Source organism: Streptomyces nojiriensis (genome assembly GCF_017639205.1).
GTDB lineage: Bacteria > Actinomycetota > Actinomycetes > Streptomycetales > Streptomycetaceae > Streptomyces > Streptomyces nojiriensis.
On the sequence record NZ_CP071139.1, the window covers coordinates 787,165 to 1,009,701 of the forward strand.

At 71.4% G+C, this 222,537-nt stretch carries 206 protein-coding genes, 18 pseudogenes and 1 riboswitch (2 of these 225 cut by a window edge); of the genes and pseudogenes, 112 read left to right on the plus strand and 112 right to left on the minus strand.

Annotated elements, in window-relative coordinates:
* The 5 genes from JYK04_RS03835 to JYK04_RS03855 all read left to right on the plus strand — a co-directional run.
* Positions 1-12, plus strand: partial view of a putative quinol monooxygenase gene (locus JYK04_RS03835; protein ID WP_189746557.1) — the 3' portion only. 291 nt of this gene lie to the left of the window's left edge; 12 of the gene's 303 nt are visible here — the last part of the coding sequence; the start codon falls outside the window, past its left edge; it ends in the stop codon at positions 10-12.
* An 89-nt stretch (positions 13-101) separates the two neighbouring features.
* Complete coding sequence (locus JYK04_RS03840; RefSeq protein WP_189746559.1) at positions 102-815, plus strand: hypothetical protein; 714 nt, start codon at positions 102-104, stop codon at positions 813-815.
* 30 nt (positions 816-845) lie between these two features.
* Positions 846-1,694 carry an NADPH-dependent F420 reductase gene (locus tag JYK04_RS03845; RefSeq protein WP_483030228.1) on the plus strand — a complete coding sequence of 283 codons (849 nt, stop codon included), beginning with the start codon at positions 846-848 and terminating at the stop codon, positions 1,692-1,694.
* A 124-nt stretch (positions 1,695-1,818) separates the two neighbouring features.
* Positions 1,819-2,157, plus strand: coding sequence for a PadR family transcriptional regulator (locus JYK04_RS03850; protein ID WP_189746563.1), 339 nt, complete (start codon positions 1,819-1,821; stop codon positions 2,155-2,157).
* Positions 2,154-3,047, plus strand: coding sequence for a hypothetical protein (locus JYK04_RS03855; RefSeq protein WP_189746565.1), 894 nt, complete (start codon positions 2,154-2,156; stop codon positions 3,045-3,047). Before JYK04_RS03850 ends, JYK04_RS03855 begins: the two co-directional genes overlap by 4 nt.
* Before the next feature lie 14 nt (positions 3,048-3,061).
* Here the strand turns inward: JYK04_RS03855 and JYK04_RS03860 are convergent, their stop codons facing one another.
* Complete coding sequence (locus JYK04_RS03860) at positions 3,062-3,862, minus strand: class I SAM-dependent methyltransferase (protein ID WP_189746566.1); 801 nt, start codon at positions 3,860-3,862, stop codon at positions 3,062-3,064.
* A gap of 274 nt (positions 3,863-4,136) precedes the next feature.
* Here JYK04_RS03860 and JYK04_RS03865 point away from each other — a divergent pair, with 274 nt between their 5' ends.
* Complete coding sequence (locus JYK04_RS03865) at positions 4,137-4,541, plus strand: RidA family protein (RefSeq protein ID WP_189746568.1); 405 nt, start codon at positions 4,137-4,139, stop codon at positions 4,539-4,541.
* A gap of 67 nt (positions 4,542-4,608) precedes the next feature.
* Here the strand turns inward: JYK04_RS03865 and JYK04_RS03870 are convergent, their stop codons facing one another.
* Entirely contained in the window at positions 4,609-5,448 is an 840-nt protein-coding gene (locus tag JYK04_RS03870; protein ID WP_189746570.1) for a dienelactone hydrolase family protein, read from the minus strand.
* 302 nt (positions 5,449-5,750) lie between these two features.
* On the opposite strand from JYK04_RS03870, the gene JYK04_RS03875 reads away from it, so the two are divergent.
* Both JYK04_RS03875 and JYK04_RS03880 read left to right on the plus strand, forming a co-directional pair.
* On the plus strand, positions 5,751-7,652 hold the full coding sequence (locus JYK04_RS03875) for an alkyl/aryl-sulfatase (RefSeq protein WP_189746572.1): 1,902 nt from the start codon (positions 5,751-5,753) through the stop codon (positions 7,650-7,652).
* A 29-nt stretch (positions 7,653-7,681) separates the two neighbouring features.
* On the plus strand, positions 7,682-8,332 hold the full coding sequence (locus tag JYK04_RS03880; RefSeq protein WP_189746574.1) for an HAD family hydrolase: 651 nt from the start codon (positions 7,682-7,684) through the stop codon (positions 8,330-8,332).
* Between the two features lie 19 nt (positions 8,333-8,351).
* Here the strand turns inward: JYK04_RS03880 and JYK04_RS03885 are convergent, their stop codons facing one another.
* The 3 genes from JYK04_RS03885 to JYK04_RS03895 all read right to left on the minus strand — a co-directional run bounded on the left by JYK04_RS03885 (position 8,352) and on the right by JYK04_RS03895 (position 11,509).
* Positions 8,352-9,086: a hypothetical protein gene (locus JYK04_RS03885; RefSeq protein WP_189746576.1), complete on the minus strand. Its 735-nt coding sequence runs from the start codon at positions 9,084-9,086 to the stop codon at positions 8,352-8,354.
* Positions 9,087-9,200: 114 nt separating this feature from the next.
* Positions 9,201-9,980: an IclR family transcriptional regulator domain-containing protein gene (locus JYK04_RS03890; RefSeq protein ID WP_229876839.1), complete on the minus strand. Its 780-nt coding sequence runs from the start codon at positions 9,978-9,980 to the stop codon at positions 9,201-9,203.
* A 953-nt stretch (positions 9,981-10,933) separates the two neighbouring features.
* Positions 10,934-11,509, minus strand: a complete 576-nt coding sequence (locus JYK04_RS03895) for an RNA polymerase sigma factor (RefSeq protein WP_229876827.1) — start codon at positions 11,507-11,509, stop codon at positions 10,934-10,936.
* 629 nt (positions 11,510-12,138) lie between these two features.
* On the opposite strand from JYK04_RS03895, the gene JYK04_RS03900 reads away from it, so the two are divergent.
* Together JYK04_RS03900 and JYK04_RS03905 are read left to right on the plus strand one after the other, a co-directional pair.
* Positions 12,139-14,031, plus strand: a complete 1,893-nt coding sequence (locus JYK04_RS03900; RefSeq protein WP_189746580.1) for a glycoside hydrolase family 15 protein — start codon at positions 12,139-12,141, stop codon at positions 14,029-14,031.
* Between the two features lie 58 nt (positions 14,032-14,089).
* On the plus strand, positions 14,090-15,310 hold the full coding sequence (locus JYK04_RS03905) for an FAD-dependent monooxygenase (RefSeq protein WP_189746581.1): 1,221 nt from the start codon (positions 14,090-14,092) through the stop codon (positions 15,308-15,310).
* A 45-nt stretch (positions 15,311-15,355) separates the two neighbouring features.
* Here the strand turns inward: JYK04_RS03905 and JYK04_RS03910 are convergent, their stop codons facing one another.
* On the minus strand, positions 15,356-15,997 hold the full coding sequence (locus tag JYK04_RS03910; RefSeq protein WP_189746583.1) for a hypothetical protein: 642 nt from the start codon (positions 15,995-15,997) through the stop codon (positions 15,356-15,358).
* Between the two features lie 135 nt (positions 15,998-16,132).
* On the opposite strand from JYK04_RS03910, the gene JYK04_RS03915 reads away from it, so the two are divergent.
* Both JYK04_RS03915 and JYK04_RS03920 read left to right on the plus strand, forming a co-directional pair.
* The gene (locus tag JYK04_RS03915; RefSeq protein ID WP_189746585.1) at positions 16,133-16,810 is read left to right on the plus strand and encodes a response regulator transcription factor; all 678 of its coding nucleotides are present in this window, start codon (positions 16,133-16,135) and stop codon (positions 16,808-16,810) included.
* 82 nt (positions 16,811-16,892) lie between these two features.
* Entirely contained in the window at positions 16,893-18,269 is a 1,377-nt protein-coding gene (locus tag JYK04_RS03920) for a sensor histidine kinase (RefSeq protein WP_373297520.1), read from the plus strand.
* Positions 18,270-18,308: 39 nt separating this feature from the next.
* On the opposite strand, the gene JYK04_RS03925 is transcribed toward JYK04_RS03920, so the two are convergent.
* The gene (locus JYK04_RS03925) at positions 18,309-19,193 is read right to left on the minus strand and encodes a nuclease (protein ID WP_308431138.1); all 885 of its coding nucleotides are present in this window, start codon (positions 19,191-19,193) and stop codon (positions 18,309-18,311) included.
* 510 nt (positions 19,194-19,703) lie between these two features.
* On the opposite strand from JYK04_RS03925, the gene fusA reads away from it, so the two are divergent.
* Positions 19,704-21,779, plus strand: a complete 2,076-nt coding sequence (gene fusA / locus JYK04_RS03930; protein WP_189746591.1) for an elongation factor G — start codon at positions 19,704-19,706, stop codon at positions 21,777-21,779.
* A 114-nt stretch (positions 21,780-21,893) separates the two neighbouring features.
* Here fusA and JYK04_RS03935 read toward each other — a convergent pair whose 3' ends face one another.
* The 5 genes and pseudogenes from JYK04_RS03935 to JYK04_RS03955 all read right to left on the minus strand — a co-directional run bounded on the left by JYK04_RS03935 (position 21,894) and on the right by JYK04_RS03955 (position 26,617).
* Positions 21,894-22,763 carry an alpha/beta fold hydrolase gene (locus tag JYK04_RS03935; protein ID WP_189746593.1) on the minus strand — a complete coding sequence of 290 codons (870 nt, stop codon included), beginning with the start codon at positions 22,761-22,763 and terminating at the stop codon, positions 21,894-21,896.
* A gap of 97 nt (positions 22,764-22,860) precedes the next feature.
* Positions 22,861-23,598: an SAM-dependent methyltransferase gene (locus tag JYK04_RS03940; RefSeq protein WP_202186095.1), complete on the minus strand. Its 738-nt coding sequence runs from the start codon at positions 23,596-23,598 to the stop codon at positions 22,861-22,863.
* A 15-nt stretch (positions 23,599-23,613) separates the two neighbouring features.
* A pseudogene (locus JYK04_RS03945) lies at positions 23,614-24,828 on the minus strand (glycosyltransferase); the annotation flags it as partial.
* 80 nt (positions 24,829-24,908) lie between these two features.
* Positions 24,909-25,910 (minus strand): GNAT family N-acetyltransferase, encoded by a 1,002-nt coding sequence (locus JYK04_RS03950; RefSeq protein WP_189746597.1) that lies wholly within the window; start codon positions 25,908-25,910, stop codon positions 24,909-24,911.
* A 65-nt stretch (positions 25,911-25,975) separates the two neighbouring features.
* Positions 25,976-26,617 (minus strand): hemerythrin domain-containing protein, encoded by a 642-nt coding sequence (locus tag JYK04_RS03955; RefSeq protein WP_189746599.1) that lies wholly within the window; start codon positions 26,615-26,617, stop codon positions 25,976-25,978.
* Positions 26,618-26,789: 172 nt separating this feature from the next.
* Here JYK04_RS03955 and JYK04_RS03960 point away from each other — a divergent pair, with 172 nt between their 5' ends.
* The gene (locus JYK04_RS03960; protein WP_189746601.1) at positions 26,790-27,683 is read left to right on the plus strand and encodes a LysR family transcriptional regulator; all 894 of its coding nucleotides are present in this window, start codon (positions 26,790-26,792) and stop codon (positions 27,681-27,683) included.
* A 13-nt stretch (positions 27,684-27,696) separates the two neighbouring features.
* Here the strand turns inward: JYK04_RS03960 and JYK04_RS03965 are convergent, their stop codons facing one another.
* The gene (locus JYK04_RS03965) at positions 27,697-28,425 is read right to left on the minus strand and encodes a DUF4328 domain-containing protein (RefSeq protein ID WP_189746603.1); all 729 of its coding nucleotides are present in this window, start codon (positions 28,423-28,425) and stop codon (positions 27,697-27,699) included.
* Between the two features lie 275 nt (positions 28,426-28,700).
* On the opposite strand from JYK04_RS03965, the gene JYK04_RS03970 reads away from it, so the two are divergent.
* From JYK04_RS03970 to JYK04_RS03980, 3 genes are all read left to right on the plus strand, one after another.
* Complete coding sequence (locus JYK04_RS03970; protein ID WP_189746605.1) at positions 28,701-29,036, plus strand: lysine transporter LysE; 336 nt, start codon at positions 28,701-28,703, stop codon at positions 29,034-29,036.
* A 136-nt stretch (positions 29,037-29,172) separates the two neighbouring features.
* Entirely contained in the window at positions 29,173-29,715 is a 543-nt protein-coding gene (locus JYK04_RS03975) for a heme-binding beta-barrel domain-containing protein (RefSeq protein ID WP_189746607.1), read from the plus strand.
* A gap of 126 nt (positions 29,716-29,841) precedes the next feature.
* A complete protein-coding gene (locus tag JYK04_RS03980; RefSeq protein WP_237410254.1) occupies positions 29,842-30,633 on the plus strand; it encodes a polysaccharide deacetylase family protein in 792 nt (263 codons plus the stop codon).
* Here the strand turns inward: JYK04_RS03980 and JYK04_RS03985 are convergent.
* The gene (locus JYK04_RS03985) at positions 30,587-31,936 is read right to left on the minus strand and encodes a cation:proton antiporter (protein ID WP_189746611.1); all 1,350 of its coding nucleotides are present in this window, start codon (positions 31,934-31,936) and stop codon (positions 30,587-30,589) included. The two genes, JYK04_RS03980 and JYK04_RS03985, sit on opposite strands and share 47 nt — an antisense overlap.
* Before the next feature lie 231 nt (positions 31,937-32,167).
* Here JYK04_RS03985 and JYK04_RS03990 point away from each other — a divergent pair, with 231 nt between their 5' ends.
* Together JYK04_RS03990 and JYK04_RS03995 are read left to right on the plus strand one after the other, a co-directional pair.
* Positions 32,168-32,884, plus strand: a complete 717-nt coding sequence (locus JYK04_RS03990) for a DsbA family protein (protein ID WP_189746613.1) — start codon at positions 32,168-32,170, stop codon at positions 32,882-32,884.
* 122 nt (positions 32,885-33,006) lie between these two features.
* The gene (locus JYK04_RS03995) at positions 33,007-33,900 is read left to right on the plus strand and encodes a sigma-70 family RNA polymerase sigma factor (RefSeq protein WP_189746615.1); all 894 of its coding nucleotides are present in this window, start codon (positions 33,007-33,009) and stop codon (positions 33,898-33,900) included.
* A gap of 68 nt (positions 33,901-33,968) precedes the next feature.
* On the opposite strand, the gene rox is transcribed toward JYK04_RS03995, so the two are convergent.
* Positions 33,969-35,402, minus strand: a complete 1,434-nt coding sequence (rox, locus tag JYK04_RS04000; protein ID WP_189746617.1) for a rifampin monooxygenase — start codon at positions 35,400-35,402, stop codon at positions 33,969-33,971.
* A gap of 152 nt (positions 35,403-35,554) precedes the next feature.
* Between rox and JYK04_RS04005 the strand changes: the two genes are divergently transcribed.
* From JYK04_RS04005 to JYK04_RS04015, 3 genes are all read left to right on the plus strand, one after another.
* On the plus strand, positions 35,555-36,763 hold the full coding sequence (locus JYK04_RS04005) for an NAD(P)/FAD-dependent oxidoreductase (protein WP_189746619.1): 1,209 nt from the start codon (positions 35,555-35,557) through the stop codon (positions 36,761-36,763).
* A gap of 481 nt (positions 36,764-37,244) precedes the next feature.
* Positions 37,245-39,320, plus strand: coding sequence for an RICIN domain-containing protein (locus JYK04_RS04010; RefSeq protein WP_237410255.1), 2,076 nt, complete (start codon positions 37,245-37,247; stop codon positions 39,318-39,320).
* Between the two features lie 118 nt (positions 39,321-39,438).
* Positions 39,439-40,074 (plus strand): hypothetical protein, encoded by a 636-nt coding sequence (locus JYK04_RS04015; RefSeq protein WP_189746621.1) that lies wholly within the window; start codon positions 39,439-39,441, stop codon positions 40,072-40,074.
* A gap of 103 nt (positions 40,075-40,177) precedes the next feature.
* On the opposite strand, the gene JYK04_RS04020 is transcribed toward JYK04_RS04015, so the two are convergent.
* A complete protein-coding gene (locus JYK04_RS04020) occupies positions 40,178-41,062 on the minus strand; it encodes an ATP-grasp domain-containing protein (protein ID WP_189746624.1) in 885 nt (294 codons plus the stop codon).
* Positions 41,063-41,331: 269 nt separating this feature from the next.
* On the opposite strand from JYK04_RS04020, the gene JYK04_RS04025 reads away from it, so the two are divergent.
* Positions 41,332-42,219 carry an endonuclease/exonuclease/phosphatase family protein gene (locus JYK04_RS04025; RefSeq protein ID WP_373297521.1) on the plus strand — a complete coding sequence of 296 codons (888 nt, stop codon included), beginning with the start codon at positions 41,332-41,334 and terminating at the stop codon, positions 42,217-42,219.
* Here the strand turns inward: JYK04_RS04025 and JYK04_RS04030 are convergent.
* From JYK04_RS04030 to JYK04_RS04060, 7 genes are all read right to left on the minus strand, one after another.
* The gene (locus JYK04_RS04030) at positions 42,214-43,182 is read right to left on the minus strand and encodes an NAD(P)-dependent alcohol dehydrogenase (protein WP_189746626.1); all 969 of its coding nucleotides are present in this window, start codon (positions 43,180-43,182) and stop codon (positions 42,214-42,216) included. The genes JYK04_RS04025 and JYK04_RS04030 overlap by 6 nt on opposite strands.
* Entirely contained in the window at positions 43,179-43,412 is a 234-nt protein-coding gene (locus JYK04_RS04035; RefSeq protein ID WP_189746628.1) for a helix-turn-helix transcriptional regulator, read from the minus strand. Before JYK04_RS04035 ends, JYK04_RS04030 begins: the two co-directional genes overlap by 4 nt.
* Complete coding sequence (locus JYK04_RS04040; protein WP_189746630.1) at positions 43,406-43,834, minus strand: hypothetical protein; 429 nt, start codon at positions 43,832-43,834, stop codon at positions 43,406-43,408. The genes JYK04_RS04035 and JYK04_RS04040 overlap by 7 nt, the downstream gene beginning before the upstream one ends.
* Positions 43,835-43,977: 143 nt before the next feature.
* The gene (locus JYK04_RS04045; RefSeq protein ID WP_189746632.1) at positions 43,978-44,721 is read right to left on the minus strand and encodes an SOS response-associated peptidase; all 744 of its coding nucleotides are present in this window, start codon (positions 44,719-44,721) and stop codon (positions 43,978-43,980) included.
* Positions 44,722-44,758: 37 nt separating this feature from the next.
* Complete coding sequence (locus JYK04_RS04050; RefSeq protein WP_189746634.1) at positions 44,759-46,732, minus strand: helix-turn-helix domain-containing protein; 1,974 nt, start codon at positions 46,730-46,732, stop codon at positions 44,759-44,761.
* A 95-nt stretch (positions 46,733-46,827) separates the two neighbouring features.
* The gene (locus JYK04_RS04055) at positions 46,828-48,222 is read right to left on the minus strand and encodes an MFS transporter (RefSeq protein ID WP_189746636.1); all 1,395 of its coding nucleotides are present in this window, start codon (positions 48,220-48,222) and stop codon (positions 46,828-46,830) included.
* 236 nt (positions 48,223-48,458) lie between these two features.
* Positions 48,459-48,827 carry a CorA family divalent cation transporter gene (locus tag JYK04_RS04060; RefSeq protein ID WP_268254177.1) on the minus strand — a complete coding sequence of 123 codons (369 nt, stop codon included), beginning with the start codon at positions 48,825-48,827 and terminating at the stop codon, positions 48,459-48,461.
* A gap of 119 nt (positions 48,828-48,946) precedes the next feature.
* Here JYK04_RS04060 and JYK04_RS04065 point away from each other — a divergent pair, with 119 nt between their 5' ends.
* From JYK04_RS04065 to JYK04_RS04075, 3 genes are all read left to right on the plus strand, one after another.
* Positions 48,947-49,285, plus strand: a complete 339-nt coding sequence (locus JYK04_RS04065; protein WP_189746638.1) for an STAS domain-containing protein — start codon at positions 48,947-48,949, stop codon at positions 49,283-49,285.
* Between the two features lie 89 nt (positions 49,286-49,374).
* Positions 49,375-50,298, plus strand: a complete 924-nt coding sequence (locus JYK04_RS04070) for a SigB/SigF/SigG family RNA polymerase sigma factor (RefSeq protein ID WP_189746640.1) — start codon at positions 49,375-49,377, stop codon at positions 50,296-50,298.
* Between the two features lie 280 nt (positions 50,299-50,578).
* Positions 50,579-51,046 carry an ATP-binding protein gene (locus tag JYK04_RS04075; RefSeq protein ID WP_229876833.1) on the plus strand — a complete coding sequence of 156 codons (468 nt, stop codon included), beginning with the start codon at positions 50,579-50,581 and terminating at the stop codon, positions 51,044-51,046.
* Positions 51,047-51,137: 91 nt separating this feature from the next.
* On the opposite strand, the gene JYK04_RS04080 is transcribed toward JYK04_RS04075, so the two are convergent.
* The gene (locus JYK04_RS04080; protein ID WP_189746641.1) at positions 51,138-51,911 is read right to left on the minus strand and encodes a response regulator; all 774 of its coding nucleotides are present in this window, start codon (positions 51,909-51,911) and stop codon (positions 51,138-51,140) included.
* A 114-nt stretch (positions 51,912-52,025) separates the two neighbouring features.
* Here JYK04_RS04080 and JYK04_RS04085 point away from each other — a divergent pair, with 114 nt between their 5' ends.
* Positions 52,026-53,627 carry a sensor histidine kinase gene (locus tag JYK04_RS04085; RefSeq protein ID WP_189746643.1) on the plus strand — a complete coding sequence of 534 codons (1,602 nt, stop codon included), beginning with the start codon at positions 52,026-52,028 and terminating at the stop codon, positions 53,625-53,627.
* Positions 53,624-54,823: a PP2C family protein-serine/threonine phosphatase gene (locus JYK04_RS04090; RefSeq protein ID WP_189746645.1), complete on the plus strand. Its 1,200-nt coding sequence runs from the start codon at positions 53,624-53,626 to the stop codon at positions 54,821-54,823. Before JYK04_RS04085 ends, JYK04_RS04090 begins: the two co-directional genes overlap by 4 nt.
* A gap of 128 nt (positions 54,824-54,951) precedes the next feature.
* Here the strand turns inward: JYK04_RS04090 and JYK04_RS04095 are convergent, their stop codons facing one another.
* Positions 54,952-56,316 (minus strand): NAD(P)/FAD-dependent oxidoreductase, encoded by a 1,365-nt coding sequence (locus JYK04_RS04095; RefSeq protein WP_189746646.1) that lies wholly within the window; start codon positions 56,314-56,316, stop codon positions 54,952-54,954.
* 257 nt (positions 56,317-56,573) lie between these two features.
* Entirely contained in the window at positions 56,574-56,990 is a 417-nt protein-coding gene (locus tag JYK04_RS04100; RefSeq protein ID WP_268254178.1) for an SsgA family sporulation/cell division regulator, read from the minus strand.
* A 487-nt stretch (positions 56,991-57,477) separates the two neighbouring features.
* Between JYK04_RS04100 and JYK04_RS42325 the strand changes: the two are divergent.
* Positions 57,478-57,630: pseudogene (locus JYK04_RS42325) on the plus strand (transposase family protein); the annotation flags it as partial.
* A 500-nt stretch (positions 57,631-58,130) separates the two neighbouring features.
* On the opposite strand, the gene JYK04_RS04110 reads toward JYK04_RS42325, so the two are convergent.
* From JYK04_RS04110 to JYK04_RS04125, 4 genes are all read right to left on the minus strand, one after another.
* Entirely contained in the window at positions 58,131-59,720 is a 1,590-nt protein-coding gene (locus tag JYK04_RS04110) for a phytoene desaturase family protein (RefSeq protein ID WP_189746652.1), read from the minus strand.
* Entirely contained in the window at positions 59,713-60,165 is a 453-nt protein-coding gene (locus tag JYK04_RS04115) for an SRPBCC family protein (RefSeq protein ID WP_189746654.1), read from the minus strand. Before JYK04_RS04115 ends, JYK04_RS04110 begins: the two co-directional genes overlap by 8 nt.
* Before the next feature lie 239 nt (positions 60,166-60,404).
* Positions 60,405-60,794 carry a hypothetical protein gene (locus JYK04_RS04120; protein ID WP_189746656.1) on the minus strand — a complete coding sequence of 130 codons (390 nt, stop codon included), beginning with the start codon at positions 60,792-60,794 and terminating at the stop codon, positions 60,405-60,407.
* 188 nt (positions 60,795-60,982) lie between these two features.
* Positions 60,983-62,062, minus strand: a complete 1,080-nt coding sequence (locus JYK04_RS04125) for a carboxylate-amine ligase (RefSeq protein ID WP_189746658.1) — start codon at positions 62,060-62,062, stop codon at positions 60,983-60,985.
* A 373-nt stretch (positions 62,063-62,435) separates the two neighbouring features.
* On the opposite strand from JYK04_RS04125, the gene JYK04_RS04130 reads away from it, so the two are divergent.
* Positions 62,436-64,214 carry a SpoIIE family protein phosphatase gene (locus tag JYK04_RS04130; protein WP_229876834.1) on the plus strand — a complete coding sequence of 593 codons (1,779 nt, stop codon included), beginning with the start codon at positions 62,436-62,438 and terminating at the stop codon, positions 64,212-64,214.
* Positions 64,215-64,285: 71 nt separating this feature from the next.
* Here the strand turns inward: JYK04_RS04130 and JYK04_RS04135 are convergent.
* Positions 64,286-64,684: pseudogene (locus tag JYK04_RS04135) on the minus strand (iron-containing redox enzyme family protein); the annotation flags it as partial.
* 35 nt (positions 64,685-64,719) lie between these two features.
* Here JYK04_RS04135 and JYK04_RS04140 point away from each other — a divergent pair.
* The 3 genes and pseudogenes from JYK04_RS04140 to JYK04_RS04150 form a co-directional block, all read left to right on the plus strand.
* Positions 64,720-65,454: pseudogene (locus JYK04_RS04140) on the plus strand (purine-nucleoside phosphorylase); the annotation flags it as partial.
* A 266-nt stretch (positions 65,455-65,720) separates the two neighbouring features.
* Entirely contained in the window at positions 65,721-66,215 is a 495-nt protein-coding gene (locus tag JYK04_RS04145) for a nucleoside deaminase (RefSeq protein ID WP_229876835.1), read from the plus strand.
* A 551-nt stretch (positions 66,216-66,766) separates the two neighbouring features.
* On the plus strand, positions 66,767-67,180 hold the full coding sequence (locus JYK04_RS04150; RefSeq protein ID WP_189746662.1) for a TraR/DksA family transcriptional regulator: 414 nt from the start codon (positions 66,767-66,769) through the stop codon (positions 67,178-67,180).
* A 60-nt stretch (positions 67,181-67,240) separates the two neighbouring features.
* Here the strand turns inward: JYK04_RS04150 and JYK04_RS04155 are convergent, their stop codons facing one another.
* On the minus strand, positions 67,241-68,287 hold the full coding sequence (locus JYK04_RS04155; RefSeq protein ID WP_189746664.1) for a fatty acid desaturase family protein: 1,047 nt from the start codon (positions 68,285-68,287) through the stop codon (positions 67,241-67,243).
* 571 nt (positions 68,288-68,858) lie between these two features.
* On the minus strand, positions 68,859-69,137 hold the full coding sequence (locus JYK04_RS04160; RefSeq protein WP_189746665.1) for a GlsB/YeaQ/YmgE family stress response membrane protein: 279 nt from the start codon (positions 69,135-69,137) through the stop codon (positions 68,859-68,861).
* A gap of 11 nt (positions 69,138-69,148) precedes the next feature.
* Here JYK04_RS04160 and JYK04_RS04165 point away from each other — a divergent pair, with 11 nt between their 5' ends.
* Positions 69,149-69,367, plus strand: coding sequence for a hypothetical protein (locus tag JYK04_RS04165; RefSeq protein ID WP_189746667.1), 219 nt, complete (start codon positions 69,149-69,151; stop codon positions 69,365-69,367).
* Positions 69,368-70,689: 1,322 nt separating this feature from the next.
* Positions 70,690-70,956, plus strand: coding sequence for a protealysin inhibitor emfourin (locus tag JYK04_RS04170; RefSeq protein WP_189746669.1), 267 nt, complete (start codon positions 70,690-70,692; stop codon positions 70,954-70,956).
* Positions 70,957-71,170: 214 nt separating this feature from the next.
* Here the strand turns inward: JYK04_RS04170 and JYK04_RS04175 are convergent, their stop codons facing one another.
* Positions 71,171-71,365, minus strand: coding sequence for a hypothetical protein (locus JYK04_RS04175; RefSeq protein WP_189746671.1), 195 nt, complete (start codon positions 71,363-71,365; stop codon positions 71,171-71,173).
* A 374-nt stretch (positions 71,366-71,739) separates the two neighbouring features.
* Here JYK04_RS04175 and JYK04_RS04180 point away from each other — a divergent pair, with 374 nt between their 5' ends.
* Both JYK04_RS04180 and JYK04_RS42330 read left to right on the plus strand, forming a co-directional pair.
* Complete coding sequence (locus JYK04_RS04180) at positions 71,740-72,135, plus strand: ATP-binding protein (protein WP_189746672.1); 396 nt, start codon at positions 71,740-71,742, stop codon at positions 72,133-72,135.
* A gap of 295 nt (positions 72,136-72,430) precedes the next feature.
* The gene (locus JYK04_RS42330) at positions 72,431-72,640 is read left to right on the plus strand and encodes an aromatic acid exporter family protein (protein ID WP_373297522.1); all 210 of its coding nucleotides are present in this window, start codon (positions 72,431-72,433) and stop codon (positions 72,638-72,640) included.
* 413 nt (positions 72,641-73,053) lie between these two features.
* On the opposite strand, the gene JYK04_RS04190 is transcribed toward JYK04_RS42330, so the two are convergent.
* Complete coding sequence (locus JYK04_RS04190) at positions 73,054-73,341, minus strand: plasmid stabilization protein (protein ID WP_189746719.1); 288 nt, start codon at positions 73,339-73,341, stop codon at positions 73,054-73,056.
* 277 nt (positions 73,342-73,618) lie between these two features.
* On the opposite strand from JYK04_RS04190, the gene JYK04_RS04195 reads away from it, so the two are divergent.
* The 6 genes and pseudogenes from JYK04_RS04195 to JYK04_RS40995 form a co-directional block, all read left to right on the plus strand.
* Positions 73,619-74,242, plus strand: a complete 624-nt coding sequence (locus JYK04_RS04195) for a flavodoxin family protein (protein WP_189746674.1) — start codon at positions 73,619-73,621, stop codon at positions 74,240-74,242.
* Between the two features lie 116 nt (positions 74,243-74,358).
* Positions 74,359-74,901: pseudogene (locus tag JYK04_RS04200) on the plus strand (SDR family oxidoreductase); the annotation flags it as partial.
* 140 nt (positions 74,902-75,041) lie between these two features.
* A complete protein-coding gene (locus tag JYK04_RS04205; protein ID WP_189746675.1) occupies positions 75,042-77,276 on the plus strand; it encodes a catalase in 2,235 nt (744 codons plus the stop codon).
* A gap of 57 nt (positions 77,277-77,333) precedes the next feature.
* Positions 77,334-77,495 (plus strand): hypothetical protein, encoded by a 162-nt coding sequence (locus JYK04_RS04210; RefSeq protein WP_189746676.1) that lies wholly within the window; start codon positions 77,334-77,336, stop codon positions 77,493-77,495.
* Positions 77,496-77,669: 174 nt separating this feature from the next.
* Positions 77,670-78,449: pseudogene (locus JYK04_RS04215) on the plus strand (IS5 family transposase).
* Between the two features lie 14 nt (positions 78,450-78,463).
* A pseudogene (locus tag JYK04_RS40995) lies at positions 78,464-78,793 on the plus strand (cysteine hydrolase family protein); the annotation flags it as partial.
* Positions 78,794-78,810: 17 nt separating this feature from the next.
* Here the strand turns inward: JYK04_RS40995 and JYK04_RS04220 are convergent.
* Positions 78,811-79,284, minus strand: coding sequence for a hemerythrin domain-containing protein (locus JYK04_RS04220; protein ID WP_189746721.1), 474 nt, complete (start codon positions 79,282-79,284; stop codon positions 78,811-78,813).
* A 222-nt stretch (positions 79,285-79,506) separates the two neighbouring features.
* On the opposite strand from JYK04_RS04220, the gene JYK04_RS41000 reads away from it, so the two are divergent.
* Together JYK04_RS41000 and JYK04_RS04225 are read left to right on the plus strand one after the other, a co-directional pair.
* Positions 79,507-80,058, plus strand: coding sequence for a DUF6479 family protein (locus tag JYK04_RS41000; protein WP_229876837.1), 552 nt, complete (start codon positions 79,507-79,509; stop codon positions 80,056-80,058).
* A gap of 247 nt (positions 80,059-80,305) precedes the next feature.
* On the plus strand, positions 80,306-80,674 hold the full coding sequence (locus tag JYK04_RS04225) for a PRC-barrel domain-containing protein (RefSeq protein WP_189746677.1): 369 nt from the start codon (positions 80,306-80,308) through the stop codon (positions 80,672-80,674).
* A gap of 531 nt (positions 80,675-81,205) precedes the next feature.
* Here JYK04_RS04225 and JYK04_RS41005 read toward each other — a convergent pair.
* The 4 genes from JYK04_RS41005 to JYK04_RS04245 form a co-directional block, all read right to left on the minus strand.
* Positions 81,206-81,349: a hypothetical protein gene (locus JYK04_RS41005; RefSeq protein ID WP_229876838.1), complete on the minus strand. Its 144-nt coding sequence runs from the start codon at positions 81,347-81,349 to the stop codon at positions 81,206-81,208.
* Between the two features lie 396 nt (positions 81,350-81,745).
* On the minus strand, positions 81,746-82,288 hold the full coding sequence (locus tag JYK04_RS04235; protein ID WP_189746678.1) for a hypothetical protein: 543 nt from the start codon (positions 82,286-82,288) through the stop codon (positions 81,746-81,748).
* A 388-nt stretch (positions 82,289-82,676) separates the two neighbouring features.
* Positions 82,677-83,363, minus strand: a complete 687-nt coding sequence (locus tag JYK04_RS04240) for an HAD family hydrolase (protein ID WP_189746679.1) — start codon at positions 83,361-83,363, stop codon at positions 82,677-82,679.
* A gap of 168 nt (positions 83,364-83,531) precedes the next feature.
* Positions 83,532-83,774, minus strand: coding sequence for a hypothetical protein (locus tag JYK04_RS04245; RefSeq protein WP_189746680.1), 243 nt, complete (start codon positions 83,772-83,774; stop codon positions 83,532-83,534).
* A 118-nt stretch (positions 83,775-83,892) separates the two neighbouring features.
* Between JYK04_RS04245 and JYK04_RS04250 the strand changes: the two genes are divergently transcribed.
* Positions 83,893-84,048, plus strand: coding sequence for a DUF6131 family protein (locus JYK04_RS04250; protein ID WP_229876841.1), 156 nt, complete (start codon positions 83,893-83,895; stop codon positions 84,046-84,048).
* 1,696 nt (positions 84,049-85,744) lie between these two features.
* Here the strand turns inward: JYK04_RS04250 and JYK04_RS04255 are convergent.
* From JYK04_RS04255 to JYK04_RS04280, 6 genes are read right to left on the minus strand one after another with little or no spacing between them, the layout of a single operon-like run.
* A complete protein-coding gene (locus JYK04_RS04255) occupies positions 85,745-86,485 on the minus strand; it encodes a response regulator transcription factor (protein ID WP_189746681.1) in 741 nt (246 codons plus the stop codon).
* Between the two features lie 20 nt (positions 86,486-86,505).
* Positions 86,506-89,166, minus strand: a complete 2,661-nt coding sequence (locus tag JYK04_RS04260; RefSeq protein ID WP_189746682.1) for an ABC transporter permease — start codon at positions 89,164-89,166, stop codon at positions 86,506-86,508.
* Complete coding sequence (locus JYK04_RS04265; protein WP_189746683.1) at positions 89,163-89,474, minus strand: hypothetical protein; 312 nt, start codon at positions 89,472-89,474, stop codon at positions 89,163-89,165. The genes JYK04_RS04260 and JYK04_RS04265 overlap by 4 nt, the downstream gene beginning before the upstream one ends.
* The gene (locus JYK04_RS04270) at positions 89,471-90,169 is read right to left on the minus strand and encodes an ABC transporter ATP-binding protein (RefSeq protein ID WP_189746687.1); all 699 of its coding nucleotides are present in this window, start codon (positions 90,167-90,169) and stop codon (positions 89,471-89,473) included. The genes JYK04_RS04265 and JYK04_RS04270 overlap by 4 nt, the downstream gene beginning before the upstream one ends.
* Positions 90,166-90,864 (minus strand): ABC transporter ATP-binding protein, encoded by a 699-nt coding sequence (locus JYK04_RS04275; protein ID WP_189746689.1) that lies wholly within the window; start codon positions 90,862-90,864, stop codon positions 90,166-90,168. Before JYK04_RS04275 ends, JYK04_RS04270 begins: the two co-directional genes overlap by 4 nt.
* Positions 90,864-91,463, minus strand: coding sequence for a hypothetical protein (locus JYK04_RS04280; protein ID WP_189746691.1), 600 nt, complete (start codon positions 91,461-91,463; stop codon positions 90,864-90,866). Before JYK04_RS04280 ends, JYK04_RS04275 begins: the two co-directional genes overlap by 1 nt.
* Before the next feature lie 112 nt (positions 91,464-91,575).
* Here JYK04_RS04280 and JYK04_RS04285 point away from each other — a divergent pair, with 112 nt between their 5' ends.
* The gene (locus JYK04_RS04285; protein ID WP_189746693.1) at positions 91,576-92,868 is read left to right on the plus strand and encodes a HAMP domain-containing sensor histidine kinase; all 1,293 of its coding nucleotides are present in this window, start codon (positions 91,576-91,578) and stop codon (positions 92,866-92,868) included.
* A gap of 309 nt (positions 92,869-93,177) precedes the next feature.
* Here JYK04_RS04285 and efeU read toward each other — a convergent pair whose 3' ends face one another.
* The 6 genes from efeU to JYK04_RS04315 form a co-directional block, all read right to left on the minus strand.
* Complete coding sequence (gene efeU / locus JYK04_RS04290; RefSeq protein ID WP_189746695.1) at positions 93,178-94,023, minus strand: iron uptake transporter permease EfeU; 846 nt, start codon at positions 94,021-94,023, stop codon at positions 93,178-93,180.
* A gap of 22 nt (positions 94,024-94,045) precedes the next feature.
* Positions 94,046-95,335: an iron uptake transporter deferrochelatase/peroxidase subunit gene (gene efeB, locus JYK04_RS04295; protein WP_202186027.1), complete on the minus strand. Its 1,290-nt coding sequence runs from the start codon at positions 95,333-95,335 to the stop codon at positions 94,046-94,048.
* Positions 95,336-95,378: 43 nt separating this feature from the next.
* On the minus strand, positions 95,379-96,518 hold the full coding sequence (gene efeO / locus JYK04_RS04300) for an iron uptake system protein EfeO (RefSeq protein ID WP_189746900.1): 1,140 nt from the start codon (positions 96,516-96,518) through the stop codon (positions 95,379-95,381).
* 155 nt (positions 96,519-96,673) lie between these two features.
* Positions 96,674-97,351 carry a phosphatase PAP2 family protein gene (locus JYK04_RS04305; RefSeq protein WP_229876860.1) on the minus strand — a complete coding sequence of 226 codons (678 nt, stop codon included), beginning with the start codon at positions 97,349-97,351 and terminating at the stop codon, positions 96,674-96,676.
* Positions 97,348-97,956 carry a phosphatase PAP2 family protein gene (locus tag JYK04_RS04310; RefSeq protein WP_189746898.1) on the minus strand — a complete coding sequence of 203 codons (609 nt, stop codon included), beginning with the start codon at positions 97,954-97,956 and terminating at the stop codon, positions 97,348-97,350. Before JYK04_RS04310 ends, JYK04_RS04305 begins: the two co-directional genes overlap by 4 nt.
* The gene (locus JYK04_RS04315) at positions 97,953-98,636 is read right to left on the minus strand and encodes a DedA family protein (protein WP_189746896.1); all 684 of its coding nucleotides are present in this window, start codon (positions 98,634-98,636) and stop codon (positions 97,953-97,955) included. Before JYK04_RS04315 ends, JYK04_RS04310 begins: the two co-directional genes overlap by 4 nt.
* Positions 98,637-98,758: 122 nt before the next feature.
* On the opposite strand from JYK04_RS04315, the gene JYK04_RS04320 reads away from it, so the two are divergent.
* The 5 genes from JYK04_RS04320 to JYK04_RS04335 all read left to right on the plus strand — a co-directional run bounded on the left by JYK04_RS04320 (position 98,759) and on the right by JYK04_RS04335 (position 102,069).
* A complete protein-coding gene (locus tag JYK04_RS04320; protein WP_189746894.1) occupies positions 98,759-99,136 on the plus strand; it encodes a BlaI/MecI/CopY family transcriptional regulator in 378 nt (125 codons plus the stop codon).
* On the plus strand, positions 99,133-100,074 hold the full coding sequence (locus JYK04_RS04325; RefSeq protein WP_189746892.1) for a M56 family metallopeptidase: 942 nt from the start codon (positions 99,133-99,135) through the stop codon (positions 100,072-100,074). The genes JYK04_RS04320 and JYK04_RS04325 overlap by 4 nt, the downstream gene beginning before the upstream one ends.
* 311 nt (positions 100,075-100,385) lie before the next feature.
* Positions 100,386-100,745, plus strand: a complete 360-nt coding sequence (locus tag JYK04_RS04330) for a BlaI/MecI/CopY family transcriptional regulator (protein ID WP_308431140.1) — start codon at positions 100,386-100,388, stop codon at positions 100,743-100,745.
* The gene (locus tag JYK04_RS41010; RefSeq protein ID WP_229876859.1) at positions 100,742-101,191 is read left to right on the plus strand and encodes a hypothetical protein; all 450 of its coding nucleotides are present in this window, start codon (positions 100,742-100,744) and stop codon (positions 101,189-101,191) included. Before JYK04_RS04330 ends, JYK04_RS41010 begins: the two co-directional genes overlap by 4 nt.
* Entirely contained in the window at positions 101,188-102,069 is an 882-nt protein-coding gene (locus JYK04_RS04335; protein WP_229876858.1) for a M48 family metalloprotease, read from the plus strand. Before JYK04_RS41010 ends, JYK04_RS04335 begins: the two co-directional genes overlap by 4 nt.
* 14 nt (positions 102,070-102,083) lie before the next feature.
* On the opposite strand, the gene JYK04_RS04340 is transcribed toward JYK04_RS04335, so the two are convergent.
* The 3 genes from JYK04_RS04340 to JYK04_RS04350 are packed head-to-tail and all read right to left on the minus strand — an operon-like array spanning position 102,084 to position 105,321.
* On the minus strand, positions 102,084-103,604 hold the full coding sequence (locus JYK04_RS04340) for an ABC transporter ATP-binding protein (RefSeq protein ID WP_189746888.1): 1,521 nt from the start codon (positions 103,602-103,604) through the stop codon (positions 102,084-102,086).
* Positions 103,601-104,446, minus strand: coding sequence for an ABC transporter permease (locus tag JYK04_RS04345; RefSeq protein WP_189746886.1), 846 nt, complete (start codon positions 104,444-104,446; stop codon positions 103,601-103,603). Before JYK04_RS04345 ends, JYK04_RS04340 begins: the two co-directional genes overlap by 4 nt.
* Entirely contained in the window at positions 104,443-105,321 is an 879-nt protein-coding gene (locus JYK04_RS04350) for an ABC transporter permease (RefSeq protein WP_229876857.1), read from the minus strand. Before JYK04_RS04350 ends, JYK04_RS04345 begins: the two co-directional genes overlap by 4 nt.
* Here JYK04_RS04350 and JYK04_RS04355 point away from each other — a divergent pair.
* Positions 105,248-106,003: a COG1470 family protein gene (locus JYK04_RS04355; protein WP_189746923.1), complete on the plus strand. Its 756-nt coding sequence runs from the start codon at positions 105,248-105,250 to the stop codon at positions 106,001-106,003. The two genes, JYK04_RS04350 and JYK04_RS04355, sit on opposite strands and share 74 nt — an antisense overlap.
* Positions 106,004-106,108: 105 nt before the next feature.
* Here the strand turns inward: JYK04_RS04355 and JYK04_RS04360 are convergent, their stop codons facing one another.
* The 3 genes and pseudogenes from JYK04_RS04360 to JYK04_RS04370 form a co-directional block, all read right to left on the minus strand.
* On the minus strand, positions 106,109-106,933 hold the full coding sequence (locus JYK04_RS04360) for a hypothetical protein (protein WP_189746881.1): 825 nt from the start codon (positions 106,931-106,933) through the stop codon (positions 106,109-106,111).
* A gap of 357 nt (positions 106,934-107,290) precedes the next feature.
* Positions 107,291-107,758, minus strand: a pseudogene (locus tag JYK04_RS04365) (IS5 family transposase); the annotation flags it as partial.
* Between the two features lie 56 nt (positions 107,759-107,814).
* Positions 107,815-108,147, minus strand: a pseudogene (locus JYK04_RS04370) (YxiG-like protein); the annotation flags it as partial.
* Between the two features lie 344 nt (positions 108,148-108,491).
* On the opposite strand from JYK04_RS04370, the gene JYK04_RS04375 reads away from it, so the two are divergent.
* The gene (locus JYK04_RS04375) at positions 108,492-109,721 is read left to right on the plus strand and encodes a polysaccharide deacetylase family protein (RefSeq protein WP_373297527.1); all 1,230 of its coding nucleotides are present in this window, start codon (positions 108,492-108,494) and stop codon (positions 109,719-109,721) included.
* 30 nt (positions 109,722-109,751) lie between these two features.
* Here the strand turns inward: JYK04_RS04375 and JYK04_RS04380 are convergent, their stop codons facing one another.
* Positions 109,752-111,557: a transglycosylase domain-containing protein gene (locus JYK04_RS04380; RefSeq protein WP_483030235.1), complete on the minus strand. Its 1,806-nt coding sequence runs from the start codon at positions 111,555-111,557 to the stop codon at positions 109,752-109,754.
* A gap of 591 nt (positions 111,558-112,148) precedes the next feature.
* Here JYK04_RS04380 and JYK04_RS04385 point away from each other — a divergent pair.
* Complete coding sequence (locus JYK04_RS04385) at positions 112,149-113,288, plus strand: amidase domain-containing protein (protein ID WP_189746875.1); 1,140 nt, start codon at positions 112,149-112,151, stop codon at positions 113,286-113,288.
* A 57-nt stretch (positions 113,289-113,345) separates the two neighbouring features.
* Here JYK04_RS04385 and JYK04_RS04390 read toward each other — a convergent pair whose 3' ends face one another.
* Positions 113,346-113,711 (minus strand): darcynin family protein, encoded by a 366-nt coding sequence (locus JYK04_RS04390; RefSeq protein ID WP_189746873.1) that lies wholly within the window; start codon positions 113,709-113,711, stop codon positions 113,346-113,348.
* Positions 113,701-114,618 (minus strand): NAD(P)H-binding protein, encoded by a 918-nt coding sequence (locus JYK04_RS04395; protein ID WP_189746871.1) that lies wholly within the window; start codon positions 114,616-114,618, stop codon positions 113,701-113,703. The genes JYK04_RS04390 and JYK04_RS04395 overlap by 11 nt, the downstream gene beginning before the upstream one ends.
* Before the next feature lie 106 nt (positions 114,619-114,724).
* Here JYK04_RS04395 and JYK04_RS04400 point away from each other — a divergent pair, with 106 nt between their 5' ends.
* From JYK04_RS04400 to JYK04_RS04410, 3 genes are all read left to right on the plus strand, one after another.
* Positions 114,725-115,672 (plus strand): LysR family transcriptional regulator, encoded by a 948-nt coding sequence (locus tag JYK04_RS04400; protein WP_189746916.1) that lies wholly within the window; start codon positions 114,725-114,727, stop codon positions 115,670-115,672.
* Positions 115,673-115,835: 163 nt separating this feature from the next.
* Positions 115,836-116,285, plus strand: coding sequence for an acyl-CoA thioesterase (locus tag JYK04_RS04405; protein WP_189746869.1), 450 nt, complete (start codon positions 115,836-115,838; stop codon positions 116,283-116,285).
* Positions 116,286-116,405: 120 nt separating this feature from the next.
* Positions 116,406-116,795: an NADAR family protein gene (locus tag JYK04_RS04410; RefSeq protein WP_202186029.1), complete on the plus strand. Its 390-nt coding sequence runs from the start codon at positions 116,406-116,408 to the stop codon at positions 116,793-116,795.
* A gap of 26 nt (positions 116,796-116,821) precedes the next feature.
* Here the strand turns inward: JYK04_RS04410 and JYK04_RS04415 are convergent, their stop codons facing one another.
* Positions 116,822-117,283 carry a hypothetical protein gene (locus tag JYK04_RS04415; protein ID WP_189746867.1) on the minus strand — a complete coding sequence of 154 codons (462 nt, stop codon included), beginning with the start codon at positions 117,281-117,283 and terminating at the stop codon, positions 116,822-116,824.
* Positions 117,284-117,314: 31 nt separating this feature from the next.
* Positions 117,315-118,061, minus strand: coding sequence for a tetratricopeptide repeat protein (locus tag JYK04_RS04420; protein ID WP_189746865.1), 747 nt, complete (start codon positions 118,059-118,061; stop codon positions 117,315-117,317).
* 276 nt (positions 118,062-118,337) lie between these two features.
* Here JYK04_RS04420 and JYK04_RS04425 point away from each other — a divergent pair, with 276 nt between their 5' ends.
* Positions 118,338-119,183 carry a hypothetical protein gene (locus tag JYK04_RS04425; protein WP_189746863.1) on the plus strand — a complete coding sequence of 282 codons (846 nt, stop codon included), beginning with the start codon at positions 118,338-118,340 and terminating at the stop codon, positions 119,181-119,183.
* A 19-nt stretch (positions 119,184-119,202) separates the two neighbouring features.
* Here JYK04_RS04425 and JYK04_RS04430 read toward each other — a convergent pair whose 3' ends face one another.
* Positions 119,203-121,836 carry a LuxR C-terminal-related transcriptional regulator gene (locus JYK04_RS04430; protein WP_229876853.1) on the minus strand — a complete coding sequence of 878 codons (2,634 nt, stop codon included), beginning with the start codon at positions 121,834-121,836 and terminating at the stop codon, positions 119,203-119,205.
* A gap of 553 nt (positions 121,837-122,389) precedes the next feature.
* Here JYK04_RS04430 and JYK04_RS04435 point away from each other — a divergent pair.
* Both JYK04_RS04435 and JYK04_RS04440 read left to right on the plus strand, forming a co-directional pair.
* Positions 122,390-122,836 (plus strand): GNAT family N-acetyltransferase, encoded by a 447-nt coding sequence (locus JYK04_RS04435; RefSeq protein ID WP_189746859.1) that lies wholly within the window; start codon positions 122,390-122,392, stop codon positions 122,834-122,836.
* 285 nt (positions 122,837-123,121) lie between these two features.
* Complete coding sequence (locus JYK04_RS04440; RefSeq protein WP_189746857.1) at positions 123,122-123,784, plus strand: hypothetical protein; 663 nt, start codon at positions 123,122-123,124, stop codon at positions 123,782-123,784.
* Positions 123,785-123,972: 188 nt separating this feature from the next.
* Here JYK04_RS04440 and JYK04_RS04445 read toward each other — a convergent pair.
* A pseudogene (locus JYK04_RS04445) lies at positions 123,973-124,200 on the minus strand (helix-turn-helix domain-containing protein); the annotation flags it as partial.
* Positions 124,201-124,304: 104 nt separating this feature from the next.
* Between JYK04_RS04445 and JYK04_RS04450 the strand changes: the two are divergent.
* Complete coding sequence (locus JYK04_RS04450) at positions 124,305-124,625, plus strand: hypothetical protein (protein ID WP_189746922.1); 321 nt, start codon at positions 124,305-124,307, stop codon at positions 124,623-124,625.
* On the opposite strand, the pseudogene JYK04_RS04455 reads toward JYK04_RS04450, so the two are convergent.
* Positions 124,619-125,319, minus strand: a pseudogene (locus tag JYK04_RS04455) (transposase); the annotation flags it as partial. The gene JYK04_RS04450 and the pseudogene JYK04_RS04455 overlap by 7 nt on opposite strands.
* On the opposite strand from JYK04_RS04455, the pseudogene JYK04_RS42090 reads away from it, so the two are divergent.
* Positions 125,213-125,497: pseudogene (locus JYK04_RS42090) on the plus strand (substrate-binding domain-containing protein); the annotation flags it as partial. The pseudogenes JYK04_RS04455 and JYK04_RS42090 overlap by 107 nt on opposite strands.
* Before the next feature lie 36 nt (positions 125,498-125,533).
* On the opposite strand, the gene JYK04_RS04465 reads toward JYK04_RS42090, so the two are convergent.
* On the minus strand, positions 125,534-126,694 hold the full coding sequence (locus tag JYK04_RS04465) for an RICIN domain-containing protein (RefSeq protein WP_189746856.1): 1,161 nt from the start codon (positions 126,692-126,694) through the stop codon (positions 125,534-125,536).
* A 310-nt stretch (positions 126,695-127,004) separates the two neighbouring features.
* Complete coding sequence (locus tag JYK04_RS04470) at positions 127,005-127,217, minus strand: hypothetical protein (RefSeq protein WP_189746855.1); 213 nt, start codon at positions 127,215-127,217, stop codon at positions 127,005-127,007.
* A gap of 197 nt (positions 127,218-127,414) precedes the next feature.
* On the opposite strand from JYK04_RS04470, the gene JYK04_RS04475 reads away from it, so the two are divergent.
* The 11 genes from JYK04_RS04475 (at position 127,415) to JYK04_RS04525 (ending at position 139,959) form a co-directional block, all read left to right on the plus strand.
* On the plus strand, positions 127,415-128,683 hold the full coding sequence (locus tag JYK04_RS04475) for a helix-turn-helix transcriptional regulator (protein ID WP_189746853.1): 1,269 nt from the start codon (positions 127,415-127,417) through the stop codon (positions 128,681-128,683).
* 122 nt (positions 128,684-128,805) lie between these two features.
* On the plus strand, positions 128,806-129,030 hold the full coding sequence (locus tag JYK04_RS04480; RefSeq protein ID WP_189746851.1) for a hypothetical protein: 225 nt from the start codon (positions 128,806-128,808) through the stop codon (positions 129,028-129,030).
* Positions 129,031-129,119: 89 nt separating this feature from the next.
* A complete protein-coding gene (locus JYK04_RS04485; protein WP_189746849.1) occupies positions 129,120-129,569 on the plus strand; it encodes a hypothetical protein in 450 nt (149 codons plus the stop codon).
* 172 nt (positions 129,570-129,741) lie between these two features.
* Positions 129,742-131,292: a purine-cytosine permease family protein gene (locus JYK04_RS04490; protein ID WP_229876852.1), complete on the plus strand. Its 1,551-nt coding sequence runs from the start codon at positions 129,742-129,744 to the stop codon at positions 131,290-131,292.
* Positions 131,240-133,252: a hypothetical protein gene (locus tag JYK04_RS04495; RefSeq protein WP_189746847.1), complete on the plus strand. Its 2,013-nt coding sequence runs from the start codon at positions 131,240-131,242 to the stop codon at positions 133,250-133,252. Before JYK04_RS04490 ends, JYK04_RS04495 begins: the two co-directional genes overlap by 53 nt.
* Before the next feature lie 50 nt (positions 133,253-133,302).
* Complete coding sequence (locus JYK04_RS04500) at positions 133,303-134,376, plus strand: GRAS family protein (protein ID WP_189746845.1); 1,074 nt, start codon at positions 133,303-133,305, stop codon at positions 134,374-134,376.
* 161 nt (positions 134,377-134,537) lie between these two features.
* On the plus strand, positions 134,538-136,307 hold the full coding sequence (locus tag JYK04_RS04505; protein WP_189746843.1) for a serine/threonine-protein kinase: 1,770 nt from the start codon (positions 134,538-134,540) through the stop codon (positions 136,305-136,307).
* 7 nt (positions 136,308-136,314) lie between these two features.
* Complete coding sequence (locus JYK04_RS04510) at positions 136,315-136,992, plus strand: hypothetical protein (RefSeq protein WP_189746841.1); 678 nt, start codon at positions 136,315-136,317, stop codon at positions 136,990-136,992.
* Between the two features lie 141 nt (positions 136,993-137,133).
* The gene (locus JYK04_RS04515; protein WP_189746839.1) at positions 137,134-137,622 is read left to right on the plus strand and encodes a hypothetical protein; all 489 of its coding nucleotides are present in this window, start codon (positions 137,134-137,136) and stop codon (positions 137,620-137,622) included.
* 257 nt (positions 137,623-137,879) lie between these two features.
* Positions 137,880-138,962 carry a lytic polysaccharide monooxygenase auxiliary activity family 9 protein gene (locus tag JYK04_RS04520; RefSeq protein WP_189746837.1) on the plus strand — a complete coding sequence of 361 codons (1,083 nt, stop codon included), beginning with the start codon at positions 137,880-137,882 and terminating at the stop codon, positions 138,960-138,962.
* Positions 138,963-139,407: 445 nt separating this feature from the next.
* A complete protein-coding gene (locus JYK04_RS04525) occupies positions 139,408-139,959 on the plus strand; it encodes a ribosome-inactivating family protein (RefSeq protein ID WP_229876851.1) in 552 nt (183 codons plus the stop codon).
* Positions 139,960-140,100: 141 nt separating this feature from the next.
* Here the strand turns inward: JYK04_RS04525 and JYK04_RS04530 are convergent, their stop codons facing one another.
* From JYK04_RS04530 to JYK04_RS04550, 5 genes are all read right to left on the minus strand, one after another.
* On the minus strand, positions 140,101-141,960 hold the full coding sequence (locus JYK04_RS04530; RefSeq protein ID WP_189746833.1) for a peptidoglycan recognition protein family protein: 1,860 nt from the start codon (positions 141,958-141,960) through the stop codon (positions 140,101-140,103).
* Between the two features lie 100 nt (positions 141,961-142,060).
* The gene (locus JYK04_RS04535; RefSeq protein ID WP_189746831.1) at positions 142,061-144,004 is read right to left on the minus strand and encodes a PhoX family protein; all 1,944 of its coding nucleotides are present in this window, start codon (positions 144,002-144,004) and stop codon (positions 142,061-142,063) included.
* A 233-nt stretch (positions 144,005-144,237) separates the two neighbouring features.
* Positions 144,238-144,468 carry a hypothetical protein gene (locus JYK04_RS04540; protein WP_189746829.1) on the minus strand — a complete coding sequence of 77 codons (231 nt, stop codon included), beginning with the start codon at positions 144,466-144,468 and terminating at the stop codon, positions 144,238-144,240.
* Between the two features lie 90 nt (positions 144,469-144,558).
* Positions 144,559-145,356 carry a rhomboid-like protein gene (locus JYK04_RS04545; RefSeq protein WP_189746827.1) on the minus strand — a complete coding sequence of 266 codons (798 nt, stop codon included), beginning with the start codon at positions 145,354-145,356 and terminating at the stop codon, positions 144,559-144,561.
* 91 nt (positions 145,357-145,447) lie between these two features.
* Positions 145,448-145,969, minus strand: coding sequence for a MarR family winged helix-turn-helix transcriptional regulator (locus tag JYK04_RS04550; RefSeq protein WP_229876850.1), 522 nt, complete (start codon positions 145,967-145,969; stop codon positions 145,448-145,450).
* A 19-nt stretch (positions 145,970-145,988) separates the two neighbouring features.
* Between JYK04_RS04550 and JYK04_RS04555 the strand changes: the two are divergent.
* A pseudogene (locus JYK04_RS04555) lies at positions 145,989-146,974 on the plus strand (EamA family transporter).
* On the opposite strand, the gene JYK04_RS04560 reads toward JYK04_RS04555, so the two are convergent.
* On the minus strand, positions 146,923-147,801 hold the full coding sequence (locus tag JYK04_RS04560; RefSeq protein WP_189746823.1) for an MBL fold metallo-hydrolase: 879 nt from the start codon (positions 147,799-147,801) through the stop codon (positions 146,923-146,925). The pseudogene JYK04_RS04555 and the gene JYK04_RS04560 sit on opposite strands and share 52 nt — an antisense overlap.
* Positions 147,802-147,812: 11 nt before the next feature.
* A riboswitch (guanidine-III (ykkC-III) riboswitch) is annotated at positions 147,813-147,880 on the minus strand.
* A 244-nt stretch (positions 147,881-148,124) separates the two neighbouring features.
* On the opposite strand from JYK04_RS04560, the gene JYK04_RS04565 reads away from it, so the two are divergent.
* Positions 148,125-148,634 carry a F0F1 ATP synthase subunit B family protein gene (locus tag JYK04_RS04565; protein WP_189746821.1) on the plus strand — a complete coding sequence of 170 codons (510 nt, stop codon included), beginning with the start codon at positions 148,125-148,127 and terminating at the stop codon, positions 148,632-148,634.
* Positions 148,635-148,891: 257 nt separating this feature from the next.
* Positions 148,892-150,076 carry an FAD-dependent monooxygenase gene (locus tag JYK04_RS04570; RefSeq protein WP_189746819.1) on the plus strand — a complete coding sequence of 395 codons (1,185 nt, stop codon included), beginning with the start codon at positions 148,892-148,894 and terminating at the stop codon, positions 150,074-150,076.
* A gap of 25 nt (positions 150,077-150,101) precedes the next feature.
* Here the strand turns inward: JYK04_RS04570 and JYK04_RS04575 are convergent, their stop codons facing one another.
* From JYK04_RS04575 to JYK04_RS04585, 3 genes are all read right to left on the minus strand, one after another.
* Positions 150,102-150,944, minus strand: coding sequence for a polysaccharide deacetylase family protein (locus JYK04_RS04575; protein WP_189746817.1), 843 nt, complete (start codon positions 150,942-150,944; stop codon positions 150,102-150,104).
* A gap of 253 nt (positions 150,945-151,197) precedes the next feature.
* Positions 151,198-152,184: an MsnO8 family LLM class oxidoreductase gene (locus JYK04_RS04580; protein ID WP_189746815.1), complete on the minus strand. Its 987-nt coding sequence runs from the start codon at positions 152,182-152,184 to the stop codon at positions 151,198-151,200.
* Positions 152,185-152,278: 94 nt separating this feature from the next.
* Entirely contained in the window at positions 152,279-153,481 is a 1,203-nt protein-coding gene (locus tag JYK04_RS04585) for a serine hydrolase domain-containing protein (protein ID WP_189746813.1), read from the minus strand.
* Between the two features lie 382 nt (positions 153,482-153,863).
* Here JYK04_RS04585 and JYK04_RS04590 point away from each other — a divergent pair, with 382 nt between their 5' ends.
* Positions 153,864-154,739 (plus strand): YwqG family protein, encoded by an 876-nt coding sequence (locus tag JYK04_RS04590; RefSeq protein ID WP_189746811.1) that lies wholly within the window; start codon positions 153,864-153,866, stop codon positions 154,737-154,739.
* 1 nt (position 154,740) lies between these two features.
* Here JYK04_RS04590 and JYK04_RS04595 read toward each other — a convergent pair whose 3' ends face one another.
* The 9 genes from JYK04_RS04595 to JYK04_RS04635 all read right to left on the minus strand — a co-directional run bounded on the left by JYK04_RS04595 (position 154,741) and on the right by JYK04_RS04635 (position 162,460).
* Entirely contained in the window at positions 154,741-155,298 is a 558-nt protein-coding gene (locus JYK04_RS04595; RefSeq protein WP_189746809.1) for a DUF3291 domain-containing protein, read from the minus strand.
* Between the two features lie 31 nt (positions 155,299-155,329).
* A complete protein-coding gene (locus tag JYK04_RS04600; protein WP_189746807.1) occupies positions 155,330-156,064 on the minus strand; it encodes a helix-turn-helix transcriptional regulator in 735 nt (244 codons plus the stop codon).
* 9 nt (positions 156,065-156,073) lie between these two features.
* A complete protein-coding gene (locus tag JYK04_RS04605) occupies positions 156,074-157,312 on the minus strand; it encodes an anhydro-N-acetylmuramic acid kinase (RefSeq protein WP_189746912.1) in 1,239 nt (412 codons plus the stop codon).
* A gap of 5 nt (positions 157,313-157,317) precedes the next feature.
* Positions 157,318-158,730 (minus strand): MFS transporter, encoded by a 1,413-nt coding sequence (locus JYK04_RS04610; RefSeq protein ID WP_189746805.1) that lies wholly within the window; start codon positions 158,728-158,730, stop codon positions 157,318-157,320.
* 76 nt (positions 158,731-158,806) lie between these two features.
* Positions 158,807-159,739: an ABC transporter permease gene (locus JYK04_RS04615; RefSeq protein WP_189746803.1), complete on the minus strand. Its 933-nt coding sequence runs from the start codon at positions 159,737-159,739 to the stop codon at positions 158,807-158,809.
* Positions 159,736-160,623 carry an ATP-binding cassette domain-containing protein gene (locus JYK04_RS04620; RefSeq protein ID WP_189746801.1) on the minus strand — a complete coding sequence of 296 codons (888 nt, stop codon included), beginning with the start codon at positions 160,621-160,623 and terminating at the stop codon, positions 159,736-159,738. Before JYK04_RS04620 ends, JYK04_RS04615 begins: the two co-directional genes overlap by 4 nt.
* Positions 160,620-161,009, minus strand: coding sequence for a GntR family transcriptional regulator (locus tag JYK04_RS04625; RefSeq protein ID WP_189746799.1), 390 nt, complete (start codon positions 161,007-161,009; stop codon positions 160,620-160,622). Before JYK04_RS04625 ends, JYK04_RS04620 begins: the two co-directional genes overlap by 4 nt.
* Before the next feature lie 166 nt (positions 161,010-161,175).
* Entirely contained in the window at positions 161,176-161,853 is a 678-nt protein-coding gene (locus JYK04_RS04630) for a cytochrome b/b6 domain-containing protein (protein WP_189746797.1), read from the minus strand.
* On the minus strand, positions 161,795-162,460 hold the full coding sequence (locus tag JYK04_RS04635) for a molybdopterin-dependent oxidoreductase (RefSeq protein WP_189746910.1): 666 nt from the start codon (positions 162,458-162,460) through the stop codon (positions 161,795-161,797). Before JYK04_RS04635 ends, JYK04_RS04630 begins: the two co-directional genes overlap by 59 nt.
* A 271-nt stretch (positions 162,461-162,731) precedes the next feature.
* Here JYK04_RS04635 and JYK04_RS04640 point away from each other — a divergent pair, with 271 nt between their 5' ends.
* The 6 genes from JYK04_RS04640 (at position 162,732) to JYK04_RS04665 (ending at position 169,652) form a co-directional block, all read left to right on the plus strand.
* On the plus strand, positions 162,732-163,958 hold the full coding sequence (locus JYK04_RS04640) for a cytochrome P450 (protein ID WP_229876849.1): 1,227 nt from the start codon (positions 162,732-162,734) through the stop codon (positions 163,956-163,958).
* 322 nt (positions 163,959-164,280) lie between these two features.
* Positions 164,281-164,532, plus strand: coding sequence for an EF-hand domain-containing protein (locus JYK04_RS04645; RefSeq protein ID WP_189746794.1), 252 nt, complete (start codon positions 164,281-164,283; stop codon positions 164,530-164,532).
* A gap of 154 nt (positions 164,533-164,686) precedes the next feature.
* Complete coding sequence (locus JYK04_RS04650; protein ID WP_189746792.1) at positions 164,687-166,450, plus strand: protein kinase domain-containing protein; 1,764 nt, start codon at positions 164,687-164,689, stop codon at positions 166,448-166,450.
* A 140-nt stretch (positions 166,451-166,590) separates the two neighbouring features.
* Entirely contained in the window at positions 166,591-167,508 is a 918-nt protein-coding gene (locus JYK04_RS04655) for an Imm49 family immunity protein (RefSeq protein ID WP_229876848.1), read from the plus strand.
* 543 nt (positions 167,509-168,051) lie between these two features.
* Positions 168,052-168,714, plus strand: a complete 663-nt coding sequence (locus JYK04_RS04660; RefSeq protein WP_189746788.1) for a deoxynucleoside kinase — start codon at positions 168,052-168,054, stop codon at positions 168,712-168,714.
* 200 nt (positions 168,715-168,914) lie between these two features.
* Complete coding sequence (locus JYK04_RS04665) at positions 168,915-169,652, plus strand: class I SAM-dependent methyltransferase (protein ID WP_189746786.1); 738 nt, start codon at positions 168,915-168,917, stop codon at positions 169,650-169,652.
* On the opposite strand, the gene JYK04_RS04670 is transcribed toward JYK04_RS04665, so the two are convergent.
* Positions 169,599-170,363: a helix-turn-helix domain-containing protein gene (locus JYK04_RS04670; RefSeq protein ID WP_202186031.1), complete on the minus strand. Its 765-nt coding sequence runs from the start codon at positions 170,361-170,363 to the stop codon at positions 169,599-169,601. The two genes, JYK04_RS04665 and JYK04_RS04670, sit on opposite strands and share 54 nt — an antisense overlap.
* A gap of 195 nt (positions 170,364-170,558) precedes the next feature.
* Between JYK04_RS04670 and JYK04_RS04675 the strand changes: the two genes are divergently transcribed.
* Entirely contained in the window at positions 170,559-170,897 is a 339-nt protein-coding gene (locus JYK04_RS04675) for a hypothetical protein (protein ID WP_189746784.1), read from the plus strand.
* Between the two features lie 318 nt (positions 170,898-171,215).
* Here JYK04_RS04675 and JYK04_RS04680 read toward each other — a convergent pair whose 3' ends face one another.
* A complete protein-coding gene (locus JYK04_RS04680; protein WP_189746782.1) occupies positions 171,216-171,473 on the minus strand; it encodes a hypothetical protein in 258 nt (85 codons plus the stop codon).
* Positions 171,474-171,697: 224 nt separating this feature from the next.
* On the opposite strand from JYK04_RS04680, the gene JYK04_RS04685 reads away from it, so the two are divergent.
* The 3 genes from JYK04_RS04685 (at position 171,698) to JYK04_RS04695 (ending at position 174,557) form a co-directional block, all read left to right on the plus strand.
* Positions 171,698-172,054: a DUF5763 domain-containing protein gene (locus tag JYK04_RS04685; protein ID WP_189746780.1), complete on the plus strand. Its 357-nt coding sequence runs from the start codon at positions 171,698-171,700 to the stop codon at positions 172,052-172,054.
* A 154-nt stretch (positions 172,055-172,208) separates the two neighbouring features.
* Positions 172,209-173,000 (plus strand): hypothetical protein, encoded by a 792-nt coding sequence (locus JYK04_RS04690; RefSeq protein WP_189746778.1) that lies wholly within the window; start codon positions 172,209-172,211, stop codon positions 172,998-173,000.
* Positions 173,001-173,060: 60 nt separating this feature from the next.
* Complete coding sequence (locus JYK04_RS04695; RefSeq protein ID WP_189746776.1) at positions 173,061-174,557, plus strand: hypothetical protein; 1,497 nt, start codon at positions 173,061-173,063, stop codon at positions 174,555-174,557.
* Between the two features lie 24 nt (positions 174,558-174,581).
* Here the strand turns inward: JYK04_RS04695 and JYK04_RS04700 are convergent, their stop codons facing one another.
* The 6 genes from JYK04_RS04700 to lgt form a co-directional block, all read right to left on the minus strand.
* Positions 174,582-175,541 (minus strand): nucleoside hydrolase, encoded by a 960-nt coding sequence (locus JYK04_RS04700; RefSeq protein ID WP_189746774.1) that lies wholly within the window; start codon positions 175,539-175,541, stop codon positions 174,582-174,584.
* 1 nt (position 175,542) lies between these two features.
* A complete protein-coding gene (locus tag JYK04_RS04705; protein ID WP_229876847.1) occupies positions 175,543-176,916 on the minus strand; it encodes an MFS transporter in 1,374 nt (457 codons plus the stop codon).
* Complete coding sequence (locus tag JYK04_RS04710; RefSeq protein ID WP_189746772.1) at positions 176,913-177,575, minus strand: helix-turn-helix domain-containing protein; 663 nt, start codon at positions 177,573-177,575, stop codon at positions 176,913-176,915. Before JYK04_RS04710 ends, JYK04_RS04705 begins: the two co-directional genes overlap by 4 nt.
* Positions 177,576-177,690: 115 nt before the next feature.
* Positions 177,691-178,014: a hypothetical protein gene (locus tag JYK04_RS04715; RefSeq protein WP_189746770.1), complete on the minus strand. Its 324-nt coding sequence runs from the start codon at positions 178,012-178,014 to the stop codon at positions 177,691-177,693.
* A 135-nt stretch (positions 178,015-178,149) separates the two neighbouring features.
* The gene (locus tag JYK04_RS04720) at positions 178,150-178,443 is read right to left on the minus strand and encodes a hypothetical protein (RefSeq protein WP_189746768.1); all 294 of its coding nucleotides are present in this window, start codon (positions 178,441-178,443) and stop codon (positions 178,150-178,152) included.
* A 14-nt stretch (positions 178,444-178,457) separates the two neighbouring features.
* Positions 178,458-179,342 carry a prolipoprotein diacylglyceryl transferase gene (gene lgt / locus JYK04_RS04725; protein ID WP_189746766.1) on the minus strand — a complete coding sequence of 295 codons (885 nt, stop codon included), beginning with the start codon at positions 179,340-179,342 and terminating at the stop codon, positions 178,458-178,460.
* A gap of 218 nt (positions 179,343-179,560) precedes the next feature.
* Between lgt and JYK04_RS04730 the strand changes: the two genes are divergently transcribed.
* Positions 179,561-180,085, plus strand: a complete 525-nt coding sequence (locus tag JYK04_RS04730; protein ID WP_189746764.1) for a hypothetical protein — start codon at positions 179,561-179,563, stop codon at positions 180,083-180,085.
* Between the two features lie 35 nt (positions 180,086-180,120).
* On the opposite strand, the gene JYK04_RS04735 is transcribed toward JYK04_RS04730, so the two are convergent.
* Both JYK04_RS04735 and JYK04_RS04740 read right to left on the minus strand, forming a co-directional pair.
* Positions 180,121-180,417 carry a hypothetical protein gene (locus JYK04_RS04735; protein WP_189746762.1) on the minus strand — a complete coding sequence of 99 codons (297 nt, stop codon included), beginning with the start codon at positions 180,415-180,417 and terminating at the stop codon, positions 180,121-180,123.
* Positions 180,410-180,700: a hypothetical protein gene (locus JYK04_RS04740; protein WP_189746761.1), complete on the minus strand. Its 291-nt coding sequence runs from the start codon at positions 180,698-180,700 to the stop codon at positions 180,410-180,412. The genes JYK04_RS04735 and JYK04_RS04740 overlap by 8 nt, the downstream gene beginning before the upstream one ends.
* A 248-nt stretch (positions 180,701-180,948) precedes the next feature.
* On the opposite strand from JYK04_RS04740, the gene JYK04_RS04745 reads away from it, so the two are divergent.
* A complete protein-coding gene (locus JYK04_RS04745; RefSeq protein ID WP_189746759.1) occupies positions 180,949-181,554 on the plus strand; it encodes a hypothetical protein in 606 nt (201 codons plus the stop codon).
* 337 nt (positions 181,555-181,891) lie between these two features.
* On the opposite strand, the pseudogene JYK04_RS42520 reads toward JYK04_RS04745, so the two are convergent.
* The 4 genes and pseudogenes from JYK04_RS42520 to JYK04_RS04760 all read right to left on the minus strand — a co-directional run.
* Positions 181,892-182,218 (minus strand): annotated as a pseudogene (locus tag JYK04_RS42520) (RlpA-like double-psi beta-barrel domain-containing protein); the annotation flags it as partial.
* A 6-nt stretch (positions 182,219-182,224) separates the two neighbouring features.
* Positions 182,225-182,557: pseudogene (locus JYK04_RS42525) on the minus strand (RlpA-like double-psi beta-barrel domain-containing protein); the annotation flags it as partial.
* A 9-nt stretch (positions 182,558-182,566) separates the two neighbouring features.
* Positions 182,567-182,821: pseudogene (locus tag JYK04_RS42340) on the minus strand (RlpA-like double-psi beta-barrel domain-containing protein); the annotation flags it as partial.
* A gap of 552 nt (positions 182,822-183,373) precedes the next feature.
* Complete coding sequence (locus JYK04_RS04760; protein WP_189746757.1) at positions 183,374-184,696, minus strand: outer membrane protein assembly factor BamB family protein; 1,323 nt, start codon at positions 184,694-184,696, stop codon at positions 183,374-183,376.
* 443 nt (positions 184,697-185,139) lie between these two features.
* Between JYK04_RS04760 and JYK04_RS04765 the strand changes: the two genes are divergently transcribed.
* The 4 genes from JYK04_RS04765 (at position 185,140) to xdhC (ending at position 191,722) form a co-directional block, all read left to right on the plus strand.
* Positions 185,140-186,390 (plus strand): esterase/lipase family protein, encoded by a 1,251-nt coding sequence (locus JYK04_RS04765; RefSeq protein WP_189746755.1) that lies wholly within the window; start codon positions 185,140-185,142, stop codon positions 186,388-186,390.
* Positions 186,391-186,856: 466 nt separating this feature from the next.
* Positions 186,857-188,338: a xanthine dehydrogenase small subunit gene (locus JYK04_RS04770; protein ID WP_189746753.1), complete on the plus strand. Its 1,482-nt coding sequence runs from the start codon at positions 186,857-186,859 to the stop codon at positions 188,336-188,338.
* Positions 188,335-190,749: a xanthine dehydrogenase molybdopterin binding subunit gene (gene xdhB / locus JYK04_RS04775; protein ID WP_189746751.1), complete on the plus strand. Its 2,415-nt coding sequence runs from the start codon at positions 188,335-188,337 to the stop codon at positions 190,747-190,749. The genes JYK04_RS04770 and xdhB overlap by 4 nt, the downstream gene beginning before the upstream one ends.
* Before the next feature lies 1 nt (position 190,750).
* Complete coding sequence (xdhC, locus tag JYK04_RS04780) at positions 190,751-191,722, plus strand: xanthine dehydrogenase accessory protein XdhC (RefSeq protein ID WP_229876846.1); 972 nt, start codon at positions 190,751-190,753, stop codon at positions 191,720-191,722.
* Positions 191,723-191,802: 80 nt separating this feature from the next.
* Here xdhC and JYK04_RS04785 read toward each other — a convergent pair whose 3' ends face one another.
* Positions 191,803-193,401 (minus strand): hypothetical protein, encoded by a 1,599-nt coding sequence (locus JYK04_RS04785; protein WP_189746749.1) that lies wholly within the window; start codon positions 193,399-193,401, stop codon positions 191,803-191,805.
* A 239-nt stretch (positions 193,402-193,640) separates the two neighbouring features.
* Between JYK04_RS04785 and JYK04_RS04790 the strand changes: the two genes are divergently transcribed.
* A complete protein-coding gene (locus JYK04_RS04790; RefSeq protein WP_189746747.1) occupies positions 193,641-194,276 on the plus strand; it encodes a hypothetical protein in 636 nt (211 codons plus the stop codon).
* 100 nt (positions 194,277-194,376) lie between these two features.
* On the opposite strand, the gene JYK04_RS04795 is transcribed toward JYK04_RS04790, so the two are convergent.
* Positions 194,377-194,742, minus strand: a complete 366-nt coding sequence (locus JYK04_RS04795) for a hypothetical protein (RefSeq protein WP_202186032.1) — start codon at positions 194,740-194,742, stop codon at positions 194,377-194,379.
* A 164-nt stretch (positions 194,743-194,906) separates the two neighbouring features.
* Complete coding sequence (locus tag JYK04_RS04800; RefSeq protein WP_189746745.1) at positions 194,907-195,713, minus strand: hypothetical protein; 807 nt, start codon at positions 195,711-195,713, stop codon at positions 194,907-194,909.
* A 144-nt stretch (positions 195,714-195,857) separates the two neighbouring features.
* On the opposite strand from JYK04_RS04800, the gene JYK04_RS04805 reads away from it, so the two are divergent.
* A complete protein-coding gene (locus JYK04_RS04805; RefSeq protein WP_189746743.1) occupies positions 195,858-196,394 on the plus strand; it encodes an NUDIX hydrolase family protein in 537 nt (178 codons plus the stop codon).
* 99 nt (positions 196,395-196,493) lie between these two features.
* Here the strand turns inward: JYK04_RS04805 and JYK04_RS04810 are convergent, their stop codons facing one another.
* Positions 196,494-197,057 (minus strand): TetR/AcrR family transcriptional regulator, encoded by a 564-nt coding sequence (locus tag JYK04_RS04810; protein ID WP_189746741.1) that lies wholly within the window; start codon positions 197,055-197,057, stop codon positions 196,494-196,496.
* Between the two features lie 147 nt (positions 197,058-197,204).
* On the opposite strand from JYK04_RS04810, the gene JYK04_RS04815 reads away from it, so the two are divergent.
* Together JYK04_RS04815 and JYK04_RS04820 are read left to right on the plus strand one after the other, a co-directional pair.
* A complete protein-coding gene (locus JYK04_RS04815; RefSeq protein WP_189746739.1) occupies positions 197,205-197,996 on the plus strand; it encodes an SDR family NAD(P)-dependent oxidoreductase in 792 nt (263 codons plus the stop codon).
* A gap of 87 nt (positions 197,997-198,083) precedes the next feature.
* Positions 198,084-200,594 (plus strand): CehA/McbA family metallohydrolase, encoded by a 2,511-nt coding sequence (locus tag JYK04_RS04820; protein WP_189746737.1) that lies wholly within the window; start codon positions 198,084-198,086, stop codon positions 200,592-200,594.
* A 30-nt stretch (positions 200,595-200,624) separates the two neighbouring features.
* Here the strand turns inward: JYK04_RS04820 and JYK04_RS04825 are convergent, their stop codons facing one another.
* Positions 200,625-203,180, minus strand: a complete 2,556-nt coding sequence (locus tag JYK04_RS04825; RefSeq protein ID WP_237410256.1) for a tetratricopeptide repeat protein — start codon at positions 203,178-203,180, stop codon at positions 200,625-200,627.
* A 119-nt stretch (positions 203,181-203,299) separates the two neighbouring features.
* Positions 203,300-203,731, minus strand: coding sequence for a hypothetical protein (locus tag JYK04_RS04830; RefSeq protein ID WP_189746733.1), 432 nt, complete (start codon positions 203,729-203,731; stop codon positions 203,300-203,302).
* Between the two features lie 105 nt (positions 203,732-203,836).
* Here JYK04_RS04830 and JYK04_RS41015 point away from each other — a divergent pair, with 105 nt between their 5' ends.
* Together JYK04_RS41015 and JYK04_RS41020 are read left to right on the plus strand one after the other, a co-directional pair.
* Positions 203,837-204,202 (plus strand): hypothetical protein, encoded by a 366-nt coding sequence (locus tag JYK04_RS41015; RefSeq protein ID WP_237410257.1) that lies wholly within the window; start codon positions 203,837-203,839, stop codon positions 204,200-204,202.
* Positions 204,175-204,834, plus strand: coding sequence for a tetratricopeptide repeat protein (locus JYK04_RS41020; RefSeq protein WP_229876844.1), 660 nt, complete (start codon positions 204,175-204,177; stop codon positions 204,832-204,834). The genes JYK04_RS41015 and JYK04_RS41020 overlap by 28 nt, the downstream gene beginning before the upstream one ends.
* A gap of 83 nt (positions 204,835-204,917) precedes the next feature.
* Here the strand turns inward: JYK04_RS41020 and JYK04_RS04840 are convergent.
* A pseudogene (locus JYK04_RS04840) lies at positions 204,918-206,088 on the minus strand (alanine--tRNA ligase-related protein).
* Between the two features lie 570 nt (positions 206,089-206,658).
* Here JYK04_RS04840 and JYK04_RS04845 point away from each other — a divergent pair.
* Positions 206,659-206,913 carry a hypothetical protein gene (locus tag JYK04_RS04845; protein WP_229876843.1) on the plus strand — a complete coding sequence of 85 codons (255 nt, stop codon included), beginning with the start codon at positions 206,659-206,661 and terminating at the stop codon, positions 206,911-206,913.
* Between the two features lie 97 nt (positions 206,914-207,010).
* The gene (locus tag JYK04_RS04850; protein ID WP_189746731.1) at positions 207,011-207,460 is read left to right on the plus strand and encodes a hypothetical protein; all 450 of its coding nucleotides are present in this window, start codon (positions 207,011-207,013) and stop codon (positions 207,458-207,460) included.
* A 90-nt stretch (positions 207,461-207,550) separates the two neighbouring features.
* Here the strand turns inward: JYK04_RS04850 and JYK04_RS04855 are convergent, their stop codons facing one another.
* The 3 genes and pseudogenes from JYK04_RS04855 to JYK04_RS04865 all read right to left on the minus strand — a co-directional run bounded on the left by JYK04_RS04855 (position 207,551) and on the right by JYK04_RS04865 (position 209,311).
* On the minus strand, positions 207,551-207,919 hold the full coding sequence (locus tag JYK04_RS04855; RefSeq protein WP_189746728.1) for a hypothetical protein: 369 nt from the start codon (positions 207,917-207,919) through the stop codon (positions 207,551-207,553).
* A gap of 228 nt (positions 207,920-208,147) precedes the next feature.
* Positions 208,148-208,687: pseudogene (locus JYK04_RS04860) on the minus strand (IS701 family transposase); the annotation flags it as partial.
* A 9-nt stretch (positions 208,688-208,696) separates the two neighbouring features.
* Complete coding sequence (locus tag JYK04_RS04865; RefSeq protein ID WP_189746726.1) at positions 208,697-209,311, minus strand: dihydrofolate reductase family protein; 615 nt, start codon at positions 209,309-209,311, stop codon at positions 208,697-208,699.
* Positions 209,312-209,459: 148 nt separating this feature from the next.
* On the opposite strand from JYK04_RS04865, the gene JYK04_RS04870 reads away from it, so the two are divergent.
* The 4 genes from JYK04_RS04870 (at position 209,460) to JYK04_RS04885 (ending at position 213,475) form a co-directional block, all read left to right on the plus strand.
* Positions 209,460-210,719 (plus strand): DUF2716 domain-containing protein, encoded by a 1,260-nt coding sequence (locus JYK04_RS04870; protein ID WP_202186034.1) that lies wholly within the window; start codon positions 209,460-209,462, stop codon positions 210,717-210,719.
* Between the two features lie 127 nt (positions 210,720-210,846).
* Positions 210,847-211,413, plus strand: a complete 567-nt coding sequence (locus JYK04_RS04875) for an HPP family protein (protein WP_229876842.1) — start codon at positions 210,847-210,849, stop codon at positions 211,411-211,413.
* A gap of 236 nt (positions 211,414-211,649) precedes the next feature.
* Positions 211,650-212,321 (plus strand): DUF4097 family beta strand repeat-containing protein, encoded by a 672-nt coding sequence (locus JYK04_RS04880; RefSeq protein WP_202186035.1) that lies wholly within the window; start codon positions 211,650-211,652, stop codon positions 212,319-212,321.
* Positions 212,322-212,386: 65 nt separating this feature from the next.
* Positions 212,387-213,475, plus strand: a complete 1,089-nt coding sequence (locus tag JYK04_RS04885; protein WP_189742155.1) for a serine hydrolase domain-containing protein — start codon at positions 212,387-212,389, stop codon at positions 213,473-213,475.
* Positions 213,476-213,524: 49 nt separating this feature from the next.
* Here the strand turns inward: JYK04_RS04885 and JYK04_RS04890 are convergent, their stop codons facing one another.
* The gene (locus JYK04_RS04890; protein WP_189742157.1) at positions 213,525-213,758 is read right to left on the minus strand and encodes a hypothetical protein; all 234 of its coding nucleotides are present in this window, start codon (positions 213,756-213,758) and stop codon (positions 213,525-213,527) included.
* Between the two features lie 489 nt (positions 213,759-214,247).
* Here JYK04_RS04890 and JYK04_RS04895 point away from each other — a divergent pair, with 489 nt between their 5' ends.
* From JYK04_RS04895 to JYK04_RS04920, 6 genes are all read left to right on the plus strand, one after another.
* Positions 214,248-215,468, plus strand: a complete 1,221-nt coding sequence (locus JYK04_RS04895) for a cytochrome P450, cyclodipeptide synthase-associated (RefSeq protein ID WP_189742160.1) — start codon at positions 214,248-214,250, stop codon at positions 215,466-215,468.
* A gap of 133 nt (positions 215,469-215,601) precedes the next feature.
* Positions 215,602-215,994, plus strand: a complete 393-nt coding sequence (locus JYK04_RS04900) for a nuclear transport factor 2 family protein (RefSeq protein WP_189742163.1) — start codon at positions 215,602-215,604, stop codon at positions 215,992-215,994.
* Positions 215,995-216,038: 44 nt separating this feature from the next.
* The gene (locus JYK04_RS04905) at positions 216,039-218,045 is read left to right on the plus strand and encodes an ATP-binding protein (RefSeq protein ID WP_202186036.1); all 2,007 of its coding nucleotides are present in this window, start codon (positions 216,039-216,041) and stop codon (positions 218,043-218,045) included.
* A 116-nt stretch (positions 218,046-218,161) separates the two neighbouring features.
* Complete coding sequence (locus tag JYK04_RS04910; RefSeq protein WP_189742169.1) at positions 218,162-219,688, plus strand: MFS transporter; 1,527 nt, start codon at positions 218,162-218,164, stop codon at positions 219,686-219,688.
* 66 nt (positions 219,689-219,754) lie between these two features.
* Positions 219,755-220,195 (plus strand): SRPBCC family protein, encoded by a 441-nt coding sequence (locus JYK04_RS04915; protein WP_189742172.1) that lies wholly within the window; start codon positions 219,755-219,757, stop codon positions 220,193-220,195.
* A gap of 73 nt (positions 220,196-220,268) precedes the next feature.
* Complete coding sequence (locus tag JYK04_RS04920) at positions 220,269-221,633, plus strand: carotenoid oxygenase family protein (RefSeq protein WP_189742175.1); 1,365 nt, start codon at positions 220,269-220,271, stop codon at positions 221,631-221,633.
* Between the two features lie 122 nt (positions 221,634-221,755).
* Here the strand turns inward: JYK04_RS04920 and JYK04_RS04925 are convergent, their stop codons facing one another.
* Positions 221,756-222,537, minus strand: partial view of a dipeptidase gene (locus JYK04_RS04925; protein ID WP_189742178.1) — the 3' portion only. 592 nt of this gene lie beyond the right edge of the window; 782 of the gene's 1,374 nt are visible here — the last part of the coding sequence; the start codon falls outside the window, past its right edge — the gene reads right to left on this strand; its stop codon occupies positions 221,756-221,758.

Here is a 222,537-nt window from a genome sequence, read left to right on the forward strand (position 1 = left end):
CCCCTGGCCTGACCGCACCAGCGGGGCTCCGGCGCGGGCGGGGTGCGCAGCGGCGGCGTGTGATCATGTCCGTCGACAGATCCGCACCTCATGGGGGGACCATGCGCACCCGCACCACCACCGCCACGACCGGTCTCGTGACCGCGATCGCCGCGCTGCTCGCCCTCGCCGGCTGCACCGCGGCGGGAGACAGCAGCCGGCCCGCGGCGTCGAGCTCCGCGGCCGCCGTGCCCGCGCAGAGCGGCGGCGGGTCCGGCTTCGAGGGGCCCCGGCCGCAGGACCAGAACCTGCTGGCCTGGACCGGGGATCCCAATGACGCGGGGCACGTCACCGCCCAGTCCCCGGCCGGGGTCGGCGGTCGGGTCACCCTGGTACGGATCGTCCTGCGCGAGCAGATCACCTGGTCGAACGTCTGGCTGGGCCTGGCCGGCATCGACCCGAACGCCCAGCTCGCCAACTGCTACCTCGGCGTGTACGACGCCAAGGGCACCCTCGTCGCGGCCACCCCGGACATCTCCCCCCAGTTGATGACCGATGCGATCGCCAAGCCGTTCGCCCTCGGCAAGCCGTTCACCGCCGCTCCGGGCACCTACTTCATCGCGCTGCTGCTCAACGGCACTTGGGCGACCAACGGCCTCACCCTGAAGTCCACGGGCGCCGGCATCTCGGTCAACGCGGGTCTGACGCCGCCGAACCTGCGGTACAGCACCCTGCTGACCGGCCAGACCTCGCTGCCGCCCACCGTGAACCTCGCCGAGCAGTCCACGAGCACCATCAACACCGGCTGGGCCAGCCAGTGGTACGCGATCTCCTGATCCGCGGCATCCGGATGCGGCCCGCATGAAATGGCCGAAAGATCAGGTCTGCGGCCGTATCGGGCCGGTCAGCGGCCCGGCCCCGTACCGATCGGCCCCGCACGGCGGCGCGATCGCATCGCCCGACCGGGCGACGATCGGTGCGGGCCGGAATGCCTCGGCCGGGGCGGGGGTTGGTGCGGACGCGACACTGATCCCCGATGCACTGGAGAGCTCATGAAGATCGGCATCATCGGCGCGGGCAACATCGGCGGCAACCTCACCCGCCGGCTCACGGCCCTCGGCCACGAGGTCTCCGTGGCGAACTCGCGCGGCCCCGAGACCCTGGCCGCGCTGGCCGAGGAGACCGGCGCCACCCCCGTCACCGTGGCGCAGGCGGCCCGCGGCGCCGAGATCGTCGTGGTCACGATCCCCTTCAAGAAGGTGCCGGACCTGCCGGCGGGCCTCTTCGACGAGGCCGCCGAAGGCTTCGCGGTCATCGACACCGGCAACTACTACCCCCGCCAGCGCGACGGCCGGATCGCCGGCGTCGAGGACGAGGGTCTGACCGAGAGCCGCTGGACCGAGCGGCACCTCGGACACCCCGTCATCAAGGCCTTCAACGGCACCTACGCCCAGGACATCCTCGACCGGCACCGCCCGGCGGGCGCCGCGGACCGGATGGCGCTGCCCGTCGCGGGCGACGACGCCGCGGCGAAGAAGGCCGTACGCGCCCTGATCGAGGAGCTCGGCTTCGACACGGTCGACGCGGGCGGCCTCGACGACTCCTGGCGCCAGCAGCCCGACACCCCCGTCTACGGACTGCGGGAAGGCGTCGACGCGGTCACCAAGGCCCTCGCCGAGGCCTCGCCGACCCGCCCGGAGGCCTTCCGCGGCTGACCGCGGCCGCGGGTCCTCGTGCCGGGGGCCGCTCTCCGCCGAGCCCCGGCGGGGCGCGGCGCCCCGGCGGCCCGGAGCGCGCCCGGCGGGCGGCATATGCCGGTGGGTGACCTATCATGCGGACATGAGTGATCGTGCGATGCAGGAACCGACCCTCCTCCTCCTGACCGCGCTCGCGGACGAGCCCCGCCACGGGTACGCGATCGCGCGCGAGGTCGAGCTGATCTCGGGCGGACGCGTCAAGATGCGGACCGGCACCCTCTACGGGGCCCTGGAGCGGTTGCTGGGTCAGGGGCTGATCGAGGTCCACGAGGAGCAGATCGTCGACAGCCGGCTGCGCCGCACCTACACCCTCACCGCCGAGGGCCGGCAGAGCCTGGCCGCCGAGGCGCAGCGGATCGCCGCCACCGCGCGGGAGGCGGCGCGCCGCCTGGGCGTCTCCGGCGAGACGGCCACGGCGTGAAACTCCCCCTGCTGCGCCTGTATCCCGCGGATTTCCGCCGCGCTTTCGGCGACGAGATGGCCGAGGCCTACCGTGAGGCGACCGAGGACGCCGGACCGCTCACCCGGCTGCGGGAGGCCGGGGACATCGTGGCGCACGCGCTGCGGCTCCGCCTGGGGGTGGGTTCGGCGCAGCGCGGCGGGCGCCTCTTCGCGGCGGCGGCGCCCTTCGCGCTGGCCGCCACGGGTGCGCACGCCGCCTTCCTGCTCGCCTCGACGCTCAACCGCGCGTACGTCACGGGCCGGCCCGACTTCGAGACCCCGCTCGGGTACGCGATGAACGGCTTCTCCGTACTGGCCCTCATCGGCGCCGTGGTGGCGCTGAGCGGGCGCTTCGCCGCCGGTGCGCGCACCACGTTCGCCGCCGTCGCGGGATCCACGGTGTGCTTCGTCATCGCGGTGCTGCCGGGCGCCCTGGAGATGCCGCTGGAGAACCTGGCCTACCTGGCCCCTCCACTGGCGATCGCCGCACTCCCGCTGCTCTGTCCCCCGGACCTGCACCCGCCCTGCCGGATCAGGACCACGACGGGGCTGGTGGCGCTGATGATCTGGGCGCCGCTGTCCGTGGTGCTGCTCGGTCTGCTGGACGCGGGCGGGTTCGGCATGATCGTGCTGTGGCGCTTCGCCGTGACCGTGACCGCCGCCCTGGCCCTGGCGGGCCGCCCCGCGCTGTCCGGGATCCGCACGTCCGGTCAGTTCGCCCTGGCCGCGGCCCCGTTCCTCGTCCTGGGCCACTTCGCGGGGGTGGTGGGCGAGGACACCGCGCTGCCGTGCCTGGTCCTGCTCGCGTCCACGGGCCTGACCGTGCGCCGGTGGCGCCGTAGGCATTCGGGCCCGGCCGGCCACGCCTGAGCCGAGACGGGGGGTCAGACTTCGGCGTCGACGTCGGATCCGGCGACGCTGACGCGGATCTTGGACTGGCCGTGGCCGAGTTCCTCCCAGTCCTCCATGAAGCGTGCGGACAGCCCGTGCCCGGCGGCGAGGTCGACGAGGGTCTGGGTGCGGTAGTAGAAGTCCTCGCGCAGCACCTGGTGTTCGGTGCCGGTGGTGCGGTCGAAGGTGAAGTCGAAGTGGCCCCCGGGCGCCAGGACCCGGCCCACGTGGGCGAAGCACTCGTCGATGACCTCGAGCGGCGAGTGCGAGAAGACGCTGTGGGCGTGGACGACGTCGAAGTAGCCGTCGGGGAGGAAGTCCAGTGTCAGGTTCCTGGTGAGGGTCAGGTGCGGGACCTTGGCCTGGAGCCCCCGCTCGGTCAGGGTCCGCTTCGCGGCGATGAGGATGTCGGGCGAGATGTCGATGCCGTAGTAGTGGCCCGCGTCGAGGTAGTCGATGAACCGCCAGCCGGCGCGGAGGTTGCCGCAGCCGATGTCCAGCATGCGCGCCCCGGGCCTCAGGCCGTGCCCGAGGAGGTAGTCGAACTGCATCTGCCCGAGTGCGAGCCAGCGTTCGTGGGTCTGGCTGCCGACCGCGGCCTCGGGGTTGCGGCGGGTGTCCGAGGCCATCACGGCCCGGTAGTAGCTGACGTGGTCGGGGTGCTTGAAGGCCAGCCACCGGTCGCGGGCGGCCCGCTTCAGGTACGGGGCGATGCGGTGGGGACGGCTCGCGGCGTACCGGACCTTGTGGACGAGGGATTCCCGGTTCGCGGTGAGGTTCTTCCTGGTGGCCATGAGCACTCCGTCTCCATCGCAACGTGAATCCCCGGCGGAGGGCGGGAACGGCCGCCGCCGGGAAGGATCTTCAGAACCCACCATATGTCGGTGACCGACATATGCAAACCGTCGGACTATCCAGGGAAGCCGAAGGCGCGCCGCGCACGGGCAGTTCGCGAATATGGGCATCTATGGCGATATCGCCCAGATTGCCACTCGATGTCTCACGGATCCACACAACGCGCCCGGGGGCATGACGCCTCGTCAGTCACGCCTCTGGCAGCATGAAGAGATGACAGACATACACCGGAAGGTCGGCTCGGGATCGCCGCTGGAGCCTCGGATCGGCTTCTCCCGCGCGGTGCGGGCAGGACAGTACGTGGCCGTCGCGGGGACCGCTCCCCTCGCGGACGACGGCTCCACCGTCGGCCCCGGCGACGTCCACGCCCAGACCGTACGGTGCCTGGACATCGCCGAAGGGGCCCTGCGGGAGGCCGGGGCGTCACTGGAGGACGTCGTGCGGACCCGCGTCATGCTCACCGACGTGACCCGGTGGCAGGAGGCCGCGCGGGCGCACGGTGAGCGGTTCGCCTCCGTCCGACCCGTCACCACCTTCGTGGAGGTGTCCCGCTTCATCGGTCCCGACTGGCTCGTCGAGGTGGAGGTCGACGCGGTCATCACCCGGGAAGAGGACTGAAGGGGCCGGGTCCCCGTAGTCCGCCTCTTCCGGATCTTGCCGGATGAGACGGCCCAGCCCGGACCGGTCACACGGCGGGCGCGGGCCGCTCCCCGAGCAGCCGGGTGCGGAACAGGTCCAGGACGGTGTCGAGCGCCTGCCGGGTGGGCTGTCCCGGTTCGTCGATGAGGTGTTCCGTCAGGACGGAGTGCGGCGCGAGGGCGCTCTGCGGGTTCGCCGCGCTCGCGTCCAGCTCGATGGCGACGAAGGCGTCCCCGAGTTCCCGCCGGAGGTGGTCGAACCGGTCGCCGGGGACGAGCCGGTCGCCCCGGAAGCGCAGTCCGAGCACCTGGAGCCCGTCGCGCTCGCAGCGTCCGCGGACGACCGCGAGGTCCTCGGGGCTGATGTCGATGGCGCCCGCGCGGCTCGCCGTGCACGCCAGCGGGAGCGAAGGCTGGGAGAGCACCGGGGCGACGAGGCGCTCGTCCGTGGCCATCGCCAGGGCGAATCCGCCGGTCAGGCACATCCCGACGGCGCCGACCCCGGGACCGCCGCAGCGCTCGTGCTCGGCGGCCGCCAGGGCGCGCAGCCATTGCACGACGCGCGAACTGCGCCCCGTGGCCAGCAGCGTGAACTCGCGGCTCACGCACACCCGCCACAGCGACGAGGCCATGTAGCGGCCGGCACTCGACCGGCCGACCGCGCCGGCATCCGCGTCACGGCCGGGCTCGCCGAAGAGCACCGGGAGTACGGCCGTACAACCGGCGGCCGCGACGTGCTCGGCGAACTCGATGACCTTGGGCGTGATGCCCGGGATCTCCGCCATGACGATCACCGCGGGACCCGTGCCCCGGCGCAGGATCCGTCGGGTGGCGCCGTCATGGGTGAACGTGCTCTTCTCGAACCCGCTCAGGTCGTGGTCTGCCACGCGCCCCGCTCCTTCCGACGGCTCTCCCTCTTGGACGACATCAAGTTACCGAGAAGTAGAGCCCTGTGGTCAAGCCGCCGGAGCACGATTCGATGCGTCCGCCGAGGGCGGGCGAGCACCAAGGTGGCCCAGACCCACCCAGACCCGCCCGGGCCGGCTCCTCCCCTCTCACCCGGACGGCGGAACGCGCCGGGCGGGCAGGGTGCGGCCGGGCCAGGCTGGGGTGGACCGGCGGCGCCCGCCGTAGGCCCCTCGCCGGTCCGGTCGGGGCCGGTCAGGTACCGCCCGAGGAGGCCCACCCGATGGAGAACGGCCCCGGACACGACGCTTCCGAATCGATCCGCGCCGCTCACCGCGCAGCGCGACGCAGTGACGCCTTCGCCGACCGCGCCGACTTCGACGACGCCACCCGCGGCTTCGTCGCCGCCCTGGAGCCCTGCGTGATCAGGGCCGAGGACGGAAGCGTCGTATGGGACGGCGACGCCTACGCCTTCCTCAACGGGGACCGCCCGGACACCGTCCATCCCAGCCTGTGGCGCCAGAGCCGCCTGACCGCCCTCCAGGGCCTGTTCCAGGTCGTGGAAGGCGTGTACCAGGTGCGCGGCCTGGACCTGTCGAACATGACCCTCGTCGAGGGCGAACGCGGCGTCGTCGTGATCGACCCGCTGATCAGCGAGGAGACGGCGGCCGCGGCCCTCGCCCTGTACCGGGCCCACCGCGGGGACCGTCCGGTCACGGGCGTCCTCTACACCCACAGCCACGCCGACCACTTCGGCGGCGTCAAGGGCGTCACCACCCAGGCCGAGGTCGACGCGGGCCGGGTCCCGGTCCTGGCGCCCGAGGGCTGCCTCGAACACGCGGTCAGCGAGAACGTCTACGCCGGCACCGCCATGGCCCGCCGCGCGGGTTACATGTACGGGGCGGGCCTGCCCAAGGGCCCGCGCGGCCAGGTCGGCGCGGGCCTGGGCCAGACCACCTCCACCGGCCGGGTGACGCTGATCCCGCCGACCGTCGACATCACCCGTACCGGCCAGGAGGAGACCGTCGACGGCGTGCGCATGGTCTTCCAGCTCACTCCCGGGACCGAGGCTCCGGCCGAGTTCAACGTGCTGCTGCCCGACCGCCGGGCGCTGTGCATGGCCGAGAACGCCACCCACACCCTCCACAACCTGCTGACCCTGCGCGGCGCCCTCGTGCGCGACCCGCACGCCTGGGCCACGTACCTCACCGAGTCCATCGCACTGTTCGGCGACCGGTGCGACGTCGTCTTCGCTTCCCACCACTGGCCCACGTGGGGCCGCGAGCGGGCCATGTCGTACCTGGCCCAGCAGCGGGACCTGTACGCGTACCTCCACGACCAGACGGTGCGTCTGCTCAACCGGGGATACACGGGTGCCGAGATCGCCGAAACGCTGCGCATGCCGCCGGCGCTGGAGGCCGCCTGGCACACCCACGGTTACTACGGGTCGGTCAGCCACAACGTCAAGGCCGTCTACCAGCGGTACATGGGCTGGTTCGAGGGGAACCCGGCGCTGCTGTGGCAGCACCCGCCGGTGGAGTCGGCCCGCCGCTACGTCGAGTTCATGGGAGGTGCGGCGGAGGTCCTGCGCCGGGCCCGGACCTCCTTCGAGCAGGGCGACTTCCGCTGGGTGGCCCAGGTGGTCGACCACGTCGTCTTCGCCGATCCGTCGAACACGCAGGCCCGGGAGCTGCAGGCCGATGCCCTGGAGCAGCTCGGCTACGGCGCCGAGAACGGGACCTGGCGCAACTTCTACCTCACCGGTGCCCAGGAACTGCGCGGCGAGTGGGTCGGGACACCGGCCACCGCCGCGTCCCCGGACGTGCTCGCCGCCCTGAGCCTGGACCAGCTGGTGGACTCGCTCGCCGTACGGATCGACGGGCCCCGGGCCTGGCACGCCGATGTCGCCGTCCGGTTCGTCCTGCCCGGCTCGGACCCGCTGACGCTGCGCCTGGGCAACGGCGTACTGACCGGGGTCCGCGGGGACAACCCCGCGGCCGGCCGCCCGCACGCCGTCCTCGTCCTCGGTGAACCGCTCCTGCGCGGGCTCCTGCTCGGTGTCCTGCCGCCGGACGACCTCCTGCGGCAGGAGGGCGTGGCCCTCGACGGCGACCCCTCGGTCGTCGCCGAACTCTTCGCCTACCTCGACTCCCCCGACCCGGACTTCGCCATCGTCACCCCCTGACGCACGGGGGCGGCCTCTATGCTGCGGGAATGATCAAGCCGATTGAACTCGTGATATTCGACTGCGACGGGGTGCTCGTCGACAGCGAGCGCATCGCGCTGCCCCTCCAGGTCGCCTTGGGGGCGGAGCTGGGATGGCCGCTGACCGAGGACGAGGTCATGGACCGCTTCATCGGGCGCTCCAGCGCCTCCATTCACGAGGACATCGTCGCCCGGGTCGGCGACGAGACGGCCCGCCTCTGGTGGGAGCTGTTCGAGCAGCGCCACCGCGAGGCGGTGGACGCCGGGCTGTCCGCCGTCGAGGGACTGCCCGAGGCACTCGGCGCGATCACCCGGCCGACCTGCGTCGCCTCCAGCGGCTCGCACGAGAAGATGCGCCACACCCTCGGCCGCACCGGACTCTACGAGCACTTCGAGGGCCGCATCTACAGCGCCACCGAGGTCCGCCGCGGCAAGCCGGCCCCCGATCTGTTCCTGTACGCGGCGCAGCGGATGGGCGTCGACCCGGCGGCGTGCGCGGTGGTCGAGGACAGCCGCCCCGGTGTCGAGGCCGCCCGCGCCGCGGGCATGCGGGCCTTCGGCTACGCAGGGGGACTGACCCCGGCCGAACGGCTGGCAGGAACCGGCACCGTCGTCTTCCACGACATGCGCGAACTGCCGGGCCTCATCTCCGCAGGGTGACCCGCGGGCGGCCGGGAGGTCAGAGGTGCGCGTCGCGGGCGAGCGCCGTCATGACGGCCTCGGTCTTGCGCTCGCCGAACGGCGGCGGGGTGACATCGCGGTCCCGCAGGGCCTGTTCGAGCTGTGTCTGGACCTCGGCGGCGTCGGCGATGTCCGTCCGCACCGAGACTTCCAGGAAGCGCAGGCCGTTGTCGGTGCGCCATTCCTCGATCGCCACCTTGCCGGGCAGCTCGTCCCACTCCTCTTTCCACTTCACGGCGTGTACGGGGCCCAGCGCCGTCAGGTCGGCGAGATCGGCCTCGGTCAGCCCGGCCACGTCCAGGAGTTCCCGCTGCTGCTCGATGAGCAGCAGCTCGGGCGGGCCCACCTGGGCCTCCAGCGAGGCCGACACCATCGGCGTGAACTCCGGGCCGGTCCGGTCCTGCTCGATCTTGAACTTCCAGTCCTCGCCCTCCCGGTCCTGCCGCCAGGGCTCCGGCAGCGCGGGGCAGGGACGCAGTTTGACGGTCAGGTCGGTTTCCCGCTCGGCTGCGGGTCCCTCCTCGTCCCGGCGCCGACGCAGGATGACCCCCTTGACCAGCAGGGGCAGCGTCACCGTGTCGTCGGCCGCCCACTGCGGTCTGTCCCAGAAATGGATCGCGCGGCGGCTGCCCTCGTCCCGGTCGAGCTCCAGGGCGTCGAAGGCGGCCTTCGCCTCGGCCCCGGCGAAGCTGATCTTGATTTCTGCGGCCTTGGCCGCCGGAGACTCTGCCATGGTGCCGTTATCCCACGCGGGCCGCGGGCCCGCATCTCACGCGGCGGCGCGCCCGGAGACCGAGGACGGGCCGCCGCACGGGGGTGCGGCGGCCCGTCCTGCGCCGTGATCGCGCTAGGCCGTCGGCGACAGGAGGGTGTCCTCCGGCCGGCGTGCCGTGGGCGGGGTGCTGCCCGCGACGATGAGGGCGAGTAAGACCGCGGCCGCCTCACTCTGCAGGAGCCGGGCGGCCTGCTTCAACCGGCCGGGGTCGGGGACCGGGATGGACAGGGCCACGCATTCCGCCTTCGGGCCCGCGGTGATCGGCACCGCCGCGCAGACCGTGCCGATCGCGTACTCCTGCAGGTCGAGGAGGGGGGTGTTCGGCGGACGGTCGTCGAGCTGGTGGAAGAGGTCCTGCTGGCTGGTGAGGGTGTGGGGCGTGAACCGGGTGAGCCGGTGGCGTGCCAGGTGATCCTTCCGGTCGTCGTGGTCGAGTTGGGTCAGCAGCGCCTTGCCCACCGCGGAGGCGTGGGCGGCGACGCGGAAGTCGACCCACTCATCGACCACGGGCGCGGCCGGTCCGTCGGCGTACTGGGTGATGGAGACCTCGCCGTCGGTGTAGCGGGCGACGTACACGGCGGCGCCGACGGCGTCCCGCACCCAGGCGAGGGTCTCGTGCAGGTGCCCGCGACCGTCGCCGTTCACCGATTCGGCCAGCAGGAGGGCGCTGCCGGCGATGTACGCGTCCGGTCCGGTCGGGGTGGCGAGGTTCGCGCGGATCAGCTGGTCCATGGCCCGGGCGAGGACCAGTTGCGGCAGGGCGGTCTCACGGGCGATCTGGGTCAGGTTCACGCCGCCCGAGTAGCGGTTGACGACCTCCAGGACGCGCAGTGCCTGGTGGGCGGATTCCAGTGCGGCGGGGGCGGGGCCTCCTTCGGGGGGCTTCCGGGTGGCGTGCGCCGGCCGGGGCTGTTTCAGCGCTTCGAGGGCCCAGGCGTTCGCCTGGTCCGTCAGGTGGAGGGTGTCGAGCCGGGCGTTCTGCGCGACGGCGACCGCCACCTGGGGGCCGGGGGTGACGACCTCCCCCAGGTCGGGGTGCTCCTTGCGGGGGCGGGACATGAGTGCCTGGCGCAGTCGTACGGGCAGCCTGCACGGGGACCGGCCGGCCCGTCCCGGTCCGGTGGTGAGGGCGGTGAGGTCCTGGGTGGTGATGGGCGGGGTGGTCCAGATGACCGAGGCTCCGAGGGCCTCTTCGAGGTGTTCGGGGAGCTGGGGCAGGGGCGGCAGGTGCTCTTCCGGCGGCAGGGTCCGGGCCTGGCCCTTCCAGTGGCGGGCGGTCGCGACCTCGGCTCGGGCGAGGTGCAGGAGGTAGAGGCAGCGGGCGGCGGTCTGCGAGCCCGCCCCGGCCGCGTACTGGAACCAGAACTGCGCGTCCTCCATCCGGTCGGCCAGGTGGAGCAGGCAGCCGAACAGCAGGGCCGACTCCGCGCCGTGCGGCCAGGAGTCGGCGTCGAGGGCGAGTTCGGCGAAGGGCCTGCTCTCCACGAGGCACCAGGTGAGGTCGTCCAGACCCCGGGCGGCCCGCACGTGACAGGCGGCGTCCAGGATCAGGTCGTCGGTGGCGGCTGTGCATGCGGACGCGAATGCGGATGCGGCCTGCCCCCGCGGCGGCGGGGTCACGGCGCCGGGGGGGCCGGTGGTGCCGATCGCCGAGCGGGCGCGGTCGGCGACGATCCGGCGGGCGATCCGACGGCGGGCCGCGCCCTCGTCGTATCCGGCGTACTCCTCCGCGAGTACCGTCGCGTCCGCAAGGGCCGCGTCCAGTTCGCACAGCGGCATGTCGCGATGGCGGGGCATGTCGCTCACTAGTCCTTCTCCTCTCCGGGGATCCATTCCACCCCGAGCTTGCGGGACAGGGTTCGGCGTGCGCCGCGGATGTGCGAGCGGACCGTCGCGGGGGTGATCCCCATCATCCGGGCGACCGTGTCGGAGTCGTTGCCCATGAGGAAGGCCAGCAGCACCACGTCGTACTGCCGCTCGGACAGGCCGGCGATCGCCGCGTACAGCCCGAGCTTCGACTCCAGCAGTTCCAGCCGCTCTCTGGAGGAGCGGCGCAGCGCTGCGAACCACGCCGTCTCCACCATCGCCACCTGCCGGCCCAGGGCCGCCAGTCTCCGTTCGACGTGCTCGCGCAGCACGGCCCATGCGAAGCCGTGGAGGCTCGCCTCCTTCAGGGCCTGGCGCCACACCTTCAGCAGGAAGGTGAACACGTCGTCGACGACTTCCTCGGCGTCCTTGGGGTTGCCCAGCTGCAGGTGGGCGTAGCGCAGATAGGCGCGGTGCTGTTGGGAGTGGAACGCGGTGAAGTCCACCGGCAGTACACCGGCCAGTTCGCTGGAGACCGCCTGGTCCCCCGATGGATCGAAATCGCCTTCGCTCATACGCTCCCCCACAGCAGCTGTTCGTCGCCGCACGCCGGGGCGGCGGGGACCTCATGGTGGCGGGTGCGGGGAGCGGCGCGGCGGTGGCCGGCGGATGGTCCGCCGGTTCCCGTCCGCACCCCCGCACCCGGCAGGCGCATGGGCGCCCTGAACACATCGATGACGCGATAACGGGCAGTGGTGGCTAACAGCGCGAGGGAGGCCGTCTCGGCAACATTCACGTCGGCGCGGAACCTTTCAAGTGGATCATGAGTAACCGGCATGCCTGCCCCCGAACCGGCTGCCGTGGAGCACCAGGCGCTCCCATTCCCCACCCCATCGGAAAGGGAGCCCGATCGTGCAGGCCGGTCCCTGAGAATCTTCGGAAGCAAGCGCACCCGCTTCTTCGCGCGCCCCGGTCCGCTCGCGCGCGCCCCGGCGTGCCTGCCGAGCGCCTCCTCCGCCGACACGCGCCCGACAGGCCCCCTCCGCTGTTTCCGTCACACGATCGGATGTCACTGCGGCCCCATCCGGTGGGACACGTCCCGACTCCCCCCGCCCCGGTGCCCCGTGCCTGCATGGTGGGTCCAGCCTTCGGCGCCCCGGCCCCCGCGCCCCGCGCGCCCGTCGAACAGGAAGGGGCTGTACAGATGGCGTTCGCGAGGACCTTGCTGCCCGCCGTGCTCTGCCTGGCACTCACCGGGGTGCCCGGCGCGCTCCCGCACCGCGCCGCTGCCGCGCCCTACGACGGCCAGGTCGGCCACGAGAGCGCGCTGTTCAGCGTGAAGGCGACGAACAACGCCGCGGCCCAGGAGTTCACGGTGGACGGCACCCGGCTCTCCCGGGTGAGCGTCTGGCTGGGCAGCGGGGCGGCGACGGGCAGCGTGACCGCGCAGGTCCGCCGGGTCCGCGAGGACGCGGGGTCGGTGATCGCCTCGACGACCCTGGACCTCGCGGCACTGGGCGGGGCCGGCGCCGGCTGGGTCGAGTTCCCGCTGAGCGCCACCGTCACCGCGGGCGCCACGTACCACCTGTTCCTCCAGGCGAGCACCGCGGAGAGCGCGCCGATCGCCTGGTACGGCACCACGCGGTCGGTGCCCGGCTCGCTGACCAGCTGGAACTACGACAGGGCGTACTGGGGCGGCTGGCGCGCCTACAGCTCCCGGCTCGCCTTCCACGTCAATCCCACCGGCGGCGAGCGCTGCGGGGAGGCCGAGCCCTGCTACGTGCCCGCCTCGGCGCTCGCCGCCCGCACGTCGGGCCTGCTGACCAACCGCGTCGCCACCGAGGCCGTCCTGCCCTCCTTCGCCGTGGGCGCCTCGTACGTCGACGGGAGCAATGTGCTGCGCCTGCCGTCGGGCCGGTGGCGTTACCTGCCCGACGGGGCCTCGGCGTCGGCGGTGGTCGAGGCGGACGACCCCGGCGCCGTGGCGCAGATCGAGGAGAGCCGCGCGTGGCTGGCGGCGGGCGCGGTGCCGGGGACCACCGCCGCGCAGCGGGCCGCGTCGCAGCGTGCCCTGCTGTCGATGCGGGCGCTGCTGAAGCCCAATGGCGCGTTCGCGGCGGCGTGGGCGCCGCCGTGGGAGTACTCCTGGCCGCGCGACGGGGCGTTCGCGGCGGTGGCCTTCGCCGCCACCGGGCACGACGAGGAGGCGTACCGGATCCTGGGCTACGACGCACTCACCCAGCGGGCCGACGGGACCTGGGAGGCCCGCACGCTGCTGGACGGCAGCGGGCCGCCGGATGCGCGCAAGTGGCAGCTGGACGCCAACGGCTGGGTTCCCTGGGCCACTTGGCAGTGGTACCAGGCGGCGCCGCCCGGCGGGCGGGACGAACGGCTGCGCGAGCTCTACCCGATGGTGCGCAAGGCGGCCGACCACGCCGCCCGCTCCCTCGGGCCGGACGGGCTCCCTCCGGCGTCCCCGGACTACTGGGAGCTGGACACGACGACGGCCAACATCGGTACCGCCGCTCCCCTGCTCGCCGGGCTCAACTCCGCGGCCGACCTGGCCGCACGGCTGGGCCTGGGCGCGGACGCGGAGCGCTGGGGTGAGGCGGCCCGGCGGCTGGCGGCCGCGATCGCCACCTTCTTCGCGCCTCTGGGGTACCAGCGGACCGTCGACGGCGAGCACGGCCGGGACAGCGCGGTGGCGTTCATGGCGCCCCCGTTCAACGCCGCCCCGGCCGGCCTCGGTGAGGCGCTGGACTCCACCTACCGGGCGCTGCTGCTGCCGAACGGCGGTGTCCAGCCGGGCAACGACCCCTCCTTCAGCTGGGGTTCTTACGCGTGGACGGCCAGCACCTCCTTCTTCGCCCTCGCCTGGGCCGGTACCGGTGAGCCGGCGAAGGCGGGTGCGGTGCTCGACTGGGTGCTGTCCCGGCGGAACGGGCTGGGCGAGCTCCCCGAAACGGTGAACGGGGCCGGGCTGCCGTCCGCCGTGGCGCCGCTGGGCTGGACGGACTCGCTGGTCGTACTCACCGCGCTGACCCTCCAGGGTTCCGCGCGGCCCACTCCCCCGGCGACACGGTCCTCGGTGGAGTGACCGGCACGGCGAGGGGCACGACAGTGATGTGCGTCATCGACAGGAGGCGGAGGCGGTTATGCGCGGTGGAACGATCGCGGTGGTCGGCGGGAGCATCGCGGGGTGCGCCGTCGCGACGGCGGCGGCGCGGGCGGGCGCCGGCGAGGTGGTGGTGCTGGAGCGCACGCGCGGGCGGCTGCAGGACCGGGGCGTCGGGCTGTGCATCCACAACGAGCGGGCCGCCGAGCTCGGCGCGAGCGGCGCGCTGCCCGGGGGGATCGCCGCGCACCCGCTGGAGCGGCGCCGCTGGGTGGTCCGCGACGATGCCCACGGGCCGGGCGGCCGGGTGATCTGGGAGCAGCCGTTCCCCTTCCACTCCTATCACTGGGGCCTGCTCTGGCAGGGCCTTCGCGAGTCCGTCCCGGACTCGGTGGTCTACCGGCAGGGGGAGGCGGTGACGGAGGTCGAGGAGACCGGGGCCGCAGGAGTCGGGGTGCGGCTCGCGGGCGGGTCCGTCGAGCGGTACGACCTGGTGGTCGGCGCCGACGGGTACCGGTCGGTGGTGCGCACGGCGCTCTGCCCCGAGTCCCGCCCGCAGTACGCCGGTTACGTGTGCTGGCGCGGCAACTTCGACGCGGCCCTGCTCGCGGGGCTCGGCGGCGCCGCGGACTCGGTGCCGGAGGCGGGGACCACGGTCTGCTTCCCGGGCGGTTCGTGCGTCATCTACCGGATTCCCGGGCCGGACGGTCCGCGGGTGAACTGGGTGCTCTACGGCTCTCCGCCGCGGGACGGGCAGTTGCGTCTCGACGATCCGACGAGCTTCCCGCCGGGCGGCCTGACCCCCGCGCTGGCGGGGCATCTGGCGGCGTTGCTCGATCGCGAGTTCCCGCCGTACTGGGCGCGGGCGCTCGCGCTGACCGCACCGGCGGACACCTTCGTCCAGCCGATCTACGACATGGAGACCACGCGCACCGCCGCCGGCCGGCTGCTGCTCGCGGGGGACGCGGCGAGCGTCGTACGCCCGCACAACACGAGCGGCGCCGCCAAGGCGCTCCAGGACGCCACCGCCCTCGCCGACGGCTGGCGCCGCTGCGGGTCCTTCGAGGAACTGCTGCGCGGCTACGAGGAGACCCGCGGCGCCGCCGGACGGGAGCTGGTCGCCCTGGCCCGCCGGCTGGGCCGCGCCCAGGTCGAGCGGACCCCGGCCTGGGCGGGCATGGACGGCGGGGAGATGGAGGCCTGGTGGCGGGGGCAGCTCGGCGGGGCCCCCGGCATCGGGGGCCGGGCCATGACGCCTTAGGCCGTCCGGCCTCAGCGGCTCCCGATCGTCCTCAGCGGGCGGTCCTCAGTGGCCCTTGGTGGTGTTGCTGGTGATCGTGCCGTCCGTGCCGGATACGGTGACCGCGTGCCGGACGCCGTCGGAGCCGATGACCACGGCCAGCCAGGCGCTGCCGCCGCCTTCCTGGGCGACCGCGCGCAGCCCCTCGACCTTCCCGCCCGGCACGGCCGCGGCGGCCTTCTCGGCCGCCTCGCCGATGGCCAGGGAGGGAATGGGCGCGGGCGCCGGGGCGCTCCTGGCGGAGCCTCCGCGTCCGTCGGCGCCTCCGGGGCGGCCCTGCTTCCCGGGCATCCCGGGGCCGGCGGGGCGGCCGGGCTCGCCCTGCTCGCGTTCGTGCCGCGGTCCGGCGGCGGGCGGGCCGCCCCGGAGGCCCGCCTCGGGTCCGGGTCCGGCCCAGGCGATGCGCGGACCCCGGTCGACGCGCATGTGGTGGTCATGGTGTTCGGCCACGGCCACCGCCGTCACTCCGCCGACGACCACCACCGCGGCCGCGCCCGCCGCCACCCAGCGGGCGCGCCTGCCACGGGGGACGAGGCGGCCCAGGGCCGCGGACGAACGGGCCTCCGCGGCGGGAGCGGTCACCGGAGCGGTCACGGCGGCGGTCTCGGACGGCTCGGCCGACTTGGACGGCGGGACGGAATCAGACATACAGGCACTCCTCGGGACAACCGGGCGCGGTGCGCGGCTCGTTCCAGAGCATGCTGAGCGGAAGCTGAAGCCCCGCTGAAGCCACCTGAAGACCTCTTCAGCCAACGGCGGGCAGCTCCTGAGATCCTGTCCGGCATGCGCGTACTGGTGGTGGAGGACGAACGGCGGCTCGCCGTGGCCCTGCAGCGAGGGCTGCAGTCGGAGGGGTTCTCGGTGGATGTGGCCCACGACGGGACCCAGGGCCTGTGGATGGCCACGGAGCACGACTACGACCTCATCGTGCTGGACATCATGCTGCCCGGGCTGAACGGGTACCGGGTGTGCGCGAGGCTGCGCGCGGCCGGCAACGAGTCCGGGATCCTGATGCTCACGGCGAAGGACGGCGAGTACGACGAGGCGGAGGCGCTCGACACCGGCGCCGACGACTTCCTGTCCAAGCCGTTCTCCTACCTCGTCCTGGTCGCCCGGCTCCGGGCGCTCGGCCGGCGTACGGGCCGTCGGCGGCCCCAGGTGATGCGGTTCGGCGACCTGCTGCTCGACCCCGCCCGGCACTCCTGCTCCCGCGGCGGCACGGAGATCCGGCTGACGGCGCGGGAATTCGCCGTGCTCGAGTACCTGGCCCGGCGCCCGGGCGAGGTGGTGCCCAAGCGGGACATCCTGGAACAGGTGTGGGACAGCGCCTTCGACGGCGATCCCAATGTGGTCGAGGTCCACGTCAGCGCCGTCCGCCGCAAGATCGACGCGCCGTTCGGCCGCGCAGCGGTGGAGACCGTACGCGGAGCGGGATACCGACTGGCGGCCGACGGTGGCTGAGACCGGGCGTCCCGGCCTGCGCGAGCGCGTGCGCGCCGCCCTGCGCGCGGTCCCGGGCGCGGTGCTGCGCCGGTGGCCGGTGCTGCGGCGGCTGTGGCCCACCACCGTACGGGCGCGGGCCACGGTGGGCGCGTGCGTGGTGGTGGCCGCGGCCCTCGCCCTCGCCTCGTTCGCCCTGCTCGGGCTGCTGGAGGCGAACCTGCTCCGCAACGCGGAGAACGACGCCCGGCGCCAGGCCGAGACCGTGGCGCAGCTCGCCGCCACCGGGAGGCTGGGCCGCGTACGGCCGCCGGCCCGCGGCATCGACTTCGTCCAGGTGGTGGGTGCCGACGGACGCGTCCTGTTCGCCAGCCCGAACCTGGCCGGCGCACCGGCCTTCCCGCCGCCCGGTCCCGGCGCTCCCGGAACCCGGTTCCACACGTGGCGGGTCCGGCCGGTGGACGGTGAGTACCGGCAGCGGGTCGTCCAGGTCGTCACGCAGACGCCGGACGGCATGGCCACCGTCTACGCCGGCGCCTCCCTGCGGGACGCGGACGCGGCCGACGACACGACCACCGCCGCCCTCGTCATCGGCATGCCCCTGCTGCTCGCCACCGTCGCCTTCGTGACCTGGCGGGTCACCGGCCATGCGCTGCGGCCGGTGGAGGAGATCCGGGCCGAGGTCGCCGAGATCTCCGACCGCGGCCTGCACCGCCGGGTGCCGGTGCCCGCCACCCGCGATGAGGTCGCCCGGCTGGCCGAGACCATGAACGCCACCCTGGACCGGCTGGAGGCCTCCGGGATCCGCCAGCGGCAGTTCATCGCCGACGCCTCCCACGAACTGCGCAGCCCCATCACCGTCCTGCGCACCCAGCTGGAGGTGGCGCTGGCCGTACAGGACCCGGAACTGTGGCCCGAGCTGATCTCCGGGGCCCTCGAGGACATCGAACGGCTCCAGCACCTCACGGCCGACCTGCTGCTGCTCGCCCGGATCGACGCGGCCCAGCCGGTGGCCGCAGCCCCGCTGGACCTGACGGCCCTGGTGCGCGAGGTGGTGGAGGGCCGGCTCGGCGACCGGGTCCCCGTACGGCTGCGGCTGGAACCGGATGTGGAGGTCACGGCGGGCGCGCTGTGGCTCGGCCGGATCGTCACCAACCTCGTCGACAACGCGCAGCGCTACGCGGACGGGCGCGTGGACGTCACCCTGCGCACCACGAAGGGGGCGGGTCCGGGCGCGGCCGTACTGGAGGTCGCCGACGACGGCCCCGGGATCCCGGCGGCCGACCGGGAGCGGATCTTCGAGCGCTTCACGCGTCTCGACGACTCGCGCAGCCGCGACCACGGCGGAGCCGGCCTGGGGCTCGCCATCGCCCGCGACCTGAGCACCCACCACGGCGGAACGCTCACGGCCGAGGGCGGCGCGGACGGAGCCGCCGGCGCGCGGCTGGTGCTGCGCATGCCGACGACGCCCCGGCCCTGACGGGGCGGGGGTGGCCGCGGTGGCCGGGGTGGCCCCTGCTCACCCGTTCACGAAGAGGACGTCCTCGCTGGGGTGGGTCATCCGCAGGATCTGATCGTCCGTGATCTCGACCAGCCGGTGGAAGCCGGTGAGGACCTCGTCGCCGGGCAGGATGCGGTACTTGTCCTCGGACCCGGCCAGGAAGGCGGGGAAGCCGGCCAGTGAGCAGTTCTCCGGGTCGAAGTCGAAGTAGTCCTTCATCCGGCGGAAGAGCTTGGGGAGGATCACCACTCCGGTGTCGTCGTCCGTGATCGAGCGGATGCCGTCGATCTTCGCCCCTTCGACGGTCACGTCCTTCGCCCACAGCCCCCGCGGCGGTGTGTCCCCCTTCGCCGCCAGGGCGGCGGCCTTGAGCCCGTCCCGCAGGTCCACGGGCAGGCCCTCGTAGAAGGTCGGGTAGGCCAGACCGATCGAGAGCAGGTGATGGTTGGCGGTCCGCTCCAGCCTCTTCTTGTCGACATCGATCCGATAGCCGCTGTACGCGGGTGGGGTGTCTCGGCCGACCAGTGCCAGGCAGCGGCCGAACATGTCGGTACCGCTGGTGAGGATGTAGCCGGGCACCCTGTCGGGTTCGGTGGTGACCGTCCCGTCGTCGTGCCACTCGATGCTGGTGAAGCGGAGCCAGGTCAGCAGGGCATGGGCGGCCTTGCGCGCGTACTCGGTCGGCTGGCGCCGCTCCGGCCCGTAGCTGCCGTTCGTGTAGTGGGTCTCCAGTGCGTCGATGCCCTCCAGGCGTACGGAGACACGACCGTCCGCCTTGGGCAGGACCCCGGTGCACCCCGGCACGAGTTTCCAGTCCGCCACGTCGTCCGGGGTGAAGGGGACGGTGTCCCCGTCCGGCCTGGCTCCGCCGTTCACCCGGAACGACCCTCTGATCAGCAGCATGGACACGACGACTCCCACGGACGCAACCGAGCGATCACTTTCAGTAGCAGTACGTCACTGACAGTACACGTCGCGGCCTCCGGGAAGCGCCGTAAAACCCCGTGCCCCGGCAAGACGCGATCACTAGACTCGCCGTGCGCGCTGCCGACAGGGCACCGCGCGCCTGATGCCGAGTGAAGAGAAGGGGAGCCGCGCCATGTGCACGTACCGCACCGCCGCCTTCGCTCCCCCGACCCGGTACGACGTGATCCCGGTGTCTCGCAGCGCGCGGTGCCGGCTGCGCGGCCGTCACCGTACGCCCGAGACCCGCTTCTAGGGTTTCCGTTCCCTCCTGCCTTCCGTACGCCCGCGAGCCCGTGAGCCCGTACGTCCTCCTGCCCGGACTCCTTCCGGACGGGCCGGCGACGCCGCTGCGCGCTGCGGCGGCCGGGGCGGACCGAGGACGGGCCGGGAACGGCTCCCGGGAATCGCGCTGCCCTCTTCCCCTTCACATCCGAAAGGCCTCCGGCCATGCGCGCCAACAGGCAGCCCCGCACCCTCTCCTCCCCCACCACCGTCCGCAACCTGGGCATCCTCGCCCACGTCGACGCGGGCAAGACCACCGTCGCCGAACGGATCCTCTTCGCGACCGGTGCCATCCACCAGCGCGGCGAGGTCCATCACGGAACCACCGTCACCGACTACGACCCCCAGGAACGCGATCGCGGCATCACCATCTTCGCCGCGGCCGTGAGCTGTGCGTGGGACGGCCATCGCGTGAACCTGATCGACACCCCGGGTCACGTCGACTTCTCCGACGAGGTCGAACGTTCCCTGCGGGTGCTGGACGGGGCGGTCGCGGTGTTCGACGCCGTGGCCGGCGTGGAACCGCAGAGCGAGACGGTGTGGCGGCAGGCCGACCGGCACGGTGTGCCGCGGATCGCGTTCGTCAACAAGCTGGACCGGGCGGGCGCCGACCTCGACACGGCGGTCGCGTCGATCCGCGAGCGCCTGGGCGTCGTTCCGCTGGTGGTACAGCTGCCCATCGGAGCGGAGGGCACGTTCTCCGGTGTCGTCGACCTGCTGGCGATGCGCTCGCTGCACTGGCGGGCCGGCTCGGACGGCTACCGGGAGGGCCCGGTCCCCGAGCCCCTGCGGGAGGAGGCGGCCCGGCGCCGCCGGCTCCTGGAGGAGACGGTGGCGGAACTGCACGCCGACGCCCTGGAGGAGTTCTGCTCGGCCTCGGCCCTGACGGAGCGGACCCTGGTCCGCGCCCTGCGGGAGCTGACGCTGCACGGTGACGGTGTCGTGGTGCTGTGCGGGTCGGCGTACCGCAACCGCGGGATCGAGCCGCTCCTGGACGCCGTCCTCTCGTACCTGCCGTCGCCCGCCGACATGCCTCCGGTACGGGGGCTGCGGGCGGACGGCGTGGAGCAGGAGCGCGCCCCCGACCCGGCGGAGCCGTTCACGGCCCTCGCCTTCAAGGTGACGGCGACGGCGACCGGGCGGCTCACGTACCTGCGGGTCTACGCGGGCACCCTGCGCAAGGGCGAGACGGTACTGGACCCGGCCACGGGCCGTACGGAGCGGGTCGGCCGGATCCTGCGGGTCCAGGCCGACCGGCACGAGGAACGGGAGGAGGCGGTGGCCGGTGACATCGTCGCGGTGATCGGGCTGAAGGCCGCCCGGGCGGGCACGACCCTGTGCGCGCCGGGCACCCCGCTGGTCCTCGAACCGCCGTCGGTGGCCGAGCCGGTGGTGTCGGTCGCGGTCGAGGCCCGCCGCAACAGCGACACGGGCCGGCTCTCGGCGGCGCTGGCGCGGCTCGCCGAGGAGGACCCGTCGCTGGTGGTGCGGTCCGACGCGGAGAGCGGCCAGACGGTGCTCTCGGGGATGGGCGAGCTGCACCTGGAGGTCGCGGTGGAGAAGATCCGCAGCGGCCACGGGGTGGAGGTCGTCGTCGGCCGGCCGCAGGTCTCCTACCGGGAGACCGTCGTGCGCGGCGTCAGCGGCCTCGTCCACCGGCATGTCAAACAGGACGGTGGCGCGGGTCAGTTCGCGCACGTCGTCCTCGACGTCGAGCCGCTGGAGGAGCCGTGCTTCGAATTCCGGTCGACGGTCGTCGGCGGTCGCGTACCGCAGGAGTACGCGCGCGCCGTGGAGACCGGCTGCCGGGACGCGCTCGCCGAGGGCCCGCTCGGCGGGTTCCCGGTGACGGGGCTGCGGGTCACGCTCACCGACGGGGCGACCCACTCCAAGGACTCCTCGGAGATGGCGTTCCGCGCGGCGGGCAGGTTCGGGCTGCGCGAAGCCCTGCGCCTGAGCACGATGGAGCTCCTGGAACCGCTCGTCGAGGTCACGGTGACGGTTCCGGAGGACGGTGTCGGGAGTGTGCTGGGTGATCTCGCGGCCCGCCGCGGCCGGGTCTCAGGTTCCACTGCCGAGGCCGGCACCGCGGTGATCACGGCGGCCGTGCCGCTGGCCGAGCTGTTCGGCTACGCGTCCCGGCTGCGCGGCCGGACGCAGGGCCGGGGCGCCTTCACCACCCGGCCGGCCGGTCTCGCACCGGTCCCGGCCTCGGTCGCGGGGACCCTGCCGGTCCGTTGAGACCGCCGGGTGACCGCCGGACGGCCGCCCCGCCCCACCCCCGTTTGCCGGGGGCGGGGCAGCCGCCCGGGCGAACCGCATCGAGGGTCCGCCGAACCGGTCACCCGGTTCCGGTCACGCCCGGGCGGACGGGGCCGGCAGCGTGGCGAGTTCACCCAGGGCGCGCGCCGCCGGCGCCGGATCGACCAGCCACTTCAGGTGGCTGCCCGCCAGCGTGCGGACGTCGTAGGGGTTGTCCGGCGTCAGCTCGTCGCCCTCGCGGATCAGCCGGTCCTGTAGGGCGAGGGGCAGGCTCGCGTCGTCGGCCAGGCGAACGTAGGTCTTCGGGACGCGGCCCCAGGTGGCGGCCTGCGCCCGGTCGGCGGAGCCGCCGACGTCCAGGTTCTCGTCCGGCTGGAAGGTGTTCAGGAAGGTCAGGAACTGCTCGTCGGTGCCGTCGGCGAAGAAGGCCTCCTTGAACGCGGCGAGCGAGTCCGGGTTCGCCGTGCGGAAGTTGACGCGCAGCAGACCGAGCTCGGCGGGGTTCCCGGCCAGCGCCGAGGCGAAGGCGGCGGGGTCGACCCCGGCCATCTCCGGCTCGGCGTAGTAGTCGCCGACGTCGAGCCGGACCGGGCACCAGGCCGAGACGTAGACGATGCGGTCGATCAGGTCCGGGCGTGCGTTGGCCGCTGCCGTGATCGTGATGCCGCCCCGGCTGTGACCGACGAGGATGACGGGGCCGTTCCGCTTGGCCCGTTCGAGGATCCCGATCAGGTGCGCGACGTTGTCGGCGAGGGTGACGCCCTTGATCGAGCCGGGCGCGGTGGCGAGCCCCTCGGCGTCCTGCGGTGCCTGATAGGCGCGGGTGAAGGTCGCCCGGAAGCCGTGGCCGGGCAGGTCGACGGCGACCGATCGGTGCCCGAGGAGGCCGAGTTCGGCCTGGAGGGGCGCGAAGGAGAAGGAGTTCGCGAAGGCTCCGTGGACCAGTACGAACGTCGGTTGCATCGGTGTACTCAACTTTCCCCGCCGCAGCAGTTCTGCGGCGGTCATGGCGGGCCCTGACGGGCTCTGACGGGCTCTGACGGGCAGGGAGCGGACTCGATCAGTCCGACGTTCGGCGCAGGACCAGGCAGAGGAAGCCGAAGCTGTCCCGGTACACGTGCAGCCACTCCGAACGCGCGGCGGTGGCCGTCTCCAACGCCTGTGCGGCGGCCGGATCGTCAGGGTGGTCCAGAGCCCATGCGGCCAGCGAGCCCCAGCAGGCCCACTCGTATGCGTCCAGCTCACCGCGGGTGCTGACATGGGCGTGGACGGGTGTCCATCCGTCGGCGACGACCTGGTCCACCGTGGATGCCAGGTCGGCGAGTTCACCGAACATCTCGACGGCCTCGGGTGAAGGGGCGCGGTCCCAGAACGACTCACCGATCAGCACGCGACCGCCGGGAGCCAGGTGCCCCCGGGCCGCGGCGAGGGTGGGGAGCAGCCCGCCGAAGGCGTGCGCGGCGCCGACGCTGATCACCAGGTCGAACGGCCGTGCGGAGACGAAGTCCGCGGCCGCCTGCTGGTGGAGGACCAGCCGCTCGTCGACTCCGCGGGTGCCGGCCGCCTGGCGGGCCTGCGCCAGGGCGACTTCGGAGACGTCGACGCCCTCGGCGTGCAGCTGCGGGCGCGTCTCCAGCGCGCGCAGAAGCCATTCCGCCGTGCCGCATCCGAGGTCGAGCACGCGCTCGTCGCCCCGCGGCAGGCCGCGTTCGAGCAGGCGGCTGACCGATTCGTCGGCGAGCGGAGACTTGATCGGGTGGTCGGCATGGGCGATCGCGGAGATCTGTTCGCGGCTCATCGGCGCGGCGGACTCCGAGTCGAGGAGCAGTTTCGCGGCCACCGCCGTCCCGTCGGTGCGGATCGTGTCGGCGACGGCCTTCGCCCGTGCTTCCGTTTCGGGGGTCAGGGCGATCCCGAGTGCGGCCGACAGGGACTCGAAGGTCGGGGTCGGTCCGTCGTGGGCCGCGCCGATGCCCAGCTCGGCCACGCGGCCGGCCCAGTACGGCTGGTCCGCCATCTGCGGTACCACCACCTGGGGGGCGCCCGCCCGGGCGGCCGTCGTCGTGGTGCCCGCGCCGCCGTGGTGCACGACGGCGGCCACCCGGCGGAACAGTGCCTGCTGGTTGACCTCGCCGATGGCGAAGCAGTCGTCCCGGTCGTCGATCAGGGCCAGGTCCGCCCAGCCTTGCGCGACGAGTACGCGGCGGCCCTGCGCGCGGACCGCTTCGATGGCGGCCCGGGCGACGTCCTCCGCGTTGCGCACGGGAATGCTGCCGAAGCCCACGTACACCGGTGGCGTGCCGGCGTCCAGGAACGCCTCCAGGTCGGCCGGGAGCGGGCGTTCGTCCGACCGTATCCACGCGCCGGTCTGTACGACGTCGAGGTCTGCCGGCTCCTGCCAGGGGCTCAGGACCGGGTCCGCCGCCAGCCACGGCCGGTCGGTGAGGACGTAGTCGCGGAAGTGGTCCACCGGGGGCAGTCCGATCGACGCCCGGTGGGTGTTGAGCCCCACCCCGAAGAGGACGTTCATGGTCTCGATGTCCAGGTCCCACAGCGCCTGGTTGTCGGTCACTCCGGGCGGGAACGGCCGGCCCGGCCGTTCGAACGGGGGATGGTGCGGCGACGGCAGATAGGCCGGGAAGTAGGCCACGAACCTGTAGGGGATACCGAGCTTCTCGGCTGCCAGCCGCGCACCGGCCGCGGCCGGGAGCAGGCCGGTCGCCACCATCACGTCACATCCCTCGGCCGCCGGGACGACCGCTTCGTACGTCATGGCGAGCATCGCGGCCGCGCGCTCGGGCAGTCCCGCCGCCGGCATCGGCGTCTTGCCGGTCACCGCCCCCTTCACGATCTCGCGCACCGGCGAGCCGATCGGCACCAGCGGCAGGCCGACGCCGTCGAGGAAGTCCGCGAAGTCCGGCGGCGCACAGACCCGTACGTCCGCACCGAGTGCCCGCAGCTGCACGCCGAGTCCGGCCATCGGCTCGATGTCGCCGCGCGACCCGTAGGCCATCAACAACACACGCATGTGGTGGTTCTCATTTCCGTAGATTCTGATGTCCGGATTCGTCTGCGCGAACCCGGTCGTGAAGGGGCGCCTGGGCGAGGTCAGTTCGCGGGTATGTCGAGTTGGAGCTCGTGTGTGCGCCGGTAGGGGCGGTATCCGAGCTGGTGGTTGACGGCCAGCATGTGGGTGTTGTCGGCGGCGTTGTCCGTCTCGATCTCGACGACGTCGGGATGTTCGGTGCGCAGGCGGTGGGCCATGGCGGTTTTGACCCACCGTCCGAGGCCGTGACCGCGGTGTGCGGGGACGACCGCCGTGTCGTACTGCTGGGCGCGGGGCCCGGAGCCCTGGGGGAGCAGGATCTCGGTGTATCCGGCGAGGGTGCCGTCGTCGTGGACGGCGGCGGTGGTCAGCAGGGTGTCGCCGCGGTCGGCGATCACCTTCGCCATGGCGCGGACGCGGTCGCCGTCCCATGCCACGCGGCCGTAGTCCATCTCTCCCATGGGCATGTCGTTCATGGCGTTCTTGGCCTGGGCGAAGGCGTCGGCGAGGTCGTCGGGGACCGTGCCGGTCCAGGCGGCCGGCCGGTAGCCGGGAGGCGCGGTGGCGGCGGTCCGCGGCAGGCCGGCTCCGGGCAGGTCGTCGAGGCGCAGGACGAGGTGGTCCAGGGTGAGGACGCGGTGGAATCCCCTCCGTTCGCCGAAGGCCTGGCCCGGGCCGGCGTCCGCGGCCGCCGTGACGAGGCTGCGCCGGTTCTCCGTGCGGCAGGCCGCCACGACGGCGGACAGCAGGCGGGAGCCGGCTCCCCGGTGGCGGTGCGCGGGGTGGACGTGGAGTTCCAGTTCGGCCAGGTGGTCCTGGCCCGGGGAGGTGAACACCCGCAGGCCGGCGATGCCGACGGGGACGCCGTCGGCACCGGTGGCCAGCCAGGCCAGCCGGCGGCTGCCCAGAGCGGGCCCGGTGAGCCGGGCGTGGACCTGTCCGGGGTCGGGGGCCGGCACACCGGGCAGGTCGTGGGAGATCGAGGCCGCGACGACCTGATGCCACGCGGCGGCCTCGGCGGCCGAAACACGCTCAAGCGGACTGACACGTACGGATTCGGACAAGGTGATGGCTTTCGTGGTCGGGTCGGTCGTGGACCGCCAAGCGGCGGGCTGATGATGAGGCTGCGTCAGGCCGCAGCACCCGGACTCCAGCGGTCGAGGTCGGCGTACGCCGGGATCCACCGGGCGGTGCAGGCGGCGTAGGCGGGTGGGGACAGCCGGGCGAGGAGCCTGTTCGCCGTCGGCTCGTCGGCGCCGTCGAGCAGCCACGGCAGCAGCAGTGGTGCGTCCTGGTCGATGTACTCGGCCTGGACCCGGCTGAAGTGGCCCCACTGCTCGGCTGTCAGCTCCCGCCGGACCAGCGGGAGCGCCGTTTCCTCCTCGTGTTCGAGGTGGCCTCCCAGGCCGCGGGTCAGCGCGTCGGCGAGCTGGCCCAAGCGCAGCGCGCCGGCACCGGGGTCGGTCAGCGCGCCGTCGATGGCCTGGATCACCGTGGCGATGGCGGCATGTTCGGCCTCCATCACCTCCAGCAGCGCCAGGTCCTTCGGCCGGCCGGCCAGATTCCGCCGCAGCGACGGCCACAGCGCGCCGTCCTCGGCCGCGTGGTGGGCATGGAGTGCCTTCTTGAACAGGGTCCATCCTGCAGCGGTGGCCAGGACCTGCCGCGGGTCATGGTCCACGGCGATGGTGAGCCGGTCCAGTTGGGCCAGTTCCCGGCGCAGGGCGTCGTGCATCGCGTACATCACGGTCAGGTCGATGGCATCGCTCATGGGCGGTTCACGGAGGTTCCGGCGGAGCGCCTCATCGCGTCCGACCGTACGAAGGGGAGTGTGTGCACGCGTGACTGCATGCCTCAAAGATCTTGCGGTTCGCGCGTATGATCAAGGAACATTTGTGCGCGGTTCGATAACCGCCAGGTTATCGACGGAGGGCCGTGGGCCGGTGGAGCTGCGGGACATCGAGATCTTCCTGGTACTGGCCGAGGAGCTGCACTTCGGCCGGACCGCACAGCGGCTGCACGTCTCGCAGGCGCGTGTCAGCCAGGCCATCAAGAAGCAGGAACGGCGCATCGGGGCCGAGTTGTTCGCCCGTACCAGCCGCACGGTGCGCCTGACGGAGGTCGGCCGCCAGTTCCGCGACGATCTGCAACCGGTCTACGCGGGCCTGCACGAATCCCTGGAGCGCGCCCAGTTGGCGGCCCGCGGCATCACCGCGCAGCTCCGCGTCAGCGTGATGCCCTTCAACGTCGCCGATCTGCACCCCTACTGGAAGGCGTTCCGCGCGCGGTACCCGCACTGGGGGCTCCGGGTCCGCCAGTTGACCTTCACCGATGTGTTCGGCCAGCTCCGCAGCGGCGCGATGGACGTCGCGGTCATCTGGCTGCCGGTGGAGGAGCCGGACTTCACCGTCGGGCCGATCCTGTGCACCGACTCCCGGATCCTCGCCGTGGCCGCCGACCACCGGCTCGCGAGACGGGACTCGGTGCCCCTGGAACTCCTCGCCGACTTCCCGCACGGCACCGCCCACGGCCTGCCGGACTACTGGGAGGACAGCTACCTGCCCTTCCACACCCCGCGGGGCCGGCCCATCGAGCGCATCGCGTCCGCCGCCTCGGACAACGCCGATCAGCTGATCAACCACGTCGGCATGGGCGAGATCATCCACACCTTCCCCGGCCATGTCACCCGGCACTGGGGCATGTCGAACATCCGATGGCTTCCCCTCCCCGACATGCCCGCCCTGCACTTCGCCCTGGTCTGGCGCACCGAAGCCGAGAACGACCTCGTCCGCGCCCTGGCCGACACCGTGCGGGACCTCGGCGTGTTCCGCTTCTGAGGGGAGGCTTCGGCTACACCGCTGCGGCGGCGGGCCCCTGCGCGGCCCTGGCCTGCTGCATGGCCGTCAGCCTGCGGACGAAGAGCACCGCGAGGACGGCGGCCACGATGTCGAGGACGTCGCCGACCAGCATCGTGGTGGCCGCGTCGCGCGCGGCGCCGGGGCTCTGGGCACGGCTGTAGGACATGCCCCCGTACCAGCCCAGGAGCCGGGACAGGACGAAGGTGCCCCACCACAGGTTGACCAGGGTCAACGAGAACCTCCGGTAGCCCGCGTCATCCCCGTAGGGGGTGCTCGACCCCCAGGTCTTCACCGCGATCCGGTACGGAAGCCAGAAGTTGGCGAGCGGTACGAACCAGGCACCGATCGCCCAGCCGCCCGCGAGCTTGTCCGCGCCCGGCGCGAACACCTCGGCGTTCGTGCGCACCCGGTGGAACCAGATGATGAAGACGATGCCCGTCACGAACAGGGCGTTGCCCTGGATCGTGCCGACCAGGCCGGTCAGTCGCGCGCCGCGGTCCAGCTCGGCATCGCTGACCGCGGCGGGATCCGTGAGGAGTCCCTCCATGAGCGCGCGGGTGTTCCAGTCGGCGTACACGGCGTAGCAGGCGATCCCGATGACCAGCGCGAACAACGCGGCCAGTGCGATGGCCAGGCCTACGGGCGCACGCAGCCGCGCGCCCTTCCCGTCGAGCGCGGCATACGGGGACGGAGCCGGCGGACCGACCGGAGCAACGGACATGCTGAGAACCCCCACGGGTACAGGACACGAAAAGGACCCGCCGGACAGGGCGGGCCAGGGAGGAACCTACGGCAGGGGGGCCGCCCGCGTCACGCTGGTTTCCCCAGGTCAGACAGGACCCATCAACACGACGACCATCGGGAACCGGTCATACCCCCGGGACCGTGCGCCGTGGCCGGCCACTCCCGAGCGCCCGGCAACCATTTCGGCCCGGCGCGGGTCCTCGATACCGGGCTCCGTGCGGGGCCGCCGTACGCGAGGGGTGGAGGGGCGTCATGGGGGTCCGCAGGGTGGTGAAGGGCGTCGGCGAGTTCCTGATCGAGGCCGTGGGGGAAACCGTCGGCGAGGCGATCCTGAACCTGCTCGCCTGCGCCCTGCTCGGCGGCCTGGTTCTGATCGCCTACGCGATCTGGTCCTTCAGCCCGCGCTTGACCATCGCGGGGGCCGGACTGCTCAGTCTCTTCCTCGCCCACGGCGCCTGGCAGACCTTCCGCGGCCCCGCGAAGGGTCGTCGTCGGGGCCTCGCCGCCCTGACCACGGCCGGCTTCGCCCTGACTGCGGGGACGGCCGTCTTCCTGTTGTTCTACGCGACCGGCTGCGACTGCCTCTGACCGCGCTCGGCTCCCCGCACGCCGGGCCGGGTGCGGTCGAGGCGTTCCCGGGCGTCGTTCCGGTGCTTCCCTCACTGGTCGAGCGCAGCCCTTAAGCTGCGGGAATCGGCGGTACTCGCAGACAGACAAGGTGAACATGTTCGAGCCGGTGCAGGAAAATCCCTACCCTGACAGCCACGTCCTCGGCGAGGGCCCCGAGCCGCACCCGCTGCTGCGGCCCGTACTGCCCCTGCTGGGGCGCTGGCACGGCCGGGGGCAGGGCGAGTACCCGACCCTCGAGAAGGACTTCCGCTACGAGCAGGAGATCACCTTCAGCCACGACGGCCGCCCCTTCCTGCGCTACGAGGCCCGCGCGTGGCTGATCGACGGGTCCGGGGCGCCCGTGCGGCCCGCGAGCCGTGAGGCCGGATGGTGGCGGGTGACTCCCGACGCCGTGCTCGAGGTCGTGCTCGCCCACCCCACGGGCGTCGTCGAGACGTACGTCGGGCGGGTGTCCGGTCCGGAGATCGAGATCGAGACCAAGGACGTGGCGCTGACCCCGCTGGCCAAGGAGGTCACCGGCACACGGCGGCACTACACGGTCGAGAACGACGGGATGACCGTCGTCCACGACATGGCCGCCGTGGGACAGCCCCTGCAGCACCACCTCACGACGCACCTGCGGCGGCGCCCGTCGTAGGCGGCGTCTGCGGGAGATCACCCGGGTGCCCCGGCACGGGCTGCGGATGCTGCGGACCGCGCCGTCGCATAGTCGGTGACAGGCCGGAGCCGAAGGCCGTGACCGTGGGGAGTGACCGTGGTGGATGTGGAACGACGCTCCGCGCTGGCGGGCCTGCTGTGCGCGGGGTTCGCCGGGCTCGCGGGACTCGCCGGGTTCGCAGCCTCCTCCCCCGCCGCGGCCGCGGCGGGGCGAGCCGCCCGGGCCGCCGCCGGTCCCCGTCCGCCGGCCTCGCTGCTCGGTGACGAGATCCGCCGGCTCCCCACCACCCGCAAGGTCCTGGCCCTCACCTTCAACGCCGCCTGGGACGTCGACGGGATCGACACGGTGCTGGCCGAACTGCGCCGGCGGAAACTGCCCGCCACCTTCTTCCCGACCGGCGAGTTCGCCGAGGCCCACCCCGCGGCGGTGCGCTCCATCGCCGACGCGGGGCACGGGCTCGGCAACCACTCGTACAGCCACCCCTACTTCGACGACCTCAGCACCGCCGAGCGGGCCGACGAGGTACGCGAAGCCGACGCGGCCATCCGGGCGGCGTCCGGGACCGAGCCCCTGCCGTTCTTCCGGTTCCCCTACAGCTCCACCACTGCGGAGTCCATCGCCGACGTCAACGACCTGGGCTACGCGGTGGTCGAGTTCAGCACCGACACGAACGGCTACCTCGGCCCGCAGGGCGGCATGAGCGTGGACAAGGCCGTGGAACGGGCCGTCGACGCCTTCGCTCCCGGGGCGATCATCCAGATGCACGTCGGCGGCAACGGCTCCGGCGTCGTCCTCGACGCCGAAGCCCTTCCCCTGATCGTCGACGCCGCGGTGGCCGAGGGCTACGAGGTCATCGACCTGCGCCGGTTCCTCGAACCCGCGGCGGAGGTCCGGTGACGGTCGCCGTCCTGAGGCGGTCCGCGGCCTTCGCCAGCCGGTGGCCCGCGATCTGACAGGTCACCAGGGAGACGAGGACCAGGACCACGAAGAACCGGTCGCCCACGAGTTCCGCCTGACGGGTGACTCCGGCGAGCACGATGCCGATCGTGCCCCGGGCGTTGAGGGCGAAGGCGAGGGACGCGGAGAAGAGCGGGTCCTCTCCGGCCAGGCGGGCCGCGGCCCAGATGCTGATCGTCTTGATGCCGCAGGCGAGCGTCAGGAACCACAGGAAGAACAGCGGGTCGAAGGCGCGGACCAGGTCCAGGCGCATGCCGACCAGGACGAAGAAGACGGGGATGAAGAACGCCGTCGAGAACTGCCGGATGGCCGCCCATACGGCCGGTCCGGCTTCGGCGGCCGACCCCTCCTCGGCCGCCGCCTGGTCGCCGCGGGCGGCACAGATGCCGGCCATCAGCGCGCCGAACACCGCGTTGATGCCGAGGCCCAGGCACAGCAGCACCATGACGCACAGGAAGATCAGCCGGAAGGCGACCGGGCTCTGCCGGGCGACGATGTTGGCGCGATGCCCGGCCAGTCGGGTGAAGAGGCGGGCGCCCCAGGTCAGGCTCGCGGCGAAGAACAGCAGGCTGACGGCGGTGAAGTACACGGCCGTCGGCGCGACCGCGGTGGTGCCGATCACGTCCCACAGGCCGGTCGAGTGGCCGGTGCCGGAGCGGGCGAGGCCGAGGACCACGGCGAGGACGACGTAGAGGATGACGTCCTCGATCACGGCGACCATCAGGACGATCCGGCCGAAGGCGGTGTCCATGATCCCCAGGTCCATCATGATGCGGGAGATGACCGGGATGGCCGCGACCGCCATCGCCAGTCCCACGACGAGGGCTGTGGTCACCGTGGAACCCCGGGGGCCCGCGAACACGCCCGGGACCAGTGCCGCGAGGGCCGCGCCGGCCGCGAAGGGCACCACCAGTCCGGCCGCCGCGACGATCGCCCCCGTACGGCGTTCCCGGCCGCCCGCCCGGATCCGTAGCTCCGCGCCGGCCAGGAACATCAGCAGTAACTGGCCCATTTGGTAGATCGCGTCCAGGGCGCTGGCCACCGGACCGGAAGCGGGGAACAGGGCTGCCCTGGCCCCGGGGACGACCAGCCCGAGGAGCGAGGGGCCCAGCAGGATGCCTGCGACGACCTCGCCGATGACCGGCGGTTGGCGCAGGGCACCGAAGAGGAAGCCGCATCCGTGGGCGGCGGCGCAGATCAGGGCGAGTGCCGCCAGCAGCCGGATCGTGTCGGTCGCCGTCATCCTCGTTCCTTTCGCAGGAGTCGCGGGAGGTGCGGGAGGTGCGGGGGGGTGCGGGGCCTGGGCTCGAGGGGCCGCGTACCGCTACCCCTGACACGTCGGCACGAGGGCGCGCCGTTCAGCGGACGGTTCGGTGGGCGGTTCGGTGGGCGGTTCGGTGGGCGGAGAATACGGTGCGCGCCTGGGCCGCCGACCACGTACTGTCTCCCTGTCGATCACGGGGAGAGGACATTCATGCAGGTCAGATCCAGACGCGGCTTCCTGGTCGCGGCTGCGGCCATCACCGCCTCGGCGTCCGTCGGCGCCTGCCGCAGCCGGAACGAGGGGAGCGGCGGGGGCGACGACCCGCTCGACGTCTCGGCGAGCGCGCATCTGCCCGCGGCCCCGGAGTCCCTGGCCGCCGACGGCACCACCATCGTGCTCGGCGACCCGGGCGCTCCTCTGGCAGTCCGGCTGTACGAGGACATGAGCTGCCCGGCCTGCGCCGAGTTCGAGACGGAGGGCACCGCCCCGTACCTGAAGCGCGCGGCCCGCAACGGAGCGCTGCAGCTGCAGTTCACGCTGGGGTCCTTCCTCGGCCCGGGATCGAAGTTCGCGGCGAACGCCCTGCGCGCCGCCCTGGATCAGCACAAGTTCGCCGACTACCACGACCTGCTGTACCGCGAACAGAGCAGGGTGCGGAAGTCCGGGGGCTTCACGCGGGACCGGTTGCTGGGAATGGCCATCATGATTCCGGGCCTGCGCGGCCCGGAGTTCGACGCGGCCGTGCTGGAGACGAAGCACCGGGACTTCGTCGAAGCCGCCGACGAGGTGCTCCGCAAGTCACCCGTCCAGGGAACCCCCGCCATGGCGATCGGCGGCGTCCTCGTCCCGTCGGACAGCCACGCGCTGTTCACCGATCGCAGCCGCCTCTACCGGCGCCTCAAGAAGGCGACCCGGGCCGAGGAGTAGGCGGGGCCGCCGAGGCGGAAGGGGCAGCTCCGGCTCCTCAACCCTCGCACCGACGACGCCCGTTGTCCGGTCGGTTATCGTCCGACTCGGCACTGACGGACCGGATCACGGGGATGTGACGGGTGAGCGAGAAGGAAGTTCTGGCACGGCGCTTCGAAGAGCACCGCTCCCACCTGCGGGCGGTGGCCTACCGGATGCTGGGCTCGCTCAGCGAGGCGGAGGACGCCGTACAGGAGGCCTGGCTGAAGCTGAACCGCTCCGACGCAACGGCGGTGGAGAACCTGGGCGGCTGGCTGACCACCGTCGTCGGCCGGGTGTGTCTGGACATGCTGCGCTCGCGCGGCACCCGGCGCGAGGATCCGCTGCACGATCAGGACGGGCAGGTCCGCCTGCCCGACCCGATCGTCAGCCGCGCGGACGGGCTCGACCCCGAGCAGGAGATCCTGCTGGCCGACTCGGTCGGCATCGCACTGATGGTCGTCCTGGACACCCTGGCTCCCGCCGAGCGCCTGGCCTTCGTCCTGCACGACCTGTTCGCCGTGCCCTTCGACGAGATCGCCCCCGTACTCGGGCGTTCCGCCGCCACGACCCGGCAGCTCGCGAGCCGGGCCCGCCGCCGCGTCCAGGGCGCGGCGCCCGCGCCGGACCCCGACCGGGCCCGGCTGCGCGCGATCGTCGACGCCTTCCTCACCGCCTCGCGCGGCGGGGACTTCGACGCCCTCGTCGCGGTCCTCGACCCCGATGTGGTGGCCCGCTCCGACGGCGGCACATTGCGCCCGTCGCTGCTCCGGCGCGGCGCGGCCGAGGTCGCCTCCCAGGCGATCGCCTTCGCCCGGTTCGCCGAGGCCGCCCGCGCGGCACTGGTCAACGGGGTCCCCGGGGTCGTCGCGATGGCGGAAGGCCGGCCGCTGTCGGTCATGGCGTTCACCATCCGGGACGGCAGGATCACCGCGCTCGACATCCTGACCGACCCCGAGCGTCTGGCGCGCATCGACCCGAGCGTCCTCGACGGCTGAGCCACCGGCAGGCACCGTACGGAGCCGGGCCCGACCGGACCCGGCTCCGTACGGTCCGTGCGCCGCGCTCAGTCCGTGGCAGCGCCGAACCACCGGGGCAGCCGGCCGAGCAGGTCCTGCTGGTCGTCACCGACCCATGCCACGTGGCCGTCCGGCCGCAGCAGCACCGCGGGCACGTCCAGTTCCTCGCCGGCGTCGACGACGTGGTCGATCCGGTCCGCCCAGCCCGCCACCGAGAGCCGGCCGGTCCGGTCCAGCAGCAGTCCGCGGCCGCCGTGCATCAGCTCGTACAGGCGCCCCTGCTTCAGGGCGATGTCCCGCATCCGCCGGCCGAGCAGTTCGTGGCCCTCGCCGAAGTCGTAGCGGACCCCGACCGCGGAGGTCATCTCGGTCAGGTACCGGTTCACCTCTTCGAGGTCCAACAGCTCCGAGAACAGCTCGCGCAGCGCCACCGCACCCGGGTCCGCCCCCAACAGCACGCCTTGGGCGCGGGTGTTGGCCACGACGCGGGCCCCCACCGGGTGCCGTTCGGTCTCGTAGGTGTCGAGCAGCCCCTCCGGCGCCCAGCCGCCCACCTCGGCGGCCAGCTTCCAGCCGAGGTTGAAGGCGTCCTGCACACCGAGGCCGAGGCCCTGGCCGCCGGCCGGCGGGTGGGTGTGCGCCGCGTCGCCGGCCAGCAGCACCCTGCCGACCCGGTAGCGCTCGGCCTGCCGGCTGCCGTCGCCCACGCGGGACAGCCAGCGCGGCGAGTGCACGCCGAAGTCGGTGCCCGCGAACTCCCGCAGCTGCCGCTTCAACTCCTCCAGGGTCGGCTCGGCCGCCCGGTCCTCGGCCACCCCGTCGGCGGGCACGATGATCCGGTACACCCCGTCACCCATGGGGACGGTCCCGAACCGTACGTGCACCTTGCGGGTCTCGGCGGTGACGGCGGCCACCGTCTCCGGCTCCACGGTCACCTCCATGTCGCCGAGCAGCGTCTCGACCTTGGCGGGCTCGCCGGGGAAGGCGACGCCGAGCAGCTTGCGCACCGTACTGCGGCCGCCGTCGCATCCGACGAGGTAGCGCGAGCGCAGCCGCGTACCGTCGGCCAGCTCGACGTCCACCCCGTCCTCGTCCTGGCTCAGCCCCACCAGTTCGCAGCCGCGCCGGATCTCCGCACCCAGCCCGGTCGCATGCTCGGCGAGCAGCTGTTCGGTGACGGTCTGCGGTGTCGCGAGGCCGAACGGGTGCGCAGTGTCCAGACGGTCGGGCCGCAGCTTGAGGAGGCCGCCGAAGTCACTGGTCGTGAACGGCTCGCTGACCGCGAGGAACCGGTCGAGCAGACCGCGCTGGTCCAGCAGCTCGACGGTGCGTACGTGTATCCCGCGGCCGCGTGACTGGCCGGCCGGCTCGGTCAGCTTCTCCAGTACGACGGTGCGCACGCCGGCGAGCCGCAGCTCGGCGGCCAGCAGCAGCCCGGTCGGTCCGCCACCGGCAATGATCACGTCGATCGCATCGATCATCAGAATTCCCATCTCCGCAGGTCCTGGCCTCAGCCGCCCATTCTGCGGCAGACCTGGCCCGGCTGCGCGGAGTGATCCGGCTCACACCCTGTCACAACGCGGGAGGGTGCGGTGTCTTGATGTCGAACCGCTCAAGACGAAGGAGAAGCACCATGACCCAGCACACCGAAGTGGTCGTGATCGGCGGCGGATACGCAGGTGTCATGGCGGCCAACCGCCTGACGCAGCGGGACGCGGTGACGGTGACCCTGGTCAACCCGCGTGCGACGTTCGTGGAGCGGATCCGCCTGCACCAGCTGGCGGCCGGAACCGACGACGCGGTGGTCGAGTACCGCGAGGTCCTGGCCGAGGGCGTCCGGCTGGTCGTGGACACCGTGACCCGGATCGACGCGGGCGGGCGCGCCCTGGAACTGGCGGGCGGCGGCACGGTCGGTTACGACTACCTGGTCTACGCGGTGGGCAGCGGCAGCGCCGACCCGAGCGTGCCCGGGGCCGCCGAGTTCGCGTACCCGATCACCACCCTGGAGGAGGCGCAGCGGCTGCGGCCGGTCCTCGACGCCGCCGCCCCCACGGCGGCGGTGACGGTGGTCGGGGCGGGTCCGACCGGTATCGAGACCGCCGCCGAACTGGCGGAGCGGGGCCGCCGCGTGACGCTGGTCTGCGGTGGAGTGCTCGGCCCCTACCTGCACGGCCGGGGCCGCCGCTCGGTCGCCGGACGGCTGGCCAGGCTCGGGGTGACCGTGCTCGACGGCCCCGGGACGAAGGTGACGGCGGTGACCCGCGATGCGGTGGAGCTCGCCGACGGCCGCGAGGTGCCGAGCGCGGTGACCATCTGGACCGCCGGCTTCGGCGTGCCGGACCTGGCCGTGCGCAGCGGGCTGAGCACCGACGCCCTGGGCCGCCTGCTCACGGATGAGACGCTGACGAGCGTGGACGACGAACGCGTCGTCGCGGCGGGCGACTCGGCGGCGCCGTCGGACCTGCCGCTGCGGATGAGCTGCCAGGCCGCGATGCCCCTGGGCGCGCGGGCCGCCGATACGGTGCTCAGCCGGATCGACGGAGAGCGGCCCTCGACCCTCAACCAGGTGTTCGCCGGACAGTGCATCAGCCTGGGCCGGGGCGCAGGCATCTTCCAGTTCGCCCACAAGAACGACGTGGCGCTGTGGTTCCACATCGCCGGTCGGCCCGGCGCGAAGCTCAAGGAGCTCGTGTGCAAGGGCACCGTCAAGCACCTGGCCGACGAGGCGGGCAAGCCCGGTTCGTACGGCCTGCACCGCATCTCGGGAGGGGACCAGCGCGGGCGGCGGCTGCGGGCCGAGGGCGGCGCGGCGGCGGCCGCCACCGAGCGGCGACCGGTCTGACACGGGGGAGGACGCGTCCCGCGCCGGACGTGACCGAGGGCGCCGTGCCCGCCGTCCACGCGAGGCGGTGCCCCCCGAGACGGGAGGCGCGATGTCGGGTTCTGTGGGCTCCCGGGAGGAACTCCCGGGCCCCGAACCGCCTTCAGTGGTGTTCCGGCGCGCTCCGCACCCTCGGCACCTCACAGGTCGTGACCGAGGGAATTCACCAGGTAGTAATTAGGTGAATTCCTGACTGAATTCCCGTCAACAAGGCTCCGGTTCATATCTCGATTCGGTAACAAAGCATCCGGAAAGGACTGGACCATTCGGGCGCGACGCGCGTAACTCACCTTGTTTTATTGCGAGTTGAGTGTTCGTCAAATCAGGCCGACAGGTAACGGAATGATTTCTCGGAGCGCGCCCCTGTTTGTCCGAATTCTCCTCCGCATTCGTCTGGCAGGCTTCCGCGCACCCAGTCTTCCGACAATGATTTGAGGTGCCCATGACAGGACGTCGCAGACGGTCTGCCGCCGCCGACCACCGCCGCAAACCCCGGCGGTTGATACTCGTCACCGCCGCCACAGCAGCGGCGGGGCTGATAGCAGCAGGCATCGCCTACTCCGGAATCGGCGACGGCGCCCAGGCCGCGGCTCCCGAGGTGGAGGCCGCCGCCGCCGCGGCACCGGCCGCCGCACCGGCCCGTGACCAGGAACCGGATCCGATCGCGGCCGCGCCCGCCAACGAGACCGCGAACGGCATGATCTACGACGGCCTCCAGGCCGCGCCGAAGGGCGACCGGTGCGTGGGTGTCTACCGCACCGACACCGGGCTGTGCACGCACGGCCCCGACGCCCCGCCCAAGGGCGTCGACATCACGAAGGACATCGAGCCCGCCGTCAAGGAGAAGGCTCCGGCGGCCGATCCGGCCCGCCCCGCGGCCGATGACCCGGCGAGCAAGGAAGGCGGCGGGCGTCCTCAGGACGCGCCCGCGGCCGACGCGTCGACGGCCACCAAGGCCTCCGCACCCGAACCCGCGGCCGGAGCCGCCGCCGGCGGCCAGACCGTCGCCGCCGGCCCCGCCGGCCAGACCGTCCAGTGCGACGGCGACGGCAGCACCGGCAACCGCGTGCAGGTCGTCTACGTCCACGGATCGGGCAAGGACCGCTACTCCGAGTACGTCGCCTCGTTCCGCAAGTGGGCGGCCGACGCCGACCTCATCTACTCGGCGAGTGCCAAGGAGACCGGCGGAGTACGTCACATCCGCTATGTGACGGCCGCCGACTGCACCCCCACCGTGCTCAACATCGAGCTCCCGGACTCGGCCCTCTCCGAGTTCAGCGCGACCAACAACGCGCTCGCCGGCAAGGGCCTCGACCGTCGCGACCGCAAGTACATGATCTTCGCCGACACCCAGGTCTACTGCGGCATCGGCACCTTCGCGGGCGACGAGCGGCCCGGCCAGGCCAACCAGAGCAACTTCGGCCCCTCCTACGGGCGTACCGACTCCGGCTGCTGGGGCGGTCACACCGCCGCGCACGAGCTCGGCCACAACCTGGGCGCGGTCAACAACAGCGCCCCGAACACCAGCCGTGGCGCGCACTGCACCGACGAGTACGACGTCATGTGCTACTCGGACACCCCGTACTACCCGCAGATGCGCAACGTCTGCACCAACCAGGCAGCCGAGAACATCCTGGACTGCAACCACGACGACTACTTCCACACCAGTCCCAAGCCCGGAAGCTACCTGGCCACGCACTGGAACATCGCGGACAACCAGTTCCTGATGAAGAGCCAGGGCGGCGGTGGCGGCACGGACCCGGGTCCGAACCCCTCCCCCACGCCCACCAAGAAGCCCTCGCCGACGCCGACCAAGAAGCCCTCCGGCGGACCGGCCGTGACGGCGGGCCAGATCCAGTCCGACTCGGTCGTCGTGAGCTGGCCCAAGGTCGACGGCGCCTCCTGGTACGCGGTGCAGCTGAACGGCAAGCACCTGACGTGGGTCCAGTCCCAGGTGCTCCGCATCTACAACCTGCAGCCCAACACCGCCTACAAGGTCACCGTCTCGGTCCGCGACAGCGCCGGCCGTGACAGCGGACCCGGCAAGGCCGCGTCCTTCCGCACGACGGGAGCGGGCGGCGGTACCACCACTGCCGGCACCAAGTACGTGCTCGCCAACGGCAGCAGCGGCATGGCCGCCGAGCTGTGGGGCGGCCGCACCGCCGACGGCACCGTCCTCGTGGGCGGCCGCACCAACGGGTACGCCCAGCAGCAGTGGTACTTCGACGACGCGGGCAACGGCCAGGTGCGCATCAAGTCCGCGGCCTCCGGCAAGTGCCTCCAGCCGGGCGGCACCCCCGCCGCGGGCATGTGGGTCTCCCAGCAGCCCTGTGGCAACGGCAACGGCGCCCAGGCCTGGAAGCTGACGTCGCGCGGCGGCGCGGTGACCGTGACGGACGCGAGCGGCGGCTTCGCCCTCACCGTCAGCAACCGCCCCTACTACGGGTACTGGCTGCTCGACCTCCAGCGTGCGGACGGCCGCGCGACGCAGGCCTGGACCCTGCAGAAGTCCGGCTGATCACTGCCACGGCGCAGCACACCCTGACGCCCTGACGGCGTGAACCCACCCCGGCGGACGGCCCCGCACCGCGCGGCCGTCCGCCGGTACCCCTCATCTTGACCGGAGCACCCCGACGATGCGCATACGAATCGTTTTCTCGGCCGCCCTGGCCGCACTCGGCCTCATGTTCCTGCTCCCCGCCGCGGCCCACGCCCACGGTGACACCGTGAAGGTGGTGGTGACCGGGCAGCGAGAGGGTCATGTCACCGCCGACGTCTCCTGGGAGAACGACGGGGACGCCGTCGACGAGGCCGTCGCCGCGACCGTGAACGCGGCCAGTGTCGACGGCTCCCGCACCGTGGGGCCCTGGCGCCTGGTGCGCGATCCCGCCGCGAAGCCGGCGGGCTGGACCACGGCCGAGGCGCTGCCGCCGGGTTCGTGGAAGGTCAGCGTCGACGTGGGCTTTCCGGCCCTGGGGCACGGCGAACTCGAAGTGAGCGTACCCGTGGTGGACCCGGCTCCGGGTGGTCCGGCCCCGGTCGCCTCCGTGGCGGCTCCCGTCCCGTCGTCGGCCGCGCCGGTGTCCTCGGCGGCCTCCGCCGCCCCGGCCCCGGCCGCTTCCCCGGCGCAGGCCGCGGAACCGGCCGCCGGCACCGAGGGGTACGCCGTCTGGTGGACGACGGCGGGTGTGGCGGTGACCGCCGTGGCGGGCGCGGCCGTGGGTCTCCTGCTCCGCCGCCGCCGACGCGTGCGGCTCGACCGCCTCAACTAGGGCGGGCGAGTCCCCGAAGCCCCGGTCACGGGGGGCCGGAGCGCCAGGGGGTGTCTTGTCGATCGGGCCCGGCCCGATCGGCGGGGCACCCCCTGCGCCGTGTCTACCGGCCCGTGGCCACCGCGTCGGCGACCGCCTCGGCGAAGCGCTCCAGCCCCTGCGGGTTGATGCTCAGGAACAGGTTCGGCTCGATGAGTTCCAGCTCCATGAGCACGGGTTCCCGGGCCTCGTTCAACGCCAGGTCCACCCGGGCGAACAGCAGGTCGGTCGGGGCGGGAACCGCGGCCAGTGCCGCCCGTGCCGTACGGAGCTCCGCCTCGGACGGCTGGTACGGGGCGGCACCGGGGTGCGGCACCCGGAAGTTGTCGATCAGCCCCGCCTCCGTCAGCAGGGCCTCCTTGCGGATCGCGTGGCTGAAGGTGCCGCCGAAGAAGATCAGCGCCCGCTCCCCCTCCTCCACCAGCGGCAGGTACGGCTGGACGATCGCGGTGCGGCCCTGGTCCAGCAGCATCCGCGCGTGGCGCTCGGCGTCCGCCCGGCGGCCGGGCTCGTAGCGTGCGGTGTCCCGTGCGCCGGAGGAGACGGCCGGCTTGACCACCACCCCGTGCGGCCCGTCGAAGTCCGCCGCCTCGCAGGCCCCGCCCGGTTCGACGACCCGGGTCGGCACCACCGGGACTCCGCGCGCGGCGAGCTCCGGCAGATAGCGCTTGTCGCTGTTCCAGCGCACCAGCGGCGCCGGATTCCACAGCCGGGTGACCCGGGCCGTCGCGTCCACCCAGGCCAGGAACTCCGCAAGCCGGTCGGCGTAGTCCCAGGTCGACCGGATGACCACGAGGTCGTAGCCTTCCCACCCCGGTGTGTCCTCGTCCCAGGCCACCGCCTGCGCGGACAGGCCCGCGGCGCGCAACGCCGTCAGGATCAGCGGAAGATCCGCGTCCTGGTCGGCGCCGCCCTTGCTCGTCACGACCGCGATCCTCGACGTACCCATACGCGTCTCCCGTCCTCACTCCTCGGACCGCCCGGTGCGGCCGCAACCCCGGACGATCACTCTTCCACACCCGCCTCGGTGGGAACCCGGTCGCCTGATCATGCGTCGTACCCCAGGTGGAAGACGGTCCGAGGCAGACAGGCGGGGCTCCGGTGGTGGTGGACGTGGCGGGGAGCGGCGCGCGGCGCACCGCCCGCTGGCCCTGGGGCACCGACGCCCGGGGCCGTACGCCCTGGACGCGCGGGCGCGTTCTCGCGGCGCTCGCCGTACTGAGCGCCGCGCTGCTGGTGTTCCACTCCGCGGTCCCCAACGCGGTGGGCCGCCTGGGCAGTGCGCTGGAGGCCTTCCTGCCCTGGCTGGGCCTCGCGGTCCCGGTCCTGCTCGTCTCTGCGCTGGTGCGCCGCTCGCTCACCGCGCTGGTGGCCGTGCTGCTGCCCGCGGCCGCGTGGGCGGGCCTCTTCGGCGGGCTGTTGCTGCCGGCGGACCGCGGCACGCACGACATCACGGCCGTCCAGCACAACGTGAGTGACGAGAACCCGGACCCCACCGGTACCGCGCGCGCCCTGATCGGGTCCGCGCCGGATCTCGTCGCCTTGGAGGAGCTGACCCCTTCCGCGCTGCCGGCCTACGAGGCGGCGCTGGCGGCCGCGTACCCGTACCACGCGGTCGAGGGCACGGTCGGCCTCTGGTCGAGGCATCCGCTCACCGACGTCCGCCGGGTGGACATCAGGCCCACGGGCATCGGGGAGGGCTGGAACCGCGGCCTGCGCTGCGGTGTGCGCACGCCGCGGGGTGAGATCGCGGTGTACGTGGCGCACCTGCCCTCGGTGCGCTTCCGGGCGAGCGGTTTCGGCTCCGGCCCGCGGGACGAGAGCGCACGGCTGCTGGGCGCGGCCGTCGCCGCCGAGGAGCTGGAGCGGGTGATCCTGCTGGGCGACCTCAACAGCACGGTGGACGACCGGGGTCTCGCCCCGTTGACCTCGCGGTTGAGTGCGCCGCGGCGGGGGCTCGCCCTCAGCTGGCCCGCGGCCGTACCGGTCGCCCGGATCGACCAGGTCCTCACCCGCTCGGCGACCGCTGTCGAGGTCCGGACGCTGCCCGCCACCGGCAGCGATCACCTGCCGGTCACCGCCCGCATCAGGCTGGACGCCTCATAGCCGGATGGCGATCTTGCCGCGCACCTGGCCGTCCCTGAGGTAGCGGATGGCGTCGGGCACCTCGGCCAGCGGGTAGGTCCGGTCGACGGCGGGGGTCACCGAGCCGGCCTCGATGAGTTCGGTGAGGGCCTCGAGGTCGCCGTGGCGCACCAGGGTGCCGTGCGCGCGCAGCCGGTGGCCGACGAAGGGCGACAGCAGCATCGCGCCCAGCTGGCGCTGGTTGCCGCCGATCCACTTGCCGCCGCCTTCCCCGCCGACGATGACGAGGGTCCCGCGGGGGGTGAGGGCCTTGCGCAGCCGGGCGATGGGCCGGTTGCCCGCGATGTCCAGGATGACGTCGTAGCGGTGGCTGCCGTCGACGGGATCCTGCCGCGTGTAGTCGAGGACCTCGTCGGCGCCGAGGGAGCGGACCAGGTCGGTCTTGGCGGTGCTGCACACCCCGGTGACGTGGGCGCCGTAGGCCTTGGCCACCTGTACGGCGAAGCTGCCCACGCCGCCCGAGGCGCCGAGGACGAGGACGCGCTGGCCGGCCTTGACCTTTCCGCTGTCCCGTACGGCGCCCAGGGCGGTGCACGCGGAGACGGGCACGGCCGCGGCCTGTTCGAAGCCGAGGGAGACCGGCTTGGGTGCGAGGGTGTTCTCCTTGGCGCGGGCGTACTCGGCGAACGACCCGTAGCAGTTGCCGTACACCTCGTCGCCCGGCCGGAAGCGGGTGACCTCGGGGCCGACGGCTTCGACCACCCCCGCGACGTCCATGCCGCGGACGCGCGTCCTGGGTTTCCGCAGGCCCGACACGGCGCGGACCGCGTAGGGCATGCCCGCCATGAGGTGCCAGACGCCCTGGTCGACGCCGGCCGCGTGCACCCGTACGAGGACCTCGCCGCGGCCCGGCTCCGGCCGGTCCGTCTCTTCGATGCGCAGGACCTCGGGCGGTCCGTAGACGTCCTGGACTATGGCCTTCATGCGTCGTCTCCCTCGGTGGAGGTGTACTGGAACACGGTGTCGAGCGGTACGGCGAACACGCGCGCGATCTCGAACGCCTTCTCCAGGGAAGGCGAGTAGCGGCCCTGTTCGATGGCGATGACGGTCTGACGGGTCACGCCGATCCGGCGGGCGAGCTCGGCCTGGGTCATCTCGCCGTTGGCGAAGCGCAGGGCCCGGATGCTGTTGGTGACCCTGGTGGGCCTCACCACGGGTGGAAGCCCAGCCGGTACGAGGCGATCTTCGCGGTCGACGCGAGCAGCGCCGACAGGACGAATCCGAGGTAGATCGCGTTGGCGATCCAGAACCGGTCCGCCTCGGCCATCGCCAGGATCATCCCGGTCACGGCGCCGATCGCGATGAACGACTGGCCGATGTGCTCACCGAACTGGTGGATCTCCCGGTCGCGCTGGTCCTTGACCTTGCCGTCCTCGGGCGAGAGCAGCGCCACGGTGATGTGGAGCGCGATCGAGGCGACGATCGCCGCGCCGACCGTCCACAGCAGCGCGGCCGCGTAGGGCTGCTGGGTCAGGGGCCCGCTCCCGGACCGCCCGAGAACGACGGCCAGATACGCCCCGTACGACACCACCGTCACCACGATCATGATCCACGCGCGTTTCTCCTCGACTGCCACTGCCACTCCCGATGTAAAGAAAACCCGACATCGGCAGTGTCAAGGAATCAGGACACGGTGTCAATATTTCTATACCTCGCCGCCGTCGGGCTTCAGCCGTCGGCCGTTGGCCATGGGCCGGAGCCGGTTTCAGGAGATGCCTGTCAGCGCCCCGGGGCGGGGGGCGCTTCGAGGAGCTCGGGCCCGTTGTTGCGCACGTTGTTGACCGCGGTCGACACGGCGTGGACGTCGAGCCTGCCGCCCGCGGGAGCGGCGAGCAGGGCGCGCAGTGCGTCCGGGTCCTGGTGGGACGGGTCGAGCCAGGCCTCGTAGTCCGCCGGGGCGAGCGCGAGCGGCATCCGGGGATGGACCCGGCCGGCGGCGTCGGTGGCCTCGGTGGTGATGATCGTGCAGGTGGCCCACCAAGCCGCCGGATCGTCGTCGGCGGCGACCGCGGGGTCGCGCCAGAACTCGTACAGCCCGGCCATCGCCATCACGTCGCCGTCCTCGGGACGGATGAAGTACGGCTGCTTGTAGGCCTTCACGGAACCGGAGGCGGGCACGGGCTCCCACTCGTAGAACCCGTCGGCGGGCAGCAGGCACCGGCGCTTGGCGAAGGCGCGCCGGTAGGCCGGCTTCTCGTGCACCGTCTCCACCCGCGCATTGATCATCTTCGCGCCGCCGGCCAGGCTCTTCGACCACGAGGGCACCAGCCCCCACCGCAAGGGGCGCAGTTGCCGCTCCAGTACCCCGCTCTCCCGGTCGGCGCGCTCCAGCACCGCCCACACGGCATCGGTGGGGGCGACGTTCCAGCTCGGCTCCAGCACGTGCCCCGGATCGGGGGGCGTGGCCTGGAAGAGGCCGGACAGGTCCTCGGGACTGCGGGTGGAAGCGTATCGGCCGCACATACCGTCCAGCCTGCCAGCTGGACCGGGTCGGCGCGGGCTACGGCGCGAAGTCGCCCGGGCCGGGGCCGTCGTGGCGGTTCACCCGGTGGATGCGCAGCGCGAGTTGGAGTTCCAGTGCCCGTTCCGGGCGCTGCCAGTCGCGGCCGAGCAGGCTGCCGATGCGCTCCAGGCGCTGCACCACGGTGTTGACGTGCACGTGGAGGGCCTCGGCGGCCCGGGACTGGCTGGCGCCCGTGTCGAAGTAGGCCCGCAGGGTGTGGGTGAGGTCGGTGCCGCGCTTCGCGTCGTACGCGAGCACGGGGCCCAGGGTCTGCCGTACGTAGCCGCCCAGATCCGTCTGGTCGCCGAGCAGCACGCCGAGGAAGCCCAGGTCGTGGAGGGCGGCGCCGGTGCCTGCGCGTCCCAGGGCGCACAATGCGGTCCGGCAGCGGCGGGCCTCGGCGTACGCGTCGGCGAACTCGGCCGGACCGGTGACCGGACCGGCGGCTCCGACGGTGACGGGACCGGCGAGGGTCTGGCGCAGCTCGCTCGCGAGGCTCGCGGCGGCGGGGCCCGGGCCCGGTCCGGGGGCGGGATCCCCGGCGGGGCAGACCAGGACGACGTCCTCGTGGTGCAGTCCGGCGAGTCCCTTGCGGGCCTGGGCGATGCGGGCGGCGGCCGCCAGCAGCCGGGGCCGGGGCACGGCCCCGGTGTGCAGGACGAACACCGCATGCGGGTGGCCCAGGTTCATACCGAGCCGGCGGGCCCGCGCCGACAGTCCGGCCGGGTCGGCGGCCCGGGTGAGGAGGTCTCCCAGCAGTTCGCCCCGGATCCGGTCCTCGGTCTCGGCGACCGATCGGCGCAGGAGCAGCAGCAGGGCGGTGACCAGGCTGGCGCGCTCGAAGAGGCGGCGGTCGGCGTCGTCGAGGTCGGCGCGGCCGGTCAGGGCGATGCTGCCGAGCAGTTCGTGCCCGGCGAGGACCGCGCACACCCAGGTTCCGTGGGCGAAGACGGCGCGTCCGCCGGCCCGCGACGCGGCGACCTCCCGGGCGGACGGGGGCCGCGGGTCGGTGCCCGCCCGGGCGAGCTCGGCCCCCTCGGCGTCGTGGACGAGGGTGCCGCCCTGCAGGACGGTGCCGATGGCGGTGGCCACGTCGGTGACGTCGCCGCCGCGCAGCACCAGGTCGGTGAGCCGGTCGTGGGCGTCCTCGGCCCGGCGCATGGCCTCGCTGTGCGCCTCGATGGTCCGCGAGGCGGCATTGAGTTCGACCAGTGCGGTGCGCGTCTCGTCCAGCAGGCGGGCGCCGTCGATGGCGATGGCGGCGTGGTCGGCCAGGGAGGACAGCAGGGCCACTTCGTCGGGTGTGAAGGTACGGGCGGTGCGGTCGGCCGCGTAGAGGACGCCGATCACCCGGGTGCCCAGGCGCAGCGGTACGCCGAGGATGGCCCGTAGGCCCTCCTCGGTGACGGCGCTGTCGATCGTCGTGGTGTGCCTGAAACGCCGGTCGTCCCGGTAGTCGCCGGTGGAGTACGGGCGGGCGGTCTCGGCGACCAGTCCGCCCAGCCCCTCCCCCATCCCGAGGCGCACGCGCTGGAAGGCGGCGGAGACCGAGCCGTCGGTCACCCGCATGTAGGTGTCGCCCGCCTCCTCGTCGTTGAGGGACAGGTACGTCACGTCCGTGCCGAGGAGCAGCTTGGCCCGGTGGACGATCGCCCTCAGTACGGCGTCCGGTTCCCTGAGCCGGGCGAGGTCGCCGGCGGTGTCGAAGAGGGCGGCGAGTTCGGCCTCGCGGCGGCGGTGCTGGCCGAGGGTGCGGTGGATGCGGAGCGCGACGCGGGTCGCGTCCGCGATCAGCGCCGCGTCCGCGGCCGACTCCGCACCGGCGTCCGCGGATTCTTCCGCGTCGGAGGGGGCGCCGTCCTGGAACGCCTCGGCCGGTGCGCCCTGGTCCAGCAGGTCCAGGAGGCCGCGCAGCCGCAGCAGCGCGTCGGTGCCGGTGCCGGTGCTCGCACTGTCTCGGGTGGTGGGCATCGGGTGCTCTCCGTGATGCTCGACGCGGACGGGGGCGGCACCGCTCACACCGGTGCCGCCCGGTCTCGGAAGGGCCGAGGGGCCCGGAAGGCAGGTCAGTTGTGGTCGGCCGGCACCGGGCCGTGCCCGGCCCGGCGGGCGGCCGGGACCGGGGCGCGTCCCGGGGTGTGTTCCCGGGTCAGGCTACGCCCGCGGGTCTCCTTGGCGACCAGGACGGTCAGCGTGGTGATGACCGCCGCGGTGGCGAGATAGACCGAGACGGGCAGGGACGAGTCGTACGCGCGCAGCAGGGCCACGGCGATGATCGGTGCGAGCGCGCCGCCGATGATGGAGGCCAGTTGGGACCCCATCGAGGCGCCGGAGTAGCGGACCTCGGTGGCGAACATCTCGGAGATGAAGGCCGCCTGCGGTCCGTACATCGCGCCGTGCAGGAGCAGCCCGACGGTCACGGCCGCGGCGATCACCGGGAAGGACTTGGAGTCCAGCAGCGCGAAGAACGCGAAGGCCCAGCCGATCATGCCCACCGAGCCGATGAGGGTGACGGTGCGGCGCCCGATCCGGTCGGACAGCGCGCCCCAGGCCGGGATGGCCACGAAGTGGACGGCGGAGCCGATGAGTACGGCGTTCAGGCCGTCGCTCTTGGGCAGCCCGAGGTGGCCGGTGACGTAGACGAGGAGGAAGGCGGTGATGACGTAGTACGAGATGTTCTCGCCGAGGCGGGTGCCGATCGCGGTCAGGACCCCGCGCCAGTTCGAACGGAACACCTCGACCACGGGCGGCTTGGCCTCGGCCCCGGCGGCGGCCTGCTCCGCGGCCCTGGCCTGCGCCTCCAGGAAGACCGGGGACTCCGAGACGGACACGCGGATCCACAGGCCGATCATCACCAGCACCCCGGAGAGCAGGAACGGGATCCGCCAGCCCCAGGCGAGGAAGGCCGCGTCGGACTGTACGGCGGCCAGGACGGCGAGTACCCCGGTGGCCAGCAGATTGCCTCCGGGCGCGCCGGCCTGGGGCCAGGAGGCCCAGAAGCCGCGGCTGCCGTCGTCCCCGTGCTCGGAGACGAGCAGCACCGCCCCGCCCCACTCGCCGCCGAGTGCGAACCCCTGGATCAGGCGCAGGAGCGTGAGGAGGACCGGGGCGCCGACGCCGATGCTCGCGTGGGTGGGGAGCAGGCCCATGGCGAAGGTGGCCCCGCCCATGAGGAGCAGGCTGAGGACGAGGAGCCGCTTGCGGCCGATCTTGTCCCCGTAGTGGCCGAAGACCAGCCCGCCCAGCGGGCGGGCCGCGAAGCCGATCGCATAGGTCAGGAAGGCGAGGAGGGTACCGACCAGGGGCTCGCTGCCGGGGAAGAACAGCTCGTTGAAGACGAGTGCGGCGGCCGAGCCGTAGAGGAAGAAGTCGTACCACTCGATGGTGGTCCCGATGAGGCTCGCCGCGACGATTCTCCGGATTCCGGTTGACGATGGTGCGGCTGTTGCTGGGGAGGTCATGTGCACCACTTCCGGGGTCTGCGGGGACGTTTGGTGTGGCCACACCGTAGAAGCCCACAGGTCGGCGGCGTATGTGGCGGGACATCACATTCAGGCGCCACCTTGTGTACCCAACCACCACATCGCCGCCTTGGACACCTCGAAGGCTTCCGGAACGCCCCGCCGACATCTGCCGCAAACGCGTGGATCAGCCCGCTTTGCCCCCCGCGCTGACTCCCGTACTGGTTCGGTGCTGACTACAGGAGGCCTTGGACCACCGGAACGAGCGGCTGCACGGCGTCACGGAACTCGCGCACTTCCCGCTTGAGGGAGTAGACGCTCTCGGTGTGGTCGACGCGGGAAGACGAGAACACCTCGTCCTCGAGCCGGTTGAGCGTGGCGCGCACCCTTCGGGCGGCGTCGCTGTACGCATCGACGGCGACATCCAGCACGGCATGCAGCACAGCCCGGGTGCCATGGCTCAGCATGTCCGGATCGGCGTCCAGCCGACGGGCAACCTCGGTGCAGGGATCGATCGTTCCGTGGCTCACGGTGAGAACGCTGCGGGAGCCTACGCAGATTGCGCAACGACTCGCCCCTCGTACGAAAGTGCTGGACCGGACCACGAGCGAGGTGGCATTCGGCCGCGCCCTGCCGCACCTGCTCCCGCTACGACTTGCCCGGCCTGCGTCGCGACCACGGGGGCTGCTACCCGCGCGTCCGGCCTGCGCCTAGGGTGAAGGTCATGGCAGACGACCAGGACAACCGTGCCCGCCTCCGGGTGGAGCACACCGGACAGGGCGTCATCGTGCACGTCCGCGGCGAGATGGACATCGACCACGCGGACCGACTGCGCGAAACCCTGCACACCGAAGTCACCCGCCCCCAGGGATCCGCCGAAATCGTCGTCGACGTCACCGATCTCACCTTCTGCGACTCCGCCGGCCTCAACGCCCTCCTCCAGGCCCGCCTCACCGCACAGGACCTAGGACGGCGCATCCAGCTGCACAACCCGTCCCGGCAGATGACGCGGCTGCTGGAACTGACCGGAGCGGATCAGTTCTTCCCCACTACGCACGCCTGATCAGACGCTCACCCAGCAAGTGCGTACATCCGCACAGACGGGGCAGACGGTGCGGACAGCCGTCAGCCAACTGGGAGGGAGCGGTCGTCATGTCTCGCTCGACCACCATGATGGGCCCCGTTCGGGCAAAAGAAGCACAAACCACAGGTACCCCGGGAACCCCGGGAACCCCGGCGGAGGACCGGAAACCGGTTCGAGTGGAGAACGCCCGTGAGATGGCACCCCGCGACGCACGCGAGCTCTCGCGTGTCTTCTTCCGCAGACTGCGAACGCTGGAGGAGGGCACGCGCGAGTACCAGTACACGCGCAACACCCTGATCGAGATGAACCTCTCCCTCGTGCAGTTCGCCGCACGGCGATTCCGCGCCCGCGTGCTCGGCGGAGGCCTGGACATGGACGACATCATCCAGGTGGGGACCATCGGGCTCATCAAGGCGATCGACCGCTACGAACTCGAGCGCGAGGTCGAGTTCTCCACTCTTGCCCTCCCCTACATCATCGGGGAGATCAAGCGCCACTTCCGCGACACCACCTGGGCCGTTCACGTTCCCCGCCGTCTCCAGGAACTGCGGAGCGAGCTCGCCAAGGCCCAGGAGGCCCTGACGGACGTCCTCGGCCGGGCCCCGACCGTCAAGGAGGTCGCCGGCCACCTCGAACTGACCGAGGAACAGGTCATCGACGGACTCATCGCAGCGAACGGCTATACGAGCGGCTCCCTCGACACCGCCGCCGGGGAGAGCGACGTACCGTCCCCGACCAACCGGACCACCCGGCCGCTGGCGGAACTCGTCGGTGACGTCGACCCCGCCATGGAACTCTTCGAGGACTTCCACACCCTCGCACCGCTACTGCAACAGCTGGACGAGCGCGACCGGCTCATCCTGCGGATGCGCTTCGGCCAGGAGAAGACCCAGGCCGAGATCGGCGCCGCACTGGGCATCTCCCAGATGCAGGTCTCCCGCCTCCTGTCCCGCACTCTCGTCCGGCTTCGCGCTGGCATGCTCGCCGGGTAGGGCGACCGATGACGTCCCCACCGGGGAACACGGTGCCGTGGTCCGAAGCCGGCCCACCATCTCGGCGAACTGGTCGAGTTCCGCACCACCGGCAGCACCTTCACGGTGCGACTTCACAAGGCAATGCCCTGAGACGGGAGGTCCCCTACACTGTCACGACCGTGCTGCGGCTCCCGCACCGCCCGGGGGCATGCAACCGACCCAGCGCGCCGGCAGCGACCGCGGCATGGGCCGGGTGCCAGGAGCAGAAGCCGGGGGTGAATGCGGGGGTGGGGCCACAGTGGAGACCAAGGAACCGGAGGCGGGCGGTCCGATGAGCGCCGGTCTTCCCTCCGGGAGGCAGCGCCGTCGGCTCACGCTCGCGGGCGTCCCGGGGCCGGTTGCCAAGGGCCGCGCCTTCACGCGCCAAGCACTCCGGGACTGGGGCTGGGACAGGACCGAGACCTCCGAGGACACCCTCCTCCTCGTGTCCGAACTGCTGACCAACGCGTCACTGCATGCGAACGGCTGCCGCGAACTCGTCCTGACCGCAGATGAGTTGGCCCTGCACATCGAGGTCCATGACGGCACGACAACCCCACCCGTCCGCCACTCGGCGCCACAACGCGGCATCCCGGGCGGCCGCGGCCTGTACATAGTGGAGCGCCTGTCCGACCGCTGGGGCACACACACGTACGGGACCGGGAAGGCCGTGTGGGCCGAGATCGAGGCTTCCCGGCTGGAGTACGGCATGGCAGCAGGACGCTGACCACTCCGGCCCCGCACTGCTCACGTCCATCCAGGACCGCATGCCGAGCCTGGCCTGCCGCGCACTGGGATTGTTTCGCTGCCAGGGGATGTCACGCACGGGGCGGGTGGGTGGCGGTGTCCAGGTAGAAGGAGTCGATGCTCTGGACGGCCCGCTCGAAATCCTCCAGGTTGACCGGCTTGGTCACGTAGGCGTTGGCGTGGCTGCTGTATGCGCCGACGACGTCATCGGGCGCGGAGGAGGTGGTCAGTACCACCACGGGAATGGTCTGCAGCGTCTCGTCGCTCTTCAGGACCCGGAGCAGGTCACGCCCGTTCATCCGGGGCATGTTCAGGTCCAGCACGATGAGGTCGGGGCGTGCGGTGCCCGGGGCACGGAGGTGTTCGAGAGCGGCGAGTCCGTCGGTGACCTGGACCAGGTTGCGGGTACCGCGCTCGGAGAGAGCCTCCTCGATGAGCATGGCGTCGGCGGCGTCGTCCTCCACGAGCAGAACGTCGAAAGGGCGGGCGGGGCCGGTCATCATCGGATGCTCCGTGGGTGCGTCGTCGGTGTGGTTGAAGAGTCCGGGCCAGCGGCGCCGGGCGCCCTGACGGGTCATGCCGCATGCCCGGCCGATCTGGGGGTATCCGGCACCCGCGCGGGCTGCGTCCAGGGCCGCGTCCCGCTGGAGCCGTCCGGCCGCCTGCTGGAGTTGCTCAAGCATGTGCACGCGGGCCAGGGCGCGGGCCCGGCCGTCAGCCACCGGGTCCGTGAGGTCCTTCTGAAGATGGAGGGCCAAGCGCCGTGCGAGGTCGGAGACAGCGGCATCCGCAACAGCGGCCATCTCCGGCGCTGTTGTCTGCAGAACGAAGTTCTTGCCTGACATGGGCCGCAGCTTAGGCCCCAAACCGGATGACGACAACAAACGTTGTCCGAAGCCCTTTACAGTGTGCGCTGCGCTTTCTTTCGGGGCGGACGGCTCAGCGGAGGGGATTCACAGATGACCGGGAACGCGGGGCCGCCACAGGCGCGGGGGCTTTCCACGTGGACGACGCGGCGATGGCTGCGGGTCGGGGTGGCCACGGCGCTGGCCGTACTGGCCCTGCTCGGGGTGACGGGGGCGTGGATGCTGGGGCGCACGACGTCCCTCAGCGAGGACCTCGTGGACGTGAGGTCTCCCGCGCTGTCGACCGCGATACGTCTGGAGTCGGCCTTGCTGAACCAGGAGACCGGCATCCGCGGCTACGGCCTAACCGGCACCTCGGACTTCCTCGGCCCCTACCAGCAGGGCCTCACCGACCAGGCGAGGGACAGTGCCCGGCTCTCGGAACTGCTGCGCGCCGACGCCGCGGGCCTCAGGGACCTTGGTGCGGTGCAGGACGCCGCGAAAGCCTGGCAGGAGAGGATCGCCCGGCCGGTCGCCGCCGCTCCCGCCGGCGCGCCCTCGTCTCTGGCCGCGGAACGTTCGGCGGAGGGCAAGACAACCTTCGACGCGGTCCGCGCGGCCCTGACCGCCCAGCAGGAACGGCTGCTCGCGGAGCGAGCCCGGGCCCGAGACGATCTCATGGCCACGATGAGGCTGCGCAACTGGGCCTTCGGTGCGATCGCCGCGGTCATCGCCCTTCTCGCGGGCCTGGTCTTCGAAGCCCTGCGCCGCGGCATCACCACGCCCCTGGAGCGGCTCGGCACGGACGCACGCGCCATCGCCGGCGGCGACTTCGACCGCCCCATCACCCCTACGGGCCCCTCGGACCTGCGGCGGCTGAGCAGCGAGATCGACTTCATGCGCCGACGCCTCGTCAGGGAGCTCGCCTTCAGCGAAGAGGCTCGGCGACACCTTGACACACAGACCGCCGACCTGCAGCGGTCCAACGCCGAGCTGGAGCAGTTCGCGTACGTGGCCTCCCACGACCTGCAGGAACCGCTGCGCAAGGTCTCCAGCTTCACGCAGCTTCTCCAGCGGCGTTACGGAGGGCAGCTCGACGCCAAGGCGGACCAGTACATCGGCATCGCGGTCGACGGTGCCAACCGTATGCAGACCCTCATCAACGACCTTCTCGACTTCTCCCGGGTGGGCCGTGTCCACCACGACCACGAAAGCGTGGACCTCGAAGCGGTCATGGAGCAGACCGCGTCCTCCCTGAGCCTCGGCATCGACGAGGCCGGGGCGACCATCACCCACGACCCGCTGCCGACCCTGGTCGCCGACCCCACCCAGATGGGCATGCTCTGGCAGAACCTGATCGGCAACGCGGTCAAGTTCCACCGCCCGGGCCGAGCACCGAACATTCACGTGACTGCCGACCCTGTCGGGGAGCTGTGGCGGTTCACGGTGACCGACAACGGCATCGGCATCGCGCCCGAGTACGCCGACAAGGTATTCGTGATCTTCCAGCGACTCCACACCAAGGACGCCTATCCCGGAAGCGGAATCGGCCTGGCGATGTGCAAGAAGATCGTCGAGTTCCACGGCGGCACCATCGCCGTCGACCCGGAGTACCGGGACGGAACGCGCATCAGCTTCACCCTCGCCCCCACACCTCCCCCGGCCCCGTCGACCATCGCGGAAGCGACCCGGGCCACCACGGAGCCGGCACCATGACCGCAACACTCACCCACATCGACGGCATCGCCGCGGACGAACCGGTCTACCGCATCCTCCTCATAGAGGACGACGCCGCCGACGCCCTGCTCGTCGAGGAACTCCTCCACGACACCGAACTGCGATTCGAACTCACCACGAGCATCTCGCTGGCCGAAGCCCGCTCAGCCCTCGCGACCCGCGCCGTCGACTGCATCCTCCTCGACCTGCACCTGCCCGACGTGTCGGGCACCGATGCGGTCACCACCGTCCGCGCCATGGCCCCGCACACCGCGGTGATCGTCCTGACCGGCCTGTCCGAGAAGCAGGCGGGCTCCGAAGCGATGGCGGCCGGGGCCCAGGACTACCTCGTCAAGGGCAAGGTCGAAGCCGAACTGCTGCGCCGCACGGTCCGCTACGCCGTCTACCGGAGCCACACCGAGCGCACGGCGGCCGAAGCCCAGTCGGCCCGGCAGCGCGCGGAGGAGAACGCCCGGCTGGAACGCGGACTGCTGCCCCAGCCCCTCCTCGACACCTCCGCCGTCACGGTGACCACCCGTTACCTGCCCGGGGCCGAACAGGCCCTGCTCGGCGGCGACTTCCTCGACGTCGTGGAGGGTGACGACGGACTGCTGCACGCCGTCGTCGGTGACGTGAGCGGACACGGTCCCGACGCCGCCGCCCTCGGCGTCTGCCTGCGCATCGCCTGGCGCTCGCTCGTCCTTGCCGGCCACCGCGGCACCGAACTGCTGCACCTCATGGAACGCCTGCTGGTGGCGGAGCGCGGCACTCAGCCCCTGTTCGCCACCGTCTCGCTCCTCGCCCTCGATCAGAAGGCCTGCGCTGCCACCCTCTACCTGGCGGGCCACCACGAACCCCTGCTCACCACCTCGGAAAAGACGCTGGAGGTGGCCGCCGAGCACGGCATCGCGCTCGGCATCGACCCCGGCCACCACGACTGGCCCGCCACGATCATCCCCCTCCCGGACGCCGGGGCGCTCACTCTCTACACCGACGGCCTCACCGAAGGGCACAACGGGGACGCCGTCGGCCGGCTCGGCATCGAGGGGCTCCTGCCCCTGATCAACACCACACCGTCCGCGGATCCTGCAGCGCACCTGGACAGCCTGATCCGCCAGACCAGAGCGCTCAACGCCGGAAGACACACCGACGACCTCGCAGTACTCCGCCTCAACTGGGGTTTCCACCCGGCCTGAAATGCAGGGCTCGGTGGGAGCCGGGAACCGGCGGCGTTCAACGCCGCACATCCTGCCCGCGGCAATTCCGTTCAGCCCCGTTACGGGCGCCCCTTGGGGCTGTCGGCGCAAGCCGCCGGTCTTGGCTGTCAGCTTCCGTCGGTCGCCGTGCGGGCCCGTACCTCCTCCGGGGTGAGGTAGTGGTCCGTGTACTCGAAGTCGCGCAGCGTCCCCGGTTTGTACGTTTGGAAGCCGGTCCGGACGAAGTCGTCGCCGGCCACGGCGTTCAGGAGCCAGTTGGTCATCACCCGGGTCTTCGCGGCCCCGGTGCGCAGCGCCGCCCAGTGGTAGCCGCGGGCCACGGCCTGGGCAGGCATTCCGCGCAGGGGGATGCCGAGCGGCCGGGAGACGCCGTCGCAGCCGCCGAGGTCCACGACCAGTCCGAGGTCCTTGTGGACGTAACGACGCAGAGGTGTGCCCCGCAGCGTGGCGACGACGTTGTCGGCGGCGACCCTGCCCTGGCGCTCGGCGTGCTGCGCGGTGGGCGGGCACACCGCACCGTCCCCGCCGCCGGCGAGGTCGGGCACGACGGCCGCATCACCGAGCGCGAACGCGCCGTCCGTCCCCGGTACCCGCAGGTCCGGAGCGACGACGAGCCGGCCGCTCTTCGCGGTCTCGGCGCCCAGCGTGGCGATGAGCGGGCTCGCGGCGACGCCGGCAGTCCAGATGAGGGTGCGGCAGGGCAGCACGCGTCCGTCGGTGAGGGTGACGTCCTCGGGGCCCGCCTTGGCGACGGAGGCGCCGAGCGAGACCTCGATGCCGCGGCGGCGCAGCACGTCGAGGGCTGCCCGGCCCAGCCGGTCGCCGAGCTCGGGCATCAGCTTCGGCGCCACGTCCACGAGGTGCCAGCTGATCTCGCGCCGGTCCAGCCGGGGGTACCGGCCGGCGGCGTTCGTGGTGAGCCGCTCCAGGGAGGCGGCCGTCTCGGTGCCCGCGTAGCCGCCGCCCACCACGACGAAGCCGAGCCGTGAGGCCCGTTCCGCCGAGCCCGGTGCGGCGGCGTCGGCCAGGTCGAGCTGGGCGATCACGTGGTCGCGCAGATGGGCGGCCTCGGCCAGCGTCTTCATGCCGCGGCCGTGCTCCGCCAGGCCGGGGATGTCGAAGGTGCGGGTCACACTCCCCGGCGCGAGGACAAGGCGGTCGTACGGCTGGTCCACCAGCTCCCCGGTGATCTTCCGGATGACGCAGACCTTGGCCAGGGTGTCGACGCCCACGGCTCCGCCGGGCACGATCCGGGTCCGGTGGCGGCGGCTGCGGCGCAGCGACACCGCCACGGACTGGGGGGTGAGTACCCCGGAGGCCACCTGCGGCAGCAGGGGCAGGTAGAGCTGGTAGGAAAACGGAGCGACCAGCAGGATCTCCGCCTCCCCGGGTGACAGCGTCCGCTCCAGGCGGCGTACGCAGGAGACGCCGGCGAAGCCCGCGCCGACGACCACGATCCTCGGTCGTGCCATGATGTCCGTCCCTTCTCAGGTGTACGGGTCCCCGACGCGCCTTCCCCGACAGGCCGTTCCATGCACGCGGAAAGCGGGGCGGACGGCTCCGGAGGCCCTGGACGGCCACCGAACGGCCCGCCCGAGCACTCGGATTTCCTGTTGACCGTGCAAGCTGTGCGCTACTCGGTGATGCACTGCCTCGCCCGTCCGCGCTCCCCACCCGGCCTGCCACACCCGCCCACCCACCCGGGGCAGGCGGTTTCATTGCCGGTATGTCAGCTGGCCCGGAATTCTTCGAGGAGCCTGTCGAGGTCGAGGAACTCCTCCCCCGCGCCGGTGACGGCGTACGACTGCTCCAGGAAGCTCGCGATCGCCCGGGCCTCCAGGAAGAGAACCGCGTTGCCTGGCATCTCGGCGCTGGGGCCTCGCAATGCGACACGGAGCTCGTCGGCGCCTGCTGCCGTGTGGGGGCTGAAGGAGACGTCTCCCTCGCCCACCGGACGGTGGAGTCCCTCGGCGAGCATCTGACGGTCGAAGTTCCAACAGGCCAGGGCTGTGGGGCCGTCGAAGAACGTGGCTTGGACCACGTACGGGTCCTCGGCGTCATACGAGAATCGGGCAAGGAGCGGCACACGGCCCCTCGCCGCGTCGAGGCGGGCAACGATCAGAGCGGACGCAGACACACAGGACATCGACAGGCCTCCGAGGTGGGCTGCTTGTTTGCACTCGTCTGCCCCGCTTCACCCCTGCCACACTGGCCCGACCCAGGGAGGAGCTGGGAAGGCCGCACGGGCTGAAGGCCTTTGGCAGGTCGGCTGGTCCGTCCATCTGGCCGTGGACGTGCACGTCCGCCTGGTGCTGGTTCAGGGCGGAACGACCAGCCGTACACGCCTCTTCCTGCTCCTCGGCGACACCCATGTCCTGAGCGTGCAGCCCTCCACTCCGGTGGAGATGTGCGCGGCACCGACGGCATGGCTCCGGGGATCGGCTTTGTTCACGAGTTTCGGTTCTGGCTCAGGTTGTGTGATCCGCGCACCGTGAGTGACGACTGACGAGCAGTGGCAGGAGCGACTGGGCTGACAGTTCGGGGCTGTGAATGAGACCTTGCTCCGGCTGGAGGAGTTGTTGTTCCCGTCGATCGCGGACGTCGCGGTGCTGTCGGTCGACGTGCACATTGCGATGGTGCATGTTGATGTGCGGTGCAATGCGGCGGGCGCCCCGTGTCCGGGTTGCGGGGCGCGGTCCGACCAGGTTCACGGCTCCCACCTGCGGTTTCCCGCTGATGTTCCGAGAGCCGGACGAAGCGTCGTGCTCCAGCTTCGGGTCCGCGGGTTCACCTGCCGCACCACAGATCGCACGCGCCGCACGTTCGTCGAGCAGAGACCGGCCTACCCCGGAGGCACGGCCAGCGGACCGCGCCAGCGTTCGACCCTGGCCGCGATCGGTCTCGCACTCGCGGGCCGGACCGGCGCCCGCCTGGCCGACATCGTCGGGGTGCGGGTCAGTTGCAGCACGGTCCTGCGGCTCGTCGACGCACTGCCCGATCCTGAGGTGCCGGCCCCGCGAGTGGTCGGCGTCGACGAGTACGCCACCCGCAAGGGCCGCTACTACGGGACCGTCCTCGTGGAGGGTCACGTCGACCGAATCGGGATGCTCAAGCGCCAGATGTTCGGCCGCGCCGGCTTCACGCTCTTGCGCAAGCGTGTGCTTCTGGCGTCGTAGCGTTCGGTTCACGGAGCGCGTGAACGACCTTGACGCACCGAGTCTCTCGGCAGTTGGCACGAGATTGACGCCGACGGTCTGCTCAGACTGGAGCGGCCTGGGACGGCCGTTCAGATCCGTTGGGCGCGGTGGAGGAGGCTGTGGAGTCCGTGGGCTCGTAGGGCAGCCCGGGCGGCGTTCGCACCCGGGGCGCCGTGGACGCCGCCGCCGGGGTGGGCGGCCGCGGAGGCGAGGTAGAGGCCCTTCACGGGTGTCTCGGGCCGGCCGGTGCCGGGAGTGGGGCGGAAGATCGCCTGTTGGTGAAGAGCCGTGGTGCCGTTGTTGATGGCGCCGTTGTGGAGGTTCTCGTCCAGCGCCTGGAGGGTCGTGGGGGCGAGGATCCTGCGGGCGCCGACCAGTTCACGGAAGCCGGGCGCGAAGCGTTCCACCTGGGCCTCGATGCGGTCGGCCATGGCCTCCTGTTCGCGGGCGTCCCAACGGCCGGTGATGCCGTCGGGGCCGGAGTCGGAAGCGATGTGCTGCGGGAGGTGCGTGTAGGCCCACGCCGATTCCGTGCCCGCCGGTGAGCGGCTGGGGTCTGCCGTGGTCATCTGGCCGAACAGCGCGAAGGGTTCGTCGGGGACCTGCCCCATGGCGATCTGCGCGGCGAACCGGGTCAGGCCGTCGACGCCGTCGGCCACGTGGACGGTCCCCGCCCCGGCGGCCTGCGGCGCCGTCCACGGCACCGAGCCGGTCAGTGCCCAGTCGACCTTGAACGTCGCGAAGTCCCACTGGAAGCGTTCCAGGTCCCGCAGGAGGCGGGACGGGAGGTGTTCCGCTCCGACGAGGTCCCGGTACAGGGCGGGTGCTGACGTGTCGGCCAGTACGGCCCGCCGCGCGCTGACGGTCTCCCCGCCCGCAGTCCTGACACCGACCGCCGTGCCACCGCGTACGACGACGGACGCGACGCGCTCCCCGCAACGCAGGACGCCCCCGCGGTGCCTGAGCCTGCTCACGAGCGCCGCGGTCAGGGCGCCGGCGCCGCCGACGGGCACCGGGAAGCCGTGGCTCTGTCCGAGCATCGACATCAGCCAGCCGAATCCGCCGCTACCCACAGCCTCGGGGGCCAGGTCGGCATGCAGGGCGTTCCCGGCCAGCAAGAGCCGGCCGCCTTCTCCGGCGAACTCCTCCTCACCTAGGCGACGCACCGGCAGGGCGAGGTTCCGGGCCAGCCGGAGTCCACCGGCAACCCGCAGTTTCGCCGCGAGCCGGATGCCGGACCGGAGCGGAGGGAACGGGGTGAACAGGGCTCGTACCAGGTCGGGGCCGACCCGGCTCCACACCTTGAACATGTCCAGCCAGGCGTCCCCGTCAGCTGCCGCAAAACCTGCCAGCCCGGCCGAGGTCTCTTCCACGCGGCGCTCCAGTACAGCGCACCTGCCGTCTCTCAGCGGGTGGGCCAGTACGGACGGGGCGTGGCTCCACCGCAGGCCCTCGGCCGCGAGGTCGAGTCGTGCAAGGACCGGGGAGGCGGCGGCCAAGGGGTAGAACGCGCTGAAGAGGTCCGAGACGTAGTCGGGGTGGACGCCTCGGTCGCTGCGCACGGCCCCTCCAGGTTCCGGCTGCGCCTCCAGCACCTCCACGCTCCAGCCGGCGTCGGCCAGGAGGTTCGCGGCAACCAGCCCGTTGGGGCCCGCGCCGATCACCGCCGCGTCAGGCATGGGGGACCCTTGCGTGATCCTTTTCCACGATCCTGGCCAGGCGGGCCAGCATCCCCCGGTGCCGAAGCTGGAGCAGCGCTTCGATCGCGGGGTTGTGGAGGGTTCCGCCCACGCCGCGCAGCGGGTGCTCGTCGCAGACGACCAGGGTCTCCTCGCCCCACGGCCGGAGCTGGAGGAAGATCCTCGCGGTGCCCAGTGCCTTGAACGACGCTTCCAACTCCAACTCCCTGCCGGGCTCCCGGTGTCGAACCGTGGTCACCCCCTCGGTCGACCAGGGACCCAGCCGCACGGTGTAGCGCAGCCGGGATCCGACCTCCGGCCAGGCCTGATCGAGCGGCGTGGACTCGGACGGGCCCACCACCCACTCCCCGTACGAGGTCGGATCGGCGAGCACCGCCCACACCGCCTGCGGAGGCCGATGGATCAGCTGGTTGCGGACGGCCATGAGAGAAGTCCTCCTGCCGGGAAACGGACAGTGTGCCGGGACTGCGCGAGCCGGACAGTGCACCGGCTGTGCACGCTCGCCCCTCGGTCGGCGGTCTTTGGGGCGGCGGCCGGGCGCGACCCGGATCAGTGGGCATGGCACGTCAGGTGCCCCACCGGCCCTCATGGTCAGACACGCCGGGCCGCGGCACTGACCTCCGCCTCTCGGCGCCTCTTTCTTTCGGCCGTGTCCCGGCCCTGCTATCCGCCGCTGCGCTTGCCGGGCGGGTCCTGGGGGTCCACTCCTGTGGAGGCGGAAGCGTCCTTCGCTCCGCTGGGACGCTGCGACCGGCCCCGGGGGCCCAGGTCGTGCATGCCCTTCGCCTCAGATCCCTTGCTCTGGTCCTCCCCGCGTGCTCCCCTGCTCTTCACCGGTTTGCCGTGGGGGTTTCCGGCCTCTTCCTTGGAAACCGTCCGGCCGGGACCCTTGTCCGGGGCGTACTCGTCCGGGTGGAAGGAACGATGGGCACTCGGGTTGTCCTGCTGACGGGTCTCGTCCACGTCCGGCGACCAGCCGTGCTGCTTGGTGCCCTCGTGGCGACTCGGGCCCTTGCCGTGGGCGGGCTGGGACGGCTTCGGCTGCTTCGTCATTGGCCTGGCCTGCTGTCTGAATGGGAGAGGCGCGCGCATCGGTTCCAGCGCGTCTACCGTTGGCCTTCTCATCGTCCCACCGTCCACCGAAGCGGTCGCGTCGACTCCGCACACGGCACAGGCAGCGGAAACCCGGCCACGTGCCAGACCCATGGCTGATCGGCCCCTGCTCGGCACGACGGGCCAGGTCAGGAGGCAGCTGTCGTGCGCGCCAGCTCGCTCACCACGTCGGTCAGGCGCCCCCGGCGTAGATGGGCGGCGCGCTGCCGGGCGGCTCCGCCGCCGGAGCGCCGCACCCGGTCGAACAACTCCTCCGCAAGGTCCAGGTCTCCGGTCGCAGCCAGCCCGGGCTCCGCGCGTGCCAGCAACCTCTCCGCCAGTATCAGGGCCGGTACGTACTCTCCCCCGGCGGGATCGAGGCCCTCGCCGGTCAGCCCGCGACGGGCTGCGAGAGCGTGGGCAGCGTGGAGACGTGGATCTCGAAGGTCCGGGGGTGGCTGTCCGTTGCCGATGTCGGACACGAGTGAGGTGGCCAGGCCTCGTACCAGGGCGGTGAGCAGTACGACCACGTCAAGGTCTGCGTTCACGTCGCAGACGCGGATCTCCAGTGTCGGTACGTGCTCGGACGGCCGGGCGTGCCAGTAGATCATCCGGCGGTCCAGCAGGGTGCCGCTGCGGACCAGGTGGTCGGCGAGGCGTTCATAGCCGGCCTCGTCGAGCAGGGGCGCGGGACCGACGCCCGGCCACCGTGCATACTCGACCGAGCGGTGACTCGCCCAGCCGCTGTCCCGCCCCAGGGAGAACGGCGAGTCGGCGGCTATCGCCTGGAGCGTCGGCAGCCAGGGCCGCATGTGGTTGGCCTGGGCGTGCCCCGCCACTCCGACGTGGATGTGGCAGCCACACACCATCCCGTCGTACCCACCCACCAGAGACGAGCACCTGGCGGCCATCCGTTCGTAGCGCTCGCCGGGGGTCACCGTCAGCGGACGCCCCGGCGGGACGGCGGGAGTACCGGTGGCGACGAGCAGGCACTCCTCGCCGGCCGCCGCCTCCCCCACCACCTTCCGCAGCAGCGCCAGTTCGGCCCGCAGCGCGGACAGACTCGGCGTGGGACGGGTGCAGACCTCGACCTGTGCGCCGAAGAACTCCTTCTGCGCCTGTCCGCCCAGGACCGGGACCGCGGCTTCCAGGACACGAGGGCCCCGCGCCACGGGCATGCCCGTACGCCGGTCCACGAGCAGGAATTCCTCCTCGACGCCCACCGTCATCCGATGGGCTCCCCGCGGTAGCACGGCCTTCGACTGTCCGATGCCGCGTACCGGGACCATCACCGTGGCACACATATGGAACCCTTCGTCGAACGGGCCGGAGCAGGCCGCAGTCGGCTCACCTGCACTGCCTCGCGTCTACCCCTTCGATCGGCCGCCAGTCGGTCCAGGAGCGCCTTCCCCGCACCCGACAGCACGTCAATGGCGCGACCGGAAACCCCGGCTGTTCTACGATGCCGTTGAGGGCCTCGGGGCGAGCAGGACCGGAGGTCAGATGCCGGAGCAGAGCCGGGAATCCGAAGCAGACCCGATCAGCGGCACCCAGCCGCAGGCGTTGCGATGGGCCGGACTTTCGGCTGCCTCAGATAACGGGATGGATCGGTTCGCCCGGCTTGTATCACGGGCGCTCACCGTGCCAGTGGCCTTCGTTTCGCTGGTCGAGGAGAACCAAGAGATCCTGCCCGGACTGTTCGGTCTGCCGGAGCCCTGGGCGGGGCGCAGGGCATTGCCCGTGTCGCACTCGCTCTGCCGGTACGTGGTCGTCTCCGGGCAGCCCCTCGTCGTGCCCGATGCCCGCGCCGACGACCGTCTGCGCACCAACCCGGCCATCGAAGATCTCGCGATCGTGGCGTATGCCGGGATGCCCCTCACCGACGGGGACGGGCTCGTCCTGGGCTCCCTGTGCGCCATCGACCACGAGCCCCGTACCTGGAACGAGGGCGAGCTCCGCGACCTGGAGGATCTGGCCGCGGCCTGCTCCGCCGAGCTGTGCCTGCGCATCCTGTCGGCGCAGAGCCGGTCCGCACAGGAAGTGCTGGAGACCGCACGGGCCGCCGCCGACCGCGCCCGAAACGACGCGCAGCGCCTGGAACAGGAAGCCCAGGCCGGCATGGACCACGCCGAGCTGCTGCTGAGGGCGTCGGAGGAGCTGGCGCAGACGTCCGGGCTGGAGGACGTCCGGCGCAGGCTGCGGGACCTGTTCGTCGGCGTCGGCAAGCCCAGCTACGTGGGACTGCTGGTCGCCGGCGAAGACGAACTGCACCGGGTCCCCGACCCCGACATCGCTCACGCGGTGGAACGCGAGGTCCTCACCCTGCCTGCCGATGCGGCGTTCCCGAGTACCCAGGCCATGCGTGAGCGGCGCATGGTGTTCGTTCCTGACCGGGAGGCAATGGTCGCCGACTACAGCCCAGAGGCGGTCGGGTTCTTCGACCGCATGGGTTTCACCACGGTGCTGTGCCTGCCCCTTTGGGGAAGCCGCGTCCTCTTGGGTGTCCTGGCGATCTGCTGGGACAAGCGGCACGAGGTGGGCGTCACGGAGCGCGCCACCCTCACCGCCGCGTCCGGCTACATCGCTCAGGCGGTGGAGCGCGCCCTGTACCTGGACGAGCGGATCTCCGTCGCCCGGGAGCTCCAGGCCGCCATGCTCACCGACCTCCCCCTCACCGACCACGTCGAGATCAGCGCCCTGTACCAGCCGGCCGCGGACGACCACATGATCGGCGGGGACTGGTACGACGCCTATCACCTGCCTCGTGTCTCCGCCTCCGACGGAGAGCGCACAGCACTCATGGTCACGGTGGGCGACATCACCGGGCACGACATGCACGCCGCTACGATCATGGGCCAGATCCGCAGCATGCTGCGGCAGGCCACTCTCGACCACCCGCCGTACAGCCCGGCCACTGCGCTGACCGCCCTCGACGCGGCGTGCTCGGTCCTGCCCATCGAGGCCGGCGGCACGCTGGTCCACGCACGCCTCGATCCTGCCGACGACAGCCCCGATTGGACGCTGACCTGGTCCAACGCCGGCCACCCGCCGCCCCTGATCCGCACTCCCGACGGGCATGTGGCCCAACTGGTGGAGCACGACATACTGTTCCACCGGTCGCTCGGTCCTTACAACCGCACGGAGCACCAACGCCGGCTCTTGCCAGGCTCGACGCTCCTGCTCTACACCGACGGGCTCGTCGAGCGCCGCCGTCACGACATGCACGCCACCGTCGCTCAACTCGTCGCCCTGCTCGCCCGCCACGGGGACCGCCCGCTGGACGACCTGCTCCACCGGATCAGCAACCGGCTGGCGGACCCGTCACCTGAGGACGACGTCGTCCTTCTTGCCGTGCGTACTCCCGTCATCGCGCAGCGATAACGGTGTGGAAACGGCCTCCCAGGGCGCCCGTCCGATCTCCTCAGCTGATGGTTCGTGCGCCGCCAGTGCCCGGGCAGGGGCGTGTGCAGTGCGCTGCGTTCGCGGTCCCAGGCTTCGCGGATGTGGCTCGCGAGACGGTCTTCGAGCAGGACGGTCGCCGCGCAGCCGAACGCGATGTCCTCTTCGAGGTCCGGTTCGTCGGCGAGCAGGCCGCCGATGACTTCGTGGCGGACGACCTGCTCGTGGACGGCGTCGGCCTCGACGTGCTCGGCGGCCGGCCCCGCCCCGCAGCGCCGCATGGCCTTGGCCGGGCGGCGGGAGCCCGGTGAGGAGGTGACCTCCACGCACGCGGAGTGGCCGACGAGCGCTCCGCACATGGTCCGGTGCAGCCCGAAGAGAGACTTCAGGTTCACGGTCGCGAGCAGCGGCGCCCACGACCGGCCCAGGTAGCGGCCGTACGTGGGGCCCAGTCAGCCTCCAGCCCTCCCACGCCAACACCTACCAAGTGCAGTTGCTGGACCTGCGGCCCGGTGACCGGCTGGTGATGTCGACGGACGGCATACTGGAACGCACCGCCGCGGCCGAGCACGCAGCCGCGCTCGGCACCCCCACGCATGACCTCGCGTTCACCGACGTCCCCGGCTTCGCGCCGTCCGCAGTCACCGGGCACGCCGGCCGGATCCTCTCCGTTCCGGTCGGCGACTGCCGCGCCCTGGTCTTCCTCGGCCGCACCCACCTCTACGGGGGACGGGGCACAGACGCGGTCGCACACGGCGTGCGCACCGCGGTGGCCGCCGGCTGCCACACCGTGGTGCTGACCAACAGCTGCGGGGGACTGCGCACAGGCACGCGCCCCGGCCAGGCCGTGCTGATCAGCGACCACCTCAACATGACCGCCGCCTCCCCGCTGCACGGCGCCGACTTCGTGGATCTGACCGACCTGTACTCGCGCCGACTGCGCGAACTGTGCCGACGGATCGACCCGACGCTGACCGAGGGCGTACACGCGCAGTGGCGCGGCCCGCAGTACGAGACCCCGGCCGAAATTCGCATGCTGCGCACCCTCGGCACGGATCTGGTCGGCATGTCCACCACTTTGGAGGCGATCGCCGCCCGCGCGGCCGGCGCCGAGGTACTCGGACCTTCTCTGGTCACCAATCTGGCCGCCGGGATGAGCGCCGGGCCCCTCGACCACGCAGAGGTCCTGCGGGCCGGCCGCGACTCGGCCTCGCGCATGGGCGGACCGGGTCACCGGACAGTAGGCGGCCGGTGGGAGCCGTCGCCGGCGCCTGGACGACAGCTCCCACCAATCCTCCGAACCCGCCGTCGGCCGGCCCGCCGCGATCCGATACCGCCAGACTGAGTAGCGCGCCGACACGGGCCCGAACCATGAACCCACAACACAACGTGATCACCGATGCCGGGCCGACCGCGAGCGACACCCCGCGGCCGGCCCCCGCCGGCCCCGCCGGCCACCTTCACCCCATCCCCCATGAGGAGCACGTCATGCGACCAGCTTCGAACATGCCGACCGATCAAGCCCGGACTCACCTCCTCGCGGCCATCGACCTTGCGGCCCGCGCACGCCAGCACGGCAACCATCCGTTCGGCGCGCTGCTCACCGACGCGGCCGGGAACGTCCTGCTCACCGCCGAGAACACCGTGATCACGGAGCACGATGCCACCGGGCACGCAGAGACGAACCTGGTCCGGGAGGCGTCACGCACGATGACGCCGGACCAGCTCGCCGAGGCCACGCTGTACACCAGCACCGAGCCGTGCGCGATGTGCTCGGGCGCGATCTACTGGAGCGGCATCCGGCGGGTCGTCTACGCGCTCGCGGCCACCGAGCTGAATGTCCTCGCCGGAGTGGACCCCGAAGAGCCACTGCTCGATCTCCCCTGCCGCCAGATCTTCGAGGCCGGCGGGAACACCGTCGAGGTATCGGGGCCGTACCTGTACCAAGAGGCTGCCGCAGTGCACCTCGGCTACTGGGGATAGACACGCCAGGTGGCGCCCCGCCAACTCCGAGCGGGGCCTACACGCGCTTGCCGAACACGATCGGGTGAACCGAAACCGCCAGCGAGTGCCCCACCAGACGGATTGAGCCCATCAGTTACTCAGGTGCGGAGGCCCCCACCACGGTGGAGGCCTCCTCGGGCTCCGCCCGCACCGCCCTGCAAACCCGAGTTCCTCAATGTTTTGTTTGAACCCCACTGACGGGCCGGGCCGGGGGTAGGCAAAACCACCCGCGCCTCGAGCTGGGGGAAGCCGCGCTCGGCCACCACGGGGATCGGCGCCCTCGCGGGATTGCCCGATCTGCACGCCGGCACCATCGCAACCATCATGTGCCTGATCGTGGTGTTCATGCTCGGTCAATGCGGGCGCCACAGGCGGCGACACGGCCGCGCCCCGAAACCGCACCTCGGCGGTCGTCCCCTCGTTGCCGGTCAAGTGGTCGGCAGTCTTCCAGTTCGACCTTGGCCTGCTCTGCCTTCGCCGCGGTGTTCTACCGGGGGAATCGGGGACCGCGGGCCGGCGTTGTGGCACTCATGGGCGATGCATTCCAGTCCGGCCATGACGAGCACGGCGCGGCCGCCTTCGCGACCGCTCGCGCACGCCTCGCGGCCGACCGCACCGACACCCTGGCTCGGACGGCCGCGCTGGGTCGCGACTTCGATGGAATCGTCGCTGCGAACGCCTTGGTCGCGGTCGACGACGAGCACGACCCCGAGGGGGCCAGCACCGCCTTCGAGCGGGCCCACGTGGCCGCGCTGATGGCGCGTGCGCGCGAGCACCTGGAAGAGCTGGACCTCGCGCTGGAGCGGCTCGAGCGGGGCGAGTACGGGCAGTGCGAAGACTGCGGCGGGGCGATTCCGCCCGAGCGCCTGGAGATCCGTCCGGCGGCGACCACCTGTGTCCGCTGCGCCCGGTCCGTCCCGCGCCGGCCGCCGCGCCCCGACTGAGGCGGATGGTGTCCCGCGTCCCGTCGGTCGGCCTCCCGCGGGCCGCCGGTGGTCGTGGCGTCAGGTGGCCCGCGGCGTTCTGAGGGGGGATCCCGCCGCGTGGAGGCTGGCGAGGGTCTGCCGGTAGGAGTTGACCAGGCTGGTCTCCAGGTAGCTGACCCCGAGCTCCTGGCAGTACCCGCGGACGATGGTCTGGGCCCTGCGCAGGTGCGGGCTGGGCATGCTCGGAAAGAGGTGGTGCTCGATCTGGTAGTTGAGACCGCCCAGGACGATGTCGGTGAACCGGCCTCCTCTCACGTCGCGGGAGGTCAGGACCTGGCGCCTCAGGAAGTCGGGCCGCTCGGCGCCGCGCAGGATCGGCATGCCCTTGTGGTTCGGGGCGAAGATCGATCCCAGATAGATGCCGAAGAGGCACTGGTGGACGAGGAGAAAGACGACCGCCTTGCCGGGCGGCAGCACCAGGAACAGCACGCCGAGGTAGGCGGCGAGGTGCGCGGCGAGCAGGGCCCCCTCCCACACGCGGTGCTTGAGCGAGCGGTCGAACAGCGACCGCACCCCGGACACGTGCAGGTTGAACCCCTCCAGCGTGAGCAGCGGGAAGAAGAGGAACGCCTGCGAGCGGCCGAGCAGCCGCGGCAGTCCCCTGGCTGCGCGGGCCTGGTCCTGCGTCCAGACGAGGATGTCCGGGTCGAGGTCGGGATCGAGGTCCTCGTGGTTGGGGTTGGCGTGGTGGCGGGTGTGCTTGTCCTGCCACCAGCCGTACCCCATGCCGATGCCGAGGTTGCCGGCGAGGCGCCCGGACACCTCGCTGGCCTTGCGCAGCCTGAAGACCTGCCGGTGGGCGAGGTCGTGCGCGAGCAGGGCCACCTGCCCGAACACGAAGGCGAGGAAGGCGGCCGCCGGTAGCGTCCACCAGCTGTCGCCGATCAGGACGAAGGCCGTCCATCCGGCGGCGTACAGGGCCGTCACGGCCGCCATGCGCAGTGCGTAGTACCCGGGGCGCCGGGCCATGAGCCCGGCCTCCTGGATCTTCCGGGAAAGACAGGCGAAGTCGCTTCCCGAATCCGCCCTTGCGGGAGGGGGACGCACCGTCTGGGAGAAGTTCATGATCAGAAACACTTTCCAATGTCCGTGAGACGGCGGAACGACGGGCACGGGCGGAATGCCCTGCCCGGGACCCCACCCAGCATGCGGGTGGTACTCCCCGTACTGCGCATACCCGGGATAGCGGAATTGACGTACGCCTCGGCCCGCCCGCCCCGCTACCGGCTCCGTCTGTGGCGCTTGCCGACAATCGCCGCCAGCGCGATTCATCGGCTGGACACGTGCATGTCCCGCCGCAATGGATTCGACCGCGGGAGGGAGGAGGCGGCGGCATGCGAGCGGGGCGTCGTGTGGCGGCTGGGGTGCTGCCGACTGCCGCAGCCGGCCGCGCTGCGGGCCAGAAACGGCGGCCATCAGGTCCGCTGGTCCGCTCGCTTGCGCTGGTATTGCCGCTGCCGGATCTGTGTGCTCGGGCACGCCGAGGCGGCCGATGAGTACGGCGGCCCGTTGTCGATCCCTCGGGCCGGCGCGCCCGCCGCGTGGTGGCCACGCCGCAGCCCGGTGTGCGGGTGTAGACAGTGGAACGGCTCCGCCCTCGGGGAGGAGGGGGAGCGGTCCATCGGGGGCCGGTCGCTCAGGCGTGGCGGTGGTGACGCCGGTTGCCGGTCACCAGTCGGTAGACGGCGAGGAGGATGACGGAACCGATGATCGCGGCGATCCAGGTGGAGAGGTCGAAGAAGCCGTCGATGGAATCGACACCGAAGATGACCTTGCCGAGCCAGCCGCCGAGCAGGCCGCCCGCGATGCCGATGAGCATCGTGATGATGACGCCGCCCGGGTCCTTGCCCGGCATCAGCGCCTTCGCTATGAAGCCCGCGAGAAGCCCGATCAAGATCCAAGCAATGATGCCCATGCGCTTCTCCTATGTCGGTGAACGGAGCCGGTGACAACGCTCGTCTTGACCGCTTCGAGGTTTCCAAACGTCCGGACCTGATGCTCGCTCGAGGCAGGATCGGGCTCTGGCTGCTCGGCGCGTTCCAACAGGGCGTCCAGATCCTCTACGGAGAGGCGCTCGTCGGTTTCGGCCTGGGCACGCATGGTTCGCCACAAGGCTGCCTTGCCCTGAATTCCCAAGAGCATTGACTCCGCTGGTGCCGTCCGATCGGGCAGTCCAGTGGGCTGTGGGCACGCTGATGGCGGCGACGACCCCGGCCACGGCCCGCGCGAGGCCCGCACCGCCGCGTGGCGGGCGGTGAGGAGGGTGTTGAGGCCGGCGCAGTCGCAGAAGGTCACCCGCTCCAGGTCCACGAGGAGGGTGGCGCGGTGGTCCGGCGGGTCGTGGACGTTCCTGCTCGCTCTCGCCCGCGACCCCGAAGTACGCCTGCGGGAGGTCGTCGAGACGTGCGTACTCACCGAGCGGACCGTCGAGATACCTCACCCGGGTACGCAACGGACGCCGCAACCACTACCGCATCGACCCCGGAGCGACGTTCCGCCACCCTGCCGAGGCAGGCCGCGACATCGAGGGGCTCCTCATCCTCTTCGCCGACGACCCTCCTGCGCCCGGGGGACCACGGCAGAGCTGAGCGACACCACGGCGGTCCGAACGGCACCGGCCACGGATGCAGCGGGAGCGTTCCGGACTCGCCGCCGTACCGCCCGCCGGCGCCGGGAAGCGGCCGGGGCCACCCCCAACAACGTGCGCCGTGCGTCACCATGTGCGAGGGCAGGCAGTATCAGCCACATGCCCGGGCGCCGAGAGTCGCCGATGACGCGGGCGCCGACGATCAAGTGCGGCGAGGCTCTGAGGAAGGCACTGGATCAGGCCCTGCGGGTACCGGGAGGGTCCTGGGGGTCGACACCGGTGGTGGCGGAGGCGTCCTTGATTCCACTGGGGCGCGCCGGGAGCGTTCTTCTGTTCCTCCCGCGCTTGCCCGTGCTCCTGGAAGGCCGTCCGTGGGGATTGCCCGCTTCTTCCTTGGACACGGTACGACCGGGCCCCTTGGCAGGGGCGTATTCCTCCGCGTGGAAGGAGCGGTGGGCGCTTGGATTGTGCTGCTGCTTGGTCTCGTCCACGTCCGGAGGCCAGCCGTGTTGCTCGGCCCTTCTTGAACCGGCTGGGCCCCTCACCCTGCGAGGGCTCGGACGGCTTCGGCCGCTTGGCCACAACCTGACCTGCTGTCTTCCGCTGGGTTGGCTGGACGCGCACATTTCACGCAGCGGGCCCGCAGCCTGTGCCGCTCTGCTTCTGCGCCTTCCGCTTCGCAGCCACACCCGCTTGCTCGGACGAGCACCCAACGTATGGCAGAGCCGTGTTCAGGACATCTTCCGCTCGAAGGACGCGGAAAGGCCGTGTGCGCGGCAATTGCGGGCAGACGAAGGCTGACGACAGCCATGCACCGCCTACGAGCCCGGCTCCTGCCGAACGCCCGACCAAGCGGTGCTCTGTTCAAGGAGGTTTCACCATGCTGATCACCGTCACACGCACCGGCGGATTTGCGGGCCGGGAGCAGACTGCCTCGCTCGAAACGGAGTGCCGCGCGGACGGGCCCGAGCTGGAGCAGCTGGCTGAGCGCGCACTCAGCGGTGAGATCCCTGCGGGGCAGGACCCCGTTCCGGACGGCTTCAGCTACGTCATCCACGTCGACAGCAAGCTGGTGGAGTTACAGGATCCGTACCTCACCGAGGACCAGCGGCAGCTGATCGACACCGTTCTGGCCGCTGCAGCCTGACCATCCGCCCGAGAGAGCGTTCAGCGACCTCTCACGCAGCCACCGGCCCCTGCCGGACCCATCGGGTCCGGCAGGGGCTTCCCACTCACCCCGCCCTGTGCCCACACGCTGGGACCCGAGCGCTCGAACCTTGCCGCCCTGCCCGTCACCGGCACGCCCTCCCTCGCGAGACCGCCCTCCCCGCACGCATCAAGGGAGTCGCCGTCATGGACCGTCAACAGGACAAGCGCCAGGAGCCGGGCAAGGGCCGCAGGAGCAGCAGCGCCCGCAGCGACCCGGTCAGGACCCGGCCCACCCCGAGCCCGGCACTCCCTCCAGCGGCGGCCAGCGCCCCGACGAGAACAGGCGGCGCCGCGAGGAAGACCCGCTCCAGGGCGAGCGCGAGCGCGACGAGGGCGTCTGCGCGCAAGCGGTACCCCACGCACGCAGAGCCCCGGCCGGGCCGGTAGTCACCCGGCCGGGGCTCTGTCCTGCCGTCGCCGCCGGCCCGGGCAGGCCTGCCCCAGGTGTCAGCCATGGCAACCCGGAGCCCCGTGTCCTTACCCGAAGCCAACGGTGGCATCGACCTGCATCGACTGACGGACGATCTACTCCTCAGGCTGCCGCCCACGACCAGCGTGAGCACCCCGAGAGCCAGTCACACCAGCCCTTTGATCTGCGACTTCAAATTGGCGGAGGCCCACTGCAATGTTCTCCACGGAACCGACTGGGTGGGGACAGAGCGGGTCTTTCGCCGTAGAGAGGGCAGGCGCTGTGTAAGTCCACCAGCGGAAGGAGGTCTCAATGGGCGCACCCGTCCTCAATCAGCCGGTGCCCCGCACGGGTCAGCCCGCGACAGCCGCACGCGACGCCGCTCGTGCCTTCCTCCACCGCGCCGCCCAGGTCAGACCCCCTGCCCACCCCTCGAACGCCGACAGTGTCCTCCTGGTCGTCACCGAGCTCGTCAGCAACGCCCTCCGCTACACCGGGGGACCCTGCGCCCTCCACCTGGAGCTGCACGGAGATCACCTCGAGATCTGTGTCACCGACACCAGCCCCTGCCGGCCCCAGCCCCGGCCGCCCCACACGGACGGAACCGGCGGCTGGGGATGGCTGCTGATCAACAATCTCACCACCCACGTCCACATCGAGCCCACCCCCGAGGGCGGCAAAACCATCATCGCCCACTCCCCTTGGTAGACCTGGGAGGTCGCACAAGATCGCGCCGACATCGAGCACGACCAGAAGGGGCCCGAGTTCACTCCGAGACTCCGCGAAGGGTCCCTTGAGACGTGGACCGAGCATTGAGCGCAGGTCGGCGGGGCAGACGGATGTCGGAGGTGGTCGATCCTGCCCAGATGGGTGGCTGCGCCGCGAAGGATCCGGTCGGCGGCCACAGAGCGGGCCGACTATCTACGCCGCGCTGTGCGGGGAGCCGGGAGCCGGGAGCGAGCGTGACGAGGTACTGCTCGGTGCCAAGACCGTGATCGCGGCGATGGCGGCGTGGGTGCTGGCCCGCTACCTGCTGTCGCCGTCGGTTGCGACGTTCGCGCCGTTCACCGCGCTGGTGTCACTCCAGGCGACCGTGTACCGCTCGGTTCGCGACTGCCTCCAGTACGTGCTGGCGATGACAGCGGGAGCCACGCTCGCACCCCGGCGGCCGTCGCCGGCATCCACGGCTGGACGTTCGGCTTCCTCACCCTGATCGCGCTCTGCATCGGCAGGATCCGGCGCCTCAACGACCTCGCCGACACCCTCGAAGCGGAGGATCCCGACCGTGATCGGCTGCGTCTGTGGCGCCGCGACTGGCGCAGGCTGTCCGCCGAGTGCGAGCGCATCCGCCACACCATCGAAGCCGAGATCGAAAACGGCCGCAAGGTCGTCCTTCACCCCAACGGCACGAACGGCTCCAGCCACCGCGCATCCACCTCCAAGCGAGGCAGCAGGAGCGCGGGAGACGGCTCCTCCCATCAGACCCTGGAGGAGCTACGTCGAGAAGCGAAAGCGCAGGGCGTCGAAGGCCGTTCCCACATGAACAAGCAACAACTGGAGCAGGCCCTCACACCTTGACCACCGGCTGACGGGCGGGTTTGGCGGCTGGCTGGCCCATGACGCGAATCAGTGGCCGAGGGCGTTCTTGAGCTGCTGCTTGGTCATCGTCGAGCGGCCCTCGATGCCGCGCCTCTTGGCCTCGTGATAGAGGTCGTCCTTGGTGCGCTCGGAAGAGCCTCCGCCTCCGCTGCCGGACTTCTGCCCGCCGCGCTGTGAGGCCGACCTGCCCTGCGTGGAACTGCGGCTGGCCGTCTTGCTCTCCTCCGACCGCGCACGTTCCTTGTTCACTGTCCGAGACGCCATCTCCTTCGCCCGGCTCTCGGACATGGCGCGCTTCTCGCCGGACTCCTTGATGTGCTCGTACTGCCGCTCACGCTTCGGGCTGGAACCCGGGGCATGACGAAACCCTTCATCGACGGTGTCGTGTCACGGTCATCGTGCGCACACCCAGCGTGCCTCGCATCTCGTCGACACCGGGGAGGGACATGCACCGCCGTGAGCGGCATGCCGCTCGACCACGGACCAGACGGGTGCAGCGTCCTGGAGCTCCGCACCCTGGCGGATCGAGCCAAAGGGGATGAATTGGACTGCTTGCGACATCAAAGCGGGGTGCGCGGGTAGCCGGAACATCATGGACCCCAACAATCACACCCCGCTCCGCGCTGTCGCGCTCGTCTGCACCCTGTGCCCCTCCCCCACGCCGTCCGGCTCCCAGCTGCTGGCCGAACAGACGATGGCCGCCCTCGCCGAGCACGGCGTGACCGGGAAGACCATCCGCATCGCCGACCACGACGTAAAGCCCGGCGTGAAGACCGACATGGGCGACGGGGACGCATGGCCGGAGATCCGGGACACCATCCTGGGCTGCGACATCCTGATCCTCTCCACACCCATCTGGCTCGGCCACCCGTCCAGCATCGCCCAGCGCGTCCTGGAGCGGCTGAACGCGGAGATCTCCGAGACCGACAACGAAGGCCGCCTGCTCACGTACGGCAAGGCCGCCGCGGTCTGCGTCGTCGGCAACGAGGACGGCGCACACAAGGTCAGCGCCGATCTCTTCCAGGGCCTGAACGACGTCGGCTTCTCGCTCGCCCCGAACGCCGTCACCTACTGGGTCGGCGAAGCCATGCAGGGAACCGAATACCAGGACCTCGACAAGACCCCCCAGAAGACGGCGGCCACGACCAAGACCCTCGCCGCCAACACCGCCCATCTCGCCCGCCGCCTCAAGGCCGCTCCCTTCCCGGCGAGCTGACCCACAGCTCACCCTGCGCGCCACGGAGACCGGAGAAGCGAATGTCGTCCCAGAAAGCACCCGGCGTTTCCGACCCTGTTACGCGCCACACGCGCCCGCCGTTTCCCGACCAGGAGCAGGAGGCGCGGTGCGAGGCCCTGATCGACCGCGCGAAGAGCGAGCTGGGGCGTATCGACACCCTCGTCAACAACGCCGCGTACCGGATGTCCCAGCCCGACGGGATCGAGGCGATCACCACGGAGCAGTTCGACCGGGTGATGAAGACCAACCTGTACGGGATGTTCTGGCTCTCCCGCGCGGCACTCGCTCACATCCCGCGGGGCGGATCGATCATCAACACCGCTTCGGTGCAGGGCTACCAGCCCAGCCCGCACCTGCTCGACTTCGCGATGACGAAGTCGGCGATCATCTCCTTCACCCACGGGCTGGCGCAGATGGTCGCCGAGCGCGGTATCCGCGTCAACGCCGTCGCCCCCGGGCCGGTCCGGACGCCGTTGATCCCGGCGACCATGCCCGACGTGACGGAGTTCGGCAAACAGTCGCCCCTGGGCCGAGCGGCCCAGCCGACCGAGATGGCTCCCGCCCACGTCTTCCTCGCCTCACCTCAAGCCAGCTACATCACCGGGGAAATCGTCAACGCCACCGGCGGCACGCCCCTCCGGTGGGCCGCAGCAATCAGGTGCGCGTGTCCCGCTTCCAGCGGCCCCATTCATCCACGGTCGGAAGAAAGGGCCGGCGGGCCTGATCCAGGCATGGCCATCACCCCATCACGACGTCGGCACCCATGAGGAGAACGATCATGAAGAAGCAGCAGCCTGAAGAAGACGCCGCCAGGAACGAACTGCCGGGCCGGCCGGGCCCGGTACCCCCGCCGGTAGCCGAGCCCACCCAGCCGGCGGAGCCGCTGCCCCCGAAGCCGGATCAAGACGGCCCCGAGACGGTGAGCCCCACCGGGCAGCCCACCGGAGCGGACCAGGCCCGCGGAGCGCAGAGCGGTGCGTACCTGACCACCGCCCAGGGCACCCGTCTGCCGGACGACGATCACTCCCTCAAGGCCGGGCCACGCGGACCGGTACTCCTCCAGGACCACCATCTGCGCGAGAAGATAACCCACTTCGACCACGAGCGGATCCCGGAGCGGGTCGTCCACGCGCGTGGCGCAGCCGCTCACGGCGTCTTCCAGGGCTACGGAACGGCGAGCGAGGTGTCGAAGGCCGCGTTCCTCTCCAAGGGCGTGGAGACACCCGTGTTCGTACGGTTCTCCACCGTCCTCGGCTCACGCGGTTCGGCCGACACCGTGCGCGACACCCGCGGGTTCGCGACGAAGTTCTACACCGAGGAAGGCACCTTCGACCTGGTTGGCAACAACATCCCGGTGTTCTTCATCCAGGACGCGATCAAGTTCCCCGACGTCATCCACGCCGCCAAGCCCCATCCGGACCGCGAGATCCCGCAGGCGCAGAGCGCGCACGACACGTTCTGGGACTTCGTCTCCCTGCACACCGAAGCCACCCACCACACCCTCTGGAACATGTCCGACCGCAGCATCCCGCGGTCGTTCAGGATGATGGAGGGCTTCGGAGTCCACACCTTCCGCCTGGTCAACGCGGCCGACGAGAGCGTGCTGGTGAAGTTCCACTGGAAGCCAAAGCTCGGAGTGCACTCCCTCGTCTGGGAGGAAGCACAGATGATCAATGGCATGGACCCCGACTTCCACCGCCGGGACCTTTTCGACGCCATCGAATCCGGCGCCTTCCCGCAATGGGAACTGGGCATCCAGGCCTTCCCCGACACAGCCGACCAGGCGTTCGAGGGCATCGACCTCCTCGACCCCACCAAAATCGTCCCGGAGGAGCTCGCACCTGTGCAGCCCATCGGCCTGATGACCCTGAACGCCAACACCAAGAACTACTTCGCCGAAACGGAGCAGGTCGCCTTCCACCCCGGACACCTCGTTCCCGGGATCGACGTCACCGACGACCCGCTGCTCGCCGGACGGCTCTTCTCCTACCTCGATACGCAGATCAGCCGACTCGGCGGACCCAACTTCGGCCAGATCCCCATCAACAGGCCGCACGCCCCCGTCAACGACATGCTCCGCGACGGCATGCACCAGACAGCCGTCCACACCGGCATCGCCCCTTACCGGCCCAACAGCCTCGACGGCGGCTGCCCGTTCCTCGCCGGAGCCGACATGAGCGCCTTCATCGAAACGCCGGTGAAGGTTCCGGCGGCGAGCAAGGTCCGCGAGGCACCGGCCTCGTTCTCGGACCACTTCACCCAGCCGCGGCTGTTCTGGCTGAGCATGACGCCGCCCGAACGCGAGCACATCGTCGCGGCCTACACCTTCGAACTGAACAAGTGCTACGAGCAGGCCATCAAGGAACGCACCCTCCAGGTCCTCGCGAACATCGACACGGAACTGTGCGAACAGGTCGCCACCGGCCTCGGTCTGCCGGCCCCCGCGGCCACCGAGCCGCTTGCCGAGCCCGACCCCAGCCCCGCCCTCTCCCAGATGGGAGGGACCTGGCCGACCGATGGCCGCGTCATCGGCATCATCGCCGACGCCGCCTCCGACCTGGACGGCGTACGGACCGCCCGCCAGGCCGTCCTGGACTCCGGAATGGTTCCCCTCGTCATCGCCCCGACCGGCGGCACCCTCGACGGTATCGGCGACCCGATCACGGTTCAGCGGACCTTCGCCACCGCCCGCTCCGTCGAATTCGACGCCGTCCTGCTGGCCGGAGTGCCCCAGGCCGGCGCGGACGCGTACGGCGCCCGCGACGCCAAGGCCGGCACTGCCCAGCCCCCCGAAGCCCCCGACCCGCGCGTACTTCTGCTCGTCACCGAGGCGTACCGGCACGGCAAGGCCATCGGCGGCTGGAACGGCGCCGAGCAGCTCCTCGAAACCTGCGGCATCGCAGTGGACGACCCCGGCATCGCCACCGGCGAAACCAGCACGGCGCTCGTGGAGGAGCTGACGCAGGCGCTGGGCGAGCACCGCGCATGGGACCGCTTCCCTGCCAACCTCTGAGATCGTCCGCCTATCGCCCACCACCCGCGAGCCACGGGTGGTGGGAGCTTCGGGAGCATGGCGAACACTGCTGTTGTCATCATCGACATGCTGAACACGTGCGACCACCAGGACGCGGATGAACCGGCCCCCTCCGGCGAGCAGGCCCTGCCCACCGTGGTCCGCCCACTGATCTCGGGGTTCTTCTGCGCTCGCAGCAGGTCGGTGCAGCGCGCCTGACACGTCCGCTCTTCGTGAAGGAGGAGTGGTTGGATTCGCAGTACTTCCGGGACCACCTTCCGCTGGAGGGCGCCTCAGGCTGAGCGCAGGGTCTGGCGAACGACGCCAGACCCTGCGCTCACATCAGATGCCGCGGGTCTTGTACTCGACGATCTTGGTCGGCAAGGTGTCCGGGTGCGTGCTGGTCTTGTTCCGGACGACCTGTGGGAGCGGGTGGCCCCGTTGCTGCCATCCGCTCCCGAACGACGCCACCGGCGAACAGCTCTCGCCGGCGTCCTGTTCGTGCTGCGGGCCGGTGTCGCCTGGCGGGACGTCTCTGCGGAGACCGTGGGCTGTTCCAGCGTGCGGCCTGGCGCCGGCTGCGGGACTGGACCGAGGCCGGCGTCTGGCCACGCCTGCACGCCGCTCTGCTGACCGGGCTTCGCCGCGCCGACCTGCTGGACCTGGACGACTGCTCCGTGGACGGATCGCACGTCCGGGCCCTCAAAGGGGGGACCACGTTGGACCCTCACCCGTCGACCGCGCCCGCCCCGGCTCCAAGCACCACCTGATCGTCGACCGCCACGGAACCCAATCGCCGTCACGTTCACCGGCGGCAACCGACACGACATCACCGAGCTCCTGCCCCTCCTCGACGCGGTCCCGCCGATTCGGGGAGCTCGGGGACGTCCCCGGCGCAAACCCCGGCGTTTGTACGCCGACCGGGGCTACGACTTCGACAAGCACCGCCGCTCGCTGTGGAAACGCGGCATCAAACCCATGATTGCCCGACGGGGCGTCGCCCACGGCTCCGGACTGGGCAAGGTCCGCTGGGTGATCGAGTGCGCATTCGCCTGGCTCCACCAGTTCAAACGGCTCCGTACCCGCTACGAACGCCGCGCCGACCTCCACCAGGGTTTGCTCGACCTGGCCCGCAGCCTCATACGCCTCCGCCGCCTTCGGACCTCATTCTGAACGATCAATGAAGGAAATGGCGTTCCCACCACGGGAAGATTTGGGAAGCCACCCTCGCCGGCCCCCACGCCAACCAGGTCGAGCCCGTGCGCCCTGGCGAGGATTCCTCCTTCGTCGTCAAGGCACGCCACTCCGCCTTCTACGAAACACCCCCTCGCGTACCTGCTGGGGGCACTGGGCGTCAGCCACCTCGTACTGTGCGGGCAGGTGACGGAGCAGTGCTGCTCTACTCCGCGCTCGACGCCCACACCAGGCACCCGTCGGTCACCATCGCCCGCGACGCCGTCGCCCATATCCACCCGGTCCTGGCCGATGCCGCCCTGAGGATGGTGGAGATCAACATAGAGAGTGGGGGCCGCCGTCAGTGCTTGGCGCTCGGAACGGCCAGGGGCTCGCCCGGAGCCCTCTTCTTCGCCGCCTCCATCTGTTCGCCGAGTTCGGTGAGGCGGGTACGTCCCATGGCCTTGCGGACATCGGGGAACCACTCCTTCTCCTCCTCCCCGACGTGGTGCCGCACGTCTTCCATCAGCACGCTCATCTTGGCGTCGAACCGCTCGTCGGCCGCGTCCAGGTCTTTGAGCTCGGAGAGCATCCACAGAACGGCGTGGTGCTCCTCGATGCTCTCCAGGACATGGTCCTTGGTGTCGGGTGCCGCCTCCCGGGCGGCCGGGTAGAAGATCTTCTCCTCGATCCACGTGTGCGTGGTCAGCTCGTCGATCACCTTGTCGGCGATCTTCCGCTTCTCCGCGTAAGCGTCGTCGCCGGCCTTCTCGAACTGCTTGAACAGCTTCTCGACCGTCTTGTGGTCTTCCTTGAGCAGCACGATCCCGTCCACCAGCGCCTCCCAGGCTTCGCCGTACCGGGCGGCGCAGCCCGCCACCCCACGCCCGTTCACCCGGCACACGCTCGCAGCGCTCGCCCGGAGCGATGGATTGGCCCGGATGGACGACGCGCCTACGCCGTCCGTTGGGGGCGCCGAACCGCCGCGCACGCATACCGAGCGATATAGACCCGTTCGACGTCTGGTATGTCCGTGGATCGCGGGTAGGGGCCGCGCATGACTGCCATCGAAACGCTCGCGGCCGAAGGCCAGGCCTCACTCTTCCTCATCTTCGCCGGAGTGGTCCTGGTCGTCCTTCTGATTGGTGCCTTCTGGTACGGGAGCCGACGCAGGCGCCGGGAGGCACCGCCCGCCGAGCAGAACCCTGCCGTTGCCCGGGCCGCCGCCGTCGCCGGCGTGACCGTCAAGTGCGCCGCCCAGGCGGCGCAGCCCTGCGCGGCGACGGGCCACCCGCGGCAATCGAAGTCGAGGCCGCCTTGCGGACAGCGATCGACGTTGCCCTTGCTACGGCCCACCCGGCCAAGCCTGCGCTCTGCCGGACCCCCGATGAGCCCGAGCCGGTCAGCTGACTCGCGTGCTGACCCTGCCCGTGCCCTCGCCGAGCCCGGCCAATGCCCCGGGATCACGCTGCGGCCAGCGCCCGCACCGTCCGCTCGTCGACACCGTCCGGCACCCGGTGCGCCGGGTCCGTCTCGCGATTGCTGTCCATGGAAGGTGTTCTGCCCGAAGGATGCTTCGCCGAGCGGCCGATTGGGTCGAGTGGCGTAAGGCAGTCTCGTCAGACGGCCCGGCAGCCGGGACGGTCGCCGTGACGCAGCAGGGGACCTGCTCACCTCCAAGGATCGACGGCCGCCCCGGTTCCGCGTTCGATCCGGGTGCGTGAAGCCTGGAAGGCGGGGCAGACGGGGTTCAGGCGGAACGCGGTACATCCGCCGAGCACGGCGTACGGAACAAGGAGGATCGGCGGAGAAGCTTTCCCCTGCCGTCCCCCATTGACCGGAGGAGTTGTTTTCGCGTGACTGAACATGTGTGGAGTTACCAGCCGACCGCGGGCCACCTGGCCGGTACGGACCTGACCGGCTACAAGGTCGAGGCGACCGACGGGAACATCGGCAAGGTCGACAAGCACTCCGACGAGGTCGGTGACGCCTACCTGGTCGTGGACACCGGCGTATGGATCTTCGGCAAGGAGGTCCTGCTGCCGGCGAGCACGGTCGTCAGGATCGACCCCGAGGACAGGAAGGTCTTCGTCGCCGGCACCAAGGAACAGATCAAGGCCGCCCCCGAGTTCCACCGGGACAAGCACCTCGGCGACGCCGGCTACCGGGAAGAGCTGGGTACGTACTACGGCACCGGCGGCCCCTTCGGCGGTCGCCCCGCCTGATCGCGTTCCCGCCCCACGACGCCGGTCCCGGCACCCAGGAGGTTGCCGGGACCGGCGTCGTGTCCGTCAGCCGCCGTCGAATTCGAGAACCTCGACCAACGCGGCTTCCTGCTCCTCCACGTCCGGAATCGGTGGCGGTCGTCGAGGTACCCCCCGACGAGGCCGGCCTCGCGCACCGCGCGAGGCCGGCCGTACGGCTCCGGCGAAGGCCGTACACGTACCGCAGGAACTCCCTGCTCAGCGGCACGGGAGTGACCAGCACATCCCCGGCCGGAGCAGCCACGCCTTCCGCGGCGCCTGCTGGGCCCGATGTGTGGGCATCTGCCCCTCGTTGAGGTCCACCGCCAAGTCCGAAAGGAAGTTCGCGAACACATCGATCGGGCCCGTCTCCATCACCGCTCTGCTCCTCTGATCGCCGCACAGCCGTCTGTGGTCAGCGTGGGATCGCCCCACCTGCTTCTATGCCCTGCCGCGCGCGGCAGGGCATAGAAGCAGGTGGCCGCGTCCCCCGGCCCGCCCTCGTGAGCCGGGTCAGGTGTTCAGGAGGCGGTTGAAGAACGACCGGTAATGCTGCAGCGCCAGCCGCAGTTCTTCCGTCGCTACCTGCTCACCTTGGCCCCACTGCTCCTCCAGCCCCTGCTTGTGGGCGGAGAAGGTACGGGCGAGGCTCTGCATCACCTCGGCGACGAGGGCGTCCGCCGATGTGACCGCGTCCTGCGGGTCGTCGACGAACCGGCTCTGTATCTCACTCCACTTCTTGTGGAACTCCGCGGTGTCCTCGGCACCCAGCAGCGGTTCGTCGGTGCCCGCCCGGGCCGGGCCGGTCCCCGCTTCGCGATCCGTCGGGGTTTCGTCCCCGCCTTCGCGGGACCCGGCCCATCGGCGGCCACGTCCCTGGTGGCCTCCCCCGGGTACACGGGCGGCGTCCGGCCGTCGGCCGCCGCTTCGCCGGATTCGGTCTTCCTACCGGTGTCCCTACCGTCGCCCGCAGCCGGCACGGGACGGGCTATGTCCTCCGTCGTGATGCCGGCGTCGCCGGCTCGCTCGTCACTGGTCGAGTGGTTGCGCATGTCACCGGCTCCTCTGGTCACTCAGAAGGTCGTCGAACAGGGCGCGGTAGTGCACCATCGCCCCTCGCAGTTCCTCGGTCGTCGTCTTTTCATCCGTGGTGCGCACCTTGACGTCGTGGGCGGCCCGGTAGTGCTCCAGGGTCCGGCCGTGTTCGACCGAGAGATCACGCAGCCGGCCGCGGTAGTCGTCCGTGGGGTAGCCGCGCTCGCGCATCAGTCGCGAGACCAGAGCGTCAGCCTCCTCCACGGAGCCTTCCGGCCGGTCCACGAAATGTTCCTGAACGCTGCTCCATTCGACGGCGTACTGGTCGCGCCGTTCGGCAGGGAGCTCCTTGATCTCAAGCTTGTCGTGGCGTTCCTCGCGGGCTCGCAGCTCGCGTTCGGCGGCCATGCGGCCGCCCTCCGCCTCGACCGTGCGGTTGTACTCGGGGCCGAACTTGTTCCGGAGACGACGTCGGCGGGCCGCCATCCACAGGCCGACCGCGAGCGCGATCACGATGACCGCTGCGATGGCGATGACGGCAATGAGTGTGCTGGTTGACATGGTTGGCCTCCAACCTGGAGCCTCATCGGGCCTGACTCACATGGCTGCCTCGGTCGCCGGGGACAGCTCCGACCGGCCCCGCCCTGGACGACTTCGGGCCCGCCTCTAAGGTGACGCACCCCGGTTTCGTTTCATGGGTCATCTCATCCGGGCTCAGTCGGGAGGTTCCGGAACCGGTGGCCGTTCGGTGGGTGAAGGCTGCTCCGGGGTCGGCTCGGCCGGGGGCGGTTTGTCTGCGGGGGGCGGGGTGCGGGTCACGGGGGACCGCGTCCGGGCCTTCCGGAGTGGGCCCGGGGCCCTCGGGTTCCGGCTCGGTGGATCGTTCCATGTGGCTCACCTCGTGGTACGGGTCGCTCTCGTACGCTGCGCCTACCCAGCCGGTCATCGCTCAAGCGGTGGGGTCCGGCGGTCTGCGCCTGTCCGCGAACGGACTGTTGCCGACGTGCGCGAGGAGGTCGGCGGGGTTCCGGTAGACGGCGCGCGCCCCGGCCTCTTCGAGGTCACGCCGCGGAATGCCGCCGCAGAGCAGCCCTACGCAGGCGACGTGGGCCCGGGAGCCCGCTTCCATGTCCCACACCGTGTCGCCGACGAACACGGAGTCACGGGCGGCGGCGTCGGCGAGGCCGAGGGCGTGGTGCAGTGGTTCCGGCTCGGGCTTGCCCTCGGTCACGTCCTCGGAGCTCGCCGTCGCGGTGATCGCGTCATCGGCGCCGACGGCCCGTCTGAGCGCGTCGAGCTCGTCGTCCGTCGCCGAGGTCACGAGCACGACCCGCCAACCCCGTCGGTCCAGCTCGCGCAACAGATCCGCCGCCGCGTGCAACGGGGGCAGCCGGTCGAAGTACGTGCCGTAGAGGGTGCTGTGCGCGGCGCTCAGCGTGTCGTCCTCGCTCGTATCCCTGTGCTCGCCCAGCAAACGGGCAAGGAGGTCCTCGCCGGGCAGTCCGATCGCGCGGTGGATGTCGTGCATCGCAACGTCGTGGCCCCCCTGCCGCAAGGCTTCCCACCAGCAGACCACATGCAGGTGATTGGTATCGACGAGGGTACCGTCGACATCGAACAACGCGGCACGGTTCATGTCCGCCTCCGTAAGGCTCGGCAACCGAGCTCTCGCCTGAATCCGGCTCGTTCACGGAGGAGGCCGTTTGCCACAGCTTCCCCGGAGCCGGCAGCAGCCGCGTCCCGGACCACCCTCGTCGCAGGGCAACAGACTTCCGTGCCCGGGCGCGACCGGTCCACGCTGACGTCAGCGGTCCTCGGAGTCCTCCTGCAGCTCGTCATCGGGGTGGATCTGCTCCTCACGGCCGATGCCCGGACGGTGCCGCTTGGCACGGTGGCCCCCGGCATCCGTGCCGTCCTCCGCCGTGCCCGGGCGCTGGACAACGGCATCGTCCGCCTGCTGCCGGGCCTCACGGTCGCCGCTCTCGCCCACGGCCTCGGACGGCGTGGTCCGCCGCGCATGCTGCCTGGACTTTTCGTGGTCTGTCACCGCGTCCTCCCTCGGTGGCGCCTATGTCCTGCGGCTACCCCGCCCCGTCGGCTGTACTCCATGGCACGCCGACAGTGCCGGACGCGCCTAGGCTGAAAGGAGAGAATCGGAGGTGCCCATGATCATCCTCGGCGTCATTCTCCTGGTCATCGGCTTCGTCGCGGGAATCAGCATCCTGTGGACCATCGGCGCCATCCTCGTCATCATCGGAGCCATCCTCTGGATCCTGGGCGCCCTCGGACACTCGGTCGGCGGACGCAAGCACTACTGGTAGGACCTCTACCGAGCGCGAAGGGGGTCTTCTATCCATCGCAGGAAACGCAGGAAGACCGGTGCCCAAGCCAAGGAACCGAAGCCATATCGGCCCCGCACGGCAAGGGATTCCCAGCTCAGAGCACCCACTCGCGATCGCAGCGCAGCTCCGGGCATGCCCGGAGCTGACGGTGCAGTCGGGCCTGCTGGAATTCGTGGCCTTCGTGGCCTTCGAGGACCGGCTGACACTCCATTCCCCCATCGGCGCCACGCACATCATCTGCACTTCTCGTGGACCGGCATGGGCCCGCCAGACGCGCCGACATGGCGTGCGGCCCGCTCCGGTGCCGTCCGAGATGGCCGACCGAGCAGTAGGCCGGTCGTCAGGATGAGCGCCGCCCGAACATGCGGGCCCGGACTTCTTCAGTGGGGCCGCACGTGGGACCGGATGACTACGGGCTCCGGCCGGTGTGCGTGCGCGGGGTCGGCGTACGCCCTGGGCAGGTGACCCGTGATCCAGCGCAAACGGGCTTGAACAGGGCTCCGACTCCAGCGGCAGGGATGACATAGCTGATGGTGCGGGGCATGCCTCCGCGTGACGGCCGTCAAACGCGGAGGCGTCACCTCTGATGCAACGGCGTAAGGGCTTCCGGCGTCCACGGCAAGCACTCGCCGTTCCGGTGCTGGTTCGGTGCTGACCGCCCCCACTCAGAAGAGCGGAAAGCACAGGTCATAGCGCCGGTCGGATGAGTTGTCGTACCACTCGATGGTGGTCCCGATCAGGCTGGCGGCGACGATTCTGCGGATTCCGGTTGCTGATGGTGCGGCTGTTGCGGGGGAGGTCATGTGCACCACTTCCGGGGTCTGCGGAGACGTTTGGTGTGGCCACACCGTAGAAGCCCGCAGGTCGGCAGCGTATGTGGCGGGACATCACATTCAGGCACCACCTTGTGTACCCAACCACCACATCGCCGCCTTGGACACCGTGAAGGCTTCCGGAACGCCCCGCCGACACCTGCCGCAAACGCGTGGATCAGCCCGTTTTATGCCCCCGTGCCGACTCCCGTGCTGGTTCGGTGCTGACTCCACAGCGTTGAACTCGGTCATTCACGGACGGATCGGACCCTTGGCACTGCCCGTCCGGCGATGCGGCCGGCCGGGCGAGACCGGTCGCATCGCGGTCCCGCCACCGGGCGTCAGGCCGCTTGGACCACGGCACGAAGCCCGAACGGGTCGTCCAGGCCTAACACGGGCTGTCCCCGACTCCGAACTTGAGGTGACAGGCGTCAGTGGCCGGCAGTCGAAGGCTGCCGAGCTTTGACGCGTCGCGTACACAGCGTCGGGCATGGTCGAGCCGACGGAGGAGGAAACCGCCAGGTTCTTCAAGGGTCTCCGGAGCGTCGTTCCGCTCGGCGAGTTCCATCTGGCCGACATCTACCAGGTGGCCTCCGCTGCCGGCTGCTACCAAGATCCCGACTTGGTCCCCTGCCTCACGCAGCACCTGTCCGTGTTCGAGGCAGCGACACTCCCAGTCTGGGGTGAGTGCTGATGCCGCTCACTGCGGCCAAAACATTGCCCGAGTCGGCGGAGACTCACCAAGAGCCGGACCATCGATCCATGCCGGTCGATGACGGTCAGCACCACGGCCCTCGACAAAGGCGCAGGCCGAACGCCTTCACACACTGGCCCAAGGGGCGCGACGCACCCCATCTGACCGGTTACCGGGAAGGCGCCGGGTCGAGTCGGTAGCCGTGGCCGCGGAGTGTCGTGATCTGCGGGAGGTGGACGGTGCGCGATGCCGTTGCCTCCGCCGTGTGAAGGCGGCGACGGAGCGAAGCCATGGTGACGTCGAGGGTCTTGGTCGGGCCGAACCAGTTCTCGTCCCACACCCGCGCCATCAACGTCTCCCGGGACACTGCGCTTCCCGGATGGCGGGCGAGTTCGGCGAGGAGTTCGAACTCCTTCGTCCGCAAAGGGACTTCCTGCTCAGCGACGAATACGCGCCGAGCCGCCGTATCGACCGTGAGGGCGCCCAGCTGGATGGGCCCGCTCTCCTGCTGTGCCTCGGAAGGAGGTCTGCGGCGTAGGTGGGCCCGTAGGCGGGCGAGTAGGACAGTCATGCTGAAGGGCTTGACCAGGTAGTCGTCAGCTCCTGCGTCCAGTCCGGCGATCACGTCGATCTCGTCGGTGCGGGCGGTGAGGATGACGATCAGCAGTTCCGGCAGGTCCTCGCGCAGCCGGCGGGCGAGGTCGATCCCGTCGAGGTCGGGCAGACCCAGATCGAGGAGAACGAGGTCGGGCAGGTCGTGGCGGGCGGCCATAAGGCCTGCCGAGCCGGTACGGCACCAGGTGGTGCTGTAACCGTTGCCGCGCAGCCCACTCTCCAGGTGGCGGCCGATGGTGTCGTCGTCCTCGATGACCAGGGCGGTGGGCGGGCGCCCTGCGGTACTGGTGCTCATGACTTGAGGTTATGGGCTGGCTACGGTTCGCGGAGCTCTTCGACGGCAGGCCGCCCGGAACCGCGGGTGGCGTGCAGTGCAGCGGCAGTAAGGGCCGCGAGCGTCGCGAGCAGGGTCAGGGCCAGGTACGGCCAGGGGAGGGACAGGGAGGAGGGAGGCGGATCGAAGACCCCGGTGAGGACCTTGGTGAGCATCTGTGCGAGGGTCCAGCCGATGAGGGCGCCCCCTGCCAGACCGAAGAGTGCGACGGTGGCCGCCTCGGCCAGGACCATGCCGCGCAGCTGGTCCCGGGTGGCGCCGAGAACGCTCGCCAAGGCGAGAGTGCGGCGGCGCTCGGTCAGACCGAGGGCGAGTACCACTCCTCCGGCGCTCGCCGCCAGAGCCACGGCGAACCCGAGTTCGATCCGGGTCAGTCCGGCGAGGTCGACCGAAGTGAGGCTGGAGCCGACGGCGGACCGGGTCTGGGTGAGGTCGGTGACCGTGGCCGTGGCGCCCAGCCGTTCGCGCAGCCGGTCGGCGACCGCCTGCTGGTGTACGCCGCCGGTGTCGACGAGGAACGCACCGACCGCGTCGCTTCCGGTCTCGCGGGCGACGTACGCGGCGTTGGCGACGAAGAAGCTGTCCTTGGGGGCTGTCGGAAACTCCTTGACGACGCCCGCGTAGTGGAACTGCACCGTGCTCAGCTGCTTGGTCCGGCTGTCCTGGAGGCGCAGGTTGAGGGTGTCGCCCGGCGTGAGCTGGAAGTCCTTCACCGTCTCCTCGCTCACGAGGACCGAGTCGGGCCGGGTCGCGAGCTTGTCCAGGAGGCTCCTGGCGCTGCCGCCCGCGAAGTAGGTGTCCTGGAGCGTGGTTGCGGAGGTGATGGTGGCGGGGTTGACGCCGTACAGGTCCTGGAGATCGGATCCGACGTAGGCGAAGCGGTGTTGGAGGGGTTCGACGTGGCGCACTCCGGGGATGGACGCCAGCACGTGTCCGGCGTCAGGGCCTGTTGCCGCGCCGGGTGGCTGGGTGACGGTGACGTCCGCTCCGTTGGTGAGCTGGGCGTCCACCTCCGCCTGGTGGCGGTAAGTGTCGTTGAAGGCGGCGGTGGAGAGCGCGAACGACACGGCGAGGGCGAGGAGGATGACGGAGCGGGCCAGGACGCCGCGCTGGCGCGCCATGCCGGATGCCGTCGCGGCGGCGAGGGTGCCGGTCAGCGGCCGGACCAGGAGCGTGAGCGCGCGCCGTCCGTGGGCGAAGGCGTACGTCATCAGCCGCCACAGGAGCAGCGCGGAGCCCAGCCAGAGCAGCGCGGGGCCGAGGAACGCCCAGTAGGACACCGAGATGCTCGCCACTCCCTCGGGAGCGAGGACCAGGGCGTACTGGTTGCCGGCGGCGGCACGGAAGACGAGGAGCGCGACCGCGAGCAGGATGAAGTCGAGTCCGGTGCGCTGCCACAGTGGGGTGCCGGTTGAACGGTGACTGCGGCGTGCGGCGGTGACCGTGGTGGTGCGCTGGTCGTGGATGGCGGGCAGCAGGACTGTCACGGCGGCGACGGCCACACCGACGGCGAGGGCGATGAGAGACCACCGCAGCGGCACGAGGCCGGCTGCCCCGAACGATGCCCGGCCGAAGGCGATCCGGCCGGCCAGGGCGGCAAGGGCGATGCCCAGCAGGCCGCCGCCCAGGCCGATTGCGCCGGCCTCTGCCGCGGCGAGCGCGGTGACCCGGCGCCGGCCGAGGCCGCGGGTGCGCAGCAGGGCCTGCTCGCGGCGGCGGCGGTCCGCTCCGGCACTGACCAGGGCGGAGGTGAGAAGGGCCGCGAGTGCCACGCCGGGGGCTCCGAGGAACAGGAAGAGCAACTGGGCGTACAGGGCGTCCTGGCGTGCGGCGTCCAGGGCTGCGCCGAGGTTGTCACCGACCTGGACGGCTCCGGAGAGGCGTGCTTCGAGATGGTGGGCGGCTCCTGTGACGGCTGTGAAGGCGGCGGCGGGGTCGGCGGGCAGGGTGGCGTCCCTGGCCGTGTGCACCTGTGTGGTGGAGGCGGCGGGATCCTGGGCCCGGGCGCGCGCGGTGAGGGACTCGAACAGGGCGGCGGGCAGGAGCACGACGTTGTCGGGCGGTGCGGCAGGTTGTGACTGCGGCGGGGCACCGACCTTCTGGAACAGTGAGTCGGCCTGGGGCAGGTCGACCACTCCGGCGACCGTGACTGTGGCGTCGGCCGTACCCGGCAGCGCGATGCGTACGGTGTCGCCGGGTGCGGCGTGCAGGTTGGCGGCGGTCTGCTGGGCGAGGAGGACTCCGTCCCGGGCGCCGGTCAACGGCCGTATCTCGCCCGGGAAGGCGGTGCGATAGCCGTCGGGGATGCCGAGCACCACCCCATCACCGGTGGTCTGTACGGAACCTGCGGCCTTCGTCTGGAAACCTGTACTGCGGGTGTAGGTGACGGGCAGTGCGGTGCGGATCCCTGGGGTGTGGCGGATCGTGTCGAGCACGGCGGCGGGCTGCGCGGTGGGCTGGAGCTGCACCTGCCAGTCGACGGCGACGGACCGGGCGGCCCGCGCGGTCATCGTCGAGCGGGAGGCGGTCAGGAACGTGCCGAGTGCGGCCATGAGTGCGACGGCCAGCGCCACGGTCAGTGCGGCCACGAGGAGCCTGCCGCCGCGGTGCCGGAGCAAGCCGGCCAGCCAGGCGGTGATCACGGTGTGCCTCCTGTGGCGATGGTGCTCGGGTGTCCGTCGCTCACCCTGCGGGCAGCTTGTGGGGGTCCCCCGACGCTTCGGGTGTGCCGGTGGGCTGGGCCTTCGGCCCCGCTCTCGGGGACCGTGTCCCCGAGGACGTCGGCGATGCGCCCGACGATGGTGCGGTAGCTCCGTCCCGCAGGTTCGTCGGCCAAAGCGAGGTGGGGCAGCACTGCGAAGAGCACCGCGGTGAGGGCGAGGAAGAGAACGACCGAGGCGAGGGGTGCGCGGCAGCACCGGCCCCTGGCTGCCCGTCGGGTGGTGTTCACGGTGTGCCTCCGTCCGGGTGCAGGTGGAGTCGTCCGTCGCGCATGGTCCAGTGAGTAGGAAGTCGCTCCCCGACGGCCTGGTCGTGGGTGCTCACGACCAGGGCCGCGCCGATCTCGTCCACCGCCGCCAGCAGGACGTCCACGACGTGGCGGCCCGTGGAGCGGTCGAGACGGCCGGTCGGTTCGTCGGCCAGTACGAGCCGGGGCCGGGAGGCCAGGACCCGCGCGACCGCGACGCGCTGTGCCTGGCCTCCCGAGATGTCGTCGGGCAGCCTGCCCGCGAGGTCGGCGACGCCGACGCGGTCCAGGGCTGCGAGCGCCCGTACCCGGGCACGGTCTGCGCTCTCGCCGGCCAGCACCAGCGGAAGGCCGGTGTTCTCGGCAACGTCCAGGGTGGCGATGAGGCTGGGGCTCTGGAAGACGACCCCGATGGCCATCGCCCTTGCCCGTACCCACGCCTTCGGGCCGACGCCATCCGCGTACCAGGGCCACACCACCTCGCCGCTGGTCGGCTGTTCCAGTCCGGCCATCAGGTGGAGCAGCGTGGACTTGCCCGACCCCGAGGGCCCCATGACGGCGATCCGGTCGCGGGTGTCCACCTGGCAGTTCGTCCCGTGTACGGCAACCACCGCGACGGGGCCCCGACCGTACGTCCGCCCGGCCTCCCGGCAGATGACGAGCGCCCGGCCGGTCATGCCCGGAGCCTGCCGTCGCGGAGGGTGAGGACTCGGTCGGCGCCCGCTAGGACGGCGGTGCTGTGGGTGACGAGCAGCACGCCCCGCCGTCCGTCGCTTCCTCGGGCCCTCAGCAGTTCCAGGATGCGGTGTTCGGTGCTCCCGTCGAGCTCTCCCGTGGGCTCGTCGGCGAGCAGCAGGTCCGGGTCGTTTGCCAGGGCCACGGCCAGTGCGGCGCGGGCCACTTCCCCGCCCGCCAGTTCGCGGGGCAGGGCGTGGGCCCGGCCGAGGAGGCCCACCTGGTCGAGGAGTACGTCGATGTCCTGTGCGGGGGTGCCGTGGCGGCCGGCAGCCGTGCGGGCGAGGCGGATGTTGCGTGCCACGTCGAGGTGGGCGATCAGGTTCTCCGTCTGGAGGAGGATGCCGATCCGTCGGGCCCGGATCCCGGCCCGCTCCGCCTCCGGGCGGTGGCTGATCCGCTCCCCCGCTATCCGTACGGACCCGCCGGCGGGCTCGTCGAGGCCCGCGAGGCAGGCCAGCAGTGTGGACTTCCCCGAGCCCGAGGGGCCGACCACGGCTACAAGCTCTCCGGGGGCCACGGTGAGGGACACTCCGCGCAGGGCGAGGGTCTCCTCTTCTCCGGCACGGTAGAAGCGGTACAGCTCGCGAGCGTCGAGGGCAGGTGCGGTGCCCGCACTGACCGTGCCCACGTCCATCACCGCCACCTCAGCGAGTCGGTGACGGTCCGCCAGGGGTCGACGTTGTCGGCGTTGACCGGACCCGAGAGCGTGACGACGACGTCACGGCCCTGGTGGTGGAAGACGTACCGTTCGAAGGCGTCACGGACGGCCTTGCCCGTGACCGGGTCCGTCGCGGAATTGCCCTGGTAGGTGTACAGGACGGCGGTGCCGGCCTTGCGGCTGACTTCGGTGGCCTTGCCGGGTGCGAAGGCGGGGACGCTCCTGGCCAGAGAGGGTACGTCCCCCGCGGTCACCGAGGCCGTGGTGGGCGGGTGCGTGGCAGGGTGCTCGGACACCTCGATGCGGTTCAGCTTGTCGGTGAAGGTGGTGACGGGGCCCGCGGTGGTGCGCGCCCAGCCCTCGGGCACGCTGACGGTGAAGCCCGCGCCGCGCGGCTCGAAGGCCACATAGGCCTGGTTGTCGGGGATGTCTCCGGGCGGGTTGGACTCGGCGGGGGCGGGAAGCGGTGGATTCGGTCCGGCGGCCGTGGCGGAGCCGGACGCGCCGCATCCGGCGAGGACCGCGGTGAGGAGGAGGACTCCCGCACAGGGGACGAGTGTGCCGCGTACGTTCATGACGGCCTCCGCGGGACGAGGTGTCTTCCACGCTAGGCAGCAGGAGGTGAAGCGCCGGGGCGGCATCGGTTAGACGACGGCAAAACCGGGTGCCGGGCGCCATGATGGGCGCATGAGGCAGCGTGTCGTGCGTGTCGCGGTGTCCGCCGTGCTGGTGGCCCTCGTCCTGCTGGCCGGGCCGCTCGCCTGGGTCATCCACCGGTCCTTCTTCGAGGACGAACGGGGCGCCCTGGAGCGCACGGCTCTGGCCGCGACGGTCACGGTGGGGCCGGAGTTCGCCTCCGGCGACGCACTCGAGCTGACACCGCCCAGACCGGGCGGGAAGCTGGGGGTGTACGACCTCGCATCGCGGCTGCGCGCGGGCAGCGGTGGACCGGTCGCCGACCGGGTGACCCGTGAGGCTGCCGGAGGCAGGGCCGTCAGCGGCCGCACCGGGGCTGATCTGGTCGTCGCCGTCCCGGTGGTCTCAGAGGAGAAGGTGATCGCGGTGGTGCGGGCCACCGTCCCCGCGCGATCGGTCTGGACGCGGGTGCTGTGGGGCTGGGCGCTGCTCCTCGGAGTGACCCTTGCAGCGCTGGCCACGGCGGTCCTGGTGGCACGCCGACAGGCCCGCGCGCTGAGCACTCCCGTGGAGGCACTCTCCCGTACGGCCCGTGCGATCGCCGACGGCGACCTCGGCGCCCGGGCAGCGCCCTGCGGGATCACCGAACTGGACCAGCTGGCGAACAGCCAGAACTCCATGGTCGAGCGACTGACCCAGCTCCTGCGCCGGGAGCGCGACTTCAGCGCCAACGCCTCGCACCAACTGCGCACTCCCCTGACCGGGCTGCAGCTCGGCCTGGAGGCCGCCCGGCAGCTCCCGCCGGGCTCGGACCTGCGCCCCGCACTGCGCGAGGCTCTGGAGACGGCACGCCATCTGGAGGAGACCGTCGAGGAGGTGCTGCGGCTGGCCCGGTCCGGCACCGAGGACGAACCCCCACTCCCCCGTGAGGCTCTCGTCCGGGTGCTGGAAAGGGCGGAGTCGCGCTGGCACGGTGCGCTCGCGGCCGCCGGCCGACGGCTGGAGGTCCGCTCGCAGCCGGGGGCCGGCTCCTTCGAGGTCCCCGGCCGCACCACGGCGCAGATCCTCGACGTCCTCATCGACAACGCCCTGCGCCACGGCCGGGGTGCGACCTCGGTGACCGCCCGTGAGGCGGCCGGGGCGGTCGCGGTCGACGTGGCCGACGAGGGGACACTCACGCTCGACCCGGGGACGGTCTTCGCGCGCGGCGGCACCGGCGGCTCCGGAACCGGGATCGGCCTGGCGGTGGCCCGGGAGCTCGCGGAGGCGGCAGGGGGCAGGCTGAGCCTGCGCGGCGCCGAGCCGACCACGTTCACCCTGCTCCTGCCCGGCGCGCAGGGCTGACGTGCCGCCGTGCCCGGCTCAGCCGGGCTGTCCCGGACGGATCCGACGGCACGGGCGCGTCGGCGCGGCTCACCTGCAGGTATCCGACGAGCGCGGTGATCGGGACCAGCACAACGAGGCTGACCGGACCGGCCCCCGGCCGAGGCCGTCGCGCGTGGCGGGGACTCCCGTCCAGTCCGCGAACGAGGCGTCGAGCGGCCGGGGGAGGATGAAAGCGGCCTAGAACGCGGCCACCGTATTAAGCCCGAGGAAGCGGCGGCACAGCACCGGCAGGGGCGCTCATGCGGGCCTCTGTGCGGACGCCGGAAGTCAGCCGGTCTTCGCCGCATTTTCCTTCGCACCGGCGGCGGGGGTGGTACTGCGCGCAGGTGCGAGGAAGAGGGCCATCACCGGAACGAGGTAGAGGCACCACACGGTGACCTGGAGTGCGGTCGGGTTGGGCTGGAAGTTGAACACTCCCTTGAGCAGGGTCCCGTACCAGCTGTCCGAGGGGATGGTCGTGCTGATGTCGAAGGCGAGGGTGTGCAGACCGGGCAGGAAGTCGCCCTCTTGGAGGTCGTGGAAGCCGTATGCGAGGACTCCTGCGGCGACGACGACCAGCATGGCACCGGTCCAGGTGAAGAACTTCGCCAGGTTGATCTTCAGCGCGCCCCGGTAGAACAGCCAGCCCAGCACCATCGAGGTCAGCAGCCCGAGCACCGCACCGACCAGGGGCCGAATGCCGTCACCGGTGGCTTGGACGGCCGTCCAGATGAACAGCGAGGTCTCCAGTCCTTCCCGGCCGACGGCCATGAAGGCGGTGAAGACCAACGCGCCGGTGCCCACGGCGAGCGCCGCGTCGAGCTGGCCCTGAAGCTCCGATTTCAGGTTTCGGGCAGTGCGCTTCATCCAGAAGACCATCCACGTCACCAGGCCGACCGAGATGATGGACAGGCTACCGCCGAGCAGTTCCTGGGCCTGGAAGGTAAGGGTGGAGGAGCCGAACTGGAGGGCGGCGCCGAAGCCCAGGGAGAGGGTGACGGCCAGGCCGATGCCGAGCCAGACGGGCGTGAGTCTGTCCTTGTGGTCGGTCTTGACCAGATAGGCGATGAGGATGCAGACGACGAGGCTGGCTTCCAGCCCTTCGCGGAGTCCGATCAGGTAGTTGCCGAACACGGCGTGGGGTTCCTTCCGGTGGTCACGTGAACAGGGTCCGGCCCCACCAGTCGTCCTTGTCGCGGACGCCCGGCGGGACGGCGAAGACGGCCGAACCCACGTGCTGGATGTATTCGTTGAGCGAGTCGTTCTTCGCCAGATTGCGCTGGATCGGGATGAAGCCCTTGCGGACGTCGCGCTGGTAGGCCAGGAAGAACAGGCCCGCGTCCAGGCGGCCCAGTCCGTCCGTGCCGTCGGTGAAGGAATAGCCGCGGCGCAGGATCGTCGCACCGTCGTTGGTGTCCGGGTGCGCGAGGCGCACGTGCGCCTCCGGCTTCATCGCCTTCAGGAACGGCTCTTCGCGCTCCTTGGACTTGCCGACCGGGGCACCTTCGCCCTTGTCGCGGCCGAAGATGTCCTCCTGCTCCTGGAGCGGGGTGCGGTCCCAGGTCTCGATGTGCATCCGGATCCGGCGCGCCACCAGGTACGAGCCGCCGGTCAGCCAGTCGCTGCCGTCGCCCGCGCCGACCCACACGTGCTTGTCCAGGGCGGCCTTGTCGGTGCCGGAGATGTTCCGGGTGCCGTCCTTGAAGCCCATCATGTTGCGCGGGGTCTGCTCGTCGGGGGTGGTCGACGAGGTCTTGCCGAAGCCGAGCTGCGACCAGCGCACGGCGACCTTGCCGAAGCCGATGCGGGCCAGCTGGCGGATCGCGTGCACGGCGACCTGCGGGTCGTCGGCGCAGGCCTGGACGCACAGGTCGCCGCCGGAACGGGACGCGTCGAGGTTGTCGCCGGGGAACTGCTCCAGGTCCACGAGGGCGACGGGGCGGCGGCCGTTGAGCCCGAAGCGATCTCCGGCAAACAGCCCCGGTCCGAAACCGATGGTCAGGGTGAGCCGGGAGGCTTTCAACCCCAGGGCCTCGCCGGTGTCGTCCGGCGGGGCCTCTGGCAGACCGCCGAAGCCGCCCTCACCCACCGGTAGCCCGGCCGTCATCAGCCGGGCGGCCGCAGTCCACTCCTTCAGGAGCTTGATCAGCTCCGCCCGGTCCTTCGTCTTCACGTCGAAGGCCGCGAAGTGCAGGCGGTCCTGGACCGGGGTGGCGATACCGGCCTGGTGCTCGCCGTGGAACGGCACCGCCATCCCCATGGTGCCGGGGGCTGCGGGCTCGGAGTTCTGGCGCAGGATCGCCGCGGTGCCGCCGGCCGCGGCTGCACCGAGCGCGAGCCCGGCCCCGCCCCATGCCAACAGCGCCCGTCTCGAGGTGCCGCCGCCGGACGCGTCCGCGGTCGCGGCGCTGCCGCTCTGGACGGACTCCGGATCCGCTTCGGACATCACTGCTCCCCTGCTTGCTTCTGGTCTGCCTGCTGTGCCCGGGCTACTTGGCGACTGCCGCCGCGAGCTTGGAGAGCGGTTCGGCGAGCGCGTTGACGCCGTCCGAGAGCTCCTTGCGCTGCTCCTCGGTGACCTTGTCGTACACGGTGAAGTCGTAGCCGGTCTTGTCCGCCCGGTACTTGTCCAACAGTGTGTTGATCGCGATGAACTGGGCGTCCAGGTTCTTGGCCAGCTCCGCGTCGTTCTTCACGGTGACGGGCTTCAGCAACTCGTAGACCTTCTCGGCGCCCTCGACATTGGCCTTGAAGTCGGCCAGGTCGGTGTGGCTGTAGCGGTCTTCCTCGCCGGTCACCTTGTTGCGGGAGACCTCGTCCAGCAGTTCCTTGGCGCCGTTGGCCATGGAGGTGGGGGTGATCTCAGCCGTGCCGACGCGCTTGTGCCACTCCGCGATGTCGGTGTCCAGCTGGGAGGCGAGGGCCTTCTCCTCGTCGCCGATCTTGTTGTCGGCCCACAGGGACTTCTCCAGCCGGTGCCAGCCGGTCCAGTTCTGACCGGGCTCCAGGCCGTCCTCACGAACGTCGGTCTTCGGGTCGATGTCACCGAAGGACTCGGCGACCGGCTCGGTACGCTCCCAGCCACGCCGCGAGGAGGCGAACGCCTGCTTCGCGGCTTCCACGTCCCCGGCGCGGACGGCGTCGGTGAAGGTCTTGACCGCGGGGAGGGACTCCTCGGCCTGCGCGAGCACGTAGCTGCGGTAGGCCGCGACAGCAGCGTCCAGTTCGGGGCTGCGCTTCTCACCGCCATTGCCCGTGGCCTTGACCTTGGTGCGGATGCCGTCACCCTTCATGCCGGGCTTGCAGGCGAACTCGTATTCGCCCGCCTTGATCTCGGCGGTGATGGAGGCCTTGGTACCCGGGCCGATGTTCTCGCGCTCGGCGACGATGCGGTCATCGGGGAAGAGCACGTACAGCTCCGTGACCTTGGATCCCTTGTTCTCCACCTGGATCGTCACCTTGCCCGCCGGAAAATCGGTCTTGGAGACTTCGCAGGCACTGTCGGACGCGGTCACCTGAAGGGCGCCGGCCGGGCTGCCATCGCTCTTCTGGGCGCAACCCGTGGCGGTGGCGGTGACTATCGCGAGACCGGCGGCCGCGAGAAGCGCCGAGCGGGCAGATGAAGACATGGGTACTCCCAGGCATGGCGGGACGGCAAAGCCGCGGCAGACCTTGGGTTAGGCAAGGCTGCCCTTTCGTCTACGGCACTGTAGACGATGCCGGGCGATACGTCTGCCACCGGGGCGCAGCCTCGACCCCGCCTCACTTCGCCACGCACCACCCCTCACTCGACGGCCGCTCGGGACTTCCGATTTCTCCCGATCCAGGCCACCACGGCCATGGCCGCGGCGAGCCAGGTGAGGGCGTAGAGCCAGCCGCCGAGGACATCGGTGGGCCAGTGCACGCCGAGGTAGACGCGGGTCAGGCCGACCGTGACGGCCCAGCAGGCGAACAGGCCCCACCACAGCCGGGCAGCGGCCGGCGAGGCCGCGCGCCATACCGCCCAGGCCAGCAGACCGGCCACGAGCGCCGAGGTAGCGGTGTGGCCGGAGGGAAAGGAGAACCCGGACGCGTGCGTCACTCGGTCGGCAACGGGCGGGCGAGGCCGCGTCACGCTGTTCAGGACGGCGTAGCGCAGGCCCTGGGCCAGCAGCAGGAATCCGAGCGCACCCGCGGCCGTCAGCAGCCTGCCCCTGGCGCCCCTGCCCCATCCGGCGATGAGTCCGGCGGTCACGGCGCACAGGTAGGGGACGGGTCCGGTCCCGGTCGTGGTGACGCCGCGCGCGAGGGCGACCGCGACGGCGGGGCGGTGCCGTACCGACCAGCGGTGCACGCTCGCGTCGAATGGGTACGGGCTGCCATGGCGGGCTGCGACGAGCACGGTCAGTACGGCGAACAGCGCCGCGCACAGCCCTGCGGCCAGGCCCCAGCGGGTGGCTCGCGATGCGATGGGCGCCCTCACCGGGGGGCAACCAGGGGTCGCAGCCGTGTCCTGGCCACCCGTTGCACGAGGGGGGCCGCGCGGTGTGCGACACGGGTCAGCAGCCAGGCGATGACCGCCCCGACGGCCAGGCCGAGTACGACGTCATGGGGGTAGTGGGCACCCACCCAGACCCGGGAGAAGGCCATCAGCAGTGCGGCCGGCACCGCGATCGCCGCGAGCCGGCGGTCGGTGACCCAGAGGGCCGCGGCTGCCGCGGCGGCGATGGCGGCGTGGTTGCTGGGGAACGACCAGTCACCCAGCGGCGGGCAGGCCTCCAGCGTGACCGTGTGCAGGGTCTGGCAGGGCCGCTGCTCCCGGAAGACCAATTTGACGCCGGTGTCGGCGAGGAACGCGACGACCACGACGAGGGGTGCCGCCAGCGCCATGGCGGTCCTGGCCGGATCGGCGACCGCCCGGGCGCGCCACCAGGCAGCCAGCATCAGCACGGCGAAGAGGGCGAGGCCGTAGTCGGACCACGCGGCGACCAGGCCGTCGAGCCAGCCGGGGGCCTGCTGGGCCAGGTCGGTGACCCGGGTGTACAGGTCTCCGTCGACGGCGGGGCCGTTCAAGGCGAGCATGCTCAATGCGAGCTTCCGTTCGAAGTGCGGCTGCCCCTCCGGCGGATGACTTCCACGGCGAGCGGAGCGAGGGAGACGAGTACGACGAGGGCGACGATCGGCAGGAGGTAGCGGTCGACATTGGGCACGGAGGAGCCGAGCGCGTAGCCGGCCAGCACCAGTCCCACCGTCCACACGAGCCCGCCGATCACCTGCCAGAGCGTGAAGACGCGGGCCGGGACGTTCAGGGCCCCGGCCATCGGGTTCAGCACGGTGCGCACGATCGGCACGAAGCGGGCCAGGACGATCGCCTTGGCGTGTCCGTACCGGTCGAGGAGTTCCTCGGCCTTCGCGGCGCCCTCGTGGAGTTTGCGGCTGCGGCTGCGGGCCAGCAGGGTGCGTCCGCCGCGCCGCCCGAGGAGGTAGCCGGTCTGGGCCCCGAGCAGGGCTCCGGCCACGGCCGCGCACAGCACCTGCGGGAGCGAGAGGTGGACCGGCCCGTGGTTGCCCTGCACGCAGAGCAGACCTGCGGTGAAGAGGAGCGAGTCGCCGGGCAGGAAGAAGCCGACGAGGAGGCCGGTCTCGGCGAACAGCACGACCGCGACGCCGAGGGCGCCGAAGGCCGACAGGAGGGAACCGGCGTCCAGCAGATTGACGGCCTGCGGACTGAGCGCCTGCGCCGCCGCGGCGAGATCGGGCCAGGTCATGACGGACAGCTCCCATAGGGTGAGAGGTGCAGGGTCCAAGACGACGCCCTGCCGACTGGCGACTACAGTTCCGTAGACGGTCTACAGCACTGTAGACGATCGATGTGTGGAGGAACGCACTCATGGGCGACAGGAACGCGGAGCGACGCCCTGCCGGCGAGCTCGAAGCCGGCGTGCTGGCGGCGCTCTGGGCCGCGGACGGCCCGCTGTCCCCGGGCCAGGTCCAGGAGATAGTGGGCGGGTCGCTCGCCCGCACGACCGTGACGACGATCCTCTCCCGCTTGTACGAGAAGGGGACCGTGACCCGATCCCGGTCCGGCCGCGGGTTCGCCTACACCCCCACCGAGGACGCCTCCGGACTCACCGCCCGGCGCATGCATGCCGAACTCGCGAAGGACGAGGACCGCGAGGCCGTATTGAGCCGCTTCGTCTCCCAGCTGAGTACCGAGGATGAGCGCCTGCTTCGCGCCCTGCTCGACGGGGAAGGAGACGCGCCGTGATCCACACCGCCTGGATCCCCCTCCTCGTTCCGTTCCTGGTCGCACCGGCGGGCAGGCGGCTGGCCTCGAACCTGCCGCCGAGGCAGGCCATGTGGCTGCTGACGACGACCGCGGCCGGTCTCGCCGCCGCGAGCACGTGCGCGCTGGCCCTGCTGATCGTCCCCGGCGCCACCCACCTCCACGTCGTCGCCGCGCTGGGCCACCTACTCACTCCGCTGAGCAGCGGATCACCCGACGCCGTCATCGCGATCGCCGTCGCCGCCGGGGCCTTGCTCGCCTGGTGCACGGCCAGGCTGGTGCGCGGCGTACGTCGGCGCTGGACCCAGCTCCGCCAGGCCGGGAGGCTCGCCGCCGAGGCGGACGGCGAACTCGTCGTCCTGCCGGACGAGCACCCCGATGCCTACGCCCTGCCCGGAAGTCCGGGCCGCATCGTCGTGACGACCGGCATGCTCCGCGCACTCTCGGCGCCCGAGCGCGAGGTCCTGATCGCCCACGAGCGCGCCCACCTCCGGGAGCGGCACCACCTCTTCAGCGCCGTGGTCGACCTGGCCGGCCTGTGCCACCCCGCGCTGCGGACCCTGCGCGAGCCGCTCGCCTACGCGCTGGAACGCAGCGCCGACGAATCCGCCGCCCGCGCCGTGGGCAGCCGACGCCTGACTGCCCGGGCCATCGGCCGGGCAGCTCTCGCCACCCGCGCTTCCTCCACGGCCGGCCGTACGCGTCCCGGCTTGGCCCTCTCGGCGACCGCCGGTCCCGTTCCCCGCCGCGTCGCCGCCCTCCTCGGCCACGGCACCGAGACCAGGATGACCCGGCCCCTCGCCCGGCGCGCCGCGGTCATGGTGTTGACGGCCTGCCTGGCTCTCTCCGCCGGTGCGTCCCTCCAGGCGGCCGACGACCTGCACGACGGCATCGAAGTCGCCCAAGGCGAAGCCCCTTGACGCTCAGCGCCGGAGGGGAAGAGGGCTCTGTCGAGACGCGGCCTCGGATCTGATCCGACAGCCACGATTGCCGGCCCTCGCCCGCCTGGGTCGCCCATCGCGACAGTCCACGGATCGACGATGGGCGACTCGGGCCGTCTTCCGGGCCTGAGCCGGCGCAGACCCGGAATCCCGTCAGCGCGTCCGGACGGGCCGAGCCGGGCTCACCCCACGATCCGTAGAGTTAGATAAGGCAAACCTATATTCTTCGACGTCCAGGCGTGGTGGTCCGGGACACGAGCGGGGCGGTATCGGAAACGGTGGAGGACAAAGTGCGGCGCCCGCACGGTGAGCTCGTCGCGGACGTGCTGGCGATCTTGTGGGGGGCCACCGAGCCGTTGACGCCCCAGCAGATCAACACCGCGCTCGGGCGCGACCTGGCCAGGACGACGGTCACGACGATCCTGTCCCGCCTGCACGAGAAGGGGACGCTGGTGCGATCCCGCGCGGGGCGGGGCTTCGCCTACGCGGCGGCGGATGACGCCGCCGGGCTGGCGGCCGGTCGTATGCGGCGGGAGCTGGAGCGGGAGCCGCAGCGCGACTTGGTGCTGAAGCGGTTCGTGTCCTCACTGTCCGGGGACGACGAGGAGGCACTGCGGCGCCTGCTCCTGGAGTCCGAGGACGGCGCATGACCCTGGTGCTGGCCGTGGTGGCACTGGCGCTCGTACTGCCGTGGGGTGCGGCGGCCGCCGCACGGCGGCTGGCCGTGCTCCTGCCGCCACGGGAAGCCTGCGCGGTCCTGACGGGGGCCGCCGTGTTGCTGGCGGGCGGCACCCTGGCGGCACTGATCGCCCTGTTCCACGTCCCGCTCCTCGCCGCCCTCGAACAGGTCCCGCTCCCCCGCGCGGCGGCCGTGTGGCCCGCCATGGTGCCGGTCGCCGCCGCCGCCGGAGCAGCGCTGGCCGTGCAGGCCGCCCTGATGGTCCGCCGCTGGCGCGAACACCGGTCGATGCTCGCGCGCGCCTGGTCCGCGACGGGCGACTCCGTATCCGACGGCGACCTGCTGGTGGTGCCGGGCCCCGACCCGCAGGCCTTCGCCCTGCCCGGGCGGCGGGGCGCGGCGGACGGATCGTGGTGACGACGGGCATGCTCCGGGCGCTCGGCCCGGCGGAGCGCGAGGTTCTGTTCGGCCACGAGCGAGCCCATCTCGCGGGCCGCCACCACCTGCTGTCCGTCACCGCCCACCTCGCCGGCGCGGTGCACCCGGCGCTGCGGTCCCTGCGTCCGACCCTGGAATTCCACCTGGAACGGTGGGCGGACGAGGCGGCGGCATCCGCTGTCGGGAACCGGCGGCTGGCAGCGACCGCGATCGCCCGCGCGGCATTGGCCGCCGCGTCCGGCAAGCGGCCGGACAAGGACCACGGCCCGTTGATGTCGGTGGGTACCGGGCCGGTTCCCCAGCGCGTCGAGGCTCTGCTGCAGCCGGTGCCGGGCCGGCCACGGGCCGGTTCCAAGGTGACGTCCCCCCTCGGTGATTGGATGCGACGTGTACGGCAGGGGAACGGGTCTTCGAATCCCTCCGAGCAGACCGTGGAACTCCTGGTGGTGGCCGGCAAGGCCGTGGAGACGCTGGTGGCCGAGCGTTCGGGGGCGCGAGTGTTGAGCCTCCTCCACCAGTCGGCCCTCAAGACGCTGTCCGATCTGGGGCCACACGCCCGCGACGATCTCGCGGCCCGGTTGGAGACACCGCCGGCTGACGTCTCGCGGGTGATCGATGACCTCCTGGGCCAGGACCTGGTCCGGTCGATGGTTGTCAACGTGGGAGGGCAGCATGAGGTGGTCACGCTCACAGCGGCCGGTGCTGCCGCCCGTGCGGCCACACTGGGTGACATGAAGGACGTACAGGACGTGCTCTTGGCGTCCATCACCAAGGGTGAGCGCGCCCAGCTGCACTATCTGCTGCGGCGCGTGTGCGCGACGGCCGCCCGCGCCGAACACGGGCGAAGCAGGGTCTGAGGCCCGGTTCCCGCTCAGATGGTGGGCAGCAGTTCACGGGTGGGGCCGTGGGCGACGAGGCGTCCGTCGCCCAGCAGGTGCACGGTGTCGGTGTAGGCGCTCACCAGGTGGAGTTCGTGTGAGACGAGTACGAGCGTCATCCCCTGCTCCGCGTTGAGGCCGGCCAGAAGTTCCATGACGGACGTCGCCGTGTCGGGGTCGAGGGCCGAGGTGATCTCGTCGCACAGCAGGATGTCCGGTCCGGTGGCCAGGGCACGGGCGATGGAGACGCGCTGGCGCTGGCCGCCGGAGAGCTCGGCCGGGTATCGGTTCGCGAAGTCGGCGGGCAGGTCGACCTGCTGGAGGAGTTCCGCGATCCGGGCCGTGCGGGCGCCGGAGCTGAGCTTCGTGTGCAGGCGCAGGGGCCGGTCGAGCTGGGCTCCGACCGTGCGGGAGGGGTTGAGTGCGTCGAGGGGATTCTGGGGGACGAGTTGGATGCGGCGCTGGTGTGCGCTCGGGCGTTTCCTCACGGCGGGCGCGAGGGGGATCCCGTCGAGGGTGAGGTCGGCGGTGTCCGCGTGCTGGAGCCCGGCCAGCACCCTGAGAAGCGTGGTCTTGCCTGAACCGGAGGGGCCGACGATGGCCGTGCGGCTGCCGGGGCTGGCCGTGAAGTCGACCGCGGTGAGGGCTTGGTGTGCCTTCCCATGGAAGGAGACGTGGACAGCACGTGCGGCAATGCCCTCGCCCTCGGCGACGACCGCCTCCTCGCTGTCCGCGGTGGGTCCGCGTTCGACTTCGTGGACTGCCGACAGGCGTGCCGGTGTGGTGGGTGCGGTGAGGTGGACGGTGTGGTCGGCGCAGGCTTCGACGAGTTCGGGGTCGTGGCACGCCATGACGATGGCCAGGTCGTGCCGGGCGGCGAGGTGGCGCAGCAGGTCGGCTATCTCGTCACGCAGGGCCGAGTCGAGGCCGGCCGTGGGTTCGTCGAGGAGGAGGATGTCGGGTTTCCGGGCCAGAGCACGGGCGAGCGCGACGCGACGCTGCTGGCCTCCGGACAGGGCTGTCGGTCTCCGGTCGGGGAGCCCGTCATCGGTGGGCAGACGGACTTCGCGCAGCAGTTCCATGACGGCCGACCGTTCGGGGCGGCAGGGGGCGGTTTCCGCGACGATGTCACGGACCTTCATCCTGGGGTTGAGCGCGGAGCCGGGGTCCTGGCCCACGTACGCCAGGCTGGTGCGGCGGAGCCGGGCCAGCTCTTCGGGGGCCAGCGCGGTCAGGTCGTGGCCGAGGACGGTCAACTCGCCGCCGGTGACGGCCGCGCCCTCGGGGAGGTGGCCGATGAGGGCGCGCAGCAGGGTGGTCTTGCCGGAGCCGGATGCGCCGGTCAGCGCGGTGATACGGCCTGCCTCGACGACCAGGGAGGCGGGCCGCAGGAGCACCGGGCCACCGGGGAAACGGATTTCGAGACCGGCGGCGGTGGCCAGCGGAGCGGAGCTGTCCGAGGAATCGACCGGGGAAGTGACCGGCGTGACGACCGGTTGTGCGGGGGTGTTCACGGGGTCGTGACCGCCTTGCGTGCGGAGCGGGGCGCGAGGGAGGCGCAGGCGAGGTTGGCGCTGATGGCGAGGGCGGCGATGGCCAGGCTGGGAGCGATGACGGCCCAGGGGTTGAGGAGGATGCCCGGGGCATTCTCGCGGATCATCAACGCCCAGTCCGCGGCCGGTGGTTGGGGGCCGATCTGGAGGAATGCGGCCATGGAGATGACGTAGACGGCTTCGACGAAGCGCAGGCCGAACAGCGCGGCGACGGTGGAGCGCAGGTTGGGCAGGATCTCGCGTAGCGCGATGTAACGCAGGCTCTCTCCGCGGGCCAGAGCCGCTTCCACGTATCCGGCACCGGCCAGTGGGGCGGCGGCTGCGGCGACGATGCGGACCGCATAGGGGATGCCGAGGACGATGGCAGCGCCGATGACGGCCCATCGGCCGCCGCCGGGCCAGGCGAGGGCGATCAGCATGATGCCGAGGACCGGCGGGAGCAGGATCGCCACGTCGGCGCTGCGCTCCACGGCGCGACCGAGTACGGGGTGCAGGACGGCGAAGCAGCCGACGACGACCCCGGCCAGGGTCACGAGTACGGAGACGAGGGCGGCGCTGCCGATCAGTACCGTGCCGCCGTGCAGCAGCCGGGACAGGACGTCGCGCCCGAGCTGGTCGCCGCCGAGCGGACCGCCGTCGCCGGCGGCGGCGTACGGGGCGTACACGGGGGCGTCGAGGGCGTGGGCGGCGAGCAGGGGCCCGGCCATCGCGAGAGCGATCAGCACCGCCGCCGGGACAAGGGTGGCCCATGAGCGGCGAGTTCCGGTCCGGGCGGGTACGTCCGTGAGGGTGCCGGCGGTCATGGGCGGACTCCCAGGGTGCGGTCGCGTATGAGGTCGGCTGCGAGCAGGACGAGGCTGATGACGGCGCCGGCGCAGACGACGACTCCGGCGATGAGCGGGGTGTCGCGGCCGGCGACGGCCGCGGCCAGGACGCTGCCGATGCCGGGGTAGTTGAAGAGGGTCTCCACGACCACGGCCCCGCCGAGGAGCATGCCGGTGGAGGTGGCGATGCCGGTGGCGATCGCGGGCACGGCGCCGGGCAGGGCGTGGCGCAGGACGACCCGGTGGACAGGGAGGCCGTCGAGGCAGGCGGCTTCCACGTGGGGCGTACGGGCCTGGTCCGCCAGGGCGCCGCGCACGATACGGGTGTTCCAGCCCGTCTGCGGGATGACCAGCGCCAGGACCGGCATGATCAGCATCGTCCAGTCGGCGGGGGTCCCGTCCGCACCGGTGAGGGTCACGGCGGGCAGCCAGCCGGTCCACAGTGACAGGACGAGGAGCAGGCCGACGGCGACGAACTCGGGAACGGCGAACGCTGCTGTAGAGGCATGTCCGATGAGGCGGTCGGCGAGGCCGCCGGGGCGGGAGGCGGCCCAGCAGCCGAGCGCGAGGGAGGCGAGCACGGTCAGGACGAAGGCGGTCGCGCCCAGCACGAGGGTGTTGGGGAAGGGGTCGGAGAGGAGGTCGGTGACCTTCTGACCGCGGGCGGAGGTGCCGAGGTCACCGGTGGGCAGGGCCGTCATCCAGTCCCAGAACCGCTCCCACACGGGCCGGTCCAGGCCCAGCGGCGGCGGCCTGGCCCCCGCGCAAGAAGGCCAGCAGATGCGCGCGGTCGGGGCCTGGCTGAAGCTGGACTCCGAGGCCACCGTCACCGTGCAGCCGAAGAGCAGGGCCACGGTCCGTTTCTCCCTCGCGGTCCCCGACGGCACCCCGCCGGGCAGCTATCTCGGCAGCCTGGTCACCTCGCTGCGCACCCCCGCGGTCAGCGGCGGGGTGAACACCGAGACCCGTATCGCCCGGCTCGTCGAGCTCACCGTCCCCGGCACCGCCGACCTGCAGATCTCCCTCACGGAACTGGAACGCCGGCCTGCGCGCGGCGGCGAGGAGTTCACCGTGACCGTACGCAACACGGGCAACGTCCTCTACACCCTCGCCGGAACGCTGAACATCACCGGCGGCAGCTCCGCGCGTACCGTCCCGCTCACCCCCACGGGGATCTACGTGATCCCCGGCGGCAGCGCCACCATCACCGGCCGCCTCGCCGACCTCCCCGTTCTCGGCCGACGCGCGGTCACCGCCTCGGTGACCGCCACGGTTCCCGGCGGCACGGCGAAGACCGTGGACAGCAACACGGTCCGGCTGTCCTACTTCCCCTGGCTCACCGCCACCCTCACCATCGGCGGCCTCCTTGCCCTGGGCCTTCTCCTCGTCATCACGCGCAAGCGACGGCGTGCCTGGCTGCGGCGTCGCGCAGAGGAACGTACCGCGCTGCGCGCACTGCGGCGGGAACTGCGGGCCGGAAACCGGCGTGCCGGCGACCCTCATCAAGCGCAGGCAGGCGGCGCCGAACACCCGTGACCGGGGGAATTGCGCCTGCCGGACAACCGCGGGCCGGCCACCAAGACCGCCGCCCCTTGGTCACACCAAATGCTCGACCCAACGACGAATCTCTGACTCGGGTCGCTAGGAGGTCTTGGGCTGACGCACTGTGCTGGGATTCAGGTCGACACAGCCAGGTTTGGCGCTGACGACGAACGGGGTGAGCTTGGACATCTTCTCGGAGCAGACGTAGCTCTTGAACCGGTCGGTGTCAGCTCCGACGTACGCAATGAGGAAGTTGTCGGGTGCACGCAACTCTGCTTCAACGGCGGCCCATTGGGCGTCCGGCACGGCTGCCACGCCGGCCGTGCCTTGGCCGCTCTGCAGGCCCGTGAACACCTTGGGCGTGTCCTTGCTGCCAGCGGCGAGCGTGGTGGCGGGGCGGGTGAAGTTGAGCTGGACGGTGCAGCCTGCCTGGGCTTTCTCCTTCGTGGCGAGGAAGGAGTTGACGGTTTCCAGGGAGCACACGGCACGGCCCGGCTTGAAGTAGGCGAGCACCTGGAGCTCGGGATCGCCGATGGGCGCCACGATACCGCTGACCGGCTTGAAGGACAGGGTGCGCCCGGAGGTGGTGTTGGTGACCGTCAGTTCCGCGTCGGTCTTGATGAGGGCGGAGGAGAAGCCCGGCTTGTCGTTGGCGGTGTCCCTCTGTACGCCGGTCGTACGGTAGGAGTAGGCGATGTCGAAGGTGTAGTTGTCGGCGTCCGTGACATGGGCGGTACCGGCGAAGTCGGCGTGCTGCGCCGGGGTGGTGGTCGCCGCGGCGGAGGCCTCTTCGGAGGATCCCGCAGGGGACGGCTGGGAAGCAGCGTCCGCGGCGCCGGTCGACGAGTTGGAGCAGGACGTGAGAGCAAGGACAGCTGTGAGGGCGGTGGTGGCCGTGACGGTGCCAAAGGCGGAGCGGCGCATATGGTCTCCGGGCGTGACGATTGGCAGAGGGAGTCTGCAGTGCGCAGGCGACGCTATCCACAACCACTGCACCTACGTGCCGGTATGATCAAACACAACCCATTTGGGGCTTGTCGTCCACGGCCTCTCGTCGTCAGGGCTGCCGGGTCGTCCACGGGCGTGAAGGTCCCCAAGGGGCGGCGCCCCGGGCGGGTAAGGCTGCGAGTGAGCGGCCGCGGCGGCAGGCGCCACTACAGGACAGCCACCGGCTAGGAGTTGTCCGGTCGATCACGTGCGGAGCCAGATGGTGAGGGCTGAGACGGTGGCGGTGCCGAGGCAGACGTAACGGCGCTCGTCGCAGCGAGTGGCCACCGCCCGGTCCGCGCTCAGGTGGAGCTTGGTGGTGAACCCGCCGCGCGAGCGGCCCAGGCCCTCACTTCCAGCACCACCGCCGCCAGGCGGGCGTGCAGGCTCTGCCACGCCGTTTCGCCCCGGCGTTCTGGAACGGGTGCGGGCGCCGGCCGCATGCTGATGAGTCCGCACGATGGTGGAGTCGACCGAGATGTTCCAGTCGACCTCACCCGCCGTATCAGCGGCGGCCTGGACCTGTTGGAGCAGTCGCTCCCATGTCCCGTCGCCCGACCACAGGCGGTGCCGTTCGTAGACGGTCTTCCACGGACCGAACCGTTCTGGCAGGTCACGCCACTGCACGCCGGTCCGCAGCCGGTGCAAAAACCCGTCGATTACCTGCCGGTGGTCCCGCCACCTGCCACAACGCTTGTTGCTGACCGGCAGGAGCGGTCGTAGCCGTTCCCACTCGGCATCGCTCGGATCACCCCGCCCCATGTCCACATCAACGCCCCGGACCCACGCCCGTCACAAGGTCACACGAATCCTGGCTCTCAGTCCGCGACGAAGGGTGCGTATCCGATCGGCACCTCGCTCACCTCAAGGTCTGAGAAGAGCAAGGTCAGATCGTGAGCGTTGGTCTCGATGTGAACCTCATGGAGGTCGATCCCGACAGCCTTGGACCAGCGGAGGGCAGCCTCCGACTTGAGACGAAGCTCGGCTCCGTACAGCTCGTGATGGTTCGCGCCCCAAACGTAACCGTCGAGGTCGATGGCGGTTTCGCTGCCGAGGAGCCGGGCGTCCAAGGAGGCCCGCCAGGTCTCCGTGGACAGGAACGTCTCGCATCGGGCCTCAACGCAGTACCGGAAGAGATACCGCAGGTGGGCCGCGTATGTGGCGGACCATCACATTCAGGCACCCCCCTGTGCGCCCACCCACCACATCACGCACAGCACCTCCGACGGGACGACGTGGTGGGTACGTCCGATCCGGAGCGGGGTCGTCGCGCAGAGCTGTGGGGTGGCTGTGAATCGACGCACAGGACGATCCGGAGTGCGGGAGGAGTGCAGACAAGTTCTATATTCGTATGAACCATCCGCACGCGAACTGTCTGCGGTGATGAGGGGGGACGACTGAGTTGGTCGGCACCGATGCCACTCCGAGCACCCGCACGGAGTCCCGGAATATCCGCAAGGTCCGCAGGAAGGCGCAGTACCGCAGACGCCTGGGCATGGGCGTGGCCGTGATCGCTCTGGGCGGGGCCGCCGCAACCGCGGGCGTCTTCACACTGGGCGACTCCTCGGACACCGCCCCGCGCGACGCGAAGCTCACGGCCCCGGGTGGTGCGGCCGAGGAGGCCGCCGCCGCGAAGGGCCCGGAGGATGCCTGGGACGGCAAGACGGAGGTGCTGGGAGACGGCTCCACCTCCTACACCGGACCGCAGCCGGGACAGCTCAAGCCCGTGCGGCTGAAGCCCGGCGAGAAACCGCCGCAGTTCGTGGTGTTCTCCTGGGACGGCGCGCTGGAAGGCGACGACCACCTCTTCTCGCACTTCCGTCAGGTGGCCGAGCAGAACAAGGCCCACATGACCTTCTTCCTCACGGGCATCTACCTGCTGCCCGAGGGGAAGAAGGCGCTCTACCGCCCGCCGCAGCACGGTCAGGGCGCGGCCGCGATCTCGTACCCGACCGTCCCGCACGTGAAGGGCACCCTGGAGCAGCTGCGCGGTGCCTGGACCGACGGCAACGAGATCGGCTCGCACTTCAACGGGCACTTCTGCGGGCCCAAGGGCGGCGGGGAGTGGAGCCCCGACGAATGGAAGAGCGAGATAGACCAGACCTACTCGTTCATCAAGAACTGGAAGACGAACACCGGTTTCACCAAGGATGCGCCCCTGCCCTTCGACCCGGACCGGGAGGTGGTCGGCGGCCGCGCGCCCTGCCTGGAGGGCCAGAAGAACCTCCTGACCGCGATCAAGCCGTACGGCTGGCGCTACGACGCGAGCTCCTCCGGAGACTTCCAGCTGTGGCCGTCCAAGCAGGACGACATATGGAACTTTCCCCTCCAGCTCATGCCGCTGCAGGGCAAGGAGGTGCAGGTCCTCTCCATGGACTTCAACTTCCTCTTCAACCAGTCGGGCGACAGCACCCAGGGCGACCCGGCGAAGTTCGCCGCTTGGCAGGCGCAGACCCGGGGCTCGTACATGAACGGCTTCAACCGGGTCTACAACGGCAGCCGGGCGCCCATGTTCATCGGCAACCACTTCGAGGACTGGAACGGCGGCATCTACATGAAGGCCGTCGAGGACGTGATGAAGGACGTGTGCCCGCGCCAGGACGTGCGCTGCGTGTCGTTCCGGGAACTGGCGGACTGGCTCGACGTCCAGGACCCCAAGGTCCTGGCCCAACTGCGCACGCTCGATCCCGCGCAGGCACCGGACTGGACCCAGCTGATCAAGTAGAGGGGCGGGCGGGCGGCGTCAGCCGCCCGCCTACTTCACCGCCTTGATGTAGTCGCCCCACAGGCGCACAGCCCGCTCGCTGCCGGGCGTGCCCGGGCCGTCGCCCCCCAGCCCCGTGAGCGGCAGCGGAACCAGGTCGGAGAGCGACATCCGGTAGACCACCACTGCCGTGGACTCCTGCTCGGTGCTGGCCACGAACCAGCCCGCCGTGTTCGCGGCCGTCGTACCGGTCTTGCCCGCCGTACCGGGGTGGGCCTTGCCCACCGTCTTCGCCGACCCCTCGGTGACGGCGTCCTTCAGGGCGTCCGTCACTGCGCGAGCGGTCTTGGCCGTCACGGCCCGGGTCGGCTTCGGCGCGTCGAGCGGCACGGCGGCGCCGTTGCGGGTGGCCGAGCGCACCGAGTACGGGTCGGTGTGCATGCCTTCGGCGGCGAAGGTCTGGTAGGCGCCGGCCATCCGGATCGCACTGGGCGTCGAGTTCTCCCCGAGGGCGAATGCGGGGATCCGCGGGCCGAGGCTCGATTCGAGCAGCCCCGAGCGCTCGGCGAAGGCCTCCACCCGGTCGAGGCCGACATCTTGGCCGAGCTGGAGCATGGGCGTGTTGACGGATTGGGCCACGGCCTGGCGCAACGTCACCTGGCCCCAGTTCCGGCCGCCGTCGTTGCGCCCCTTCACCACCTTGCCGCTGCGGTCCCAGTACGGCCCCTCCGGCGTCTGCACGCTCACCTGGTCGTTGCCGTCGTAGGTGCTGGAGGGGGAAACCGGCGTACGGTCCTTGCCCCGCGCGCGCAGCACCCCTTCGTCGAGCGCGGCGGCGTAGACGATCGGCGTGAACGCCGTGCCGACCGGGACCGTCGTCGCGTTCGACTCGTTGAAGCCCTGCTTGAGGTAGTCGGGGCCCCCGTACACGGCGAGCAGCCGCCCGTCGGGAGCGATGCTCGCCGCGCCGATCTTGGCGTGCTTGTCGGTGTCGGGACGCCGCTCGGCGTCGAAGTCCTTCTGGGTCTCCTGGACGGCGGCGGTCAGCGCGGTCATCCGGGCCTGGTCGAAGGTCGTGTAGATCTGGTAGCCGCCGAGGTCGAAGTCGGACTCCTCGATGTGGCCGGCTTTGATCGCGTACGCCTTGGCCATCTCGACCAGGTAGCCGGTCTGCGCGCCGGGTATGCCGACGAGCGAGGAGGCCGAGGGCTCGGGGAACGTCGTGTAGGTGGCGCGCTCGGCGCGCGAGAGCCGGCCGGTCTCGACCATGCGGTCCAGGATCCAGCTCCAGCGTTCCACGGCCCGCTCGTGGTTCGCCTTGCCGAGAGCGGGGTCGTAGAGGGCCGCGCCCTTGAGGAGGGAGGCCAGGAACGCGCCTTCGCTGGGATTGAGCTGCGAGACGTCCTTGCCGTAGTAGGCCTGGGACGCGCGCTGGATGCCGTAGGTCCCGCGCCCGAACCAGCTGGTGTTGAGGTAGTCCTGAAGGATCTGGTCCTTGCTCTTCTGGTTGTCCATCTTCAGGGCGAGCATGAGCTCGGTGAATTTCCGGGAAACGGTGCGGTCCTGGTTCAGATAGGCGTTCTTCACGTACTGCTGCGTGATGGTGGACCCGCCCTGGGTCTCGCCCCCCGTCAGTGCGGCGCCCACGGCGCGCAGGACTCCGGACGGCGAGACTCCGGGGTCCGAGTAGAAGCTCGCGTTCTCGGCCGCGAGCACGGCTCCCTGGACCTTGGCGGGCACCTTGTCCAGCGGCATCTCCTGGCGGCTGACCCAGCCCGTCCGGGCCATCGTGGAGCCGTCGGCCCAGTAGTAGACGTTGTCCTGTTGTGTGGCGAAGGAGTTGAGGTCGTCGGGCATATCCGTGGTCGCGTACGCAATCGTGACGAAGGTCACCATGCCCAGGAACGCGCACAGGCAGGCGCCCAGCCACTGGCGCCACGACGGCATCCACCGGCGCCAGCCGGTGCGGCCCGGCCGCGGGAAGGCGGGCCGCAGGCGCCGCAGTTGCGTGCGCGCCAGGGCGACGGCCGGGGCGAGCACCCGCGTGAAGGCATCGAGCCGGGCGGAACGCGCCCGCGGCTTGGCGCGCGACCCCGATTTCCCCCGGCGGCCCGGGACGGCTCCGCCGGTGCCCTCCGAAGCCGCCCGCCCGTCCCGAGATGGCCCCCTACCTGCCCTATCGTTCGCGCCCACTCCGAATGCCCCCTCTGCCGCACTTTCCCGCACACCCTAAAGGCATTCGCTGTGAGGCCGGACCGGTGGTCGGCTGGATTACTCCGTGCACTCCGAAGGCGACCCCTGGTGATCAAGCGGAGGCAAGTCGGCAGCGTGTGAGCCCATTTCCGCCGGGGCAGCCCGAGACGAAGCGGAACGTGACGAAACAGTCGGGTAGTTGTGCGAAGATTCCGTCCCCCGGTTCGTGTGGACCGGGTGACAAGGGGAAACAGAGTGATACCTAAGAGGTTCAGGCCCGCCGCCATCGCGGCCCTGACCGTGGCCCTGGCGTCCGGAAGCATGCTCGCGTACTCCGCGACCGCGGTCTCCGGACCCCGCGACGCCGACCGTGCCACCGCCGACACCTTCGCCCGCGTGGCCAGCGACGTGCTCTCCCAGCGCACGCAGGCCCTGGTCGAGGACCAGCCGGGGCGTCACGGCTCCGGCCAGGCCGGCCCGAAGGCCCGGCTGTCGGCCCAGCTGAAGAAGGACGAGGACGCCGCGCTCCAGTCGCTGCGGTCCCGCAAGACGCGGCTGGCGGAGCTCGGCGAGGCCTACACGGACGCCGACACCCGCGTCGTCGTCGACCGGGCCACGGTGACGGGCGGCAAGGCCGTCGTCCAGGTCACCGAGCAGACCACGCTCACGTACAAGAAACTCCGCGGGGACGAGCCGGCGACGACCGACATCGGGACGCGCTACCAGCTGACCCTCACCAGCAAGCGGGGAGGCGACTGGGAGCTGACCTCGATCACGTCCCAGGAGAACGGCCCCGTCGCGGTCAACGAGCCCGTGCCGGCGAAGGTGAACGTCGTCAAGGACGACGGGAAGCAATACCCGGACGGCACGCCCGCGTCCACGAAGTACCCCGCGACGCCGAAGCCCAAGGCGAAGACGGGCGGTGCCTACGACTACGCCGCGATGGCGAAGTACGCGGAGAAGTACTGGAGCAACTACAACCCGGCGTACCGGAAGTACAACGGGGCCGGGGGTGACTGCACCAACTTCATCAGCCAGGCGTTGAAGGCAGGTGGCTGGAAGGCCGTTCCGGGTTCCACGTCGGACTACAGGAACTGGTGGTACGACGGCTCCCGTCAGACCGACTCCTGGGTCGGCGTGAACGAGTGGGCCTGGTTCACGCTGTCCAATCAGCGGGCCGCCAACCTGGCCAACGTCTACCAGGCGGATGTGGGAGACATCCTCCAGGTGGACTTCAACCGGGACGGGTCCAAGGACCATTCGATGATGGTGACCTACCGCAGCAGCGCCGGGATGCCGTACCTCACGTACCACTCCACCAACACGTACCGTAAGTCGCTCGCGAGCATCATCGCGTCCTACCCGAACGCGACCTACTACGCGTACCGCACCTGACGGGTGCCCGCCGGTGCCCCGCCCAGGGCGGCGGCACCGGCGGGTCGGGGGAGTTCGTCAGGTGGCGAGGGTGGCCAGCGGCTGCAGGCCGTAGGTGCAGGCGTACCCGTTCTCGATTCCCACGAGCAGGTCCACGACCTCGAAGTAGCGGTCCCAGAAGGGCGTTTCGCGCAGCGCGTCGATCAGCAGCCGGTAGGCGTCGTGGTCGTCCGCCTCCCAGACCCAGATGTCGGTCACCCTCGCCGAGTAGAACTCCGTGTCGTAGAACCGGGAGCGGACGCCGCGGGTACGGGCCTCGATCACCGGAACGACGTGGGTGGTGAAGGCGTGGATGCGTTCGGCCACGGTGAGCGCCAGCCACTCGGGCGTGGTCTTGATCAGCATGAACGCGGTGACCGGCGGCTCGGTTCGGTCAGCGGGCATCGACTGCCTCCGATGCGGCGAGGACGGCGGGCTTGAGGGTCTGCGCGCACCACTGGGCGAAGCCGGTGGCCGGGCCCGCCTGTGGCGAGCGGGCTACGCCCGAGTCCAGACCCCGGTCCTTGGCGCGCTTCATGTCGACCATGCCCTCCACGAACGCCTCGTTGAGACCGTGGGCGAGCATGGAGGACCGCAGGTCGTCGAGCGATTCGCGCGCGTAGCGGACCGGGCGGCCCAGTTCCGCGCTCATGATGCGGGCCATGTCGTGGGGCGACAGGTCCTCCGGGCCGAGCACCGGCACACTGCCGACGCCGGTCCAGGAACGGTCCAGCAGCAGTCCGGCCGCCGTCGCGGCGATGTCGGCGACGGCCACCAGCGGGGCCGGACGGTCCGCGGCGACGGTGTCGGTGAAGACGCCGTGCTCGCGGATCGAGTCGGCCTCCTCCAGCAGGTTCTCGAAGAAGGACGGATTGGCCAGGGCGCGGTAGGCGACCCCGGTGTCGGCGATCAGGTCGTCCATGGCCAGGGAGGCGCTGACCAGCCCGGCCCGGCCGGCCTGCGGGGTACCGCGGCCGAGCGCGGAGACACCGACGACACGGCCGACGCCGTGGGCGGCGAACGCCCGCGCGGCGGGGCGGGTGAAGCCGCTGTACGCCTCCTCGGGCGTGCGCGAGGCGTCCGGCGGAACCAGCCAGAAGACGGCGTCGGCCCCGGCGAAGGCGCGCTCGACGGTCGCGGCGTCGCCGTGCGAGCCGGTGACCACCTCGACCGCTGCGCGCACGGCCTCGGGGATCCGGGCGGGATCACGGGCCACGACGCGCAACTCCTCTCCGTGTGCGGGCGCGGCCTCGACCAGCAGGGACAGCAGCCGACGGCCGATGTTCCCGGTGGGGGCAGTAATGACGATCATGAAAACCTCGTGGTCTGTGACGGATCTACAAGACCCCCTCATCGTGCGAGCGCCTCCCGCATTGCCACAATGGGAACTTCAGCAACCGATCATTGCCCGAAACGGAATAACACCGGTGAGCAGCCCAGTTCCGAACCTCGACGCCAACCTCGCCGTCGCCCTCGACGCCTTGCTGACCGAGCAGAGCGTCACCCGCGCCGCCGCGCGGCTGCGCACCTCCCCCGCGGCGATGAGCCGCACCCTGGCCCGGCTGCGCCGGGTGCTCCAGGATCCGCTGCTGGTACGGGCAGGACAGGCGATGGTGCCCACGCCCCGCGCCGAGGCACTGCGCGACGAGGCCGCCGCCGTGGTGCGGCAGCTGGAGGCACTCCTCACCCCGAGCGGCAGGATCGACCCCGCCACCCTGCGGCGCACCTTCACCGTCCAGGCATCGGACCTGGTCGGCGCTGCACTGGCGCCGGGCCTGCTCGGGCTGGCCCGGCGCCGGGCCCCGGGCGTATCGCTGCGGGTACTGGCCGAGGAGTGGGAGGCGGGCCCCGCGCTGCGTGAGGGCCGGGTCGATCTGGAGATCGGGGCGATCGACCACGTCGACCCGGAGACCCGGGTCGAGGAGCTGGTCACGTTGCGGTTGTCGGCCGGCGTCAGGGCCGGACACCCGCTCGCGGAGGGAACCCTGACCCCCGCGAGGCTGGCCGCGGCCGAACACGTGGCGGTGAGCCGCCGGGGCCGCTTCACCGGCCCGCTGGACGCGGCGCTGGCCGAGCAAGGACTCGGCCGGCGGGTCAGCGCCGTGCTGCCCGGACATCTGGCGGCGATGGCGCTGGCCGCGGTGGGCGACGCGGTCTGCCTGGTACCGACCGCGCTGCCGGGCGAGCCCGCCTCCCCGCTCGGCGACGCGGCCCGCGCGATGGGCCTGCGCCTGCTGGACATCCCGCTGCCGCTGCCACCCCTGACGATCGGCATGGCCTGGCACCCGCGGCACAGCGCCGACGGAGCCCACCAGTGGTTGCGCGACGCCGTACGCCGAGTCCTCCGCCCGGCGCGGGAGCGCTGATGCCGGTCACAGTGGCCGGTGCCCGATCCGGCGTGCGGGCGCGCGAGCGGTCCGCCGGGTTGGGTATCGGCTACTCATGCGGACCACCCGGCGGCCGTGGTCATCTGTGGCCGGGCGTCGATTCGTACCGGACGCACAGGACCAGGCACCAGGGGGAACGGTCATGCAGGAACTGCCCGTCGGAGCGGGACACACCCGACCGGTCCAGGTCCATTTCGACGACCTGGACTTCCTGGGAATGGTGCACAACTCGCGCCATGCGCTGTTCGTCGAACGAGCCATCACGGCCTATTGGCAGGAACGGGGCTGGAGCACGGATCCGGATCGCTCACGGTTTCGCGACACCCATCTCGTCGTGCGCGAATTCCTCGTCACGTACGAGGAGCCGATTCGGGGCACGGGGGACGTGGGCGTGTGGTTCCGGATTGCACGGCTCGGCCGCACCAGCGTGATGTACGAGTTCCAGGTGAGGTCCACGGACGGCCGCTGTGTCCATGCACACGGTCATCGGGTGCAGGTGCGGATAGACCCGGAAACGCTGAAGCCCCTCGCCTTCAGCGACGAGCTGCGGGAAACCGCGCACGGTCTCATGCACGGGCCGGCCGGGCGGTAAGTCGGTTGCGGGCGCAGGCCGGCCACTGGCACGGTGCGGTTCCCATCCCTGCCACGAGGTACGCATGACGATCTTTTTCCACGGTGCCGGGGAAGTTCCCTACGGCTGCTTGCACACGGGGTGGACCTTGACGGCCACTGGTGGCCGACCACGGAACACCACTTCCAGGCGCAGAAGTTCACCGGTACCCGGCACGCCGAGCTCATCCGCCGGGCCCGCACCCCGCTGCGCGCGGCGGAGCTGGGCCGTGACCGGTCGAAGCCGATGCGGCGGGACTGGGAGCGGGTGAAGGACGACGTGATGCGCCGCGCCGTGGCGGCCAAGTTCCGCACGCACGCCGACATCGGCGCGATCCTGCTGGCCACGGGGGACGAAGAGATCGTCGAGGACACGACCTCCGACCACTACTGGGGACGCGGCCGGACGGGGACCGGCAAGAACATGCTCGGCCGGATCCTGATGCGTACGCGCGGCCGGCTGCTTGCCGAACTCGGCGAAGCGGGTGGGTGACGGGCGCGCCGCAGGGGACGGACACGTCATCCGGCCGTGAGCCGCTCGTCCAGGTCCTGCCCGAAGCGCCTCCGGTACACGCCGTGGACGAGCGTGCCCGGGGACCGGTAGCCGGTGTGCTCCGGGCGGCGGACCTGCTCGTCCCATGGCGTCACCTCCCCCACGAGGGGTGAGGAGCGCCCCAGGTACGCCTGTGCGGCGTCCGGGAGTTCCCAGGCCCCCTCGACGGTCGAACGCCAGAACGCGCGCCCCTGGCCGACCACCCACATGCAGAGGTCCTCGGTACTGTCCTCGGACCAGCCGGCTCCGTCGACCGTCACGCCTTCCGAGAAGTCGATCAGAGCCTCGGCGGCCTCCAGGTACGCCAGCGCGTACTCCTCCAGAACGTCTCTCGGCTGTGCATCCAGCCATGCCTCCAGGGCGGACAGGCTGGGCCTGGCCGTGTCCAGGACCTCCCAGAACCAGCCGGGAACGTCCTCGAGTTCCACCTCCGTCTCCGTCAACGCCTCCTCCGGGGGCTCACGGACGTTCGAGCCATGCGCGTGCCTCCGCCTCCCGGCCGGTCATGCGCAGGAGGACCCCGTAGTTGTTCCGCCCGTGGAGACTCCCGTTGTGGGCGGCCCGCCTCAGCCAGGGCTCGGCGCCGGCGAGGTCACCTCGTTCGGCGAGCAGCACGCCCAGATTGGCGGCGGCGCCCGCGTGCCCGGAATCCGCGGCGTGCCGGTACCAGCCCTCGGCCTCCGCGACGTCCGAGCCCACGAGACAGAGCGCCAGGTTGTACGCGGCACCGGAGTCGCCGGCCTCGGCGGCGCGGCGCCACCAGGACAGCTCGGTGCCGGGGTCGCCGTGGAGGGCGTGGTGGGTGGCGAGGTTGCACATGGCGCGCAGGTCGCCGCCGTCCGCGGCGCGTTCGTACCAGGTGAGTGCGGCTTGGGTGTCGCCCCGGTCGGCATGGAGGACCGCGATTCCGAACGCCGCTCCCGCATCGCCGTGTTCGGCAGCGCGCCGGTACCAGGGCCAGGCGTCCCCGGAGTCACCGCGACTGGCCATCGCATCGGCCAGGGCCACCATGGACCGGACATGGCCGGCCTCGGCGGCGCGGTGCCACCATGACTCGGCCTCGGCGTGGTTGTCCCGGTGGCGGCAGAGCAGGAGGCCCAGGTTGTACATCCCGCTCGGATGGCCGCTCCGCGCGGCGTACGCGTACGCGTGCTCGGCCTCGTCGATGCGGTCCTGCTCCATGAGCTCGGTGCCGAGGCGGTTCATGGCGTCACCGTCTCCCGCATCCGCATCTGCATCCGCCCGCGCGTTCGTGTCGTCGTTCGGCGCCTTGTCCACTGGTTCGGCCTTCCTGAGTGAGTGAGCGGGGTGTCGGTCATGTGGATGTGCAAGTGGTCGCGCGGCGGGCTGCTGCGGTGTGCGCAGCGGCCCGAGGGATCCCGGTTGAGTAGGCGTTGCTCACGACACCTTGCCGTGTACGCGCAAAACTCCAACCCGAACACCTGGCATTTTCAGGACACCCCCGAGGAGTGCGTTTCCGTCATGCTGAATAGAAAGTCCTCTGCTGCGGCTCTGGCAGCGACAGCCCTCTTGGGAGAAACGTTCTCCGCATATTCGATCGCCTCCGTCTCGTACAGCCCTGGCATGGTTTGGTCAATCGGGTTGATCGCCGCAGTCTTTACGTTGAGCCTGGCACTCTCGGTGATCCTCGCCATACGTGGAATGCCTTTTATTGGCACTGCATCCATTCTCGCGGCAGGGCTGGGACTGCTGGCGTCAGGCATTGAGCACGGCAGAACAATACATGTAATCATCGGGGTGGTGTGCATCACCGCCGGCCTGACGTTCGTATTTCTCCAGGCGAGGTTCTCCCCCTTTTCCCGGTACGGGCAATGGGGGCCGTGGGCGGTCGCCGGCGAGGGCCCGAGGGAGCGTCACACCAGGCTGTGTCGCATCACCGATCTCGACGACCGCCTCCTCCCCCTGCTGGAAGACACGGTGCACAGATACTCGCTGGGGGACCTCCGCGCCGCGACGAAGCTGTGCTGTGAAACGCGATACCCGGATAACGGCCTGCTCCCGCGTGGGGCATACGTCGGGCCGGCTCCCGTGGTCGAGGCATGCATTCTCACCGAGAACCTGGTCATTATTCTGACAGCACACGCCGAAGGCCACGGAGTCGCCTTCGTGGGGAGGCTTCAGCAGACCATGGTGAGCGAGCCGCCCCGCCGGGAGGACAGTGACGGGGAGCGCGAAATATATGTCAGGTCGGCGTGGCTGGATTCCACCGAGTCATCGAGCTACCCCTTCCCCCTCGACGACAGTGCCGCCTCCAGGGAGTTCATCGAAGGGTTCCGTGAAATTCTCACCGCGACCCGGCACACCTGACGGAATGCTCGCGGCACGGTCATGGAAGCAGCCGGTCGGCCAACTCCTTGCGCGTGGTGATGCCGAGCTTGTTGTAGATGCGTTGCAGGTGGTTGTCGACGGTACGTACGGATATGGTCAGCGCAGCGGCGACGTCCTTGCTGAGCATGCCCCGGGAGGCGAGCAGCGCGATTTCGCGCTCTCTCCCGGTGAGCTGTACGACCGCCTCAACGGCCATGAGAGCAGGGGTTCTCGCTCCCTCGCAGCGGGCCGCGAGATCGTCGGCGCGGACGGTGGCGGCGTTGGCCCGACGGGTCTGCCCAGCCGCTCTCAGAAGGGAGGCCGCGGTGCTCGCCGCCTCGGCTGCCAGCAGGTCCGCCCCCATGGCCTCCAGCGCGTCCACGGCGACGAGCAGCCCTTCGGGGTCGCGTGTGGACCATGCGACGGCCAGATCGGCACGGGACCGGTGGAAACGCCCGGTGCGCTCCGCGGCGATCTCGGTCAGCCGCCCGGCCGCTTCCCCCGCTTGCCCGAGCCGGACGAGATCGGTCAGCAGGATCGCTTCGGACGCGGTTTCCCCGCGCTCGAACGCCTCCCTGGCGGCCGCCGTCAGAACTGCTCGTGCGCGGGTCAGCTCACCGCGGGCGACGTACAGCCAGGCCTCGCCGAGTCTCTCTTCGGGGAAGAACCCCGCGGCGGGAAGCCGATCGCGTTCGGCCAGGGCCGCTTCCGCCGCTTCACAGTCTCCCTGCAGTGCGGCGGCCGCCGCCAGACCCGCCAGTGCCATCGACAGCACGACCGGGGTGTGCGGGCGGGACGCTCGGGCCACCTCCGCGAACCAGCGCCGCGCCTGAGCCGGGTGTCCGGCTGTCCATGTGCCACGGGCCAGATAGAAGGCCAACAGCCGGCGGTCCGCGGTCGGACTCGCGTCCGTGAGGCCCGCGAAGGCCCGCTCGCCCACCTCTCGGGCCTCGACCAGGCGACCGCTCTCCGCCAGGGCGAGGACGAGAACCGCCCGGAGGGCCACCTCGTCCGCGGCCGTGGACCGGGTTTCGTCGACGGCCGAGCTGAAGGCGATGGCACGTCGGACCCAGACCTCGGCCTCCTCCCCACGCCCCGTGACCGCGAGAGCCGTGGACCTCGTCATGGCGGCCCACAGCCATGTCTGGGCGTCCGGTGCCTGCGTGCCCTCGGGTTCGAGGTCCGCGCTCAACGCGAGGCTGCGCCTGACGTCCCCCACGGTGAGCGCGGACGCCGCTTCGTTGACCCGCAGGACACGGAGACCGAGCGAGCTGGTGACCCGGCAACGGGCGGACTCTATGACGTCGAGGACTTCTGCGTACGGCACTCCCACCCCCCACAGGAGGTTCTGTGTCCGGAGCGGCAGCGCGGCCAGTACTTCCTCTTCGGTCGTGGCCATGGCGTCGGCCCGGGACAGCACGTGATCGGCCTGCCGGAAGTCACCCGCCTCGTACAGGGTCTTGCCCAGCAGCAGCCGGACCTGGAAGCTTTGGTGCTCCTGCGGGATCGCCCGGAGGAGATCGAGCGCCCGGGGGTACTCGCGGGCGTGCGCCGCCAGGACCGCCGCGCGGACGAGCAGAGCCGGGTTGGCCGTGCCGGTTGCCGCGAGCTTGTAGGTGGCGAGGTGGACCGCGTCCTCCCGGCGACGGGCCCCGCTCCGCTTCAGCAGATGGACCTGCCGGAGCAAGGTGTCCCTGCGGCACTGCGCGGTCATGTCTGCGCGCAGCACCTCGCCGTAGAGGGGGTGGGCCAGCCGGACCGCCGAGCGTCGTTCCTCCTGGACGACAACGATCAGCCCCGACTGCTCCAACTGACTCAGGACCTGCGGTTCGGCGTCCTGTTCCAGATGGCCCAGGGACAGCGGCTCGCACAGGGACAGGACATCCAGTACCTGTCGGCCGGCAAGTGGGGCGACGGAGAGCCGGGAACGGATCAGATCGGTCAGGCGCCGCGTGCCCGGCAGCCGGTCCGCGGTCATGTCCCAGATCTCGCCGTCGCAGGTCAGCACTCCGGCAGCAACTGCCCCGACCACCAGTTCCCGCAGGTAGAGGGGGTTGCCGCCACTGTTCGTCAGAAGGTGGTTCACCGCGCTCCTCCCGACCGGCCCCTCCAGGACCTGTTCCAGCACCGTCACGACCTGCTCACGGGTGAACCCGGCGAGGTCCACCTGCCGCACGGCGTCCCCGTGCCCGAGCGCGGCCACCGCCAGCGCCTGGCCTTCTCCCGACCGAACCGTTCCCAGCAGGAAGATCACCCCGGCGTCCATCAACTGCCTCAACAGCATCGCCGAGGTCGCGTCGAGCAAGTGGACGTCATCGACCAGGATCACCATGCGGGGCCGCACCGTACCCGGCTGCGACAGCAGCCTGGCCACGGCGGCGAATCCCGAGACCGGGTCGGACAGGTCGACACCGTCGGGCAGCAGATGAGCGATGGCGCCCAGGGGAACCGACGCCGCCGCCGCGGTGGCGACCGCCCTGCCGATGCGGTGCCCGAGGGCGACCGCGCGGTCCAGACATTCCTCGGCCAGCCGGGACTTGCCCACTCCGGCCGGCCCGAAGACCAGAAAGGCGGCGCTGCGAGGTTCCGACAGGACTTCGTCGAAATCCTTCAGCTCGACCTCGCGCCCGACCAGCGGCCAACGCTGCACCACACCGTTTCGGTTCATTCCCCTGCCCCCACTGATTGACACCCGCCCGGCTTCGCGGACGTCCGCGGCCTGCGCGACCACGTTCGACAACACGACCCCCGCCATTCCCGTGCCGCAGTTCTCGTTCAATACCGCCGAAGAAGGGGGTCGGGGGAGAAATGCGCGAAACGGGCCACTCACACACGCTGTGACACTCTTCGATCGCGGAGTGCTCACTGGTGTGCAATGTCAGGAGAGGGGACGGCTCGTCCGCGGCCCAGCGGATCATATCCGAACGCGGGTGGGTTCAGATCGCGTGGTCGGCGAATCGAACCCGTGGCTGTCCGGAGTGACGCTCACCCCGCCGGTGTTGCCGAAGTCCATTCCCAACTCGGGTCATTTCCGGGTCGGGACGAAGTCTGACGGCGATCGTTGCCGGTCTGTACGCAGCGGTTGGCCGGATGCTGTGCTCCGGAGGCGTGGGGGCACCATTGGCGCAGCGCGCGCAACTTCAACCGTGACTTGGCAGACGGCATACGGAGTTGACGTCCGAAGAGTACTCAGGTCTCCTACTGCGATGTCTGCCCTTCGGTTCCAACAGCCCGACGGCGATGCCACTCTCCAAGACTGGCAGCACGTCCACAACGCGATCATCCCGACCCACGTCCTGTCTTTGGAAGGGGTACGGGAACGTTCCGAGCGCCACCACCTGGAAGTCGCATATCTCGATGACACGCTCGTGGGGTGCAGCACGGTACGTCCGCCGACGGACGACACTTCGACGGCGACAGTGATCGCTCGGGTGCTCTCCGCTCACCGCGGACAGGGACTCGGCGAAGCACTCTATGGGCGTGGGCTCCACCGCGCGCGGGAACTGGGTGCCACCGTGATCGAGACCGTCGTCCTGTCATCGAACGAGGACGGCCTGCGGTTCGCACAGCAGCACGGGTTCATCGAGACCGAGCGCTACCTGTTGCCGGGGGACACCATCCCCTGGATCGACTTGCGGCTTTCCCGACCGTGAATCGCCAGAAGCTCGCTGCTCCAAGCATGGCGACGCCTGCTCCCGGTCTTACGAACGCAAGGCCGAGCACTTCCTGGGCTTCGCATGCATGGCCAACGCGTTGATCTGCTACCGACGCGCCGCCGGCTGCGACGGCCTCTGAGCGGCAGGATCTTCACCTGGACCATCGAGAGGCGGACTCGGCCCCGTCCGGGCGACGGCGGACCCTACTGACTGCACGCCGAGAGCCACTCCATGAAGATGAGAAAACCGAACCGATCCTACGCGAATCAGGGTGAACACAAGGTGGCATTCGGCATTGAATTTCAAATGCGGCTCACATTTCCCTCCGTTGGCGACTTCGAGGCATGGCGCGGACAGGTCCTCATCGAGCAGCGGGCACGACTCGAGCCTCTCCCCCGATTCTCGGAAAGGTTCGATCAGTTCGATGAGGATCTACTGACGGATCTCATCATTGAGGATGCCTCGACCTTGGAAGAAGCATTGGGTGAACTTCGGCGCGCCGGTCGTGAGATCACGGAAGAAGACATCGCGGACTGGATGCCGACCGTGGACGATGAGGGAAATCCCGGCATCTACCTCCTCGAGGCCCGGAAGCTGAAGCGGGATGCTCGGGTCGAGGACCTTCTGGATCACCTGCGCGTCAATCCAGCCCCGAGCCTGCTGAGGGTCCACTGCATGTCATTGCGCGATCACGCCGATGTCATGACGAGCGGAGCCTTCCGCGACTATGACACGTACTGCGAGTATCGCCTTCCGTTGATCTTTGCAGGGACTTCCGCGAAGGAATTTGGTGGCGCAGGCCATGTTTCGTTCTTCGGAGTCGGGGACATGGAGCCCGTGGCACTGTTCGTCGACCTCCATCAAAACGCTGTTGAAATAAACGAACCCGACGTCCAGGATGCGGCCGTCTGGAACATCAACGAACGTTTCGAAGCGCCGAACTGACCAACTTCGCGGGCCCCCCGAAGCGTCCGCTGCGGCCAACTCCTCGTACCCGGTGGCATCGAGACCCCGACCGTCGGCCGTTCGCCAGGTGCCCAGAGCTGGTCCGGGACCTCGAGCCGTGGTAGCGGGGCACCCTGGATGATCCTGCTCCAGTGAGCCCCGGTGGTCACCCACGGTCCGGCTCCCTGGTAGGCGCGGGCGGTGCCGACGGAGATCCCGAAGCCGACGGCTACCTGTGTGAGGGGGTCGTGCTTGCGCAGGTACACCAAGGCGACCAGCGCACGTTGGTGCGGCGGCAGCTTGCAGCGCCGGGCACCCTCGCGGGTGACCCACTCGACCAGAACATGCGGCAGGTCGAGTGCAGCAAGACAGGCAACAAACGGGCCCCCGCGCCGCTGGGTTGAGAATTCGAGCACCTCCCTCAACGGCGTGGGGGCCTCGTGCGTTGCGTGCGCAGCCGCCGTCACCCGATCAGTGGCCAGGACGAAAGAGCTCACTGACGGTCTCCAAGGTGCAGGGGATGCATCGTGCCTGCAGCCATGCCGCTGCAGATGATCTGGCCGCAACGGCGGTCCTGGCCGGGGCGGGCCGCCTCCACGGCACCGCAGGCACCAACCAGCCCGTCGGGCACGCGCGCATACCCGCGGCGCTGCCCGCGTGGCCCGCCCAGGAGCTGCGGCGCACCGGCCACCTGACCGCTCCTCCCACCCCGGCCGCCTGCGCCGGGCAGAGCGCGGGCGTCGGCTTCACGGAGAAGCTCAACCGGGCGGCGTACACCCTGGGCGGGGCTCGTTGCCGCGGTCCACTTGACCCGCCAGGACACCGAGACCGCCTTACGTGATCTGCGCAGGTAGGAGCGGTTACCGCGAGACGAGGAGGCCTTGTCCGCGGCGACCGCGCCGGGCGTCGTGCGGGGCGGCCGACGGGCAGACGGACCCGCACCCTCTTCAGGACGGGGATGAACTGCGGGCTGTCCGCGGCCTGCCCGAGGGTCAAGACCAACGCGAGCGGGCGGCACCTGCGATCCGAGGCGAGATGAATTTTGCCGGTCAGTCCGCCCCGGAGACCTGCCGAGCAGGGCCTCCTTCAGGCGGAGCTTGCGTCGGCGCCGGACGCCTCGACGCTCGCCCTGTCCGCTCTGTTCCTCCGGTCCGCCCCTTGTCGCCGGGCCGTCTCCTGCTTCTGCGCGGCTCCTCCCAGGGCCTGCTTGCGGTGCTTGCCGACCCGCATCCCTGCGGCGTCATGGTGGGGGCGGACCGTCGTGGAGTCCACGCTGACCGGCGACAAGTCCGTTCTCCCCACCCGGCCACCCTCGGCGATCAGGCCTTCTGTCAGGGCGGTGAAACACCGGCGTCCCGCCAGACGCGAAAGCGTCCGTAGACGGTGGCCCAGGGGCCGAACTCGGCAGGCATCTCCCGCCACTGACCACTGGACGGGGTGTTCGAGGCCAACGACCTGATGGCCTGCCCGGTGCTGCGCGAGCACGGCCGGCGGATCCGGGAGGACGTGGCCGTCGTCGGCTTCGACGACTCCAACGCCGCCCTGTCCTGCCGCCCGCGGCTGACGACCGTGCGCCAGCCGGTGGAGGACATGGCTGCGGAGATGGTCCGGCTCCTCCTCGACGCCGTGGCGGCTCCCGAGACGGTCGGGCTCGCGGTGGAAGCCGCCACGCCGGTGCTGTTCGAGCCGCAGCTGGTCGTCCGGGACTCGGCCCGACCTGAAGACGGCCGATCCTGGACGTGGATGATCCTAGTTGTAGAAGTGCGGCAGGAAGCGCTGGTTGGGGGTGGCTTGAGCGCCGCACGACAACAGGGCGAGGTACCTGGGTTTGGTGCCCGTGGTGCTCACGCACAAGCTGGTGTTCTTCTGCATGATGATCCAGGCCCCCGGCTCCTCGACCCAGCGGTAGATGGTGAAGACCTGGGAGGTTTGGCCCTCGCAGTCCCACTCGTTGAGGGCGTCGCCGCTCTTCGCGAAGCGGCCGTTGTCGACGTCGACGCACTTGCCGGTCGACCTGTTGACGAAGTTGAAGTCGTACTGGCCGCCGCCGGGAACGCTGCGCAGCTTCCATTGCGATTTGCTGGGGTTCCAGGTGTCGCTGACCAGGTGCGTGCCGTTGGCGTTGCTCCCGCGTTCGAACGTGAGGTACTTCTCGTGGTCGCTGTCGCTGATCAGCTCGACCACGGACCCGTTCGCCACCAGATGCGTGCGGAAGTAGACCGGGTAGTGGTCGGAGCCGCGGCCGCCCATGCGTGTCCCCCGATAGTTTCCCAGCGCGCGCGACGAGATCATGTAGTCGAGTTCGCCGCCGCTCTGTTGGGTCGCCTCGCCGGTGTGGTAGACCTGCGCGCCCAGGCCCGCGGCGAGGTTGTGCATGCCCTGGTCCGGGTCACGGTTGAAGTCGCCCATGACGGTCCACGCGCGGCCCGCCGCGGTCGCTTGGTTGCGGACCTGGCGTACCAGTTCCTCTGCTTCGTTGCGCGCTCCCGAAGCCAGCGCGTGCACGTTGTAGTAGATGTCGTCGTCCATGCGCAGCCCCAGCGCGGGGCGGGCGCCGGCCCGGCCGGGCGGGGCGACGTAGACCTCGTGGGCCATGGTGTGCGTGACCATGGCGAGGTTGACCCGGGTGTCTCCCAGCGGACTCATCCAGTACACGTAGCGGCTGCCCCAGCGATACAGGCGGACGGTGTAGCCGCTGCGGTTGTAGGACTGCTGGAACACCATGCCGTACAAACTCGGTTCCGACCCCGCCTCCTGGACGGCGACGATGTCGTTCTCGTTGCTGAGCTGCCGGACGTCCGACCAGCGGGCGCCTTGCGAGTTGTAGGTCGCGATGGTGTGGGCGTTGGGCGTGTCCGCTGCGGCCGGCGATGCCGGCAGGCCGATCAGCAAGCCGACGAGCGCGGCCATCGCCATCAGCGTGGCGAGCGTCCTGGTGCGTGGGTGAAGAAGGTCGGAGCGTGGCAAGGTCGGCGCCTTTCCTGGGAAGGGGATGAGATGGGGGGACTCAGTCAGGGGCCGCTAGGCCGTCTCTTTCGGATCTTGTCGGCCGAGCCCGCGGCGTCCGGTGCCGTACATGGCAAGGCGGAGGAGCGCACCGTGTACTGGACGTACTCGGGCGCCCCGACAACGCGGCCAGGTGCGGTGCCGGGCGTCGCGGGCCCGGCAAGATCCGAAAGAGACGACCTAGTGGTCCGCTGACGAGGCGGACCGCACCGCGTCAGTACTGCCGGGTCGGGCAGCCCTCGTCGCCCCACGCGGTCGTCACGGGGCAGTCCTTGCCCGGGTCGAGCCACCCGGGAAGTTCCGTGTCAGCACTGGCGCGGTGCCCGGCGACGGGCCTGTCCGAAGCGGCGGAAACGGCGGCACCGCCCCATCCGATGCCCGCGGCCAGTACGAGGGCCACCAGTGCCCGGGCCGTGTTTCCCCGCATGTGCGTCAACTCCTGCTGTGTCGCCCGGCAGCGGTCAGTCCGCTGATGTCGTGCTGTGGTCGCCGGCCGCTTGTGCCGACTGTGATCACCACTGTGCCGACCCGGCGCCGCCCGCGGCAGTCCCACGGGGCATCATCTGTGTGCCATGCACTTTTAGGAGGGGTTCCATGGGCAATGCGTCAGGTGACAGCGGGCCAATGGGCATACCCGAACTGGGGAGCGCCGCGGTCCTGCTCTACCGCTGGACCGTTGTCCACCAGAGCCTCACCCCGGCCGCCCTGTCCCGGGCCGCCGCCGAGACCGGAATCGGCGAGCACGAGAGCCACCAGGCGCTGAGCTCCCTCCTCGATGCCTGCCTCCTCCAAGAAGTCCCCGCCGCGACCGGGGATCCCGGTGTGCGCTGGCAGCCGGTGAGCCCCCAGGCCGCCGCGAGCCAACTGCTCTCCGACCGCGACGCCGCCCTCCGCGCACAAGAAGAAGCCCTGCGCACCCGGCGCCGGCAGATCCAGGAGCAGCACGACGGACTCGCGGCCCTCATGCCCGTCTACCTCCAGGCCCGCCAGCACGCCTTCCCCCAGGGCACCATCGACCACCTGCCCGACAAGTTCGCGGTCCGCACGCTGCTCACCGAGGTCATCGACTCCTGCCACAGCGAAGTCCTGGTTTCCAAAGACGGCGGCTCATTCCCCGTCGCCGCTCTGCGCGAGGCCCTCCCCCGCGACCTCGCCCTCCTCGAACGCGGCATCCGCATGCGCAGCCTCTACCAGCACGCCACCCGCTTCGACCAGCCCACCCGCACCCACGCCGAACACCTCGTCGCCGCAGGCGCCCAGATCCGCACCCTGCCCGAGGTACTGCCCCAGATGATCATCGTGGACCAGGCCCTGGCCCTGCTCCCGGCCCGCTCCGGCGGCGCCCTGATCATCCGCGAACCCGACCTCCTCGCCTACCTCCTGGACGTCTACGAACGCGACTGGGCCCATGCCACCCCCTACGCCAGCGGCCCCCACGCCGCCCAAGCCGTCTCCCAGACCATGAGGCAGACCATCCTGGTCATGCTCGCCAAAGGCATCAAGGACGACACCATCGCCCGCCGCCTCGGCATCTCACTGCGCACCTGCCGCCGCCACGTCTCCGAACTCCTCGACACCCTCGGCGCCCACAGCCGCTTCGAAGCAGGCGTCATCGCCGAACGACAAGGACTCACCCGCCATCCGGCATCCCCGCCCCTGCCCGTACCCGCGAAGGAAGCCGCCCCGGACACCGTCCGGCCCGACCCGGTACCCCCGTGCACGGTCTGCGGCGCGGCCCTGCCCACACGGGCCTCAGGACGAGCCACCGGCCGACCGGCCCGCTATTGCTCCCCCAAATGCCGCTCCCGCGCCTACCGCACACGAAAATCCCCGAGAGACGCACTCCCGCAGGCCGACACCGCCCAACCGTCACGAAACCCGCCGCCCGCGTGACGAAACTCCTCCACGGGCCGGACTGCTTTCGGTGCACGGCCGTGGCGAGGCGGTCACGGGACAGCCGAGCCGGGGACCTTCACCGGTCTCGCCAGGACCAACATCGAGGCATCGCCCACTCCGTGTCGGCCGTAAGCGGCCCACCGGCCGAGGGTGAACCCTGCGCACTGGACCAGACCATCAGGCAGGGGGTCTCCTCGGCGTTCCAGCAGGACATCGACGCCCTCGCCCCACACGCGGTCCGAAGGACCCGCGCGCACCGGGTCATCCGGATCATCCGGATCTGCGAACGCCAGGGCGTTCCTGTCCTCGCCGACCACCCGTCGAACGCGGGATGGCACGACTGAAAGGCTCAGTGGCCCTCGGTTTCCCGTGCCGGTCCTGGTCCATCCCCAACCCGATCGACGCAGGCCAATGGGGCTCGTAGCCTCTCGTTGTGACCGATAAGGCTGAGGCGCGAGACGCCTTCAAGAATCGATGCAGCAACGCCTCACGCACACTCGCATCATGCGTCGGCTACTCCATCAGTCGCATCTCGTTCGAGGCCTTCGCCGAGGAGGACTCCCTGGAGATCCCTCTCAGGGAAGGGCCGTGGAAGCCGGACGTAGTGGTCTCCCTCTCCCATCTCCACCACGTCTCGGTCGACAAGCCCCCGCAGATCGCCGGCAGCTTCATCGACGAGATCTCCTTGATCCACCTGCCGGCGCTCCCGCACTCTTGGCCTGCGGACGCCGCCGGCCGTATCCGGCGGTTCGACGGGCTCTGTGAGCTCGCATGGCTGCGGATCGTGGGCCCGACCGAACTCGATGCTGTTGCCTCGATCGTGACCGTCTATACCGCAATGAGCGATGACCGGGCCTCGATGGTTCAAAATCCCCTGGGCTGACGGCCGCAGGGCCGATTCCGACCGACGGGAAGCAAGAGGCCGTCGTGGTGCCGGGATGAGTAGTGCTTGCTCATGTGCCGAGGATCCGATGCCCGGTTGACTTCTGCTGGGCAGCCAGCCGCCGGTCGCGGTATGGCCGCTCTTCCCGGCTCTGAGCGCAAAGGACTCCCCTGTGCACGACCAGCAAGCCCCGCGCCGCGGTCTCACTCTGGTGACCGCCCCCGAGGCACGGTCCATCGACTACATCCCGGCGGACGAACGTCACGGCAAACTCTGGCACCAGGGCCCGTTCTGGTTCTCCGGCAACTTCGTCCTGACCACTCTCGTCATCGGGTTCATCGGCCCCTCGATCGGCCTCGGACTGGGCTGGTCGGTGGCGGCCGTGGTCCTCGGTGCCTGCTTCGGCACGTTCTTCATGGCGGTCCACGCCAATCAGGGGCCCCGTATGGGCCTGCCTCAGATGATCCAGTCCAGGGCCCAGTTCGGGGTCCGGGGAGCCGTCGTACCGTTCACGGCCGTCATCTTCGTCTACGTGGGCTTCAACGTCTTCAACACCGTACTCGCGGCCCAGGGGCTGGCACGGATCGTCGGCGGCGGCCCCTGGCTCTGGTACCCCGTCCTGGCCGTGGTGTCGGTGGTGCTGGCCCTGGTGGGGCATGACCTGATCCACTTCGTGCAACGCGCCTTGACCGGGCTCCTGGTCCTCGTGTTCGGGGTACTCACCGCCGGAACCGTCGTTCAGTGGTGGGACGCGCCGATCGTCGCCCCGGCGGCCGGCAGCCCATGGACATCGTTCCTGACCGTCTTCGCCGCTGCGGCCGGCTACCAGATCAGTTACGCCGTCTACGTGTCGGACTACTCCCGGTACCTGCCCGCAGACGCCGCCCCACGCCAGGTGATCTGGTGGACATACGCGGGTGCGGCCGGCTCCGCGGTGTGGCTGATGTCCCTGGGCGCCTTCATCGGCAACCACATGCCCGCCGACGATGCCGTCACCGGCCTGCTCCGGAGCGGCGACGGCATCGTTTCGGGCTTCGGCTCAGTCGTCGTGCTCGCGTCGGCTCTGGCCCTGATCAGCGTCATGGGCGTCAACACCTACGGTGCGATGCTCACCGCAGTGAGCGCCGTGGACGCCTTCCGGCGGGACCGGCCGACGAGGCGCCTGCGGGCCGCCGTTGTCCTGTCCGTCGGCGTCGTGGTGCTCGCGGTGGCCCTGTCCCTGCCCGACGACTACCTGGCCGGCTTCAGCGGCTTCGTCCTGCTGATGCTCTACTTCCTGGTCCCGTGGACCGCGGTCAACCTCGTCGACTACTACGTCGTCCGCAAGGGCCGGTACGTGATCCGTGACATCTTCGACGACCAGGGCATCTACGGACGCTGGTCCTGGCGCGGCCTGGCCTCGTACGTCATGGGCCTCCTCGCCATGGTCCCGTTCATCTCGACCACCTTCTTCCGCGGACCGGTCGCGGAAGCCATGGACGGCGCCGACGTCTCGTTCGTCGTGGGGCTGCTGGTGAGCGGTGCCCTCTACGCGGTGCTGGCCGATCGTCGTCCCGGGCCGCCCGCGGCCGTCGCGCCCCTCTCCATATCCGTCGACCTGCACTCTCCGACCGCTGCCGGACGGCCCGGGGGATACGCCGGGGCAAGGCCCGTCAAGAAGGAATCAGGCAATGCCCATGGACCCGGCAAGAGCACCGGCCGATCCGACCGCCCTGATCGATGACCTCAACTCCCGCATCGTCCGGTCGCTCGGCGCGCACGACCCTGCCGAACTGCACGCGGCCGCGGCGCGCACCGGTATCGACGTCGGTGAAACCTACGCCGGTCGCCTCTGGACGGGCGGTGTCTGCCCCCTGGTGCAGCGCTACGCGACGGGCGGGGCATTCATGGCGGCGCTCACGAACAGCAGTCCCGATGCGCTGAACGCAGCCATCGAGGTACTCGCCGCCGTCGCGCCCACCGCGGCCATGTCGTTCGCGCTGGAAGTGATGCGGATCGATCTCGACGGTTTCACCTTCGGGCACAACCGCGTCCCTTTCGAACTCGTGATGCGGGGACGCGCCGAGAAGATCATCAAGCGGGAGCCCTCCTCGGCGCCACCCGAGATCCTCCTCGACATGCTCCGTCGCCGGTCACTCGCTCCCGGTGAGATCCCGAAGGGCAAGATCGCGGGCATACCGATCGCTGCCCTCATCGCCTGCGTGAGCACCGGCGAGCTCCGCTTCGACCAAGCCGAGAGCGCGGGCCTCTTCAGCGGGCATCCGGCCCTTCGAGAGGGCGCGGGGCTGCTCGACGCGCTCCTGAGGACACGCTGGTTCGCCGCGACGGACGGCCATGATGGAGGCCTCACGCAATGGCTCGCGCACCGCCTGGCCGCGGCCGGCCACACACCTGCTGTTCCCGCGTTGCGCGAGCTGTTCACTCGGCAACGGCTCTTCCTTCCCACCGCCGGCGAGAACCTGCTCGAGATCGGGACGCCGGAAGCCCTCGAGGCCGCGGCCTCGCCCCTGTCGCCGGAGGGCGTCCCGATCAACGAGTACGACCGTCTCCATCGCCAGGCGATCGCGATCGATGCGCTGCTGCGTGCCGGGCCCTCGCGCGCCTTTGACGTCCTGGCGCCTCTGTTCGAGGAGCGGGTGCTCCGTTGCGGCGGCATGCGGAGCGAGTCCGCGAGGACCGCGCTCGAAAAGCTCTCGCCCGCGCAGGCGACGGCCGAGCCACGCTGGATCGAACGATGTCTGAGGGCCGCGCAAGACCGCGAGCTCGGTGCGACGGCCCGAGTGCTCCTCGACCGGCTCGACCCCGGGCTCGTGGACGAGGCCGCGGCGCGCGTGGAGAAGCGCCGGCGGAGGGCGGCGGCGGCCAGGTCCACGGTGAAGCCACCGGCGGGCCATCTCTTCGAGCGCTATCGCGCCGGTGAGCACGAGCGCGTGTGGGAGGAACTGCTCGCGCTTGACCGGAGCCCGCCGAAGGCGCTCGCCGCGCAGGCCGAGGCCGTCGCGGTGGAGACGATGGAGCGGGTGCGGTGCGGCTTGGAGGCTGTCGTCGAACGGCTGCGCGCCGAGGCGTACCCCTTCCACGAGAAGGCGCGCGCCCTCGTCCCACCCCCGCGCGACGCGCTCCGGCACGTGGAGCGGTTGGAGCGGCTCACGGGCGGACGCCTGCCGCTCTCGCTGCGCGCCTTCCATCTCGTGGTCGGCTCCGTGGACCTGTCGGGCAGTGCGGAAGGGTTCCGCCATGACCCGAAGAAGCACGGCATGAAGCCGAAGAGGGACGAGATCGTCAACGTCCCGGAGAAGTACCCGTTCATGTATCTGTCGCACTTCGATCCCCTCGTCGTCCTTCCTCTCGAAGAGGCAGTCGCCGAGGCGGAGACATGGGCCCGCGGGGAGAGGCAAGGTGTGGGCATGAGCGCGCCTCTGGACCTGACGATCAGTCCTGGTCCGTCGTTCAAGGCGAACCCCCGCGACGCGCAGCCGGAACCGGTCGACACGGTTCGTCTCCCCGGCCCCTTCGCGGACGTGGAGCTTCGCCGCGGGCGCGGTGGGGCCATCCCGTTCGTCGAACACCTGCGGAGCTGCCTCGCGTGGGGTGGATTTCCCGGCCTGGCCGGCACGAGCATCCGGCCGCAGGCCGTCCTCGACGCGCTCGACGCGCTCGCGCAATCCGTCCGGCCTTTCTGACCACGTCGGGCCCTGCCGCCTCCTTCGGCTCGTATGTTGCGTTCCTGGCAGTGCTCACAGATGACCTGGAGGAAAACGTGTATTCACTTCTGGAGAAGGCCGCAGCGGCCGCTGAAGCCGGTGAACTCGAGGTGCTCGCGGCACATTTGGAAAGGGCGGGCGAGTTCTCGGAGGACAGTCCGGGCCTGAGCGACTACTTCCTCGCCGGTTTGGCCACCCGACTCGGCAGGGAGCGGCCCGCCAATCTCTACCTCCGTGCAGAGGGCATGCCCCAGATCGACCTGTTCTACCTGATGCATCAGCACCTGCCATTCCTGCGGGCGGGGAAATTCGCCAACGATGCGCTGCTGGAATATTGCGTGGACCGGCAGGAGGCCACCGTTCTCGGCCTCGGAATCGGTCAGGGCCGTCAGGAGCTGGACCTGGTGACCCGCGCGGGGCTGGAGCGAGTGACCGTCGTCGGTGTCGATGTTGCCGCGCGGAGCCTCGACGCGGCCGGCCGGGCCATGAACGGACCGGAAGTACCTGCCGGAACCCGGGTCGACTTCCGTCCGGTTCTCGCCGCGAGCGAGGACGTGGACGACAGCGTGTGGGAAATGATCGAGCGCTTGCCCCGCCCTCTGCTCGTCACGGCCTCCTTCGCTCTCCACCACATGCTGAACCACGAAGGTGAACAGGACGCACGCGCGGCGCTTTTGCGGAGACTGCGCAGGCTGGAGCCGGCCGCACTGGCGCTGTGCGAACCCGACAGCGATCACCACCTCGTGCCGTTGCGGGTCAGGCTGGCCAACGCTTGGCACCACTACGGCACGGTCTTCGCCGCGATCGACGCCACCGGCGCCACCGACGGGGAGAAGCGCGAGATGAAGCGGTTCTTCGGCCGCGAGATAGCGGATGTCGTGGGCGCCACCTGTGAGAGCACCCGCTACGAACGGCACGAGCCGACGCGCACGTGGCTCAACCGCTTGACCGCCTGCGGTTTCACCCCCGTCCCCCTGCCGCCGCCCCCACCCGCTGCCGGGCAGCCGGCGGGCTTCTCGACCATCGCCCATCCCACCCACCTCGAACTGGCCTACCGGCACACCTCCGTGGCTGCCGTGATCGTGGCCGAACCCACCCGCTGACCGTGGAACCGGTGGTGGAGGTGAGTATCAGTTGCTCACGCGCCCCGACGCAGTTGATCGGTTGACTGGCCGCAGCAGCCGGCCGGCTGCCCGCGCGGTGGGACGCAGGCTCCCGGGCGCACGGCAACGATGCAGCGAGGGCAATGGTGAACAACGGGGACATGGGCGCAACTCGACAGTGGGAGGTTCCCGGCTACGTCCACGGCAGGGAATTGGGCGCCGGCGCCTGCGGGAGGGTCGTCGAAGCCGTGGACCAGGCTTCCGGCACCCCGGTGGCGATCAAGTATCTGACCCACGGCGCGCGCACCGCCTTCCGCGCCGAGGCCCGTCTGCTGATGGGCTTGCGGTCGCCGTACGTGGTTCGCATCGACGACTACGTCGAGCACACCGAAGGCGCCGCGATCGTCATGGAGTTGGTGGACGGCGTCTCACTCAGGACGCTGCTGCGCCAGGAGGGTCCCACGGGTCCTGAGGCTGCCCTCACCGTGCTCAAGGGCTCGTTGCTCGGTCTTGCCGCAGCTCACGAGGCGGGACTGGTGCACCGGGACTACAAACCGGAGAACATTCTGGTCGCCCTCGACGGCTGCTCCAAGCTGGTGGACTTCGGGATCGCGGTGGCCAGTGGGGATGCCTCCGACATCGCCGGCACCCCGCCCTATATGGCTCCCGAGCAGTGGACCGGGCGCCCCGTCACCCCCGTCACCCCCGTCACCGATGTCTACGCCGCGACGGCCGTCTTCTTCGAGTGCCTCGCCGGCTCCAAGCCGTACCCGGGCACCACGGCTGCCGAACTGGCGGTTCAGCACATCGAGGCGCCCATACCCGACGACAGGGTTCCTGAGGCGCTGCGGCCGTTGATCCGCCGTGGCCTGGCCAAACGGGCCGTGGAACGACCGCCGAGCGCTGCCGCGTTCGTCCGAGAACTGGATGCGCTGGCGACCAGTACGTACGGCGAGGACTGGGAGGTGCGCGGGCAGCGCAGCTTGGCCGCGCTCCTCACACTTCTTCCGGTGCTGGTGGGTTCCGCGAACGACGCCGTGACCGGGGCGACGGCCTTCGCGGACACCACCCTCGCCACGACAACCACCGCACCCGCATCAGGACATGCCTCAGCGGCGGCATCGGATCGGCCGCGGTCCCGGATCCGCGCCGTCGGCCGGCGCAAGCCGACGGTCGTCGCCGGGTCTGCCGCCCTTCTGCTCACCGGGGTCCTCGCGCTGTCCGCGATCGCCGAAGGGGATGACGCGGGGGCTGGCGCCACGGGCTCCGCTCCGCACTCCGGCCACGCGCCCGACGCTCCCGACGCCGCCGGCTCGCCCCTCTCCCCCGGCGCGCCCGGCTCCCCGGCCGGCACCCGCCCCACGGGGCCCCGCTCCACCATTGCCCCCGGTACTGAGCAGTCGGGGACCGCTGCCGGTCCCCCACCCGGTGGCGGGACCGGCAGCGGTACGGAGGATTCCACGGCGGCCGGGGGTTCTTCGTCCGCGCCGAGTGCCGGACCCGCTTCCACGGAATCGGCAGCACGGCCGACGCCCTCGACCACGAACGCGCCCCCGGGGACGCCTCCCGTCGCACCGCCCGTCGCGTCCCCCACCCTGCGGGTGCTGGCCGTGTCCCTTTCCCAGTACGGCTGCTCCGGAAAGTTCGGCACCCAGGCCGTCGCATCCGTGAAATCCGACGGCGTCGCCACCGGAACGCTGGTCCTCACCTGGTTCCACAGCAACACCCCGGGATGGGGCCCCGTCGTGGCGACGGACAGAATCACCATCCCTGCCGGGCAGACCTCGTTCAGCAAGACCTACGCCCACACGTTCGGATCCGGCGACCCCTTCCTGTACTGGGGTGTCCAGGTGTCGAGCGACCCCGCGGCAGCGACGGGTGCCGGCACGTACAAGGTGCTCTACGCCGATGACTGCAACCCGGTCCTCTGAGCCGGCCATGGACCACAGACCGCACGACGAAGAGCTCACCGTCCACCTCCCCCGATCGCACCCGGCCGACGAGGCGACCAGCGCGACCCTCCTGGACGAGGCCGCCTGGGGCATGCCGCCCTCCGAGCAGGACATCCACTCCACCACGCCCCCTCCCGCGCCCGCACCCGCACCCGCACCCGCACCCGCCGATCCTCCGTCGGGCGGCCTGGGACGCTTGACGGCGGTGTGGCACGGCACCCTCACCGAACCTTCGGGCGCGCCGTACACGGCCGGTGCCCAGCGCAGGCGCGGCCGCCTCCGGGGTCGGCTGATCGTGGCGGGGGCGGCGCTGGCGGCCGTGTTCCTCCTCATCCGGCAGCAGACCGGCGATCCGCTGTCGGTGACGGGAGTCACCGTGCGTCCCAGCTCCCCGGCCGTCGGCTGCGACACCGTCGTCACCGTGCTGGCGACGATCCGCAGCAACGGGGAAGGCGGAACGCTGAGCTACCGCTGGCGCCGCAGCGACGGCACGGTCACCAGCCCGGTACGGCAGCGGATCGCACCGAGAGCACGGCTGACCGAGGTCACGCTCCACTGGGCCTTCCACGGGCCCGGCTCCATGGAGGCCACCGCTGTGCTGGAGGTGCTGTCGCCGAACCCTGCCCGCGCCGAGGCCACCTTCGCCTACACCTGCCACCTGTGACTCTGCGGCACGGGGCGCAGGGGGCGCACGGTAGCCTCGTAGACGATCACCGCCGCTCCGGGAGTCCGAGGACGTGCGGATGACCCGTCAGGCCAGGTGCAGGGGCTGCGAAGTGCTCCAGGGGACGATCGGAGAAGCGGCATGGATCTGCTCCTGGCACCACCGACCGCTGCCGGGCCCGTACGCCTGGGAAGGCCGTACGAGGAGGCCCTGACCGCGGTCCGGCCCTGGGGCGAGCCGCGGATCGCCGGCCCCACCGCCCGGCGGGCGCGTCGGCTCATGGGCGACTTCGGCGGGGTCGGCTACACGGTCTTCTTCGATGCGGAGGACCATGCGACGGCCGTGGAATTGTGGTGGCCCGGCGAGAGCCGGCTGAGCACCGCGCGTGTCCTCCTGGAGGGGCACGAGGTCTTCACGACGCCGGCCGACACGGTCCTCGCGGAGCTGCGCGGGCGCGGGTGGAGCGTGGATGCCGAGGACCCGGAGAACGTCGTCGTGCCGGGCGTCTCGCTGGGCTTCACCCGCCGGACCTCCCAGGAAGTACCGCGCGACGGGCAGGGCCTGCCCGTCTCCTTCACCTCGGTCCTCGTCGCAGGCGAGGGCTATTACGACTTCCGCTGTGCGCAGTAGGGCCGTCCGGGTGGCGGACCGGCCCGCAGAAACGATCACGTGTGCGGCGCGGCCGAACGGCCGTGCCGGAACCCGCAAGGATCGACAGAGCAGGCACCTCTTTCTTCGAAGGAGAAGCGGCACGCCGCGCGCTCCCGTCGTACCGGGATGGCCGCGGGGCAGACCTTGCGGGTGGACGTACGACGGGCCGGAACCGTTTTCCGGGCCGGCTCCGCGGCCGCCGCCGATCTCCTTTGAATCCGGATGAGAAGGATTTCATGAGCAGCAGCGCCAAGATCCAGGCGCCCTCCGGGCTCCTGGCCGACATCAAGCACCGATCCGACGGCCACCACCAGATGTTCGGCATCCATCTGCGGTGGCAGATCGGTGACAACCGGCCCGACCACGGAACGTGGCCCCCGCCCGCGGACTGGAACGAAGGCGACGCTCCCTATCCGCACGTCTACGAGGTGTGGATCAACGGTGAGGCGCGGCAGACGGTGTTCCTCCACTGGCCTGCCTGGGACTGGGCCCCGTCCAACTCCCACTGGGTGGACCTGGGTGAGGAGCCTGACGCCGAATACCGGGTGAAGATCCGGGCCAAGGTCGACGGTTCGTTCACCGCGTTCACCAACGAGGTCACCGTCGCCTCGGCCGCGGCGGTGCCCTGGTCCGCCCCGCGGGAACCCCGGGGCGCGCAGTCCGGCGTCGCCGACCACGCTCCGCGTCACGGCACGATGAACCACCCGCGCAGCCGGGCCGCCGTCGCGATCAGGGACGAGGACCCTTCTCCGATCTGTGCGAAGGCCCGGGCCGAGAACACCAGCACCACCTGGCAGGAGGTGCTGCCGGGGGCCGACCGCATGCTGGCCGACTACCCCTGGAACAACGCCCTGCGCTATCTGGAGTACCGGAAGTTCTTCGAGGGCAGCACCGTCGCCTCCACCGGCAACCCGGCGTTCGCAGGTCTCGACCTCGCTCCCCGTCCGGATCTCGGTGACTGGCCCACGACCCGGCTGGACGCCTCCGCCGCAAGCCACACGTTCTCGTACGACTACACGGCCTATCACACGGACGACACCTGGTCGCACCGCTGGTTCCTCACCCGCGGCGGGTGGGACCCCGGCAGCGGACTCTCGTGGGAGGACCTGGAGCCCATTCCGTTCCTGATCGAGGTCCAGGGAGCTCCGAAGGAGGAGGACTCCACCCAGTGGGAGTTCGCCACCCTCCCGTCCCGGAACGGACGGGCCGCGATCGTGCATGTCTGGGGCGGTCACGGCGGACCGGACACCCCTGACGGCGGCAACGGCCGCAAGACCGGGGAGTTCTTCCTGTCCGTGTGCGACGTGGTGCTCCACTGACACCATCCATCCGGATCCGAATGCCCGGTCAGGGGGCGCGGAACGGGTGAGGTCATGAGCGGGGCGGCCGCGCGGAACCACGGCCGCCCGCTCGTTCCTCGCGCAACTCGGGGCGGCCCTCTCGCGGGCGGTGCCGTGGGCTTCAACCCAGGCTCTTGCAGGCCCCGTTGGGACGCATGTCCAGCCGTCAGGGTATCCGGGATCGCGCGCCGATTTCTTAGCATCACAGGCCAATAACGCTCTTGACCGCCGCCCGCACGACTACAAAGGAGCCCATCGAACCGAACCCGGCGCCAACGGGGTGATGAACCCGTTGTTCGGAATATGGCGAAGGTGGTGATGTGCATGCGTGAGTGCAGCAGGATCCAAGCGATTGCGGTCAGATCCGCCACGGGAAGCCCGCGTTCTGGACCTCTCCCCCGATAGGCCGCCCATGCTGATACCGATGCTGTTTTCCCCGGCGCTCGCCTCGGCCGACGAGTACCGATCCCTGACGTCGACCATCCGGTCGAAGGCGCAAGATGCGCAGGGATTCTTCGGCGGAGCCGGGCGCAAGGAGGGCGAAATGCCCTACCTCCCCCTCCACGTCCAATTGCGCGGCCTGTTCATCGAGCTCTACATCGAGCTCCGCCCACGCAATACGAGCCTCCGGATAGCCGGATTCCGGAACATCTTCGAGAACGGTCAGGCCCCGCCGGAAGCGTACGTACGCCACGTACGGGACTCGGTCGCACCGCCGGGGCTCCGCCGAACGGAAGCCCTGCCGTTCGGCGGAGGCCGCGCCGACCTGGAGAGGGCCGCCGCCGTTCGGCGTTCCGGCGTCCTCCTCGGGCGCCGGCCCTTGAGCGACGCGGTCGTCCGGCTGCACCAGAACCGCGATCCGCGGAGCACCGCTCACGGAATGCTCGTGCTCTCGGAAATGCTCTGCGAAGCCGCCCGGTACCCCGCCCTGGCCGATGCGATGTCACGTATCTGGATGACCGGGGGGCGGCTGTAGTCCGCAGCGGTCTGCGCGGAGGGCGGCGCTCTGCCGGATCCCGCCGCGTCCCCGCCGGCCGGGCGGGGCGCTCGCCCGCACGCCGTCCCGGGCATCCGGATCCCTCTTCGGGTGCACGGGACGGAGTGCGGGCGGCACGGTTCAGAACTTGCTCAGGTTGAGCGCGTTCTGCAGGGCCTTGACGGTGGCGGGACCCCACGCACCGTCGACGGCCAGACCGGCGCCGGTCATCCGGTTGAGGTGGGACTGCAGGGCCTTGTAGGTCGCCGGACCGGTGATGCCGTCCTCGACGAGCCCGGCGCCCGACCACACGTTGAGGTGGTGCTGCAGCGCCTTCTTGGAATTCGGCCCCCACTGGCCGTCCGCCGTCACGCCGATGACCTCCTGGGTGGCACGGATCGTCGCGGGCCCGAAGTCGCCGTCGACGACGAGCCGGGCGCCGTCGTCGATGTACGCGAAGTACGCGGCTTCGGTGGCCGGGCCCCACGCGCCGTCGGCCGGGGTGCCGACCTTGGCCTGCAGCCAGCGGACGCCCGCGAGGGTCAGCGGGCCCCAGGCGCCGTCCTGGTCCAGGGCAGGGCTGTATCCGAGGGAGTTGACCGCGTACTGCTGCATCAGCACCGAACGCACCGAGCTCATGCCGCCGGAACCACCCGAACCGCCGGAACCACCGCCTGCGTACGCCTTGTACGCGGCCTCGGTGCCGGGCCCCCACAGGCCGTCGACACCGGTACCGACCTTGCCCTGGAGCCAGCGGACGCCCGCGTCCGTCAGCGGACCCCACACCCCGTCGACCGCCAGCGCCGGGTTGTAGCCCAGCCCGTTGACCGCCTGCTGCTGAGCGGAGACGGACCGCACCTGGGTCATGCCCCCGCCGCCGCCACCGCTGGAGTCGCTGCCGCCGCCACCGCCGCCGGATCCGTACTCGATCGTGACGCTGTCGGCGACCATGCCGCCCTGCACCCAGGCCCGCAGGGCCGAGCCCGGGCAGCTGGTGGAGTTGCCGGAGAGCCCGCCGTGCCAGGTCTGCGCGAGCGTCCTGCCCGCCAGCTGGTTGGCCTGCTTGTACAGGGCGCGGATCGCTGACAGTGCCCGCGGGGTCGCGTCGCCGTCCTCGCCTATGAAGCAGACGCCGATGTGGCTCGTGTTGTGACCGGTGGCGTGCGCTCCCTGGACGTACCAGCCGCGGCCTTCGAAGATGCGACCGGTGTCGTCGACGAGGAAGTTGTATCCGATGTCCGACCAGCCGTTGGAATCCATGTGGTAGTTCTGGATCTGGCGGACGGTCTGTGTCGTCGGACCCGCCGAATAGTGAACGGTGAATCCCGTTCGGTCACCCATGTCGACCCGGGTCACCTCCCGCGCCGGACGCGCACCCCATTCGGAGCGCGAGTACACGTAGGTGATCCCCTCCTTCCCGCCCGTCGATCCGCCCGGAACGGGCTTCGGCGGTTCGAGTTCGCCGAGAAGGACCTTGGGGTACAGGTTTCCCGGGCATTCCGTGTAGGTGAGGCGCATGTCCCTGTGCCCCACGACGGCGGTGCCCGCCATGCAGTACCGGAGGTATTCGATCAGCTGCCGGAACGCGGCCACCATTTCGGACGTGACCGCGTCCTCCGACCCGATCAGTCCCAGGATGGAGTAGTAGTTCTGGTTGACGCCCTTGCGCTCCGTGCCGTTCGCCGCCTGCCGCCTGCCCAGCCCGCGGCCCTCGTAGATGCTGCCGTGCTTGCAGATGGCGAAGCTGTAGGGGATGTCGTCGTAGGGCGGCTCCTTCATGTCGAGCCAGTCCGCCACATGACCGAGCGGCGAGTAGTACATCGAGTTCTTCTGCACCTCCCGGACCAGACCGGCGCACCGGTCGTGCTGGTCGACGGCGAAATGGCCACCCCCTTCGTGGTGGATGACCACGCCGCCGAGCCAGGGGGTGAAAGGGTCCTTGTCGATCTTCTTCGGGGGCAGCGCGCCCCATTGCGCCCGGCTGATGATGGAAAAAGCCATGTCGTCGTTCTCCTGGTGATTGCGCGGCCTGCCGTGCCGCCGCGCGCTGTCGTCGATTCCTGACGGAACGGGCCGACCCCGCCCCTGCGTGCCGGCGGCGTCACACCCCGCCGATCACGCCCCCGTCCGTGCGCCGGACGACGATCGTGGCCGAGCGCGGGCGGCCCGCCGGGTCGTGGTCGGGCCAGCCGCTGACCGCGCAGGGCCGCTCGGGCGTGGGGGCTCCCCAGGCGGCCGTGTGCTCCCCCGGGTGCTGGACGTTGACGAAGAGGGTCCTTCGGTCGGGTGTCGTGACGACTGCGGTGATCTCGGCCCCCCGCGGGCCGGTGAGGAAGCGGCGGATCTCACCGTTGGCCGGATCGGCGACGAGCACCGCGTTGTTGCCGAGGTTCCCGTGCCCGGACTCATCGCAGTTCTGGGCCCACTTCGAGATGCCGGTCTGGATCCACAGCCGCCCGTCGCCGTCGAACCACAGGCCCTTCGGCGAGCCGAACATGCCCGACTCGTCGAGTCCGACGCCCTCGTCGTGGGCCGGGTCACCGGCGAGCACGAAGACGTCCCAGCGGAACCCTTCCGCGCTCTCCTCGCGCCACCGCACGATGTGCCCGTACGGGTTGGATTCGCGCGGGCTGATCGCCCGGCCGCGGCCGGTCCCGCCGCCCGAGCCGCAGTAGCCCCCGCCCGGACTGTTGGCCAGCGCGCAGTAGACGGTGCCGTCCGCGGCGACCGCCGTCTGCTGGGGGCGGTCCAGCGGCGTGGCTCCAAGGGCGTCCGCAGCCTCGCGTACGCGCAGGACGACGTCGGCCTGGTCCCGCCAGCCGTGCTCGCCTGTCAGCGGGCCCCGCCCGTGGATCAGGGGCAGCCAGCGTCCCGTTCCGTCGTCCTCGAACCGCGCGACGTACAGGGTGCCGTGGTCCAGCGGACTGCGTCCCCGGGCGCGCTCCCGCCGCCACTCGTCCTCGCCCACGAACTTGTAGAGGTAGCCGCCGTTCTCGTCGTCGCCGCTGTAGAGGACGACGCGGCCGGCGGCCTCGGTGACGGTCGCGCCCACGTGCTGGAAGCGGCCGAGGGCGGTCCGCTTCACCGGAGCGGTGGAAGGCGCGGCGGGGTCCACCTCCACGACCCAGCCGAACCGGTGCACCTCGTTGCCGTTCACCGCCACGTCGAAGCGGGGTGCGACGGTGTGCCAGCGGTGCCCGTGACCGGCCGCGCTCACGCCGTACCGCTTCTGCGTGCGCGTGGGCCGCCAGCTCGGGTCGTCGGTACCGAAGTAGCCGGCGACGTTCTCCTCGCAGCTCAGATACGTGCCCCACGGGGTCACCCCGTAGGCGCTGTTGCCCAGCGTGCCGGCGTGGGCCGTACCGGTGCGCAGCGCCGGGTGACCGGACCCCACCGGGCCGGAGAAGTTCACCGGGGTGGTGCCGGTGATGCGGACGTTGCGCGGCGAGTCGCCGAGGTCCCAGGTGCCGCCGCTCTCGCGTACCTCGAACACGCTCAGCCCCTGCGCGGCCAGGGACTTGTCGACCTTCTCGCGCGTCAGGGCCGCGCCGCCGTCCCGGTGGAGCAGCGTGGCGTCCGTGGCCTCGTGGTTGACGACGAGCGTCCCGAGCCGGCTGCCCCGGGGGCCGTCGTCGTACGGGAAGAAGTGCAGCCCGCTGTGGTGCGAACCGACTTGGCGGGCCTGGTCGGTGGAGCTGTTGCCGCCGTCGGCCAGCCACGCGGGTCCGCCGGAGTGCAGGGGCCGGCCCCACGGCGCCAGGGTCTGCACCGAGTAGCCGGGCGGCACGGTCACCGCGTCCGTGGTCGCGGGCGGCACCGCGGCGAAGCCGAGGAGCCCCTTCGGCTCCCCGCCGGCGGGCGTCGGCGCCGGGGCGGCGGCGGCTGTGGTGGCGGCCTGGGCGGTGGAGGTGCCGAAGCCGAGGAACGCCACGAGGGCGGCCGTGCCGCCGGCCACGACCTGACGCCGTGAGAGCGAGGAGGCCACGACCTCCTCGAACGGCGGGGCTCCCGCCGACTCGGGGTGGGGAGGAACCAGATCTGCCATGTGTGTGCCGCCAAAGGGGGAAGGGCCGGCCGCTGCGCCGCCGCCAGGGATCCGAAGGACGGGCGCTCCCGGCGGCATCGGCTGCCGGGGCCCGTGGTTCCGAACCTAGGGCGAGTGGCCCCCCGTTCCGTCCGTCCGGCCGTCCCGGGACGCCCCGAACCGCATCTCGGGACGGCGTTCGCGGGTGACCCGGCGAGTTCGCGGGGCGGCCGCAGCGCACGCGAGGGACGCGGTCAGCGGGTGGTACGGGTGTCGTGCCCGAACCCCAGGGCTCGCCGGGCCGTCGGGAGCTGCGTCTCGGGCGGGGCGGTGGGGGCCGGGTCCTCGGTGGCCCGTTCGGCAGCGGTGCGGCCGCGTGCGACGCGCTGCTCCGTCTCCGTCTCCGTCTCCTGCTCCGCCTCCTGCTCCTGGTACTCGCGGAGGGGAACCGGTCCTTGCCCGAGCGGGCGGCGCCTTGTGCTCATCACCGAAGTCTCGCAGCCTGCCTGACGGACCATCCGGGGCGGGGGGATCACTCGGCGGTCATCGGCGTCGCGGTAAACCGTCGGCCGGGCTCAGGCCGAGGAGGGAGGCGTCTTTGTTCCGGCTGCCGGTGACGGCGTCGGTTCCGGAACGGGGCCTCGCCGCTGCCCGGAGCCGGTCGCGGCGCGGGACGGCGCGGTAGCGCGGACCCGTTGACGTCTGAGGGCCGGGACCCCCAACAGCCCGAACCCGAGGGCCGCCGCCGTGAGATGGCCGACGGTGGTGAAGTCCGGCAGCGGCCCGCTCCAGTCGGCTCCGCCGAGCGGCCAGGCGATGACGAAGGCGGCCCAGGGAAGGCGGCCCCGGCGCGGCAGGGCGAGCGTGCCGATCGCCAGCACGGTCTGGGCTCCGTAGCTGACCCCGTAGTCCAAGGCCTGCCGGACGGCCGCCGGATACCAACCGTGCCGCAACGCAACGGCGATGACGACAGCGGTGAGCAGGGTGGCCGCGACGTGCCCGCCGAGGAACACGGCCACGGCGCGCACCCTCCCCCACCGGTGCTCCACCCAGGCCAGGAAGCAGCAGACGCCGAGGCCCAAGGTGATCAGCGTGCCCACGAAGTCGGTCGAGGTGACGTCCGTGAGCGTACCGTCGAAGAACAGCGCGCTGCCGAGCAGCGCGGGCACCGGATGGTCCTGCAGGTTGTCCAGGTTGGTGCTGACGTGGCCCAGCACGGCGGCCGCCCGTTCGGTGGACAGGCCGTGGCCGACCCAGGCGTGGCTGCCCAGGAGCAGGCAGACGTAGGCGAGGGTCAGCGGCGCGCGGCGCGGGTACCCCCGCACGGCGCGGACGAGCCCGTCCAGAGCACCCCGCAGTGACTGAGAGTTCATACCGTGGCATTCTCCAGGTCGCACCGAGGGCCGGGATCGGCGGGTGCCGGCGGGTGCCGGCGGCCGTCCCGGTCGGGGCCGGGCCCCCGTGTCAGTCCTCCAGGCGGGACAGCCAGGTGGCGAGCAGCGTTTCGAGTACCGCGGCCTCCTCGGGCGTCACGAGGTCCAGCAGGCGGCGTTCGTTGCGCATGTGGTCGGTGAACGCCCGGTCCACGAGGTCGCGTCCGGCCGAGGTGAGGGCGACGATCCGGCCGCGCTGGTCGTCGTCGGAGCGTCGGCGGGTGACGAGTCCGGACCGCTCCAGGCGGTCGATCCGCTTGGTCATCGCACCGGTGGTGACCATGGTGTGCGCGGCGAGCTCGCCCGGCGCCCGCTCGAAGGGCTCACCTGCACGGCGCAGTGCGCACAGGACGTCGAACTCCCCCTCGCTGAGGCCGTAGCGGTCGTAGACGAGGCCGAGTTCCGCGCCGAGCCGGTCGGCGAGGCGGTGCAGTCGGCCGATCACGCCCTGTGGGCCGACATCGAGGTCAGGCCTTTCGCGACGCCAGTCGGCCTGGATCCTGGCCACCCGGTCCAGGGGCGGATCGTGCTCGACGGACATTTTTGCTTCCATGGAAGCTATATTACCTTCCATGGAAGCAAATGTGCGCTGGGTGGCGCTGACCGCAGTGGCACCGGTGGCCTGGGGAGCCAACTACTTCGTCACCCATGAGTTCCTGCCTGCGGACCACCCGCTGTACGGGGCCGCCCTGCGGGCGCTGCCGGCCGGCCTGGTCCTGCTGGCGCTGTGCCGTCGGCGGCCGCACGGCGCGTGGTGGGGGCGGTCCGCCCTGCTCGGGCTGCTCAACGTGAGCGTGTTCTTCTTCCTCGTCTCACCGCCTCCCAGCTGCTGCCGACGAGCGTGGCCGCGACCGTCATGGCCGCCTCCCCCTTGATCATGATGCTCGCCGCCTGGCCCCTGGTCGCCGAGCGGCCCGGCATCGCCCACCTGGCGGGCGCCGTGATCGGGCTGGGCGGGGTGTGCCTCATGCTGCTCGGGGGCGTGGGCGGGATCAGCCTGCCGGGCGTCCTGGCCTCGGCCGCGGCGGTGCTGGTGTCGTCCGTCGGCCACGTCCTGGCCAAGCGGTGGAACACCGGCGCCGACGGGGACACCGGCGCCGGTGTGCTCGCGTCGACCGCTTGGCAGCTCACCGCCGGAGGCCTGCTCCTGCTGCCGGTGGCCGTGGCCGTCGAGGGCGCCCCGCCACCGATGTCCCCGTCGGCCCTGCTCGCGTTCTGCTACGTCGGCCTGGTCGCCACCGCGCTGGCCTTCGCCATCTGGTTCGCCGGCCTTCGCCGCCTGCCCGCCGGGACGGTCGGTCTGATAGGGCTGCTCAATCCGGTCACCGGCGTACTGCTCGGGACGGTGGTCGCCGGGGAGGTGCTGACGGGCCGACAGCTGTGCGGACTGGCACTCGTACTGGGCGCGGTCGCCCTCGGCCGGCCCCCGGGCAGAGGCGGACGGGCGAGCCGGGGTACGGCGGCGGGCGGCGGACGAGCACGTCGCGAAGGTCAGGTGGGCGCGGCTCAGTCGTCCGGGCAGAGGACGAAGAGGGGGAAGGCCAGCCGTCGGGGCTGAGTGCCGATCTCGTCGAGTGCGGCGCGGATCTCGTGCAGGTGGTCGGTGGTCATCTGCAGTGGGGGTTCGTGGGGCTGGTAGGTGGTGCGGACCGGGTAGTCCACGCCCGGTTCGGTGGTCATCTCGATGTGACAGCCCATGACGTGGGTGACCGGTCGGCGTTCGCAGAACTCGATCAGCCGGTCGATGGTCCGGGTGAACGCGTGCCGATCCTGGATGTAGAGGCGGCCCGGATAGACCGTGTCGCCGGTGAGCAGGAACCCGGTCCACGGGTCGTAGTACGTGACGGCGCTCTCGTGGTGCCCGGGGGTGGCCAGGCACTCGAGCCCGCGGCCGCCCAGATCGACCCTAGCCGTGGCGGTGGGGTTCTCGTCGAATCCGAAATGCTTCCAGGCCGTGGGCAGGTCTGCCGCGACCACTGTGGTGTCGGGACGGCCGGCGAACTGGCCGTCGCCCGCGGTGTGGTCGCCGTGGGCATGGGTGTGCAGCACCAGCAGGTGGTACTCCTGGCGGGGGTGGCGGGCGAGCCAGCCGTCGACGAGCCGGTCCACCACCGGGCGCAAGGGGAAGAACTCACCGGACGCAGTGGCCCCGGTATCGATCAGCACCGCCCGGTCGTTGCCGAACAGCAGGAAGAGAAACGGCGCTTCGTAGTCGATCGCCATGTTCTGCCGCAGGATGACCGTGTGCTCGTCGTACGCGTAGACCTGGATGTCCGGGTCGGTGTTGTGCTTGGCCGATGGTGAGCCGTGGATCCAGCGGACGTCCAACTCGCGAGGCCGAGAAGCCGGGCTGTCGAAATCGATGAAGGACGTGCCTTCAGCCATGACGCCTCCTGCGTGCGTCGTCTTGGCGGGCCGGGTACGGCGCACATCTCGTCCGGGGTGGGCACGTACGAGCCTCCGCCGCGACGCTACCACGAGATTGATCCACTGCCCTGGTGGTGCCCGGCGCCCGTGCGGCGACGGCAGTGCCCTTCGCCGAGAAACCTCGGTAGGAATGTGTGAAATTCATTCGTCGGCATTTCGCCGGCCGCTCGGCACCACAGCAGCTGACGTCACCTCACATTGCCTGCCCGACCGCCGATTTCAGGCCATGAGGCCATGGCAATTCGAAGCGGTAGCCGATAGCGCACCGCTACGATTCGATCATGGGACCCCTGAAACCGAATCTCATTGAACTCATAGTCGGCCTCATCGCCTTCTCCGTGGTCTTCGCGACCCTGGCCAAGGTCCTCCTGCCGAGGATCAACAGGACCCTCGCCGAGCGCGAGGAGGCCACCGCGGGCGCGCTCGAGCGGGCCGAGGTGGTCCAGAGGGAGGCGCAGCGCCTTCGGACCGAGTACCAGGCGGAGTTGAGTGCCGCCCGTCACGAGGCCGCCCAGATCCGCCAGGCCGCACACGAGGAGGGCCTCACCCTCCTCGCCGCCGTCCGCTCGGAGGGGCAGAAGGCGCGCGAGGACATGGTCGCCGCGGCCACCGTGCAGCTGGAGGCCGACCGGGTGATCGCCGAGGCGGAGCTCCGCGAGCACGTCCTCGGGCTGGCCACCGAGCTGGCCGGCCGCATCATCGGCGAACCGCTCACCGACGTCGACCGTGCCCGCGCCGTCGCCGACGAGTTCTTCGCCGAGACCGAGGCCGAGGCCGACACCAAGGGCTGAGTCCACGGCCGCTCCCGCGCACCAGGTCCGGGACGGGCGCGTGCTCCGTCACCCCACCATTCCAGCCCGTCTCTTCCGGATCTTGCCGGGCCCGCGACGCCCGGCACCGCACCTGGCCGCGTTGTCGGGGCACCCGAGTACGTCCAGTACACGGGCGCCCCTCCGCCTTGCCCTGCACGGCACCGGACGCCGCGGGCTCGGCCGACAAGATCCGAAAGAGACGGCCTAGAGTGGGGCCCCGAACGGAGAGGTGGGCGATGACGAACCGTCACGCGGTGGTGGTCGGAGCCGGAATCGGCGGCCTCACGGGCGCCGTCGCACTGCACCGCCGGGGCTGGCGCGTGACCGTCTGCGAACGCTCCCCCGAACCCCCCGTCACCGGCGCCGGCATCGGCCTCGCCCCCAACGCCCTGCGCGCACTCGACGCGGTCGGCGTCGATGTCTCCCGAGCGATCGGCGGCGCCGTACCCGCGACGATGGGCGTGCGGCGCCCCGACGGCCGGTGGCTCACCCGGGCGGGCACCGCCGACATGGCGGCCCGCTACGGCATGGCGCCCCTCGCCGTCCCGCGCCCGGCCCTCACCGCCACCCTCGCCGCCGCGCTGCCGCCGTCCGCCCTGCGGTACGGCACCGAGGTGACCGGGGTCGACGATGCCGAGGACCGGCCGACCGTCCGTACGGCGGCGGGCCCGGGCATCCGAGCCGATCTGGTCGTCGCCGCCGACGGCATCCACAGTCCGCTGCGCCGCGCGCACTTCCCCGCGCACCCCGGACTGCACTATCTCGGTGAGACGGCCTGGCGGACCATCGTGGACGCCCCGGACCTGCGGATACCGGCCATGAGCGAGACGTGGGGGCGGGGGGAGCGGTTCGGGGTGACCCCCCTCGTGGACGGCCGCTACTACCTCTACGCCACCGCGGTCGTCCCGCCGGACACCCGTCTCACCGACCCGCGCACCGAACTGCGGCGGCGCTTCGGCACATGGCACGACCCCATTCCGGCGCTGCTGGACCGCGTCGGGCGCCAGGGCGCTGCCGATGTCCTGCGGAACGACCTCTACGACCTGGCCGCCCCGCTCCCGTACCTGCACCACGGCCGGATCGCCTGGCTGGGCGACGCGGCCCACGCCATGGCCCCCAACCTGGGGCAGGGCGGCTGCCAGGCCATCGAGGACGCTGTGGTCCTCGCCCGTCTGCTGCCCGCCGGAGAGCGCGGCGACGGCGGGGACACCGCCGTTCCGGCCGCCCTCGCCGCGTACACCGCCGCCCGCCACGCCCGCACCGACGCCGTGCGCCTTCGTGCCCGCCGCGTCGGACGGCTGGGCGTGCTGCGCAACCCGGTCGTGGTGGCCGTCCGTGATCTCGCGGTCCGGGTCACCCCGGCCCGTCTGGCCCTGCGCGGCATGGACGACCTCTTCAACGGGTTCCGCCTCCCCGCGTAGCGGTGGGGGCGGTCCGGGACGGCCCTCAGGTGGTGCGGGCTGGGAAGGAGAAGCTGTAGCCCTGCTCCGTGAGCCAGGGCAGGTACTCCTTCAGCGCGGCGACGGTCTCGCTGCGGTCGCCGCCGCCGTCGTGGAAGAGGACCGTCGGCTGCCGGGGGAGCTTGCCCTCCACGGAGGAGAGGATGGCCTTCAGGCCCGGCCTGCTCCAGTCCTGGGGATCGACGCTCCAGCCCAGCGGCCGCATCCCGCTCGCGGCGGCGATCGCGCGGCTGTCCGGGGTGAAGGCTCCGCCCGGCGCGCGGTAGTAGGCGACCGGGACCCCGGGAACCGCCTTCTCGATCATGGCCTTGCCGTCGAGGATCTGCTGCCGCTGGTAGGCGACGGGCTTGTGGTCCATCGTGACGTCGTGGTCGACGGAGTGGTCGCACAGCCGGTGCCCGTCGGCGGCAACCGCACGCACCAGCTCCGGGTACTTCTGCGCCTTGGTGCCGATCATGCAGAAAGTGGCCTTGACGTGGTTCTTTCGCAGCGTCTCCAGGACCTGGGGCGTCCAGCGGGGGTCCGGACCGTCGTCGATGGTGATCGCGACCTGGCGGCCCGCGCCCTGTGCCAGCCGGGAGATCCCCAGCGGGACCCCGGAGGCGCCCTGAGCGGCACCGTGGGCGGCACTGTGCGCCGGGCCCTGGGCGGTGCCTGCGGTGCCGGCCGGTGCGGAGTGGCCGGACGGGGGCGCGTCCGGGGTGCGGACCACCGAGCCGTCGGTGGCGGCGTACGCCGGGGTGCCGGCTGCCGCCAGGAGCCCGAGGAGGGCGGCCGCAGCGACGTACCCCGCCCGTCGACGACGTGCGGAACTGGTGGTGATGCGCATGGACGTGCTCTTCCTTTGCCCTCGGCCCCCGGATCTCGCTGGTCGATCCAGGCTAGGTCATCCGTTCGGAGCCCCACCTCGACCAAATGGCCCGTTTTGTGTGGTTCAGGGCACACGGGTCCCCCGGCGAGCGGCCGACAGCCTCGGAGCGCCAACGGCTGTGGCCACTCCCGTGGTGCCGCACCCCGTGTGAGCAGTGTCACGGCCCGCCCACGCCGCGGGGCCGTGCGGAGCACCGCAGGGCTCCCGCCTCCTAGGGCGCCGTCATGGCTCCGCAGTGCTTCTTGATGAGCGCGTACGAGGCGATGCGGTCGCCGAGGTCGTAGACGGGCGTGGCCAGCATCAGCTCGTCCGCCCCGGTCCCGGCGGCCAGGTGTGCGAGCCGCGCCACGACGGTCTCGGGCGTGCCGACGGCCTGCTGGGCGCGGAAGCCCGCCAGTGCCTGCCGCTCCTGCTCCGTGAAGGGGTGGGTGGCCGCCTGCGCGGGGGTGGGGAAGGGGATCTGGCTCTCCCCCCTCAGGAGGCCGGCCTTGACGACGTTCATCGGCCCGGCACGACGGACGGCTTCCTCCTCCGTCTCCGCGCACACCGCCTCCACGCACAGCAGCACCCGGGGCCGCTCGCACCAGCGGGACGGGGAGAACGCCGACCGGTAACGCTCCAGAACGGCAAGGGTGTTGTCCGGCCTGATGTGGTGCGCTACGGCGACCGGCAGCCCGAGTTCCGCGGCGAGCGCGGCCCCTGCGGGGCTGGAGGCCAGCAGCCACGGCTCCGGCAGCGGACCCAGTGCCACCTCGTCCACCAGGAACGAAAGGATGGCGGCCACGTCGTCCCGGTACTCGGCATCCGTCGCCGGGTCGCCGCCGCGGCGCAGTGCCCGCGCGGTGGCGTCGTCGAACGTGCCGGGGCCGCGGCCGATGCCCAGGTCGATGCGGTCCTCGTGCAGGGCCGCGAGCGTGCCGAACTGCTCCGCCAGCGTGATGGGGGCGTGGTTCGGCGCCAGGACCCCGCCCGAACCGAGGCGGATGGCCGAGGTCGACGCGGCGGCGTGCGCGGTCAGTACGACCGGCGGGAACGCGCCGATCGCGGGAGAGTGGTGATGCTCCGCGTACCAGAGGCGGTGGTAGCCGAGGTCCTCCAGTCCTTGGGCGAAGGCCGTGGTGTCCCGCAGGGTGTCGGCGGCCCGGGTGCCCGTTTGCACCATCGCGACTTCCAGCGCTGAAAGGGGTATGTCGAGCATGGCGTCAGCATAGGGATCGCGGGTGGCCGGGCGGGCGGGCGTGATCGTTTTCGCGCCACGCCCGCCCTGCCGCAAACGGGGTCGTCGCTGCGGCTCAGTGCTCCTTGAGCAGGGCGCAGGCGAAGTTCTCCTGCACGGTGCGCAGTCGGGCCAGCAGCGCGGGCTTGTTGCCCTTGCTGGTCTGGGTGTTGATCGAGAAGGTCAGCGACCGGGTGCCGTCGGGTGTGGTGGCGGCGAGCTGGGTGTACCCGGGGAAGTTCCCGGTGTGGCCGTAGAGCACCCCGCAGCGGGTGGTGTACTGGAAGATCGCCAGCCCGGCGGCGTTGGTGCCGGGACCGGCAGGCTCCGAGGAGTCGCCGGGACGGAAGGTCAGCTGCTCCTTGCGGGTCTGCGCCGACAGCAAGGTGGGGCCGCCATAGGCCCGGATGAAGGTGCCCAGTTCCCGGGGGGTGGAGACGATGCCGCCGGAGGCCCAGACACCGGAGGCGCCCACGGCCTCGCTGATGTCCTCCGGTTCGGCCGGCGGCTGGACGTCGTAGCCGTGCAGGTACGGCTGCGGGAGCCGGTAGCCCAGGGGCAGGCTGGTGCGGCGCAGCCCCAGCGGGCGGTACACGAGCTCCTTGAGGAGGTCCTCGTAGCGTCGGTCGGTGACGGCCTCGGCCATGAGCGCGACGGCGATGTTGTCCGAGTTGGAGTACTCGTACAGGGAGCCGGGGACGAAGCGCAGCGGCTCGTCGGCCACGAAGTCGAGGAGGGTGCGCGGGTCGAACACGTGGCGCGGGTCGGCGGTGAGGATCTCCAGGAACCCGGGGTCGGCCGAGTAGTCCGGCAGGCCGCTCGTGTGCTGGAGGAGCTGGCGCAGCGTCACCGCGTGCCAGGCCTCGGGCTGGCCGGGCAGCCGCTCGCCGATGGTGTCGTCGAGGGAGAGCACGCCCTGGTCGACGAGCCGGAGGGCAACGGCCCCGCTGAACGCCTTGGCGATGCTGGCGATGCGCATGTGGTCGTCGGGGTGCGGTGGGCGGCCGGTCGCGATGTCGCCCACACCGGCCGTGTACACCTCCGTACGGTCTCCCCGGGTGAGCATGGCGATCGCCCCGGGCGGGCCGTCCTCCTGGGCGACCAGCCCGTCGAGCTGCCGCTGGAGACGCTTGTCGTGGCGCTGGCGGCCGTCGCCCGGACCCGGGTCACCGGCCGCCTGCGCGGGCTGCAGGAGCCCGCCGAGTGCGGCGGCGGTCAGGACGGCGGCGGACAGTCCGGTACGGAGACGGCTTCGGCGGGCACGGGCACGGGTCGGCATGTACGTGGCTCCTGGTGTGCGCGGGGACGGCCGGGGCGGGCGGCGCCCGGCCCGGCCCAGCAGTAGCAGCCCGAGCGGCCCGCCGGGACCGCGGCGCGCGCCGCGACCCCCCGGTTGGCCGCGTAAGTCGCCGTCGGACCCGGGTTGCCGCGGTGCCGGGCGCTCTGCGGCCGGGCCGGCCCGGGCGGCCCCGCGGGGGCTCCACCGGCCGACATTCGGCCGGGAGTTCGCTCCGACCGGCTCGCTTCTCTCCTCACCCGTCCGCGAATTGCCCGCAGCGGTTGTGCCGAGGTCTACGGGACGAGCCGCCGACAGGCCGGCGGCATCGAGGCCGCCTTCGGCAAGGGACCGTCCTGTCAGTGCGCTCCTGCATGCTCGTCCCATGACGCACGCTCCTGTCGAGGCTCTGCACGACCTCGCCCATAGCCACCTCCCGCCCGATGACGCCGCGCGCTGGATCGGCCTGCTCACCCCCGGCCTGCGCCTGGCCCACGCGGGCGGCGGACCGGTGGCGGGGCGGCTCGGCGGGCTCCCGGACCTGCCTCTCGACCTGCCGTGGCCCGTGTGGGAGGGATACGGCCCGCTGTCCCTCATCGCCTCGCTCGACTGCGCGGCCCTCACGGCGGCCGGCAACTGCGGGCTCGCCCTGCCCGACTCCGGAACCCTGCTGTTCTTCCTCCACGACGGGCGGCCCGACGGCGGCGACTCCCTCGTCCACGCCTCGGACCCCGGCACCCGGCCCGGCGCCCGGGTGCTGCACGTACCCGCAGGCACCCCCACCCGCACGCTCCCCGCCCCGCCCGGGCTCCCTCCGTATCCCGAGGTGCCGCTGACCGCACAGGCGGGGATGACCGTACCGGCCTACGACGCCCCCGTCGTGCGGGCCGCGTTCGGCGAGGTCGTGGACTCCCGGCAGTGGCGCCACCACCCGGTCAACGCCAGGGCGTTCACCACCGCCCTCAGCGCCCTCGACTCCGCTCCGGGCGATGTGCGGCACCGGCTCGGGGGCCACCCCGTGCCCGTACAGGGTGCCGTGGAGCGGGAGATCGCCCACGCGGCGCTCGGCCCCGGCGTCTCCTGGAACGACCCCCGCCTGGACGAGGAGGCAGCCCGGTGGATGCTGCTCGCGCAGATCGACACCGACGACGAGGCGGACATGATGTGGGGTGACGTCGGCACCCTCTACTGGCTCATCCGCCCCGCCGACCTCGCCGCGGGCCGCTTCGACGAGGCGAGCTTCGCCTGGCAGTGCTGCTGATTCACCGGGTCTCCCCCGCCGGGACCGTCGGCACCGGCCCCGCGCTCCGTGCGGCCTCTTCAGGCTGCGCCGGCGGCCCGGCCTGGAGGTGCTGGGCGGCCTCGGCGGCGGTGTAGGCGGAGGCGAAGGTGAACGCGCGCGGGGACGGCCCGTGCGCCCGCAGATCGGTCAGCCGCTCCAGGGCCTCGGCGACGGTCGGCCGGTGCCCGGCGGGGACCCACCAGAGCACCAGGTGCGCCTGGACGTGCCGCTCGAACCATTCGCGGCGCCGGCGCATCACCTCCAGGTGCCCGCTGCGGTAGGAGAAGTCCCACAGGGCCTCCTGGGTCTGCCACACCGACAGGTTGACGACGACGTCCTCCCCCGCCGGACGCAGGCCGGTGGCGTCGGCCGCCCCCTCCTCCACGAGCCGCCACACGAAGCCGGGCGCACCGTCGGCGGCGGCGTTGACCGGATCGAGCATCTCGACGAACGGCGCCATGCGCGGGTCGTCGAAGGGGTGGAGGAGCGTGGCGACGTTGAGCTGGGCGAGATGGGCGGCATGCGCGGATGCGGTCATGGCCTCATCCCAGCACGAGCACCTTTCTATGTCAACGCTCATTGTTTTTAGAAGTCTCGATCACCACGCAGCACTCCCCGGGCCGGGCGTCCATGCGGGCGCGGACGGAACCGTCCACGCCGAACAGCCCTTCCAGCAGTGCGAGGTTCATGCCGCAGACGAGCGGCGGGAAGTGCTCGGCGACCGCATGGAAGGGACAGTTGCGCATGCGGACGACGCGCGCGGCCGCCCCGGTCACCGCCCCAGCACCGTCGACGCCCTGGTCCCCCTCCGCGCCCCCGGCGTCCTCGCCGCCTTCTCCACCCTCCAGGTACGGCTCGTAGCCGCGGTCGGCCAGCATCTCCATGGCCTCTTCGAGTCCGCCGCAGGGCGCCGCCGAGCCTCGCAGGGCCTCACCCCTGCGGCCGGCGGCCGCGCGCAGCACCGCGTCCAGACCCGCCTCCTCGGCGGCCTCGGCGAGCAACTCCGCGGCGGTGAGGTAGTCGCGGGCGGGCAGCGACACCGACCGCTCGGTCCGCGCCCGCGTGTACACCTTGGCCGGACGGCCGGCCCCCGGACCCGAGCGGCCGGTCAGGCGGCGGCTGCCGCTCTCCAGCAGCCCGGCCTCGGTCAGCCTGTCCAGATGGTGCGCGGCGAGCGTGCGCGCCACCCCGGCCGCCTCGGCGGCCTCGTTGCGGCCGACCTCCCGGCCCTGTGCCGCCACGTACTCGTACAGGCGGCGCCGCACCGGGTCCTGCAACATCGCGATCGCATCGATATCCTTCACCCGGCCATTCTAGGAACAACGCAGATTGGAAATAGAAAGGCCGGCGGGCGCCGTCGCCGGTGGCCCCGGCAGGCGCAGGCCCGGACCACCGGGCGTGATCGAGCCGAGGACGCTCGCGCGCCGGGCGCCCGTGCACGAGGGGACGGTGCCCGGCAGACCGTGCGCGGTGAGCCAGCCCAGAACGGCGAAGGCGTACGCCTCCTTCGCCGCCGAGGGCAGCCCGAGTTCGTCCGAGGACCGCACCACGCACCCGCCGGCCGCGCCGGTCCCACCGGCCGCGCCCAGCTCCTGCCGCAGCCAGTCCATCAGCACCGGGTTGCGCGTCCCCCCGCCCGACGCGATCACCTCGGTCGCCCCGAAGGGCCGGATCGCGTCGGCGACGGTCCGGGCCGTGAGCCGGGTCAGCGTGGCGACGACGTCCTCGGCGGGCAGCGGCGCGCACGAGCCCAGCACCGAGTGCAGATAGGGCAGGTGGAAGAGCTCCTTGCCCGTCGTCTTCGGTGCGGGAAGGGCGTAGTACGGATCGTCCAGCAGCCTTCGCAGCAGCGGCGGGTGGACCGTGCCCCGCGCGGCGAGGGCTCCGCCCGCGTCCATCGTGTACGCCTCGCCCGAGGCGTCGCGCCCGGCCAGCGCGCGCACCGCCGCGTCGATCAGCGCATTGGCGGGGCCGGTGTCGAAGGCCAGCGGTTCTCCCCCAGTCCCCTCCGCCCCGCCCGGCACGACCGTCACGTTCCCGATCCCGCCCAGGTTGAGCGCGACCGGCAGCCCGGGCCGTCCCCGCAGCCACATCACGTCCACGATGCTGACCAGCGGCGCCCCCTGTCCTCCGGCCGCCACATCGCGGGTGCGGAAGCCGGAGACGACGGGCCGGCCGGTCGCCTCGGCGATCCAGGCCGCGTCGCCGATCTGGAGCGTGCCGTGCACCCGGCCGTCCTGGGCCCAGTGGAAGACCGTCTGCCCGTGCGACGCCACCAGGTCGGCCCGTCCGCCGCACAGCTCCTCGTCCGCCCGCACCGCCGCCGCGGCGAAGGCCTGCCCGATGCGGGTGTCGAGTCGGCACACCGTGGCCAGGTCCGCCGCGGCGGGCGGCAGCGCCCGGGCCAGCTCCGCCCGCAGGTCGTCGTCGTAGACCGTGCTGATCATTCCGAGGGGTGTGAGCACCAGCGTGTCGCCGTCGAGGGAGAGGTCGGCGGCGGCCGCGTCGATCGCGTCGTACGAGGTGCCGGACATCAGCCCGACCACGCGCAGGGAGCTCACCGCAGCGCCCGCCCGTGGTCGTCGCCGCGCAGCGTCAGCAGCGCGGCGGCGCTGACCGCGCAGGTCGCCGCGGCGTACTGGCCGGGGACGTCGACGTTCCCGGTCCGCGCGACCACTTCGGTGATGATCAGTCCCGCACAGCCCGAGAACACGGCGTTGGAGAGCGCGTACGCCAGTCCCAGGCCGGTGCAGCGCACCCTGGCCGGGAACATCTCGGCCAGCATCGCGGGCCCCGGACCCGCCATCAGGCCGACGCCGGCGCCCGCGGCGAACAGCGCCGCTCCCTTCGCGTACCCGGGCGCGCCGGGATCCTGCACCAGGTGCAGCAGCGGGAGCGCGAGCGCGGCGATCAGCAGGGCCCCCGCCACCATCACCGTCCGCCGCCCGATCCGGTCGCTCAGCCTGCCGGCGGGCAGGATCGACGCGGCGAACCCCAGGTTCGCCAGGACGGTGCCGAGCAGTGCTCGCTGGAAGGTGGTACCGAGCGTGCTCTGCAGGTAGGAGGGCATGACCACCAGGAAGGTGTAGCCGGCCGCCGACCAGCCCATCATCCGCCCGACGCCCAGCACCACGGCCCGGGCCGTCTCCCCGGGGCGCGGCCGGGGCCCGCCCGCGGGCCCGGCGCCGCCCTTGGCGCGACCGCCCGGCACGAGGGCGGGCGGTGCGAGGGCGGGCGGTACGGGGGCGGGCGGAACGAGGGCGGGCGGTGCGAGGGCGGGCGGTGCGGGGGCGGGCGGCTCGTCCGCGGGCAGCCGCAAGCGCAGCCTCAGCGCGACGAGCCCCAGCGGCAGGGTCAGCAGGAACGGCACCCGCCAGCCCCACCCCTGCAGCTGCGACGCGGTCAGCACGCTCGCCAGGACCACCGCCACGGCGGCGCCCGCCAGCAGGCCGAGCGCGACCGTGAACGACTGCCAGGCCCCGTACAGGCCCCGGCGGCCCGGTGGCGCGCATTCCGTCATGACCGAGACGGCCCCGCCGAACTCCCCGCCCGCCGACAGACCTTGCAGGATCCGCAGCAGGGTCAGGAGCCATGGCGCGGCCGCGCCGATCGAGGCGTACGTCGGGAGCAGGCCGATCATCGCCGTGGCACCGGTCATCAGACAGACGACGAGCACGAGCGCGGGCCGCCGGCCCGCCCGGTCCCCGAACCGCCCGAACACCGCGGCCCCGACCGGCCGGAAGAAGAACGCCAGGGCGAACGACGCGTACGCCTTGACGAGCCCCTCCACCGCGCTGCCGCCGTCCGGAGTGAAGAACTGCGCCGCGATGACGGTGGCGAAGTAGCCGTAGATCCCGAACTCGTACCACTCGATGAAGTTGCCGACGGATCCCGCCACCAGCGCCCGGCGCGCGTCGTCCGGCCGGACCGCCGCAGGAGGCCGCACCGGACCGGGGACGGGTGTGGTCATGGATCAAGCCTGCTGACCCCAGGGCGGCTCCACAAGTGCCGTCCGCCATCTGCCGTACGCCGCCGCGCCCGGGGGCTCAGGCGCGCCGGGCGCCCACGAGCCGGAAGGCGGCGAACAGGGCGAGGCCGGCCAGGACCAGGACCAGCGAGCTCTCGACGAGCTGCGTCGGCCAGTAGTGCGAGGCGGGGTGGAACTCCGTGTACCAGCCGGTGACGTCCATGTCCGCCGGGCAGACGCGCAGGTTCTGGGTCCGCTCGAAGCAGGCGTACTCGGGCAGGCGCTCACCGGTGGAGGTGAGCAGCCCCGTGTCCGTCATCAGGGCGGAGGCCGGCATCACGTCGATGATGTTCCCCTTCAGCGGCACCGTGCGGGTCTCCACGGGGAGGAACGACCATCGCAGCGCTCCGACGCCCAGCAGCACCAAGCCGGCGAGCACCCCGGTGAGGGCCATGGAGACCAGCGTCCGCCGGACCAGCTGGCCGACGGTCACGCCGAGGGCCACGCCGAGCAGGCAGTAAGCGGCGAGCACCGGGCCGGCGGCCACGTACGTCCCGGGGTCCGCCCAGAAGAGCTGGTAGGTGCCGGGCACCTTCACCCAGCCGAGGCGGTAGACCCCGGCGACTGCGGCGGATCCGAGCACCGACACCACTGCCGCCACCAGGACCTTCGAGCCGAGCCAGGCCCTCGGGGTGGTCGACTGGGTGAGGGCGAGCCGCCAGGTGCCGCTCTCCAGCTCGCGGGCCGTCATCGGGCCGGCCACGAAGGCCCCCACCAGCGAAGGCAGGAACAACAGGCCCGTACCTGCGTACTCCATGAGGAAGTACAGCAGCTCGTAGCCGTGGTTCGACAACGGTGTGCCCAGCCGGCCGGAGGGCAGGCCCGCGCCCCAGTAGCGCAGGGCGACCACGGCGACGAGAGCGACGGCCACGACGGCGGGCAGCACCCACAGCGCGTGCCTGTGCTGGCGGGCGGCGACCCAGTACGGGCCCTTCAGCATCGTGCCGCTCACGCCCGCACCCCCGTCGAGACGAGGGAGTCCTCGGTGGTGAGGGAGGGGGCATCGGGGGAACGCAGATGGGCGAGCAGGATTTCCTCCAGGGTCGGGTGCTCCGTCTGCCAGACCCCGCTGTCGACGGGCCCCCGCAGGCGGACGAGGGCGGTGAGTCCGCGGCCGGTCGTACGGGACTCGACGACGGTGTGGGCGGCGAGCTGGGCGGAGGCGGCGGCGGGGCCGCTGAGCAGCCGGTGGGCCTCGCCGATCGCGTCGATGGGGCCGCTGAGGCGGATCCGGCCGCGGTCGACGAGCAGGAGGTGGTCGCAGGCGCCCTCCAGCTCGGTGAGGATGTGCGAGGACATCACCAGGGAGGTGCCGTTGTCGGCGGCGTCGGCCATCAGGGTGCCCATGAGCTCGCGCCGGGCGAGCGGGTCGAGGTCGGCCATCGGCTCGTCGAGGAGCAGCAGGCCGGGGCGCTTGCCGAGGGCCAGGGCCAGGGCGACGCGGGTGCGCTGGCCGCCGGAGAGGGCACGGACCTTGGTGCGCGGGTCGAGCTCCCCGGCCGCGACGATCCGCTCCGCCGTCGTCGCGGCCCAGCGCCCCGGGTTGAGCTCGCGACCCATCCGCAGGGTCTCGCCGACCGTGAACTGCGGGTAGAGGGGCTTGTTCTGGCCGACGTACGCGAGCGTCTCGCGGGGCACGGTGCGCAGGGTGCCCTCCGTGGGGAGCACGAGGCCGGCGGCGAGGCCTAACAGGGAGGATTTCCCGGCGCCGTTGGGCCCGACGAGCGCGCACACCCGGCCTGCGGGAAGGCGGAACGAACAGTCGCGCAGCGCCCAGCCTCCCCGGCGCCCGTGGCGCAGCCCGAGGCCCTCGGCCTCGATCACGGTTTCTGTCATGCTTCGCCGTCCCCCTTGAAGTGTTGTTCCAGTACGGATGTGAAGAGCGCGGCCACGTCGTCGCGCTCCAAGCCGGCGTCCTGGGCCCGCCGGGCCCAGTCGGCGAGTTCGGCGTGCAGCGGAGACTCCGCCGGGGCGCTGCCCAGGGATTTCCGGATGAAGGTGCCCAGCCCCCGCTTCGCCTCGACGAGACCTTCGCGTTCCAGTTCGCGGTAGGCCTTGAGGACGGTGTTCGGGTTGATCGCGGTGGCCTCCACGACCTCCCGCGCCGTCGGCAGCTTGTCGCCCGGCTCCAGCAGGCCCAGGCGCAGGGCCTGCTTGGTCTGCTGGACGATCTGCACGTACGTGGCGATGCCGCTGCGCCGGTCGATGCGGTACTCCAGCACGCCTGCACCACCCTTTCACTAGTTAAGTAGTGAAAGGGTGGTGCAGGCGTGGGCCCGCTGTCAACTCATTCTGGAATCAGGGGGGATTCAGGGAGTCCAGGGGGATTCAGGAAGGATGACGTACGGGGCGCGCAGGGACATGCGTACCGGATCCGGCACGCTCGTCCTACGGTTCGTCCTTCGGCTCGTCCCTCAGCCACAGCGGGTGCTCCCGCTGCGCCCAGGGGCGCTCGACGGACCCGGTACGCATGCCCCTGCGCGCCTCCGGGTCGGCGAGCGCCATCCTGATGTGCCCGGCCAGCACCACCCCGATGGCCAGGGCCAGCCAGTCGTGCACGAAGGTGGCACTGGTACGCCAGATCAGCGGTGCCAGGTGGGTGAACCACATCAGCAGACCGGTCGCCAGCATCACCAGGACGGCCCCTGCGATCCACGACGCGTAGATCTTCTGTCCGGCGTTGAACTTCCCCGCGGGCCGGGAACCGCGCCGGCGGTCGCGGCGCCGCACGGCGCGCAGCCACTTCCTGTCGTGCGGTCCGAAACGGTTCAGCCTGCGCAGATCGGCCCGGAAGGCGGGCGAGGCGAGTCCGGCCAGGAACGGCGCGGGCAGCAGGATCCCGGCCCACTCGTGGACCGTCACCACCAGAGCCCTGCGGCCGACCAGTTCGGCGAGCTGCGGTACGTACAGCGCGGCCGCGGTCGCCACGCACAGCAGGGTCAGTGCGGCGGTCGTGCGGTGGACCCAGCGCTCGGCACGCGTGAACCTGGCGACCCGTCGGGCCGGTTCAGACGGTGGGGGTGTCACTGCGCCCGTTGGACCCGCCGACCCAGGCGTCGACGTCATAGCCCCGCTCCTCCCAGTAGCCGGGTCGCACCTCGGACGTGACGGTGATCCCGGAGAGCCATTTCGCCGACTTGTAGAAGTACATCGGCGCGACGTAGAGCCGGACCGGGCCGCCGTGCGAGTGGCTGACCGGCTCGTCCTGCATCTGCAGACAGACCAGCACGTCGTCGCGCCGGGCCTGCTGGAGCGTGAGGCTCTCGCTGTACGCGCCGTCGAAGCAGGTGAAGCGGATCGCCTTGGCCTCGGGACGGACACCGGCGGCGTCCAGCAGCAGGGACAGGGAGACGCCGGAGAAGGGGGTCTCGGGGACCCGCCAGCCGGTGACGCACTGCACGTCCCTCACGACACGGTTCTGCGGCAGCGCGCGCAGGGCGTCGAGGGTGTACGTCGCGGGGCGCTCGACCAGACCGTCCACGGTGAGCCGGTAGTTCTGCTCGTTCTTCCGCGGTACGGAGGTGGCCACGGAGTAGTAGCGGAAGCCACCGCCGTTGGGCAGCAGCCCGGTGAGCCCGGTCGGGTCCTTGTCCGAGGCGGCCCCGAGGAAGGACTCGATGCCGCGCTGCACGTACGGTGCGGCAACGAGGCCCCCGGCGCCGAGCCCGAGCATGCCGAGCACGAGCCGGCGACCGACGGGGGTGCCCTCGAAGTCGGGGTGGTCTGTCGTCACCCCTCGATTCCAGCACCCCGGGATGCCGGACACCAGGCAGACCGGGGCGACGTCAGACTTCCGTCACAGATCAGGGGCGGGCTGCCGGCAGGCGTCCTCCCGGCAGGCGCCCTACCGGGCCGGTCGGGTTTCGGGCAGGATGACCCGGCGCACCGGAGGTCACCCGCGGCGGTGGCCCCCGCCCGGTCCCGACCGTGATCCGGAGGTCCCAGTGGCTTGGCACGACGACCAGGCGCGGCGTGACGAGCTGTACCGCGACCCCTATCCGCTCTACGACCGTGCGCGCCGGACCGAGGGGCTGATGTACGTCCCCGAGTTCGACGCGTGGCTGGTGGCGCGCGACCAGGACGTACGGGAGGTGCTGCTGCGCGCGGAGGACTTCTCCTCGGCCAACGCCCTGCTGCCGGACGTACCGCTCTCGGAGGCGGCGCTCGGCGTCCTGCCGCGGGGGTTCGGCCCCCGGCCCACCGTCGTGTCCAGCGACGGCGCGGCCCACCGCCGGCACCGGGCCCCGCTGAACCGCGGGCTGTCCGCCGCCCGGGTGGCAGCGCTGCTGCCGTACGCCCGGACATGCGCGGAGGGGCTGGTCGACGGGTTCGCGGCGGACGGGTCCGCGGAACTGGTGGAGGCGTACGCCCGGCGGTTGCCCGGGATGGTGGTCGGACGGCTGATCGGGCTGGACCCCGCCGACGTGCCCGCGGCCGTGCACGGCGGCTACCGGGCCGAGGAACTGCTGTTCCGCCCGCTGTCGCCGCAGGGGCAGGCGGCCGCCGCCGAGGACGTGGTCGCGCTCCAGCACCTGCTGGACGGGTACGTCCGCGAGCGGCGCGAGCGCCCCCGGGACGACATGTGCTCGACCATGGTGGCCGCCCTGGCCCCCGGTGACGGCGAGCTCACCCTCGAACAGCGCCACGAGCTGGTGACGAGCCTGCAGAACCTGCTGATCGCCGGATTCCTCACCACGAGCGCCCTCATCGGCACCATGCTGCTGCACCTGCTCGGCGACCGGCGGCAGTGGCGGACGCTCCGCGCCGATCCGTCCCTGATCCCGGCGGCGGTGGAGGAGGCCGTCCGCCACGACACCGCCATCCAGGCCTTCCGGCGGACCACCACCCGGCCGGTGACGCTGGCCGGGACGAAGCTGCCGGCGGCGGCCACCGTGCTGGTGGCCTACGGCTCGGCCAACCGCGATGAGCGACGGTACGAGCGAGCCGGGGAGTTCGACATCACCCGGCCCGGGAACCGGCAGCACCTCGCCTTCGGGTACGGAACCCACGGCTGCCCCGGTTCCCAACTGGCCCGCGATCAGCTCCGTCTGACCCTCGACCTGTTCATCCGCCGCATGCCGGAGCTGCGACTGGACCGGGACCGCCCACAGCCGCGGATGAGGCCCACGCTGATCCACCGCTCACCGCAGGCCCTGTACGTCACCTGGTGACGCGGCGGCCGTCCACGCGTCCGAGCTGCGCGGGGCGCGGGGCGCGGGTGTGGCGACGGACCCCGGCCCCGCTGGTTGCGGGTTGTCGCCGGAGTGTGGCGGGCCCGTGGCAGGGTCCGCGCGCACCTGGTCGGGGCATCCCTCCCTGCCTGGCATCCCCGGCCCCCGCTCCTGGTGTGCGCCTCCGGTGCCCCAACCGTGAGCACACCCCGCCCCGTCGAAACCGGCACCGGCGGGGCAACCCCACAGGGGCTCACGACGTCCTCCCGTACAGGACGCGCCGCCCGAGAGACGGTGCGTGTACCGCTGAGAGGACCACGTGATGAGTGAGAAGGCCCGGCGCCTGTTCGACGCCCTCGACCTCGACCAGGACGGCACGCTGACCCGCGCCGAGGTCATCGGCGCCCTGCGCTCCAAGGGCCCGACCCTCGCGGCGCAGGGAGCCATCCCCGTCTGGGGCGTCGGGGACACCGACGACTCCTCGGCGCTCTTCGACGCGGCCGACCAGAACGGCGACCGCGTGCTGACGTTCGAGGAGTTCGCGGCCGTGGTCGACCGGCGCTTCGGCTGGTAGCGGCGGAACGGCGGCGGCGCCGCCGGCCTGAGCCGTCAACTCCCGGATCCGGTCCGACGGTCCGGGGCGGGGCCGGTCCGGGCATTGGGTACGCTCTCGGTTGACTTCGGGGCGCCGGCAGGTGCTGGATCGCCGCAATCAGAGATGGGTCCCCATGGGCAGCGCACCTTCCGCCGACTTCTTCCAGCCGCTCAAGGCGGACGACCCGGCCGTCGTGGGCGGCTACCGCCTGGCGGCCGTGCTGGGCTCGGGCGGCATGGGCAAGGTCTACCTCTCCTACACGCCGGGCGGCCGGCCCATCGCCATCAAGGTGATCCGGCCCGAGTTCAGCGAGGACCCCGAGTTCCGGCGGCGCTTCCAGCAGGAGGTGCGGGCCGCGGAGCGGGTCCAGGGGCTCTACACCGCACCGGTCATCGACTCGGACACCGAAGGCGCCCAGCCCTGGCTGGCCACGGCCTACGTGCCGGGCCCTTCGCTCGCCCACGCCGTGGCCCGGCACGGCGCGCTGCCGGTGCGCAGCGTGCTGCTGCTGACCGTCGGGGTCGCCGAGGCACTGCACGTCATCCACGGTGCGGGGATCGTCCACCGGGATCTGAAGCCCGCCAATGTACTGCTCGCCTCCGACGGGCCGCGCGTCATCGACTTCGGCATCGCCCGGGCCGCCGACTCCACCGCCCTGACGAGCACCGGCGTCAGCGTCGGCACCCCGGCGTTCATGGCGCCCGAACAGGCCTCGGCCGGGACGGTCACCCCGGCCACCGACGTCTTCGCCCTGGGTCAGATCGCGGCCTTCACCGCGATCGGGGCGTCCGTCTTCGGCGACGGGCCCTCGCACGCGGTGCTCTACCGGATCGTGCACGAGGACCCCGACCTCAGCGCCCTGCCCGAGCAGCTGCGACCGGTGGTGACCCGCTGCCTCAGCCGCGATCCGGCCGACCGGCCGGCCCTGAGCGAGATCATCGAGCTGTGCAACGCGGCCTCGGAGGCCCCGCTGCGGCAGGGCGAGGACTGGCTGCCGCGGGCCGTCGCCGGTTCCATCACCGAGCGGCTCCGGCTGCCCGCCCCGGCGCCGACTCCGGCTCCGGCGCCGATTCCGACCGAGGTCTCGCCGCAGCCCCCGGCCCAGGCACCGGTTCCGGCTGCGCCCGGGTACACGCCGACCGGGGTGGCCGCCGCCGCGCCGACGCAGACGGCTCCGGTTCACGGGGCTCCGGGTGCCGTGCCGCCGGGTTACCGGACGCCGCCCCCGTACGCGCAGCCTTCGTACCCGCAGCCCTCGTACGCCCCGGGACACGGCACGCCCCCGCCGTTCCACACCCAGCCCTTCGTTCCCGGTCCGTCCGGTCCGCCGCGCCCGAAGCGGACGGGACTGATCGTCATCGGGGCGGTCGCGGCGGCGGTCGTCGGGCTGGTCGTCCTCGGGTCAATGCTGCCCGACGGCTCCGGCAAGGGCGGCGGCGACAAGGCGTCGGGCGCCTCGCAGCAGCGGCCCGACCCGCAGCCGGTCTCGTACCAGGGCATCGAGGTGCCCCAGAACCACCAGTTGATGTTCGCCGACAACCCGCCGCGCCCGGCCGAGGAGCCGACCGGCGCCGGGGTGCTCTACGGGCACGCGGACCTCTTCTACTACCGGGACACCCTGTTCGGGGACGAGAAGTTCGGTACCGCGAACGGCAAGCTCGTCGTGCTGAACAACTCCGAGAAGGGCTCTCTGGAGACCTGCCGGGCGGTAACCCGCTTCACCGAGAAGGTCGGCCTCGACCAGCTCACGGACGGTTCGCAGGTCTGCGTCCTGAGCAAGGCCGGCCACATCACGCTGGCGACCTTCCGCGGCGGGTCGGGCGGGAAGGGTGAGACCAGGTTCATCACCGTCGACCTGACGGTCTGGCGCAATGCCGAGGCCGCCGCGAAGAACTAGGCGGACGTGTCGCCGGGGCGTCCACTGCCGGGTCGCGTAAGGGCGCCGCGCACAACGGGCCGCCGCATCGGAGAAGATGGCTCTTCGAAGATCGGCGAGGAGGGCGGCAGGAACTCTGCCGTCCCTGTCCGACGGGGAGGATGGCAACCGTGCGGGAAATAGCGCGTCACGAGGTCGGCGAGGAGCGGACGAGTCGGGCCCTGGAGGACATCGGCGGGCGGGTCTTCGGCCGCTGGCACGGGCTGCGCTACAACAGCCTGTCCATCAAGGGAATTCAGGAGACGGGCGACGAGCTCCTGGACCACGTCGGCGCCCTCACCCTCCAGGATCCGCGGCTGGAGGGCGCGCCGGGCCGGCTGGCACTGCGTACGGCGGCGGAGTGCGCGCTCGGTGTTCTGACGCTCGGAACGTGCCCCGGCGGGGACTACGAGGTCTTCTTCCCCCTCATCGACGAGGAACTCAACAGCGAGGACTTCGCCTTCGGTGACGCGGTCGACCAAGCGCCCACGGCGCGGGTCTGGGTGGACGCCTTCGCACTGAGCGTGCTCACCGGACTCGTCTGGGAACAGGCCCGGGTGATCGGCCCCCTGCTGAAGGAGGACTACGCCCCCATGTTCCACTCGGGGCTGCCGCACTCGCCCCTGAGCTCGGTCTCCGACCCGGCCGAGCTCGCCGAGATGGAGGCGCTCTGCGCTTACCTCCACCTGGTGGAGACGGCCCGCTCACCCTGGGTCGCGTCCGGGGTCCCGCCCCTGCGCAAGCCCGATGCGGAGGAGCGCGCCGCTGCCGCCGCGCGGCTCGACGAGGCGGGCACACCGACCGCGGACCAGCGGCTGCTGCGCGTACTCCTCGACGACGACCAGCCCGCGTTCGAGAAGGCCCTGACCAGCCGCCTCCTGGAACATCGAGACGGCGCCGGTCCGGACGCCGCGCCGAGGACGCTGCTGCCGGTCACGGCCGTCGCCCTGGCAGCACTCGCCGTACAGGCACACGGCTGGGAGCTGAACGTGCGTTCCGGTTACCTGCCGGCGGGCCTGCTGCGCGCCTCGGGCCAGTAGGGGCGCAGGAGCAGCCCGTACGCCTCCGGGCCCGTGCGGCCGAGCGTCCTCGACTCCCGGCTGCCACGGCGGCCGGGAGTACGGCGAGCGCCTTGGCGTTGGAGGCATCGGGTCCGGCCACCGCGCGCAGCACGGCGGAGTCCGCGGCGGGATCTCCCGGACGTACCGGCGGCCGGGCTCCAGGACCGCGTAGCGGTCCGTCCCATCAGCGGTGGAGCAGCCGCGGCACGGGACGATCGTTTCACCGCGGCGCGGGACGGCGGCGGAGGGTGCCGGCACCCTGGCCGACGGGAGGCTGATCATCACTTAAGATTCAAGGCGGCCGTTGGGCTGCGGCTCGTCGCCCTGCGCGGCGGCTGCGGAACGGCCGGGCCGACCGGTCGAGGAGAGCAGCCTGATCCAGGGCCCTGGTCCGGACGGCGACCACATGACGCTGATCATGAAGATCCCGGGGAATCGCGTGACCGCCGGCGTGCGTCTCAGTGGTGTGGGGCGCACAGCCCACCCGCCCACGAACAGAAGACCCCCAGGGAGAAGTGAGGTATGCCAGTGATCTGCGTCGGAGGCATGATCGGCATCGGCAAGACGAGTGTGGCCGAGCTGCTCGCCAAGGAGCTGGGCAGCGACGTCTTCTACGAGAGCGTGGACGACAATCCGATCCTTCCGCTCTTCTACACGGCGAGCCCCGAAGAGATCCAGGCGAAGCGCTACCCCTTCCTGCTGCAGCTCTACTTCCTCCAGACGCGGTTCGCCTCGATCAAGGAGGCGTACAAGCAGGGGGACAACGTCCTCGACCGGTCCATCTACGAGGACTGGTACTTCGCCAAGGTCAACCACGACCTTGGCCGGATCAGCTCCCTCGAGATGCAGGTGTACGAGGGGCTGCTGGGCGAGATGATGCGCGAGATCGACGGCCTGCCGTACCGCAAGGCACCCGATCTCATGGTCTACCTCAAGGCCGACTTCGAGACGGTGCTGCACCGTATCGGGCTGCGCGGCCGCGGTTTCGAGCAGGACGAGAGCCTCGTCGAGTACTACCGCACGCTGTGGTCCGGCTACGACGACTGGGTGCACAAGCACTACTCGGCCAGCGAGGTCCTCGTCATCGACATGAACCACACGGATGTGGTGAACAACCCCGAGGACGCGGCCCGCGTGGTGCAGGAAGTCAAGGACACCCTGGCGGCGGTCGCGCACCGGCGCTGAGCTCGCGCTTCACGGTCCGCCGTCGCGCGGAGCCCGTACGTGATCGGGCTCTCCCCGCTCCGCCGCGCATCCCCGGGGCCGTGGCGGCCCGACCCTGCCGGGCGGGCCGCTGCGGCCCGCCCAGGCCTTGGCCGGGCGGGGGCCTCGGGGCGAGCGGTTCGTACAAGACCGGTGCCGCCCGGGCGCCGGACACTGCCGCCATGACCCAGTCCAGCGAAACCGACGGCCAGGCCTCCGCCCCTCCCGCCCTCTCCGGGCCCCGGCCCCGCGACACCGGGCACGCTGCCCGAGCGTTCACGCCCGCCGCGGGCCGCTTCGCCCCCACCGGTCTATACGACCCCGTGGCCGCCCTGCTCCGCGAGCGGCTCTGGCGCGGCCTGCTGGCCATGCACGTGGCTCCGCGGCCGGAAGAGGTGATCGTCGACGTCGGCTGCGGCACCGGCTCTCAGGCCCTGCTCCTGCACCGCATCGAACCCGCCGCCCACATCATCGGCATCGACCCGGACCCCCGCGTCCTGGCCGTCGCCCGCCGCAAGGCCCGGGCCGCGGGCGCACCCATCGACTGGCGCCGGGGCATGGGCGACGAACTGGCGGACGGACTCGGGGCGGGCAGCGCGGACACCGCCGTCTCCAGCCTCGTCCTCCACCAGTGCCCCCTCCCGATGAAACGGGCGGTCCTGGCCGCCCTGCACACGGTGCTGCGGCCCGGCGGCCGGCTGGTCCTGGCCGACTACGGTCTCCAGCGCACCCGTCTGATGCGCACCGCGTTCCGCGTCGTCCAGCTCGCCGACGGCCGGGCCGACACGCAGCCCAACGCCGACGGCATCCTGCCCGCCCTCATCACCGGGGCCGGATTCGACCGGGTGCGCGAGGCCGAGGTCGTCTCAACCGTCACCGGGTCCATTTCGGTGTACGTCGCCCGCCGCGCCGACGGCTGACGCCGACGGCACCTGCATCACCCGCAGTACGGCCGCCGGAGTCATCCCGATCATCTCCCGCATCCGGCGGGTGAGGTGGGCCTGGTCGGCGAAGCCTCCGGCGGCCGCGGCCTCGGCCGGGCTGCGCCCCTCCCCCAGGGCCTCAACGCTGCGGCGCAGCTTCAGCCAGATACGCCGCCGCGCCAGCGGCATGCCCAGCTGCTGGCGGGCCAGGGCCCGCAGCCGCTGCGGCGACAGACCCACGCGGGCCGCGACCAGGTCCATGGGGACCGGCTCCGCCGGCCCCTCCGGCCCGTCCCGCCCCTCCAGCAGGGCCGCTGCGGCGAGCAGCCGCGGGTCCAACCCCTCCGAGGGCAGCGCCGCCGCCCGACCGAGCTCGGCCTCGTCCAGCCGGCACAGCTCAGGCACCGCCACGATCCCCGAACCGGGACCACACCGCCCGCGCAACCGGTCGGCCAGGGCCGAATGCGGCTCCACGAAGACGGTGAGCAGATCCCCCGCCGACAGCATCCGGTGCGCGGTCATGGGCGGGACGAGCAACGCCGCTCCCCGCACGACCCTGCCGTCCGGCCCGGCGAGCGCCGCCCCGCCCCGGGGTGCCAGGACGAGCTGGAAGGCGGCGTGCCGATGGACGGACCCTCCGGGCGACACCCCCCGGTACCACGCGTACCCCTCCCCCACCCCGAACCCCGGCCCCAACTCCCGCCCCACGCCAGGCACCTGACCTTCCCCCCGTCCCCCGACCCGTGCGCCCAGACTGCCAGAGTCCTCCAAGTCCTTGCCGAGGCGGTCGAACTCGTCGACGATGCTTCCAAGCCACGGCCTTCCGGATCCCACCGGGCCCGGCCGGGGCAGGGGAGAACAGGGGAAACAGTGACAACGAACAGCAATCCGAAGAAGCGCCCGATGGCCGCGAAGGCACTCATCCCGCTCTTCGTACTCGCCGGGCTGCTCTTGGGCCCCGCGGCAACCGCCTCGGCGGCCGCTCCGGCGGCCCGGCAGGCTCCCGCCGCCGCCGCGGCGCTACCGCAGAGCGGTCTCCGCGCCGGCGCCGGCGTGGCGACCGCGCTCCAGGCACCGATGTCGTCCCCGGTCCGGGCCACCACCGGGAGCAAGAAGGGCAAGAAGAAGAGCAAGAAGAAGAGCGGACTGTTCAAGAAGCTCTTGATCGTCGTGCTCGTCGTCATCCTGCTGCTCGTCGTCCTGTACGTGGTCCGCCGGGCTCTGCGCCGCCGGTCCGCCTAGGCCGTCTCTTTCGGATCTTGTCGGCCGAGCCCGCGGCGTCCGGTGCCGTACATGGCAAGGCGGAGGGGCGCCCGTGTACTGAACGTACTCGGGCGCCCCGACAACGCGGCCAGGTGCGGTGCCGGGCGTCGCGGGCCCGGCAAGATCCGAAAGAGACGGCCTAGCCACCGGCCCTGCCGGTGCGCCCGCCGGGAGTCCGCGTGCGTGGCCCTACGGCAGCGCGAGCGCCCCGTCGATCCGTGCCGGATCGTCGAGGGCGGTGGTCAGCGTCGTCGGACGCGGAACCGGCTCGGACGGGCCGAGTCGGGGCCCGGCGTGTCAGTTGTCGGCAGCGCCGGGCAGCCGACGGAGTTCTACCAGGACCAGCGCGATCTTCACCGCGGTGGAAATCGTCAGGGCCTGGAGGAACGGCATACCCATCAGCCACAGGGCCACCGTCATGACCGTGAGCACCAGGAACGCCGGGAGCAGATTGGTCCGCCTGATCGCGGTCCGCAGGTGTCCGGCTGGGTTCCGATGCTGATCCGGCGTATCGATCGGGCGCGCCTCGACGCCCTCCTCTTTGGCATGCGGCATTGGCTACTGCCCTTTCCTCGTTTCCTCGTTCTCGTCTCCGGGCACGAGCCTCGGGTCCGCCCCGGCGGACTGCCACCGCTGCCATCCGCCCCGCCGCCATCCGACGTACAGGTTCACCTCACCGGCCCAGATCCGCGGCGCCCTGCCCTCCGGCCGATGTGGGCCAAGAAGGCCGGCCGAGGCCTTGGCGAGGAGCCGGTACGAGCCGAGTAGCCTTGGGGATCATGATCGTGAATCAGTGCCGTGCGAGGACGAAGCAGGGCGGACGGTGCCAGATCGAGGCGCGACCGTCGGGTTTGTGCCACACGCATGATCCGGTGGTGCGGTGCCGGGTGCTGAACGCCAAGGGAAAGCCCTGCACGATCGCGACGGGCGGCGGTCCGTGCGACCGGCACAGGGGACAGCAACAGGCCTCTGTCGAAGCGGCCCTGAACCTGATCGCGTTCCACGAGCCGGCCGGAGCCGACCCCCTCTTCGCGGTCGGGGAGCACTCCTCGCCTCCCCGGGCCGCGACCGCCGAAGAGCCGGTCCGGATTCAGCTGTCGCTTGCGTTCGTGGCCCGCACCATCAATCTCGGCTGAGCCCCGCGAACGCCGCGACGCGGCGACGCAGCCCCCTGCGGTGGCCCTTCTGCGGAGCGGCGTAGGGTCGTCGACGAGGTGCTGCCACCGAACGGGGTTCGGGCAGGGGGGAATCGGGCCGACGCGCCCATGCGCGAAATCGGGGGAGACGGACATGGCACGCGAGATGACGGAGCAGCCGGCAGGCGCCCGGGACCGGGCCCGGCACGAACGGCTGTATGCGCTGGGCTGGGCGCTGCTGGGACTGGTACTGCTGGGTCTCTCCACCGTGGCGGGAATCCTGATTCCTCGTCAGATAGCTTATGAGGAAGCGTTCCTGGGAGCTCGGCCGTGCGCCGACACACAGACGGCGCGGGGGACGGAGGACTGCCTTCGCACGATCCGTGCCACCGTCCTCTCCGCTCAGGAGGCCAAGGCCGGCCCCAAGGGGGCGGACGTCTTCCGGGTGCGGCTGCAGGCGCCCGTTCCGGCTCCCGCCGACCGTCCGTTCGACCTCCGTTCGAACGGTGACCTGGCCCATCTCGTCAAGCCCGGCGAAGAGGTGGAGGTCACCACCTGGCGGGACGTCCAGGTCTCCGTACGCCAGGGCGGAGCCGGCGAGACGCTCCCCGGGCTGCCCGACGAGGCCACCATGTACGTCGGGCTCACGCTCGTCCTGGTCTGGGCTACGGCCGTGGCCTTCATCGCCGCGTTCGGCAGCGCCCGCAGGGCCCGCTGCCACGCCGCCGGACGCCCCGTCACACCACGGGTGGGCTTCGGCTGGGCGAAGGCCCTGTCCATGCTGGTCGTCCCCATGGCCGTGTCGTTCCTTTCCCTCAGCATGTGGGACGCATGGACGGCAGCGGGCATGACGGTGGCCGTCTGGGCGCTCATCGCGTTCCCTGCCACGTTCGCCGCGCTGCGCTGGGACCGTGACGGTGAGGCGGGGCCTGCGCCGGCCCGGTGACCGGGGATCACCCCCGCCGCCGGTCGGCCGACGCCCGGCAGGGCCTGGCATGATGACCCGATGCCCAACTCGCCCTCCGCCCTTGAAGATCTGTGGTCGCGCGGGGTCGCGGCCAACACGGGAGCCCCGGCCGGCGTCCTGCTGCGACTGCTGGATCCGGCCGCCGGGGAGGCCCGGCGGATCCTGTGCGCGCAGCGCTCGCTTCCCCAGGAGGTCATGGACGCGGCGGTCGCGCACCCGGACGCCAAGGTGCGCCGGTCCTTCGCCCGCAACCCCCACGTCCCGGCGGCCCAGCGTGCCCGTCTGGCCGAGGACCCCCACTGCTTCGTCCGCGCGCAGGTCGCCTCCGGACCCCACCCGCGCCCGCGCCGGCCCCGGCCGCTGCCCGACGAGGCCCTCATCTTCCTGCTGACCGCCGAGGAAGGCGGCGACTCCAAGCTGCTCACGGCCAACGAGATCGCGCAAGAGCTCGTGTTCTCGTACCAGATTCCCGCTTCCTTCCGGCGCAGGATGCAACGGCACGCACACCCAGCACTGCGGATCTTCGCGGCGCAGCCGTGGTCCTGGCTCACTCCCGAGCATCGAAGGGCGCTGCTGGCCGATCCCCACCCGGATGTCCGGGCGTCCGCCGAGCGCAGTGCGCGGACGGCGGACCCCGCGGCCATGGAGGCGGAACTTCCGGAACATGCCTGCCACCACCGGTGGATGATCCTCAACAACTACGCGCTGTCCGATGCCGTCGTCGAGGCGTGCCTGGCCGATCCGGAGTGCCGGTGGTCCCTCGCCGGCAACCCGTACACCCCCCGCCACGCCTTCGCCCGGCTCGCCCGTGACGTGGACCCCAAGGTCCGTGAACGCGTCGCCGGCCGGGCCGACCTCGATCCCGCGCTGTGGGCGGCGCTCGCCGAGGACCCGGACGAGCGGGTGCGCACCCGGGCCCGGGTACAGCCGCTCCCCCGCACCCGGGCACAGTGCCAGGCCGTCGACCACGAGATGGGCCGGTGCGCGTACGACTGCGACTGCTACGTCCTGGAACCGTGCGAGGATCCGGATCCGGACTGGTACCGAGCGTGCGCGGTGTCCGAGGAGGTGCTGCTGCGCCGGGCGGCCGCCAGATACGCCGGGCTGCCCGCCGACCTCGTGCTACGGCTGGCGGAGGACCCCGACGAGGAAGTGCGTCACCGGCTGGCCTCCTGGCACCCGCTGGCTCCGGCCGCGATCGTCCTCGCGGCCTTCGTCGCCCGCCCCGCGCAACGCCCCCACCTGCTCATGCAGTCCCGGTTGCCGCGGACCGGCCTGGCCCATCTGCTCGGGCACGAGGACCCGGAGGTCCGGGCGCTGGCGGCCGCCGACCCGACCGGGCGGGCCCCCGTGGAACTGCTGACGGATCCGGACGAGCACGTCCGCCGGGCGGCGGCCGCCAACCCGCTCTTCTCCCGGGACACCCTGGAGACATTGCTCCGGGACCCGGCGACGGCCGAAGGCGCGGCGGCCAACCCCGGGCTGCCGGCCGTACGGCTGCACGCGTTGCTGGACTCCGCACACCTGCCGCGCTGACCGGCACGGGAACGGCGTCGGCCGTCAGGAGGGCGCCGGCCCGTCGCCACGCGCGCCGAGGGCCGCGACGGCGGCGACCATCCGGTCCCAGAACGGGCCGGCATCCAGGGTCATGGCCACGCGCGCGTTGTCCGGGCGGCCCGTGGAGTGGTGCAGGTCCACCACGGTGGCGCCGCGCGTGTACCGGCCGTGCAACTCCACTGCGACTTGGGCGTCCATGCAGTGCACCAGCCCGGGATCGATGACCCGGGCCACCGCCACGGGGTCGTGGAGCGGTGGACTGGAGAACCCCCACAGCTCGCGGTAAGTGGACCCGAAGAACGTCAACAGGTCTGCGCAGATCCGCCCGAGGGGCGTACCCAGGGCTGCGAAGCGGGCCACCACCTCGGGCGTGGCCAGTGCCTGGTGCGTGACGTTGAGCCCGCACATGGTGACCGGTACCCCCGAGCGGAAGACGATGTCGGCGGCCTCCGGGTCGGTGAGGATGTTGAACTCGGCGGCCGGGGTCCGGTTGCCCCGCTCCGTCGAACCGCCCATCAGGACGATCTCGCGGATGCGGGAGGCGTCCTCGGGATACCGCATCAGCAGCAGGGCGATGTTGGTCAGCGGCGCGGTCGGGACGAGGGTGACGGGTTCGGGATGCTCGGCCAGCAGCCGGTGGATGAGGTCCACGGCGTGCTCGGGGACCACGTCCACCGTGGGAGCCGGGAACATCGGCCCGTCCAGTCCGGTGACGCCGTGCACGTCGGCGGCCACGCCGAGCGGCTGGACGAGCGGCCGGTCGCAACCGGCCGCAATGGGGACGTCCGTGATCCCGGCGACCGTGCAGACCCGCCGGGCGTTGAGCGTGGTCTTGTCGAGGGTCTGGTTGCCCGCGACCGTGGTGACGGCCAGCAGGTCCACCGCCGGGTCCCCGGCGGCGAGCATGATGGCGAGGGCGTCGTCATGTCCGGGATCGCAGTCGATGATGATCGGGACGGGCACGTCACTCCTGGCGCTGCGGGGCGTGGAACTCCAGTGTGCCGCCGGGCCGGTGCCCTGACCACACCGCCTCGCCCGGACCTCGCCGTTCGTTCGGCGACGCGGGACCGCTGCGGCGAAGCCACAGGAGGGATCCCGCCAGCAGTGCGGCGCCTCCCAGCAGCCAGGGCACCGGGCCTGGCCGGAGGGCCCCGGCGACCAGTCCGGTGAGTGCTCCCACCAGTTGCAGGGCGAGGGACTGGACGGACAGCGCGGTGGCCCGGCCCGCACTGGTGACGCGGCGGTGCAGGATGTCGTTCTGGTTCGGTCCGGCGGCGCCGAGTCCGAGGTAGACCAGGCCGTAGCCGGCGGCCGCGAGCGCCAGGGCGCCCGCGCCGGCGGCTGCCGCGGTGGGGGCGAGCAGAAGCAGCCCGCTCGCGCCGGCGCCGAGGCTCACCACGACCGCACGCTCGCCACTGCCCGCCAGCCGGGCGGTCAGCGGCGCGAGCCGGCTGCCGAGACCGGAGCAGATGAATCCGGCGCAGGCCAGTCCGGCGAAGAGCACCGCCCCGGACTCCGACCCGCCGGTGACGGCCGCAGCACGTCCCGGCACGAGCAGTTCGATCACGACCAGCGCGCTGCCGGCCGCACCCGCGCTGAGGAAGACCCGGCGGACCAGCGTGTCCCGACCGCCCAGGCGCAGCCCGCCCACGACGGTGGCCGGGACGCCTCGGAGTACGTCACGCAGGGCAGCCGCCGGTCGGGGCGGCTCGGGCAGAGCGGTCACGACGTACAGCACGAAGGCGATCTCGACCGCGACGCCCAGCAACAGCGGCACGGAAAGGGGCAGTACCAGCCCGGACGAGGCTTCGCTCAGCCGGGCGCCGAGGTCGGGGCCGGCTCCGAGCAGCCAGGGAAGGGCGCCGCCGAGCAGGGTTCCCGCGGCGAGCGCGGCGGAGGTCGCGGAGGAGCCGCCGGCCAGGCCGGGGCGCAGATCGGCGTCGGGCCCGGAGTCCGCGTGGACGGTGTCGACGTACCAGGCTTCGGCCGGCCCGCTGGACAGGGCACGGCCCGCACCCATGAGCACCATGCCCAGGGCGAGCAGCCAGGGGGCGGAGCCCAGGCCCACGAGGGTCAGGGCGGTCAGGTTCAGCAGGCCGGCGGCCACCAGGACGGTGCGGCGTCCCAGGACGTCGGCCAGTCCTCCGGTGGGCAGTTCCAGTGCTGCGGCCGTCAGCGAGTGCGCGGCGAACAGGCCCGAGACCGTCGCCGTGGTCATGCCGCGCTCGGTGAGCAGCAGGATGAGGGGGGCGAGGCTGAGGCCCAGCGGCAGCCAGAAGAGCACGCAGACCGTGATGTAGCGGCGGCGTGCGGCGGGTATGTCCAGCGGCCCGGTCACGACGCGCTCCCGGTATCGGTCGGAGTGGGGGTGGTCGTCGCCGACGGGCCGGAGGCGTCCGGCTCGGCGCCGGGGCCGCGTGGTGCGCGGGGCAGCCCCGCCGTGAGGAGTACGACCTGCGCCGCGCGGGGGTCCCCCGCATCGCGGGCGGTCAGTTCCTCGAGCTTCCGGGAGAACGCCTCCCAGAGTTCGGTGAGCGATTCGGGTGTCAGACGGGGCATCAGGTCGCTGATCCCGGCAGTCCCCACCCACTCCCGCGGCAGCCGTCCGTCGGCGATGTCGGCCTCGTGCCGGACGAGAGAAGCCTCCAGGTGCTCGATCTGGGCCCTGCGGGACAGACTGAGCAGGGCGCGGCTGCCCGGTGAGGATTCCATCGACTCGTTGCTCCAGGCGGTCACGGAGTGCACCGCCTGCCAGCGTCGCTCCCGGCCGTCCCGGTGCTCTGCCTCGGCGACGAACGCGTACTTCGCCAGGACGCGCAGGTGATAGCTGGTGGAGGCGGACGACTCCCCGGTCCTGACCCCGAGTTCGCTCGCGGTGGCCGGGCCGTCCTGCCGCAGCAGCCCGAGCAGCCGGATGCGCAGCGGGTGGGTGAGGGCCTTCAGTGCTGCGGCGTCCCGCTCAGGATCGAGTACGCGTCTCTGCTCTTCACTGACCATGCAGGGAGGCTAGGGCCCCCGAAAGTCTGCAAAAGTATTTTTGCAGAACTTCTTTGGGAGAATGGCCGATTGGGGCCGCCCTTCCGGCTGGGAGGTGGCGGCCCGCCCCCGGGAGCTACTTGCCGATGATGTTGCCGGTCCACTGACCGGCGGCACGCTGCATCAGGGCCTCGTTGCTCAGGATCTGGGTCCCGGGTACGGACGCCATGCCGATGTCACCGGTCGGCGCCGTGCCGTTGTGGGAGCCTACGGTGTTGTCGTGGCCGGCGTTGAAGACGTCGTCACCGGCCACCTGGGTCAGGTCGCCGAAGACGATCGAGTACGTGTTGCCGACCGGTGCGTGGATGGTGAAGGCGTCGTCGGCACAGGCGGCGGACGCGCCCGCCAGGAGGATGCCACCGGCGGCGAGAGCGGTCAGGGCGGAGCGGATCGATCGCACGAGTACTGCCTTTCGTGGAGGGGTGGTCGAGCAGTGCGAAGGTAGGCCGCGCCGCGCGGCGAGACCCCGTACCGGCCGCCGTACGGCCCGAGTCCATCCGTACGGCGCAGCCGCCAGGAGGTGATGCGCCGGGAGTCATTCGGCCCCGAGGGCCGTCCGGAGGTCATAGAGGTACGAGCGGTCGTTCTTGAAGCTGCGCCAGACGGTGGCCGGGGGTTCGGGTCCGTCGGCGCGGCCGCCGAGGGGATGGGCGGTGACGAGGCCGTCGGAGATCTCGCAATGCCAGCCGTCGGTCGGCGACCAGACACACCACACGTTGCCGTCGGTCCGGCGGAAGGCGGGGCGACCGTGGCGTTCGCCGGCCCGCTCGAAGTGGTGGCTGAGCCCGTCGGTGTGGCGCACGAAGGTGAAGGACGAGAGTGGCGACATGGCTTCCTCACCTCTCATCGCGCGTCACCACCTCCTGCCTTGACGGCAACGGCGGCGGCCCGTGGGTCGCCCTCGCCGGTCGTCCGCGCCCCGTCGCCGCTGCCCGGGTTGCGTCGCGCCGATACGACGAGGAAGGCGACGGCGCCGAGGAAGACCACGACGGAGGTCAAGCCGTTCAGGCGCAGGCCGAGGATCGTGTGGGACTCGTCGATGCGCAGGTACTCGGTCCAGAACCGGCCGACCGTGTAGGCGGCGACGTACAGGGCGAAGGTCCTGCCGTTGCCGAGCGCGAACCGGCTCGCCGCCCAGAGGACCAGCACGGCGACGCCGCCGTCCCAGAGGGACTCGTAGAGGAAGGTGGGGTGGTACGTCGCGATGTCGAGCATGTCGGACGGACGGTGCGCGCGGTCGATCTCCAGGCCCCAGGGGAGCGTGGTGGGGCGGCCGTAGAGTTCCTGGTTGAACCAGTTGCCCCAGCGGCCGATCGCCTGCGCCAGGGCTATGCCGGGGGCGACCGCGTCCGCGTATTCGGGAAACGGTATGCGGTGGCGTCGGCAGCCGATCCACGCGCCGACCGCGCCCAGGGCGATGGCGCCCCAGATGCCGAGCCCGCCCTGCCACACGTACAGGGCGCGGATGGGCTCGCCGTGTTCGCCGAAGTACGCGTCGGGGCTGGTGATCACGTGGTAGATCCGTCCACCGACCAAGCCGAACGGCACCGCCCAGATGGTGACGTCCGCGATGACGCCCGGGGCCCCGCCCCGCGCGACCCAGCGGCGGTTGCCGAGCCGGACGGCTACGAACACGCCCAGGATGATGCAGAAGGCGTACGCCCTTAACGGGACCGGGCCGAGGTGGAGGACCCCGGTCGAGGGACTGGGAAGGTAGGCGACGTCCATGGCGACTCCGTGCAGGTCTCGGTCGGGCGAACGGATGAGAATCCGATCTTAATGAGGGGCGCGGCGGCATGATCATCGCCGCACGGCACCGCTCGGCACGGCACCGCCTTGGACCTGGTACCGGAGCGTGGGACGTGGTTCCCTCGACCTGCACCGCATCGGGCGGTGTTGCTGCAACAAGAACTGGCTGGTGGCGCGATGAGTGAGGTCCTTCTTCCGTGAACGGTACGGATGCCCGCGGGCGCGGCCTGCCCAAGGCACTCATCGCCGCGGCGGGCGCTCTGGTACTCGCTCTCGCCTGCGGTCTGCTGTACGGGGCCGCCTGGCTGCTGATCGGCGCCGACGGGCAGTGCGACGAGCCGAAGGGCGTCGAACGACTGGCACGGATATCGGCCGTGGCCGTTCCGCCGGCGCCGGCAGGGGCGAACCCCGTGCCGGGCGCGAGCGGCGCCGAGTGCACGGACGACAGCGGGCCCGAAGTGTGGCTGAGCGCGGCCACGTACTACACGTACGACGGCGGTCCCCGCGCGGTGATCGACCACTACTGGGACGCGGCTGCGGCCGCGGGCTGGAAGGCCGCCGGGCCACGGCCGAAGGTCACTCCCGGCTTCCTCCTCAAGGACATGTGCTTCCGCAAGGAAGTGGACGGGAAACCGACGCTGCTCGTGGTCGCGTACTCGGCGCGGAACGAGTACTCCGTGTCCGTGAACGCCGTCCTCGACGGATCCCGTCCGGACTGCTGAACGTGCGGCCGGCAGGACCGGGCCCTGCGGGGGGTTCAGTACAGCAGGATGCGGGTCACGATCACCCGTGGTGGGAGCGCGTCCTTGGCGATCACGTACTCGATGATGCCCAGCGCCCCGTCCTCACCGAGCGGCAGGAGTCGGCACTCCGGCCAGTGTTCCGCCGCTGTGCTTCCCGCGACGAGTCCTCGGGTCTCGCCGATCTCCACCATCGCGGCCACGATCGGGCCCATCGCCCAGGGCGGCAGCGTCGGGTCGATCATGAAGGCGGTGACGTCCTCGGACAGCACGCACGGCAAGCCCTCGGAGCCGTCGCCGAAGGCCTCACTCAACGGGCAGTCCCGCCGCCCGTCGCCGGTCGAGCATGTCCTGGACGGCGATCGTCGGCATCGTTCCCGCGAGTGCGTCCTCGACCCGGCGCCGCCGGCCCGCATCGGATTCGAGCGTCGCGCGGCCCCACCAGCGCAGCAGTACGCCCTTCGCCTCTTCCGGCTGGGCGGCCAGGAGTTCGGCGTAGAACTCCTTCGCGGCCTCCGGCGTCAGCGCGTCGGCGATGCCCCTCGCGTTGCGCGGAACTCGCTCCGGCTCGTGCCGGCGAATCGGCTGTGCGGTCATCGCCCGCCCCTTTCCTTCTGCTCAGAGTCTGCCCTGCCGAGGCCCTCACGGTCGACCGCCCGGTCGGCATCGCCGCCGTGACCCGGGGTTCCCCGGGCCCCCGGTGCGCCGACCAGGCGTCGCGGCTCGGACGTTCGTCCACAGAGACAGGTGCGGAGGTCGAGTCCGGCGTACGGTCGACCGACCGGCCGGGCCTCACCTGGCGGGGCCGGTCCTCCTCGACGTCCGACCCGAACGGGAGCCCGCCGATGCGCCTCTACGCACAGACTCCAGCACGTCGGAACCGCCAGATCCTCGCGGACCTGATCGCCGTGGTCCTGATGGCCGCGGCCGTGCGGTTCGCCCTGGCCGTCCACAGAGCCATCATGTTGCTGGCCGAGCCGGGGCGGCGGGTCGAGAGCTCGGGGGACAGCCTCGCCACCGAGCTCGGCAACGCCGGTGACGCGGCCTCGAACGTGCCGTTCGTAGGCGATCTCCTGAAGAAGCCGCTGCAGTCCGCGGCCGACGCCAGTACCGGGATCGCCGACGCCGGGCAGTCGCTCCAGGACGCCGTGAGCCAGGTAGCGACCCTGACCACACTGGCTCTGATCGTGGTCCCGGTGGCCGTCGTACTGCTGCTGTGGCTCCCCGCGCGCCTGCGCTGGATCCGGCGCAGCGTCATCATGCGGCGCCTCCTCGACGCACCCGGCGGCGCCGACCTGCTCGCCCTGCGCGCCCTCACCGGCCGGCTGGGTGACCTGGCAGCGCTCCCCGCGCCTCCGGGCGGTCTCGCTGACGCGTGGCGGCGCGGGGACCGGCACGTCATCGCCGGCCTCTCCGAGATCGCACTCAGGCGGGCCGGCTTGCGGCCCTGACGGGCGAAGAAGCCGAGCGCGGGCGGAAGCTCGCGTCGTCAGGGGGCGCGTACGCGGTTGTCGACGGACCGGCGCTAGGTCCTGTCGTCAAAGTGGCGTCGGTAAGGCCCGCGGCGTCCGGTGCCATGGGGCCTCCCCAGGCCCGCCAGGGCCGAGGGGAAGCATCGCAAGGCGGAGGGGCGCCCGTGTACTGGACGTACTCGGGCGCCCCGACAACGCGGCGAGGTGCGGTGCCGGGCGTCGCGGGCCAGATGCCACTTTGACGACAGGGCCTGGGCGGGGACGGCATGCTCCGTGCCCCGCCGTGGCTTCCGCGGCCCGTACGGGCTCCGGTCGCTCAGCCCACGCGTTCGATGCGCGCCCGCCGGATCAGGTTCTTGCCCGGCTCCCGCACCGTCTCGAACGCGGCGTTGTTCAGCAGGGCACAGCTACCCGAGGGACCGTTGACCGTCACGGTGGTCGCCTTGCCGTTGTCCAGATTCGTCACCTTCAGCTTCGTCCCCACCGGGAACGTCCCACTGGACGCCGCCGGCGCACCGCCCTCACCCGACAACGTCACGGTCGACCCCTGGCATACGACCTCACCGGTCGCCGGGGGCACCTGCGCACCCGCCGCAGGAGCTGCCGGTGCCGCAGGAGCCGCAGGAGCTGCCGCGGCACCGCCGCCACCGTCCACCCGCTCGATGCGCGCCTTCCGGATCAGGTTCTTGCCCGGCTCCCGCACCGTCTCGAACGCCGCATTGTTCAGCAGCACGCAACTACCCGACGGACCGTTCACCGTCACGGTCGTCGCCTTGCCGTTGTCCAGATTCGTCACCTTCAGCTTCGTCCCCACCGGGAACGTCCCACTGGACGCCGCCGGCGCACCACCCTCACCCGACAACGTCACCGTCGACCCGGGACACACCACCTCACCGGTCGCCGGCGGCACCTGTGCACCCGCCCCACCCGCCGCACCGGACGCGCTCGCCGCAGGAGCCGCAGGAGCCGCCGCGGCACCGCCGCCACCGTCCACCCGCTCGATGCGCGCCTTCCGGATCAGGTTCTTGCCCGGCTCCCGCACCGTCTCGAACGCCGCATTGTTCAGCAGCACGCAACTACCCGACGGACCGTTCACCGTCACGGTCGTCGCCTTGCCGTTGTCCAGATTCGTCACCTTCAGCTTCGTCCCCACCGGGAACGTCCCACTGGACGCCGCCGGCGCACCACCCTCACCCGACAACGTCACCGTCGACCCCTGGCATACGACGTCGGGGACGGCGGCATTGCCGATCGCCACGGTGGCGGCGACCCCGCCGATCACCAAGGCTCCCGCGACGGCAGAGAACACGAACTTCTTCTTGAGACTCATGGTCCGTTTCCTGGACACGTGACACTCCTCGATCCGATGGACGTTGCCCCCCTGACGTCCTGCATACGGTGGACTTCGCAGGCGAGTTCAGACCTGTTGCCTTTTTACGAAACAGGCCCTGAGGAGGTTTGGAGCGCTGTGCGGCGGCCCACCACGGAGCTCATGAATCACGGGACTACGCTCAAAGATGCAGGTCACGGCTCCAATGCCGACGGGGTTCGACGGGGGTGCGGCACTCGTACCGCAGGTCTCGATCGACGCGGGGCGAGGAGTCCCAAGGCACCTTTAAGGTTCAGTTGATCTCCCCTTAACCCTTCCCGAGCACTGGGATTCCGACGTCCTGCCGTCGTTCGTGCGCGGTACGGAATCACACCCCGCGAACGCGACACCTACGGCTGAGGGGCGTCCCGATGCCCGATGCCCGATGCCCGATGCCCGATGCGAGCAGCACACCGCGCCGCCATCGAGTCACGAGCGTTCGTACGCTGTGCCACCGACGATGAGACGGCCCTCGTGCTCGAAGGCCCTGCCCGATGGCGTCTCGCCGTAGTGGAAGCGGCGGACGTCGCGCTCCTTGCCGGTGGCGGCGTCGAGGAGGTACAGGCGCACGGCCGGGATCACCAGCAGGTCACGGCGTTCGCCGACAGCGGTCAGCCTCCCGTCCTGGAGGTGGAAGACGTCGACGTCGGAGTCGAGGCCGGTTTTCCACACCTGCCGTCCGGTGGCCAGGTCGAAGGCGAAGGCGCTGTCCCGGCTGCCGACCCCCTTCACATAGCGGCTGCCGAGGGCATAGAGCCTGGTCTCGTCCACCGCCACGTACGAGCTGCTGAAGGCGATGGGCGGGTTGGGCCGGCCGTCCCTGCTGAAGGAGTGGAAGGCGCGGACGTCGTCCACGACCAGCGGGTCGGCGGAGACGAGGAGCGCGCCGGCGTCGCCCCACGTGGCGGCCTCACGGTCGCCGATCGGGGTGGACCACAGGAGCGCACCGGTGGCCGGGTCGAAGGCGGCCGCTTGCAGTTCGGCGTCCCTGGGGAGCCCGTTCGGGATCGCGTTCGGTCCGTTCTGCGAGCCGCCGCACGCGAGGAGGGCGCCGACGTGCCGCACGGACGGCAGAGCATGGGCGGGGACGCAGTTCGGGGGAACGGTCGCCGTCCAGCGCGGCGCGCCGGTGCGTACGTCGACGGCGCTCAGCCCCTGGTGGGTGAGCACGGTGAGACCGCCGCCCACGGTCACCCGAGCACGCTTGTAGTCGCTCAAGCGCTTTTCACCGGACGCTGCGGGGACCGGGGCGCGCCAGATCTCGCGGCCGTTCTTCATGTCGAGCGCCGCGAGCGTGGTGCACAACTGCCGCGCGGCCGAGGCGGGCCGGTTCTCGTCGTCGCGCGTGACGACCATGACGGAATGTTCGACGTCGGCCTCGGCGGCACAGATCTTGGAGCGGCCCGGCGGCCGGTACTCCCAGACCTCTTTGCCGGTCCCGGCGTCGTGGCCGGTCGCCGCGTCGGACCGGCTCCGCACCAACGTGTCGCCGGCCAGCCAGGACCCGACGGCATCGTCCGCCCAGGCATGGTTGCCCCGGTCGGTGGCCTTGCCGTCCGAAGGGGTCTTCCAGGCGATGTCCATCGAGTCGCCGGGAAAGCGGCCCGAGATGAAGACGCCTGCGACGGTGAGGGCGCAGACCAGGGCGACGAGCGTTCCGCCCCTGATCAGGAGGCGGCTGGTCCGTCCCCTGCGCGCGGGCGAATGATCGTTCGACCCCTCGTCGTTCGCTGGCGTCGTTCGCGTGGCCATGCTCACTACCCCCCCTTGGCGTGACGCCGCCGGTCGACGGACGGGGCGTCACCTGCTTCTCCAGCGAGGTGATCATAAATATGGGTCCCGTGTCGGGGCAGCATCATCGTTTCTTCCCTTCCGCCCCTGTGACCTGCACGGGAACCGCATTCCACGTACGAGTGACTTGGTCGGGATTCGATGGTTTTGGGGCAGCTGCTTCGGGATCATGGTTCCGGTTCCGCATATGACGGCGGCATGAGGCCTTTGTCGTTTGTCGGACACAGCCGTGCCCGTTCCGCGCCGTGAGCGGGGACGGCCCCGCTGCGCCCCCCGTGCCGGGGGCGGGCGGTACCGCACACCGGACACAGGGTCGTGCCGCCGGTTCCGGGTCCGCGCCGTCTGGTCGCGGCCTCGCCGGTGACGCGACTCGACCGCACCACGAATCAGAGGAGCCGGACTACATGTCCATGCCTGTTGTGAGCATCTGGGACAACACCATCCCGGGCGCCCAGCCCCACTACCCGAGGGCATCCGCGTGGGACGCCGTCTGGCCCCTCACAGGGGGAACCGCCTGGGTCTTCTACAGCAACCCGGACAAGACGAGGATCACGAAGCCCGTGATCCTCGCCGACGGGTTCTCCTCCGGGAAGAGCGATCCCGATGCCCTGTGGAACGGCCTGGAGAACGGCGAGTACCCCTTCGTCTCCAAGCTGCGGGAGGCCGGCTTCGACCTGGTGCTCCTCGGCTTCGACGAGCGGTCCGCGTCCATCATCGACAACTCCGCCGTGGCGATCCAGTGCATCGAAAAGGCGATCGCCGACCGCGAAGGGCGGGCCAAGCTGACGGTCGGCGGATTCAGCATGGGCGGGCTGGTCACCCGTTACGCCCTCGCCAAGATGCACCACGACGGCGACTCCCACGAGACCGCCACCTACCTCTCCTACGACACCCCGCACCACGGAGCCTGGCTGCCCATCTCGGTCCAGGCGTTCGCGCACTTCGTGAAGGACAACTGGGGCGAACTCCCCGGATTCGGCGAACTCCTCGGCAGTTTCTCGCGGATGATCAACAGCTCGGCCGCCCGGGAGCTGCTGCGCTGGCACATCGAGACCGTCACCGCGGAGGCCCGCCAGGACCGGGCCCGCACCGACTTCCTCGCGGAACTGGAGCGGGTGGGCAGCTGGCCCCCCGGCGTGCGACGCCTCGGGGTCGCCAACGGCACGGGCACCGGTGCCGGGAACAACATCCCGGCCAGGGTGACGGCGATGCGCACCACGGGTGCGGAGCTGACGGGGACCCGTCTGGACACGCAGGACACGGGGGAGCAGGTCGTCGCCATCCTGAAGAAGACCGGAGCCGCCGAGATCCGGGTCACCACCAACGGCCTGCCCGACATCGACGGCGCTCCGGGCGGGCTGTTCCCCGAGGCCCTGAATCTGCCGGGCCGGCCCGCCAACTTCGGAACCGCCGCCATGCTGGCCGGACTCCTCGAAGGCGAGCCGGCGGAACTCACTTACAACGCGACCACGTTCGTTCCGAGCATCAGCGCCGTGGCGGCCGGCGAGATCGACGACCGCGACGCGCTCTACAGCAAGATCGACTCCGACAGCAGCGAGCTCGACCACTTCATGTGCGCGACCGACAACCAAGGACACACGGTCATCACCGAGGAACTCGGTGAATGGATCATGGAGAAGCTCCAGACCCCCTGACCTGCGGCCACGACGGTGACCCTCCCGAACCTGCCTGCCCGGCGGGGCCGGGAGGGTCACCTCGTGGAAGAGGGCTCCACAGCCCTCGACCCGGCCTTCGGTGTATCCAAATGGTCTCCGCACGGCGGCTTGACCGATGGACCTGCGGCAACGTAACTTCGAGCCGACCGGCCCGTGAACTGATGGAGGAGGCGAAGTCGGATGTCGATCATCTCCGAACTGCACCGCCCCGCGCATCAGATCGCCTGGACTCCGGGTCTTGTAGCACACGGCTGCTGAACAGCCCTCTTCTCCGGTGTGCCCTTCTGCGGCCCCGGCATCTTTCGATTTCTCACACCGCCTGCGGCACGTCGTCGCGTGCCGAGTCGCGCTCCGGGTTCTCCCGGGTTGCGCCAGCGAAATAGAAAGCCCCTGAAATGGCTACTAGCATAATCAGCTCGACCATGCACCGAAATGAGGATGTGCCATGGTAGCGGCGCGGATCACGGTCAACGGGAAAGAGACACCGCTTTCACCGGCTGCACCGCACACCACGGTGCTGGATCTCCTGCGCGAGCGCGGCCTCACCGGTACGAAGGAGGGCTGCGCCGAAGGTGAGTGCGGCGCCTGTTCGGTCCTGGTGGCCCGGCCCGGCGTGAACAAGCCCACCGACTGGGTGGCGGTCAACGCCTGTCTGGTGCCGGCCGCGGCACTCGACGGCCAGGAGATCATCACCTCCGAGGGTCTCGCCACGGTCGGCGAACCCGGCACACCGCCTTCGCTGCACCCCGTGCAGCAGGAGATGGCGGTCCGCGGCGGTTCCCAATGCGGTTACTGCACACCTGGGTTCATCTGCAGCATGGCCTCCGAGTACTACCGGCCCGACCGCTGCGCGCACACGGAGCCCGCCGACGGCGCAGACGCCCACGCCGACGCCGACGCCGAGCACGGTCCGAACGGCTTCGATCTGCACTCGCTGAGCGGAAACCTGTGCCGCTGCACCGGCTACCGCCCGATCCGCGATGCCGCCTTCGCCGTCGGTGCGCCCACCGAGGACGATCCCCTGGCCCAGCGGCGCGAGCAGTCCCCGCCCGAACCCGCCGCCACCGTCTACACGCAGGACGACAGCACGTTCCTGCGACCGGGCACCCTCACCGAAGCGCTGCGGCTGCTGCGCGAGCGGCCCGAAGCCGTGGTGGTCGCCGGCAGCACCGACTGGGGCGTGGAGGTCAACATCCGCTCCCGCCGCGCGAATTGCGTGGTCGCCGTCGACCGGCTGCCCGAACTGCGGTCGCTGAGCGTGGAATCCGACCACATCGAGATCGGGGCCGCGCAGACGCTCACCGAGATCGAGCGCCGCCTCGACGGCAGCGTCCCGCTGCTGGCGGAACTGTTCCCGCAGTTCGCTTCCCGGCTCATCCGCAACAGCGCCACCCTCGGCGGCAACCTGGGTACCGGCTCCCCCATCGGTGACAGCCCGCCGGTGCTGCTCGCCCTGGAGGCGTCGCTGCTGCTCGCCGACGCCGACGGTGAGCGCGAGGTCCCGCTGGCCGACTACTTCACCGGCTACCGGCAGAGCGTGCGCCGCCCCGGCGAGCTGATCCGCGCGGTGCGCATCCCGCTGCCGCTGTCGCCGGTCACGGCCTTCCACAAGATCGCCAAGCGGCGCTTCGACGACATCTCCAGTGTCGCGATCGCCTTCGCGCTCGACATCGAGGGCGGGATCGTCCGCAAGGCACGCATCGGTCTGGGCGGCGTGGCCGCCACCCCGATCCGCGCCCTGAGCACCGAGGCAGCCCTGGAAGGCAGGGCATGGACGGCGGAGACCGTCGAGGCCGCGGCCCGGGTGCTGCGGGGCGAGGGCACGCCGATGAGCGATCACCGCGCCAGTTCCGTCTACCGTTCCGCCATGCTCGGCCAGAGCCTGCTGAAGCTGCACGCGCAAACCACCGAGGCGGTGTCTTCATGAGCCATTTGTCCGAGCGTCCCGAGAAGCCTGTGGTCGGCGTCTCCATGCCGCACGAGAGTGCCGTGCTGCACGTCACCGGCACCGCGCTCTACACCGATGACCTGGTGTACCGCACCAAGGACACGCTGCACGCCTACCCCGTCCAGGTCATGAAGACCCGGGGCAGGATCACCGCGCTGCGCACCGAGCCCGCGCTGGCCGTGCCCGGTGTGGTGCGCGTACTGACCGTCGCGGACGTGCCGGGCGTCAACGACGCCGGAATGAAGCACGACGAGCCCCTGTTCCCCGACGAGGTCATGTTCCACGGCCACGCGGTCGCCTGGGTGCTCGGCGAGACCCTGGAGGCGGCCCGGCTCGGTGCGGCGGCCGTCGAGGTGGAACTCGATGAACTGCCCTCCGTGATCACGCTGAAGGAAGCGATCGCGGCGGAGAGCTTCCACGGCGCCCGGCCCGTGATGGTGACCGGTGACATCGACGCCGGTTTCGCCGACTCGGCGCACGTGTTCACCGGCGAGTTCCAGTTCTCCGACCAGGAGCACTTCTACCTGGAGACGCACGCCGCGCTGGCCTACATCGACGAGGCCGAGCAGGTGTTCATCCAGAGCAGCACCCAGCACCCCTCGGAGACGCAGGAGATCGTCGCGCACGTCCTCGGCCTGCACAGCCACGAGGTGACCGTGCAGTGCCTGCGGATGGGCGGCGGCTTCGGCGGCAAGGAGATGCAGCCGCACGGCTTCGCGGCCATCGCCGCGCTCGGCGCCAAGCTGACCGGCCGGCCGGTCCGGGTGCGGCTCAACCGCACCCAGGACCTGACGATGTCCGGCAAGAGGCACGGGTTCCACGCCGACTGGAAGATCGGCTTCGACGCCGACGGCCGCATCCAGGCGCTGGACGCCACGCTGACCGCGGACGGCGGCTGGAGCCTGGACCTGTCGGAGCCGGTCTGCGCCCGTGCGCTGTGCCACATCGACAACACCTACTGGATTCCCAACGCGCGGGTCGCCGGTCGCATCGCCAAGACCAACAAGGTCTCGAACACGGCCTTCCGCGGCTTCGGCGGACCGCAGGGCATGCTGGTGATCGAGGACATCCTGGGCCGGGTCGCGCCGCTGCTCGGCCTGGACCCGATGGAGCTGCGCAAGCGCAACTTCTACCAGCCGGGTCTCGGCCAGTCGACGCCGTACGGCCAGCCGGTCCCGCAGGCGGAACGTATCGCCGGCGTCTGGCAGCAGGTCGAGGAGAACGGCGGCGTCGCCGACCGCAAGCGCGAGATCGCGGCCTTCAACGCCGCGCACCCGCACACCAAGCGGGCGCTCGCGATCACCGGCATCAAGTTCGGCATCTCGTTCAACCTCACGGCCTTCAACCAGGCCGGTGCGCTGGTGCTGATCTACAAAGACGGCTCCGTCCTGATCAACCACGGCGGCACCGAGATGGGCCAGGGCCTGCACACCAAGATGCTGCAGGTGGCCGCGACCACGCTGGGCATCCCGCTGCACAAGGTGCGGCTGGCCCCCACGCGTACCGACAAGGTGCCCAACACCTCCGCCACCGCCGCCAGTTCCGGGGCGGACCTCAACGGTGGTGCGGTGAAGAACGCCTGCGAGCAGTTGCGCGCGCGGCTGCTGCAGGTGGCCGCCAGCCAGCTGGGGTCGAACGCCTCGGACGTGCGCATCGTCGACGGTGTCGCCCGCACCCTGGGCAGCGACAAGGAGCTGGCCTGGGACGACCTGGTGCACACCGCGTACTTCCAGCGCGTCCAGCTGTCGGCATCCGGCTACTACCGGACCGAGGGTCTGCACTGGGACGCGAAGGCCTTCCGGGGCTCGCCGTTCAAGTACTTCTCCTACGGCGCCGCCGCGGCCGAGGTGGAGGTGGACGGCTTCACCGGCGCGTACCGCATCCGCCGGGTGGACATCGTGCACGACGTCGGCGACAGCCTGTCCCCGATGATCGACATCGGTCAGGTCGAGGGCGGTTTCGTGCAGGGCGCGGGCTGGCTGACGCTCGAGGACATGCGCTGGGACACCAGTGACGGGCCGAACCGCGGCCGGCTGCTGACCCAGGCCGCGAGCACGTACAAGCTGCCGAGCTTCTCGGAGATGCCCGCCGAGTTCAACGTCACCCTCATGGAGAACGCCACCGAAGAGGGCGCGGTGTACGGGTCCAAGGCGGTCGGTGAGCCTCCGCTGATGCTGGCCTTCTGCGTGCGCGAAGCGCTGCGGCAGGCCGCCGCGGCGTTCGGGCCCGCCGGGGTCAGTGTGGAGCTCGCCGCCCCCGCGACCCCGGAGGCGGTCTACTGGGCGATCGAAGCGGCCCGCGAGAAGAACGACGACGTGCGGGGCGGCAACGGCCATGCACTCGACGGCAGCGAGATCCGCACCGACACAAGCGCTTTGAGCAATGCCTGACATGACCTGGATCGCCGCGGTCACGCGGTTGCGAGCACGCCGGGAGCCCGGCGTGCTCGTGACCGTCGCGACCGTGCGCGGCCACGCGCCCCGTGGGGCCGGTGCCAAACTCGTCGTGGGACAGACCGAGACCTGGGGGTCGATCGGCGGCGGCAACATCGAGGCCGTCGCCATCGACCGGGCCCGCCAGCTGAACGTCGAGCCCGATCCGGAGCCGGAACTGATGGAGTTCGCCCTCAACGACAAGGTCATCGGACCCCACGGTGTGCAGTGCTGCGGCGGCGCCGTCAGCCTGCTCCTCGAACCGCTGCCGGTGGTCCAGGCGGTGGCCGTCTTCGGCGTCGGGCACGTCGGACTGGAGCTGGCCCGGATCCTGGCCCGCCACAACCTCGATCTGCACCTGATCGACACCCGCTCCGACATGCTCACCGACGAGCGGCTCGGGGTGCTCGCGGATGCGGTGGCGCAGATCCACGTGCACCACACGCCGCTGCTTCCGGAGGAGGTGCTCGCGGAGCTGCCGCCCGGCGCCCACGTCCTGATCATGACCCACGATCACGCCGAGGACGCCGCGCTGTGCGACGCCGCCCTGCGCACCGCCGGTCTCGGCTCGATCGGGCTGATCGGCTCGGCGGCCAAATGGGTGCGGTTCCGCAAGCGCCTGGCCACCGAGGGCGGTCACGACGCCGCCGCCATCGACCGGATCAAGACTCCGATCGGAATGACCGAGATCACCGGCAAGGAACCTGCCACGATCGCGGTGAGCGTCGCGGCGGACCTGCTCCGGACCTTCGAGCAGGACCGCCCCGGGGCGGTACCGGACGCGGTCGCCGAGATCCCGGCGCCCCCCGAGGCCCCTGAGGTCCGTGAGGTCCGTGAGGTCCGTGAGGAGGTCCCCAGGGTCCGTGAGGTCCCGAAGGCCCCCGCGGTCCGCGAGGTCCCCGGGGTCCGCGTACGCTCCGGCATCCGCTAGGACGCTTCTTTCGGACCATGCCCGGCCCGGCCTGGTCCGGCCTGGTCCGGCCTGGTCCGAAAGAAGCGGCCCGGCAACGGCTAGCCGCCGAGCGCGCTCAGCTTGTGGGCGTAGAGCACGCGCTGACAGTAGTCCGTTCCGTCCGGATCGTCCGGCGCCTTGTTCGCCTTGCAGTCGGGATCCGACCCCGGGCGGTGTTCGGAGAGGGACCACAAGCGTCCCGTGCCGCGCTCGACGTAGAGGTCCTCGGCACCCCGGGCGGTCTTGACGGCCTGGCCGTCCTGAACCAGCCGGCCGTCGCTCCACTTGTAGCGCCACAGGTTGCCCGGCTCGTCCGTGCCCTTGGACTCGTTCACGTACAGCGTGCCCTTGTACGCCGCCACGCCCTGGGCGCCGCCGCCCGCCATCGGCAGGTAGTTGGCCCAGCCCTGCGCGGTGACGTCGGTGGAGCGGCCCTCCAGGGCCGCGACCGGGTACGAGGCGATGCGGCCGGTGGAGGGGTAGCCGCTCTCCGGGCGACAGTACTCACCCATGATCAGGCGGTCCGGGGTGGTGCTGCGGTCCAGGGAGATGTAGGAGCTCTTCGGGGCGCCGGTGGCGACACAGGCGTAGGAGCCCTTGGGGTTGCTCTGCGCCGCCTTGAACTTCCACGCGGCCACCTGCGGCATGACGTAGCGGTAGCCGAAGCTGTACCAGACGTTGTCGTGCCGCCCGACCTTCGTCTTGTCCTCCACGTCGGAGGTGGTCTTGACCCCGTCGGTGTCGGTCCCGATCGCGTCGTGCGTCTTGGGGTCGCCGTCCGGGTCGAGGTCCAGGATGTAGCGCATGTCGAAGACGCGCAGGCCGTTGCGGGTGTCCGCGACGTAGAGGTAGTTGCCGTACCAGACGATCCCGCCGGCGTGGACGCCCTTCTGGATCGGGTACTCGGCCGCGTGCAGCCCGTCGAAGGAGACGTGGTCGGCGGAGTTCACGTAGGTCCAGCCCAGCAGGACGTGCCGGTATTTGATCTCGGGGCTTCCGGTGGCCGGGTTGGTCCGGCTCTGCACGAAGGTGATCCGGACGCCCTTCTGGTTGCACGCGTCGTCGGCCGCCAGCTCGGCCTCGGTGCAATCGCCGGCCGTGGGGAGAGGGTCGTTCTCCCGGCCCGGGTCCCAGCCGTCGTAGGAGGCGAACAGCTGGATGTTCGCGGCCTCGCCCCACAGCTCGTTGGCCTTGGCGTCGGAGACGCCGGTGATGCCCTGCGGGACCCACTCCTGCGAGATGGAGTCGTCCGAGTGCAGGCAGTACTTGATGTCGGGGTCGGGAGCGGTGCCGAACGGGTCGCGGGAACACCACGGCTCGATCGTGCGGTTCGCCCCGGCCAACAGCTTCTGCACACCGCCCGAGCCGGGCAGCACCGAGGCCAGGCGGGTGACCCGCCGGGTGGTCTCGTCGTTCATCTCGCCGGGCTGCAGCGTGAAGTCTCCGGGTGAGGCCGCGCCGCCGGGAGCGGTCCAGCCTGCGGCGCTGAGCGGCGAGGGGGTGCCCTCGGCCGTGCGGGGCTCCTGGATCCAGGTCCCGGGCGCGTCCGGCGCGGGGTCCTGCGCCTGCGCCGGTGCCGCGAGACCGGTGAACGCGAGCGCCGCCGCGGCAGCGGTGGCCGCCGCGATCCAGGCGCGGCGTATGCGACTTGAGGGCATGCGGGGGTTGCCTCCGATGCTCGGGTGACAGGGGAGTCAAGCGGAGGGTTCCAGAACACTTGTGCGCGACGCAAGCGTGATCGTTTCAGTAACAGCCTTGTTCAGCAGCACAGTTGAAGGCTCCTGCGCACGGTGGGGGGATCGCCGGCTCACGGGGTGGGCGAAACCCTGTTCAGCGGTGCGACCGATGGGCCCGGGCTGCCGTCTCAGTGGGTGACGGTCAGCACCCAGGAGGAACAGTGAATCAGCGCTCAGGGCGTTTACTCGGTATGGCGGTCGCCGCCTCGGTCGGCCTGGTCGGTTGCGGCAGCAGTGCGCCCTCCGACGGACCCGCGCCCGAGTCCCGCCCGTCTGCCGTACCGGCGTACGTGGTCGCCTACCGTGCCGGACACACCGCGGGCAAGGCCGTCTACGACTCGACGGGGAAGGGCGCGGCCGTGCGCGAGACCGTATGGGGCGGCTGTACGCGCCGGGCCCTGCAGGCCGGCAGCGACGCCGAGGTGGATCGTGGCTCCTGGGTGCGAGGCTGCCTCCACGGCGTCACCAACGGCCCAGAGCGGTTGCCCACCGGCCCCGTGACCGAGCGGACCGCGGATTCGGAGATGCTGGAGCGGTTCCGCGCCCGGGCTCGCACCAAGGGTGAAGCGCCGCAGGTCGACCACGCCCGCGCGCTGGTCGTGGCCCGACTGACCGAACACGACTATGACGTCGAACTGAGCACGGACTACTCGGCAGGCTCGGGAACGCCCGAAGCCGAATCGCTTGCCCGGAGTTTCGTCGAGTCGTGGGACGGCGATAGCGGCCGGGACGGTACCGCCAGGAACGTGCTGGTCCTCGGGCCGTCCGGAGAGAGGCTGGCCGCGCAGCGCATCTGAGCAGCGGCAACGGCCCCGTATCACCGGCCCCTTCGGGAGGCGTCCCGCCGTGGGATCGGGGTCGCGCCGCATCGGCCGGCTGCGGCGCGCCCGCACGGGGTCAGGAGGTGCGCTTCAGGGTCCAGGTGTTGGGGTTGAAGCTGGGGACGGCGGAGTAGCGACAGCCACTCGAGTAGTAGGTGTTGGTGATGGTCCAGCCGGCGGGCGGCCACGTGGACGCACAGGCGTTGACCTGGGTGCCGACCGGGTAGCCTCTGAGGTCCTTGATCTGCTTGGTGTTGGGCGTGAAGCCGGAGCCGCACCCGCCGCTGTTCCACCACTGGGCGTCCACCCAGCCGTCCGGGGTGAGCGTGCTGGAGCACATGGTGAGCGTGTCGCCGGGCGCCGCCGAGGCGGGGCTCACGGCGATGGCGAGGGCGGTGACGGCCATGGTGGCCAGAGCGGCGGCGTGACGGATGCGGATCACGGGACGTTCCTTCCTGGGTGCGCTGGGATCGCTGCCGACCATCGGCAGGTGTATCAGGCACCGGGTCATTGCTATCCGACCGGTTCGGACTCCAGAAAGTCACCTTTTGGGCATATCTCGGCGATGGTTTAGAGCCGCCGCGGCACCCGGCTCCGAAGCCGCGGTCAGCCGATCGGCTGCCGCATCTCGGTACGCACCTTGAGGGTCGTCGCGGCGGTCTTGGCGAGGTCGACGTCCCAGGCCTTCTGCTGCGCGGTCTCCTCGCTGACGAGGCCGACCGTGGCTCCGGTGTTCTCGTCGGCCCAGGCGCACATCGGCAGGGAGCTGTCGGCCCCGCCCTGCCGTACCGTCAGCACCTGGCAGGACAAGGTGACGTCGGAGCCGGGGGGCGTGATGTCCCGCGCGCGGACCGCGACGAACGCGCCTTCGGAGTCCGCGGCGCCGCGCAGCATCTTCTTGCGGGCTCCCGCGGAGTCCTTGAACCGGCCGTACATCCCCGAGACCAGCAGGGCGCCCGACTCCTTCGGGGACTCGGAGGCGTACTGGGCCACGACCGGCTTCGGATCGTGGACCTTCGCGTCGTAGGTGCCCTCCAGCGCTTTCCTGCCGTCGGTCTCCGAACGGTCCTGGAGCAGCTCGTACTTGCCGTCCACGAGGGTCTTGGGAACGGTGAGCCGGTACCGGGCCTCGGGGAAGCCGGATCCGGTCAGCCTGACTGCGACCGCGCCGATCGCGCCGAGCACCAGCACCGCTCCCGCGACGATCCCGATCACCATGCCGACCCGGTTCCTGCGCGGCGGCGTGCCCGTCGGGGGCTGCCCCCACCCTCCTTGACCGGGGTACGGCTGCGGCGGGTACGGCTGCCCCGGGTACGGCTGCTGCTGCGCGGCGTACGGCTGGCCGCCGTAGGGGTTCGGGGGCTGCGGGGGCCCGTACGGGCCGGGGGGTTGCTGGGGCGGCGGCATGCTCATGCCCAAACGTTACGTCAGCCCCACGCACCGCAAAGTTCCGGCCGCCGTCCGCGGTCGCGGGGACGGCCCTCGGATTCCATTCTCTGCGGGCCGGGTGGACGCGTGATCTGGGCCGGAACCCGCCCTGGTAAGTAGGATCAAGGAATGTCTGACACGACCGAAACTACGCCCGGCTGGCTGAGCAGCGACGAGCTGGAAATGGCCCGGGCCCAGATGCCGATCCTCTACGTCGAGGCCGTCCCCGTACGCGTGGACGACACCGGCGAAGTCACCACCATCGGACTGCTCCTGCGGATCGGGGCGGACGGGGCGATCAGCCGGGCCCTGGTGTCCGGCCGTGTCATGCACCACGAGCGGATCCGTGACGCGCTCCTGCGCCACCTGGAGAAGGACCTGGGCCCCGTGGCGCTCCCCCGCATCCCCGCCTCCCTGCAACCCTTCACGGTCGCCGAGTACTTCCCCACGGCGGGCATCACCCCCTACCACGACCCTCGCCAGCACGCGGTGTCCCTCGCCTACATCGTGCCCGTCACGGGTGACTGCCGCCCCCGTCAGGACGCCCTGGACCTGGTCTGGTTCAGCCCTCAGGAAGCCCTCTCGGCCGCCGTGCAGGGCGAGATGCCGGGCGGTCACGCGGCCCTGCTGAAGCAGGCGCTCGCGCATGTGGGGTACACGTACTGAAGTCGCCGCGCACCCCGCGCGGCGCTCCACACCCGGCTCCGGTCGCTCCCGGCGGCATCCGCAGCGGCAGCGACCGGACCGGGTCCCGCACTCCCCCGGCTACGAGTTCTGCGCCGGGGCGAACTTCGTGAGGATCAGCAGCGTGTCGACGAGGTCCTCGCCGGTCGCCAGGCGGCGCAGCTGTTGCCCGAAGACCAGGGCCACGGCCACGCCGGCCAGGCGTTCGGGGTCCGGGACGCCGAGTTGGGTCAGGATCCGGGTGGCCAGCAGGTCGTAGGCGGCGAAGCACTCGGCCGCGGCGGCGCGCAGCCGTTCGTCGCGGCCGGCCTGGACGTACAGCTCGAACGGCGCGATGTGGCGGCTGTCGAAGGCGTTGCCTCCCGCCACCTGCGCCACCACCTCGGCCGCCTGCCCGATGTCGAACTGCTCGTCGGTGCATTCGTCCGCGAGCGCCGTGAAGTGCCGGGTCTCCTCGGCCACGAAGTGCAGCAGGCTCTCGCGCAGCAGCTCGTGCTGGGTCGCGAAGTGGTAGGTGACGGAGCCGAGGGAGACCCCGGCCTCCTTGGCGATCCGCCGGTTGGTGACGGCGGCGATGCCGTCCTGCCCGATGATCCGCAGTACGGCGTCGATGATGCTCTGGCGGGTGTCGGAGGCATGGGACATGGCGCAATTCTGCCCCATCGGCCGACCCGACCGCCGGGGCGGGGGCGGGGAGTTGGGGACCACGGGGTGTGGACAGGGAGCGGCGCCGTCCATACTGTTCGTTCGAACGAACAGTTGAGGGATCTCGCCAGCCGCACGGGAGTGGTCGTGGACATATCCGGATCGAACGTTCTACTCACCGGCGCCACCGGAGGCATCGGCGCCGCCCTGGCCGCGCGCCTGACCGCGCAGGGGGCCCGCCTCACGGTCACCGGGCGGCGGGAGGAAGCCCTCAAGGCCACCGCCGAGGCCTGCGGCGCGCGTACCGTGATCGCCGATCTGGCCGTCCGGTCCGACGTCCTCGACCTCGCCGAGAGCTGCGCGGAGGCGGACATCCTCGTGGCGAACGCCGCCCTGCCCGCCAGCGGCGACCTCCTGGACTACACCGAGGACCAGCTCGACCGCGCCCTCGACGTCAACCTCCGTGCCCCCGTCCTGCTCTCCCGGCTGCTCGCGGAGCGCATGGTGGGCCGCGGCCGCGGCCACATCGTGCTGGTCGGCTCCATTTCCGGCAAGGCGGCCACCAAGTCGACCTCCCTGTACAACGCGACGAAGTTCGGCCTGCGCGGTTTCGCGCTCGCCCTGCGCCAGGAGCTCCGGGGTACGGGGGTGGGGGTGTCCCTGGTCCAGCCGGGCTTCGTCCGCGACGCCGGAATGTTCGCGGCCACCGGTGCCACCACCCCGAACGGCATCAGGACCGTCACGCCCGGCCAGGTCGCCGACGGCGTCGTACGAGCCGTCCGCCGCGACCGGTGCGAGGTCAACGTCGCGCCGCTGGAGCTGCGGCTGCTGAGCGCAGTCGCCGGACAGTTCCCCGGCTTCGCCGAGCGCGTCCAGGCCCGTATGGACCTCGACGGGTCCGTGCGGCAGATCGTCGAGGCCCAGCGCGCACGCCGTTAGGCCGTCTCTTTCAGCACGTAGCGGGCCCTCACCCTCGCACCAGCACGCACGCCTTCCCTGCACCCCACGTGAACGGAGAGCACGGCTGTGCCGAGTGACCACCTCCCGAGCGATGCGCCCCACCCCTCCCATGACGCCGCCCACGACGCCGCCCCCGGCTCCGGCCCGCGGGTCGAGCGCCGGTCCCTGCTCCGCCTGGGGGCCCTGCTCGCCGCGGGCGGAGCCGCCGCGCTGGTTCCCGCACCCGTCGCACACGCCGCGACGCGGGGCCAGGGCACCGACACGGTCACCACCACCTACCGCGGCCGCTCCCCCTACGGCACCGACCAGTGGGCGTACGTCCCCTTCGACGTCCCCGCCGGAGTCCGGCGGATCTCCGTCGCCACCACCCACGACGCCGCCGCCGGCATCCTGGACCTCGGCATCTTCGGCCCGGCCGGCTTCCGCGGCTGGTCGGGCGGCGCCCGCTCCGGTTTCACCCTCTCCGCGGCGGACGCCACCCCCGGCTATGTGCCCGGCCCCGTCGAGCCCGGCGCCTGGTCGGTCATCCTGGGGCCGATGGTCGGCAGCGCCGGCGGTATGGACTGGCAGGTCGACGTCACCGTGCACCTCGGGGAACCGCTGCCCCGGACCCCGTACGACATCCTGCCGGGCTCGGTGGCCGGGCGGGGCCCCGGCTGGTACCGCGGCGACCTGCACCTGCACAGCGTCCACTCCGACGGGCAGCGCACGGTGGAGGAGATCGTCGCGGCCGCCCGCCAGGAAGGGCTGCACTTCATCGCCACGTCCGACCACAACACCAGCTCCACCGGCGTGACCTGGCGCGGCAACATCCCGACCGACCTGCTGGTCGTCAACGCCGAGGAGGTCACCACCCGCCACGGCCACTGGCTGGCCGTCGGACTGCCGCAGGGCGAATGGGTGGACTGGCGCTACGGGCCCGCGGACCAGGGAGCCTTCGAGGGCCAGGTCCGGCGCGTGCACAGTCTGGGCGGACTCACGATCGCCGCCCATCCGCTCACTCCGGCGGCGGGATCCTTCTGGGAGTTCGGCCTCGACCGCGTGGACGCGCTGGAGGTGTGGAACGGACCGTGGACCCTGGACGACGCGGCCAACATCGCCGCCTGGCACGTCATGCTCTGCCTCGGCAAGCGGGTCGCCGCCGTCGGCAACAGCGACGCGCACAGCCCGGCGGACGCCGTAGGCCGGCCCCACAACGTCGTGTACGCCGCCGGCCTGTCGACGCCCGCCGTCCTGGACGCGCTGCGGCTGGGCCGGTCGTACGCCGTCGAATCCGCGGCCGTGACCCTGGACTTCACCGCCCGCACCGGCGGAGCGGTCGCGGGACCGGGTGAGGAACTGCCCCTGTCGTTCTTCGACGCCGTCGACGTGACCTTGAACGTGACGGGTGCTCCAGACAGCATCGCCACCCTGTACACCGAATGGGGAATCATGGCCGCCACCTGCATCGACGGCAGCGGCACGGGGCAGCTGCGCTGGCGCGGCTGGGGCAAGGCCTCCTTGTTCGCCCGGGCCGAGGTCCGCCGGCCCAAGCCCGCCTCCACCACCCTGGACCAACTGGTGGCCATCACCAACCCGGTGTGGTTCTACTCCGCGCAACTGCCCCCGTACGACGTCGAACGGCGGGTGCTCTTCCACACCGAGCGCCGCCCCGACGGGTCGTGGAGCGGCATGCGTCCACTGCCGGGTGCCGCCGATGCCGGATCCGGCTCGGTCTCCGGCTCGTTCGCGGGGGTCCAGAGCGCCGTGGCCGGCATGGCGGACGGCTCGGCGGTGGTGCTGGGCATCGCACCCGACAACGGCCTGTGGCTGACCGTCGTACGGGATTCGGCCACGCTGCAGCCCTGGCAGCGTGTCACGGGGCCGGACGGCTCGTCCGGATTCGCCGTGCGGGAGGCGGACATCGCGGCCTTCCCCGACGGCACCTGCCAGATCGTGGTGACGGCCATGGACGGCACCGCCTTCCACCAGCAGCGCCGGGCCGACGGCGGACTGCCCGGGTTCCGGGCCCTGCCCGGCTTCACCGCGAAGAGCCGCTGGGGCGCCACGAAGGTGTCGATCGCCGCCCTGCCCGACGGGTCAGCCCAACTGCTCGGTTACGGCACGGACGGTGCCATGTACCACTGTGCGCGCGGGCGGGACGGCGCGTGGACGGCCTGGGGGCGCCTGCCCGGCTACGACGGTGCCCCGACGTTCTCCGGTCCGGCCTTGGCGATCACCGGGATGCCCGACGGGTCGTCCCAGGTCCTCGCGATCGGGCTCGACGGGATGGTGTACCACCAGCTGCGGCGGCCGGACGGTTCCTGGACCGGCTTCCGGCCCCCGCGGGGCGTCACCACGGCGACCATGGGGGCCAGCGCCATCGGCATCGCCGGGACACCCGACGGCTCGGCCCAGGTCGTGGCGGTCGGGCTCGACGGACGGATCTGGCACGCCGTCAGGAGGCCGGACGGCTCCTGGACGCCGTTCTCGCAGATACCCGGCCCGAACGGGAGGGACTCCTTCCCCGCGGGACAGGTGCGCATCACCGCCCTGCGCGACGGCTCCACGCACGTGACGGCCATCAGCGCCGGCTGAAGGGTGGTGCGGGAGCGGGGTGGCCGTCCCTCATGTGCGATGCCGCCCGTGCTTCATCGTCAGCATGGAATCACGCCATGCTTCGGTGTGGGGATGTTCGGGGCCGAGGAGGCGCTCGGCATCGCCGAGGACCTGTTCCAGCAGCGTTATGGATTCGGCGGCGCGTCCTGCCTCCCAGTAGGTGGCGGCGAGGTTGGCCTGGGTGGTGAGGGTGTCGGGGTGTTCCCGGCCCAGAGCGCGCTCACTGTCGGCGAGAGCCTGTTCTTGCAGGGTGATGGATTCGTCGGCACGCCCTGCCTGCCAGTAGGCAACAGCGAGGTTGGCCTGGGTGGTGAGGGTATCGGGGTGTTCCCGACCGAGGACGCGCCGACGGTCGGCGAGAGCCTGCTCCAGCAGGGTGATGGATTCGTCGGCACGCCCTGCCTGCCAGTAGGCAACAGCGAGGTTGGCCTGGGTGGTGAGGGTATCGGGGTGTTCCCGACCGAGGACGCGCCGACGGTCGGCGAGGACCTGTTTCTGCAGGGTGACGGCGTCGGCCGTGCGTCCTGCCTGCAAGTAGGAGGTGGCGAGGTTGGCCCGTGCGGCGAGGGTTCGCGGGTGTTCGGGGCCGAAGATGGGCTCGGCATCGGCGAGGACCTGCTCTTGCAGGGTCATCGCGTCGGCCGTGCGTCCTGCCTGAAAATACGAGGCGGCGAGATTGGACGCTGCGACGAGGGTTTGGGGATGAGCCGGGCCCACTCCGCTTCGGCGGGCGGCGAGGACCTGTTCCTGCAGGGCGATGGCCTCTGCAGTCCGTCCCGCCTGGCGGTAGGAAGAGGCGAGATTGGCCCGTGCTGTGAGCGTGCCGGGGTCATCGGGGCCCAGGATGCGGTCGGTGTCGGCGAGGACCTGCTCTTCCAGGGTGATGGATTCGATGGTGCGTCCTGCCTGCCAGTAGGACGTGGCGAGGTTGGCCCGTGCCGCGAGGGTCTGCGGGTGTTCGGGGCCGAGGAGGCGCTCGGCGTCGGCGAGGACCTGATCTTGCAGGGCGATGGCGTCGGCGGTGCGTCCTGCCTGCCAGTAGGAGGCGCCGAGGTTGGCCCGTGCGGCGAGGGTCCGTGGGTGTTCGGGGCCGAGGACGCGCTCGGCATCGTCGGTGAGTCTCTGCCAGTAGGCAGTGGCCGCTGCCGCGAGACCTGCGTCATCCAGGCTTCGGCCGGCGCGGAAGAGAACCAACGGGCCTTCCGGCTCCCAGAAGTGATCGCCGGAGTGGTCGGCGAGTACGGCGGTGTTCGATCTCAAGGTCGCGGCAAGGTCCGCGTGCGGCTGATCGACGTCCGGCCAGATACGCAGGAGGGCTTCGGCATCCGCGATGGCCAAGGCACGCAGGTCTCCTGGGGGTGTCGCTTCGCGGGCGGCCCGGGCGGTGAGAGCGTGCACGCGCACAGCGCGGGGCTCGCGGCGGGTGTCGCAGTTGAGCAGTGCGTACCGGTGCAGGGTGCGCAGAGCGGCTTGGGCCTGTTCCGATGTGACCGCGTCCGGCGGGTTCTCGGGGGTGACGGCCGCTTGGGCACGGTGCTGGGTGAGGTAGTCGCAGATGTCGGGTGTGGCCCACAGGGCCTGTGGGTGCCCGGCCGGGTCGAGGAGGGAAGCCAGGCGCAGAGCCGGTTCCGCGAGTCCTGCGGGTTCGGTGTGCTGAGCGGCATCGAGGGAGAGCAGGAGAGTGGCGGCGACCTGCCGACCGTAGCCCTCGGTGTCGGCCTCAGGGGGAAGAACCTGGTCGAGCCAGCGACGGCCGTCGGTGAAGCGGGCCAGGTAGTCGGTACAGCTCAGGCCTTCGTTGATCATGTAGGCGGCGGCGTGGCCGAGTGCGAGCGGCAGGTGCCCGAGTTCGGCGGCCAGCTCGGCGGCGGCAGTGTCCAGGAGGTGCTCGGCGTCGTCGTCGGCGAGACGGGCCTGGAGGTAGGCGGCGGCTTCGCCGGGCGTGTAGACGTCGACGTTGACCCGCCTGCGGCCACCACCGGTGATACGGGCGTCGTGCAGGCGGGTGGTGGCCAGTACCCATCCGCTGCCGGTCCGGCTCACCGGCCACCACCCGTCCATGCCCGACGGGTCGCAGATGTCGTCGAGGACGACCAGCCACCGGCGAGGCGTCGTGGCCAGCCACGACATGAACGCCCGGGCGTCGTCTTCCGGCTTCTCCCCGGCCGCGCCGGGAGCCGCTACTCGAGCTGCGGCTTGCGCGTAGAGCGTGATGACCTGCTGCACTTCGGTCGCCGGCGCCCACAACACCAGATCCGTGCCGTCCCCGAGGGCCTCGGCCGCGTAGGAGCAGGTCAGCTGCGACTTCCCCACACCACCGCCGCCGGTCAGCACGTGAGCGGGCACCGCCGCGTTCCCCGCGGAACGGGCGGCGTCGATCCGCTCCCGCAGCTCGGCGCGTGGCTGGAACGCCGAGGCCAGTGTGGGAACGGCACCGATCTCCAGCGGCCACTGCACTTCGTCTGCGGCGGCGGCCGGGTGCAGGTGGTACTCATATTGCCGGTTGTCGAAGACCTGACTGTGCGGGCCGACCGCGTTGTGGGTCGCGTTCCGGCCTGCTCCCACACCCCCGCCGCGCACGTTCATGTGCAGTGCGGGCTTCGGCTCTTCGCGCGCCGGTTGATCGACGGGTGATCCGGGTTCGGATCCGACCGGCTGCTTCCTGCGGCGCCGCCACTCGGGCGTCATCGGCGCTCGCTGTTGTCGCCGATCGCGTTGTCACGCACATCACCGGCTGCGGCGACGCCGTCCCGGCCGGCCTCGACGTCCGCTGCGAGTCCACGACGGCCACCGGGCGCCGGCGGGTTAAGGCGGCCGACGACTTCGGATCCGTCACCGATCGCGTTGCCGATCACGTCTCCGCCGGCGGCGACTCCTCCGCGCCCGGCGCGCACCCGGCGACCGCCGCTGCCGGCGGAGGAGGAGGTACGTACGAGGGCCACCACCGACACCGCCAGACCCGCCAGGCTGACCACAGCCCCCACGATGCTCGCGGTCCGGTCTCCCGTATCGAGATCGACCAGCACCGCCACCCCGATCAAGCCGACCGCAGCAGCACCTGCCACCAGCGCAACCACCCACACGGCGACCCGTTGCGGTCCCGAAAGTCCTGCCATCCCTGCACCCCGCCTACTCATCCCGAAGACCGTCAGATGGCCTCAGGTGAGGACCGTAACGCGGGTTGGATCCGGTGGGGAACCAGATGCCGAAACGGCGTACGCGTGAAGGTGCGCAGCCGGATGCACCGCTACACAGTTGATCGTTTCTGCTGGACCGCCGGGCCGCTTGCGGCGGCCAACGGTCAGGCACGATGCGGTGTGATCTGTGAGGCGTGCAAGGAGGCCGTTGCGGTCATCGACGAGCGCCGGCCACTCGACATGCGGAACGGCAACAGGGTTTCTCCCGCCCCGCCTGTCGGGTTGCGTCAGCGGGTCGGGCAGACGTCCTGGGTGACCTTGCCGGCCTTGCCGCCGCTCGTCGCGGGGTCCAGGGTCGGGGACATAGGAAGCAAGCGCGACGAGGCCGTCCACCTCAACTACCTGTCCTGGGCCTACAACATGTGCCTCTACGACACCACGCCGCCCTGACCACCGCACAGGCCGCCCTCGCCGCGGCCCGCGAGAGCGACGACCAGCTCCAGGTGGGGTGGGCCCTGGGCTACACGGCCGGAGCACTTCACCGACTCGGCCGCGCCGAAGAGTCCCTCAACTGGGCCCGGGAAGCCGCCGACCAGCTCGGCCGGCAGACCGGCGCACCAAGCCGCCTCGCCGAACTGACCATCCTCAACACCCTTGGCCAGAACCTGCGCCAGGCCGGACGCGCACGGGAAGCCCTGGCCATCCACCGGCGCAGCCGATCCATCTGCCACGCCGGCATCCCGGGAAAGCCACAAGAGCTGATCGGCCTCTACCTGGCAGTGACCCAACAGCACATCGGCAACGACCTCGCCGCCCTCCACCGCTGGAACGAGGCAGAAGAACCCCTGCGCTACGCGCTGACCCGATTCGAGGCAGCGCGGATGCCCGCCTGGAGCGAACCGGCCCGCCTCGACCTCGGCATCGTCCTGCGCCACCTCACCCGCCACCAGGAAGCCCACGCGGTCCTCACCAACGCCCACGATGCCCTCGGCCTGCTGAACAACCCCCGCCGGATCGAAGCCGCCGACGAACTCCGCCGACTCGATTCCACGCGTAACCGCGCTGCTCACCCGCCAAGTTGACGAACGGGCCTCACGAGCCCCACCTGTCACGCCGCTGGGGCGGGCGCACCGCGCCGGAGAGCGCCCCGCCCGCCCCCGGGTCGTCACCCGTGGTGCAGCAGGCTCGTCACCAGCTCGCGCGGCAGCCCATGGGTGTCGTGGAGGTAGTGGAAGTCCTCCTGCGTCAGCGGGCCCCGGAACCGGGGGCGGTCCAGCACCTGCCGCCCGCGGTCCAGGAGCCGGCGGAACCGGCGCTCCTCCTCGCGCAGGATCCGGCGTACCTCGCCCGGGTCCATGTCCTGCCGGAAGTGGTCCAGTGTGTGCCGGACCAGTTCGTCCGGCAGGTCCTCGATGCCCCGAGAGGAGTCCTCCCGCCACAGCACGGTGAGCATCCGTCGCACCAGGCGTCGCAGCACGTAGCCCTGCCCGGTGTTGGCCGGGCGCACGCCGTCGCCGAGTACCACGACGGCCGAGCGCAGGTGGTCGCAGACCACGCGCAGCGACCGTTCGTCCAGGGGCCACAGGGCCGGTACGAGGTTGCGCCAGGGGTCGAAGACGTCGCACTCGAACACGGACGGCTTGCCCTGGAGCAGGGAGGCGAGCCGTTCCAGGCCGAGTCCGGTGTCCACGTTGCGCTGGGGAAGGGGTACCAGGGAACCGTCGTCGAGTCGGCGGTGGGTCATCGTCACGTGGTTCCACACCTCCACCCAGCGGTCGTCGCGGGTGGGCGTCGACTCGGGCGGTCCGTCGCCGTTCCACAGGAAGATCTCCGAGTCGGGGCCGCACGGTCCGACGGGCCCGTTGGACCACCAGTTGTCCTCCACGGTGAGTTCGACGGGGACTCCGAGCTTCTCCCACAGCTCCTGGGAAGCGGTGTCGGGCCCGGTCCGGTCGTCGCCGGCGTGGACGGTGGCGTACAGCCGGCCGGGATCCACGCCCAGCCCCTCGGTGAGGAGCCCGTATCCCCAGTCGAGACTGAGCGGGCCGTCGTAGTCGCCCAACGACCAGGTGCCGAGCATCTCGAAGACCGTCAGGTGGGTGGCGTCGCCGACCTCCTCCAGGTCCGTGGTGCGCAGACAGCGCTGGACGTTGACCAGGCGCCTGCCCAGCGGGTGGGAGCGGCCCTCCAGGTACGGGGTGAGCGGGTGCATGCCGGAAGTGGTGAAGAGTACGGGGTCGCCGGGGGGGTGGCAGCAGCGTCGAGCCGACGATACGGCGGTGCTCGCGCTCTTCGAAGTATTCGACGAACGTTCTGGTCAGCTGCTCGGTGTTCATGGGGGTGACTCCTTCGCGTCGAGCGGGAGAGGCACCGGAGAACGGGACCGTGCAGTCTCCGACCGGGGGCAAGGGCGCCACGGCACGACCGACGGACCGTTGTCCGGTCGCCGGGGAGAGGAGAAGGTCAGGCGGCGGCAACCGGCGAGCTGGTCGCTCGCGCGGTCGCGGTGGTGCTGGGGCCGGTGACGTTCATGCGGCCAACCATAGTGCGAGCCTGCCGCCGGTGCTCGGGTATTTCGCGCCGGCGGCAGGGGTGGGGGCGTTCTGGACGTACTCGGGTGCCCCGACAACCTGGGGGTCCCCGGACGGAGTCTGGGGGATGAGGTGCCGTGCCGGGCGGGCCGGGCCCGGCGAGATCCGGAAGAGACGGCCTAGTAGGGCTTGGTCAGGTTGGGGCTGGTGTGGGTATGCCGCGGTGGCAGGTGGGGCATGCGCCGGTCCATGTCGCGAGGAGGGTCTGTAGCTCGCGGACGATGCGGTAGAGGCTCAGGCCGGCGTGGTGTCTCGATGCTCGATCACCCGACCTCAGCCGACGCTCTCGCGGAGATGGAGCGATGCGATCGCCCCGTGACCGTCGACGATCTCGTCGCGATCGCCTACGTGCTCAACACGACCCTCCGGTCAGCACACCACGAGGAACAGCTGCAGGGAGCGTACGCAGAGCTGAGTGAACTCGGCGACCTGGCAGTCCAAGAAGCAGATGCCCCGCCCGTGCAGCGTCTGCAGTGGCACATCCAGGACGGCGAGCAGGCGCTCAATCAGTCCGAGGTCGCGCCAGCGCTGACTGAGCATCGGCTCGACAACCTCCGAGAAGGCACCTGACAGAGGGGCCCGGTCAGCCGAAGTCACCTACTCATAGGCTATTTTGACTGGTCTTTTGCCTTAAACCGACTTTCATTACGAACTAGGGGAGAACGCCATGGGCATCACCAGTACTGCACGTAGGACGCGGGCCGAGATCGCCGTATCCATCGCGGCCCTGGCCGCGGGCTCACTCATACTCACCGCCTGCAGCGGAAGCAGTGACAGCGCCGGCAAGCTCGACGGCATCTACTACGTCAAGGACGTCAACGGCACGTCCGACCTCGGCCAGCTGGTCGTCAAGGGCAGCAATGTCTCGCATCATGAGTACAGCTGCGATGGTGTCTACGAGGAGCCGGACGTGACCAGCACCGGCGAGTTCAACAAGGATCAGTCCCAGATCATCTGGACGGTCGCCGGAGACGACACCCGCAACAGGCGGACCGGCACCGAGCCCATCTCAACCAGCAGCACCTCGATCAGCGTCAGCGGTAGCGCGTACGTACGTGACAACTCCGATGCGGGCAAGGCTCTGCTGGACGCCTTTAAGGCCAAGTGCAAGAAGTAACGTCGACGTCCCGCTCGGCCGGCCAAGCAGCGCAGAACCCCGTGGACATCGCGTACACGGGGTTCTGTCCTTCCTCGTCTGGTCAAGCCTCTACGCCTGCTCCTGAAGCTGCTGCGCCCGGTACTCCTCGATGGTCTCCGGCGGCCGGCCGTACTTCGGGGCATGCTGCTCGACGAATTCGAGCTCGGCCCACGCTGTTGGCCTCTGAATCCTCGACTGGGCCACCACGACGAACACCACAGCGCTGGCGCCGATGTTGGACAGACACCACCCCGTCAGCAGCACCACAGGCAGATCATCCTTGATCGCCATGGTGACCAAAACGCCCAAGCCTGTACCGTTGACCAGAATGCTCGACACGTACCCCTCGAACGTGCCGGCCAGACGCGCCAGGGTCCTCGGCTCGTTGCGATGCCGCAGGGAGCGCACCATCTCGCCGACGCACACCACGGTGGTCACAGCCGCCACGGTGCTCAGTGCCAGTTCACGGATTCCGGTGATCCGCCATCGCGCCGAGCGCCACCAGCCACGCGGGAACTCGCCGCGAAGCCTGGTAAGGCTTGGTCAGGTTGGGGCTGGTGTGGGTATGCCGCAGTGGCAGGTGGGGCATACGCCGGTCCATGTCGCGAGGAAGGTTTGTAGCTCGCGGACGATGCGGTAGAGGCTCAGGCCGGCGTGGTGTCTTGGGGGGGCTCTGGCCAGTCGTTGCAGGGTGCAGAAGGCGTGGGCGACGGAGCCGAGGGTGACGTGGTGGTGCCACCCGTTCCAGGTGCGGCCCTCGAAGTAGGCCAGGCCCAACGCCTGCTTCATCTCGCGGTAGTCGTGTTCGATGCGCCAGCGGATCTTGGCCAGGCGGACCAGTGTGGTCAGCGGGGTGTCGGCGGGTAGGTCGAAGAGCCAGAACTGGACGGGTTCGGCCTGGTCGGCCGGCCACTCGGCCAGGAGCCAGCACTCGGGAGGCTCCGGGCCGTCGACGGATTGGCGGACCTCGCGTCCGGCAGGACGAATCCGCAAGGTCACGAACCGCGAGTACATCCGCTTGAAGCCACTGCGGCCGGTGCCGGGCCGGGAGCCCTCACGCCACCGCACCGGCTTCGCCGCCTTCCGGCCCGCCCCGATGACCAGCCGTTTCACCGACTGTGGCTTATCCGGGTACTTCGCAACCGGCGGCCGTCCGGTCCCGGAGTACGTCTCGGTCACCGGCCTCGCTCGGCCGGGCTGGGCCGACAAGCCCTACTAGTGCTGGGGCAGGTGGGTCTTGGCATCCTCGTACGTCCCCTCGCCGGGTGCGGTGGCCACGGCGTAGAAGAGGTTCAGCACACCGGTCCGGAAGGTCTCGGCGGACACCAGCTCCAGCGGGATCGGCGGCGCGTCCTCCTCGAACAGGCGCATGCCGGTGCGCACGGCGATCGGGTGCAGCAGGAGGTTCAGTTCGTCCAGGAGCCCGGCGGCCACCAGCTGCCGCACGACGGAGACCGAGCCGCTGATCCAGACGGGGGTGTCCGCGCCCGGCTCGTTCTTCAGCGCGGCGACCGCTGTGGCGAGGTCGCCGACGAGCAGCTCGGAGTTCCGCCAGGTGAAGTCGTACGGACCCTTCGACACCACGATCTTGCGGGCGTCACCGAGCACCTTGGCGAACGGGGCATCCTCTCCGCCGGCCGCTTCCCGCTCCGGCCAGGCGCCCGCGAAGCTGTCGTAGGTCCGGCGCCCGAGCAGCAGCGTGTCGGCCCGGCCGAGGGTCGCGTCGACGGCCGCCCCCATCTCCTCGTTGAAGTAGGGGAAGTGCCACTGGTCGGGCGCCTCGACGACACCGTCGAGCGAGATGAACAGCTGCGCCTTGATCTTCCTCATACCGGCCTCCGGGGGCTGCTGGTCGGTCCGTCCGCGTACGACCCCATCCAAGGGCACGCGGCAGCCGGACGCCGCGCGACGCCCCGGAGGGTCCGTGCGGGGACAGGCGGGGACAGGCGGAAACAGACCAGCCCTTAGGCTCCCGGTCATGGACGTGGGTGAGCGCTGGGCGATGTACGACGGGCTGCGGGGGCAGGTCCCGCACTGGCATCCCGTCGGGGTGGTCGTCGAGGCCGAAGGACCGGTCGTACGCCGCCACTACGGGACGCACGGCACGGCCGAGCACACCCCCCTCGCCCCGGGGACGGACACCGCCGCACTGGTGCGCCGCCAGCAGGAGGCCTTCGCGGAGCGCGGTGAGCCGGTGGAGTGGAAGGTGTACGCGCACGACTCGCCGGACCTCGGCCCGGCGCTGACGGCGGCGGGGTTCACCCCGGGCTGGGAGCGTTCCGTACTGCTCGCCGCACCGCTGCCCGGCGAGCGGCCCGCCGCCACGGCAGAGCCCCGGTCGGGGGTGCACGACCTGTACCGGGTGAGGGACCAGGCCGAACGGACCTGGGAAGTCGCCGTGGCCTCCCCCGGCCCCCACGCGACGCCCTACGCCGAGATGATCGCCGACGGCGCCTCGGACGAGGGCGATGTCCTCATCGAGGTCCTGCTGGAGCACGGCCTCGCCGTCGCAGTCGCCTGGGCTTGCGCCGACGAGGGCCCCTTCGCCCTCGTCGGCGGCCTGACCGACGACGACGGGGACTTCGTCAAGGCCTGTACCGACCGTTGGCGCGTGCAGGGCCTGCTCGGGCAGCCCCTCCTCGCCGAGGCCGAGGGCCCGCTGCGCGAAAGCCTGCGGAAGGCCGGCTTCACCGAAGTCACCACCGTTCGCTCCTACCACTGGCGCCCACCGAGCACCCCCGAGAGCACCCGCCCCGCGCAGTTCCTCGACTGGCTCCACGACGACGGTCCGCTGTGGGACCGCTTCTACGCTGACTTCGACTTCAAGCCGAGCACCACCCACCGGCCCGCGATCACCGAACCCGTTCCCTCCGCCGTATGGCACCTGCACGCCCACCACCGGCCGGTCCAGGACGTCCCCGGGCGGGTCGACGCGATCGTCCGGCACGGGCTGCTCGCCGCCACCGAGCCCGGGGAGTTCGTGTACTGGCTCGACTGGCAACACGACGGCTACCGCTACGACCCCCGGCGCACCGACGCCCCGGGACGGCCGCCCCGCCCCGGTCTGGGCACGTACCCCGACGGCGATTACCACCTCCACCTCACCGACGACCTGCGCCTGGGCACCTTCGGCCACCCCTGGGAACAGACGCTGACCGTCTGGGGGCCCACCCTGCTGGCCGCCGTCGAGACGGAACTGACCGAGCTGCTCGGAGAACCGGTCAGGCGCCGCACCTGACGCTGCGACACCTGTCGCACGAAGGCGTTGTAGGCCGGTGACAGATCGGCGGTGCAGGGTGGCCGACGGGGCGACCCGTCCCGCTCGTTCCGCCGACCCGTGTACCCCCCTGCCAGGAGCCGCCCTCGTGAACGCTGACTCCGTGCTGCCCCGACGGCCCGCGCCCGGCTCCGAGGCGCCTCGCGCGGACGTACCGTCCCCGGGGCGGCGTGGGCGGCGGAACTCCGCCCGGCAGGGCGCGGCAGCGGCCCTCCACGGCGTCGGCGCGGTCACCGCCGTGCTGCTCGTGCTCGCGGCCATCGGGGCGATGATCGGCGAACCGGTGCTCATACCGTCCCTCGCCGCCAGTGCCGGAGTCCTGCACAGCACCCCGACCCTGCCCGTGGCCCAGCCCCGGAGCGTCGTCGTCGCGCACCTGCTGGGCGCCGGAGCCGGGTACGTGGTCCTGGCGCTGGCTCAGAGCAGCCCCTGGAGCGCGGCGCTGGCCGGGGGGTTGACGTTCGCCGCCACCGCCCTCGCCCGGACCCCGCACTCGCCCGCCTGCGCCACCGCGGTCGTCGTCGTGCTGCAGACCCCGGCGCCCGCGCGGTTCGTCCCCCTGCTGCTCGGCGCCACCGTGATCCTCGTCCTCGCCGGTTTCGCCGCGTCCCGTATACGCCCGGGAGCAGCCCGGTACCCCGTCCGCTGGTGGTGACCGGTGGCCGCGGCGCGCCCGGCAACTAGCGTTCACTTCCAGTGCATTGCAACGAGCCGGCCGGCTGACGTTGCGTTAAGCTCGAAACCATTGCAATGAAATCTCGCTCTTGACCTGCAGAGATAGGGATTTGACGCAACGATTCCGTTGCCAGCTCATCGAACGCAACGTAGCTTTTCGTTCATCAGAAACCGCGGGGCGCACAGAGCGCAGCCGCTGATGAAGGAGAAGGCACCATGCAGAAGTTCGCCACCACCGCCCCGATCGCCACCGTCCTGGACGTCCCCGCCGGGCTCATCCGGTTCATTGCCGCCGACCGGGCCGACACCACCGTCGAGATCCTCCCCGCCGACGCCTCCAAGGACCGCGACGTCAAGGCCGCCGCACAGACCACCGCCGCATACGCGGACGGAGTACTGCGGATCGCGGCCGCACCCGCGAAGAACCGGATCCTCGACCACCCGGGATCCGTCGAGATCACCGTCCAGCTGCCCGCCGGCTCCCGCGTCGAGGCCAAGACCGCCGCCGCCGAGCTCCACACCACCGGACGCCTCGGCGACGTCACCTTCGAAAGCGCCCAGGGCACCGTCACGCTCGACGAGACCGCGAGCGCCCACCTCACCCTGATGGCCGGCGACATCACCGTCGGACGCCTCGGCGGCCCCGCCCGGATCACCACCCAGAAGGGCGACCTCCAGATCGCCGAGGCCCAGCGCGGCACCGTCGAACTCACCACCCAGGCAGGCGACATCACCATCGGCACCGCCCGCGGCGTCTCCGCCACCCTCGACGCCGGCACCGCCCACGGCCGCATCCACAACACCCTCACCAACACCGACGGCGCCACCGCCGGCCTCAACATCCGCGCCACCACCTCCTACGGCGACATCACCGCCCGCAGCATCTGAAGGAACACATGCGCCAGCCGTCCGCTCAACCGACGTTCGTCACAGCCGAGAAGGAGCACAGCACCATGACCCACACCCTTACCGACCAGGACCGTCCGGAACTGCAGGAGGCCATCCAGCAGATCGTCGATTCCGGCTTCACCGGGGTGCAGCTGCGCGTGCACGACCGGCGGGGCGAATGGGTCGGCACCGCGGGGGTGGCCGAGCTCGGTGGGACGGCGAAGCCGCCGACGAACGGGCGGGTACGGATAGGCAGCAACACCAAGACCTTCACCGCGGCCCTGGTGCTGCGGCTGGTGGCCGAGGGAAAGGTCCGGCTGGACGACACGGTGGGCGACATCCTGCCCGAGTTCGGGCTGGACCGGCGGATCACCCTGCGGATGCTGCTGCAGCACACCAGCGGAATCTTCAACTTCACCGGCGAGTACTACGAAGACGGGACGATCGTGCCGGGCATCCCCTGGTCGGGCCGGGAGTGGGTGGACAACCGGTTCAAGACCTACCGGCCCGAGGAGCTCGTACGACTGGCCCTGTCCAGGCCGGCCCGATTCGAACCCGGCACCGACTGGAGCTACTCCAACACCAACTACGTGCTGGCCCGGCTGCTGATCGAGCACGTCACCGGACGCGCCTACGCCCAGGAGATGGAGCGGCTGATCCTGCGTCCGCTCGGGCTGCACGACACCCTCGTACCGGAAACCCGAACGGACCTCCCCGAGCCGCACGCCCACGCCTACTACCGGTACGAGGACGCCGGCCAGGAGAGGACGGTCGACGTCACCCGCCAGAACCCTTCGTGGATCTCGACCGGCGGCGACATGATCTCGACCGCCCAGGACCTCCACACCTTCATCGCCGCGCTGATGGGCGGCAGGCTCCTGCCCGCACCGCTGCTGGCCGAGATGTGCACGCCGCACCCGAAGGCCGGCTACGGCCTGGGGGTGTTCGTGCAGGACGCCGGCGCGCACGGCGGGACCGTCATCAGCCACAACGGCGGCATCGCGGGGCACGGGGCGCTGATGTACAGCACGCCCGACGGCAGCAAGACCCTGACCGCCGCGCTGAACTATGTGGACGACGCCTCGATGTCCCTGGCGGCGGCGTTCCAGAGGGCGACGCAGAGCCTCGTCAAGGAGGCGTTCGCCGGTCAGTAGGCCTGGCGGGGGGAATGGTTCCCCTGCCGGCGTCATCACGGCGTCACCCTCACCGGGGCAGGAAACGGAAGACCCTCGCCAGTGCGGCAACCAGACTGAGGTGGGCGACGACCAGGAACACCCACTCCATGGGGCCCATACGCCAACGGCCTCGGGCCGTCAGCCGCCATGCGTACGCCGCGGAGCCGACGGCGAGCACGAAGAGCGGCGCCCAGAGGATGGCCCACCAGGACCGGACATCGGTCAGGCGGAGCACGAGGGACAGCACCGCGAACAACGTCATGGCCAGGCCCCACCCCGGCTCCCCCTGTTCCTTTTCCTCGATGGCGGACGACGATCCTGACGGGGCTCTCACGGCAGGTCCTCCCGGGTTCACTGGAGCCAAGGCCACAGGGGGTGCCGCGACCACGGCTGCCGCACGCCCCTCCGTTCGAACAGAGCTCACCTTAACCATCGGCCGGACAGCCCCGATCAGGTTGATGCCGGCGAGCCGAACCAGGACGACGGCAGGGCCGGCCCGGTTCCGGGAGCTGCGGATCTTGCGTCGGTTTCGACCCAATGATCGGATGTGAAAGCGCCCCAACAGACGCAACCCATAAGGCCGTTCGCGCGTCTTGCAGGCCGGACGGCCTGCCTGCTCGCTCTCTCGCGAACGCGAGAGGCGCAGGCGGCGTCCCGGCCGGAACCCCCTTCGGCCAGGACCAGGGCGCGGGCCTCGCCGACGCCTGCCCCTGTTCCTTCCAGGCGTTGCGCAGTTCGAGAGGTCTTCACCATGCCCGTGGTCGATACCGGTTTCAGTGTCCTGTCCGAGGACTTCGCCGCCGCCCCCTCCCGCCACTTCGCATGGTTGCGGGAGCACGCTCCGGTCCACTACGAACCGGCGATCGACAGCTACTTCCTCTCCCGCTACGAGGACGTGAGGCGGGTGCTCACCGACCATGAGGCGTTCAGCACCGCGACGCTGCAGGTACGCGCCGAGCCGGTGATGCGCGGGCCGGTCCTCGCCCAGATGACCGGGGCCGAGCACACCGCCAAACGAAGAATCGTGGTCCGTGCCTTCACCGGACCGGCCCTCCAGGACCAGATGCGCGTCATCCACGCCACCGCCGCCGAACTCATGGCCCCCTTCCTCCCCCTGGGCCGCATGGACCTGGTCAACGACTTCGGCAAGCCCTTCGCCCTGCACGTGACGCTCGACGTCATGGGCCTGGACCGAAGAGACTGGCAGCAGGTGGCCGCCTGGCACAGCGGGGTGGCCGAGTTCATCACCGGCATGACCCTCACCCCCGAACGCCGCCGCCACTGCATCGACTGCGCCGAGCAGTTGGAGGCCTACCTCCTCCCCGTGATCGAACGGCGGCGCCGCGACCCCGGCGAGGACCTGATATCGAAGCTGTGCACCGCCGGGTCCGACGGCATCGCCATGAGCGACCGCGACGTCACCGCGCTGATCATCAACGTCCTGGCCGCTGCCACCGAGCCCGCGGACAAGACGCTGGCGCTGCTCTTCAAACACCTGATCGACCACCCGGAGCAGCTGGCGCAGGTGCGCCGGGACCCGGACCTGCTGGCCGCCGCGATCGCCGAGACCCTGCGCTACACCCCGCCGGTCCAGCTGATTCCCCGCCAGGCGGAGGAGGACACCGTGTTCGCCGGCACCACCGTCCCGGCGGGTGCCACCGTCTTCTGCATGATCGGCGCGGCCAACCGCGACCCGGACGCCTTCACCGCCCCGGACACCTTCGACATCCACCGCCCGGACCTGGGCACCGCCCGCTCCTTCACGGCGGCCGCCCAGCACCTGTCCTTCGGTACCGGACTCCACCAATGCGTCGGCACGGCCTTCGCGCGCGCCGAGATCGAGACCGTCGCCGCGATCCTCCTGCCCCTGCTCGACCAGGTCCGCCACAGCCCCGGCTCCCGCTACGAGGAAGCCGGCTTGTACACCCGGGGCCCGCTCGCGCTGCCCCTGGACTTCACCCCCGTCCGCTGACGCGGCACCGGTGGCCGTGACCGGCGTACACGACCGACGTACACGACCGGGGCCCGTCCTTCCCCTTCCCTACACCCCCACTCCCCCACTCCCCCACTCCCCCACTCCCCCACTCCCCCAGGCGAAGACGACCATGACATCGACCGACATCACCCGCGCCATCGACGATCTGCTGTTCACCCCGGGCCTCGACCTCACCGAAGCCATCGACCGGCATTTCACCCCTGACTACCGCCAGCGCACCAACGGCGAGTGGAGCGACCGGGCCTCCTTCGCCCAGCACATGACGCGCCTGCGCTCCCTGATCCGCAGCGGACACATCGAGGTCCACGACGAACTCCGCGACGGACCGCGCTACGCCGACCGGCACACCGTCACCCTCGTCCACCACGACGGCCACACCTCCCGCACCGAGGTCTACCTCTTCGCCGAACTGGCCCCCGACGGCCGCTTCCGGCGCGTCGAAGAGACCACCCTCCTGGTCACCGGCGACCCCGGCGACCGGAATCTCGGTCTCGTCAGATGAACCTCGATCGCAGTCCGCAGCCGCAACGAAGGGATGGAGCCGCCATGGTGTCCGTGGGGGAAAGACTGAGCAGGGCGCGCGTACGGGCCTTCGTCGGCCGGGACGAGGAACTCGGGCGCTTCGGCGAGGCGTTGGCCGGCGATCCGCAGGCGCCGTTCGCGTTCTACGTGTACGGGCCCGGCGGCATCGGGAAGTCGACGCTGCTGCGGCGACTGGCGGACCACGCCCGGACGGCCGGCCGGCTGCTCGTCGAGCTCGACGGCCGGTTCGTCAGCCGGGACCCCGCCGATTTCGAGCACGCCGCCGGACCGTTCCTGGACGTTCCGGGCACGGTCCTGTTCGTGGACTCCTTCGAGCACTGCCAGTGGCTGGAGAGCTGGCTGTGGCACCACTTCCTGCCCCGCGCCGCGGACGACACCCTGGTCGTCCTGGGCGGCCGGCGCGCCCCGCAGCCGCAGTGGGCCGCCGATCCCGCCTGGTCCCGGCTCCTGCACGTGAGCGAGCTGGAGCCGTTCTCCGCGGAGCAGGCCCGGAGCCTGCTGGTGGCGGCGCAGATCCGGCCCGAACTGCGCGACCGCGTCCTGCGCTTCGCCGGGGGCAACCCGCTGGCGCTGTCGCTGGCGGCCGCGGCCGGATCGGAGGGCTGCGGCCGGGAGGAGATCTGGGCCCCGACCGCGGACGTGCTGCGCACCCTGCTGGCGGGGCTGATCGGGGAGGTGCCCACGGCCGCCCACCGCCGCGCCCTGGAGGTGGCGGCGCAGGCCCACTCGACGTCCGAGGAGCTGCTGGCCGCGGTCCTGCCCGGGGAGGACGCCCATCCGCTCTTCTCCTGGCTGCGGGACCTGCCCTTCATGGAGTCCACCCTCCGGGGCGTGTACCCGCACGACGCGGCACGCGAGACGCTGGCCGCCGACCTGCGCTGGCGGGCGCCCAACGCGTTCGAGGCGATGCGCCGGCGCCTGGCGGACGAGTACCTGCGCATCCTGCGCGAGGCGCCGGAGGAACGGGTGTGGACCGTCACCGACGATCTCTTCTACCTGTTCCGGGAGGGCGCGACGCTGTCCCGGCTGCGCTCCTGGTCCCGCGAGGACGAGGTCCACGACCGTCCGCTGCACCCGGACGACATCGATGTCATCCTGCGCATGGCCACCGAGACGGAAGGGGCCGCCTCCGCGGACCTGGTGCGCTACTGGGCGCAGCGCCAGCCGCAGGCCTTCAGCGTCTACCGGCTCGTGAGCACGGGCCGGATCGTGGCGTTCACGGCGCGGCTGGCCCTGCCGTCCCCTCCCGACGCCCAGGACCTGGCCACCGATCCCGTCGTGGCCGCCGCCTGGCGGTACACCGAGGCCACCGCGCCGGTGAGCCCCGGTGAGCACATCGGCGTCAGCCGCTTCTCGATCTACCCCGAGCAGTACCAGGTGCCTTCGCGCGTCATCGACCTGAGCAGTTCCCGGGCCCAGGCGGAGGCGGCCCGCGCCCGCGGGCGCGCGTACGGTTTCGCCGTCTTCCGGGACGCCGAGACCTGGGCCGAGCGCGTCAAGGGCACCCTTGCGGACACGGGGGCGCGGCCGCGGGTCGGTGCGTACACGTACGGGCTGTTCGGCGTCGACTGGCGGCAACTGCCGGTGGAGTCATGGCTCATGCACTTCATATCGGCCACCGAGGTGCCCACCGCCCCGGCCGGTCCGTCGCCCGTCTCGCGCTCCGCGTTCGACCAGGCCGTACGCGAGGCGCTGGCCCACTGGCGTGATGCGGACGCGTTCGCCGCCTGCGCCCTGCTGCGTACCCGGCTCGCGGCCGACTTCGGTGATCCTGTCGGGGAGTTGCGTGCCCTGCTGCGCCGGGCCGTCGACGACCTCGCGCTCGACCCGCGCGGGGTGCGCGCCCGCGAGGCCCTGACGGCGGGCCACTTCTCCGGTGCGCCCACCCAGGAAGCCGCCGCCCGGCGTCTCGGCCTTCCGTACGGCACCTACCGCCGCCACCTGCGCCAGGGCCTGGACCTGCTCTGCGAGGCCTTGTGGCAGCGGGAGTTGCACGATCCGCGTCGGTGACGGGCGACGCGTGCCTTCGTGGGCGCGAGCAGGTGGACAGGTGCGGACAGGAGTGGACAGTGGCCGCCCCTGTCGGGCCTGGATAGTGGACACCGTCCGCGCCGAGTCTGTGCGGCATGAACGTTGCACTCACGCAGACGGGCCCGACAGCGGGCCGGGCCCCCGGGCCGGGAGCGGTGCTCGCCGCGCTCGCCGCGGCCCAGTTCACCGTCATGCTCGCCACCTCGATCGTCAATGTGGCGCTGCCCCAGATCCGGGCGGGGGCAGGGCTCTCGGACGGCGGCACCACCTGGGTCGTCAACGCCTACGGCCTGGCGTTCGGGGCGCTGCTCCTGGCGGGCGGACGGGTCGCCGACCTGCTCGGCCGCCGCCGGGTGCTGCTCGGCGGGCTCGCGGTGTTCGCGGGGGCCTCGCTCGCGGCGGGACTGACCGCCTCCGCCGGCGTACTGATCACGGCCCGTGCGGTGCAGGGCGTCGGCGCCGCCGCGATCGCCCCGGCCGCGCTCGCACTGGTGATGGACCGGTTCCCGCCCGGCCCCGGGCGCGGCAGGGCCCTGGGCGTGTGGGGAGCGGTCTCGGGCGCGGGGGCGGCGGGCGGCGTGCTGCTGGGCGGTGTGCTCACCCAGGCGTGGGGCTGGCCCTGGATCTTCCACTCGGTGGCGCTCGGAGCGGCGGTGGTCCTGGCCGCCGTGGTGGCGCTCGTACCAGGGGACGCGTCGGCGGAGGCCGGCCGCGGGGGGAAGCGGCAGCGCGGGCGGTTCGACCTGCTGGGCACCGTCACCGTCACCTTCGCCCTGACCTGCCTGGTGTGGGGACTGACCACCGCGCGCGGCGCCGGCTGGACCGACGCCCCGGTGCTGGGCTCGCTCGGCGCCGCCGCCGTGCTGCTCGCGGCCTTCTGCGTGATCGAGCGCCACCGGCCGAACGCGCTCGTACCGCCGCGGCTGCTCGCCGCCGGCCGGGTCGCCGCGGGCAATCTGCTGATGGCGCTGCTGGGGTCCGTATGGATCGCCCTGTTCTTCTTCCTCCCCCTCTACCAGCAACAGGTCCTCGGTTCCGGCCCCTTGGTCACCGGAGTGGGGCAACTCCCCCTCGCCATCGCCCATATGATCGGCTCCGCTCTCGCCCCGCGCATCGCCCGGGTCATCGGTGCCACGGCGACCGTCACCGCAGCCCTGCTGACCGAGGCCGCCGGGTTGCTGTGGCTGTCGTGGATGCGGGCGGACGGGAGTTACCTCGTCGATGTCCTCGGACCGAGCGTCCTGGTCGGTCTCGGCCTGAGCATCGCCTTCGTCCAGCTCACCGCGCTGGCCGTGGACGGCGTACCCCGCCAGGACGCGGGACTGGCCGGCGGGCTGGTGAACACCACCCGGCAGGTCGGCGGTGCGATCGGGCTCGCCGCCCTTGCCACCCTGGCCGGCTCCGTCACCGCCCACGCGTCCACCGGCCGGCCTCCGCTGGAAGCCCTCACCGCGGGGTACCGGTCCGCCTTCACGGTCTCCGCCGCGGTCCTGGCCGCCACCGCGCTCCTCGCGCTGTTCCTCACCCGCCGCACCGGGGCGCGTACTGCGACCGCCGCCACCGCCCGCCCGGCCACCGGCCCGGGAGCCTCCCCGCTCTCGTCCGTCCGGCCGGACCGGTAGCCCGACCGCACCACCCACCACCCACCACCCACCACCGACACATCTCATCCAGACAGGAAGTAAGCCGTGGTCACCATCGACGAGACCGCTCCCGTCATCGTCCGCCTGAGCACCGTGATCGACGCCCCCCTCACGACCCTGTGGGCGCTGCACACCGACGTCGCGGCCTGGCCCGCCTGGAACACGGACATCGACCGGACGGAGGTCGACGGACCGCTGCTGCCCGGCAGGTCCTTCCGCTGGCTCACCCACGGCCTGGACATCACCTCCACCGTGCGGGAGCTGGACTCCGGGAAGCGGATCGTCTGGGGCGGGACCGTCGAGGGCATCGTCGGCGTCCACGTGTGGACCTTCGAACAGTCCGAGGCCGGTGTCGTCGTCCACACCGAGGAGTCCTGGAGCGGCGCCCCGGTCGACGCCGCGACCGACGAACTCGGCAAGGCCCTCCACGACTCCCTGCAGGGCTGGCTCTCCCACCTCAAGAAGCGGGCCGAGCAGGCCGCCTGACGGAGCACCGCCTCCGCGTATCCACCTATCCGCGCATCCGCGCATCCGCGCATCCACGAAAGGGATTGCTTCCATGACGACCACCCCGCCGTACCTGACCGGCCACTACACCCCGGTCGCCGAGGAGGTCTCCGCCTCCGAGCTCACCGTCGAGGGCACGCTGCCGCCCGAGCTGACGGGCCGGCTGCTGCGCAACGGGCACAACCCGAAGCCGGGTGTCACCCCCACCCACTGGTTCAAGGGCAGCGGCATGGTCCACGGCATCCGGCTGCGTGAAGGGCGCGCCGAGTGGTACCGCAACCGCTGGGTCCACACCCCCGCCCTCGACGGCGCGCCCTACATGACCGAGCACGGCCCCGACCTGACCGCCAGCACCGCCGGCACCCACGTCATCGAACACGCCGGACGCCTCCTCGCCCTGTGCGAGGCCAACCTCCCCTTCGAGCTCACCCCGGACCTCGACACCGTCGGCGCCTACGACTTCGACGGCAAGCTGCGCACCGCCATGACCGCGCACCCGAAGGAAGACCCCGTGACCGGGGAACTCCACTTCTTCGGCTCCTCGCCCTTCCCGCCGTTCCTGACCCACTACGTCGCCGACGCCAAGGGCGCCGTCACCCACAGCGCCGAGGTCCCCGGAGCGACCGCCTCCCTCAAGCACGACTTCGCCCTCACCCGCCGCCACGTCGTCTTCGTCGAGGGCAACGTCACCTTCGACCACACCGAGAGCTCCGGCATCCCCTACAGCTGGAGCGACCACCAGCCCTCCCGGATCGGCGTCATGCCCCGCGGCGAGGACGGCGCCCGCCACACCCGCTGGTTCTCCATCGAGCCCGGCAACATGCTCCACGTCTCCAACGCCTACGAGGACGGCCAGGGCCGCATCGTCCTGGAAGGCCCCACCGTCGACCGCGAGGGTTTCCGCCTCTCCTGGAACTGGTGGGTCGGTGCGCCCGGACGCGGCAGCGAACCCGTCGCCCGCTCCTACACCCGCCGCTGGATCCTCGACCTGACCGCAGGCACCGTCGACGAACAGATCATCGACGACCTCCCCGTCGAGTTCCCCACCATCAACGAGGACTACCTCGGCGCCGAAAACCGCTACCAGTACGCCATCTCCTTCCCCGACGAGAAGGGCTTCGGCGGCTACGGCGTCGTCAAGTACGACCGCACGACAGGCGCCCGCCGCATCCACCAGATCGGCGACGCCCGCATGCCGAGCGAAGCCGTCTTCGTCCCGGCCGCCGACACCACCCGCGAGGACGACGGCTACCTCCTCACCGTCGTCTCCGACCTCAAGCAGAACGCCTCGCAGCTCCTCGTCCTGGACGCCTCCGGCCTCGACCGCATCGCCACCGTCCACCTCCCCCACCGCGTCAGCGCCGGCCTCCACGGTTCCTGGATCCCCGACACCGCCCTGGACGGCTCCGCGGGCTGACCCCGGGCGGGGATGCGGTCGCACTCCGCCCGCATTCCACCACCGCCCACCGAGGACGGCCCTTCCCCCCGGGGCCGGTTGCCGGAGCCGCGAGACGTTCGCGGCTCCGGCATTCCGCTGTGTCAGCGCGCCGACGCGTAGCCGAGGAGGAAGAGTGCCTCTACGAGGGCCATGTTGCGGATCTCGCTCGGATCGACGCTCTCGTCGGGCGCGTGGATCAGGCAGCGGGGCTCCTCCACCCCCATGAGGACGATCTCCGCATCCGGGCAGGTTCCCGCGAGCACGTTGCACAGGGGGATGGAGCCTCCCTGGCCGAGGAACTCCATCGGGCGGCCGTACGCCTGCTCCATGGCCCGTCCCATGGCCCGGTAGGCCGGGCCGTCGGTGGCCGGCCGGAACGGCGAGCCGGTGCCCTCCTTCTCGACCGAGACGCGGGCGCCCCAGGGCGCGGCGGCCGTCAGGTGCGCGGTGAGGGCGGCCAGCGCGGCCTCGGAGGCCGTCCCCGGTGGCACGCGCAGGCTCACCCGGGCCCGCGCCCTGGCCGGTACGGCGGCGGCGGAGCCGACCACGGGCGGGCAGTCGATGCCGAGCACCGTGACGGCCGGGCGCGCCCAGAGCCGGTCCGCCACCGAGCCCGAGCCGGTGAGGCGGACCCCGTCCAGGACGGAGGCGTCGGCCCGGAACTGCTCCTCCTCGTACGGCACTCCGGTCCAGGTGCCGGTGCAGTCCAGGCCGTCGATGCGGGTGCCGCCGTCGGCGTCGCGCAGGGTGGAGAGCATCTGGATCAGGGCCGCCAGGGCGTCGGGGGCGGGGCCGCCGAACATGCCCGAGTGCAGGTCGCCGCGGAGGGTGGTGACGGTGACGACGACGTTGGCGAGGCCGCGCAGCGCGGTGGTGGCGGTGG

Excerpts from the sequence above, each read along its gene's own strand:
- JYK04_RS04905 (WP_202186036.1), top strand. The coding sequence starts at position 216,039 with ATGGTGTCCGTGGGGGAAAGACTGAGCAGGGCGCGCGTACGGGCCTTC.
- JYK04_RS04125 (WP_189746658.1), bottom strand. The coding sequence starts at position 62,062 with ATGACGGTGGGCGTCGAGGAGGAATTCCTGCTCGTGGACCGGCGTACG.
- JYK04_RS04165 (WP_189746667.1), top strand. The coding sequence starts at position 69,149 with ATGTCGGTGAACGGAGCCGGTGACAACGCTCGTCTTGACCGCTTCGAG.
- JYK04_RS04465 (WP_189746856.1), bottom strand. The coding sequence starts at position 126,694 with ATGGCCGCGCTCGTCGGCTTGCTGATCGGCCTGCCGGCATCGCCGGCC.
- JYK04_RS04120 (WP_189746656.1), bottom strand. The coding sequence starts at position 60,794 with ATGACGAAGCAGCCGAAGCCGTCCCAGCCCGCCCACGGCAAGGGCCCG.
- JYK04_RS03905 (WP_189746581.1), top strand. The coding sequence starts at position 14,090 with ATGCGCGGTGGAACGATCGCGGTGGTCGGCGGGAGCATCGCGGGGTGC.
- JYK04_RS04320 (WP_189746894.1), top strand. The coding sequence starts at position 98,759 with ATGGGCGACAGGAACGCGGAGCGACGCCCTGCCGGCGAGCTCGAAGCC.
- JYK04_RS04030 (WP_189746626.1), bottom strand. The coding sequence starts at position 43,182 with ATGAAGGCCATAGTCCAGGACGTCTACGGACCGCCCGAGGTCCTGCGC.
- JYK04_RS04570 (WP_189746819.1), top strand. The coding sequence starts at position 148,892 with ATGACGAACCGTCACGCGGTGGTGGTCGGAGCCGGAATCGGCGGCCTC.
- JYK04_RS04045 (WP_189746632.1), bottom strand. The coding sequence starts at position 44,721 with ATGTGCGGCCGATACGCTTCCACCCGCAGTCCCGAGGACCTGTCCGGC.
- efeB (WP_202186027.1), bottom strand. The coding sequence starts at position 95,335 with ATGTCCGAAGCGGATCCGGAGTCCGTCCAGAGCGGCAGCGCCGCGACC.
- JYK04_RS04095 (WP_189746646.1), bottom strand. The coding sequence starts at position 56,316 with ATGGCACGACCGAGGATCGTGGTCGTCGGCGCGGGCTTCGCCGGCGTC.
- JYK04_RS04525 (WP_229876851.1), top strand. The coding sequence starts at position 139,408 with ATGCTGTTTTCCCCGGCGCTCGCCTCGGCCGACGAGTACCGATCCCTG.
- JYK04_RS04760 (WP_189746757.1), bottom strand. The coding sequence starts at position 184,696 with ATGGCCACGCGAACGACGCCAGCGAACGACGAGGGGTCGAACGATCAT.
- JYK04_RS04660 (WP_189746788.1), top strand. The coding sequence starts at position 168,052 with ATGCCAGTGATCTGCGTCGGAGGCATGATCGGCATCGGCAAGACGAGT.
- JYK04_RS04005 (WP_189746619.1), top strand. The coding sequence starts at position 35,555 with ATGACCCAGCACACCGAAGTGGTCGTGATCGGCGGCGGATACGCAGGT.
- JYK04_RS04375 (WP_373297527.1), top strand. The coding sequence starts at position 108,492 with ATGGGCGTGGCCGTGATCGCTCTGGGCGGGGCCGCCGCAACCGCGGGC.
- JYK04_RS03865 (WP_189746568.1), top strand. The coding sequence starts at position 4,137 with ATGACAGACATACACCGGAAGGTCGGCTCGGGATCGCCGCTGGAGCCT.
- JYK04_RS04150 (WP_189746662.1), top strand. The coding sequence starts at position 66,767 with ATGGGCGATGCATTCCAGTCCGGCCATGACGAGCACGGCGCGGCCGCC.
- JYK04_RS03975 (WP_189746607.1), top strand. The coding sequence starts at position 29,173 with ATGTTCGAGCCGGTGCAGGAAAATCCCTACCCTGACAGCCACGTCCTC.
- JYK04_RS04115 (WP_189746654.1), bottom strand. The coding sequence starts at position 60,165 with ATGGCCGTCCGCAACCAGCTGATCCATCGGCCTCCGCAGGCGGTGTGG.
- JYK04_RS04450 (WP_189746922.1), top strand. The coding sequence starts at position 124,305 with ATGCATCGTGCCTGCAGCCATGCCGCTGCAGATGATCTGGCCGCAACG.
- JYK04_RS04545 (WP_189746827.1), bottom strand. The coding sequence starts at position 145,356 with ATGAACTCTCAGTCACTGCGGGGTGCTCTGGACGGGCTCGTCCGCGCC.
- JYK04_RS04085 (WP_189746643.1), top strand. The coding sequence starts at position 52,026 with ATGACCGGGAACGCGGGGCCGCCACAGGCGCGGGGGCTTTCCACGTGG.
- JYK04_RS04830 (WP_189746733.1), bottom strand. The coding sequence starts at position 203,731 with ATGGCAGGACTTTCGGGACCGCAACGGGTCGCCGTGTGGGTGGTTGCG.
- JYK04_RS04630 (WP_189746797.1), bottom strand. The coding sequence starts at position 161,853 with ATGACGTCGACGCCTGGGTCGGCGGGTCCAACGGGCGCAGTGACACCC.
- JYK04_RS03895 (WP_229876827.1), bottom strand. The coding sequence starts at position 11,509 with ATGAGCGAAGGCGATTTCGATCCATCGGGGGACCAGGCGGTCTCCAGC.
- lgt (WP_189746766.1), bottom strand. The coding sequence starts at position 179,342 with ATGGACGTCGCCTACCTTCCCAGTCCCTCGACCGGGGTCCTCCACCTC.
- JYK04_RS03845 (WP_483030228.1), top strand. The coding sequence starts at position 846 with ATGGCCGAAAGATCAGGTCTGCGGCCGTATCGGGCCGGTCAGCGGCCC.
- JYK04_RS03875 (WP_189746572.1), top strand. The coding sequence starts at position 5,751 with ATGGAGAACGGCCCCGGACACGACGCTTCCGAATCGATCCGCGCCGCT.
- JYK04_RS04395 (WP_189746871.1), bottom strand. The coding sequence starts at position 114,618 with ATGATCGTCATTACTGCCCCCACCGGGAACATCGGCCGTCGGCTGCTG.
- JYK04_RS04900 (WP_189742163.1), top strand. The coding sequence starts at position 215,602 with ATGACATCGACCGACATCACCCGCGCCATCGACGATCTGCTGTTCACC.
- JYK04_RS04235 (WP_189746678.1), bottom strand. The coding sequence starts at position 82,288 with ATGTCAACCAGCACACTCATTGCCGTCATCGCCATCGCAGCGGTCATC.
- JYK04_RS04315 (WP_189746896.1), bottom strand. The coding sequence starts at position 98,636 with ATGACCTGGCCCGATCTCGCCGCGGCGGCGCAGGCGCTCAGTCCGCAG.
- JYK04_RS04355 (WP_189746923.1), top strand. The coding sequence starts at position 105,248 with ATGCGCGCGGTCGGGGCCTGGCTGAAGCTGGACTCCGAGGCCACCGTC.
- JYK04_RS04895 (WP_189742160.1), top strand. The coding sequence starts at position 214,248 with ATGCCCGTGGTCGATACCGGTTTCAGTGTCCTGTCCGAGGACTTCGCC.
- JYK04_RS04560 (WP_189746823.1), bottom strand. The coding sequence starts at position 147,801 with ATGGCTGAAGGCACGTCCTTCATCGATTTCGACAGCCCGGCTTCTCGG.
- JYK04_RS42330 (WP_373297522.1), top strand. The coding sequence starts at position 72,431 with ATGGCGGCGTGGGTGCTGGCCCGCTACCTGCTGTCGCCGTCGGTTGCG.
- JYK04_RS04475 (WP_189746853.1), top strand. The coding sequence starts at position 127,415 with ATGGGCATACCCGAACTGGGGAGCGCCGCGGTCCTGCTCTACCGCTGG.
- JYK04_RS04275 (WP_189746689.1), bottom strand. The coding sequence starts at position 90,864 with ATGGACGTGGGCACGGTCAGTGCGGGCACCGCACCTGCCCTCGACGCT.
- JYK04_RS04710 (WP_189746772.1), bottom strand. The coding sequence starts at position 177,575 with ATGGTCAGTGAAGAGCAGAGACGCGTACTCGATCCTGAGCGGGACGCC.
- JYK04_RS04015 (WP_189746621.1), top strand. The coding sequence starts at position 39,439 with ATGCGCATACGAATCGTTTTCTCGGCCGCCCTGGCCGCACTCGGCCTC.
- JYK04_RS04920 (WP_189742175.1), top strand. The coding sequence starts at position 220,269 with ATGACGACCACCCCGCCGTACCTGACCGGCCACTACACCCCGGTCGCC.
- JYK04_RS04010 (WP_237410255.1), top strand. The coding sequence starts at position 37,245 with ATGACAGGACGTCGCAGACGGTCTGCCGCCGCCGACCACCGCCGCAAA.
- JYK04_RS04055 (WP_189746636.1), bottom strand. The coding sequence starts at position 48,222 with ATGACCTCCCCAGCAACAGCCGCACCATCGTCAACCGGAATCCGGAGA.
- JYK04_RS03885 (WP_189746576.1), bottom strand. The coding sequence starts at position 9,086 with ATGGCAGAGTCTCCGGCGGCCAAGGCCGCAGAAATCAAGATCAGCTTC.
- JYK04_RS41005 (WP_229876838.1), bottom strand. The coding sequence starts at position 81,349 with ATGCAGAGCCTCGCCCGTACCTTCTCCGCCCACAAGCAGGGGCTGGAG.
- JYK04_RS04535 (WP_189746831.1), bottom strand. The coding sequence starts at position 144,004 with ATGGCAGATCTGGTTCCTCCCCACCCCGAGTCGGCGGGAGCCCCGCCG.
- JYK04_RS04890 (WP_189742157.1), bottom strand. The coding sequence starts at position 213,758 with ATGACGTTGTTCGCGGTGCTGTCCCTCGTGCTCCGCCTGACCGATGTC.
- JYK04_RS04720 (WP_189746768.1), bottom strand. The coding sequence starts at position 178,443 with ATGTCGCCACTCTCGTCCTTCACCTTCGTGCGCCACACCGACGGGCTC.
- JYK04_RS03860 (WP_189746566.1), bottom strand. The coding sequence starts at position 3,862 with ATGGCCACCAGGAAGAACCTCACCGCGAACCGGGAATCCCTCGTCCAC.
- JYK04_RS04665 (WP_189746786.1), top strand. The coding sequence starts at position 168,915 with ATGACCCAGTCCAGCGAAACCGACGGCCAGGCCTCCGCCCCTCCCGCC.
- JYK04_RS04390 (WP_189746873.1), bottom strand. The coding sequence starts at position 113,711 with ATGCCCGCTGACCGAACCGAGCCGCCGGTCACCGCGTTCATGCTGATC.
- JYK04_RS41000 (WP_229876837.1), top strand. The coding sequence starts at position 79,507 with ATGACTGCCATCGAAACGCTCGCGGCCGAAGGCCAGGCCTCACTCTTC.
- JYK04_RS04740 (WP_189746761.1), bottom strand. The coding sequence starts at position 180,700 with ATGACCGCACAGCCGATTCGCCGGCACGAGCCGGAGCGAGTTCCGCGC.
- JYK04_RS03965 (WP_189746603.1), bottom strand. The coding sequence starts at position 28,425 with ATGTCCGTTGCTCCGGTCGGTCCGCCGGCTCCGTCCCCGTATGCCGCG.
- JYK04_RS04420 (WP_189746865.1), bottom strand. The coding sequence starts at position 118,061 with ATGAACCGCCTCGGCACCGAGCTCATGGAGCAGGACCGCATCGACGAG.
- JYK04_RS04280 (WP_189746691.1), bottom strand. The coding sequence starts at position 91,463 with ATGAACGTACGCGGCACACTCGTCCCCTGTGCGGGAGTCCTCCTCCTC.
- JYK04_RS04620 (WP_189746801.1), bottom strand. The coding sequence starts at position 160,623 with ATGACAGAAACCGTGATCGAGGCCGAGGGCCTCGGGCTGCGCCACGGG.
- JYK04_RS04145 (WP_229876835.1), top strand. The coding sequence starts at position 65,721 with ATGCGACCAGCTTCGAACATGCCGACCGATCAAGCCCGGACTCACCTC.
- JYK04_RS04585 (WP_189746813.1), bottom strand. The coding sequence starts at position 153,481 with ATGCCGACCCGTGCCCGTGCCCGCCGAAGCCGTCTCCGTACCGGACTG.
- JYK04_RS04520 (WP_189746837.1), top strand. The coding sequence starts at position 137,880 with ATGAGCAGCAGCGCCAAGATCCAGGCGCCCTCCGGGCTCCTGGCCGAC.
- JYK04_RS04065 (WP_189746638.1), top strand. The coding sequence starts at position 48,947 with ATGGCAGACGACCAGGACAACCGTGCCCGCCTCCGGGTGGAGCACACC.
- JYK04_RS03935 (WP_189746593.1), bottom strand. The coding sequence starts at position 22,763 with ATGCAACCGACGTTCGTACTGGTCCACGGAGCCTTCGCGAACTCCTTC.
- JYK04_RS04785 (WP_189746749.1), bottom strand. The coding sequence starts at position 193,401 with ATGCCCTCAAGTCGCATACGCCGCGCCTGGATCGCGGCGGCCACCGCT.
- JYK04_RS04155 (WP_189746664.1), bottom strand. The coding sequence starts at position 68,287 with ATGAACTTCTCCCAGACGGTGCGTCCCCCTCCCGCAAGGGCGGATTCG.
- JYK04_RS04380 (WP_483030235.1), bottom strand. The coding sequence starts at position 111,557 with ATGCCCGACGACCTCAACTCCTTCGCCACACAACAGGACAACGTCTAC.
- JYK04_RS04745 (WP_189746759.1), top strand. The coding sequence starts at position 180,949 with ATGCGCCTCTACGCACAGACTCCAGCACGTCGGAACCGCCAGATCCTC.
- JYK04_RS04405 (WP_189746869.1), top strand. The coding sequence starts at position 115,836 with ATGCAGGAACTGCCCGTCGGAGCGGGACACACCCGACCGGTCCAGGTC.
- xdhC (WP_229876846.1), top strand. The coding sequence starts at position 190,751 with ATGACCTGGATCGCCGCGGTCACGCGGTTGCGAGCACGCCGGGAGCCC.
- JYK04_RS04505 (WP_189746843.1), top strand. The coding sequence starts at position 134,538 with ATGGGCGCAACTCGACAGTGGGAGGTTCCCGGCTACGTCCACGGCAGG.
- JYK04_RS03925 (WP_308431138.1), bottom strand. The coding sequence starts at position 19,193 with ATGCTGCTGATCAGAGGGTCGTTCCGGGTGAACGGCGGAGCCAGGCCG.
- JYK04_RS04635 (WP_189746910.1), bottom strand. The coding sequence starts at position 162,460 with ATGCTCGGGCTCGGCGCCGGGGGCCTCGTTGCCGCACCGTACGTGCAG.
- JYK04_RS03900 (WP_189746580.1), top strand. The coding sequence starts at position 12,139 with ATGGCGTTCGCGAGGACCTTGCTGCCCGCCGTGCTCTGCCTGGCACTC.
- JYK04_RS04770 (WP_189746753.1), top strand. The coding sequence starts at position 186,857 with ATGGTAGCGGCGCGGATCACGGTCAACGGGAAAGAGACACCGCTTTCA.
- JYK04_RS04090 (WP_189746645.1), top strand. The coding sequence starts at position 53,624 with ATGACCGCAACACTCACCCACATCGACGGCATCGCCGCGGACGAACCG.
- JYK04_RS04650 (WP_189746792.1), top strand. The coding sequence starts at position 164,687 with ATGGGCAGCGCACCTTCCGCCGACTTCTTCCAGCCGCTCAAGGCGGAC.
- efeO (WP_189746900.1), bottom strand. The coding sequence starts at position 96,518 with ATGTCTTCATCTGCCCGCTCGGCGCTTCTCGCGGCCGCCGGTCTCGCG.
- JYK04_RS04645 (WP_189746794.1), top strand. The coding sequence starts at position 164,281 with ATGAGTGAGAAGGCCCGGCGCCTGTTCGACGCCCTCGACCTCGACCAG.
- JYK04_RS04655 (WP_229876848.1), top strand. The coding sequence starts at position 166,591 with ATGGCAACCGTGCGGGAAATAGCGCGTCACGAGGTCGGCGAGGAGCGG.
- JYK04_RS03990 (WP_189746613.1), top strand. The coding sequence starts at position 32,168 with ATGCAGGTCAGATCCAGACGCGGCTTCCTGGTCGCGGCTGCGGCCATC.
- JYK04_RS04070 (WP_189746640.1), top strand. The coding sequence starts at position 49,375 with ATGTCTCGCTCGACCACCATGATGGGCCCCGTTCGGGCAAAAGAAGCA.
- JYK04_RS04170 (WP_189746669.1), top strand. The coding sequence starts at position 70,690 with ATGCTGATCACCGTCACACGCACCGGCGGATTTGCGGGCCGGGAGCAG.
- rox (WP_189746617.1), bottom strand. The coding sequence starts at position 35,402 with ATGATCGATGCGATCGACGTGATCATTGCCGGTGGCGGACCGACCGGG.
- JYK04_RS03910 (WP_189746583.1), bottom strand. The coding sequence starts at position 15,997 with ATGTCTGATTCCGTCCCGCCGTCCAAGTCGGCCGAGCCGTCCGAGACC.
- JYK04_RS04695 (WP_189746776.1), top strand. The coding sequence starts at position 173,061 with ATGCCCAACTCGCCCTCCGCCCTTGAAGATCTGTGGTCGCGCGGGGTC.
- JYK04_RS04360 (WP_189746881.1), bottom strand. The coding sequence starts at position 106,933 with ATGCGCCGCTCCGCCTTTGGCACCGTCACGGCCACCACCGCCCTCACA.
- JYK04_RS04800 (WP_189746745.1), bottom strand. The coding sequence starts at position 195,713 with ATGAGCATGCCGCCGCCCCAGCAACCCCCCGGCCCGTACGGGCCCCCG.
- JYK04_RS04565 (WP_189746821.1), top strand. The coding sequence starts at position 148,125 with ATGGGACCCCTGAAACCGAATCTCATTGAACTCATAGTCGGCCTCATC.
- JYK04_RS04550 (WP_229876850.1), bottom strand. The coding sequence starts at position 145,969 with ATGGAAGCAAAAATGTCCGTCGAGCACGATCCGCCCCTGGACCGGGTG.
- JYK04_RS04610 (WP_189746805.1), bottom strand. The coding sequence starts at position 158,730 with ATGACCACACCCGTCCCCGGTCCGGTGCGGCCTCCTGCGGCGGTCCGG.
- JYK04_RS04510 (WP_189746841.1), top strand. The coding sequence starts at position 136,315 with ATGGACCACAGACCGCACGACGAAGAGCTCACCGTCCACCTCCCCCGA.
- JYK04_RS04580 (WP_189746815.1), bottom strand. The coding sequence starts at position 152,184 with ATGCTCGACATACCCCTTTCAGCGCTGGAAGTCGCGATGGTGCAAACG.
- JYK04_RS04765 (WP_189746755.1), top strand. The coding sequence starts at position 185,140 with ATGTCCATGCCTGTTGTGAGCATCTGGGACAACACCATCCCGGGCGCC.
- JYK04_RS04050 (WP_189746634.1), bottom strand. The coding sequence starts at position 46,732 with ATGCCCACCACCCGAGACAGTGCGAGCACCGGCACCGGCACCGACGCG.
- JYK04_RS04130 (WP_229876834.1), top strand. The coding sequence starts at position 62,436 with ATGGATCGGTTCGCCCGGCTTGTATCACGGGCGCTCACCGTGCCAGTG.
- JYK04_RS03850 (WP_189746563.1), top strand. The coding sequence starts at position 1,819 with ATGAGTGATCGTGCGATGCAGGAACCGACCCTCCTCCTCCTGACCGCG.
- JYK04_RS04210 (WP_189746676.1), top strand. The coding sequence starts at position 77,334 with ATGGCGAACACTGCTGTTGTCATCATCGACATGCTGAACACGTGCGAC.
- JYK04_RS03940 (WP_202186095.1), bottom strand. The coding sequence starts at position 23,598 with ATGAGCCGCGAACAGATCTCCGCGATCGCCCATGCCGACCACCCGATC.
- JYK04_RS04270 (WP_189746687.1), bottom strand. The coding sequence starts at position 90,169 with ATGACCGGCCGGGCGCTCGTCATCTGCCGGGAGGCCGGGCGGACGTAC.
- JYK04_RS04110 (WP_189746652.1), bottom strand. The coding sequence starts at position 59,720 with ATGCCTGACGCGGCGGTGATCGGCGCGGGCCCCAACGGGCTGGTTGCC.
- JYK04_RS03970 (WP_189746605.1), top strand. The coding sequence starts at position 28,701 with ATGGGGGTCCGCAGGGTGGTGAAGGGCGTCGGCGAGTTCCTGATCGAG.
- JYK04_RS04865 (WP_189746726.1), bottom strand. The coding sequence starts at position 209,311 with ATGAGGAAGATCAAGGCGCAGCTGTTCATCTCGCTCGACGGTGTCGTC.
- JYK04_RS04425 (WP_189746863.1), top strand. The coding sequence starts at position 118,338 with ATGCTGAATAGAAAGTCCTCTGCTGCGGCTCTGGCAGCGACAGCCCTC.
- JYK04_RS04870 (WP_202186034.1), top strand. The coding sequence starts at position 209,460 with ATGGACGTGGGTGAGCGCTGGGCGATGTACGACGGGCTGCGGGGGCAG.
- JYK04_RS04160 (WP_189746665.1), bottom strand. The coding sequence starts at position 69,137 with ATGGGCATCATTGCTTGGATCTTGATCGGGCTTCTCGCGGGCTTCATA.
- JYK04_RS04100 (WP_268254178.1), bottom strand. The coding sequence starts at position 56,990 with ATGTCCTGTGTGTCTGCGTCCGCTCTGATCGTTGCCCGCCTCGACGCG.
- JYK04_RS04495 (WP_189746847.1), top strand. The coding sequence starts at position 131,240 with ATGCCCATGGACCCGGCAAGAGCACCGGCCGATCCGACCGCCCTGATC.
- JYK04_RS04575 (WP_189746817.1), bottom strand. The coding sequence starts at position 150,944 with ATGCGCATCACCACCAGTTCCGCACGTCGTCGACGGGCGGGGTACGTC.
- JYK04_RS41010 (WP_229876859.1), top strand. The coding sequence starts at position 100,742 with ATGACCCTGGTGCTGGCCGTGGTGGCACTGGCGCTCGTACTGCCGTGG.
- JYK04_RS04435 (WP_189746859.1), top strand. The coding sequence starts at position 122,390 with ATGTCTGCCCTTCGGTTCCAACAGCCCGACGGCGATGCCACTCTCCAA.
- xdhB (WP_189746751.1), top strand. The coding sequence starts at position 188,335 with ATGAGCCATTTGTCCGAGCGTCCCGAGAAGCCTGTGGTCGGCGTCTCC.
- JYK04_RS04530 (WP_189746833.1), bottom strand. The coding sequence starts at position 141,960 with ATGGCTTTTTCCATCATCAGCCGGGCGCAATGGGGCGCGCTGCCCCCG.
- JYK04_RS04675 (WP_189746784.1), top strand. The coding sequence starts at position 170,559 with ATGGCCGCGAAGGCACTCATCCCGCTCTTCGTACTCGCCGGGCTGCTC.
- JYK04_RS04080 (WP_189746641.1), bottom strand. The coding sequence starts at position 51,911 with ATGTCAGGCAAGAACTTCGTTCTGCAGACAACAGCGCCGGAGATGGCC.
- JYK04_RS04685 (WP_189746780.1), top strand. The coding sequence starts at position 171,698 with ATGATCGTGAATCAGTGCCGTGCGAGGACGAAGCAGGGCGGACGGTGC.
- JYK04_RS04690 (WP_189746778.1), top strand. The coding sequence starts at position 172,209 with ATGGCACGCGAGATGACGGAGCAGCCGGCAGGCGCCCGGGACCGGGCC.
- fusA (WP_189746591.1), top strand. The coding sequence starts at position 19,704 with ATGCGCGCCAACAGGCAGCCCCGCACCCTCTCCTCCCCCACCACCGTC.
- JYK04_RS04470 (WP_189746855.1), bottom strand. The coding sequence starts at position 127,217 with ATGCGGGGAAACACGGCCCGGGCACTGGTGGCCCTCGTACTGGCCGCG.
- JYK04_RS04240 (WP_189746679.1), bottom strand. The coding sequence starts at position 83,363 with ATGAACCGTGCCGCGTTGTTCGATGTCGACGGTACCCTCGTCGATACC.
- JYK04_RS04020 (WP_189746624.1), bottom strand. The coding sequence starts at position 41,062 with ATGGGTACGTCGAGGATCGCGGTCGTGACGAGCAAGGGCGGCGCCGAC.
- JYK04_RS03880 (WP_189746574.1), top strand. The coding sequence starts at position 7,682 with ATGATCAAGCCGATTGAACTCGTGATATTCGACTGCGACGGGGTGCTC.
- JYK04_RS04180 (WP_189746672.1), top strand. The coding sequence starts at position 71,740 with ATGGGCGCACCCGTCCTCAATCAGCCGGTGCCCCGCACGGGTCAGCCC.
- JYK04_RS04250 (WP_229876841.1), top strand. The coding sequence starts at position 83,893 with ATGATCATCCTCGGCGTCATTCTCCTGGTCATCGGCTTCGTCGCGGGA.
- JYK04_RS03955 (WP_189746599.1), bottom strand. The coding sequence starts at position 26,617 with ATGAGCGATGCCATCGACCTGACCGTGATGTACGCGATGCACGACGCC.
- JYK04_RS04205 (WP_189746675.1), top strand. The coding sequence starts at position 75,042 with ATGAAGAAGCAGCAGCCTGAAGAAGACGCCGCCAGGAACGAACTGCCG.
- JYK04_RS04885 (WP_189742155.1), top strand. The coding sequence starts at position 212,387 with ATGACCCACACCCTTACCGACCAGGACCGTCCGGAACTGCAGGAGGCC.
- JYK04_RS04595 (WP_189746809.1), bottom strand. The coding sequence starts at position 155,298 with ATGACCGCATCCGCGCATGCCGCCCATCTCGCCCAGCTCAACGTCGCC.
- JYK04_RS03840 (WP_189746559.1), top strand. The coding sequence starts at position 102 with ATGCGCACCCGCACCACCACCGCCACGACCGGTCTCGTGACCGCGATC.
- JYK04_RS04345 (WP_189746886.1), bottom strand. The coding sequence starts at position 104,446 with ATGACCGCCGGCACCCTCACGGACGTACCCGCCCGGACCGGAACTCGC.
- JYK04_RS04255 (WP_189746681.1), bottom strand. The coding sequence starts at position 86,485 with ATGAGCACCAGTACCGCAGGGCGCCCGCCCACCGCCCTGGTCATCGAG.
- JYK04_RS04285 (WP_189746693.1), top strand. The coding sequence starts at position 91,576 with ATGAGGCAGCGTGTCGTGCGTGTCGCGGTGTCCGCCGTGCTGGTGGCC.
- JYK04_RS03985 (WP_189746611.1), bottom strand. The coding sequence starts at position 31,936 with ATGACGGCGACCGACACGATCCGGCTGCTGGCGGCACTCGCCCTGATC.
- JYK04_RS04590 (WP_189746811.1), top strand. The coding sequence starts at position 153,864 with ATGACGCACGCTCCTGTCGAGGCTCTGCACGACCTCGCCCATAGCCAC.
- JYK04_RS04805 (WP_189746743.1), top strand. The coding sequence starts at position 195,858 with ATGTCTGACACGACCGAAACTACGCCCGGCTGGCTGAGCAGCGACGAG.
- JYK04_RS04850 (WP_189746731.1), top strand. The coding sequence starts at position 207,011 with ATGGGCATCACCAGTACTGCACGTAGGACGCGGGCCGAGATCGCCGTA.
- JYK04_RS04195 (WP_189746674.1), top strand. The coding sequence starts at position 73,619 with ATGGACCCCAACAATCACACCCCGCTCCGCGCTGTCGCGCTCGTCTGC.
- JYK04_RS04515 (WP_189746839.1), top strand. The coding sequence starts at position 137,134 with ATGGATCTGCTCCTGGCACCACCGACCGCTGCCGGGCCCGTACGCCTG.
- JYK04_RS04540 (WP_189746829.1), bottom strand. The coding sequence starts at position 144,468 with ATGAGCACAAGGCGCCGCCCGCTCGGGCAAGGACCGGTTCCCCTCCGC.
- JYK04_RS04680 (WP_189746782.1), bottom strand. The coding sequence starts at position 171,473 with ATGCCGCATGCCAAAGAGGAGGGCGTCGAGGCGCGCCCGATCGATACG.
- JYK04_RS04810 (WP_189746741.1), bottom strand. The coding sequence starts at position 197,057 with ATGTCCCATGCCTCCGACACCCGCCAGAGCATCATCGACGCCGTACTG.
- JYK04_RS04910 (WP_189742169.1), top strand. The coding sequence starts at position 218,162 with ATGAACGTTGCACTCACGCAGACGGGCCCGACAGCGGGCCGGGCCCCC.
- JYK04_RS03915 (WP_189746585.1), top strand. The coding sequence starts at position 16,133 with ATGCGCGTACTGGTGGTGGAGGACGAACGGCGGCTCGCCGTGGCCCTG.
- JYK04_RS04880 (WP_202186035.1), top strand. The coding sequence starts at position 211,650 with ATGCAGAAGTTCGCCACCACCGCCCCGATCGCCACCGTCCTGGACGTC.